This window comes from Pseudomonas shiyinii (assembly GCF_056725765.1).
The window spans coordinates 4857275-5087224 of the sequence record NZ_CM161522.1 but is presented as its reverse complement, the minus strand read 5'-3'; the positions used below and the strand labels follow the sequence as shown (position 1 = coordinate 5087224).

Annotated in this window: 194 protein-coding genes, 2 tRNA genes, 4 rRNA genes and 1 other RNA gene (1 of these 201 running past the window's edge); 88 read left to right on the top strand and 113 right to left on the bottom strand. The window is 62.7% G+C overall.

Going from position 1 to position 229950, the window contains the following annotated elements; all coding sequences use genetic code 11:
• The 9 genes from ACXHGZ_RS23005 to ACXHGZ_RS22965 all read right to left on the bottom strand — a co-directional run.
• On the bottom strand, window positions 1–729 hold the 5' portion of the coding sequence (locus tag ACXHGZ_RS23005) for an efflux RND transporter periplasmic adaptor subunit (RefSeq protein ID WP_480461734.1). It extends 339 nt beyond the left edge of the window; 729 of the gene's 1068 nt are visible here — the first part of the coding sequence; it begins with the start codon at window positions 727–729; its stop codon lies off the left edge, out of view.
• Window positions 726–1814 (bottom strand): efflux RND transporter periplasmic adaptor subunit, encoded by a 1089-nt coding sequence (locus ACXHGZ_RS23000; protein WP_084856517.1) that lies wholly within the window; start codon window positions 1812–1814, stop codon window positions 726–728. The genes ACXHGZ_RS23005 and ACXHGZ_RS23000 overlap by 4 nt, the downstream gene beginning before the upstream one ends.
• Before the next feature lie 197 nt (window positions 1815–2011).
• Window positions 2012–2905 carry an ABC transporter permease subunit gene (locus ACXHGZ_RS22995; RefSeq protein WP_480461731.1) on the bottom strand — a complete coding sequence of 298 codons (894 nt, stop codon included), beginning with the start codon at window positions 2903–2905 and terminating at the stop codon, window positions 2012–2014.
• Window positions 2902–3822 (bottom strand): ABC transporter permease subunit, encoded by a 921-nt coding sequence (locus ACXHGZ_RS22990; protein WP_084856522.1) that lies wholly within the window; start codon window positions 3820–3822, stop codon window positions 2902–2904. The genes ACXHGZ_RS22995 and ACXHGZ_RS22990 overlap by 4 nt, the downstream gene beginning before the upstream one ends.
• Window positions 3819–4961 carry an ABC transporter ATP-binding protein gene (locus ACXHGZ_RS22985; protein ID WP_480461729.1) on the bottom strand — a complete coding sequence of 381 codons (1143 nt, stop codon included), beginning with the start codon at window positions 4959–4961 and terminating at the stop codon, window positions 3819–3821. The genes ACXHGZ_RS22990 and ACXHGZ_RS22985 overlap by 4 nt, the downstream gene beginning before the upstream one ends.
• Window positions 4962–5034: 73 nt before the next feature.
• Window positions 5035–6129: a polyamine ABC transporter substrate-binding protein gene (locus tag ACXHGZ_RS22980; RefSeq protein WP_084856526.1), complete on the bottom strand. Its 1095-nt coding sequence runs from the start codon at window positions 6127–6129 to the stop codon at window positions 5035–5037.
• A 162-nt stretch (window positions 6130–6291) separates the two neighbouring features.
• Window positions 6292–7389, bottom strand: a complete 1098-nt coding sequence (locus ACXHGZ_RS22975) for a polyamine ABC transporter substrate-binding protein (RefSeq protein ID WP_480461728.1) — start codon at window positions 7387–7389, stop codon at window positions 6292–6294.
• 169 nt (window positions 7390–7558) lie between these two features.
• Entirely contained in the window at window positions 7559–8920 is a 1362-nt protein-coding gene (locus ACXHGZ_RS22970) for an aspartate aminotransferase family protein (protein WP_480461727.1), read from the bottom strand.
• A gap of 48 nt (window positions 8921–8968) precedes the next feature.
• The gene (locus ACXHGZ_RS22965) at window positions 8969–10327 is read right to left on the bottom strand and encodes a glutamine synthetase family protein (protein WP_084856531.1); all 1359 of its coding nucleotides are present in this window, start codon (window positions 10325–10327) and stop codon (window positions 8969–8971) included.
• Between the two features lie 667 nt (window positions 10328–10994).
• Here ACXHGZ_RS22965 and ACXHGZ_RS22960 point away from each other — a divergent pair.
• Window positions 10995–12371, top strand: coding sequence for a glutamine synthetase family protein (locus ACXHGZ_RS22960; RefSeq protein ID WP_084856533.1), 1377 nt, complete (start codon window positions 10995–10997; stop codon window positions 12369–12371).
• 233 nt (window positions 12372–12604) lie between these two features.
• Here ACXHGZ_RS22960 and argA read toward each other — a convergent pair whose 3' ends face one another.
• Together argA and argE are read right to left on the bottom strand one after the other, a co-directional pair.
• Entirely contained in the window at window positions 12605–13903 is a 1299-nt protein-coding gene (gene argA, locus ACXHGZ_RS22955) for an amino-acid N-acetyltransferase (protein WP_084856534.1), read from the bottom strand.
• Window positions 13904–14030: 127 nt separating this feature from the next.
• Complete coding sequence (gene argE, locus ACXHGZ_RS22950; RefSeq protein WP_480461725.1) at window positions 14031–15173, bottom strand: acetylornithine deacetylase; 1143 nt, start codon at window positions 15171–15173, stop codon at window positions 14031–14033.
• A 168-nt stretch (window positions 15174–15341) separates the two neighbouring features.
• Between argE and ACXHGZ_RS22945 the strand changes: the two genes are divergently transcribed.
• Window positions 15342–16721, top strand: a complete 1380-nt coding sequence (locus ACXHGZ_RS22945; protein ID WP_480461723.1) for a CYTH domain-containing protein — start codon at window positions 15342–15344, stop codon at window positions 16719–16721.
• Between the two features lie 100 nt (window positions 16722–16821).
• On the opposite strand, the gene ACXHGZ_RS22940 is transcribed toward ACXHGZ_RS22945, so the two are convergent.
• Window positions 16822–17289, bottom strand: a complete 468-nt coding sequence (locus tag ACXHGZ_RS22940; protein ID WP_224457606.1) for an Lrp/AsnC family transcriptional regulator — start codon at window positions 17287–17289, stop codon at window positions 16822–16824.
• A gap of 126 nt (window positions 17290–17415) precedes the next feature.
• Between ACXHGZ_RS22940 and ACXHGZ_RS22935 the strand changes: the two genes are divergently transcribed.
• The 3 genes from ACXHGZ_RS22935 to ACXHGZ_RS22925 all read left to right on the top strand — a co-directional run bounded on the left by ACXHGZ_RS22935 (window position 17416) and on the right by ACXHGZ_RS22925 (window position 19993).
• Window positions 17416–17742 carry an ACT-like domain-containing protein gene (locus ACXHGZ_RS22935; protein ID WP_480461721.1) on the top strand — a complete coding sequence of 109 codons (327 nt, stop codon included), beginning with the start codon at window positions 17416–17418 and terminating at the stop codon, window positions 17740–17742.
• Between the two features lie 147 nt (window positions 17743–17889).
• Window positions 17890–19581: a GspE/PulE family protein gene (locus ACXHGZ_RS22930; protein WP_480461720.1), complete on the top strand. Its 1692-nt coding sequence runs from the start codon at window positions 17890–17892 to the stop codon at window positions 19579–19581.
• 91 nt (window positions 19582–19672) lie between these two features.
• Window positions 19673–19993 carry a DUF2388 domain-containing protein gene (locus tag ACXHGZ_RS22925; protein ID WP_224457603.1) on the top strand — a complete coding sequence of 107 codons (321 nt, stop codon included), beginning with the start codon at window positions 19673–19675 and terminating at the stop codon, window positions 19991–19993.
• Window positions 19994–20213: 220 nt separating this feature from the next.
• On the opposite strand, the gene gcvP is transcribed toward ACXHGZ_RS22925, so the two are convergent.
• The 10 genes from gcvP to ACXHGZ_RS22875 all read right to left on the bottom strand — a co-directional run bounded on the left by gcvP (window position 20214) and on the right by ACXHGZ_RS22875 (window position 32614).
• On the bottom strand, window positions 20214–23087 hold the full coding sequence (gcvP, locus tag ACXHGZ_RS22920; RefSeq protein WP_480461718.1) for an aminomethyl-transferring glycine dehydrogenase: 2874 nt from the start codon (window positions 23085–23087) through the stop codon (window positions 20214–20216).
• A 183-nt stretch (window positions 23088–23270) separates the two neighbouring features.
• On the bottom strand, window positions 23271–23654 hold the full coding sequence (gene gcvH, locus ACXHGZ_RS22915; RefSeq protein ID WP_480461716.1) for a glycine cleavage system protein GcvH: 384 nt from the start codon (window positions 23652–23654) through the stop codon (window positions 23271–23273).
• A gap of 48 nt (window positions 23655–23702) precedes the next feature.
• Window positions 23703–24785, bottom strand: a complete 1083-nt coding sequence (gene gcvT / locus ACXHGZ_RS22910) for a glycine cleavage system aminomethyltransferase GcvT (protein ID WP_480461715.1) — start codon at window positions 24783–24785, stop codon at window positions 23703–23705.
• A gap of 124 nt (window positions 24786–24909) precedes the next feature.
• Entirely contained in the window at window positions 24910–26562 is a 1653-nt protein-coding gene (locus ACXHGZ_RS22905; protein ID WP_416768088.1) for an ABC transporter permease, read from the bottom strand.
• Window positions 26563–26664: 102 nt separating this feature from the next.
• Complete coding sequence (locus ACXHGZ_RS22900) at window positions 26665–27666, bottom strand: extracellular solute-binding protein (protein ID WP_480461713.1); 1002 nt, start codon at window positions 27664–27666, stop codon at window positions 26665–26667.
• A 134-nt stretch (window positions 27667–27800) separates the two neighbouring features.
• Complete coding sequence (locus ACXHGZ_RS22895; RefSeq protein WP_480464118.1) at window positions 27801–29018, bottom strand: 2-octaprenyl-3-methyl-6-methoxy-1,4-benzoquinol hydroxylase; 1218 nt, start codon at window positions 29016–29018, stop codon at window positions 27801–27803.
• Window positions 29019–29027: 9 nt separating this feature from the next.
• Complete coding sequence (locus ACXHGZ_RS22890) at window positions 29028–29510, bottom strand: DUF4442 domain-containing protein (RefSeq protein ID WP_224457598.1); 483 nt, start codon at window positions 29508–29510, stop codon at window positions 29028–29030.
• The gene (gene ubiH / locus ACXHGZ_RS22885; protein WP_480461711.1) at window positions 29507–30706 is read right to left on the bottom strand and encodes a 2-octaprenyl-6-methoxyphenyl hydroxylase; all 1200 of its coding nucleotides are present in this window, start codon (window positions 30704–30706) and stop codon (window positions 29507–29509) included. The genes ACXHGZ_RS22890 and ubiH overlap by 4 nt, the downstream gene beginning before the upstream one ends.
• Window positions 30703–32037 (bottom strand): Xaa-Pro aminopeptidase, encoded by a 1335-nt coding sequence (gene pepP / locus ACXHGZ_RS22880; RefSeq protein ID WP_084856562.1) that lies wholly within the window; start codon window positions 32035–32037, stop codon window positions 30703–30705. Before pepP ends, ubiH begins: the two co-directional genes overlap by 4 nt.
• Before the next feature lie 22 nt (window positions 32038–32059).
• Window positions 32060–32614 (bottom strand): YecA/YgfB family protein, encoded by a 555-nt coding sequence (locus ACXHGZ_RS22875; protein WP_480461709.1) that lies wholly within the window; start codon window positions 32612–32614, stop codon window positions 32060–32062.
• Between the two features lie 153 nt (window positions 32615–32767).
• On the opposite strand from ACXHGZ_RS22875, the gene ACXHGZ_RS22870 reads away from it, so the two are divergent.
• From ACXHGZ_RS22870 to ACXHGZ_RS22855, 4 genes are all read left to right on the top strand, one after another.
• A complete protein-coding gene (locus ACXHGZ_RS22870) occupies window positions 32768–32977 on the top strand; it encodes a TIGR02449 family protein (protein WP_084856565.1) in 210 nt (69 codons plus the stop codon).
• Window positions 32974–33291 (top strand): cell division protein ZapA, encoded by a 318-nt coding sequence (locus ACXHGZ_RS22865; RefSeq protein ID WP_480461708.1) that lies wholly within the window; start codon window positions 32974–32976, stop codon window positions 33289–33291. Before ACXHGZ_RS22870 ends, ACXHGZ_RS22865 begins: the two co-directional genes overlap by 4 nt.
• A 17-nt stretch (window positions 33292–33308) precedes the next feature.
• Window positions 33309–33488: non-coding RNA, 6S RNA (gene ssrS / locus ACXHGZ_RS22860), on the top strand.
• An 82-nt stretch (window positions 33489–33570) separates the two neighbouring features.
• Entirely contained in the window at window positions 33571–34179 is a 609-nt protein-coding gene (locus tag ACXHGZ_RS22855) for a 5-formyltetrahydrofolate cyclo-ligase (protein ID WP_084856568.1), read from the top strand.
• A gap of 18 nt (window positions 34180–34197) precedes the next feature.
• Here ACXHGZ_RS22855 and ACXHGZ_RS22850 read toward each other — a convergent pair whose 3' ends face one another.
• On the bottom strand, window positions 34198–34347 hold the full coding sequence (locus ACXHGZ_RS22850; protein ID WP_172403010.1) for a hypothetical protein: 150 nt from the start codon (window positions 34345–34347) through the stop codon (window positions 34198–34200).
• A gap of 179 nt (window positions 34348–34526) precedes the next feature.
• Here ACXHGZ_RS22850 and ACXHGZ_RS22845 point away from each other — a divergent pair, with 179 nt between their 5' ends.
• Complete coding sequence (locus ACXHGZ_RS22845) at window positions 34527–34979, top strand: EVE domain-containing protein (RefSeq protein WP_480461707.1); 453 nt, start codon at window positions 34527–34529, stop codon at window positions 34977–34979.
• 86 nt (window positions 34980–35065) lie between these two features.
• Here the strand turns inward: ACXHGZ_RS22845 and ACXHGZ_RS22840 are convergent, their stop codons facing one another.
• Entirely contained in the window at window positions 35066–35470 is a 405-nt protein-coding gene (locus ACXHGZ_RS22840; RefSeq protein WP_480461705.1) for a flagellar basal body-associated protein FliL, read from the bottom strand.
• A gap of 157 nt (window positions 35471–35627) precedes the next feature.
• Here ACXHGZ_RS22840 and ACXHGZ_RS22835 point away from each other — a divergent pair, with 157 nt between their 5' ends.
• Entirely contained in the window at window positions 35628–36605 is a 978-nt protein-coding gene (locus ACXHGZ_RS22835) for an NADPH:quinone oxidoreductase family protein (protein WP_480461703.1), read from the top strand.
• A 99-nt stretch (window positions 36606–36704) separates the two neighbouring features.
• Here ACXHGZ_RS22835 and ACXHGZ_RS22830 read toward each other — a convergent pair whose 3' ends face one another.
• The 5 genes from ACXHGZ_RS22830 to trxA all read right to left on the bottom strand — a co-directional run bounded on the left by ACXHGZ_RS22830 (window position 36705) and on the right by trxA (window position 42187).
• Complete coding sequence (locus ACXHGZ_RS22830; RefSeq protein ID WP_084856575.1) at window positions 36705–37355, bottom strand: gamma-glutamylcyclotransferase; 651 nt, start codon at window positions 37353–37355, stop codon at window positions 36705–36707.
• 276 nt (window positions 37356–37631) lie between these two features.
• A complete protein-coding gene (locus ACXHGZ_RS22825; RefSeq protein ID WP_480461702.1) occupies window positions 37632–38600 on the bottom strand; it encodes a CDP-6-deoxy-delta-3,4-glucoseen reductase in 969 nt (322 codons plus the stop codon).
• On the bottom strand, window positions 38600–40066 hold the full coding sequence (gene ubiD, locus ACXHGZ_RS22820) for a 4-hydroxy-3-polyprenylbenzoate decarboxylase (protein WP_023382977.1): 1467 nt from the start codon (window positions 40064–40066) through the stop codon (window positions 38600–38602). The genes ACXHGZ_RS22825 and ubiD overlap by 1 nt, the downstream gene beginning before the upstream one ends.
• A 206-nt stretch (window positions 40067–40272) precedes the next feature.
• Window positions 40273–41532: a transcription termination factor Rho gene (gene rho / locus ACXHGZ_RS22815; protein ID WP_043212134.1), complete on the bottom strand. Its 1260-nt coding sequence runs from the start codon at window positions 41530–41532 to the stop codon at window positions 40273–40275.
• 328 nt (window positions 41533–41860) lie between these two features.
• Window positions 41861–42187 (bottom strand): thioredoxin TrxA, encoded by a 327-nt coding sequence (gene trxA, locus ACXHGZ_RS22810; protein ID WP_056794137.1) that lies wholly within the window; start codon window positions 42185–42187, stop codon window positions 41861–41863.
• Between the two features lie 247 nt (window positions 42188–42434).
• Here trxA and ppx point away from each other — a divergent pair, with 247 nt between their 5' ends.
• Complete coding sequence (gene ppx, locus ACXHGZ_RS22805; protein ID WP_084856626.1) at window positions 42435–43937, top strand: exopolyphosphatase; 1503 nt, start codon at window positions 42435–42437, stop codon at window positions 43935–43937.
• Between the two features lie 94 nt (window positions 43938–44031).
• Here the strand turns inward: ppx and ACXHGZ_RS22800 are convergent, their stop codons facing one another.
• Window positions 44032–45003 carry an IS110 family RNA-guided transposase gene (locus ACXHGZ_RS22800; RefSeq protein WP_480460242.1) on the bottom strand — a complete coding sequence of 324 codons (972 nt, stop codon included), beginning with the start codon at window positions 45001–45003 and terminating at the stop codon, window positions 44032–44034.
• A 281-nt stretch (window positions 45004–45284) separates the two neighbouring features.
• Window positions 45285–47510 carry a polyphosphate kinase 1 gene (ppk1, locus tag ACXHGZ_RS22795; protein WP_084856580.1) on the bottom strand — a complete coding sequence of 742 codons (2226 nt, stop codon included), beginning with the start codon at window positions 47508–47510 and terminating at the stop codon, window positions 45285–45287.
• Window positions 47511–47933: 423 nt separating this feature from the next.
• On the opposite strand from ppk1, the gene ACXHGZ_RS22790 reads away from it, so the two are divergent.
• Complete coding sequence (locus tag ACXHGZ_RS22790; protein ID WP_084856582.1) at window positions 47934–48557, top strand: DedA family protein; 624 nt, start codon at window positions 47934–47936, stop codon at window positions 48555–48557.
• A gap of 154 nt (window positions 48558–48711) precedes the next feature.
• Entirely contained in the window at window positions 48712–49380 is a 669-nt protein-coding gene (gene elbB, locus ACXHGZ_RS22785; protein WP_480461700.1) for an isoprenoid biosynthesis glyoxalase ElbB, read from the top strand.
• A gap of 60 nt (window positions 49381–49440) precedes the next feature.
• Here the strand turns inward: elbB and ACXHGZ_RS22780 are convergent, their stop codons facing one another.
• The 8 genes from ACXHGZ_RS22780 to ACXHGZ_RS22745 all read right to left on the bottom strand — a co-directional run bounded on the left by ACXHGZ_RS22780 (window position 49441) and on the right by ACXHGZ_RS22745 (window position 58074).
• Entirely contained in the window at window positions 49441–49893 is a 453-nt protein-coding gene (locus ACXHGZ_RS22780; protein ID WP_480461698.1) for a YaiI/YqxD family protein, read from the bottom strand.
• A gap of 45 nt (window positions 49894–49938) precedes the next feature.
• The gene (locus ACXHGZ_RS22775) at window positions 49939–51882 is read right to left on the bottom strand and encodes an FTR1 family protein (protein WP_480461697.1); all 1944 of its coding nucleotides are present in this window, start codon (window positions 51880–51882) and stop codon (window positions 49939–49941) included.
• A 234-nt stretch (window positions 51883–52116) separates the two neighbouring features.
• Entirely contained in the window at window positions 52117–53535 is a 1419-nt protein-coding gene (locus ACXHGZ_RS22770) for an efflux transporter outer membrane subunit (RefSeq protein ID WP_324818735.1), read from the bottom strand.
• Window positions 53532–54407, bottom strand: coding sequence for an efflux RND transporter periplasmic adaptor subunit (locus ACXHGZ_RS22765; protein ID WP_480461695.1), 876 nt, complete (start codon window positions 54405–54407; stop codon window positions 53532–53534). The genes ACXHGZ_RS22770 and ACXHGZ_RS22765 overlap by 4 nt, the downstream gene beginning before the upstream one ends.
• Window positions 54404–54616, bottom strand: coding sequence for a DUF1656 domain-containing protein (locus ACXHGZ_RS22760; RefSeq protein WP_084856592.1), 213 nt, complete (start codon window positions 54614–54616; stop codon window positions 54404–54406). The genes ACXHGZ_RS22765 and ACXHGZ_RS22760 overlap by 4 nt, the downstream gene beginning before the upstream one ends.
• Window positions 54613–56700 (bottom strand): FUSC family protein, encoded by a 2088-nt coding sequence (locus ACXHGZ_RS22755; protein WP_324818741.1) that lies wholly within the window; start codon window positions 56698–56700, stop codon window positions 54613–54615. Before ACXHGZ_RS22755 ends, ACXHGZ_RS22760 begins: the two co-directional genes overlap by 4 nt.
• The gene (locus ACXHGZ_RS22750; protein ID WP_324818744.1) at window positions 56697–57140 is read right to left on the bottom strand and encodes a MarR family winged helix-turn-helix transcriptional regulator; all 444 of its coding nucleotides are present in this window, start codon (window positions 57138–57140) and stop codon (window positions 56697–56699) included. Before ACXHGZ_RS22750 ends, ACXHGZ_RS22755 begins: the two co-directional genes overlap by 4 nt.
• A 121-nt stretch (window positions 57141–57261) precedes the next feature.
• On the bottom strand, window positions 57262–58074 hold the full coding sequence (locus ACXHGZ_RS22745) for a tetratricopeptide repeat protein (protein ID WP_084856597.1): 813 nt from the start codon (window positions 58072–58074) through the stop codon (window positions 57262–57264).
• Between the two features lie 208 nt (window positions 58075–58282).
• Here ACXHGZ_RS22745 and ACXHGZ_RS22740 point away from each other — a divergent pair, with 208 nt between their 5' ends.
• Window positions 58283–58840: a WCX domain-containing protein gene (locus ACXHGZ_RS22740; protein WP_480461693.1), complete on the top strand. Its 558-nt coding sequence runs from the start codon at window positions 58283–58285 to the stop codon at window positions 58838–58840.
• Between the two features lie 125 nt (window positions 58841–58965).
• Here the strand turns inward: ACXHGZ_RS22740 and ACXHGZ_RS22735 are convergent, their stop codons facing one another.
• From ACXHGZ_RS22735 to ACXHGZ_RS22705, 7 genes are all read right to left on the bottom strand, one after another.
• Window positions 58966–59829 (bottom strand): ABC transporter permease, encoded by an 864-nt coding sequence (locus ACXHGZ_RS22735; RefSeq protein WP_480461692.1) that lies wholly within the window; start codon window positions 59827–59829, stop codon window positions 58966–58968.
• A 14-nt stretch (window positions 59830–59843) separates the two neighbouring features.
• Window positions 59844–60707, bottom strand: a complete 864-nt coding sequence (locus ACXHGZ_RS22730) for an ABC transporter ATP-binding protein (RefSeq protein ID WP_480461690.1) — start codon at window positions 60705–60707, stop codon at window positions 59844–59846.
• 6 nt (window positions 60708–60713) lie between these two features.
• On the bottom strand, window positions 60714–61733 hold the full coding sequence (locus tag ACXHGZ_RS22725) for an ABC transporter substrate-binding protein (protein ID WP_324818044.1): 1020 nt from the start codon (window positions 61731–61733) through the stop codon (window positions 60714–60716).
• Between the two features lie 18 nt (window positions 61734–61751).
• Window positions 61752–62651: a TauD/TfdA dioxygenase family protein gene (locus ACXHGZ_RS22720; protein WP_480461688.1), complete on the bottom strand. Its 900-nt coding sequence runs from the start codon at window positions 62649–62651 to the stop codon at window positions 61752–61754.
• Window positions 62652–63095: 444 nt separating this feature from the next.
• Window positions 63096–64454 (bottom strand): HlyD family type I secretion periplasmic adaptor subunit, encoded by a 1359-nt coding sequence (locus ACXHGZ_RS22715; RefSeq protein ID WP_480464116.1) that lies wholly within the window; start codon window positions 64452–64454, stop codon window positions 63096–63098.
• A gap of 7 nt (window positions 64455–64461) precedes the next feature.
• Window positions 64462–66618 carry a type I secretion system permease/ATPase gene (locus tag ACXHGZ_RS22710; protein ID WP_480461687.1) on the bottom strand — a complete coding sequence of 719 codons (2157 nt, stop codon included), beginning with the start codon at window positions 66616–66618 and terminating at the stop codon, window positions 64462–64464.
• Window positions 66619–66663: 45 nt separating this feature from the next.
• Window positions 66664–68001, bottom strand: a complete 1338-nt coding sequence (locus ACXHGZ_RS22705) for a TolC family outer membrane protein (RefSeq protein ID WP_224457574.1) — start codon at window positions 67999–68001, stop codon at window positions 66664–66666.
• Between the two features lie 344 nt (window positions 68002–68345).
• On the opposite strand from ACXHGZ_RS22705, the gene ACXHGZ_RS22700 reads away from it, so the two are divergent.
• A complete protein-coding gene (locus tag ACXHGZ_RS22700) occupies window positions 68346–80141 on the top strand; it encodes a retention module-containing protein (RefSeq protein WP_480461685.1) in 11796 nt (3931 codons plus the stop codon).
• 157 nt (window positions 80142–80298) lie between these two features.
• Window positions 80299–80640 carry a tryptophan synthase subunit beta gene (locus tag ACXHGZ_RS22695; RefSeq protein WP_084858793.1) on the top strand — a complete coding sequence of 114 codons (342 nt, stop codon included), beginning with the start codon at window positions 80299–80301 and terminating at the stop codon, window positions 80638–80640.
• Window positions 80641–80694: 54 nt separating this feature from the next.
• Here the strand turns inward: ACXHGZ_RS22695 and lapD are convergent, their stop codons facing one another.
• Window positions 80695–82641 (bottom strand): cyclic di-GMP receptor LapD, encoded by a 1947-nt coding sequence (lapD, locus tag ACXHGZ_RS22690; protein ID WP_480461683.1) that lies wholly within the window; start codon window positions 82639–82641, stop codon window positions 80695–80697.
• A gap of 10 nt (window positions 82642–82651) precedes the next feature.
• Window positions 82652–83413, bottom strand: coding sequence for a cysteine protease LapG (gene lapG, locus ACXHGZ_RS22685; protein ID WP_480461681.1), 762 nt, complete (start codon window positions 83411–83413; stop codon window positions 82652–82654).
• Between the two features lie 222 nt (window positions 83414–83635).
• Here lapG and ACXHGZ_RS22680 point away from each other — a divergent pair, with 222 nt between their 5' ends.
• The 9 genes from ACXHGZ_RS22680 to ACXHGZ_RS22640 all read left to right on the top strand — a co-directional run bounded on the left by ACXHGZ_RS22680 (window position 83636) and on the right by ACXHGZ_RS22640 (window position 96171).
• Entirely contained in the window at window positions 83636–84328 is a 693-nt protein-coding gene (locus ACXHGZ_RS22680; RefSeq protein ID WP_224457570.1) for a GntR family transcriptional regulator, read from the top strand.
• Window positions 84329–85054: 726 nt separating this feature from the next.
• Window positions 85055–85831 carry a DUF3050 domain-containing protein gene (locus ACXHGZ_RS22675; protein WP_480461679.1) on the top strand — a complete coding sequence of 259 codons (777 nt, stop codon included), beginning with the start codon at window positions 85055–85057 and terminating at the stop codon, window positions 85829–85831.
• The gene (locus ACXHGZ_RS22670; protein ID WP_368829085.1) at window positions 85828–86757 is read left to right on the top strand and encodes a diiron oxygenase; all 930 of its coding nucleotides are present in this window, start codon (window positions 85828–85830) and stop codon (window positions 86755–86757) included. The genes ACXHGZ_RS22675 and ACXHGZ_RS22670 overlap by 4 nt, the downstream gene beginning before the upstream one ends.
• Before the next feature lie 10 nt (window positions 86758–86767).
• Complete coding sequence (locus ACXHGZ_RS22665; RefSeq protein ID WP_480461677.1) at window positions 86768–90199, top strand: amino acid adenylation domain-containing protein; 3432 nt, start codon at window positions 86768–86770, stop codon at window positions 90197–90199.
• A 30-nt stretch (window positions 90200–90229) separates the two neighbouring features.
• The gene (locus tag ACXHGZ_RS22660) at window positions 90230–90697 is read left to right on the top strand and encodes an SRPBCC family protein (RefSeq protein WP_480461675.1); all 468 of its coding nucleotides are present in this window, start codon (window positions 90230–90232) and stop codon (window positions 90695–90697) included.
• Window positions 90698–90841: 144 nt separating this feature from the next.
• Complete coding sequence (locus tag ACXHGZ_RS22655) at window positions 90842–91342, top strand: sigma-70 family RNA polymerase sigma factor (RefSeq protein ID WP_480461673.1); 501 nt, start codon at window positions 90842–90844, stop codon at window positions 91340–91342.
• A 4-nt stretch (window positions 91343–91346) separates the two neighbouring features.
• Window positions 91347–92315 (top strand): FecR family protein, encoded by a 969-nt coding sequence (locus tag ACXHGZ_RS22650; RefSeq protein WP_480461671.1) that lies wholly within the window; start codon window positions 91347–91349, stop codon window positions 92313–92315.
• Window positions 92316–92535: 220 nt separating this feature from the next.
• The gene (locus ACXHGZ_RS22645) at window positions 92536–94905 is read left to right on the top strand and encodes a TonB-dependent siderophore receptor (protein ID WP_480464114.1); all 2370 of its coding nucleotides are present in this window, start codon (window positions 92536–92538) and stop codon (window positions 94903–94905) included.
• 81 nt (window positions 94906–94986) lie between these two features.
• Complete coding sequence (locus tag ACXHGZ_RS22640; protein ID WP_480461670.1) at window positions 94987–96171, top strand: PepSY-associated TM helix domain-containing protein; 1185 nt, start codon at window positions 94987–94989, stop codon at window positions 96169–96171.
• A 223-nt stretch (window positions 96172–96394) separates the two neighbouring features.
• Here the strand turns inward: ACXHGZ_RS22640 and rrf (ACXHGZ_RS22635) are convergent.
• The 8 genes from rrf (ACXHGZ_RS22635) to ACXHGZ_RS22600 all read right to left on the bottom strand — a co-directional run bounded on the left by rrf (ACXHGZ_RS22635) (window position 96395) and on the right by ACXHGZ_RS22600 (window position 104767).
• Window positions 96395–96510 (bottom strand): 5S ribosomal RNA (rrf, locus tag ACXHGZ_RS22635).
• Between the two features lie 109 nt (window positions 96511–96619).
• Window positions 96620–96735: ribosomal RNA gene (rrf, locus tag ACXHGZ_RS22630) — 5S ribosomal RNA — on the bottom strand.
• A gap of 127 nt (window positions 96736–96862) precedes the next feature.
• A 23S ribosomal RNA gene (locus tag ACXHGZ_RS22625) occupies window positions 96863–99755 on the bottom strand.
• Between the two features lie 242 nt (window positions 99756–99997).
• Window positions 99998–100073: transfer RNA gene (locus ACXHGZ_RS22620), tRNA-Ala, on the bottom strand.
• Between the two features lie 21 nt (window positions 100074–100094).
• Window positions 100095–100171: transfer RNA gene (locus ACXHGZ_RS22615), tRNA-Ile, on the bottom strand.
• 85 nt (window positions 100172–100256) lie between these two features.
• Window positions 100257–101793: ribosomal RNA gene (locus ACXHGZ_RS22610) — 16S ribosomal RNA — on the bottom strand.
• Together the 16S, 23S and 5S rRNA genes with 2 tRNA genes alongside form the textbook arrangement of a ribosomal RNA operon.
• Before the next feature lie 556 nt (window positions 101794–102349).
• A complete protein-coding gene (locus ACXHGZ_RS22605) occupies window positions 102350–103570 on the bottom strand; it encodes a CaiB/BaiF CoA transferase family protein (RefSeq protein ID WP_084855146.1) in 1221 nt (406 codons plus the stop codon).
• A gap of 15 nt (window positions 103571–103585) precedes the next feature.
• A complete protein-coding gene (locus tag ACXHGZ_RS22600; RefSeq protein ID WP_224457561.1) occupies window positions 103586–104767 on the bottom strand; it encodes an acyl-CoA dehydrogenase in 1182 nt (393 codons plus the stop codon).
• Between the two features lie 164 nt (window positions 104768–104931).
• On the opposite strand from ACXHGZ_RS22600, the gene ACXHGZ_RS22595 reads away from it, so the two are divergent.
• From ACXHGZ_RS22595 to ACXHGZ_RS22550, 10 genes are all read left to right on the top strand, one after another.
• Entirely contained in the window at window positions 104932–105849 is a 918-nt protein-coding gene (locus ACXHGZ_RS22595; RefSeq protein WP_084855148.1) for a LysR family transcriptional regulator, read from the top strand.
• A gap of 422 nt (window positions 105850–106271) precedes the next feature.
• Window positions 106272–107393, top strand: a complete 1122-nt coding sequence (locus ACXHGZ_RS22590) for a Re/Si-specific NAD(P)(+) transhydrogenase subunit alpha (RefSeq protein ID WP_480461667.1) — start codon at window positions 106272–106274, stop codon at window positions 107391–107393.
• 11 nt (window positions 107394–107404) lie between these two features.
• A complete protein-coding gene (locus ACXHGZ_RS22585) occupies window positions 107405–107719 on the top strand; it encodes an NAD(P) transhydrogenase subunit alpha part 2 (RefSeq protein ID WP_008097413.1) in 315 nt (104 codons plus the stop codon).
• A 2-nt stretch (window positions 107720–107721) separates the two neighbouring features.
• Window positions 107722–109158, top strand: coding sequence for an NAD(P)(+) transhydrogenase (Re/Si-specific) subunit beta (locus ACXHGZ_RS22580; protein WP_084855150.1), 1437 nt, complete (start codon window positions 107722–107724; stop codon window positions 109156–109158).
• A 230-nt stretch (window positions 109159–109388) separates the two neighbouring features.
• The gene (scpC, locus tag ACXHGZ_RS22575; protein ID WP_480461666.1) at window positions 109389–110882 is read left to right on the top strand and encodes a succinyl-CoA:acetate CoA-transferase ScpC; all 1494 of its coding nucleotides are present in this window, start codon (window positions 109389–109391) and stop codon (window positions 110880–110882) included.
• Between the two features lie 415 nt (window positions 110883–111297).
• On the top strand, window positions 111298–111513 hold the full coding sequence (locus ACXHGZ_RS22570; protein ID WP_084855152.1) for a DUF1127 domain-containing protein: 216 nt from the start codon (window positions 111298–111300) through the stop codon (window positions 111511–111513).
• 293 nt (window positions 111514–111806) lie between these two features.
• Complete coding sequence (locus tag ACXHGZ_RS22565) at window positions 111807–112124, top strand: DUF2388 domain-containing protein (protein ID WP_224457559.1); 318 nt, start codon at window positions 111807–111809, stop codon at window positions 112122–112124.
• Between the two features lie 88 nt (window positions 112125–112212).
• Complete coding sequence (locus ACXHGZ_RS22560; protein ID WP_480461665.1) at window positions 112213–112506, top strand: DUF2388 domain-containing protein; 294 nt, start codon at window positions 112213–112215, stop codon at window positions 112504–112506.
• Between the two features lie 26 nt (window positions 112507–112532).
• Window positions 112533–112853 (top strand): DUF2388 domain-containing protein, encoded by a 321-nt coding sequence (locus ACXHGZ_RS22555; protein ID WP_084855155.1) that lies wholly within the window; start codon window positions 112533–112535, stop codon window positions 112851–112853.
• Window positions 112850–114808 (top strand): DUF7844 domain-containing protein, encoded by a 1959-nt coding sequence (locus ACXHGZ_RS22550; RefSeq protein WP_480461663.1) that lies wholly within the window; start codon window positions 112850–112852, stop codon window positions 114806–114808. Before ACXHGZ_RS22555 ends, ACXHGZ_RS22550 begins: the two co-directional genes overlap by 4 nt.
• Window positions 114809–114932: 124 nt before the next feature.
• Here ACXHGZ_RS22550 and ACXHGZ_RS22545 read toward each other — a convergent pair whose 3' ends face one another.
• The gene (locus ACXHGZ_RS22545; RefSeq protein WP_324812040.1) at window positions 114933–115334 is read right to left on the bottom strand and encodes a GFA family protein; all 402 of its coding nucleotides are present in this window, start codon (window positions 115332–115334) and stop codon (window positions 114933–114935) included.
• Between the two features lie 268 nt (window positions 115335–115602).
• On the opposite strand from ACXHGZ_RS22545, the gene ACXHGZ_RS22540 reads away from it, so the two are divergent.
• The 9 genes from ACXHGZ_RS22540 (at window position 115603) to ACXHGZ_RS22500 (ending at window position 125817) form a co-directional block, all read left to right on the top strand.
• On the top strand, window positions 115603–116910 hold the full coding sequence (locus tag ACXHGZ_RS22540; protein ID WP_084855157.1) for a CitMHS family transporter: 1308 nt from the start codon (window positions 115603–115605) through the stop codon (window positions 116908–116910).
• A 64-nt stretch (window positions 116911–116974) separates the two neighbouring features.
• Entirely contained in the window at window positions 116975–117745 is a 771-nt protein-coding gene (locus tag ACXHGZ_RS22535; protein WP_084855158.1) for a TerC family protein, read from the top strand.
• 237 nt (window positions 117746–117982) lie between these two features.
• Complete coding sequence (locus ACXHGZ_RS22530) at window positions 117983–119641, top strand: Na/Pi cotransporter family protein (RefSeq protein ID WP_480461661.1); 1659 nt, start codon at window positions 117983–117985, stop codon at window positions 119639–119641.
• Between the two features lie 29 nt (window positions 119642–119670).
• A complete protein-coding gene (locus tag ACXHGZ_RS22525) occupies window positions 119671–121077 on the top strand; it encodes a M16 family metallopeptidase (RefSeq protein WP_480461660.1) in 1407 nt (468 codons plus the stop codon).
• Between the two features lie 121 nt (window positions 121078–121198).
• A complete protein-coding gene (locus ACXHGZ_RS22520) occupies window positions 121199–122221 on the top strand; it encodes a DUF5924 family protein (protein WP_480461659.1) in 1023 nt (340 codons plus the stop codon).
• 109 nt (window positions 122222–122330) lie between these two features.
• Window positions 122331–123464 carry an ABC transporter permease gene (locus ACXHGZ_RS22515; RefSeq protein WP_480461658.1) on the top strand — a complete coding sequence of 378 codons (1134 nt, stop codon included), beginning with the start codon at window positions 122331–122333 and terminating at the stop codon, window positions 123462–123464.
• Window positions 123461–124255: an ABC transporter ATP-binding protein gene (locus ACXHGZ_RS22510; protein WP_416767526.1), complete on the top strand. Its 795-nt coding sequence runs from the start codon at window positions 123461–123463 to the stop codon at window positions 124253–124255. Before ACXHGZ_RS22515 ends, ACXHGZ_RS22510 begins: the two co-directional genes overlap by 4 nt.
• Window positions 124256–124258: 3 nt before the next feature.
• On the top strand, window positions 124259–125197 hold the full coding sequence (locus ACXHGZ_RS22505) for an MlaD family protein (protein ID WP_480461656.1): 939 nt from the start codon (window positions 124259–124261) through the stop codon (window positions 125195–125197).
• Window positions 125194–125817 carry an ABC-type transport auxiliary lipoprotein family protein gene (locus ACXHGZ_RS22500; protein ID WP_480461654.1) on the top strand — a complete coding sequence of 208 codons (624 nt, stop codon included), beginning with the start codon at window positions 125194–125196 and terminating at the stop codon, window positions 125815–125817. Before ACXHGZ_RS22505 ends, ACXHGZ_RS22500 begins: the two co-directional genes overlap by 4 nt.
• Here ACXHGZ_RS22500 and ACXHGZ_RS22495 read toward each other — a convergent pair.
• From ACXHGZ_RS22495 to ACXHGZ_RS22470, 6 genes are all read right to left on the bottom strand, one after another.
• A complete protein-coding gene (locus ACXHGZ_RS22495; RefSeq protein ID WP_480461652.1) occupies window positions 125799–127028 on the bottom strand; it encodes a nucleoside recognition domain-containing protein in 1230 nt (409 codons plus the stop codon). The two genes, ACXHGZ_RS22500 and ACXHGZ_RS22495, sit on opposite strands and share 19 nt — an antisense overlap.
• Window positions 127029–127250: 222 nt before the next feature.
• Window positions 127251–128600 (bottom strand): glutamate/aspartate:proton symporter GltP, encoded by a 1350-nt coding sequence (gltP, locus tag ACXHGZ_RS22490; RefSeq protein ID WP_480461650.1) that lies wholly within the window; start codon window positions 128598–128600, stop codon window positions 127251–127253.
• 724 nt (window positions 128601–129324) lie between these two features.
• A complete protein-coding gene (locus ACXHGZ_RS22485; RefSeq protein WP_480461649.1) occupies window positions 129325–129795 on the bottom strand; it encodes an inhibitor of vertebrate lysozyme family protein in 471 nt (156 codons plus the stop codon).
• Between the two features lie 2 nt (window positions 129796–129797).
• A complete protein-coding gene (locus tag ACXHGZ_RS22480; protein WP_003252966.1) occupies window positions 129798–129959 on the bottom strand; it encodes a DUF1328 domain-containing protein in 162 nt (53 codons plus the stop codon).
• Between the two features lie 34 nt (window positions 129960–129993).
• On the bottom strand, window positions 129994–130278 hold the full coding sequence (locus ACXHGZ_RS22475) for a hypothetical protein (protein WP_480461647.1): 285 nt from the start codon (window positions 130276–130278) through the stop codon (window positions 129994–129996).
• Window positions 130279–130452: 174 nt separating this feature from the next.
• A complete protein-coding gene (locus ACXHGZ_RS22470) occupies window positions 130453–131274 on the bottom strand; it encodes a BON domain-containing protein (protein ID WP_480461646.1) in 822 nt (273 codons plus the stop codon).
• A gap of 210 nt (window positions 131275–131484) precedes the next feature.
• Between ACXHGZ_RS22470 and algB the strand changes: the two genes are divergently transcribed.
• Together algB and ACXHGZ_RS22460 are read left to right on the top strand one after the other, a co-directional pair.
• Complete coding sequence (gene algB / locus ACXHGZ_RS22465) at window positions 131485–132831, top strand: sigma-54-dependent response regulator transcription factor AlgB (RefSeq protein ID WP_480461644.1); 1347 nt, start codon at window positions 131485–131487, stop codon at window positions 132829–132831.
• A complete protein-coding gene (locus ACXHGZ_RS22460; protein WP_480461643.1) occupies window positions 132828–134606 on the top strand; it encodes a KinB sensor domain-containing domain in 1779 nt (592 codons plus the stop codon). Before algB ends, ACXHGZ_RS22460 begins: the two co-directional genes overlap by 4 nt.
• Window positions 134607–134637: 31 nt before the next feature.
• On the opposite strand, the gene ACXHGZ_RS22455 is transcribed toward ACXHGZ_RS22460, so the two are convergent.
• The 8 genes from ACXHGZ_RS22455 to ACXHGZ_RS22420 form a co-directional block, all read right to left on the bottom strand.
• Window positions 134638–136236 (bottom strand): EAL domain-containing protein, encoded by a 1599-nt coding sequence (locus ACXHGZ_RS22455; RefSeq protein ID WP_480461642.1) that lies wholly within the window; start codon window positions 136234–136236, stop codon window positions 134638–134640.
• Window positions 136237–136333: 97 nt separating this feature from the next.
• Window positions 136334–137110, bottom strand: a complete 777-nt coding sequence (locus ACXHGZ_RS22450; protein WP_084855174.1) for an N-acetylmuramoyl-L-alanine amidase — start codon at window positions 137108–137110, stop codon at window positions 136334–136336.
• Window positions 137111–137187: 77 nt separating this feature from the next.
• Window positions 137188–137583, bottom strand: coding sequence for a hypothetical protein (locus ACXHGZ_RS22445; RefSeq protein WP_480461640.1), 396 nt, complete (start codon window positions 137581–137583; stop codon window positions 137188–137190).
• A 95-nt stretch (window positions 137584–137678) separates the two neighbouring features.
• Complete coding sequence (locus tag ACXHGZ_RS22440; RefSeq protein WP_480461638.1) at window positions 137679–139589, bottom strand: GGDEF domain-containing protein; 1911 nt, start codon at window positions 139587–139589, stop codon at window positions 137679–137681.
• A 28-nt stretch (window positions 139590–139617) separates the two neighbouring features.
• A complete protein-coding gene (locus ACXHGZ_RS22435) occupies window positions 139618–140472 on the bottom strand; it encodes an endonuclease/exonuclease/phosphatase family protein (RefSeq protein WP_084855177.1) in 855 nt (284 codons plus the stop codon).
• Window positions 140473–140483: 11 nt separating this feature from the next.
• Window positions 140484–141116 (bottom strand): thiol:disulfide interchange protein DsbA, encoded by a 633-nt coding sequence (gene dsbA, locus ACXHGZ_RS22430; RefSeq protein ID WP_224457541.1) that lies wholly within the window; start codon window positions 141114–141116, stop codon window positions 140484–140486.
• 245 nt (window positions 141117–141361) lie between these two features.
• Complete coding sequence (locus ACXHGZ_RS22425; protein WP_224457540.1) at window positions 141362–141979, bottom strand: c-type cytochrome; 618 nt, start codon at window positions 141977–141979, stop codon at window positions 141362–141364.
• A gap of 31 nt (window positions 141980–142010) precedes the next feature.
• Complete coding sequence (locus ACXHGZ_RS22420) at window positions 142011–142313, bottom strand: c-type cytochrome (protein ID WP_480461636.1); 303 nt, start codon at window positions 142311–142313, stop codon at window positions 142011–142013.
• 208 nt (window positions 142314–142521) lie between these two features.
• On the opposite strand from ACXHGZ_RS22420, the gene yihA reads away from it, so the two are divergent.
• The gene (yihA, locus tag ACXHGZ_RS22415; protein ID WP_224457539.1) at window positions 142522–143154 is read left to right on the top strand and encodes a ribosome biogenesis GTP-binding protein YihA/YsxC; all 633 of its coding nucleotides are present in this window, start codon (window positions 142522–142524) and stop codon (window positions 143152–143154) included.
• A gap of 401 nt (window positions 143155–143555) precedes the next feature.
• Here yihA and polA read toward each other — a convergent pair whose 3' ends face one another.
• Window positions 143556–146321: a DNA polymerase I gene (gene polA, locus ACXHGZ_RS22410; protein ID WP_480461635.1), complete on the bottom strand. Its 2766-nt coding sequence runs from the start codon at window positions 146319–146321 to the stop codon at window positions 143556–143558.
• Between the two features lie 75 nt (window positions 146322–146396).
• On the opposite strand from polA, the gene ACXHGZ_RS22405 reads away from it, so the two are divergent.
• Window positions 146397–146684: a DUF2782 domain-containing protein gene (locus tag ACXHGZ_RS22405; protein WP_480461634.1), complete on the top strand. Its 288-nt coding sequence runs from the start codon at window positions 146397–146399 to the stop codon at window positions 146682–146684.
• A gap of 69 nt (window positions 146685–146753) precedes the next feature.
• On the top strand, window positions 146754–147704 hold the full coding sequence (locus tag ACXHGZ_RS22400; RefSeq protein ID WP_480461633.1) for a homoserine kinase: 951 nt from the start codon (window positions 146754–146756) through the stop codon (window positions 147702–147704).
• A 330-nt stretch (window positions 147705–148034) separates the two neighbouring features.
• Here ACXHGZ_RS22400 and ACXHGZ_RS22395 read toward each other — a convergent pair whose 3' ends face one another.
• Window positions 148035–148988 carry a zinc ABC transporter substrate-binding protein gene (locus ACXHGZ_RS22395; protein WP_480461631.1) on the bottom strand — a complete coding sequence of 318 codons (954 nt, stop codon included), beginning with the start codon at window positions 148986–148988 and terminating at the stop codon, window positions 148035–148037.
• 18 nt (window positions 148989–149006) lie between these two features.
• Between ACXHGZ_RS22395 and zur the strand changes: the two genes are divergently transcribed.
• The 4 genes from zur (at window position 149007) to ACXHGZ_RS22375 (ending at window position 151872) form a co-directional block, all read left to right on the top strand.
• Window positions 149007–149492, top strand: coding sequence for a zinc uptake transcriptional repressor Zur (gene zur, locus ACXHGZ_RS22390; RefSeq protein ID WP_224457535.1), 486 nt, complete (start codon window positions 149007–149009; stop codon window positions 149490–149492).
• Complete coding sequence (znuC, locus tag ACXHGZ_RS22385; protein ID WP_084855185.1) at window positions 149489–150262, top strand: zinc ABC transporter ATP-binding protein ZnuC; 774 nt, start codon at window positions 149489–149491, stop codon at window positions 150260–150262. Before zur ends, znuC begins: the two co-directional genes overlap by 4 nt.
• Entirely contained in the window at window positions 150255–151037 is a 783-nt protein-coding gene (gene znuB, locus ACXHGZ_RS22380; RefSeq protein WP_084855186.1) for a zinc ABC transporter permease subunit ZnuB, read from the top strand. Before znuC ends, znuB begins: the two co-directional genes overlap by 8 nt.
• Window positions 151038–151167: 130 nt before the next feature.
• Entirely contained in the window at window positions 151168–151872 is a 705-nt protein-coding gene (locus tag ACXHGZ_RS22375) for a PA5502 family lipoprotein (protein WP_480461627.1), read from the top strand.
• Window positions 151873–152030: 158 nt separating this feature from the next.
• Here the strand turns inward: ACXHGZ_RS22375 and katE are convergent, their stop codons facing one another.
• Window positions 152031–154175 (bottom strand): catalase HPII, encoded by a 2145-nt coding sequence (katE, locus tag ACXHGZ_RS22370; RefSeq protein ID WP_480461626.1) that lies wholly within the window; start codon window positions 154173–154175, stop codon window positions 152031–152033.
• Window positions 154176–154397: 222 nt separating this feature from the next.
• On the opposite strand from katE, the gene ACXHGZ_RS22365 reads away from it, so the two are divergent.
• From ACXHGZ_RS22365 to ACXHGZ_RS22355, 3 genes are all read left to right on the top strand, one after another.
• A complete protein-coding gene (locus ACXHGZ_RS22365) occupies window positions 154398–155405 on the top strand; it encodes a methionine ABC transporter ATP-binding protein (protein ID WP_480461624.1) in 1008 nt (335 codons plus the stop codon).
• Entirely contained in the window at window positions 155405–156076 is a 672-nt protein-coding gene (locus tag ACXHGZ_RS22360; RefSeq protein WP_084855190.1) for a methionine ABC transporter permease, read from the top strand. The genes ACXHGZ_RS22365 and ACXHGZ_RS22360 overlap by 1 nt, the downstream gene beginning before the upstream one ends.
• A 64-nt stretch (window positions 156077–156140) precedes the next feature.
• Entirely contained in the window at window positions 156141–156911 is a 771-nt protein-coding gene (locus tag ACXHGZ_RS22355) for a MetQ/NlpA family ABC transporter substrate-binding protein (protein ID WP_465001614.1), read from the top strand.
• A gap of 139 nt (window positions 156912–157050) precedes the next feature.
• Here the strand turns inward: ACXHGZ_RS22355 and ACXHGZ_RS22350 are convergent, their stop codons facing one another.
• From ACXHGZ_RS22350 to ACXHGZ_RS22325, 6 genes are read right to left on the bottom strand one after another with little or no spacing between them, the layout of a single operon-like run.
• On the bottom strand, window positions 157051–159219 hold the full coding sequence (locus ACXHGZ_RS22350; protein WP_480461622.1) for a M48 family metallopeptidase: 2169 nt from the start codon (window positions 159217–159219) through the stop codon (window positions 157051–157053).
• A 54-nt stretch (window positions 159220–159273) separates the two neighbouring features.
• Entirely contained in the window at window positions 159274–159906 is a 633-nt protein-coding gene (locus tag ACXHGZ_RS22345; RefSeq protein WP_224457529.1) for an SCO family protein, read from the bottom strand.
• Window positions 159903–160802: a heme o synthase gene (cyoE, locus tag ACXHGZ_RS22340; protein ID WP_480461620.1), complete on the bottom strand. Its 900-nt coding sequence runs from the start codon at window positions 160800–160802 to the stop codon at window positions 159903–159905. The genes ACXHGZ_RS22345 and cyoE overlap by 4 nt, the downstream gene beginning before the upstream one ends.
• Window positions 160787–161860, bottom strand: coding sequence for a COX15/CtaA family protein (locus ACXHGZ_RS22335; protein ID WP_196154760.1), 1074 nt, complete (start codon window positions 161858–161860; stop codon window positions 160787–160789). The genes cyoE and ACXHGZ_RS22335 overlap by 16 nt, the downstream gene beginning before the upstream one ends.
• Window positions 161861–161869: 9 nt before the next feature.
• Window positions 161870–162454, bottom strand: a complete 585-nt coding sequence (locus tag ACXHGZ_RS22330; protein ID WP_084855195.1) for a PA_0111/PP_0108 family redox-active disulfide protein — start codon at window positions 162452–162454, stop codon at window positions 161870–161872.
• On the bottom strand, window positions 162420–163163 hold the full coding sequence (locus tag ACXHGZ_RS22325; protein ID WP_084855196.1) for an SURF1 family protein: 744 nt from the start codon (window positions 163161–163163) through the stop codon (window positions 162420–162422). The genes ACXHGZ_RS22330 and ACXHGZ_RS22325 overlap by 35 nt, the downstream gene beginning before the upstream one ends.
• 63 nt (window positions 163164–163226) lie before the next feature.
• On the opposite strand from ACXHGZ_RS22325, the gene ACXHGZ_RS22320 reads away from it, so the two are divergent.
• A complete protein-coding gene (locus ACXHGZ_RS22320) occupies window positions 163227–163430 on the top strand; it encodes a twin transmembrane helix small protein (protein WP_084855197.1) in 204 nt (67 codons plus the stop codon).
• Between the two features lie 38 nt (window positions 163431–163468).
• Here ACXHGZ_RS22320 and ACXHGZ_RS22315 read toward each other — a convergent pair whose 3' ends face one another.
• Genes ACXHGZ_RS22315 through coxB form a run of 4 tightly spaced genes read right to left on the bottom strand, consistent with a single transcriptional unit; the run spans window position 163469 to window position 167719 of the window.
• Window positions 163469–164356 (bottom strand): cytochrome c oxidase subunit 3, encoded by an 888-nt coding sequence (locus ACXHGZ_RS22315; RefSeq protein WP_324811967.1) that lies wholly within the window; start codon window positions 164354–164356, stop codon window positions 163469–163471.
• A 16-nt stretch (window positions 164357–164372) separates the two neighbouring features.
• A complete protein-coding gene (locus tag ACXHGZ_RS22310) occupies window positions 164373–164939 on the bottom strand; it encodes a cytochrome c oxidase assembly protein (RefSeq protein ID WP_084855199.1) in 567 nt (188 codons plus the stop codon).
• Between the two features lie 10 nt (window positions 164940–164949).
• Entirely contained in the window at window positions 164950–166539 is a 1590-nt protein-coding gene (gene ctaD, locus ACXHGZ_RS22305; RefSeq protein WP_324811963.1) for a cytochrome c oxidase subunit I, read from the bottom strand.
• 52 nt (window positions 166540–166591) lie between these two features.
• Window positions 166592–167719, bottom strand: a complete 1128-nt coding sequence (gene coxB, locus ACXHGZ_RS22300) for a cytochrome c oxidase subunit II (RefSeq protein ID WP_084855201.1) — start codon at window positions 167717–167719, stop codon at window positions 166592–166594.
• Window positions 167720–168095: 376 nt separating this feature from the next.
• Between coxB and ACXHGZ_RS22295 the strand changes: the two genes are divergently transcribed.
• Window positions 168096–168737, top strand: coding sequence for a hypothetical protein (locus ACXHGZ_RS22295; protein ID WP_084855202.1), 642 nt, complete (start codon window positions 168096–168098; stop codon window positions 168735–168737).
• A gap of 93 nt (window positions 168738–168830) precedes the next feature.
• On the opposite strand, the gene ACXHGZ_RS22290 is transcribed toward ACXHGZ_RS22295, so the two are convergent.
• From ACXHGZ_RS22290 to prlC, 6 genes are all read right to left on the bottom strand, one after another.
• Window positions 168831–170366 (bottom strand): SulP family inorganic anion transporter, encoded by a 1536-nt coding sequence (locus tag ACXHGZ_RS22290; protein WP_480461615.1) that lies wholly within the window; start codon window positions 170364–170366, stop codon window positions 168831–168833.
• Between the two features lie 184 nt (window positions 170367–170550).
• Window positions 170551–171270: a carbonic anhydrase gene (locus ACXHGZ_RS22285; RefSeq protein WP_084855203.1), complete on the bottom strand. Its 720-nt coding sequence runs from the start codon at window positions 171268–171270 to the stop codon at window positions 170551–170553.
• Between the two features lie 315 nt (window positions 171271–171585).
• Window positions 171586–172644 carry a PA0069 family radical SAM protein gene (locus tag ACXHGZ_RS22280; protein ID WP_480461613.1) on the bottom strand — a complete coding sequence of 353 codons (1059 nt, stop codon included), beginning with the start codon at window positions 172642–172644 and terminating at the stop codon, window positions 171586–171588.
• Between the two features lie 80 nt (window positions 172645–172724).
• On the bottom strand, window positions 172725–174725 hold the full coding sequence (locus tag ACXHGZ_RS22275; RefSeq protein WP_480461611.1) for a M3 family metallopeptidase: 2001 nt from the start codon (window positions 174723–174725) through the stop codon (window positions 172725–172727).
• A 129-nt stretch (window positions 174726–174854) separates the two neighbouring features.
• The gene (locus tag ACXHGZ_RS22270; protein ID WP_084855206.1) at window positions 174855–175136 is read right to left on the bottom strand and encodes a YheV family putative zinc ribbon protein; all 282 of its coding nucleotides are present in this window, start codon (window positions 175134–175136) and stop codon (window positions 174855–174857) included.
• Window positions 175133–177184, bottom strand: coding sequence for an oligopeptidase A (gene prlC, locus ACXHGZ_RS22265; RefSeq protein WP_480461609.1), 2052 nt, complete (start codon window positions 177182–177184; stop codon window positions 175133–175135). Before prlC ends, ACXHGZ_RS22270 begins: the two co-directional genes overlap by 4 nt.
• Window positions 177185–177287: 103 nt before the next feature.
• On the opposite strand from prlC, the gene ACXHGZ_RS22260 reads away from it, so the two are divergent.
• Together ACXHGZ_RS22260 and ACXHGZ_RS22255 are read left to right on the top strand one after the other, a co-directional pair.
• Window positions 177288–177830 (top strand): gamma carbonic anhydrase family protein, encoded by a 543-nt coding sequence (locus ACXHGZ_RS22260; RefSeq protein WP_480461607.1) that lies wholly within the window; start codon window positions 177288–177290, stop codon window positions 177828–177830.
• Window positions 177831–177881: 51 nt separating this feature from the next.
• Window positions 177882–178532: an HAD family hydrolase gene (locus tag ACXHGZ_RS22255; protein ID WP_480461605.1), complete on the top strand. Its 651-nt coding sequence runs from the start codon at window positions 177882–177884 to the stop codon at window positions 178530–178532.
• A 388-nt stretch (window positions 178533–178920) separates the two neighbouring features.
• Here ACXHGZ_RS22255 and ACXHGZ_RS22250 read toward each other — a convergent pair whose 3' ends face one another.
• The gene (locus tag ACXHGZ_RS22250) at window positions 178921–179994 is read right to left on the bottom strand and encodes an aminopeptidase (protein WP_480464113.1); all 1074 of its coding nucleotides are present in this window, start codon (window positions 179992–179994) and stop codon (window positions 178921–178923) included.
• 84 nt (window positions 179995–180078) lie between these two features.
• Here ACXHGZ_RS22250 and ACXHGZ_RS22245 point away from each other — a divergent pair, with 84 nt between their 5' ends.
• Together ACXHGZ_RS22245 and ACXHGZ_RS22240 are read left to right on the top strand one after the other, a co-directional pair.
• Entirely contained in the window at window positions 180079–180492 is a 414-nt protein-coding gene (locus ACXHGZ_RS22245; RefSeq protein WP_084855210.1) for a PA0061/PA0062 family lipoprotein, read from the top strand.
• A 77-nt stretch (window positions 180493–180569) separates the two neighbouring features.
• Window positions 180570–180983 carry a PA0061/PA0062 family lipoprotein gene (locus ACXHGZ_RS22240; protein ID WP_480461603.1) on the top strand — a complete coding sequence of 138 codons (414 nt, stop codon included), beginning with the start codon at window positions 180570–180572 and terminating at the stop codon, window positions 180981–180983.
• Between the two features lie 76 nt (window positions 180984–181059).
• Here ACXHGZ_RS22240 and ACXHGZ_RS22235 read toward each other — a convergent pair whose 3' ends face one another.
• Both ACXHGZ_RS22235 and ACXHGZ_RS22230 read right to left on the bottom strand, forming a co-directional pair.
• Window positions 181060–181293 (bottom strand): DUF1161 domain-containing protein, encoded by a 234-nt coding sequence (locus ACXHGZ_RS22235; RefSeq protein WP_084855212.1) that lies wholly within the window; start codon window positions 181291–181293, stop codon window positions 181060–181062.
• Between the two features lie 73 nt (window positions 181294–181366).
• A complete protein-coding gene (locus ACXHGZ_RS22230) occupies window positions 181367–181792 on the bottom strand; it encodes an OsmC family protein (RefSeq protein ID WP_411969577.1) in 426 nt (141 codons plus the stop codon).
• Between the two features lie 151 nt (window positions 181793–181943).
• On the opposite strand from ACXHGZ_RS22230, the gene ACXHGZ_RS22225 reads away from it, so the two are divergent.
• Window positions 181944–182948 carry an LLM class flavin-dependent oxidoreductase gene (locus ACXHGZ_RS22225; RefSeq protein ID WP_480461600.1) on the top strand — a complete coding sequence of 335 codons (1005 nt, stop codon included), beginning with the start codon at window positions 181944–181946 and terminating at the stop codon, window positions 182946–182948.
• 101 nt (window positions 182949–183049) lie between these two features.
• Here ACXHGZ_RS22225 and ACXHGZ_RS22220 read toward each other — a convergent pair whose 3' ends face one another.
• Window positions 183050–183271 carry a DUF1161 domain-containing protein gene (locus ACXHGZ_RS22220; RefSeq protein ID WP_480461598.1) on the bottom strand — a complete coding sequence of 74 codons (222 nt, stop codon included), beginning with the start codon at window positions 183269–183271 and terminating at the stop codon, window positions 183050–183052.
• A gap of 106 nt (window positions 183272–183377) precedes the next feature.
• The gene (locus ACXHGZ_RS22215) at window positions 183378–183593 is read right to left on the bottom strand and encodes a dodecin (protein WP_042121737.1); all 216 of its coding nucleotides are present in this window, start codon (window positions 183591–183593) and stop codon (window positions 183378–183380) included.
• 153 nt (window positions 183594–183746) lie between these two features.
• Between ACXHGZ_RS22215 and ACXHGZ_RS22210 the strand changes: the two genes are divergently transcribed.
• Window positions 183747–184070: an ElaB/YgaM/YqjD family protein gene (locus ACXHGZ_RS22210; protein WP_084855216.1), complete on the top strand. Its 324-nt coding sequence runs from the start codon at window positions 183747–183749 to the stop codon at window positions 184068–184070.
• Window positions 184071–184152: 82 nt separating this feature from the next.
• On the opposite strand, the gene ACXHGZ_RS22205 is transcribed toward ACXHGZ_RS22210, so the two are convergent.
• The gene (locus ACXHGZ_RS22205; protein WP_480461597.1) at window positions 184153–185049 is read right to left on the bottom strand and encodes a LysR family transcriptional regulator; all 897 of its coding nucleotides are present in this window, start codon (window positions 185047–185049) and stop codon (window positions 184153–184155) included.
• Between the two features lie 108 nt (window positions 185050–185157).
• Here ACXHGZ_RS22205 and trpB point away from each other — a divergent pair, with 108 nt between their 5' ends.
• Together trpB and trpA are read left to right on the top strand one after the other, a co-directional pair.
• Entirely contained in the window at window positions 185158–186375 is a 1218-nt protein-coding gene (gene trpB / locus ACXHGZ_RS22200; RefSeq protein WP_196145174.1) for a tryptophan synthase subunit beta, read from the top strand.
• Window positions 186372–187181 (top strand): tryptophan synthase subunit alpha, encoded by an 810-nt coding sequence (gene trpA, locus ACXHGZ_RS22195; protein ID WP_480461595.1) that lies wholly within the window; start codon window positions 186372–186374, stop codon window positions 187179–187181. The genes trpB and trpA overlap by 4 nt, the downstream gene beginning before the upstream one ends.
• Window positions 187182–187287: 106 nt before the next feature.
• Here the strand turns inward: trpA and ACXHGZ_RS22190 are convergent, their stop codons facing one another.
• Complete coding sequence (locus tag ACXHGZ_RS22190) at window positions 187288–187620, bottom strand: DOPA 4,5-dioxygenase family protein (protein WP_084855220.1); 333 nt, start codon at window positions 187618–187620, stop codon at window positions 187288–187290.
• A 53-nt stretch (window positions 187621–187673) separates the two neighbouring features.
• On the opposite strand from ACXHGZ_RS22190, the gene ACXHGZ_RS22185 reads away from it, so the two are divergent.
• On the top strand, window positions 187674–188291 hold the full coding sequence (locus ACXHGZ_RS22185; protein WP_480461594.1) for an NAD(P)-dependent oxidoreductase: 618 nt from the start codon (window positions 187674–187676) through the stop codon (window positions 188289–188291).
• A gap of 164 nt (window positions 188292–188455) precedes the next feature.
• Here ACXHGZ_RS22185 and ACXHGZ_RS22180 read toward each other — a convergent pair whose 3' ends face one another.
• Window positions 188456–189355, bottom strand: a complete 900-nt coding sequence (locus ACXHGZ_RS22180; RefSeq protein WP_480461592.1) for a choline sulfate utilization transcriptional regulator — start codon at window positions 189353–189355, stop codon at window positions 188456–188458.
• A 109-nt stretch (window positions 189356–189464) separates the two neighbouring features.
• Between ACXHGZ_RS22180 and betC the strand changes: the two genes are divergently transcribed.
• The 3 genes from betC (at window position 189465) to ACXHGZ_RS22165 (ending at window position 193647) form a co-directional block, all read left to right on the top strand.
• Window positions 189465–190982, top strand: coding sequence for a choline-sulfatase (gene betC, locus ACXHGZ_RS22175; RefSeq protein ID WP_480461590.1), 1518 nt, complete (start codon window positions 189465–189467; stop codon window positions 190980–190982).
• 14 nt (window positions 190983–190996) lie between these two features.
• Window positions 190997–191923 carry a choline ABC transporter substrate-binding protein gene (gene choX / locus ACXHGZ_RS22170; RefSeq protein WP_480461589.1) on the top strand — a complete coding sequence of 309 codons (927 nt, stop codon included), beginning with the start codon at window positions 190997–190999 and terminating at the stop codon, window positions 191921–191923.
• A 158-nt stretch (window positions 191924–192081) separates the two neighbouring features.
• Window positions 192082–193647, top strand: a complete 1566-nt coding sequence (locus ACXHGZ_RS22165; RefSeq protein WP_480461587.1) for a SulP family inorganic anion transporter — start codon at window positions 192082–192084, stop codon at window positions 193645–193647.
• 105 nt (window positions 193648–193752) lie between these two features.
• Here ACXHGZ_RS22165 and aroE read toward each other — a convergent pair whose 3' ends face one another.
• Together aroE and hemF are read right to left on the bottom strand one after the other, a co-directional pair.
• Window positions 193753–194577, bottom strand: a complete 825-nt coding sequence (aroE, locus tag ACXHGZ_RS22160; RefSeq protein ID WP_480461586.1) for a shikimate dehydrogenase — start codon at window positions 194575–194577, stop codon at window positions 193753–193755.
• A 26-nt stretch (window positions 194578–194603) separates the two neighbouring features.
• Window positions 194604–195515 (bottom strand): oxygen-dependent coproporphyrinogen oxidase, encoded by a 912-nt coding sequence (gene hemF / locus ACXHGZ_RS22155; protein WP_324817671.1) that lies wholly within the window; start codon window positions 195513–195515, stop codon window positions 194604–194606.
• 136 nt (window positions 195516–195651) lie between these two features.
• Between hemF and ACXHGZ_RS22150 the strand changes: the two genes are divergently transcribed.
• Complete coding sequence (locus tag ACXHGZ_RS22150) at window positions 195652–196629, top strand: NADPH:quinone reductase (protein WP_480461584.1); 978 nt, start codon at window positions 195652–195654, stop codon at window positions 196627–196629.
• Between the two features lie 466 nt (window positions 196630–197095).
• Here ACXHGZ_RS22150 and tsaC read toward each other — a convergent pair whose 3' ends face one another.
• Both tsaC and dprA read right to left on the bottom strand, forming a co-directional pair.
• Entirely contained in the window at window positions 197096–197653 is a 558-nt protein-coding gene (gene tsaC, locus ACXHGZ_RS22145; RefSeq protein WP_084855230.1) for an L-threonylcarbamoyladenylate synthase type 1 TsaC, read from the bottom strand.
• A 37-nt stretch (window positions 197654–197690) separates the two neighbouring features.
• A complete protein-coding gene (gene dprA, locus ACXHGZ_RS22140; RefSeq protein ID WP_480461583.1) occupies window positions 197691–198788 on the bottom strand; it encodes a DNA-processing protein DprA in 1098 nt (365 codons plus the stop codon).
• Between the two features lie 208 nt (window positions 198789–198996).
• Here dprA and def point away from each other — a divergent pair, with 208 nt between their 5' ends.
• The 5 genes from def to ACXHGZ_RS22115 are packed head-to-tail and all read left to right on the top strand — an operon-like array spanning window position 198997 to window position 203518.
• Window positions 198997–199503, top strand: a complete 507-nt coding sequence (gene def / locus ACXHGZ_RS22135) for a peptide deformylase (protein WP_016394290.1) — start codon at window positions 198997–198999, stop codon at window positions 199501–199503.
• A 59-nt stretch (window positions 199504–199562) separates the two neighbouring features.
• Window positions 199563–200495, top strand: a complete 933-nt coding sequence (gene fmt, locus ACXHGZ_RS22130) for a methionyl-tRNA formyltransferase (RefSeq protein ID WP_480461581.1) — start codon at window positions 199563–199565, stop codon at window positions 200493–200495.
• Window positions 200492–201802, top strand: coding sequence for a 16S rRNA (cytosine(967)-C(5))-methyltransferase RsmB (rsmB, locus tag ACXHGZ_RS22125; RefSeq protein ID WP_480461579.1), 1311 nt, complete (start codon window positions 200492–200494; stop codon window positions 201800–201802). Before fmt ends, rsmB begins: the two co-directional genes overlap by 4 nt.
• A 21-nt stretch (window positions 201803–201823) precedes the next feature.
• Window positions 201824–203197 (top strand): Trk system potassium transporter TrkA, encoded by a 1374-nt coding sequence (gene trkA / locus ACXHGZ_RS22120; protein WP_084855234.1) that lies wholly within the window; start codon window positions 201824–201826, stop codon window positions 203195–203197.
• Between the two features lie 12 nt (window positions 203198–203209).
• Window positions 203210–203518 (top strand): tetratricopeptide repeat protein, encoded by a 309-nt coding sequence (locus tag ACXHGZ_RS22115; protein WP_480461578.1) that lies wholly within the window; start codon window positions 203210–203212, stop codon window positions 203516–203518.
• Between the two features lie 107 nt (window positions 203519–203625).
• Here the strand turns inward: ACXHGZ_RS22115 and ACXHGZ_RS22110 are convergent, their stop codons facing one another.
• A complete protein-coding gene (locus tag ACXHGZ_RS22110; protein ID WP_084855236.1) occupies window positions 203626–204513 on the bottom strand; it encodes a lysophospholipid acyltransferase in 888 nt (295 codons plus the stop codon).
• 41 nt (window positions 204514–204554) lie between these two features.
• A complete protein-coding gene (locus ACXHGZ_RS22105) occupies window positions 204555–205106 on the bottom strand; it encodes a DNA-3-methyladenine glycosylase I (RefSeq protein WP_224457487.1) in 552 nt (183 codons plus the stop codon).
• A gap of 87 nt (window positions 205107–205193) precedes the next feature.
• Here ACXHGZ_RS22105 and glyQ point away from each other — a divergent pair, with 87 nt between their 5' ends.
• The 4 genes from glyQ (at window position 205194) to ACXHGZ_RS22085 (ending at window position 209558) form a co-directional block, all read left to right on the top strand.
• On the top strand, window positions 205194–206141 hold the full coding sequence (gene glyQ, locus ACXHGZ_RS22100) for a glycine--tRNA ligase subunit alpha (protein WP_084855238.1): 948 nt from the start codon (window positions 205194–205196) through the stop codon (window positions 206139–206141).
• The gene (glyS, locus tag ACXHGZ_RS22095) at window positions 206138–208192 is read left to right on the top strand and encodes a glycine--tRNA ligase subunit beta (protein WP_084855239.1); all 2055 of its coding nucleotides are present in this window, start codon (window positions 206138–206140) and stop codon (window positions 208190–208192) included. Before glyQ ends, glyS begins: the two co-directional genes overlap by 4 nt.
• Window positions 208193–208195: 3 nt before the next feature.
• Window positions 208196–208723 carry a D-glycero-beta-D-manno-heptose 1,7-bisphosphate 7-phosphatase gene (gene gmhB, locus ACXHGZ_RS22090; protein ID WP_480461575.1) on the top strand — a complete coding sequence of 176 codons (528 nt, stop codon included), beginning with the start codon at window positions 208196–208198 and terminating at the stop codon, window positions 208721–208723.
• Between the two features lie 64 nt (window positions 208724–208787).
• Entirely contained in the window at window positions 208788–209558 is a 771-nt protein-coding gene (locus tag ACXHGZ_RS22085; RefSeq protein ID WP_084855241.1) for a lysophospholipid acyltransferase family protein, read from the top strand.
• A gap of 231 nt (window positions 209559–209789) precedes the next feature.
• Here ACXHGZ_RS22085 and ACXHGZ_RS22080 read toward each other — a convergent pair whose 3' ends face one another.
• Window positions 209790–211412: an MFS transporter gene (locus ACXHGZ_RS22080; RefSeq protein WP_480461573.1), complete on the bottom strand. Its 1623-nt coding sequence runs from the start codon at window positions 211410–211412 to the stop codon at window positions 209790–209792.
• Window positions 211413–211508: 96 nt separating this feature from the next.
• Window positions 211509–213158, bottom strand: coding sequence for a GMC family oxidoreductase (locus ACXHGZ_RS22075; RefSeq protein ID WP_480461572.1), 1650 nt, complete (start codon window positions 213156–213158; stop codon window positions 211509–211511).
• Window positions 213159–213334: 176 nt separating this feature from the next.
• Here ACXHGZ_RS22075 and ACXHGZ_RS22070 point away from each other — a divergent pair, with 176 nt between their 5' ends.
• The gene (locus ACXHGZ_RS22070; RefSeq protein ID WP_084855244.1) at window positions 213335–214222 is read left to right on the top strand and encodes a LysR family transcriptional regulator; all 888 of its coding nucleotides are present in this window, start codon (window positions 213335–213337) and stop codon (window positions 214220–214222) included.
• Here the strand turns inward: ACXHGZ_RS22070 and ACXHGZ_RS22065 are convergent.
• From ACXHGZ_RS22065 to ACXHGZ_RS22055, 3 genes are read right to left on the bottom strand one after another with little or no spacing between them, the layout of a single operon-like run.
• A complete protein-coding gene (locus ACXHGZ_RS22065) occupies window positions 214211–215029 on the bottom strand; it encodes a sulfite exporter TauE/SafE family protein (protein ID WP_480461570.1) in 819 nt (272 codons plus the stop codon). The genes ACXHGZ_RS22070 and ACXHGZ_RS22065 overlap by 12 nt on opposite strands.
• Window positions 215026–216306 carry an NAD(P)/FAD-dependent oxidoreductase gene (locus ACXHGZ_RS22060; RefSeq protein WP_480461568.1) on the bottom strand — a complete coding sequence of 427 codons (1281 nt, stop codon included), beginning with the start codon at window positions 216304–216306 and terminating at the stop codon, window positions 215026–215028. The genes ACXHGZ_RS22065 and ACXHGZ_RS22060 overlap by 4 nt, the downstream gene beginning before the upstream one ends.
• A gap of 39 nt (window positions 216307–216345) precedes the next feature.
• On the bottom strand, window positions 216346–217230 hold the full coding sequence (locus ACXHGZ_RS22055) for an MBL fold metallo-hydrolase (protein ID WP_480461565.1): 885 nt from the start codon (window positions 217228–217230) through the stop codon (window positions 216346–216348).
• A gap of 232 nt (window positions 217231–217462) precedes the next feature.
• Between ACXHGZ_RS22055 and ACXHGZ_RS22050 the strand changes: the two genes are divergently transcribed.
• Complete coding sequence (locus tag ACXHGZ_RS22050) at window positions 217463–218761, top strand: sigma-54 interaction domain-containing protein (RefSeq protein WP_480461563.1); 1299 nt, start codon at window positions 217463–217465, stop codon at window positions 218759–218761.
• A gap of 79 nt (window positions 218762–218840) precedes the next feature.
• Here ACXHGZ_RS22050 and gyrB read toward each other — a convergent pair whose 3' ends face one another.
• Genes gyrB through dnaA form a run of 4 tightly spaced genes read right to left on the bottom strand, consistent with a single transcriptional unit; the run spans window position 218841 to window position 225064 of the window.
• Window positions 218841–221261, bottom strand: a complete 2421-nt coding sequence (gene gyrB / locus ACXHGZ_RS22045; protein WP_324815814.1) for a DNA topoisomerase (ATP-hydrolyzing) subunit B — start codon at window positions 221259–221261, stop codon at window positions 218841–218843.
• A 4-nt stretch (window positions 221262–221265) separates the two neighbouring features.
• Window positions 221266–222369: a DNA replication/repair protein RecF gene (recF, locus tag ACXHGZ_RS22040; RefSeq protein ID WP_480461561.1), complete on the bottom strand. Its 1104-nt coding sequence runs from the start codon at window positions 222367–222369 to the stop codon at window positions 221266–221268.
• Between the two features lie 15 nt (window positions 222370–222384).
• Window positions 222385–223488, bottom strand: coding sequence for a DNA polymerase III subunit beta (gene dnaN, locus ACXHGZ_RS22035; RefSeq protein ID WP_196154726.1), 1104 nt, complete (start codon window positions 223486–223488; stop codon window positions 222385–222387).
• A gap of 40 nt (window positions 223489–223528) precedes the next feature.
• Window positions 223529–225064: a chromosomal replication initiator protein DnaA gene (gene dnaA, locus ACXHGZ_RS22030; RefSeq protein WP_480461559.1), complete on the bottom strand. Its 1536-nt coding sequence runs from the start codon at window positions 225062–225064 to the stop codon at window positions 223529–223531.
• Between the two features lie 580 nt (window positions 225065–225644).
• Between dnaA and rpmH the strand changes: the two genes are divergently transcribed.
• The 5 genes from rpmH to mnmE all read left to right on the top strand — a co-directional run bounded on the left by rpmH (window position 225645) and on the right by mnmE (window position 229576).
• Complete coding sequence (rpmH, locus tag ACXHGZ_RS22025) at window positions 225645–225779, top strand: 50S ribosomal protein L34 (RefSeq protein WP_003253163.1); 135 nt, start codon at window positions 225645–225647, stop codon at window positions 225777–225779.
• A 13-nt stretch (window positions 225780–225792) separates the two neighbouring features.
• Window positions 225793–226197: a ribonuclease P protein component gene (rnpA, locus tag ACXHGZ_RS22020; protein WP_084855253.1), complete on the top strand. Its 405-nt coding sequence runs from the start codon at window positions 225793–225795 to the stop codon at window positions 226195–226197.
• Window positions 226190–226435, top strand: a complete 246-nt coding sequence (gene yidD, locus ACXHGZ_RS22015; protein WP_084855254.1) for a membrane protein insertion efficiency factor YidD — start codon at window positions 226190–226192, stop codon at window positions 226433–226435. The genes rnpA and yidD overlap by 8 nt, the downstream gene beginning before the upstream one ends.
• Window positions 226436–226437: 2 nt before the next feature.
• Complete coding sequence (yidC, locus tag ACXHGZ_RS22010; protein WP_480461557.1) at window positions 226438–228120, top strand: membrane protein insertase YidC; 1683 nt, start codon at window positions 226438–226440, stop codon at window positions 228118–228120.
• 85 nt (window positions 228121–228205) lie between these two features.
• Entirely contained in the window at window positions 228206–229576 is a 1371-nt protein-coding gene (gene mnmE / locus ACXHGZ_RS22005) for a tRNA uridine-5-carboxymethylaminomethyl(34) synthesis GTPase MnmE (RefSeq protein WP_480461555.1), read from the top strand.
• Window positions 229577–229950 lie beyond the last annotated feature (374 nt).

Below are 229950 nucleotides of genomic sequence, written 5' to 3'. Positions count from 1 at the left end.
GGCCTGGGGCTCCAGCTCGCGCAGGGTGGCGGTGGTGTTGATGGAGGGGTCGAGTTGCGAGGCGACGGTGAAGGTTAGTGCCTTGCTGAGCTGCTCGGCCAGGGTGATCGGCAGGTCGATCACTGCTTCCTTGACGTCCGGCCGCGCCAGGGTGACCACGGCCTGGCCGGCGCTGACCGTCTGCCCGGCTTCGGCCTGCCAGGCGGTGACCACCGCAGCGTGGTCGGTGCGCAAGGTGCTGTAGTCGAGCTGGTCACGGGCCTGGCTGACCGCCGAGCGGGCCTGCTCCAGGGCAGCACCGGTGGTCTTCAGGTCGGTCTGGGCGATATCCAGCTGCGCCTGGGCACCGACGCCGCGGTCGTAGAGTTGTTGCTGCCGACGCGCATTGGCCTGGGCGTTGATCCACTGCGCCTGGACCCTGGCCAGGTCGCCTTCGGCGGCACGCAGCTGGTTCTGCTGGTCCGTCGGGTCGAGCGTGGCCAAGGTATCGCCGGGCTGCACCTGGGCACCTACATCGACCCAGCGACGCGCGATGCGCCCTGACACACGAAAGCCCAGGGTGCTCTCGAAGCGTGCCTGGATGCTGCCGGCAAAACGGCCCAGCTGGGATTGCACCTGCGGCTCGACCACCACCGACAGCACCGGCCGCACCGGCACGGGGGCTTCTTCATCACTGCTGCACGCAGCCAGCGATACGCCGGCGCACAGCATCAGCAGCAAGCGTTTCATGGCGCGGCTCCTCCGTCCTTGGCATCGACCTTTTCCACCTGCATGCCGGGATGCAGCAGTTGGCCGCCGCTGACGACGACGGTTTCGCCGCCCTTGAGGCCATCGGCGACCACGATCTTGCCCGTGAGGTACCGCGAAACCTGGACCTTGCGCAGGTCCACCTTGTCGCCCTCGCCCACCACCCATACCGCTGGCTCGTGCAGCGCCTTGGTCAGGGCCGACCAGGGTAGCTCGATGCTTGGCCGGCCCTGGGCATTGGCCGTGGCAGTCACCGGCGAGCCCAGCTGCATGCCCGGCGGTACGTTGCGCAAGGCCACCTTGACCTGCACCGTGCCGCTCTGGGCGGACACCGTCGGGGTGATTTCACGTACACGGCCTTCGGCCTTGACCTGGGGGTTGTCCAGCAGGCTCACGATCACGCCTTCGTCGCTGGGAGGTGCCACCAAGAGGGATTCGTAGACATTGAACACCGCATCGCGGTCGCCATCACGGGCCAGGCTGAAGATCGGCATGGTCGCCTGCACCACCTGGCCGACTTCGGCCTGGCGCGCGGTGATCACCCCATCGGCCTCGGACACCAGGGCCGTGTAGCTCAGTTGTTCGCGGGCATTGGCCAGCTGCGCCTGGGCAGCCTTGAGCGCACTCTGGCTGCTGCGCAGGGCCGCTTCAGCAGAGTCGTACTCGCTCTGGCTGGTATAGCCCTTGGGCAGCAGCTTCTGCTGACGTACGAAGGCGGCGCTGGCCTGGGTCACCCGGGCCTGCTCGGCGAACACCTCGGCCTTGGCCGAGTCGACGGTGTTCTGCAGGTCCTTGGGGTCCAAGCGCGCCAGCACCTGGTTGGCCTTGACGTGGTCACCCACATCGACACTGCGGGAAATGATCTTGCCGCCTACGCGGAACGACAGGTCAGTCTGTACCCGTGCCTGGACATCACCGGTGAGGGTGACCCGGGCGGCGAAATCGGTAGGTTGTACCTGCAGCACGCCGACCCTGGGCAACTCGGCGGCGGATTCTTCCTTGCCACAGCCCGACAGCATCGACAGCAGCCCCAGGCAAACGACCATCAGCGGACGCGCTACCGTCATGCAGGCTCCTTGCTTGTGCCAAATGGATTGAGGAACGCCAGTGAAGCGTAGATCAGGCTTTCACAACTGGCACTGACGTGGATCCATCAAAACTTCGGCCTTCCGGAGCTTCGCGGGTAAACCCGCTCCCACAGGGTGCCGCAAATCAAATGGTCATGCGGTGTTCTATGAGAGCGGGTTTACCCGCGAAGGGCACATCAGGCGGACGCTGCGACCTGGGTCGGGCGCTGGACCTGCGACGACTGGACGTTGGCGGCGGCGCCTTCCTCGATCGCCTGCTGGATGGCGCGGCGACGGCGTTCTTCGGCGCGGCGGCTGAAGTACCAGATCAGGAAAGTCATCAGCGACACCGACAGCAGGATCAGGCTGGCCACGGCGTTGATCTCCGGCTTCACGCCCAGGCGTACGGCAGAGAACACTTCCATCGGCAAGGTGGTCGATCCCGGGCCGGACACGAAGCTGGCCAGTACCAGGTCGTCCAGCGACAGGGCGAAGGACATCATGCCGCCCGCCGCCAGTGACGGCGCGATCATCGGGATGGTGATCAGGAAGAACACCTTCCACGGCTTGGCGCCCAGGTCCATGGCGGCCTCTTCGATGGACAGGTCCAGCTCGCGCAGGCGCGCCGACACCACCACCGCCACATAGGCAGCACAGAAAGTGGTATGGGCGATCCAGATGGTGACGATGCCGCGCTCCTGCGGCCAGCCGATCATCTGCGCCATGGCCACGAACAGCAGCAGCAGCGACAGACCGGTGATCACCTCGGGCATCACCAGCGGCGCGGTGACCAGGCCACCGAACAGCGTGCGGCCCTTGAAGCGGGTCACCCGGGTCAGCACGAAGGCTGCGAGGGTGCCCAGCGCCACGGCGGCGACCGCGGTATAGCAGGCGATCTCCAGCGAGCGCATCACCGAGCCCATCAGCTGAGCGTTGTCGAGCAAGCCGACGTACCACTTCACCGACCAGCCGCCCCACACCGTCACCAGCTTCGAGGCGTTGAACGAATAGATCACCAGGATCAGCATCGGCAGGTAGATGAACAACAAGCCGAGCACCAGCATCAGCTTGGAGAAACTGAAGCGCTTCATGCCCTGCCCTCCATTTCTTTGGCCTGGCTGCGGTTGAACAGCAGGATGGGCACGATCAGGATCGCCAGCATCACCACCGCCAGGGCGGATGCCACCGGCCAGTCACGGTTGTTGAAGAATTCCTGCCACAGCACCTTGCCGATCATCAGGGTTTCCGGGCCGCCGAGCAGTTCCGGGATCACGAACTCGCCCACCACCGGGATGAACACCAGCATGCAGCCGGCGATGATGCCGTTCTTCGACAGCGGTACGGTGATCTTCCAGAAGCTGTTGAACGTGCTCGAACCCAGGTCGCTGGCCGCCTCGAGCAGGCTCGGGTCGTGCTTGACCAGGTTGGCGTACAACGGAAGGATCATGAACGGCAGGTACGAATAGACCACGCCGATGTAGACCGCCAGGTTGGTGTTGAGGATCTGCAGGGGCTGGTCGATCAGGCCGGTCCACAGCAGGAAGCCATTGAGCAGGCCGTTGTTGCTGAGGATGCCCATCCACGCATAGACGCGGATCAGGATCGCAGTCCAGGTGGGCATCATGATCAGCAGCAGCAGGACGGTTTGCGTCTCCTTGCGTGCGTTGGCGATGGCGTAGGCCATCGGGTAGCCGATCAGCAGGCATAGCAGGGTGCTGAAGAACGCCATCTTCAACGAGCCGAGGTAGGCCGAGATGTACAGCTCGTCCTCGGTCAACAGGCCGTAATTGGCCATGTTGAGCACCAGCTGGATCTTGTCCTCGACGTAGCTGTAGATCTCCGTGTAGGGCGGGATCGCCACGTCGGCTTCGGCGAAGCTGATCTTCAACACGATGAAAAACGGCAGCATGAAGAACAGGAACAGCCAGATGAACGGCACGCCGATCACCAGGTGGCGACCCTCCGGGGTGACCTTGTTGAGCGCTCGCTTGAGCTTGCGGATGTTCATGAGCGCAGTACCACGCCGCTGTCGTCTTCCCACCATACGTACACGTCGTCACCCCAGGTCGGGCGGGTGCCCTGGCGCTCGGCGTTGGCGACGAACGACTGCACGACCTTGCCGCTGGGCAGCTCGACATAGAACACCGAGTGGCCACCCAGATAGGCGATGTCGTGGACCTTGCCGCGCGACCAGTTGTGCTCGAAGTCCGGCTGCTGGGTGGTGACCAGCATCTTTTCCGGGCGCAATGCGTAGGTGATGCGCTTGTCCTCGACCGAGGTCGAAACACCATGGCCGACATAGATCTTGCGCTCGAGCTCGGGCGAGGCGATCAGCGCATGGCCTTCGGCGTCATCGATCACCTCCGCCTCGAACAGATTGACGTTGCCGATGAACTCGCACACCAGGCGGCTGGTCGGGGTCTCGTAGATGTCCACCGGCGAGCCGATCTGGGCAATCCACCCCAGGTGCATGATGGCGATGCGCTCGGCCATGGTCATGGCCTCTTCCTGGTCGTGGGTCACCATCACGCAGGTCACGCCCACGCGCTCGATGATTTCCACCAGCTCCAGTTGCATCTGCGAACGCAGCTTCTTGTCCAGGGCGCCCATCGGCTCGTCGAGCAGCAACAGCTTGGGGCGCTTGGCCAGGGAGCGGGCCAGGGCCACGCGCTGGCGCTGGCCGCCGGAGAGTTGGTGCGGCTTACGCTTGGCGTACTGGGTCATGTGCACCAGCTTGAGCATCTCGGCCACGCGGGCCTCGATCTCGGCCTTGGGCATCTTGTCCTGCTGCAGGCCGAAGGCGATGTTCTGCGCCACGGTCATGTGCGGGAACAGCGCGTAGGACTGGAACATCATGTTGATCGGCCGCTCGTAGGGCGGCATGTCGGTGATGTCGACGCCATCGAGGAAGATCCGCCCTTCGGTCGGACGCTCGAAGCCGGCCAGCATGCGCAGCAAGGTCGATTTGCCGGAGCCGGAGCCACCGAGCAGGGCGAAGATCTCGCCCTTGCGGATTTCCAGGGACACATCGTCCACGGCTACCGTTTCGTCGAACTTTTTCGTGACCCGGTCGATCTTGACCAGCACCTGCTTGGGTTGCTGGCCACCCTCGAGGGCTTTTTTATAGGCACCGGAGGCAACTGCCATGAGTGAAACTCCCAACAAGATTTTTTATGCCCGCACGCGCGGCTTTCGCAACCGGCGTGGCGGGTCTGGATAGTTACTTGCCCGACTTGACCTTGGTCCAGCTGCGGGTCATCAGACGTTGCACCTTGGGTGGCAACTCGGCATTGACGAACATCTTGTCCAGCACTTCCTGCGGTGGGTAAACCGCGGCGTCAGTCCTCACGGCCTGGTCCATCAGGTCGCCAGCCTTGGGGTTCGGGTTGGCGTAACCGACATAATCGCTGACCTGGGCGATGACCTCAGGTTTCAGCAGATAGTTGATGAAGGCGTGGGCCTCCTTGACGTTGTTGGCGTCCTTGGGGATCGCCAGCACGTCGAACCAGAGGTTGCCGCCCTCCTTGGGGATGGCGTAGGCCAGCTTCACACCCTTGCCGGCTTCTTCGGCACGGGCCTTGGCCTGGAATACATCGCCGGAGAAGCCGGCGGCGACGCAGATATCGCCGTTGGCAAGGTCGGAGATGTATTTCGAGGAATGGAAGTAGGTCACATAGGGACGTACGGCCTGCAGCTTCTGCTCGGCCTTCTGGTAGTCCTTGGCGTTGGTGCTGTTGGGGTCCAGGCCCATGTAGTTGAGCACCGCCGGCAGCATTTCGTCGGCCGAGTCGAGGAAGGCCACACCGCACTTGGAGAGCTTCTTCATGTTCTCAGGCTCGAACAGCACGGCCCAGGAATCGATCGTGTCGGTGCCCAAGGCGGCCTTGACCTTCTCGACGTTGTAGCCGATGCCGTTGGTACCCCACAGGTAGGGCACGGCGTACTGGTTGCCCGGATCGTTCTTCTCGAGGCGCTTCATCAGCGCAGGATCCAGGTTGGAATAATTGGGCAACAGGCTGCGGTCGAGCTTCTGGAAGGCGCCCGCCTTGATCTGCTTGCCGAGGAAATGGTTGGACGGCACCACCACGTCATAGCCGGTGCGACCGGCCAGCAGCTTGCCTTCCAGGGTTTCGTTGGAATCGAAGACATCGTACTTGGCCTCGATACCGGTTTCCTTGTGGAAATCGGCAAGGGTCGTCGGCCCGATGTAGTCCGACCAGTTGTAGATATGCACCGTCGGCGCTGCTTGGACGCCGAATGCCAGCGTCAGACCCGCTCCAGCCATCATGGCCTTGCGAAATAAGGAAATAGACAAGTGGGTGGTCCTCACGATCAGTGCCTCCAGGTGCCGGCGCGACGCCGCCGTACACGCAAAACCGGCGCGCAACTTACCTTCGCTGCATCGATGCCGCAAACTAATTTGCCTTGCATGCCTTCTGGGCCGAGAAAGCCCGGCCCAGAAGGCTTCGAGACGGGCTTACTTGCCCGACTTGATCTTGGTCCAGCTGCGGGTGATCAGGCGCTGTGCGCTGGCTTCAGGTGCAGCGATCGCATACAGCTGCTTCTTCACCTCGGCAGGCGGATAGATGCTCGGATCGCTGGTGATTTCCTTGTCCACGAACGGGGTGGCCGCCTTGTTGCCGTTCGGGAAGCGTACGGCGTTGGTGATCTCGGCCATGACTTCCGGCTGCATCAGGAAGTCCATGAACTTGTAGGCTGCATCCTTGTGCTCGGCATCCTTAGGGATGGCGACCATGTCGTAGAAGGTACCGGCACCTTCCTTCGGAATGATGTAGTCGACCTTGACCTTGTCGCCTGCTTCGTGGGCGCGGGCCTTGGACTGCTCCAGGTCGCCCGAGTAACCGACGGCCACGCAGATGTTGCCGTTGGCCATGTCGCCGATGTACTTGGACGAGTGGAAGTAGGTGATCGAAGGACGGATGCTCAGGAACAGTTCCTCGGCCTTCTTCAGGTCTTCTTTCTTGGTGCTGTTGCTCGGCAGGCCGAGGTAGTGCAGCGCCGCCGGGATCATTTCGGTCGGGGCGTCGAGGAAGCTCACACCGCAGCTCTTGAGCTTGGCGATGTTCTCGGGCTTGAACACGGCATCCCACGAATCGATCTTGTCCACGCCCAGCGCGGCCTTGACCTTCTCAGGGTTGTAGCCGATGCCGATGGAACCCCACATGTACGGGAAGGCATGCTTGTTGCCCGGGTCGCTGGCATCGCCCACGGCCTTGAGCAGGTCTTCGTCCAGGTTCTTCCAGTTCGGCAACTTGGAACGGTCCAGTTCCTCGTAGACGCCCGCTTTGATCTGCTTGGCCAGGAAGTTGTTGGACGGCACGACTACGTCATAACCCGACTTGCCCGCCAGCAACTTGGCTTCCAGGGTTTCGTTGCTGTCGAAGACGTCATACTTGACCTTGATGCCGCTTTGTTTCTCGAACTTGGCGATGGTGTCCGGTGCGATATAGTCCGACCAGTTGTAGACGTTCAATACCTTGTCTTCAGCCTGAACAGCGGTTGCCATGGCACCCATCAGGGCCGTGGCCAGCAACGTCTTGCCCATTTTCTTCATGCGAAATGCTCCAGAATTTATTATCAAGCCATCTGTTCAGCAGCCAAGATCCCACGGTACAGCGCTGGGCGACTGAAACAGTCGCTAGTCTGGCAAGTTACAAGGCGCTGTTTCAAGAAAAGCAGGGCCTTGTAACCGCTTAATGTCACATCGCTAGCCTAGCAAACGGCTAGCGCACCGCTTCATAGGTCAGGTCCAGGCACTTGCGCGCCTTTTCCACCAGTTCATCGATCTCGTCGCGGCTGATCACCAAAGGTGGCGCGATGATCATGGTGTCGCCCACTGCACGCATCACCAGGCCGTTGTCGAAGCAATGCTGGCGGCAAATCATGCCAACGCCCTTGCCCTCGAAGCGGCTGCGGGTGGCCTTGTCCTTGACCAGCTCGATCGCGCCGAGCAGGCCCATGCCGCGAACCTCGCCCACCAGCGGGTGATCCAGAAGCTCACGCAGACGCTTTTGCAAATAGGGTGCCGTGTCTGCCTTGGCGCGCTCGATGATTTTCTCGTCACGCAGGATGCGCAGGTTTTCCAGGCCCACGGCAGCCGCGACCGGGTGGCCGGAGTAGGTGAAGCCGTGGTTGAAGTCACCGCCTTCGGCGAGCACCTTGGCCACTTCGTCACGAACGATCACACCCCCCATGGGGATGTAACCGGAGGTCAGGCCTTTGGCGATGGTCATCAGGTCGGGCTCGAGGCCGTAGTAGTCGGAGCCGAACCATTCGCCGGTGCGGCCGAAGCCGCAGATCACCTCGTCAGCGACGAACAGAATGTCGTACTTGGCGAGGATTTCCTTGATCTTCGGCCAGTAGGTCTCAGGCGGGATGATCACCCCACCTGCACCCTGGATCGGCTCGGCGATGAAGGCGGCGACGTTGTCCTCGCCGACTTCCAGGATCTTCTTCTCCAACTGCTCGGCGGCCCAGACGCCGAACTCGTCCGGCGTCATGTCGCCACCTTCACCGAACCAGTACGGCTGGGGAATATGCACGATGCCGGGGATCGGCAGGCCGCCCTGTTCGTGCATGCCGCTCATGCCGCCGAGGCTGGCGCCGGCGACGGTGGAGCCATGGTAGCCATTGATGCGACCGATGATGGTCTGCTTGCCGGGCTTGCCCTTGAGCGCCCAGTAATGGCGCACCATGCGCAGCACGGTGTCGTTGCCTTCGGAGCCGGAGCCGGTGAAGAACACATGGGTCATGCCCTTGGGCGCCACGTCGGTGATCGCCTTGGCCAGCTCCAGCGCCGGTGGGTGGGCGGTCTGGAAGAACAGGTTGTAGTACGGCAGTTCACGCATCTGTTTTTCCGCCGCCTGCACCAGTTCCTCGCGACCATAGCCGACCGCCACGCACCACAGGCCCGCCATGCCGTCGAGGATCTTGTGCCCCTCGCTGTCCCACAAGTGCACGCCCTGGGCCTTGGTGATGATGCGCGGCCCTTTTTCCTTCAGTTGCTTGTAGTCGCTGAAGGGTGCCAGGTGGTGCTCACCGCTCAAGGTTTGCCATTCACGGGTTTGCGGGTTGTTGACGCTCATGGGCTTCTCCGTTATCCGACAGCCGCGCTCCAGCGGCCCCAGGGTTGATCAGACGGCAAACAGCAGGAACTCGCGTTCCCAGGAGCTGATTACCCGTTTGAAGTTCTCGTGTTCGGCTCGCTTGGTGGCGACGTAGCCGGTGATGAATTTCTTGCCCAGGTACTGGTCCAGGGCGCGGCAATTCTCCATCCGCTCGAGGGCATCCTCGATGGTCAGCGGCAGGCGCAGGTTGCGCCGCTCATAGCCGCGACCCTGGACCGGCGCGCTGGCGCCGATTCCCTCGACCATGCCGATGTAGCCGCACAGGAGGCTCGCGGCGATGGCCAGGTAGGGGTTGGCGTCGGCGCCTGGCAGGCGGTTCTCCACGCGGCGGTTCTGCGGGCCGGCATCCGGCACACGCAGGCCTACGGTGCGGTTCTCTTCACCCCATTCGACGTTCACCGGCGCCGAGGTATCCGGCAGGAAGCGGCGGAACGAGTTGACGTTGGGGGCGAACAGCGGCAGCGCTTCGGGGATGAACTTCTGCAACCCACCGATGTGGTGCAGGAACAGTTCGCTCATGCTGCCGTCATCGTTGGAAAAGATGTTCTTGCCGGTAGCCACGTCGATCACGCTCTGGTGCAGGTGCATGGCGCTGCCCGGCTCGCCGGTCATGGGCTTGGCCATGAAGGTGGCGGCCACGTTGTGCTTGAGCGCTGCCTCGCGCATGGTGCGCTTGAACACCAGGATCTGGTCGGCCAGGTGCAGGGCACTGCCGTGACGGAAGTTGATCTCCATCTGCGCCGTGCCGTCCTCGTGGATCAATGTATCCAGGTCCAGCTGCTGCAGTTCGCACCAGTCGTAGACATCCTCGAACAGCGGGTCGAATTCGTTGGCGGCCTCGATGGAGAACGACTGGCGACCGGTTTCCGGACGGCCGGAGCGGCCTACCGGCGGCTGCAATGGGAAGTCCGGGTCTTCGCTGCGCTTGGTCAGGTAGAACTCCATTTCCGGCGCGACGATCGGCTGCCAGCCTTTATCGGCATACAGCTTGAGGACCTTCTTGAGCACGTTGCGCGGCGACAGCTCGACCGGGTTGCCCTTCTTGTCGTAGGTGTCGTGGATCACCTGGGCGGTCGGCTCGATGGCCCACGGCACGAGGAACACCGCGTTCTCGTCGGGGCGGCAGATCATGTCGATGTCGGCCGGGTCGAGCAATTCGTAATAGATGTCGTCGTCGACATAGTCGCCGGTGACCGTCTGCAGCAGCACGCTCTCGGGCAGGCGCATGCCTTTTTCGGCGATGAACTTGTTGGTCGGCGAAATCTTGCCGCGGGTGATGCCGGTCAGGTCGCTGATCAGGCATTCCACTTCGGTGATCTTGTGCTCTTTCAACCAATCGGTGAGCTGGTCGAGGTTGTTACTCATAAATACCTCAGGAGGTAATGTGGCCCGGCTGATGAAGGTCGGGCGCCGCTGACGTCTGGCGTCGATCAAGGCGGGCGCTGCCTGGCTGCAAGTGCCTTGGCAGACCCGCGCCTTGATTCTGGATGCAGTGCTTGGCTAAAGCAAAAGCCCATGCACGGGACGGCAGCGGATACACTCGAAACAAGCGTGTCCGTGAAGCGAATGAAGGGCAGAAAAGCGAAAAGTCGTGCAGGAAACTGCTACGAAAGGAGGATGATCCGGGCCAGCCGTCAATTATTGCGAGCAGCGCACGCGCACCGGCTCCAAGGCGGGCCATGCCCTCGCGATGAATGCTGGGGGTACCTGACAGCGCGGCGCAGGCAGCGCTTGCAGGTCGCGGCAAGCGGACCATATGACCCTCGTATTATTGTGTTCTGGGTTGTGCCCGAGCTTAGCCTTGTTCATTTTTTTACACAACACCTCCGTAAAAAATAAAACACGCTCAGCGCGAGATAGCTCTTTGAACCCAAAATAGCGGATAATGATTCGCCCCCAGATGCAGCATTTCTGCCGTTGCTGTGCCATTTAGGGGCATCATGGGGTTGGCTTGACTTCGCCAGTTCTTTCGGATTGACTGGGCTTGCAAGCCCCCCTTGATTGATATTTTTAACAACAAAGGTGTTGCATCATGTCGGTACCCCCGCGTGCCGTTCAGCTTAACGAAGCGAACGCGTTCCTTAAGGAACATCCTGAGGTTCTCTACGTTGACCTTTTGATTGCAGATATGAATGGTGTGGTGCGCGGTAAGCGCATCGAGCGCACCAGCCTCCACAAGGTTTACGAGAAAGGCATCAACCTGCCCGCCTCCCTCTTCGCCCTGGATATCAACGGTTCCACCGTCGAAAGCACCGGGCTGGGCCTGGACATCGGCGATGCCGACCGCATCTGCTACCCGATTCCCGGCACCCTTTCCAACGAACCCTGGCAAAAGCGCCCCACGGCCCAATTGCTGATGACCATGCACGAGCTGGAAGGCGAGCCGTTCTTCGCCGACCCGCGCGAGGTCCTGCGCCAGGTGGTAAGCAAGTTCACCGAGATGGGCCTGACCATCTGCGCGGCGTTCGAGCTGGAGTTCTACCTGATCGACCAGGAGAACGTGAACGGCCGTCCGCAGCCGCCTCGCTCGCCGATTTCAGGCAAGCGCCCGCAGTCGACCCAGGTGTACCTGATCGACGACCTGGACGAATACGCCGACTGCCTGCAGGACATCCTCGAAGGCGCCAAGGAGCAAGGCATCCCGGCCGACGCCATCGTCAAGGAAAGCGCCCCGGCCCAGTTCGAGGTCAACTTGCATCACGTCGCCGACCCGCTCAAGGCCTGTGACTATGCGGTGCTGCTCAAGCGCCTGATCAAGAACATCGCCTACGACCATGAAATGGACACCACCTTCATGGCCAAGCCCTACCCGGGCCAGGCTGGCAACGGCCTGCATGTGCATATCTCCGTGCTGGACAAAGATGGCAACAACATCTTCACCAGCGAGGATCCCGAGCAGAACGCCGCGCTACGTCACGCGGTCGGCGGTGTGCTCGAGACCCTGCCCGCGTCCATGGCTTTCCTCTGCCCGAACGTCAACTCGTACCGCCGTTTCGGTGCGCAGTTCTATGTGCCGAACGCACCGAGCTGGGGCCTGGACAACCGCACCGTGGCCTTGCGCGTGCCGACTGGCTCGCCGGATGCCGTGCGCATCGAGCACCGCGTGGCTGGCGCCGACGCCAACCCGTACCTGATGATGGCTGCCGTGCTGGCCGGTGTGCACCATGGCCTGACCAACCAGATCGAGCCAGGCGAGCCGATCGAAGGCAACTCGTACGAGCAACTGGAGCAGAGCCTGCCGAACAACCTACGCGACGCACTGCGTGAGCTGGACGACAGCGAGATCCTGAACAAGTACATCGATCCGAAGTACATCGACATCTTCGTCGCGTGCAAGGAAAGCGAGCTGGAGGAGTTCGAGCACTCGATCTCCGACCTCGAGTACAACTGGTACCTGCATACCGTGTAAACGAAAACGCCGCCCTCACGGGCGGCGTTTTTCATTGGCTCATGGATCGCCTGTACCGGCCCTATCGCCGGCAAGCCGGCTCCCACCGGCTCTGCGCTGTTTTCAGAGACATCGCCATACCTGTGGGGGCTGGCCAGCGAAAGGGCCGGGGCAAGCCATTCGAGACTCTTGTTCCCACCCATCCTGTGTGGGAGCCGGCTTGCCGGCGATAGGGCCGGTACAGGCAACGACGATTACAACGGTTTCTCGAAGATCTTCGAGTTACGCTGGTAGTTGTACAGCGAAGCCCTTGCCGCCGGCAGACGCTCCACACCGCTGGGCGCAAAGCCCCGTTCACGGAACCAGTGCGCGGTACGGGTCGTCAGTACGAACAAGGTATTGAGCCCCTGCTGGCGCGCCCGGCTTTCGATGCGCTCGAGCAGCTCGTCCCCCCGCCCACCATGGCGATACTCCGGGTTCACCGCCAGGCACGCCAGTTCCCCGGCGTCGGAGTCAGCGATCGGGTACAGCGCCGCGCAGGCGATGATCATGCCTTCGCGCTCGACTACGCTGAACTGTTCGATCTCCCGTTCCAGTACCTCGCGCGAACGCCGCACCAGAATGCCCTGCTCTTCCAGCGGGCTGATCAGTTCCAACAGGCCGCCGACATCGTCGATGGTCGCCTCGCGCACGACCTCGAACTGCTCCTGGGACACCAGCGTGCCGCCACCCTCACGGGTGAACAGCTCGGTAAGCAACGCGCCGTCCTCGGCATAGCTGACGATATGACTACGCGCCACGCCGCCCTTGCAGGCCTCGGCGGCCGCATCGAGCAGCTCGGCCTGGTAGTCGCTGCCCAGGCGCAGCAGGTGCGGTGCGACCTGCTGCGGCCGCAACTCGCGCACCAGCTTGCCGTGTTCATCCAGAAGGCCCGGCTCTGCGCCGAACAGCAGCAGCTTGTCGGCCCCCAGCTCGATGGCGGCGCGGGTGGCGACGTCTTCGCAGGCCAGGTTGAAGATCTCGCCGGTAGGCGAGTAGCCCAGGGGCGAAAGCAGCACGATGGAGCGCTCGTCGAGCAGGCGATTGATACCCTTGCGGTCGATACGCCGCACCTCGCCGGTGTGGTGGTAGTCGATGCCTTCGAGCACGCCGATCGGGCGGGCGGTGACCAGGTTGCCGGACGCCACCCGCAGCCGCGAGCCCTGCATCGGCGAAGCGGCGATGTCCATGGACAGCCGCGCCTCGATGGCCAGGCGCAAGGCACCGACGGCATCGATCACGCAATCGAGGGTCGCAGCATCGGTGATGCGCATGCCTCGGTGATAGTGCGGCGTCAGCCCACGGGCGGCCAGGCGGCTTTCGATCTGCGGGCGCGAGCCATGCACCAGCACCAGCCGCACACCCAGGCTGTGCAACAGCACCAGGTCATGGACGATGTTGCCGAAATTGGGGTGTTCCACGCCATCGCCGGGCAGCATGACCACGAAGGTGCAATCGCGATGGGCATTGATATAGGGGGACGCATGGCGTAGCCAGTTGACGTATTCGGGCATGACAGGGCCTGTGGATAAGTGAACGGAGAACGGCGAAGCAAACAGCGGCGTTCAAAATCATCGTCGGAACAGGCTTGCGGTCACGCGCGGTCTCCTCTAGGCAGGAACGAATCAGGTCAATGGACGTTTAGCTCAGGCAATAGTGCCGGATCAGGTCACGCAATAGACGCACGGTAGGCTCGATTCGTGACATTTCAAGGTATTCGCCGGGTTGGTGCGCACAGGTAATGTCGCCAGGGCCGAGCACGATGGTCTGGCAACCCAGCTGCTGAAGATAAGGTGCTTCGGTGCCAAAGGCCACCGCTTCGGCACGATGCCCGGTCAGACGCTCGGCCAGTTGCACCAGCTCGGTATCGGCCGGCTGCTCGAAGGGCGGCACCTCCGGGAACAGTGGCGCGTAGTCGATACGCACCTCCAGGCGCTCAGCTACCGGTACCAGCTTCTCGCGAATGGCCGCGCGCAACTGCGCGACGTCCATGCCCGGCAAGGGGCGCAGGTCGAACTCCAGGGCACACTGGCCGCAGATGCGGTTGGGGTTGTCACCGCCATGGATGCAGCCGAAGTTCAGGGTCGGGGTCGGCACGCTGAACTGCGGGTTGCGGTAGGCCTGCTGCCATTGCTGACGCAAGCCCATCAGCTCGCCCATCACCGCGTGCATGGCCTCCAGGGCACTGTGCCCAAGGCTGGGGTCCGACGAGTGGCCGCTGCGCCCGAGAATGTCGATGCGGTCCATGAGGATGCCCTTGTGCATACGGATCGGTCGCAACCCGGTGGGCTCGCCGATCACCGCCGCACGGCCGAGGGGCTGGCCGGCCTCGGCCAATGCGCGGGCACCGGACATGGAGCTTTCTTCATCGCAGGTGGCGAGGATCAGCAGCGGTTGCTTGAAGTCGTGCTCCAGTAGCGGCAGGACCGCCTCGATGACCAAGGCAAAAAAGCCTTTCATGTCGCAACTGCCTAGGCCCACCCAGCGGCCGTCGACCTCGGTCAGCTTGAGCGGGTCGCTGGTCCACAGCTGTTCATCATAGGGCACGGTATCGCTGTGGCCGGCCAGGACCAGCCCGCCCGGGCCGCTGCCACGGCTGGCCAGCAGGTTGAACTTGCCGGGAGTCACCTGGCGAATTTCGCAGGCAAAGCCCAGGTCGCCCAGCCAGCCGGCCAACAGTTCGATGACCTGGCGGTTGGATTGGTCCAGCGCAGGCTGTGTGCAGCTGACCGAGGGCGCGGCGATCAAGGCGGCGAACTGGTCTTTCAGCGACGGCAACGGCATAGGCGCTCTCCTCGGGCTCGAGGCCCATCATAACAACGCATCCCAACCCCAGAACAACCTCCTGGAGGCTTCTTCGCAGGTAGACCCGCGAAGAAGCCTCCACAGTCCAACAGCCGAGAGCCGACTCCTGTAGACTGCACGCCAAAGATGCCCTCCTTCGAGCCTGCGATGCACAAAGAAACCGAACTCAAGCTCCGCGCCAGCCGCCAGACCCTGGCCGCCCTGCGCGAGCACCCCCTGCTGAAAAAGCGCAACAAGTCCGGCTGGCAGACCCGCGAGCTGCTCAACCAGTACTTCGACACGCCGGAGCGTGAACTCTCTGCAGCCCGCGTCGCCCTGCGCCTGCGACGCGACGGCGAAGAAGTCATCCAGACCCTCAAGTGCCGTGGCCAGAGCGTGGCCGGCCTGTCCGAGCGCAACGAGTACGAATGGCACCTGGACAAGGTCAAGCTCGACCTGAAAAAGCTCGACGACACCTGCTGGCCGGCGCAACTGGCGGGGCTGGACAAAAAAACCATCAAGCCGCTGTTCACCACTGATTTCACCCGCGAATACGCCGAGATCGCCTGGGGCCGTGGCAAAGCCAAGGTGGTGATCGAAGCCGCCCTGGACCAGGGCTTCGTCATTGCTGGCAAGCGCAAGGAAGAAATCTGCGAGCTGGAACTGGAGCTGCGCGAAGGCGCGCCCGAGGCGCTGCTCGAACTCGCCGCCGAACTGGCCGCCAGCCTGCCCCTGATGCCGTGCGACATCAGCAAGGCCGAGCGTGGCTATCGCCTGCTCGAGCCAGACAGCTATGACCTGAGCCTGCCGACCACCCAGCTTGAAGCCGAAACCGCACTGGACGACGCCTTCGCTGCCCTCGCCTGGCAGTTGCTGGGCAGCAGCCAGCGCCTGGCCGAGCAGTACCGCCACAATGGCCACTGGAGCCTGCTGCAGGAGTGGGTGCAGTGCCTGGCAGAACTGCGCGCCCTGGTCAGCACCCTCGGCCAGGCTGCACCTCGGGCCACTACCCGTGAACTGCGCAGCCGCCTGGACGCGCTACTGGAAGATTGGCGCCCGCTGGTGCAGGCCGGCAACGACGACGAAGATGTTCGCCGCGTCGCCCCCGAGCAGTTCGCCGAAGAACTGGAGGACACCCGTTGGGGCCAGTTCTCTCTGGAAACCTCGCGCTGGCTGCTGGCTCGCGCCTGGACCGAGGAGCGTAAAGGCCGTGGCGAACGCCAGGGCAAAGCGCACCTGGCCAGCTGGCTGGTGCACCTGCTCGGCGAGGAGGCCCGTGCGTTGCAGTTGCCGTTGTACAAGCAGCGCCCCGAGGACCTGGCCGAACAGCTGCCGCGCATCGAGCGTTTGCAAGCCTGGCTGCACCATGCCCGCCAGGTGCTGGACGTGCCGCAACTCGACCGCCTCTATGGCGAGCTGAACAAGCTTCACCAGCTGGCCGAGCAACCATTGTCGGACGCGTTGCTGGAAGCCCGCGTCGAGCAGGCTCGCACGGTAGATCAGAACCGCGCCTGGAAGTACCTGCTCAAGTCTGCGTCCACGCGTTGATCCAGTGGGCACCGGGGCTGCTTTGCAGCCCTTTCGCGGCACAAGGCCGCTCCTACATGACCCCGCGTGACGTCGCCCTTGTAGGAGCGGCCCCTGCTGTCTAGACCAAGGGCAAGCTGGTCGTGGACTTGATCTCGGACAAGGCCACGATCGAATTGACCTCCTGGATCCCCGGCACATTCGACAGCTTCTCGAAGAAGAATCGTTCGTAGGCTTCGATGTCCGACGTGACGATGCGCAGCAGGAAGTCCACCGAGCCCATCAGCACGTAACACTCCAGCACCTCCGGAAAACCACGGATCGCCTCGGTGAACTCGGTGAAGTTCGAGCGCCCATGCGCGTTGAGCTTGACCTCGGCGAAGATCTGCGTGTTCAGGCCGACTTTCTTGCGGTCGAGCAAGGTCACCTGGCCACGGATCACCCCTTCGTCCTTCAAGCGCTGAATACGCCGCCAACAGGGGGATTGCGACAGCCCGACGCGTTCGGCGATCTGCGCGCTGGACAACGAAGCGTCTTCTTGCAGCAACGCCAGGATGCGCCGGTCATAGGCGTCCAGTTCGCCTTGCATGAATAATTCCTTTATCTGTGGTTATTTGAATTGTTCAATTCGCCCTATAGGGGAATTTATCGAATCATAGCGAAGAAATACCCCGGTCGACCTGCAAGAATTTCCCTCTCACAGATGGAGACCGGCATGAACGCACTCGAACGGCCCGACACCCCGCAACGCATCGACACCTGGGCCGCCAATGCCGCCCACGCCACCGTGCGCTATCGCCTGCAAGCCGAGGCCGAGCCGGACAGCCTGTGCCGCGTGCTCAATCTGTTCGCGCTGCAGTTCCTCACACCGCACAGCGTGCATGTGCAACAGCAGGATGACGTGCTGGGCATCGAGGTTGGCGTTGGTGGCCTGAGCTGGCACCGGGCCGAGGTCATCGCCCAGAAGCTGCGTAACCTGGTGTGCGTCGGCGAAGTCAGCCTGGAGAACCTACCGCGCATAGCTGGCCTGGCGGCGGGTTGAGCTGCCGTCTCATCGATTATTCAGCGCTTTGCTAGCGCGCCACACATCTGTGGGACCGCGCAAGATTCCGAAACCCTTTGCTCCGCCTGCACCTTGTCAGGCCGGCTAGCCTTACCAGCACCGACCTACCTGGCAAGGAAGCCAAGCATGCACACTGACGATACCCATGCCCTCGACTTGGGCCGGCTGCTCGATACCCTGCTGCTCGACCAGCGCCTGGACGCCAGCGACACCCTGCGCGTCCTCGAACAGGCCAACAGCCAGCCAAGCATCCATCCACTGGAACGCATCGCCAGCCTGGCCCTGGAGGACCGCCAGCGCCCAGGCAGGCCCCTGGACCTGGACACTCTTTGCCAATGGCTCGCCCACAAGGTCAGGCAACCCTTCCTGCGCATCGACCCACTGCAGGTCGACGTGCAGAAGGTCAGCGGGTTGATGTCCCCGGCTTTCGCCCAGCGCCATGGCATCCTTGCCGTGGCCGTGGACGACAACGGCGTCACGGTGGCAAGCGCCCAGCCCTACCAACGCGAATGGGAGGCAGACCTCACCCGAAGCCTGGGCAAGCCGGTGCGGCGGGTACTGGCAAGCCCGGTGCAGATCCGTCAGCTGGCCCAGACCTTCTTTCGCCTGGCCCATTCGGTCCAAGGCGCCCAGCACCAGCAGCCCACCGGCCTGGGAGAGCTGGAACAGTTGCTCGAACTGGGCCAGCGCCATACCGAAGCCAGTGCCGACGATGCGCATATCGTGCATATCGTCGACTGGATGCTGCAGTACGCCATCGAGCAAAGGGCCAGCGATATCCACCTCGAGCCGCGCCGCGAGCAGGGGCAGCTGCGGTATCGCATCGACGGCCTGCTGCATAGGGTCTATGCCTTTCCTGCAGGTGTCACCCTGGCCTTGGTCAGCCGCCTGAAGCACCTGGGGCGAATGGACGTCGCAGAAAAACGCCGCCCCCAGGACGGCCGTCTGAAAAGCCGCCTGCCCAGTGGTGGCGAAGTGGAGCTGCGCCTGTCCACCTTGCCCACACCCTTCGGCGAGAAACTCGTGCTGCGCCTGTTCGACCCGCAGCAGTTGCACCAGGACTTCGACCGCCTGGGCTTGGAGGGCGAGCAACTGCGGCAGTGGCAAGCCCTGCTCGGCCACCGCCAGGGGATCCTGCTGGTCACCGGCCCCACCGGCTCGGGCAAGACCAGCACGCTCTACGCCAGCCTTCGGCAACTGGCCACGCCCCAGGTCAACCTGTGCACCATCGAAGACCCTATCGAGCGCCTGGAGCCGGCGTTCAACCAGTTGCAGGTCCAGCCAGGCCTGGATCTGGGCTTTGCCAACGGCGTGCGGGCCCTGCTGCGCCAGGACCCGGACATCATCATGGTCGGCGAGATCCGTGATCGGGAAACCGCACAGGTCGCGGTCCAGGCCGCACTGACCGGACACCTGGTGCTTTCCACGCTGCACACCGACGACGCCTGCAGCGCCATCACCCGTCTGCAAGAGCTAGGCGTGGCCGACTACCTGATCAAGGCCACGCTGCTCGGTGTCATGGCCCAGCGCCTGGTACGCACACTGTGTGTCGACTGCCGGGGTGCAGCGGCCCACGAAACTCTGCCCTGCCGCACCTGCCGCACCTGCCGCGGTACCGGGTACCACGGTCGCACGGGCCTGTTCGAACTGTTGGCGCCCAGTGCGCAGCTGCGTGCCAGCATCGGCCCGGGCTGCGACCTGGCGGCCTTGCGACAACAGGCGCTTGCCGAAGGGCTGCAGGATCTGCGTCGTTGCGGCGAGGCGAAAGTCGATGCCGGCATAACCAGCCTGACGGAGGTGCTACGCGTCTGCTCCTGAGGAAAAAACCCTTGTATTCAGGGAACTTGCGTCACCTGGGCAAGATCAAAGCGGCCATCCCACAACCCTCACCATTCGAGGTGAATGCATCATGCGTCTCAAAACCGCCATCGCAGCCGCTGCCCTGCTCTCGCTGCCCCTCGGCTCCGCCATGGCCGATGATGAAACCTTCTGGCGCAACGTCATTTCTTCCGGCGCGACCACCGCATCGAGCTACTTGACCTCAGCCGACCACAAGATGGTCCTGGCCGCCCAGGACGACGCCGGCAGCTTCGTTGCCAGCGAAGGTGCAATCCGCGGCCCTTACCTGGAAGCTGCGATCCGCAAGGTGCGCGCCGACAACCCAGGCATGAAGGCGAGCGACATGGAACTGGCCAACGCGATCCTGGCCAAGAACGCCGTCGTCGAATAACGCGCCATCGCGGAGCAAACCGGCGCCCGCACAACCTTGAAGGCAGCACCGTAGCTGTAGGGGCAACTGTCTTGCGTTGCTTGCCCCGGCCTTATCGCCGGCAAGCCGGCTCCCACCTGTCCTGCGCTGTTTTCAGAGACACCGCCGTACCTGTGGGAGCCGGCTTGCCGGCGATAGGCTGCGCAGCAGCCTCACTGCAGCCGACACGGCCCGACCCGCCTCACCGGTACGCCTCCACCGGCACACACGCGCAAAACAGGTTCCTGTCGCCATACACGTTGTCGACCCGGTTCACCGCCGGCCAGTACTTGTGCTGCCGAACGTGGGCACTGGGGGCAACCGCCTGCTCCAGGCTGTACGGTCGCGTCCATGGCGCCAATACATCGGCCAAGGTATGCGGCGCATGCTTGAGCGGGTTGTCATCGGCCGGCCAGTTGCCCTCCTGCACTTGGTCTATTTCCGCACGAATCGCCAGCATCGCCTCGACGAAACGGTCCAGCTCGGCCTTGGATTCGCTCTCCGTCGGTTCGACCATCAGCGTGCCTGGCACCGGGAACGACATGGTCGGTGCGTGGAAGCCGTAGTCCATCAGGCGCTTGGCCACATCCTCCTCAGTGATGCCGGTCAAGGCCTTGAGCGGGCGCAGGTCGAGGATGCACTCATGGGCCACGCGTTCGTTGCGCCCACGGTAGAGCACCGGGAAGGTCCCTTCGAGCCGGCGGGCCAGGTAGTTGGCCGAAAGAATCGCCACCTCGCTGGCGTCGGCCAGTTGTGGCCCCATCATGGCGATGTACATCCAACTGATCGGCAGGATACTGGCACTGCCCCACGGGGCTGCGCTGACGGCACTGTTGTTCGGATCGAGCCCTGGTACCGGCACCACCGGATGGCTGGCAACGAACGGTTTCAGGTGCGCGCGCACGCCGATCGGCCCCATGCCCGGACCGCCACCGCCGTGAGGGATGCAGAACGTCTTGTGCAGGTTCATGTGCGAGACGTCGGCACCGATGTCCGCCGGCCGCGCCAGGCCGACCTGGGCGTTGAGGTTGGCGCCATCCATGTACACCTGGCCACCGTGCTGGTGGATCACGTCGCAGATCTCGCGGATACCTTCCTCGTATACCCCGTGTGTCGAGGGGTAGGTGATCATCAGGCATGACAGCCGCGTGCCGGCCTCACGGGCCTTGGCCTTGAGGTCGTCGAGGTCGACGTTGCCAGCATCGTCGCACTCGACGATCACCACCTCCATGCCGGCCATCTGTGCCGAGGCCGGGTTGGTGCCGTGGGCAGACGAAGGAATCAGGCACAAGGTTCGCTGCGGTTGGTGCCGGCTGTGGTGGTAGCGGGTGATCGCCATCAGGCCGGCATATTCGCCCTGGGCGCCGGAATTGGGCTGCATGCAGATCGCATCGAAGCCGGTGATGGCGCACAACCAGCTTTCCAGTTCGTCGATCATGGCCTTGTAGCCCTGGGCCTGGGCCGCTGGAACGAACGGGTGCAACAGGGCGAAGCCAGGCCAGGTGATGGGGATCATCTCACTGGTGGCGTTGAGCTTCATGGTGCAGGAACCCAGCGGGATCATCGACTGGTTCAGCGCCAGATCTTTGTTCTCCAGCTGCTTGAGGTAGCGCAGCATCTCGGTTTCGCTGTGGTGCAAGTTGAACACCGGGTGGGTGAGCAACGGCGTGCGCCGCACCAGTGCGCCTGGGATGCCTTCGGGCAGGGCCTGGCCATCCAGCTCGGCGATGCTCAGGCCGTGGTCGACGCCCAGGAAGATATCGAACAGGCGCAGCACCGTGGCCTCGGTGCAGGTTTCGTCCAGGCTCACGCCCAGATGCCCACGCCCGAGAATCCGCAGGTTGATGCGTGCATCCTCGGCGCTCTCGATGATCGCCGCCTGGGCGCCACCGACCTCGAGGGTCAGGGTATCGAAGAAGTGCTGGTTCAGGCGCTTGATGCCTTTGGCTTGTAGGCCTGCGGCCAGGATGAAGGTCAGCCTATGCACCCGCTGGGCAATGCGCCGCAGCCCCTCCGGGCCGTGATAGACGGCATAGAAACCGGCGATATTGGCCAACAGCACCTGGGCCGTGCAGATGTTCGAGTTGGCCTTCTCGCGGCGGATGTGCTGCTCGCGGGTCTGCAAGGCCATGCGCAGGGCGGTGTTGCCCCGGGCGTCGCGCGACACACCAATGATGCGCCCAGGCATGGCCCGCTTGAATTCGTCACGGCAGGCAAAATAGGCGGCATGGGGGCCGCCATAGCCCATAGGCACGCCAAAGCGTTGGGTCGAGCCCAGCACCACATCGGCGCCCAGCTCGCCGGGCGGCGTGAGCACCACCAGGCTGAGGATGTCCGCGGCTACGCAGGCCAGGGCATGCTGGCCGTGCAATTGGTCGATCAGCGGGCGCAGGTCACGTATCTCACCGTGGGTATCCGGGTATTGCAGCAGGGCGCCGAACACCTGGTGCTTGCCCAGGTTGTCCACCGAGTCGACGATCAACTCGAAGCCGAAGCCTTCGGCGCGCGTGCGCAGCACCGAGAGCGTCTGCGGGTGGCAGTGCTCGTCGGCGAAGAAGACATTGCTCTTGTTCTTGGCCACCCGCTTGGCCAGCGCCATGGCCTCGGCTGCCGCGGTGGCCTCGTCGAGCAGCGACGCGTTGGCCAGGGCCAGGCCCGTGAGGTCGATGACCATCTGCTGGAAGTTCAGCAGCGCCTCCAGGCGCCCTTGGGCGATTTCCGGCTGGTAGGGCGTGTAGGCGGTGTACCAGCCAGGGTTCTCCAGCACGTTGCGCAAGATGACGGTTGGCGTGAGGGTGGCGTGGTAGCCCATGCCGATCAGGCTGGTCCACACCTGGTTCTGCTCGGCATAGCCGGCGAGCTTGGCCAGGGCGGCCTGTTCGTCCAGCGCAGGCGGCAGGTCGAGTGGGCGCCCGAGGCGAATGCCGGGTGGCACGGTCTGCTCGATCAGCTCGACACGGCTGGCGACGCCCAGGGCGTCGAGCATGGCCTTCTGCTCCGAGGCATCAGGCCCCAGGTGACGACGCAGGAAGGGGTTGAGCTCTTGCAGTTGACTCAGCGATGGCGACTGGGACATGGCGACGATCTCTTCCTGGACCCGTTCTCTTGGAAACTTACAAGTCTAGGAAGGGATTGCCGATGCTGCGGGAAAACTTGCTTCACCCACTCCATGCATTGGCGGGTAAATCCGCTCCCACAGGGGTGACACAATCCTGTGGGAGCGGGTTTACCCGCCAATGGGTAGGCATGGCAAGAACGCTTACTCGCCGATGGCAGCCTGGTAGCCAGCAGCATCCAGCAGCTTGTCCAGCTCGGCAGGGTTGCTTGGCTTGAGCTTGAAGATCCAGGCCTCGTAAGGCGCTTCGTTGAGCAGCTCCGGGCTATCGGCCAGCTCTTCGTTGACCGCAGTCACTTCACCGGCCACCGGCGCATAGATGTCCGAAGCGGCCTTGACCGACTCGACCACACCCGCGGCGTCGCCGGCGGCAAACATCTTGCCCACTTCTGCCAGTTCGACGAACACCACGTCACCCAGGGCTTGCTGGGCATGGTCGCTGATACCTACGGTCACGCTGCCGTCGGCTTCCAGGCGAGCCCACTCGTGGCTCTCGGCAAAACGCAGGTCGGCGGGGATTTGGCTCATTGTCTTGTATTCCTCGTTAGGGTCAGCGGTCGGCCCGCCATTGGGTATTCAGATCAGGATCTTGCCATGGCGCACGAAGGTCGGCTTGACCACCCGCACCGGGTACCACTTGCCACGGATCTCCACTTCGGCACGGTCGCCCGTGGCCATGGGTACGCGCGCCAAGGCAATGGACTTGCTCAGCGTAGGCGAGAAACTACCACTGGTGATCTCTCCTTCGCCAATCCCGGCAACCCGCACCACCTGGTGGGCCCGCAGCACGCCACGTTCCTCCAGCACCAGGCCGACCAGTTTTTCCTGCACGCCCTGCTCGATTTCCGCGAGCAGGCCGGCCCGGCCGATGAAGTCGCGCTCGGCCGGCTCCCAGGCGATGCTCCAGCCCAGGTTGGAGGTCAGGGGGGTGTGGGTTTCGTCGATATCCTGCCCGTAGAGGTTCATCCCGGCTTCCAGGCGCAGGGTGTCGCGCGCCCCCAGGCCGCTGGGCGCAATACCCGCGCCGACCAGGTCATTGAAGAAGGCTGGGGCCTGTTGCCCGGGGAAGATGATTTCCAGGCCGTCTTCACCGGTGTAACCGGTGCGGGCGATGAACCAGTCACCTTCGGCAACACCTTCGAACGGGCGCAGCTCACGGACCAGCGCAGCACGCGGGGCACTGAGCAGTTGGGCGACTTTCTCGCGGGCGTGGGGGCCTTGGATGGCGAGGATTGCGAGCTCAGAGCGCTCGACGAAGTTGATGGCGAAACCGGCGCTCTGCGTCTGCAGCCAGGTGAGGACCTTGTCGCGGGTGGCAGCGTTGGCCACCAGGCGATAGCCGATTTCCGTGCGGTAGGCGATCAGGTCGTCGATGACGCCGCCGTCGGCATTGAGCAACGGGCTGTACAAGGCCTTGCCGGGGCCATCCAGGCGAGCCACGTCGTTGGCCAGCAGGCGTTGCAGCCAAGGCGTGGCCGCATCGCCGGCGACATCGATCACGGTCATGTGGGATACATCGAAGACCCCGCAGTCACTGCGCACCTGGTGGTGCTCCTCGACCTGCGAGCCATAGTGCAGGGGCATGTCCCAGCCACCGAAATCGACCATCTTGGCGCCAAGCGCCAGGTGCAGGTCATACAGAGGCGTACGCTGTCCCATGGGTTTCTCCTTCCGGGCGTGGCGAAGCGGCGGCGGTCGGCGACGTTTGCTCATCACCTGATCTTGTAGGACCCACCGCAGCGAATGCCGCGCATTGTAGCCGCAAGCACGAGCCCTGGCACCCTCAGTGACGATGGCCGGGGCGCCGTGCCGAACGCCGGATCAAACCGATGACCGGCAGCAGGCCGACCAGGACCAGCGTCAACGCAGGCAGCGAAGCCCGCGCCCATTCACCCTCGCTGGTCATCTCGAACACCCTCACGGCCAAGGTGTCCCAGCCGAACGGTCGCATCAGCAGAGTAGCCGGCATTTCCTTGAGCACATCGACGAATACCAGCAAGGCGGCGCTCAGCGCGCCGGGAACCAGCAAGGGCAGGTAAACCTTGAAAAACAACCCTGCACCGCCCACGCCCAAGCTACGCGAGGCCTCCGGCAACGACGGCCGGATACGCTCCAGGCTGCTTTCCAGCGGGCCATAGGCCACGGCCATGAAGCGCACCAGGTACGCCAACAGCAAGGCCGACAGGCTACCCAGCAGCAAAGGCCTGCCCGCGCCCCCAAGCCATTGGGAAAGCGGCACCACCAGCTGGTTGTCCAGGTAACTGAAGGCCAGCATGATCGACACGGCCAGTACCGAGCCAGGCAAGGCATACCCCAGGTTGGCCAGGCCCACCCCGGCGCGGATGCCACCGGTCGGCGCCTGGCGCCGGGCGAACGCCAGCATCAGCGCCACGCAGACTGTGACCAGCGCGGCCATGCCGCCCAGGTAGAGGGTGTGCAGGACCAGCCCGACATAGCGTTCATCCAGGTCATGTCGACCGCGCTGCCAGAACCACGCCAGCAGCTGCAATACAGGGATGACGAAGGCACAGGCGAACACCAGTAGGCACCACCCGGTGGCCGCCGCCGCCTTGGCCCCACGCAGGTGGTAGAGCGCCTGCCCCCGCGGGCGCTCGCTGGCGCTGCGGGAGGCACCGCGGGCGCGACGCTCGCCGTACAGCACCAGCATCACCACCAGCAACAGCAGGCTGGCCAGCTGCGCGGCGCTGGAAAGGCTGAAGAACCCGTACCAGGTCTTGTAGATGGCGGTGGTGAAGGTATCGAAATTGAACACGGCCACAGCGCCGAAATCCGCCAGGGTCTCCATCAGTGCCAAGGCGATCCCCGCGCCAATGGCCGGCCGGGCCATGGGCAAGGCCACCCGCCAGAACGCCTGCAGCGGCGACAGACCCAGCACCCGCGCCGCTTCCATCAGGCCTTTGCCCTGGGCCAGGAACGCACTGCGCGCCAGCAGGTAGACATAGGGATAGAACACCAGCACCAAGACCGTGACCACCCCGCCGGTGGAGCGCACCCGTGGCAGGCGCATGGGCCCGAACACCTCACGCAGGGCCGTCTGCACCGGGCCTGCGAAGTCCAGCAGGCCGACGAAGACGAACGCCAGCACATAGGCGGGAATGGCAAAAGGCAGCATCAGCGCCCAGTCGAGCCAGCGCCGGCCAGGGAACTCGCACAGGCTGGTGAGCCAGGCAAGGCTCACGCCCAGCACGGTCACACCGGCACCGACGCCCAGCACCAGCGTGAGCGTATTGCCCAGCAGGCGACTCATCTGGGTGTCGAGCAGGTGCGACCAGATCTGCATGTCGATCGACTGCCAGGACAGCAGCAGGACGCTCAGGGGCAGCAGCACCAGGGCGGCAACCAGGGAAACCGGAAGGTACCAGCGGCGTTGGGGGGCGTGGGACAAAACAGAAGTCTCGATACGTGGCGACCGCATCGCGGGACAAGCCCGCTCCCACAGGGGTGTGCACCGGGCCCTGTGGGAGCGGGCTTGTCCCGCGATTGGGCTTCAATGGCCCAGAAGGATAAAGCCTGGCGCTTAGTTCCAGCCAGCCCGGTCCATCAAACGGATGGCCTCGGCCTGGCGCTTGCCGGCCACTTCCACCGGGATGCTGTCGGCCTTGAAGCTACCCCAGGCCGCCACTTCGGCCGATGGCTTGACCTTCGGATTGGCTGGGAATTCCTGGTTGATATCGGCGAACAGTTTTTGCGCTTCGTCGCCGGTCATCCATTCCACCAGCTTCTTGGCGGCTTCCGGATGAGGCGCATGCTTGGTCAGGCCGATACCGGAGAGGTTCACGTGCACGCCACGGTCGCCTTGGTTGGGCCAGAACAGCTTGACCGGCAGGCTGGGCTTTTCCTTGTGCAGGCGGCCGTAATAGTAGGTGTTGACGATGCCCACGTCGCACTGGCCGGCCTCGATGGCCTGGAGCACGGCGGTGTCGTCGGAGAACACGTCAGTGGACAGGTTGTTGACCCAGCCCTTGATGATTTCCTCGGTCTTGGCTTCGCCGTGGGTCTCGATCAGGGTGGCGGTCAGCGACTGGTTGTAGACCTTCTTCGCCGTGCGCAGGCATAGGCGGCCTTCCCACTGCTTGTCGGCCAGGGCCTCGTAGGTGGTCAGCTCCTCGGGTTTGACCCGGTCGGTGGAGTAGGCGATGGTCCGCGCGCGCAGGCTCAGGCCGGTCCAGTCATGGGACGAGGCGCGGTACTGCGGCGGGATATTGTTATCGATGACGTCCGACTTGATCGGCTGCAGGATGCCCATCTGCTCAGCCTGCCAGAGGTTGCCGGCATCGACGGTGAGCAGCAGGTCGGCGACACCGTTCTCGCCCTCGGCCTTGATGCGCTGCATCAGCGGGGCTTCCTTGTCGGTGATGAACTTGATCTTCACGCCGGTCTTGGCGGTGTAGGCGTCGAACACCGGCTTGATCAGCTCGTCGATGCGCGAGGAATACACCACCACCTCGTCCGCCGCCTGGGCGGTGCCGCCGAACAGGGTCAGGGCCAGGGCGGCCAGTAAGGGCTTGCGTGGCAACATCGGGTATTCCTCGCTGAGTTGGGAGGTGCAAATGGTAGTGAATCCCATTTTGCCTCTCACCTACGCAGACGTTACCGAATGTTGCCAAAGGGCCCAGTGTGCACTTCTGTGGGGCTTGTCCCGCGATTGGGCCCTCAGGCCTTCGCCAACTCAGGCAGGTCCCCGGAAAGCCCCAGCGCCTGGCGCACGAACAGCGCCTTGGCCTCCGGCACCTGTTCCACCAGTTTCAGCCCGCTGTTGCGCAACCAGCGCAGCGGCAGCGGGTTGGCCTGGAACAGGCGCTCGAAGCCTTCCATCGCCGCCATCAACGCCAGGTTGTGCGGCATGCGCCGACGCTCGAAGCGGCTCAGCACCTTCACGTCCGCCAGCCGCTCACCTCGCCTGCAGGCGCACTCCAGCTCCTCGGCCAGCACCGCGGCATCCAGGAAGCCCAGGTTGACGCCCTGCCCGGCCAGCGGGTGGATGGTATGGGCGGCGTCGCCGATCAACGCCAGCCCTTCGTCGACATAGCGCTTGGCATGACGCTGGCGCAGCGGCACGCACACCCGCGGGTCGGCTCCCAGCACCTCGCCCAGGCGCCCTTCGAAGGCGCGGCCCAAGGCTTCGCAGAAGGCCACGTCATCCAGCGCCATGAGTTTGTCAGCCTGTTCCGGCGTAGTCGACCAGACGATCGAGCACCACACCTGCCCGTCTCCGCGATCCAGCGGCAGAAACGCCAACGGCCCTTCATCGGTGAAGCGCTGCCAGGCCGTGGCCTGGTGCGCCTGGCTGCAGCGCACACTGGTGACGATGGCGTGGTGCAGGTAATCCCACTCACGGGTTTCGCAGCCGGTCAGCTTGCGCACCGCGGAGTTGGCACCGTCGGCAGCCACCACCAGCGGTGCGCGCAGGCGCCGGCCATCGGCCAGGGTCAGCAGCCACTCATCGCCGGAACGGCGCATCTGCTCCAGCCGGGCATTGGGCAGCAGCCCCACGTCGCTGTCGTGCAAACGCTCCAGCAGGCCGTCTTGCACCACCCTGTTCTCGACGATGTGGCCAAGCACCTGAGCATGCACGCTGGCCGCCGAGAAGTGGATCTGCCCGGTGCCGCTGCCGTCCCAGACGTGCATGTCCGAATACGGCGAGACACGCCGACCGGCGATGCCTTCCCAGGCCCCCAGGCGCTCGAGGATGCGCTGGCTGGCCGCCGACAAGGCGCTGACCCGCGGCTCGAAAGGCGCTTGGGCATCGAAGGGTTTTACCGACAGCGGGCCGCCATCGAGCAGGAGGATTTCCAGGCCGCTGTGGTGCAGCGCCAGGGCCAGGGCGCTGCCGACCATACCGGCACCGACAATCAACAGATCTGCGCGCATTTCCATGCCTTACGCCTGCCTCGCTTGCGGCTTGAGCCGCACATAAAGGGTTTTATCGACCCGCGCCACCAGCTCGCCGGCGCCGTCGCGGATATCGACCTGCAAACGGGGCAGGTACTTCTTGCCGCCGGCGGTCTGCTGGCGAATGTCTTCCAGCAACGCGTCATCGACGTGGAACTCGGCGAATACCGGGCCCTTGCCCGGTGCGATGAAGTCGATGCTGGCAGCCTTGTCCCAGACGATGTAGTCACGCCCGAGCCGCTCGATCAGCAACAACATGTAGAACGGATCGACCATCGAGTACAGGCTGCCGCCGAACTGGGTGCCGACGTAGTTGCGGTTCCAGCGGGTCAGGTTCATGCGTACCTTGATGCTGCGCATGTCCGGGCTGATGTGCTGCACCCGGATGCCTGCGCCCAGGTAAGGCGGGTAGAGATTCAATACCCAGCGCAGCAGGCGCGCCCTGCGGGCCAGTCGAGGTGAGTGGCTCATGCCCGCCCCCGCGGATCGGGTCGGGTGCCCAGGCCCATGGCCTGGCGGGCGAACCAGCGCTTGGCCGGCGGCAGCAGGTCGAGCCCCAGCAGGCCGATGTTGCGCCCGGTAGCCAGCAGCGGCTGGCTGCTGCCGAACAGCCGGGTAACCTGGTCGGAGAAACCGATGGTCAGGGCCTGGTCCAACTGTTGCCGTTGGTGGTAGGCCTGCAGGGTCGCCAGGTCGCCGGGCTGCTGCGGCCCGGCCAGCAAGGCATCGGCCAGGGACTGCACGTCACGCAGGGACAGGTTGAACCCTTGCCCGGCGATCGGGTGCAGGCTATGGGCGGCGTTGCCCAGCACCACCAGGTGCGGGCGTACCTGCTCCTGGGCCTCGACCAGCGCCAGCGGATACAGATGCCGCGCGCCCACCTGGCGCAGGGCGCCCAGGCGGTAGCCGAAGGCTTCCTGCAGCTCGCGCAGGAAGCTGCGTTCGTCGATGTCCGCCAGGCGCTGGGCATCCATCCCCTGGCGGGTCCAGACCAGCGCGCAGCGGTTCTCCGGCAAGGGCAGCAGCGCCATCGGCCCCTGCTCGGTGAAACGTTCGAAGGCCTGGCCGCGGTGGGCCTCGCCCGGGGTGATGTTGGCGATCAGCGCGCTCTGCTCGTAGGGTGTACGGCGCACATGGATGCCCAATTGCTCGCGCAGGCCGGAGCGGCCGCCGTCGGCCAGCACCGCCAGGTCGCACTCCAGGCTGGTGTCGTCGTCCAGTTGCAGGCGATAGCCGCCGGTGATCGCCTGCAGGGCCTTGACCTCGGCCGGGCAGCGCCAGCTCACCACCTCGGTATCCAGGCCCTGCCACAGGCATTGGCCGAGCCAGGCGTTCTCCACCACGTAACCGAGGGCTGGTACACCTTCCTCGATGGCATCCAGGCGGGTGGCGCCGAAGCGACCACGGTCGGACACCTGGATCTGGCTGATGGGCTCGGCGCGGCGGCTGATGACCTGCCACAGGCCAAGCTGTTCGTAGATCTGCCGGGTGCCGTAGGACAGCGCGGAGGAGCGGGCGTCGTAACTGGGCTGGAAGCTGTCGCCCGGGGCGAAGGGTTCGATCAGCAGGATCTTCCAGCCCCGTGCCTTGGCGCCTGCCTGCAAGGCCAGAGCCAGGCTGGCGCCGACCAGGCCGCCACCGACGATCGCCAGGTTGACCCGGTTCATGCCACGTCCCTGCGGGCGTCAGCCATCAGCGCCTCGATCTCGGCGACCGTGCGCGGCACACCGTTGGTCAGGATTTCACAGCCTTGCCTGGTCACCACTACGTCATCCTCGATTCGTACGCCGATGCCGCGCCATTTCTTCGCGACGTTCGGGTTGTCGGCTGCAATGTAGATACCCGGCTCGACCGTCAGCGCCATGCCCGGCTCGAGCACGCGCCATTGGCCACCGACCTTGTATTCGCCCACATCGTGCACATCCATGCCCAGCCAATGGCCGGCGCGATGCATGTAGAACGCACGGTGGGCCTCGCTGTCGATCAGGGCCTGCACATCACCCTTGAGCAGCCCCAGTTCCACCAGCCCTTCGGTGATGACCCGCACGGTCGCCTCGTGGGCGTGGTTCCAGTGCTTGCCCGGGGCGATCTCGGCGAAGGCGGCCGCCTGGGCCTTGAGCACCAACTCGTAGATGGCCTTCTGCTCCGGCGAGAAACGCCCGCTGACCGGGAAGGTACGGGTGATGTCGCTGGCATAGCAATCGATCTCGCAGCCCGCGTCGATCAACACCAGGTCGCCATCCTTGAGCGGCGCATCGTTCTGCTGGTAATGCAGGATACAGGCGTTACGCCCCGCCGCGACGATCGAGCCATAGGCCGGCATCTTCGCGCCGCCCTTGCGGAATTCGTAGTCGAGTTCGGCTTCCAGGCTGAACTCATGCAGCCCAGCCCGGCAGGCCTGCATGGCCCGCACATGAGCGCGGGCGGAAATCTCCGCCGCCGTGCGCATCACCTTCACCTCCGCCGCCGATTTATACAGGCGCATGTCGTGCAGCAGATGATCCAGGGCAACGAATTCGTTCGGTGGCTGGGCGCCCAGGCGTGCCTTGGAGCGGATCACGTTGATCCACTCCATCAGGCGGCGATCGAACTCCGGGTTGCTGCCCATGGCGGTGTAGACCCGGTCGCGGCCTTCGATCAGGCCCGGGAGGATCTCGTCGATATCGGTGATGGGAAACGCATCGTCCGCGCCAAAGTCGCGGATCGCGCCTTCCTGGCCGGCACGCAGGCCATCCCACAGTTCGCGCTCAGGGTTGCGCTCGCGGCAGAACAGCACGTACTCGCCATGTTCACGCCCCGGAATCAGGGCGATCACCGCCTCGGGCTCGGGGAAGCCGCTGAGGTACTGGAAGTCGCTGTCCTGGCGATACACATGCTCGACGTCGCGGTTGCGGATGGCAACCGCGGCGGCGGGCAGGATGGCGATGCTGTTGGGGACCATCTGCGCCATCAGCGCCTTGCGCCGACGGGCATATTCGGCCTTCGGAATACGGCTCATGGGCACGACAACCCCCGGAATATCAGTGCAGCGATGGCTTGGGCGCGGGCGCGGCCGGCTTGGCCAGCTCCGTGTACAGCAGCAGGGGCGCGACACGCAGGTACTCCATGACTTCCATGTAGTCGCTCTCGCCGTCTTCGGACTCCTCCAGCGCTTCCTGGACCTGCGAAATGGCCACCAGATCCTGGAGCACCTCCTTCGCATCGGTGGACAAGTCCTTGCCACCGGCGTTCAGCCCGAAGCCGGTAATGAAGCCCTGGCACCATTGGCCCAGCGCAGTGGCACGCTCGGCGAGCGGGGCTTCGTCGCTGGGCAGCAGCAGGACGATGGCGACGTCTTCGCTGGTGAGCTCGGCCTTGACCATTTCCTGCAGGCCGATCAGTGCGGCGCGCACGTTGTCTTCAGGCTCGTTTTCCAGCGCGCCGGCGGCATCGGCCAGCCAGGCGTCGGCATCGAAACCTGCGCCGGCGCAGCTGCGGCCGATCAGCAGGCCGTGCAGTTCGGCTGGGGAAACAGGGTGGCCGTTGCTGGCGAGCAGCGAGGCGAAGGCGGTGTAGGGCGATTGGGTATTGGGCATGGGCAGCTAGGCGCCAAGCGGCGCAATGACTAGAATGAAGACCTTGTATCCTAGCACCGGCAGGCGCGCCAAGACCATCAGCACTGGCCGTACCGCCCCCGGAACAGGCATGATCGCCGGGCAGTCAACGAGGGAGCGAATCGAGTGCAACCCATGCCAGAGAACGACCTGCAGGCACTGATGAGCCGATTCGAATCGCTCATCGAGCGTGTCGAGCAACTAAAACGCCAAAATGCACTCCTAGTAGCTCAGGAAAAATCCTGGCGCGAGGAGCGCGCCCACCTCATCGAAAAGAACGAGATCGCAAGGCGCAAGGTCGAGTCGATGATTTTACGCCTCAAGGCCCTGGAGCAAGACTCATGAGTTCAAGCAATAGCGTCACCGTCCAGATCCTCGACAAGGAATACTCGATCATCTGCCCGCCGGAAGAACGCAACAACCTGGTCAGCGCCGCGCGCTACCTGGATGGCAAGATGCGCGAGATCCGCAGCAGCGGCAAGGTGATCGGCGCCGACCGCATCGCCGTCATGGCCGCGCTGAACATCACCCACGAACTGCTGCATCGCCAGGAGCGCCCGGATGTCGCTGCCAGCGGCACCACCCGGGAGCAGGTGCGCGACTTGCTGGAGCGAGTCGACCAGGCGCTGTCCGACGACACGGATACCAAAATCGGCTGAGATTGGTATACTGGCGCCACTCCCTGGGGGATGCGCCAGTCGGTTATGTCCCTGAGCCGATACGCACAACCACGGGGGTTGCACGCTGGGGCCGGTGTGCATGTCCGCCCGACGGAAAGCCTTAACGCCCCCTGCAATCTCCACCTTGAACTTTCGGGTTCAAGGGCTACACCGATAGCGGTTTCATCGGGGAGCCTGAATTCTTGCTTGCCCGCCTCCCCCGGCGGGCAATTTCGTCTGGCCGCCATGGCGGCCGGTACACCTGGGAACGCACGTGCCATGACCGACACCGCGCCGCTCACCCGCCCTCAACTCCGCCGCCTGCTTCGCAATGCCCGCCGCGCGCTGACACCTGCCCAGCAACGCCAGGCTTCGCTCGGCCTGTATCGTCAGCTGGCCCAGCACCCCCTGTTTCGCCGCGCCCGGCACATTGCCCTGTACCTTCCCAATGACGGCGAGATAGACCCGCGCCTGCTGCTGCGCGAGGCCCAGCGACGCGGCAAGCGCACCTATCTGCCGGTGCTGCATGCCTGGCCACGCACGCGCATGGTCTTCCAGCGCTTCGAGCAAGGCGAGAAGCTGCGGCCCAACCGTTTCCGCATTCCAGAGCCGCTGATCGAACGCAAGCGCCAACGGCCGATCTGGTCGCTGGACCTGATCCTGCTGCCATTGGTCGGCTTCGATGAAATCGGTGGGCGCCTGGGCATGGGTGGCGGCTTCTATGACCGCAGCCTGGCCTACCAGGCACGACGCAAGGCGTGGAAGAAACCGCTGCTGCTGGGCCTTGCCCACGAATGCCAGAAGGTGGAACGCCTGGCCCAGGCCAGTTGGGATGTACCGCTCAAGGGGACGGTCTCGGACCGCGGTTGGTACCTGGCACCGGCTTGACCGGTGCCAGCGACGGAATCAGCGCTGCTGCTGGGTAGGCTCGACCGGCATCTGATAGGCAGCGTCAGCCTTACGCTCCCAGAAACTCTGCGCATAGCCCGTGGTGACGACACCCAGGCCGAAGATGAAGACCAGGATCCAGAGCAAGTCCGGTTTGCGTTGGTTCATGGATGAATGCCCCCCTAAGGCAAACAGTCAGGCTCGGCAACCTTCTTGGTGCTGCCGGAGCGTCGAGCTTTAAAATCGGCGCATTTTCCGACAACGTGAGGCGACACGCAAACCTTGACGTCAACCGACTGTCGGTTTCATGCAACATGTTATTTCAAATTTTTTCAGGAGCCGTCTCCATGGCCTATTGGCTGATGAAATCCGAGCCCGACGAGCTTTCCATCGATGCCCTGGCACGCCTCGGCCAGGCGCGCTGGGACGGGGTGCGCAACTACCAGGCGCGCAACTTCCTGCGTGCCATGAACGTCGGTGACGAGTTCTTCTTCTATCACTCCAGCTGCCCACAGCCCGGGATCGCCGGGATCGCCCGCATCAGCGCAGCGGCCTACCCCGACCCGACCGCCCTGGATCCCGAAAGCCACTACTTCGACGCCAAGGCCAACGCCGAGAAGAACCCTTGGAGCGCGGTCGACGTCACTCACGTGAAAACGTTCGAGCAGGTACTGGGGCTTGGGCTGCTCAAGCAACAAGCCGCGCTTGCCGAATTGCCGCTGGTGCAAAAGGGCAGCCGGTTGTCGGTGATGCCGGTGAATGCCGAGCAGTGGGCGGCGATTGTTGCGCTGGCGCGCTGAGTTTGGCGTGAGTGTCGCGACGCGTTTCCGATCGAGCGCCGCGTGGGCGGCGTTCGATCTCACGGCCAAGCGTTATCTAGAGCCATTCACTGCACGATCAGGTTGTTGAACAACAGGTCTTCGACGATCGGCTTGCCTTCCTCGCTCTCCATCACCTGCTGCACCTGCTTCAGCGCTTCCTGGCGCAGCTTCTCCTTGGCCTCGACATTGCTCATGTTTTCCAGCCCCTGCTGGGTGAACAGTGCCACCAGCTGGTTGCGAATCAGCGGCTCGTGGTGCTTGACCGCAGCAGCCGCAGCGTCGCCGGTCACACGCAAGGCCACGTCGGCCTTGTACACGCGCAGCTTGGGGCCGCCATCAAGGGCGTAGTTGCCAACGAAAGGTGGGCTGAGGTTGATGTAGGAAACCTTGGGCTCACCGTCCTTGCCTTCCTCGGCCATCGCCATGGCCGGCAGCAGCAGGGCCAGCATCATCAAGATCCACGCTTTCACGAATTCGCTCCTCAATACAATTGGCGCCAGCTTACCCAGCACACCGTTCAAACCCAAGCCCGGGCTTATGCCGCCCCATCAGGGCGGGCCATGCTCGTTGACCTGGCCTGCGCCCCTCCTACACTTATCGGCCAACGCACGCAAAGGAATAGCCCCGATGAAAGCAGTGTTGTGCAAGACCCTCGGCCCGGCGAGCGACCTGGTGCTCGAAGAGGTGGCGAGCCCGACCCCCAAGCGCAACGAGATCGTGCTGGACGTGCACGCCGCAGGCGTCAACTTCCCCGACACCTTGATCATCGAAGGCAAGTACCAGTTCCAACCGCCTCTGCCCTTCTCGCCAGGCGGCGAGGCTGCGGGCGTGGTGGCTGCAATCGGAGAGAAGGCAGGCGATTTCAAAATCGGTGACCGGGTCATGGCCCTGACCGGCTGGGGGGCCTTCGCCGAGCAGGTGGCCGTGCCCTTCTACAATGTGTTGCCGATCCCCACCACCATGGATTTCACCACCGCTGCGGCCTTCGGCATGGCCTACGGCACCTCGATGCACGCACTGGCCCAACGTGGCCAGCTCAAGGCCGGGGAAACTTTGTTGGTACTGGGTGCATCGGGAGGCGTTGGCCTGGCGGCGGTGGAGATCGGCAAGGCCATGGGCGCCCGTGTGATCGCCGCTGCCAGCAACGCCGAAAAGCTCGCGGCAGCCAAAGCAGCAGGAGCCGATGAGCTGATCGACTACCGCCAGGCCAGCCTGCGCGACGAAATCAAGCGCCTGACCGGCGGCCAGGGCGTGGACGTGGTCTACGACCCAGTCGGTGGCGAACTGTTCGAGCAGGCGGTACGAGGCCTGGCGTGGAACGGTCGGATGCTGGTGGTGGGGTTTGCCAGCGGGACCATACCGCAATTGCCGGTGAACCTGACACTGCTCAAGGGCGCGGCGGTGATTGGCGTGTTCTGGGGTGCGTTTGCCCAGCGCCAGCCTGAAGACAATGCTGCCAACTTCCGACAGTTGTTTGCCTGGCATGCCGAGGGCAAGGTCAAGCCGCTGGTGTCGCAGACCTATCCACTGGCCGAGGCCGGGGCGGCCATCGAGCGGTTGGCGCAGCGGCAGGCGGTGGGCAAGTTGGTGGTGGTGGCTCGCTAGGCACGGGGCTGCTTTGCAGCCCATCGCGGCACAAGGCCGCTCCTACAGAAAGGCGGTGCAGCCCTTGTGGGAGCTTGTCCCGCGATGGGTCAGGCCTGCCTATACCTCACGCAGGTTATGGCACCGGTGGAAGCGCGCTTCTAGGTTGCGATCCGGCATCTGGTGGCTGCGCAAGGCATTTAGTGTCTGCTCGACATAGTCGCGGGTGCTGCCATAGCGCCCCTTGGCGCTGGCCAGGATCTGGCTGAGCAGGGTGTCTGGCAGGTTCCCCGCATAGCACGGCAGGTGACGCTCCAACACGAAGCCCAGCGCCTGGACCTTGCTGCCATCACCCAACCGGCAGCTAAGCCAGTGCGGCCGATAGGCGGGGTAAGGCATCTCCCGCTGCCACAGGGCCATCAACGAATCGTCCAGGTTGCGTTCATCCAGGCGGTAGGCAAAGCCGCTGCACGAACCACCTCGGTCCAGCCCGAACACCAGCCCTGGACACTCCGGTGTGCCACGGTGCTCGTGGGACCACAAATACAGCCCTCGGTGATAGCCATGGACCCGGGCCCGCTGACGCTCGACCGAATTGCACTCTGGTCGCCAGATCAATGACCCATAGGCGAACAACCACACCGGCCCGCCTTCATGGCGCGACATGGTCAGTTTCATTGAATGGTGTAATTGGTCGCGGGTCAGTTGCTGCCCGAAATCCAGCGAAGGAGGATAAGTTACCTGCCAGGACGAACTTTCAAGTGTCGACATGATGCTGCCGCCATGATTCCCCGTAAACTTCCGAAGGCCATCACTGTAACGCAATGGCGCTTCGCTGGACTTACCGTACGGCAGAAAGCACCGCGCATTCAAGCCCCTTGTACAGCCTGCGCTCCGTACTTGACTGCCATGGAATCAATATAGACGGGTATTGTTCCGTGGAGGGCGAAAGTTATTAACAGCGCCCGCAATAATAAGCGCCTTATAATCCTTTAGGGTAACGCGAGTTATAAAGAACGGCACACCGTTACAGTGTGCCGTGCACTTTCAGCCTCGGGGGGCGTAGGCAAACACATCGGCGCGCATGCGATGCGCGTCCATGCCCGCCTCGACCAGGGCATCTAGGGTGGCGTAGACCATGTTCGGCGAACCACTGGCATAGACATGCACCTGGTTCAGGTCGGCGATGTCTTCGCAGACCGCCTCATGCAGCAACCCGCAGCGCCCCTCCCAACTGCACAGGTCGCTTACCACCTTGTGCAGGAACAGGTTGGGCAGGCGTTGCCATTCGGCCCAGTGCTCGATCTGGTAGAAATCCTCGGGCCGACGCACCCCCCAATAGAGGTGTACCGGATGCTTGAACCCTTGGGCACGGCAGTGCTCGACCAGGCTGTGCATCTGGCCCATGCCGGTACCGGCGGCGATCAGCACCAGTGGCCCGTCCGGCAGCTCAGCCAGATGAGTGTCGCCGAACGGCATTTCGATGCGCGCGACACCGTCGCGCTGCAATTGGGCCAGCAGCTGCAGAGCGCTGTTTTCCCGCGCCAGCACGTGCAGCTCCAGATCCCGCCCGCCATGGGGCGCCGAGGCCAGGGAGAAGGCGGCCTTGTCGGCGCCGTCGCGCTCGATCATCAGGTATTGCCCAGCATGGTAGCGGGGCGGCTTGCCTGCCGGTGCACGCAGGCGCACACGCCAGACGTCGCCACCGACCTCTACGCATTCGCTCACGGTGCAGGCCAGCTTGCGCACCGGCAGCTCACCCAGGGCCAATACGCCGTCCCAGAGCAATACGCAATCTTCCAGCGGCTCGGCGATGCAGGTGAACAGCTCGCCGTGGTCGCGCACTTCACCTTCCTGACGCACCCGCCCTTCCACCAGCAAGGCAGCACAGGCGTGGCAATTGCCGTTGCGGCAGCTGTTCGGGCAGTCGTAGCCCAGGCGCCGCGCGGCGTCCAGAATTCTCTCCCCGGGCTCGATTGCCAATACCGCCCCGGACGGCTGCAAGGTTACCTGCATCAATCTATTCCCAACTGATCCCACAGCTCATCGATACGGCGGGTGACGGCCTCGTCCTTGACGATGGCACGGCCCCATTCGCGTGTAGTCTCGCCCGGCCACTTGTGCGTGGCGTCCAGGCCCATCTTCGAACCCAGGCCCGATACCGGTGACGCGAAGTCCAGGTAGTCGATCGGCGTGTTGTCGATCATCACCGTATCACGCTTGGGGTCCATGCGCGTGGTGATGGCCCAGATCACGTCGTTCCAGTCGCGGGCGTTGATGTCGTCGTCGGTGACGATAACGAATTTGGTGTACATGAACTGTCGCAGGAACGACCAGACACCCAGCATCACGCGCTTGGCGTGGCCCGGGTACTGCTTTTTCATGGTCACCACCGCCATGCGGTACGAGCACCCCTCCGGCGGCAGGTAGAAGTCGACGATTTCCGGGAACTGCTTCTGCAGGATCGGCACGAACACTTCGTTCAGCGCCACGCCCAGGATCGCCGGTTCATCCGGCGGACGGCCGGTGTAGGTGCTGTGGTAGATCGGCTTCTGGCGGTGGGTGATGCGCTCGACGGTGAACACCGGGAAGCTGTCCACTTCGTTGTAGTAGCCGGTATGGTCGCCGTAAGGGCCTTCCGGGGCCATTTCGCCCGGGTGGATCACGCCTTCGAGAATGATCTCGGCGGTGGCCGGCACCTGCAGGTCGCTGCCCCGGCACTTGACCAGCTCGGTGCGGTTACCGCGCAGCAGGCCGGCGAAGGCATATTCCGATAGCGTATCCGGCACCGGCGTCACGGCGCCGAGGATGGTCGCCGGGTCCGCGCCCAGGGCCACGGCCACTGGGAACGGTTGGCCGGGGTGCTTTTCGCACCATTCACGGTAGTCCAAGGCACCGCCCCGGTGGCTCAGCCAACGCATGATCACCTTGTTGCGGCCGATCAGCTGCTGACGGTAGATACCGAGGTTCTGGCGGTCCTTGTTGGGGCCACGGGTGACGGTCAGCCCCCAGGTGATCAGCGGCGCCACGTCGCCCGGCCAGCAGTGCTGGATGGGCAGTTGGGTGAGGTCGACGTCCTCGCCTTCGACCACCACCTCCTGGCATACCGCATCCTTGACCACCTTCGGGGCCATCGATACGACTTTCTTGAAGATCGGCAGCTTGGACCAGGCGTCCTTCAGGCCCTTCGGCGGCTCTGGCTCCTTGAGGAAGGCCAGCAGCTTACCGATTTCACGCAGTTCGTCGACCGACTCGGCCCCCATGCCCATGGCCACGCGCTCCGGCGTGCCGAACAGGTTGCCCAGCACCGGCATGTCGAAGCCGGTGGGCTTTTCGAACAGCAGCGCCGGGCCCTTGGCGCGCAGCGTGCGGTCGCAGACTTCGGTCATTTCCAGGACAGGGGATATCGGAACCTGGATGCGCTTGAGTTCACCGCGCTGTTCCAGGCCACGGATGAAGTCGCGCAAGTCGCGATACTGCATGCATGTGCCTCGTGGTTGGCCGTATCGGTCGGGGGTGCTGAGTGTAGCGCCGTTCGGCGTTTTGTTGGGGCGAAAATGAATCGGGGCCGCTTCGCACCCCATCGCGGGACAAGCCCGCTCCTACAGGATCGGTGTGATACCTGTAGGAGCGGGCTTGTCCCGCGATGGGCTGCAAAGCAGCCCCAATCAATTCCAGCTAGAAACGCTTACTTGCGCTTCATCGACAGGAAGAACTCGTCGTTGGTCTTGGTCTGCTTGAGCTTGTCGACCAGGAACTCGATGGCCGCGACTTCATCCATCGGGTGCAGCAGCTTGCGCAGGATCCACATGCGCTGCAGTTCGTCGTCGGCGGTCAGCAGCTCTTCACGGCGGGTACCGGACTTGTTGATGTTGATGGCCGGGAACACGCGCTTCTCGGCGATGCGGCGGTCCAGCGGCAGTTCCATGTTGCCGGTACCCTTGAATTCTTCGTAGATCACCTCGTCCATCTTCGAGCCGGTTTCGACCAGCGCGGTGGCGATGATGGTCAGCGAACCGCCTTCCTCGATGTTACGGGCGGCACCGAAGAAGCGTTTTGGCTTTTCCAGGGCATGGGCGTCGACACCACCGGTCAGCACTTTGCCGGAGCTCGGGATCACGGTGTTGTAGGCACGGGCCAGACGGGTGATGGAGTCGAGCAGGATGACCACGTCCTTCTTGTGCTCGACCAGGCGCTTGGCCTTCTCGATGACCATCTCGGCTACTTGCACGTGGCGGGTCGGCGGCTCGTCGAAGGTGGAAGCGACCACTTCGCCACGCACGGTGCGTTGCATCTCGGTCACTTCTTCCGGGCGCTCGTCGATCAGCAGGACGATCAGGTGGCACTCGGGGTTGTTACGGGTGATGTTGGCCGCGATATTCTGCAGCATGATGGTCTTGCCCGCCTTCGGCGGGGCGACGATCAGCCCGCGCTGGCCCTTGCCGATCGGGGCACACAGGTCAATGACGCGGCCAGTGAGGTCTTCGGTGGAGCCGTTGCCGGCCTCCATCTTCAGACGCTCGTTGGGGAACAGCGGCGTCAGGTTTTCGAACAGGATCTTGTTCTTCGCGTTTTCCGGACGGTCGAAGTTGATGGTGTCGACCTTCAGCAGGGCGAAGTAACGCTCCCCTTCCTTCGGCGGGCGGATCTTGCCGACGATGGTGTCGCCGGTGCGCAGGTTGAAGCGACGGATCTGGCTAGGCGAGACATAGATGTCGTCAGGGCCGGCCAGATAGGACGCATCTGCCGAACGCAGGAAACCGAAACCATCCTGGAGAATTTCCAGCACGCCGTCACCCGAGATCTCTTCGCCGCTTTTCGCGTGCTTCTTCAACAGGGCGAAAATCACGTCCTGCTTGCGCGAACGGGCCATGTTTTCGATGCCCATCTGTTCGGCCATTTCCAGCAGATCGGTAATCGGCTTTTGCTTGAGTTCTGTCAGGTTCATAAGGGGAGTGACGTAATCATGTAAGAAGGGAGAAATTAAGCGTTGGCTTAATGAGGCCGCGCCGCAAGATGGCGACAGGATCGCGTACTGATTCGAATTAGGGATGCTTCGGCGACGGCGTGCAGAGGGCACTGGAGAAGCAGTGCGAGGCCGAATGTAACACTTGCTTTTTTCGACGTCTAGTGGTTTTGGCTGGGTAAATCATGCCCGGTGAGAGCGGGTTTACCTGCGAAGGCAGCTGTGGGAACACCAGTGAATTGTCGGGCAAACCCACTTCCACAAATCCTTCAGGCCAAAAAAAGCCCCGCATTCGCGGGGCCTTTTCATATCACAGGTGGGCGTCGAGGAACGCGGCCAGCTGGGATTTGGACAGGGCGCCGACCTTGGTCGCCTCGACGTTGCCGTTCTTGAACAGCATCAGCGTCGGGATGCCGCGCACGCCGTGCTTGGCCGGAGTTTCCTGGTTTTCGTCAATGTTCAGCTTGGCGACGGTCAGTTTGCCTTCATAGGTGGCAGCGATGTCGTCCAGGACCGGAGCGATCATCTTGCATGGGCCGCACCATTCGGCCCAGTAGTCGACCAGCACCGGGCCTTGAGCCTGCAGTACCTCGGCTTCGAAGCTGGCGTCGGTGACGTGTTTGATTTTGTCGCTCATGGAAATCTCCAAGGTCGTAAGCAATAAAAAACGTTGCCCATCATAGCCGCAGCCACGCCCTACAGGAAGTCGTTGGCGATTGAGGGTAACTATAGTTGTGCAAGACGCCACGTATCGAAGCAGACACATCAATGTCTTGGCAGTACGTGGCACCTTGCCCTGCATCAAGACCCGGCATTGTAATGCGTTGGCGCCAGCCATGGATCATGGCAGGATTGCTGGGTTATCGACCGAGAACATCGAGATCATGCCGCATACCACCGCGAAGAACCTGTCTCTGATCGCCGCCATCGACCTTGGCTCCAACAGCTTCCATATGGTCGTGGCCAAGGCCCACCTCAGCGAAATCCGCATTCTCGAGCGGCTCGGGGAAAAAGTGCAGTTGGCCGCCGGCATCAACGAAGAACGCCAGCTCAGCGAAGAAGCCATGCAACGGGGCCTGGACTGCCTCAAGCGCTTCGCCCAACTGATCAACGGCATGCCCGCGGGCGCCGTGCGCATCGTCGGCACCAACGCCCTGCGCGAAGCGCGCAACCGCAACGAATTCATCCAGCGCGCCGAAGCCATCCTCGGCCACCCGGTCGAAGTGATTTCCGGCCGCGAGGAAGCGCGCCTGATCTACCTGGGCGTCTCCCATACCCTGGCCGACACCCCCGGCAAGCGCCTGGTCGCCGACATCGGCGGCGGCAGCACCGAGTTCATCATTGGCCAACGCTTCGAACCGCTGTTGCGCGAGAGCCTGCAGATGGGCTGCGTCAGCTTCACCCAGCGCTATTTCCGCGACGGCAAGATCACCCCGGCGCGCTACGCCCAGGCCTACACTGCTGCGCGCCTGGAGCTGATGAGCATCGAGAATGCCCTGCACCGTCTGACCTGGGACGAGGCCATTGGCTCCTCGGGCACCATTCGCGCCATCGGTGCGGCCATCAAGGCCAACGGCATGGGCAACGGCGAGGTCAACGCCGACGGCCTGGCCGCGCTCAAGCGCAAGCTGTTCAAGCTGGGCGAAACCGACAAGATCGACTTCGAGGGCGTCAAGCCGGACCGCCGCGCCATCTTCCCGGCAGGCCTCGCGATCCTCGAGGCTATCTTCGATGCCCTGGAACTGCAGCGCATGGACCACTGCGACGGCGCTCTGCGCGAAGGTGTGCTGTATGACCTGCTGGGCCGCCATCACCACGAGGACGTGCGCGAACGCACCTTGAACTCACTGATGGAACGCTACCACGTGGACAACGGCCAGGCGGCACGGGTCGAGCGCAAGGCATTGCATGCCTTCGACCAGGTGGCCAAGGCATGGAACCTCGAGGAAGGGAACTGGCGCGATCTGCTGAGTTGGGCAGCCAAGGTGCACGAAATAGGCCTGGATATCGCGCATTATCACTACCACAAGCACGGCGCCTACCTGATCGAGCACTCCGACCTGGCCGGCTTCTCCCGCGAAGACCAGCAGATGCTCGCCCTGCTGGTGCGCGGCCACCGGCGCAACATTCCCAAAGACAAGTTCGCTGAATTCGGCGATGAAGGCATCCAGCTGATCCGCCTGTGCGTACTGCTGCGCTTCGCCATCTTGTTCCACCACATCCGTGGCAACCAGCAGATGCCGAAAGTGGAGCTGCATGCTGGCGAGGAAAGCCTGGAAGTGGTGTTCCCCGACGGCTGGCTGGAAGAAAACCAACTGACCCAGGCCGACTTCGCCAACGAGGCGCAGTGGCTGGCGCGGGTCAATTTCGTGCTTAGCGTGCGTTAAGTTCGACCTGAGATTAGCAAGGGGGCTTTGCCCCCCTCGCAGCACAAGGCCGCTCTACAGAGAACGCAACACCCTGTAGATACCGTCTTGACCCTCACCCCGCAAGGGCGATTTGAGGGTCAAACGGTTTACCGGACTTCACCACGCCATACACCAGGTGCAAAAGCTTGCGCATAGCAGCGCAAACTATCTGCTTATAGGCTTTACGCCGGCTGTTCAAACGCTCTGCCAGTGCCTTCACGACCGGGTTGTGTCTGATCGAGACCGTGCCTGACATCCACAAGCCGGCGCGCAGCCTCGGCGCTCCTGTGCGAGAAATGGTCGATTGGCCAATCTTCTCCCCCGATTGATGGATCATCGGGTTCAGACCTGCAAACGCAACAATGGCTGACGGGCTTTCGTATTTCAGCGGATCACCCAGTTCTGCGAGGATCAGTGCGGCTGTGGTATCACCCAGACCATCAATCGATGTAATCAGTTTTCGCCGTTGGCGCAGATCCGGATCGTCATCGATCGTCTGCTCAATCGCCTTGCGGGTTTTCTCTATTTCTTCGGTGATATGCCCAATTACAGCTCTGATTGACTCCTGCACAGCTGTCTGCGCCACATCCAGACGGTTCTGCTCCATCTGCTGCATTTCTTTCAGGTCGTCCAGACGCCGTACTAAGGCCCGCAAACGCCGCTGAGCTGGCGGCTCAGGCTCCCACTGACGGAGCTCATCCTGTTTTTGCTGGCCATAAGCAGCAATAACTTTGGCATCAGCCTTATCGGTTTTGACGCGTCGAAGGTCGGCCTCGGCAAACTTGGCAATTACGGCGGGATTCAGAATGCACACCCGGTAACCCTTGGCATGAAGGCAATCGGCAAGCGCCTCGTGATAAGTGCCAGTAGCCTCCATGACAACCCAGGCACGCGGTTCGGCATGTTTCTCAAGCCAGGTTGCGAACTGCTCAAAACCACTCGGATCATTGGACAGCTTGGCCTTGGTGCGAACCTTCCCATTGGGAAGTGGAGTCGCAATATCGAAGGATCGCTTGGCTACATCGACGCCAACAACAACAGACATGATCTTCTCCTTCAGACAACGAAAGTTCGATCACCCAGCACTCGGTTCAACCTTGTGAATGCGTGCTCACGCCGGGGGCGGGCACTAGATACCGTTCGAACTGTTCGAGTGGGGTTGGAGGGTCTGAGCGTTATCTACAATACGGGCTCGATGCCCTTGGAGCGGCTCCGCTTCATGACCCTCCCTCGATGATCAGTCGAGAACTTTCGCCTCTTGGAAGGCGAAAGTCGAGATACAAGGAGCGGCCTTGTGCCGCGAGGGGGCCGCAACGCACCCCCCCGCTATCGAACGTTCAGCACCGGGTTGCTCAAGCGCTCGAGCAAGGCCGCCTGGGCATTGCGTGGGTTCTGGTTACCGGTCGGCGTACTGCGCACATAGCGGCCGTCCGGCTGCAGGATCCACGCGTGGGTGTTGTCGGTGAGGTAGCCTTCGAGTTCCTTCTTCACCCGCAGGATCAACTTCTTGCCCTCCACCGGGAAGCAGGTCTCGACACGCTTGTCGAGGTTGCGCTCCATCCAGTCGGCGCTGGACAGGAACATCTGCTCCTCACCGCCATTGAGGAAGTAGAACACCCGCGTGTGCTCCAGGAAGCGGCCGATGATCGAGCGCACCTGGATGTTGTGCGAAACCCCCGGGATGCCAGGGCGCAAGCAGCACATGCCACGCACCACCAGGTCGATGCGCACACCGGCCTGGCTGGCCTTGTACAGCGCGCGGATCACTTTGGCGTCTGTCAGCGAGTTGAACTTGGCGATGATGTGCGCCGGTTTGCCCTCGACTGCGAACTGGGTTTCCCGCGCGATCATGTCGAGCATGCCCTTCTTCAGTGTGAAGGGTGCATGGAGCAGCTTCTTCATGCGCAGGGTCTTGCCCATGCCGATCAGCTGGCTGAACAGCTTGCCGACGTCTTCGCACAGGGCATCGTCGGAAGTCAGCAGGCTGTAGTCAGTGTACAGGCGGGCGTTGCCGGCGTGGTAGTTGCCGGTGCCCAGGTGGGCATAGCGCACGATCTCACCCTGCTCGCGGCGCAGGATCAGCATCATCTTGGCGTGGGTCTTGAAACCGACCACGCCATAGATCACCACCGCACCCGCGGCCTGCAGGCGGCTGGCCATCTGCAGGTTGGACTCTTCGTCGAAACGCGCACGCAGCTCGATCACTGCTGTGACTTCCTTGCCGTTACGCGCGGCGTCCACCAGCGCATCGACGATCTCGGAGTTGGCACCACTGCGGTACAAGGTCTGGCGCACGGCGAGCACATGCGGATCCTTGGCGGCCTGGCGCAGCAGGTCGACCACCGGGGTGAAGGATTCGAACGGGTGCATCAGCAACACGTCCTGCTTGCCGACCACGCTGAAGATGTTGTCGGCGTTTTGCAGAATCTTCGGAATGGCTGGGGTGAATGGCGTGTATTGCAGCTCCGGGTGGCTGTCCAGGCCGGTGATGCTGAACAGGCGGGTCAGGTTGACCGGGCCGTTGACCTGGTACAGCTCGCTCTCGCTCAGGCTGAACTGCTTGAGCAGGTAGTCGGACAGGTGTTTCGGGCAATTGTCGGCCACTTCCAGGCGCACGCCGTCACCATAACGACGCGAGAACAGCTCTCCGCGCAAGGCGCGAGCCAAGTCTTCGACATCTTCGGAATCGAGCGCCAGGTCCGCGTTGCGGGTCAGGCGGAACTGGTAGCAGCCCTTGACCTTCATGCCCTGGAACAGGTCATCGGCGTGGGCGTGGATCATCGACGACAGGAACACGAAATTGTCGCCGCTGCCACCGACCTCCTCCGGCACGCGGATAACCCGGGGCAGCAGGCGTGGGGCCGGGATGATGGCCAGGCCCGAGTCACGGCCAAAGGCATCGACGCCCTCGAGCTCGACGATGAAGTTCAGGCTCTTGTTGACCAGCAGCGGGAACGGGTGCGTCGGGTCGAGGCCGATCGGGGTGATGATCGGCGCGATCTCGTCGCGGAAGAAACGGCGCACCCAGGTCTTGAGCTTGGTGTTCCAGTGGCGACGGCGGATGAAGCGGATCTGGTGCTTTTCCAGCTCCGGCAGCAACACGTCGTTGAGAATCGCATACTGGCGCTCCACCTCGCTGTGCACCAGCTCGCTGATACGCGCCAAGGCCTGGTGCGGCTGCAGGCCGTCGGCCCCGGCCTGTTCACGGGCGAAGGTGATCTGCTTCTTCAGGCCAGCCACGCGGATCTCGAAGAACTCGTCCAGGTTGCTGGAGAAGATCAACAGGAATTTCAGGCGTTCGAGCAGTGGGTAGGACTCGTCCAGTGCCTGCTCCAGCACACGGATGTTGAACTGCAGTTGCGAAAGCTCGCGATGAATGTACAGGCTGCTGTCGTCCAGGCTTGGAATGGTGACCGCCGGGGCCGGTGCAGGCGCTGGAGCCGCAGCTTCAGGTTGTGCAGCCTCCGGCAGGTCCGGCGGGGTCTGTACCATTTCTTCGGGAACCGCCTGGGCATCCTTGATCGCGACAGGTGTTAGCACTTCGTTATTCATCTGACGTTCCTGGAGGGCGTTACGACCCTCTCGATAATTGAGCGGCACGCGCGGTGAAATGAGTCAGGATGCCATCGGTGTTCGCTGGTTTGAAGTCCATTGCGACGCGAAACGACCGCTTTGTCATTTTTGCGGGCCCGCCGGGCGGGAAATGGGACCGAACGTCGCGGCGCAAGAAGGCGACCAGGGACGAATGGGTAGCGAGGCAAGCTCACGATAAGGCTCCTGAACCCGCGCTGGCGGGCTGGCGCGACAGTTATAAGCAGCCATTATGACGCCTGGATGACAGCCAAAGGCACCTTGTGACTGACGGCCTAAGTCGTCTTTCTTGTAGGAAATGTTCACGCCGAGACACAGTTGGACACTTTCCCGAACGCGCGCGAAGGGGTAGGCTTCGCGTTCATTTCGCTAGCACCCCAGAAAATGCTTCAACAATTCCTGCAGGATTTCGGCTATTTTGCCCTTTTTCTCGGCACGTTTTTTGAAGGCGAGACCATCCTGGTTCTTGCGGGCTTCCTTGCGTTCCGCGGTTACATGGACATCAATCTGGTGGTGCTCACGGCGTTCTTCGGCAGCTACGCCGGCGACCAGCTGTGGTACTTCATGGGCCGTCGACATGGTCGCGCGATCCTGGCACGCAAGCCGCGCTGGCAAGCGATGGGCGACCGGGCCCTGGATCACATTCGGCGCCACCCGGACATCTGGGTACTGAGCTTTCGCTTCGTCTACGGCCTGCGCACGGTGATGCCGGTTGCCATCGGCCTGTCCGGCTACCCGCCACGCCGCTACCTGCTGCTCAACGGCATCGGTGCGGCGGTCTGGGCCCTGGCCTTGGGCGCGGCGGCCTACCACTTCGGCGCCATCCTCGAAGGCATGCTGGGCAACGTCAAGAAATATGAACTCTGGGTACTCGGCGGCCTGTTGCTGTTGGGCGGCCTGCTCTGGCTGCGCCGACGCTTCCGCACCCTGCGTGCCGAGCGCAAGGCGGCTGCGGCAAGCCAAGCCTCGGAGGCGGTTTCCCAGGAACAGGGCCCAGACCAGCACTAGCGCCCCTCGCGCCATCAATACGCTGTTCAGGCGTGGAACATGCCCCCGCCGCTGCACTCCAAATAGACAGGATTTCGGCCTCTGCGCGGGAAACCCTGTGACGAGTTCTGCCAAACTAGAGGACAGTTAGCGCCTCGACACTGGAGTAATGAGCATGCAAAAAAAAGTTGCGGTGATTCTGTCTGGCTGCGGCGTCTACGATGGCGCCGAGATCCATGAAAGCGTGATCACCCTGCTGCGCCTGGATCAGCGTGGCGCCCAGGTGCAGTGCTTCGCGCCGAACATTGCGCAGATGCACGTGATCGATCATCTGACCGGCCAGGAAATGCCGGAGTCGCGCAACGTGCTGGTGGAATCGGCGCGCATCGCCCGCGGTGACATCAAGGATATCCGCGAGGCCAAGGCCGAGGACTTCGACGCCTTGATCGTCCCGGGTGGCTTCGGCGCGGCGAAGAACCTGTCCAACTTTGCGGTCGAAGGCGCCAACTGCACGGTGAACCCGGACGTGCTGGCGCTGGCTGAAGCGTTTGCCGAAGCCGGCAAGCCGGTTGGCCTGATCTGCATTTCCCCGGCGCTGGCGGCGAAGATCTATGGCCCAGGCGTGGTCTGCACCATCGGCAACGATACCGACACCAGCGCAGCGGTGGTGAAAATGGGCGGTACCCACGAAGACTGTGATGTACATGACATCGTCGAAGATACCCAGCGCAAGCTGGTGACCACCCCAGCCTACATGCTCGCCAAGTCGATCAGCGAGGCGGCCGGTGGGATCTACAAGCTGGTGGATAGGGTGCTGGAGCTGACTCACGAAGGTGAGCAGTAATAGGCCTCTGACACCTTGTGGGGGGCGGCGGTGCGCCGCTCCCACAAGGTGCTGCACCACTCACCCCTTGAATAGCCGAGTCAGTATCCGGTCCAGCGAATTGGCGAACGCCTGTTTCTCCCGCTCGCCATAAGGCGCCTGCCCGCCCCCGACCTGCCCCTGCTCGCGCAGCTCGGTGAACAGGTTGCGCACCGCCAGCCGCTCGCCCATGTTGCGCTCGTCGAACTCGCGCCCTCGCGGGTCCAGCGCTGCCACACCTTTCTTGATCAGCCGGTCGGCCAACGGCACGTCGCTGCAGATCACCAACTCGCCCGGCACGGCGTTCTCCACCAAGTAGTCATCAGCCGCATCCATGCCGCTGGGAACCACGATCAGCCGCACACAGGCGAACGCGGGCTTGATCTGGGCCTGGCCGGCCACCAGGACGACCTCGAACTTGCGCTTGAGAGCGAATTTGACGATCAGGTCCTTGGCCGCCTTGGGGCAGGCGTCGGCGTCGATCCATACACGCATGGGTATTCCTTGGAAATCGGGGCTGAAAGTGCCCATAGTACGCCTTCAGCTCGCCGCGGGCCGGCGCTTTTCGGCCAGACGGCTGCGCCCGTACAGCACGACGATAGCCAGCAACGCCACCACCTGTGCGCCCAGCGAGTAGGCGTCGGCATGGATGCCCAGCCAATCGAACTCGAAGAAGGGCACCGGCCGGGTTCCCAGCACGCCGGCTTCCTGCAGCGCCTTGACGCCATGCCCGGCGAACACCACCGACAACGCGCACAGCAGCGCCGCGTTGATGCTGAAGAACAGCGCCAGCGGCAGCTTGGCCGACCCGCGCAAGATCACCCAGGCCAAGCCCACCAGCAGCACCAACGCCGTGGCGCCACCGGCCAGCACGGCGTTGTGGCCAGCTGGGCCTGCCTGTAGCCACAGGGTTTCGTAGAACAGGATCACCTCGAACAGCTCGCGGTACACCGAGAAGAACGCCAGCACGGCAAAGCCAAAGCGCCCCCCGCCGCTGACCAGGCTGCTCTTGATGTAGTCCTGCCAGGCTGCGGCATGGCGTCGATCATGCATCCACACACCGAGCCACAGGACCATCACTGCGGCGAACAGTGCCGTGCAGCCTTCCAGCAGCTCGCGCTGGGCGCCGCCGACGTCGATCACATAAGCGGCCAGGGCCCAGGTGGCAAAGCCTGCGACCAGCGCCAGCCCCCAGCCGATATTGACGCTGCGCACCGCTGACTGCTGGCCAGTATTGCGCAGGAAGGCCAGGATCGCGGCCAGCACCAGGATCGCCTCGAGCCCTTCGCGCAACAGGATCAGCAGGCCGGAAACGAAGCTCAGGGACCAGCTCAGTCCATCGCTGCCCAGCAACTTGGCCGCGCCATCGAGCTTGGCCTTGGCCTCGGCCAGGCGTCGTTCGGCCTGGGCGACCGGCAGGCCGTCCTGCAGCGCCTGACGGTATGCCATCAGGGCCTTTTCGGTGTCCTTGCGGGCCTGGGTATCGATGTTGTCCAGCGAGCTTTCGACCAGTTCGAAACCTTCCAGATAGGCGGCCACCGACAGGTCATAGGCTTGGTCATGATCGCCATCGCGGTAGGCGGCGAGGCTCTTGTCCAGGGTACTGGCGGTGTACTCGAGCAACTGCGCCGGCCCACGCTGGACCTGCGGAGGCTGGGCCCGCTGGGCGCGGAAGCCGGCCACGGCATCGGCGCCTTCGCTGGCCGCGACTTCGGCCGGCGTCTGGCGCGCCAGGTCGGCCAGGTTCCAGGCCTTGCCCGCCTTGGCGGCCTGCGGATCGGCGGTCAGGCTGGCCACATAGGCCGCCACGTCCCAACGCTGACGCTCGTCGAGTTGGTCGGCGAACGACGGCATCTCGGTGCCATCTATCCCCAGGGCCAGGGTGTTGTAGAGGTCGAACAGGCTCAGCTGGTCGAGCCGCTCGATACTGCGCAGGTTGGCAGGCGGTGGTTCGAGCCCGACCCCGGCAGGGCCGTCGCCGGCACCGCTGTCGCCATGGCAGATCGCGCAGTTCTGCGCGTACAACGCGGCACCGCGGGCCGGGTCAGGAGTGATGACCGGTGCCTGGCTGACTTCATAGGCAACCGCCAGGCGTGCGCCCAGTTGGCGAGCCTGCTTGGCGACCAGCGCTCCGTCCTGGCGCTGGTCGATGGCCTGGCGCAGCGCTGCGACGCCCTGCTCCAACCCTGGGCGTTCGGCATTTTCCGGCAGGCCCTGGAGCAAGTCGGCCAGTACGGTGCTGAACTCCTGCTGCTCGCGGTACTCACCTTCGTCCACCACCTTGCCGTCGTGCACGGTCGGTGGGTAGTCGGCACCGATGTAATCGAGCAGGTGCAACGCCTTGGCAGCCTCGGCGGGGGATTCGGCGAGTGCCGAAGTGCTGCACAGCGCCAACACTGGCGCCAGCAACAGGGCCGGCAGCCAGGCGAACGGACGGGAGCGGGAAGTCATGGCCAGTCTCGAAGTAAATGCGAAAGAGAACATTGTTCACTTCCACTCCCTTTCGCTCAAGGCTCGCGGGCGGATTTCATGAAAAATCTTGTGACAAATATTGGAATGGTAGGCGAGGGCTTTGCCCTCGATCGCAGCACAAAAGCCACTCCAGGATCTTAAGTTGCTTGTCCCGGCCCTATCGCCGGCAAGCCGGCTCCCACCGGTTCGACGGTGTCTACAACCGCAGCGCAGGACAGGTGGGAGCCGGCTTGCCGGCGATCGGAGTCAGTGTTCTGCGGGTTGTTTCCAACCACCACCCAGTGCCAGGAACACACCGATCTGCCCCATGGCCACCTGGCTGTTGGCCGCCGCCAGCTGCGCACGGACATCGGTGTAGGCACGGGTAGCCTGCAGGTCGGCCAGGAACGACTCGCGCCCGGCCTGGTAGCGCAGGTGGACCTGCTCGGCCGATTCCTTCGCCGAGCGCTCGGCGTCGGCCAGGGCATCGCGCCGGTCCAGCAAGGCGCTGTACTGTGCCAGGCGGGTCTGGGTCTCGCGGATAGCGTTGAGCACCACGCCGTCGAAGTGGGCCAGTGCCGCTTGGGTCGATGCTTCGGCTTCGCGGATGCGAGCACGGGTGCCGTTGGTGGGGATGTTCCAGCTGATCTGCGGGCCGAAGCCCCAGCGGTTGGTCGAGGGGTCGCCCAGGTTCTCCAGGATACCGATGGTGCCGACCTGGGCACCGATACTGATATCCGGGTACAACGCACCCGTGGCCACACCGATGGTAGCAGTGGCAGCGGCCAACTGGCGTTCGGCCTGGCGTACGTCCGGGCGGCGCTTGAGCAGCGCGGCACCGTCACCCACCGGGATCAGCTGGCCGATATGCGGCAGCTCGGCACATTCGGCCGTACCGGCAGGCAGCTGCGCGACCGGCTTGGCCAGCAGCGCTGCCAGGGTATACAGGCCCGCTTCGCGCTCTGCCTTGAAACGCGGCAGCTCGGCGCGCAGGGATTTGAACTGGGTCTGCGAACGGGTGACCTGGGTTTCGTCGCCGCGCCCGGCATCGCGCAGGCGCTGGTTCAACTGCACGCTCTGCTCCTGCAGGTCGAGGGACTGACGGGCAATGTGATATTCCTCGTTGGCCGAGCACACCTGGGTGTACGCCTTGACCACGTCCGCCACCAAGGTGATGCGCGCAGTGTCAGCTGCAGCCTGCACCGCGTCGGCATTGGCCTTGGCCGCCTCGGTGCCGCGCTTGAAGGTGCCCCACAGGTCGAACTGGTAGGAGGCACTGATGATGGCCTCGCCGATGTTGGCAACCGGTACCTTCTCCGGCAGCAGGAAGGCCTCGCCGGATTCCTGCAGGCGCTGTGCCCCGAGCTTGATGCCGCCGTTGAAGCCGCCCTGGGCCTCGGCCACTTCTACCTGCGCACGGGCCTTGGCGATATTGGCCGCCGCCACACGCAGCTCGGTGTTGGCAGCCAGGGCCTGGCGCACCAGGTCGTTCAAGCGCGGGTCCTGGTACAGCTGCCACCAGTTCTCCGGCACCGGCGCCGAAACCACGCTGTCTGCATCCTGGCGCAACGGGCCGTTGAGATCGCTGCGTTGCACGGCAGCATCCTTGGGCACTTCGTAGTCGGGGCCGACCAGGGCGCATGCCCCCAGCGACAGTGCCAGGCCAACCAGCATCAGGTGTTTCATGGCCGCTGGCCCTCGATGATCGACACCGTGGCGGTACGCCCGGCGATCATGCGAAAGTCCTCCGGTACATCGTCGAAGGCGATGCGTACCGGGATGCGCTGGGCCAGGCGCACCCAGCTGAAGGCCGGGTTGACGTTGGGCAACAGATTGGCGCCGCTGCTGCGGTCACGGTCCTCGATGCCGGCGGCCATGCTCTGCACGTGGCCGCGCAGGCGGGTGTTGTCGCCCATCACACGGATATCGACGGCATCGCCGATATGAATCCCGCTGAGCTTGGTTTCCTCGAAGTAGCCATCGACGTGGTAGGAGGCGCTGTCGACCACCGACAGCACCGGCCGGCCAGCGGTGACGAACTCGTGGGCACGTGGCGCGCGGTCGTTGAGGTAGCCGTCGACGGGGCTGCGCACCACCGAGCGGTCGAGGTTGAGCTGGGCGGTATCCACCGCCACCTGGGCCTCGCTTACCGCCGAGCGGGCGCGGGCTTCGCGGGACTCGCTCTCCTCCAACTGCTCGGCCGCCACCAGGTTGCCCAGTTTGCGGTTACGCCGCGCCTCACGAGAGGCCTGGGCCAGGGTCTCCTGGCGTTCGGCCAGGGTCGCCTTGGCCTGGCGCAGGGCCAGGGTGAAGCGGTCCTGGTCGATGGTGAACAGCACGTCGCCGCGCTTGATCATCTGGTTGTCGCGCACCCCGACCTTCTGGATCAGCCCGGAAACGTCCGGGGCGATCTGGATCACGTCGGCACGGATGTGCCCGTCGCGGGTCCAGGGCGCGAACATGTAATACACGACCATCTGCCAGACCAGCACGGCTGCGAAGGTCACCACCAGCAATGTCAGGACCACGCGGCCCAGGGTCAACAACGGTTTTTTCATGGCACCATCAGGTTTCGGCAAAAGTGATCCACCGCACCAAGCAGCACGGCGTAAAGGGCAACGTTGAACAGCGCCCGGTGCCAGACCAGGCGGTAGAACTGCAGGCGCACCAGCACGGCGTGCACGCCCAGGAACAGCAGGTAGGTGAAGACCATCATCACCAGCAGCGTGGGCAGGAACACCCCGCTGATATCCAGATCACCGATCACAAGGGCGCTCCATCGATGCCGGGGGGCAGTTGCGGTTGGTCGGCAGGCTCGAGCATCACTTCAACGCCAGGCAACAGGGCCAGGCGCAGGCCGCTCAGGGCATGCAACAGGTGCACGCGGGCATCGCCACGGTCATGCTGCGCGTTCAGGGCCAGCGCCTGGCGGGCGCGCTCCATGTTGCGCAGCAGCGCCGCCGGGGCGTGCAAGCGTTCATTGGCGCGCAGGCAGGCGGCATAGTGGGCGCCCACTTCCTCGACCACGGTCTGCAGGCGCTCACGGGCCTGTTCACCTACCCGCGGCATGTAGGCCAGCAAGTCCAGCAGGTTGAGCCCCACCCGCAGGTCGCGCAGGGCCACGCCGCTGTCCTGGCCGGTCTGGGACAGGCGCGGCAGGTGCTGCATCAAGCGGTCGAGCATCTGCACGCCCACATGGCGGTGCTCGGCCAAGGTCGCCGGCTGGGTCATCTCGACGATGTCGCGCCAGCTGAAGCGGGTCAGGCGCTTGGCCGCCAGCTCCACACCGAACGGGCGCAGCAGCAGGGTCCAGATAAAGGCGAACAGCAAGCCGACCGGGCCGGCCATGTTGGCGTTGATGAAAGTCAGGAAGTCCGCGTCGTAGGCCCCCTGGATACTGATGAAGGTGGCGGTGTTGACGATGGTCAGCAGCGTGCCCAGGTAGAACCGCGGCTGCACGGTGAGCGTGCCGACGCAGATGAACGGCACGGCGAAGGCCAGCACCAGCATCGGAAAATCGTGCAGGTTGGGCAGTACCAGGAACAGATAGACGCTGGAGAAGATCACCGACATCAGCGTCCAGAAGAAGAACCGATAGATCTGCGGTGCCGGGTCGTCCATGGCGGCGAAGAAGCTGCAGGCCACCGCGGCGAGGATCACCGCGCTGCCACCATCGTTCCAGCCGAGCAGGATCCACAGGCCGCAGGCGACGATGATCGCGGTGACGGTGGAGAATACCGAGTACAGCATCAAGCCGCGATCGAAGAAAGGCGTCAGGCGCCCGAGGCGCCAGTGCCGATACACCGCACGCCAGGGCGTGGCATCGTCCTTGCGCAAAGCGTGCTGAAGGGCGCAGCAGTCCTGCCAGAGGTCGACCCACTCTGTCAGGCGGTACAAGGCGTTGGAGAGCAGCAGCTCGTGACGCTGGTCCATGGCCACCGCACTGGGTTGCGAGCGCTCGAGCTGCTCATGCAGAGCGCTCCAGGGCGCCAGCGAAGCGTCTTCGGCCGTGCCCGCGAGCCAGCCACGGGCCGCCTCCAGCAGCGGCTGGATCTGCGCGAACTGGGCCGGTGCGCGGCCTTCCAGAGCGACCAAGGCATCGTCCAGGGCATCGATCACCGGCAGCAGGTGGATCATCCGCCCGCGCAGCTCGCGGGCGTTCTTCAAGGTATGCGGCCCGGCGCCTTCATGCCCCAGCTGGCCGATCATCATTTCCAGGCTGTTGAAGGTGGCGACCATCGCAGCCCGCATGCCGCCGACCTTGTCGGCGGCGACCTCACGGGCCAGGTAGGTGTCGCTGTAGCGTATCGCTTCGTTGAACCAGCTGTTGGCCGAGCCCAGCACCACCGGAGCCAGGCGACGCGGCCAGAAGATCGCGCCGACCACCGCCGCACAGACGATGCCCAGGCAGATCTCCTGGGCGCGGGAAGAAGCCACGTCGAATACGGCCAAGGGGTTGTCCACCACCGCCAGGGCGATCATCGGCAGGGTGTAGCCAGCCAGCATCAGCACATAGTTGTTGGCCGTGCGCAGGTTCAGCGACAGGAACAGCAAGGTGCCGGTCCATAGGGCGATGGCCACGGCCAGCAATGCCGGCGACTGCACCAGAGGCGGTACCAGCAGCACCGCGCCGCCGGCCCCGAGCAGCGTGCCCAGCGCCCGGTACAAGGCCTTGGAACTGGTAGGGCCGACGAACGGGCTGGAGACGATATAGACCGTCGCCATGGCCCAATAGGGCCGCGGCAGTTGCATGAGCAGGGCGATGTACAGGGCGATCATGGATGCAGCGAAGGTCCGCACGCCGTAGAACCAGTCGCGGGCCGGTGGCACCGAGCTGAAGAAACCACTCATGCCGAGGTTACCTGGCCGGCTGCTTCGAAGGCATGGATGACGCGCAAGGTCGCTTCCAAGTCAGCCTGGTCAATACCACGCAGGACCTCCCGGCGCAGGCGTACCAGTTCGCCCTCGATGGACTCGGCGAGCGCGCGGCCATCGCCAGTCAGGCTCAAGGCCTTGGCCCGGCGGTCCAGTGGGTCTTCGCTGCGGCACACCAGGCCGGCCTTGCACAGCTGGTCGAGCAGACGCACCAATGACGGGCTTTCCAGGCCCGCGGCCTGTGCCACTGCCACTTGGTGCACACCATCGCCCAGGCGCACGATCATCAGCAACGGTACGGCGCAGGCCTCGGAAATCCCGTAGCCGGTCAGGGCCGCCTGGCAGATGCGCCGCCAATGGCGGGCAGCCACGACCATGCCGCTGCTGATTTTCATGTGCAGTGCATCAAGTGTCATGTGAGGAACCGAGGATATTCATAGTTTGCTAACTATCAATATTACGCCCTGCCCTCCCCCTGTCGTCAACCGGGGGCGACAGATTGCCTGGATGAATTGTTGTTCATGTGAGCCGTCGGCTTCAGCCTTGGACCTGGTCTTCCAGCTTCATGGTCAGCGCCAGCGCACTGCCCATTTCGATCGCCTGGTCACGCCAGCTCAGGTAGCGGGCGCCGTCGCGGCGGCTGTAATGCACCGCCAATTCCTCGGCCGCCTGCATCACGCCTGCGGATGCCGCCAGCTCCAGCCAGTACAACGCGGCCTTGGTATCGACTTGTACATGGACGCCATGGAGCAACCGGTAGCCCACTTCGAAGCGGCAACGGGGTTCGCCCTGTTCGGCCCCACGCAGGAACCACTGGCAGGCTTCGGCCAGGTCGACCTGCCATTGCAGGGCTGGGTCGCACACCTCTTCTTCGTAGAGGTCACCCAATGCCGCTGCGGCGTGGCACATGCCCCGCTCGAAGGCGTGCCGATAGCATTCCGCGGCCTGGCTGTAGGACACCTTCACGCCTTTGCCGAAATAGTGCTGCTGGCCCAGGTTGAACCAGGCCATGGCGTCGCCTTGCATGGCCGCCATGCGCAGCAGGTGCCCGGCCAGCAGCGTATCGGCGCGCCAGTACTTGCCGTTGAGCCAGATCCAGCCCAGGTCATTGAGCGCCGCCACGCTGCCTTCCAGTGCCTGGCCTCGTAGGTCGCGATAAACCTGCTGCGGGTCGTTCGACTCGTCCAGACGGGCGACCAACCTGGCGCGCTCGCCCGGCAGTGTGGGCTGGCTGGGCAGGCCGATGCCGACGAAATGCCGATGACGCAGGGCATGGCGTGCCGGGGCTGGCGTGACCCGCTCGGGTAGAAGGCGCGCGAGCAGCGAATGGATGTTGCTGGCAGCAGACATGTTCATCCTCATTGAACGACCCACAGATCCGACCGCGACTGTGCGAGGCAGAGATTCTGCGCGACAGCACGTCAGAACCTGTCGCGGACGAATCGAAACCAGGCAACCAAACGTCGGTTCCTTGATCTGAGCAACGCAATGGCCAATTGCCACGCATCCATGACAGCCGCCATGCTATTGCGGCAACCCTAGACAAGGACGTTCCGTTTTGCCGTTCGCCACCACCCGCGCCACCCTCAGCCGACAATGGGCGCTGCTGCGCCAGCTGCCCAGCCGCCCCCCGGGTATCACCAGCGCCGAGCTGGTCTGGCGCCTACGCGATGTGGGCTTCAGCGTCAGCAAACGCACGATCGAACGCGACCTCAACGAGCTGTCATTGATCTTTCCGCTGGAACGCAACGACAAAAGCATCCCGTACGGCTGGCATTGGTCAGCCAGCGCCGTGGGTGAGCAGCGGGGTAATTTCGACCTGCACGGCTACCTGCGCAGCGAAGCGCTGCAGCCGGAGCAGGAGGCAGGCATCACGCTGCAGGCCTGGATCAGCGACGCGCTGGCCCGGCAGTTGCGCGAGGCGCCGCTGACCCGCGACATGCAGCTCACCGCACTGGAGCATGGGCACCGTCTGCGGGCCACGGTCAGCGATGGCGGGCCGCTGCGCTGGTGGCTGTTGAGCCAAGGGGGTGGGCTGATGGTGGAATTGCCGCTGGCACTGCGCGAGGAGATTGCGCAGACGCTGAACAGTGCGGCGGCGTTGTACAAGGAGTAGGCACCGGCGTGGGCCCTATCGCGGGACAAGTCCCACAGTGATTTCGCAAATCTTGAAAGCGGCGCGATCTAGGTAGGAGCTGGCGACAGCCTGCGATGGGCTGCAAAGCAGCCCCGGCTAAACCATCAACGCTGCATGCCCCAGCGGCGCACGGTCACCCGCTCCAGGCTATTGAACACCAGCCCTTCGACCAGCAAGCCGATGACGATCACCACGGCCAACCCGGCGAACACTTTGTCGGTGTACAGCTCGTTGCGGTTCTGGAAGATATACCAGCCCAACCCGCCCTTGCCGCTGCTGGCACCGAACACCAGCTCGGCCGCAATCAACGTGCGCCAGGCAAAGGCCCAGCCGATCTTGAGCCCCGAGAGAATCGACGGCAGCGCCGCCGGTACCAGGATATGCAGCACCAGGCGCAAACCGCGCAGCCCATAGTTGCGCCCGGCCATGCGCAGGGTCTGCGAAACCCCAAGGAACCCGGCATAGGTATTGAGCGCCAGCGCCCAGAGTACCGAGTGCACCAGGACGAAGATCAGGCTGTTGTCGCCCAGGCCAAACCACAACAGCGCCAGGGGTAGCAGCGCGATCGCCGGCAGCGGGTTGAACATCGACGTCAGGGTGCCGAGCAGGTCACGGCCGAACTGGGTCGACACCGCCAGGCTGGTCAGGCCGAACGCCAGGATGATGCCCAACACATAGCCCTTGAGCAGGACCACCAGCGAAACACCCACCTTGGCCGGCAACTCGCCGCTACGCAGGCCATCCCACAGCGCCGTAGCCGTTTGCAGGAAGCTGGGCAACAGCAGGTCGTTGCCCTGGAAGCGAGCGATACCTTCCCAGATCGCCGCCAAAACCAGCAGGATCACTGCCTTTCGCAACCAACCGTGTTGCCAGAGACGCTGGGCAGTGGGCAGCTGCCGTTCGAGGGTTACATCGGGCAGCGGCGCCAGCTGCACTTCGTATTCCTGGCGCGCAGGTAGGGTCGTCATGGCACAAGCTCCTGTCAGTAGGCGATGCGGATATCGTTGAAACCAAGCTCTGCCGCGGTCTGCGCTTCAGGCGCCTGGTCGAACAGCAGGCGATGGATGCGCCGGGCGCTGGCCTGGAAGTCGGCACCGCCCAGGCTGCCGAAGCTGTACTGGTGGCTGTGCACCTCCGCTCGTACTCTGCCCGGGTGGGGCGAAAGCAACAGGATGCGGTTGCCGACCACCAATGCTTCCTCGATGGAATGGGTGACGAACAGCAACGTGAAGCGCACCTCCTCCCACAGCTGCAGCAGTTCCTCCTGCATCTTGCGACGGGTCAGGGCGTCGAGCGCGGCGAAGGGCTCGTCCATCAGCAGGATCTTAGGCTGGGTGGCCAGGGCCCGGGCAATGGCCACCCGTGCCTTCATGCCACCGGACAACGTGTGGGGGTAGGCGTCTGCAAAATTGGCCAGGCCTACCTTGTCCAGGTAATGCAGTGCCCGCTCCTCGGCCTCGGCGCGCTTGAGCTGACCGCACACCAGTAGGGGGAACATGACGTTTTGCTTCACTGTCTTCCAGGGCGGCAACTGATCGAACTCCTGGAACACGACGATACGGTCGGGGCCAGGGCCCTTGACCGGCTGCCCTTGTAACAGGATCTGCCCTTCCCTGGGCTCGATGAACCCGGCCACGGCCTTGAGCAGCGTGGACTTGCCACAACCGGAGGGCCCCAGCAGGACGAAGCGGTCAGCGCGATCGATTTCGAAGCTGACCTGGTGGGTGGCCCGCACCACGCGCTGGGCAGTGCGGTATTCAAGGCTCAGGTCGTCCACCTGCAACAGCGGTGGCGTGGCGACACGGCTCAGGGTGCTGGCCGCGTGGCCTGGCAATGGGGCGGTCATCGGTGATCAGCTCCCTTGCAGCGGGCGTTCGTCCTGGAAGAAGTAGTCCTTCCACGACTCGGGCTTATGCTTGATGGCGCCGACCCGGTAAAGGAACTCGGCCAGCTTGTAGGTGTTCTTCGGCGTGACGGTGAACTCGTACTGCGGGTTGTCGATCAGCTTGATCAGCGTGTCGCGATCGATCTTGGCCTTGGTCACGCGGATATACGTATCGGCAGCGGCGGCCTTGTCCTTCTGGGCGAATTCTGCGGCTTCGGCCAGCGCATCGACGAAGGCCTTGTAGGTCTTGGGGTTGTCCTTGCGGAACTTCTCGGTGGCGAACAGCAGGGTCGGCGAGTTCGGGCCGAGCAGGTCGTAGCTGTTGAGCACCACGTGGACGTTCTTGTTGGCCAGCACCTGGTCTTGGAACGGCGGGTTGGAGAAGTGCCCGTTGAGCTCGGTGCCGCCGGCCAGCAGGGCTGCAGTGGCGTCCGGGTGCGGCACGGCCAGGGTGTACTTGTCCAGGCGGGCGTATTCCTTGTCGCCCCATTGCTGGGCCGCAGCGTATTGGAGGAAGCGCGACTGCACCGAGACGCCGACCGCCGGTACCGCGATGCGGTCGCTGGCGCCCAGGTCAGCGATAGTCTTCACGTTCGGGTTGCTGCTGACCAGGTAGTACGGAAAGTTGCCCAGCGAGGCGACAGCCTTGACGTTCTGCCGTCCCTTGGTGCGGTCCCATACGGTCAACAACGGGCCGACACCTGCACCGGCAATGTCCACCGAACCGGACAGCAGCGCGTCGTTGATCGCCGCGCCGCCGGAGAGCTGCGCCCAGTCGACCTGGATGTCGACGCCCTGCGCCTTGCCATGCTTCTCGATCAACTGCTGGTCGCGGACCACATTGAGCAGCAGGTAGACGATGCCGAACTGTTCGGCGATGCGGATCTTGCCTTCGGCCTGGGCCGCCGCCGGGGCGGCCAGGCTACCGACGACCAGGGTGACGCCCAGGCCGATGCTCGCCGCCAAGCGGCTGATGGATTTGCGCATGATGAATATCCTCGGTCGTCAGAAAGGGGCATCGCCCTGGATGGTGGTGCGGTACAGCTTGCGCCGCAGGTGCGCAGGGCAGCCGGCGGCCAGGTGGATCAACGAGCGGTTGTCCCAGAACACCAGGTCGTGAGGCTGCCAGCGGTGGCGGTAGATGTTCGCCTCGAGCACGCTCAGGGCGTAGAGCTGCTGCAGCACGTCGCGGCTTTCGTCGTCCGGCAGGCCGACGATGCGAGTGGTGAAGCCTTCGCTGACGAACAGCGCCTTGCGGCCGTTTTCCGGGTGGGTACGCACCACCGGGTGGATGACCTCCTTGACCTCGGCCAGTTGCGCGGCGGTCAGGGTGGGCCGCCAGTCACCCTCGAACTTGGTCTCGGCATAACGGGCGGTGTAGGAATGAGCGGCGCTACGGCCTTCGACCACCTTGCGCAAGGCTTCGGGCACTGCGTCCCAGGCCTTGTGCATGTCGGCAAAGAGCGTGTCACCACCTTCGCTGGGCAGCTCCTGGGCATGCAGCATGGAGCCGAGGCTGGGCAGCGCCTTATAGGAGAGGTCCGAATGCCAGAACTTGCCAGCGTCGCCCAGGCCGATGTTGCGACCGTTTTCGATGATGTTGGAAACGATCAGAATCTCGGGGTGCCCTTCGAGCAGGAACTGCTTGAGCACATGGATCTGCAGTTCGCCGAAGCGGCGGCTGAAGGCAATGTGCTGCTCGGGGGTGATGTGCTGGTCGCGAAACACCAGGACATGATGATCGAGGTGGGCGCGGTGGATCCGGGTGAAGTCCGCAGCATTGATCGGCCGGGCCAGGTCGATGCCTGTGACCTCGGCGCCGACGGCACCGGGGAATGGGCGGATATCGAAGGTTTGCGGCTGGGCGCTGTCGATGGACGACAAGGCGTTCGAGGCGGCTGGCATCTGTTCACTCCCACGCAATGCGCGACCAAAGGGCGCGCAACGATCAGAAACGCACGGGGATATTCCCGTGTGGGTTCGAGTCGTGCGGCGCGCCGATTGGTCGGCAGGTACGCAGTGGGGATGACTATAAAGTCATAAGAAAGATAATTTAAATACCTTTAACGCATAAACATATGCGAGGGCTACGCCCTGGTTTCAGTGATTTCACAAGTCTTGAGAGCGGCGCAATCTCGGTGGGAGCTGGCGACAGCCTGCGATGGGCTGCAAAGCAGCCCCAAGCCCTCAAACGGCGGAGCCAGACTCAAGGGGCCGCTTTGCGGCCCATCGCAGGCTCCGCCAGCTCCCACCAACACGCGGAGCCTGGGCCGTATTTGCACGGCTGGCTTGTTTAGCACCATAGAATCTCCCACAAGGCCCGCAACGCCTGTGGGCAGCCAAGGAAGGTCACCGTTCTCGCAAGGCTTCCGACTGGGCCTTGATGATCGGCTTGAGCAGGTAGCTCATGATGGTCTTCTTGCCGGTCATGATGTCCACCGTGGCGACCATCCCGGGGATGATCAGCAGCGGCTTTTCATCGGTGCCCAGGTGGCTGCGGTCGGTACGCAGCTTGATCAGGTAGTAGGTGGTCTTCTTGTCTTCGTCGGTGATGGTGTCGGCACCGATCTGTTCCAGCTTGGCCTTGAGCCCGCCGTAGATGGTGTAGTCGTACGCAGTGAACTTGACCGTGGCCTCCTGGCCCGGGTGCAGGAAGGCGATGTCCTTGGGCAGGATCTTCGCCTCGATGACCAGGCTGTCGTCGAGCGGCACGATCTCGACGATATCGCTGCCCGGCTGGATCACGCCACCGATGGTATTGACCAGCAATTGCTTGACGATGCCGCGCACCGGCGAGGTGACCAGGGTGCGGTTGACCCGGTCGTCCAACGCCTTGCTGGTGGCAGTGGCCTTGTTCAGCTCGGTACGCGCCTCGTTGAGCTGGGTGAGGGCCTCGCTGCGGAACTTGCCGCGGGTTTCCTCGACCTTGCTCTGCACCTCCCTGATCGCCGCCTCGGCGCGCGGGATGGCCAGGGCCGTGGCATCCAGCTGGCCACGGTTCTCTACCTCGGCCCTACGCAGGCGCAAGATTTCGACCTGGGAAATCGCACCCTGGGCTACCAGCGGCTCGGACATGGATATTTCCTGGCGCAGCAGGCGCAGGCTGTTGGCGTACTGGGCACGCTTGGAATTGAATTCGCGCAGTTCCTGTTCGCGCTGCACCAGCTGTTGCTGCAGGCCGCCGATTTCGTCCTGCAGTTGCTGGCGGCGGCTCAGGTACAACGATTCTTCATTGGCTGCCTGGCTCGGTGCGGCCTTGCGCAGCTCTTCGTCAATCTTCAAGGGGCGATCCTCCACCTCGGCGCTCAGCCGCTCGACGCGCAGGGCCATGGCCAGGCGGTCGGCCTCGGTTTCGCCGACATTGGAGGCGAAGCGGGTTTCGTCCAGGCGCAGCAGTGGCTGGCCGACCTCCACCACTTCCCCTTCCTTGGCGAAGATCTCGGCAACGATGCCGCCTTCCAGGTTCTGGATCTTCTGCACCTTGGACGACGGAATGGCCTTGCCTTCGCCACGGGTGACCTCGTCGATGTGGGCGAAGCTGGCCCAGACGATGAGGAACACGAAGAAGGCGATCACCCCCCAGATAGTCAGGCGCACGACACGCGGCGCATCTTCGATCAGGGCCTTGTTGACCTCGGGCAAGGGTTGCCCGCCGAGCGATTCCGAGCCTTTGAAATAGCGGCGCAGGTTGTCCTTGAAACGCCCCATATCCAGCTTATGCAACACTGATCTGCCCCTTCTTCAGCGCATCCATGACCGCGGCCTTCGGGCCATCGGCGACAATCTGCCCTCGGTCGATGACCACCAGGCGATCGACCAGCGACAACAGCGAGGCCCGGTGGGTGACCAGCAATACCGTCTTGCCTTCGATCACCGCCTGCAGCCGCTGCTTGAGGCGTTCTTCGCCGGTGTTGTCCATAGCGCTGGTGGGCTCGTCGAGCAACAGGATCTGCGGGTTGAGCAGCAGTGCACGACCCAAGGCGACGTTCTGCCGCTGGCCGCCGGAGAGGTTTTGGCCACGCTCGCCGACCTGCAGCTCATAGCCGTCCGGGTGCAGCCGGGCGAACTCGTGCACGCCGGCAAGCTCCGCTGCCTGCAGCACCAGCTCATCTTCGATGTAGCGAGCACCGCTGACCAGGTTGTCACGCAGGGTACCGGCCAGCAGCTGGATGTCCTGGGGCACGTAACCGATGTTGTGGCGCAACTCGCTGACATCCACTTGGCGGATGTCCACGCCATCGATCAGCAACGAGCCGTTGTCGGCCTGGTAGAGGCCGACGATCAGCTTGGCCAATGAGCTCTTGCCCGAGCCGCTGCGGCCAATGATGCCGACCTTTTCACCCGGCCGAATGTTCAGGTTGATACCCTTGAGCGCTTGGTTCTGCTGGTTCGGGTAGGTGAAGTCGACCCCTCGGAACTCGATGGCGCCTTGCAGGGTGCGACGGCTCATGGGCCGCTCCTCGAAATTGCGCTCCTGGGGCAGCTCCATCATCTGGTCGGTGGCGGTCATGGTCACCTTGGCCTGCTGGTAGCGCGCCAGCAGCCCGTTGAGCTGGCTGAGCGGGCCGAGGGCGCGACCGCTGAGCATGTAGCAGGCCACCAGCCCGCCCATGCTGAGCTGGCCGTCGATGATCAGGTAGACGCCGACGCAGATCATCGCTACGCCCGCCAGCTGCTGGACCAGCGAGGTGATGTTCATTGCCAGGCTCGACAGCATCTTGACCCGCAGCTCCAGGCGGCTGAGCGTGCCCAGGGTCTGCTCCCACATGTACTGGCGTTCGCTTTCGGCGTTGTTGACTTTCACCGCATCGAGTCCCGCCAGGGTCTCGATCAGGCTGGACTGGCGCTCGGCGGCCAGGGCCATGGTTCGTTCCATGGTGGCCATCAGCGGTTTCTGCAGGGCGTAGCCGATACCCAAGGCCAGCGGGAAGGCAATGATCGGGATCCACGCCAGGTGCCCGCCGATGATGGCGATGACGATCAGGATGAGGACGGTGAATGGCAGGTCGATCAGGCTGGTGAGGGTCAGCGAGGCAAGGAAGTCCCGCAGCCCCTGGAATTCATGGATGTTCTGGGCAAAGCTGCCGACCCTGGCGGGGCGGTACTTCATGGCCATGCCGACGATGCGCTCGAACAGGGTCGCCGAAATGATCAGGTCGGTCTTCTTGCCGGCAAGGTCCAGGCAGAGGCTGCGCAAGCCCTTTAGGATCAGGTCGAAGATATAGGCGCCCGTAATACCGATCGCCAGCACCCACAGGGTCGAGGTGGCCTGGTTGGGCACCACCCGGTCGTAGACGTTCATCACGAACAGCGGCGCGGCCAGGGCGATGAGGTTGATCACCAGGCTCGCGGCGATGGCATCGATGTACAGCCAGCGGCTGCGCATCAGGGTATCGCGGAACCAGGAACGTGCACGCGGGATCAGGTTGCCGTGGTTGACGTCGAACTTGTGCTGCGGCTGGGCGAAGAACACCAAGCCACTATAGTCGTCCAGCAGCGCCTCGCGGCTGACATGCACCTCGCCACCGTCGCTCTCGCTGAGCAGCAGACGTGCGGTGTCCTGGTTCTCCCAGCCGAGCAGGACGGCGCTACGTCCCTCCTTGAGCAGCAGCATGGTCGGCATCGCGATACTGGGGATATGCTCGAGCTTGCGCTGCAGCAAGCGCCCCTGCAGGCCGGCCCGGGCAGCCGCGCGTGGCAGCAGCTCGGGGCTCAGGCGCTGGGCAGGCAGCGGCAGGCCGGTGGTCAGCATGGCCCGGCTGGCGGGCTTCTGGTGCAGGACACACAGGGTCAGCAGACTGTCCAGCAAGGGGTCGTCATGCTGACTGCGTGGATCGTGGCTGAGTTGGACTCGACGGACTTCGGATTCCACGCGGCGCTCTCTTCATCCTTGGTTTAGATGGGGCGGGTGCGCCTTTCAGTTCATGCCTGGAAGGTTCACCTTGGGTTTCAGGTCGTTCTGCACAACGGTGGCCATGGGGGCTACGACACCCTGGCTCTTGAGCAGCTGGCCAATGGTCGCCTTGATTCGATACTGAGTAAACAATTGTAGGTTCTTTACTTCTACGAGACGACGCTGGGCGGTGAAGGTTTCATTCTCACTGTCGAGCAAGTCGAGCAACGTGCGCTCGCCGAGGCTGAACTGCTGCTGATAGGCACTGCGTACACGGTTGCTATGGTCGACATATTGCTGGGCGATCGGCAGCTGGGCATTGGCGTTGTCCAGAGCATTCCAGGCCAGGCCCAATTCTTCATTGAGCTGGCGCAAGGCATTGTTGCGAATGTCCAGCGCCTGATTGGCCAGGTACGACTTGGACTGCAGGTCGGCCTTGTTGCTGCCGCCGGCATACAGATTGAAGTTCATGCGCAGCATCGCCTGCCACTCGTTGTTGTGGCCGCGGGCACCGTCCAGGTTGTTATCGGCCGTGCGGCCAAGTTCTGCATCGAAGCGAGGGTAGAACGTGGACTTGGCCGCCTCGTACTGTTTCTCCGCAGCCGCGATATCCGATTCGGCCGAACGCAGCACCGGGCTGCTCTCGATCATCTGCAAGCGTGCCTCTTCCAGGTTGGCCGGCAGAAGGTCGATGAACGGCGCGGGCTTGCTGAGTTCATCCGGCATCTGGCCCACCACGCTCAGGTAGTTGGTGTTGGCATCGGCCAGGTTGGTCTGCTCGGTGATCAGGTTGTTACGCGCTTGGGCCAGACGCGCCTCGGCCTGGTCGAGGTCGGCCATGCGGCCAACACCGCGGCTGGTACGCAGCTGAATCTGGTCGAGGATGCGTTCGTGGTTGCGCAGGTTGTCCTCGGCCAGGCGCACCATCTCGCGACGCGCCAATACATCCAGGTACACCTGGGCGACCGTCAACGCGGTGCGCTCGGAAGTCCCCATCAGCGAGTAGGCACGGGCGTTGACGGTGGCTTGTTGACGCCCGACCTCGCTGGAGGTGGCGAAACCGTCAAAAACCATTTGCCGAAGACGCACGGCGGACTCGCCACGGTTCAACGTTTCCCATCGATTGCCGGTGCTCGGGCTGTCAGTCCCCTCCCGACCATAGCCGGCCGTCAGGTCGACCCGCGGCAAATAGCCGCCCTGCGCGGCGCGCAGTTGATAGTCCGCAGCCACCCGGGCGTTAACTCCGGCCTGGATTTCCGGATGCACCTCGAGCGCCTTCTGCATGGCTTCAGGCAGGGTTTGTGCTTGGGCGAAAGTGGCGGCGAAAGCCAGAGGAATAGCGGTGAACAGTGACGCACGCATTTTTACTGATTCCCGAGGGAGCTGTTGTCCCAAATCACAGCCGTAGCTGTTCCAACCTTGGAAAATGGCGGCCTGATGGACCGTAGTACGGACTTCCGGAGGGGTACTGGATGTACGAAGGAAGGGTGGCTGCCAGTTAAATATCAATGTGACATTACTTGGACGATTGTTTAGGATGGCAGCCAGAAGGTCAATAGTTTGGCATAAAGTTAATAGCCAGAAATTATAGACGTAAATTTGACGAATTAATGCGTCAAAACTTTTTTGAAATATTCCATCGGAAGGCCGCACGCGTACATCGGCTGGGCATGGAAGCCATCTGAACGGGAAACCCGGAGAGTCCAATGAGCAGTGTTGTTGCTATCGTCAAAAGCATTGTTGGCCAAGTCATCGCAGAATCCCCTGAAGGTATCCGCCGTGTACTGGTCGAAGGCGACCGCCTGTTCGCCGGCGAGCAGGTGCTAACCGGCCTGGGCGGTGCCGTCACCCTGGAACTGGCTGATGGCCGCCTGCTCGATTTGGGCCGCGACACCCAATGGAGCGCCGACACGCCCGACAGCACTGCCGACTTGAGCCAGGCGACCGCCCAAGCGGCCCCCTCCGTGGAAGAACTGCAACAGGCCATTGCCGCAGGCCTCGACCCGACCACCGAACTGGAAGCGCCTGCAGCCGGCCCGGCCTCGGCGGGTGGCAACGGCGCCCTGGGTGGCGGCCATAGCTTCGTGATGCTCGAGGAGACCGCGGGTGCCGTGGACCCGACCATCGGCTTCCCGACCGACCCGCTGGGCTTTGCCATCGTGCAGGCCAACGAGGAAATCGGCGGGCTCGACCCCAACGGCACGACGACCAACAACATCATCCCCGTCGCCACTGGACTTACCCTGACCGCCACCCCTTCGATCACCGAAGCAGGTGGCGTGATCGTCTACACCGCTACCGTGGGCCAGCCGCCACTGACCAACCTGACCGTGACCCTGTCCAACGGCGCTGTCATCGTGATTCCGGCTGGCCAAACCAGCGGTAGCGTCAATGTCACCATCGCGCCCAATGACACGGTGTATGTCGACGGCGGCGAGATCTCCGCCTCCATCACCGGCACCAGCGGTGGCAATGGCTTGGTCGTCACCCCGGACACGCGCCCGGCGGTGACCGAAGTCACCGACACCATCGACAACACCACCGCTACGCTGACCGCAACGCCGAGCGTGAGCGAAGGCGGTGTGATCACTTATACCGTGACCTTGAGCAACCCCGCGCAAACACCGGTCACTGTGACCCTGTCCAACGGACAGACCATCACCATCAAGGCCGGCGAGACCACCGGTACCGTGGACTTCCAGACCCCGGCCAATGATGTCTACAACAATGGCAGCACCGTATCGGTCACCATCGACAACGCCACCGGCGGCAACTTCGAGCAGCTGACGCCGAACCCGGCGCCTGCCGAAACCGTCATCACCGATTCGGTCGACACCACCAGCGTTACCCTGACCGCGACGCCAGGCATCACCGAAGGGGGCGTGATCACCTACACCGCTACCCTGAGCAACCCTGCACAAACGCCGGTCACCGTGACCCTGTCCAACGGACAGGCCATCACCATCAAGGCCGGCGAGACCACCGGTACCGTGGACTTCCAGACCCCGGCCAATGACGTCTACAACAATGGCAGCACCGTCAGCACCACCATTACCGGCGCGAGCGGTGGCAACTTCGAGAAGCTGACGCCGAATCCGGCCCCTGCAGAAACCGTCATCACCGATTCGGTCGACACCACCAGCGTCACCCTGACCGCGACGCCCGGCATCACCGAAGGGGGCGTGATCACCTACACCGCTACCCTGAGCAACCCGGCGCAGACGCCGGTCACCGTGACCCTGTCCAACGGCCAGACCATCACCATCAAGGCCGGCGAGACCACCGGTACCGTGGACTTCCAGACCCCGGCCAATGATGTCTACAACAATGGCAGCACCGTCAGCACGACCATTACAGGCGCGAGCGGTGGCAACTTCGAGCAGCTGACGCCGAACCCGGCGCCTGCCGAAACCGTCATCACCGATTCGGTCGACACCACCAGCGTCACCCTGACCGCGACGCCAGGCATCACCGAAGGGGGCGTGATCACCTACACCGCCACCCTGAGCAACCCGGCGCAGACACCGGTCACCGTGACCTTGTCCAATGGCCAGACCATCACCATCAAGGCCGGCGAAACCACCGGTACCGTGGACTTCCAGACCCCGGCCAATGACGTCTACAACAATGGCAGCACCGTATCGGTCACCATCGACAACGCCACCGGCGGCAACTTCGAGCAGCTGACGCCGAACCCGGCACCTGCCGAAACCATCATCACCGATTCGGTCGACACCACCAGCGTCACCCTGACCGCGACGCCAGGCATCACCGAAGGGGGCGTGATCACCTACACCGCCACCCTGAGCAACCCCGCGCAAACGCCGGTCACCGTGACCCTGTCCAATGGACAGACCATCACCATCAAGGCCGGCGAGACCACCGGTACCGTGGACTTCCAGACCCCGGCCAATGATGTCTACAACAATGGCAGCACCGTCAGCACCACCATTACCGGCGCGAGCGGTGGCAACTTCGAGCAGCTGACGCCGAATCCGGCGCCTGCCGAAACCGTCATCACCGATTCGGTCGACACCACCAGCGTCACCCTGACCGCGACGCCCGGCATCACCGAAGGGGGCGTGATCACCTACACCGCCACCCTGAGCAATCCGGCGCAGACACCGGTCACCGTGACCCTGTCCAACGGCCAGACCATCACCATCAAGGCCGGCGAGACCACCGGTACCGTCGATTTCCAGACCCCAGCCAATGACGTATTCGTCAATGGCAGCACTGTCAGCACGACCATTACAGGCGCGAGCGGTGGCAACTTCGAGAAGCTGACGCCCAACACCACACCTGCCGAAACCCAGATCAAGGACAGTATCGACACCGTGACAGTCAGCATCGCCGGCAACGGCGATGTAACCGAGGCCCAACAACCGGCCTTCACTGTCAAGGTCAGCCAGAAGCTGGATCACGACCTGACCGTCACCTTGAGCAATGGGGACAAAGTGGTCATCAAGGCTGGCGAAACCGAGATCGAGTACAAGCTCGACGCCCAGGGCGACGACGTATTCACCGATCCCGGCAAGGTAACATTGGGCGTTACCGATGCCAGTGTTGATGGCAAGCAGTTCGAAGACCTGCAATTGGGTGGCGAAGCGAGCGTTGCGATCACCGACACAGTCAGCGAAGTGACGGCCACGTTGTCTGTGGATAAGTCGAGCGTTACGGAAGGTGGTGAGATCACTTATACCGTGACCCTGAGCAATGGGCAGAAACTGCCGGTCAACGGCCATGGTGGCCTGGTCTTCACTCTGACCGATGGCACCAAGGTTTCTATTCCTGCCGGCAGCGCCAGCGGCTCTATCACCGTCAAAGCACCGGACGACGTGTTCACCGGTGGCCAGCCGACCATCACCAATAAGCTTGAGTCGGTAGAAGGCGGCGACAAGTTCGAGAAGCTGACTTTGGGTGAGAACTCTGTTTCGACGGAAATCACCGATGAGCCAGGTTCGGGCACCAATACCGGCAACGAAGGCGACAAGTTCGAAGTCACTATCGTCAGCAAAGGTGATGTCACCGAAGACCAGCAGCCGACCTTCACTATCCGGATCAGCGAAAAGCTCGATCACGATGTAACGATCACGCTGAGCAACAACCAGCAGGTCGTCATTCAAGCCGGTAAAACCGAGGTCGATTATTCGTTGCCGGCCCAGGGCGATGACGTATTCAAGGACGCAGGTGAAGTTTCGCTGGGTGTCACCGATGCGACCGTTGCCGGCAAGCAGTTCGAAAACCTACAACTGGGCGACAAGGCCACCGTCAACATCACCGACACGATCAGCGAAGTAAAAGCCACGCTGTCTGTGGATAAAACTACTGTCGCTGAAGGCGGTGAAATTACCTACACCGTCACGCTGAGCAACGGGCAAAAACTGCCGGTCAACGGCCATGGTGGCCTGGTCTTCACTCTGACCGATGGCACCAAGGTTTCTATTCCTGCCGGTAGCGCCAGCGGCTCCATTACCGTTAAAGCGCCAGACGACGTGTTCACTGGTGGTCAGCCGACCATTACCAACAAGCTTGAGTCGGTAACGGGCGGTGAGAAATTCGAGAAGCTGACCCTCGATGATCAATCCGTCTCGACTGAGATCACCGATGAGCCAGGTTCGGGCACCAATACCGGCAACGAAGGCGACAAGTTCGAAGTCACTATCGTCAGCAAGGGTGATGTCACCGAAGACCAGCAGCCGTCCTTCACTATCCGGATCAGCGAAAAGCTCGATCACGATGTCACCGTCACGCTGAGCAACAATCAGCAGGTGGTCATTCAAGCGGGTAAAACCGAAGTCGATTACTCGCTGCCAGCCCAGGGCGATGATGTATTCAAGGACGCAGGTGAAGTTTCGCTGGGTGTCACCGATGCGACCGTCGCCGGCAAGCAATTCGAGAATCTACAGCTGGGCAACGACGCCACGGTCAAGATTACCGATACCGAAAGCGAAGTCGTTGCCACACTGACTGTGGATAAATCTACTGTCGCCGAAGGCGGTGAAATCACCTACACCGTCACCCTCAGCAATGGCCAGAAACTGCCGGTCAACGGCCATGGTGGCCTGGTCTTTACCCTGTCGGACGGCACCAAGGTTTCTATCCCTGCCGGCAGCGCCAGCGGCTCTATAACCGTCAAAGCGCCAGATGACGTGTTCACCGGTGGCCAGCCGACCATTACCAATAAGCTTGAGTCGGTAGAAGGCGGCGACAAGTTCGAAAAACTGACTCTGGGTGAGAACTCTGTTTCGACGGAAATTACCGATGAGCCAGGTTCGGGCACCAATACTGGCAACGAAGGCGACAAGTTCGAAGTCACCATCGTCAGCAAGGGTGATGTCACCGAAGACCAGCAGCCGACCTTCACTATCCGGATCAGCGAAAAGCTCGATCACGATGTCACCGTCACGCTGAGCAACAATCAGCAGGTCGTCATTCAAGCGGGTAAAACCGAGGTCGATTACTCGCTGCCGGCCCAAGGTGATGATGTATTCAAAGACGCAGGTGAAGTTTCGCTGGGCGTCACCGATGCGACCGTTGCCGGCAAGCAGTTCGAGAATCTGCAACTGGGCGACAAGGCCATCGTCAACATCACCGACACGATCAGCGAAGTAAAAGCCACGCTGTCTGTGGATAAAACTACTGTCGCTGAAGGCGGTGAAATTACCTACACCGTCACGCTGAGCAACGGGCAAAAACTGCCGGCCAACGGCCATGGTGGCCTGGTCTTCACGTTGACCGATGGCACCAAGGTTGCTATCCCTGCCGGCAGCGCCAGCGGCTCTATCACCGTCAAAGCACCGGACGACGTGTTCACCGGCGGCCAGCCGACCATCACCAACAAGCTTGAGTCGGTAGCGGGCGGTGAGAAGTTCGAGAAGCTAACCCTCGATGATCAATCCGTCTCGACTGAGATCACCGATGAGCCAGGTTCGGGCACCAATACCGGCAACGAAGGCGACAAGTTCGAAGTCACTATCGTCAGCAAGGGTGATGTCACCGAAGACCAGCAGCCGTCCTTCACTATCCGGATCAGCGAAAAGCTCGATCACGATGTCACCGTCACGCTGAGCAACAATCAGCAGGTGGTCATTCAAGCGGGTAAAACCGAAGTCGATTACTCGCTGCCAGCCCAGGGCGATGATGTATTCAAGGACGCAGGTGAAGTTTCGCTGGGTGTCACCGATGCGACCGTCGCCGGCAAGCAATTCGAGAATCTACAGCTGGGCAACGACGCCACGGTCAAGATTACCGATACCGAAAGCGAAGTCGTTGCCACACTGACTGTGGATAAATCTACTGTCGCCGAAGGCGGTGAAATCACCTACACCGTCACCCTCAGCAATGGCCAGAAACTGCCGGTCAACGGCCATGGTGGCCTGGTCTTTACCCTGTCGGACGGCACCAAGGTTTCTATCCCTGCCGGCAGCGCCAGCGGCTCTATAACCGTCAAAGCGCCAGATGACGTGTTCACCGGTGGCCAGCCGACCATTACCAATAAGCTTGAGTCGGTAGAAGGCGGCGACAAGTTCGAAAAACTGACTCTGGGTGAGAACTCTGTTTCGACGGAAATTACCGATGAGCCAGGTTCGGGCACCAATACTGGCAACGAAGGCGACAAGTTCGAAGTCACCATCGTCAGCAAGGGTGATGTCACCGAAGACCAGCAGCCGACCTTCACTATCCGGATCAGCGAAAAGCTCGATCACGATGTCACCGTCACGCTGAGCAACAATCAGCAGGTCGTCATTCAAGCGGGTAAAACCGAGGTCGATTACTCGCTGCCGGCCCAAGGTGATGATGTATTCAAAGACGCAGGTGAAGTTTCGCTGGGCGTCACCGATGCGACCGTTGCCGGCAAGCAGTTCGAGAATCTGCAACTGGGCGACAAGGCCATCGTCAACATCACCGACACGATCAGCGAAGTAAAAGCCACGCTGTCTGTGGATAAAACTACTGTCGCTGAAGGCGGTGAAATTACCTACACCGTCACGCTGAGCAACGGGCAAAAACTGCCGGCCAACGGCCATGGTGGCCTGGTCTTCACGTTGACCGATGGCACCAAGGTTGCTATCCCTGCCGGCAGCGCCAGCGGCTCTATCACCGTCAAAGCACCGGACGACGTGTTCACCGGCGGCCAGCCGACCATCACCAACAAGCTTGAGTCGGTAGCGGGCGGTGAGAAGTTCGAGAAGCTAACCCTCGATGATCAATCCGTCTCGACTGAGATCACCGATGAGCCAGGTTCGGGCACCAATACTGGCAACGAAGGCGACAAGTTCGAAGTCACCATCGTCAGCAAGGGTGATGTCACCGAAGACCAGCAGCCGACCTTCACTATCCGGATCAGCGAAAAGCTCGATCACGATGTAACGATCACGCTGAGCAACAACCAGCAGGTCGTCATTCAAGCCGGTAAAACCGAGGTTGATTACTCGCTGCCGGCCCAGGGTGATGACGTATTCAAGGACGCAGGTGAAGTTTCGCTGGGCGTCACCGATGCGACCGTTGCCGGCAAGCAGTTCGAGAATCTGCAACTGGGCGATGACGCCACGGTCAAGATTACCGATACCGAAAGCGAAGTCGTTGCCACGCTGACTGTGGATAAATCTACTGTCGGTGAAGGCGGTGAAATCACCTACACCGTCACGCTGAGCAACGGCCAGAAATTGCCGGTCAACGGCCATGGTGGCCTGGTCTTCACCCTGACTGATGGCACCAAGGTTTCTATCCCAGCCGGCAGCGCCAGCGGCTCTATCACCGTCAAAGCGCCAGATGACGTGTTCACCGGTGGCCAGCCGACCATCACCAACAAGCTTGAGTCGGTAGAAGGCGGCGACAAGTTCGAAAAACTGACTCTGGGTGAGAACTCTGTTTCGACGGAAATTACCGATGAGCCAGGTTCGGGCACCAATACTGGCAACGAAGGCGACAAGTTCGAAGTCACCATCGTCAGCAAGGGTGATGTCACCGAAGACCAGCAGCCGACCTTCACCATCCGGATCAGCGAAAAGCTCGATCACGATGTCACCATCACGCTGAGCAACAACCAGCAGGTGGTCATTCAAGCCGGTAAAACCGAGGTCGATTATTCGTTGCCGGCCCAGGGCGATGACGTATTCAAGGACGCAGGTGAGGTTTCGCTGGGTGTCACCGATGCGACCGTCGCCGGCAAGCAATTCGAGAATCTGCAACTGGGCGATGACGCCACGGTCAAGATTACCGATACCGAAAGCGAAGTCGTTGCCACGCTGACTGTGGATAAATCTACTGTCGCTGAAGGCGGCGAGATTACCTACACCGTGACCCTGAGCAACGGCCAGAAACTGCCGGTGACAGGCCATAACGGCCTTGAATTCACCCTGTCGGACGGCACCAAGGTTTCTATCCCTGCCGGCAGCGCCAGCGGCTCCATTACCGTCAAAGCGCCGGACGACGTATTCACCGGTGGCCAGCCGACCATCACCAATAAGCTTGAGTCGGTAGAAGGCGGCGACAAGTTCGAGAAACTGACTCTGGGTGAGAACTCTGTTTCGACGGAAATCACCGATGAGCCAGGTTCGGGCACGGGTACTGGCACCGGCAACGAAGGCGACAAGTTCGAAGTCACCATCGTCAGCAAGGGTGACGTCACCGAAGACCAGCAGCCGTCCTTCACCATCCGGATCAGCGAAAAGCTCGATCACGATGTCACCATCACGCTGAGCAACAATCAGCAGGTGGTCATCCAAGCCGGTAAAACCGAGGTCGATTACTCGCTGCCGGCCCAGGGCGATGATGTATTCAAGGACGCAGGTGAAGTTTCGCTGGGTGTCACCGATGCGACCGTCGCCGGCAAGCAGTTCGAAAACCTGCAACTGGGCGACAAGGCCACCGTCAACATCACCGACACGATCAGCGAAGTGAAAGCCACGCTGTCTGTGGATAAATCCACTGTCGCCGAGGGCGGTGAAATCACTTACACCGTCACGCTGAGCAACGGCCAGAACTTGCCGGTCAACGCCCATGGTGGCCTGGTCTTCACCCTGACCGATGGCACCAAGGTCACCATCCCGGCCGGTAGCGCCAGCGGGTCCCTGACCATCACCACCAAGGACGACCCCTACGTCGGCGGGCAACCGAGCCTGGTGAACAAACTCGTATCGGTCGAGGGCGGCGCCAACTTCGAGAAGTTGAGCCTCGACGGCACCACGCTGACCACTACCGTGACCGATGAGCCAAGCGGCCAGGGTGACCTGACCACCATTGGCATCAGTGGTGACAGGTCGGTCACCGAAGGCGACATTGCCCACTACAACCTGACCTTGAGCAACCCCACCAAGAGCGAAGTCACGGTTACCCTGTCCTACAGCGGTACCGCCACCGATGGAGAGGACTTCCAGGGTATCGTCACGGTGAAGGTCCCGGCCAACAGCACGGGGACCAGCTTCGACATCCGGACCATCGATGACCGCTTCGCCGAAGGTGCCGAGCACTTCGTGGTGAAGATCGACAAGGTCTGCGGCGGCGGTTTCGAAAACCTGCAAGTCGATGCGAACCATGCCAGCGTCACCACCACCATCATCGACAACGACCATGTGCCGGTGTCCACTGGCGGCGCCGTCACCGGTGTGGAAGACCTCGGCTATACCTTCGGTTGGAGCGACTTCAATGTCTCAGATGCCGATGGCAATACCGAGCTGGGTGTGACCATCAGCCAGCTGCCGGGCCAGGGAAGCCTGAAGTTCTTCGATGGCAGCAACTGGGTCGACGTCAAGGTCAACCAGACCATCAGCCAGCAGGACATCGATGCCGGTCACCTCAAGTTCGTGCCGAAGGCCAACGAGTCGGGTGTCGATGGCTACGGTGGCACGGGTGTCGGCAACCAGCAGGCCGACTACGCGCACATCAAGTACAAACCGAACGATGGCACCAATATCGGTGGCGAAGTCACCCTTAAGGTGGACATCACCCCCGTAGCCGACAAACCGACCCTGGAGATCGGCAGCAACACCGTCGACTCCATCGGCCTGACCAAAGAAACCTGGAACAGCCTAAAAGGCCTGGGTACCGGCGGCAATGGCATCACCGGCAAGGCGTTGCAGGATGTGTTCGCCAACTCCGGCCAGGCCAGCAAGTCAGAAACGACCAGCAATGTGCAGTCCGTGAGCGACGTGACGCCTGGCACCGGCACCAAGGTTTCCGGCCTGATCTACCTGGAGGCCGGCCAGACCTATACCTTCAGCGGCACAGCCGATGACAGCATGGTCATCAATATCGGCGGCACCAATGTGGTAGAGGCTACCTGGGGTGCGGGTGGCAAGGTCTCGGGCAGTTTCACACCGCCCAAGAGCGGCTACTACACACTGGAAATGCTTCATGCCAACCAGGCAGGTCCCGGTAGTTACGACGTCAACATCCGAGTCGGCACCGGGCCGGTGACAGACCTCAACAGCGGCGCCGTCCCGATGTTCCCGAACGTGGATGCTCTGGTGAATGCAGGCGTCAGCGTCTCCGAGCTGCATGGCGATGGTGGCAGGGGTTACTACGATGGCTTCAAGCTCAACGAAAGCGCCGAGAACGGCACGGTCAAGCTGGTAGGTATTTCCACCCAACTGACCGATACCGATGGCTCCGAGTCGCTGAACGTCAAGCTGGGCGGCATCCCGCAAGGCTCTGTGCTCAGCGACGGCGCCGGCCACACCGTGACCGTGGGCAAGACCGAGGTCGACGTGACGGGCTGGAACCTCAACGGCCTGACCATCAAGCCACCTGCGTATTACCAGGGCCAGTTCGATGTGAAGGTCACCTCGACGTCCACCGAAAACGTCGGCGGCAGCAAAGCCGTCAGCGAAGGCACGATCAAGGTCACGGTGTATCCGGATACCTACAACACCAGCAACCTCACGGTGGAAAACGACAGCGTTACCGGCACCACCGGGAATGACATCGTGGTTGCCGACGTCAATGGCCTGCACGTAGTACCGGGCCAGGACTACAACCTGGCGTTCATCGTCGATACCTCCGGCAGCATGGGCTCATCTGGCGTGACCGCAGCACGCAATTCGCTGAAGTCGGTTTTCGAGACGCTGGCCAACAGCGTCAAGGGTGCGCAGTCCGGAACCGTGAACATTCTGCTGGTGGACTTTTCCAACCAGGTCAATACCACCGTGTCGATCAACCTGGCCGACAAGAACGCCCTGGCCACCCTCAACACCGCATTGAACAAACTGACCGCAGGCGGCAACACCAACTACGAAGATGCGTTCAAGACCACCGCAAACTGGTTCCATGAGCTGATGGAAGCAGGCAGCACCGGCAGTCGCCAGACATTCTTCATCACCGATGGCAAGCCCAACTACTACCAAAGTGGTGAGCGCCCCAATCCAACCTTCGGTTATTCAGGCTACAAGTTGGACGAGGTACTGGACGGCTACAAGATTGGTACTGTCGTGGACCGGGAAATGCTTGGCAGCAATACCCGCTACAGCATCGACAAGAACGGGTACCTGACCGTTGAATACAAAAGCGATGGCAGGTGGTGGACCGACTCCAATGCCACAGGACAATTGCATGCCCAAGGCGACGGAACCTACGAGCTTTCCGAAGTCACCGCGGGCCGCTGGCAATCAACCGTAGATCAGAATTCCCAGCAAGGCTTCGAGAAGCTGTCAGAGGTATCCACTGTCGAAGCCATTGGCCTGAACAAAGGCGTCAATGCCAACGACCTGAAGCCCTACGACAGCGACGGCAAACCGCAGACCAACATCGACCCGAGCAAGCTGGCCGAAGCCATCCTGGGCCACACCGAAGCGGCCGCGCCAGGCAATGACACGGTCAACGGCGGCGATGGTCACGACATCATCTTCGGTGACTTGATCAGCTTCGATGCAATCCCGGGTAACGGCGTCGAGGCCATGCAGGCCTATGTAGCCGGCAAGCTAGGGACCACTGCCGACCAGGTCGACGGCCGTGTGCTGCACCAATACATCACCGAGCATGTCAGCGAGTTCGACATCTCGGGCAGCAACGATGGCAGTGATACCCTGCTCGGCGGCGATGGCAACGACATCCTCTTCGGTCAGGGTGGCAGCGACTTCCTGAACGGTGGCAAAGGCAATGACATCCTGCTGGGAGGTACCGGCAATGACACGCTGATCGGCGGGCAAGGCAACGATGTGCTGGTCGGCGGCGGCGGTGCCGATATCTTCATGTGGAAGGCCGGCGACACCGGCCACGATGTCATCAAGGACTTCAACAGGGACCAGGGCGATCGCCTCGACCTGCGCGACCTGTTGCAGGGCGAGAAGGCCAGCACCATCGATGACTACTTGAAGATCACCACAGTCGGCGGCGATTCGACCCTGCAGATCAGCAGCCAGGGCAAGCTCAACGAGGCCGGCGGCCTGGCCAACGCCGACGTGACCATCAAGCTCGAGGGCGTCAACTGGTCGAACACCACGATCAACTCGTTGATCAGCGGTGGCGATCCGACCATCAAGATCGACAATTCCAACAGCTGAGCCCACCCGATGCGGCGGCCCTCGTGGCCGCCCGCGAGGCCTGGGCTTCCCCGGCCAATGCCTGACGGCGCATACTCGTGCGCCGAAGGCACACCGGGTGAACTTTGCCTATGCTGCTGCCTACCAAGATGGAATCAATGTGACGAGGGTCGACGCCATGTTCTACGTGCAACGCGACGCCGCGGGCCAGCTGCAGCGAGTAGAAGCCGCGCCCTACGCCGAGTACACCGAAATACTCCCGGCCGACCATGCCGAAATCCAGGAATGGTTCGCCGACGATGTGGTGGAAAACAGCCTGCGTCAGCTCAAGCAGAGCGACCTGGACATGATCCGCGTACTGGAAGACCTGATCGAGGTGCTGACCACCAAAGGCGTTATCAGCATCACCGACCTGCCCGCCGGCGCCCAGGCCAAGCTGCTCAATCGCTCTTCGGCGCGCAAGGCATTGGGCAGCTTGAACAACCTGATCGAGGAAGATGAGGAAGGTGGGTTGATCTGAACTTCAGCACGTTGGGCTGTCCCGCGAACACCGGCCAGCCGATGCCATTTGTATTCATTTCCAGGGCACAGGTTCGCCGACCAGTTGCCCCTGGACCCCTTGAATCCCCATCTCGCGCAACACCTGCAATTCGCCTTCTGTCTCGACACGCTCGGCAATCAGCGGCAGGTCGATGCTGTGCGCCGCCCGCTGCACAGCTTCGATGAACAAGCGCTTGTGCTGTTCCTGGTCGATGTTACGGATGTAGCTGCCATCGATCTTCAGGTAGGCCAGGCCCAAATGGGCCAGGTTGCCAATCATGCTGAAGCGACCGCCAAAGCGTTGCAGTGCCAGGCCGAACCCCAAGGTATGCAGACGGCGCGTCAGTTGTTCGAGCACCTGCTGCTCAGGCAATTGCTCCTCGCCGATCTCCAGCGTAAGGCGCGAGCCAAGCCCGGCATACTGGCTCAGCAATGCGTGGATGCGCTGCAGCGCACCGGCATCGGCCAAGGTCGCCGCAGACAGGTTCACCGCCAAGGCATCGCCATGGGTTTTCAAGTGCGCCAGTACTTTTTCCAGCACCAGCACATCCAGCCGTGGCATCCAGCCGAAGCGCTCCAGCCAGGGCAGGAAGCGCCCTGCCGCCACTGCCTCGGCCGGAGCATCGTGCAGGCGAGAAATGACCTTGTAGTGCAGCACCCGCTCCGGCCTAAGGCTGTCGACCACCGGCTGGAAGAACAATTCGAATTGCCCCTTGGCCAGCGCCTGGTCCAACCGTTCATGCCAGGCATGATGGCTATCGGCAGCCTGCGCCGCGACCCCTTGCTCCAGGCATACCCAACCAGGCTCAGGCTGGCTCTCGGCACGGGCCAGGGCTTCGTCGGCCAGCTTCAACAGTGCATGGGGCGCGTCCCCTGGGCTATAAGGCGCAAGGCCTATGCAGGCCACCGGGTCGACATCGCTGGCGCCAGTCTGGTGCAGGCTTTGCAGGGTGGCCTCCAGAGCCTGGGCCAGCTGTATGGCCTCCTCATGGACCATGCCCGGCGCCAGCACAGCGAACTCGCCCCCACGGCTGCGGGTGATCAGGTTATTGGTTTCGGGGTAGTGGGCGCAGGTTCGCCGTAACTGCTCACCCACCGCTTGCAGCAACTGATCGGTACGCTGGCCGCCCAGGCGAGCATTCAGGCCAGCCAGGTCCTGCACCCGCAATAGCAGCAGGTAGCCTGCACGTGCGTCCTCCAGGTTGCTGACACGGGCGTTGAGCTGCATCTCGAAATAACGACGGTTGGCCAGACCCGTCAGGCTGTCCTGGTACGACTCCGAGCGCAGCCTCTCGCTACGCTCGGCCTGTTCGTTGAACAACGCCTTGAGCTTCTCGACCATCTGGTTCATGGCCTGCACCACCCGGCGCAGTTCTGGCGTGCGTGGCAGCTCCGGCAGGCTGAGGAACTCGCGCCGGGCAATAGCGTGGGACTGGGCAACCATATAGTCCAGCGGACGTAACTGGCGCCGCAGCAACAGAGCGCCCAGTACAGCGCTCGCCGCGCCACACAGCAGCAGCCAGCCGAGACTGCCCAGAGCGCTCTGCCAAAGCTTGGCCAAGGCGAACATTGGGTGACTGACCACTTCGACCCGTGCCGCCTGCTGCCACCCACGGCTGACAATAGCATCGCCACCGGCCGGCTCCAGGCCGATCAGGCGAATGAACCAGGCGGGTACGCCATTGCTGTCTGGTTCGGCATGACGCTCTACCAATACGGCATTGGAGCCCAAGTCGACGACTTTGATGCTCGAGTAGTAACCGCTGTCGAAGATCGAGCTGACCATCAGCTCGACCATTGCCGGGTCGTCGATATTGGGGGTCAGCGACAGGGCCAGTGCAGTGGCCGCGTCCTGGGCATGGGAGCGCAACTGGTTGACATACTGGCTGCGCGAGCTTTCGAGGCTGACCATGAAGCTGCCGCTGAACGCGACCACCAGGAACAGGCAAATGGCAAGCAGCAATTGTTTGAACAGTGACATCTGTGCTCCTTCAGTAGACCGGTTCGGCAGGGAACCCTTCGGCCTGCATTTTCTTCAGCAAATCCTGCCAACGGGACAGGCGCTTGGTATCGCCGACCTTCTTGTTGCCTGCGGCCCCCGTCAGCCACAAGCCTTCACCATTGAAGGCATACACCGGCAACAGGTCGCTACGCTGGCTGGCCGGCTTGATGGCATCCATCAGGCTGTCCAGCACCAACGGCTGGGCCTGTGGGCTTGAATAATAGGTCAGGACCATGTGCGCCCTGTTCTGACGCAGGGCCTTGACGTAGGTAATGCGCAGTTTTTCGCTGGGTATGCCCATGCGCCTGAGGCTGAAGTACTTGGCGATCGCGTAGTCTTCGCAATCACCGGCGCCTTTGATCAGCGACTGGATCGGCGTCGCCCAGTAGTCGACGTCGTGCCACAGGTCGATATCCTCGACATAGCGCAACTGTTGGTTGAAGAAGCGGTTGACCGCCTGCAGGCGATCCAGCTCGCTGCCCTGCTTCTGGGTGGCCAACAGGTTCTGCCAGGCATCGATACGACCTTGCCCCGCCCCCAACTGGCCATAGAGCGATTGCGCACGGCGGCTGATCTGGGAAAAATCCCAGTCCGCCTGCAAAACGCCCGACAGCAGGCAGCCGAACAGCGCGGCAAGGCCAATGCGCCGCAAAGCTACTATCAGCATAGGGGGTGTTGCCACTGCGCAGACCCGTTCAGCCCCTGGAAAAGCCGTGATGGTGCTGCCTGTGGAAGGAAAAGACAATGGCACATTACAATCACGGTATGTTATCCAGAACCAGATTTCTTCCGTATTCCAGAGAGAAAAGTACTGCTTTCCTCACCCTGGGAGTTCCTTCACGATAGCCTCTTTCCTGCCTCGGCCTAACCCCCTTGGCCAGTGCACGCATCGTCGCGACAGTTTGACAATTGCCCCCTCAACTCACTAGTGTAATTGGATCCAATTTCCAATAGGCATCGAGGCATACACCGCGTGGCCGAAAAAACTCGACTTCTGAAAACCGTTCTAGGTAGTGTGCAGGTACCACCGCACCAGGCCCGTAGCGTCATCGAAGAGCGCCTGCGCAGCGCGATCGTCGATGGTCGTCTGCCGCCTGGCACGGCCTTGCGCCAGCAGGAAATCGCCACGCTGTTCGGCGTAAGCCGCATGCCGGTGCGTGAAGCCCTGCGCCAGTTGGAGGCGCAATCGCTGCTGCAGGTCGTCATGCACAAGGGAGCCGTGGTCGCCCCTCTGATCGGTGAGGATGCCGTCGACACCTATGCGCTGCGTGTACTGCTCGAGTCCGAAGCACTACGCCAGTCGATCCCACTGCTCGATGCCGATGATATCGCCCAGGCGCGCGGCTATATCCAGCAGTTGGAGAACGAGACCCGTCATGCCGAGATCGGGCGCCTCAATCGCCTGTTGCACATGACCCTCTACAGCAAGGCGCCCAACCAGAAGCTGCTGCGCATGATCGAAATCGAGCTCAACGAAGAGGAACGCTTTTTGCGCTTCCACCTCTCCTCGATGGGCCTGGGCAAGCTTACCCAAGACGATCATATCGCCTTGGTGGACGCCGCCAGCGACAAATCGGTAGATGAAGCCATCAGGGTGCTGGAAGAGCACCTGAACAATGCCTCTCGCACGATCCGCAAGTACCTGAACAGCCAGTCGGCCCACTGAGGTCGACTGCGCAGCTTCAAAACCTCCCTACCCCTCGTGACAATACGCTTGCCCGCTACCCCAATGCGCGCGCGCGAGCGCTGATACCTCTCAAAACCTTCTCCCATCCCGCCGCACACCGATAGGTTTCCTGGCCCCCCCAAGCCTCGCCACCCCGTCATCCTTCCTGTCTTTTCGCAATCCTCGCCCACCGGCATGGCAGTGCCCAGCATTTCGGCCCACTCTACACCTCGCAACGATGCTGATCGCCATCGGGCAGGCTGGATCGTTGCCTTCCAATCGTTCATCAGGAGGGGCCAGCGACCGGGGCGCAGTAGACAACAGCCCCCCAAATTTCCAATTCCGAACGCCTTATTTACCAAGTGCTTGGGTGACCTATTCACCTATAACTTCAGAATTTTCTGATATTTATTATCGGAAGGAGCACTTTTTTGCCAAATAAAACTTCGCCAAAAGTTTTATCGAACTCGCTCGTCCATAATAAATTGAAAGCTCAAAAAATATAAAAAAATAATTGCAGGCAACTTTGCAATTGTTCTAACTTTTATCCCGTCAGCAGACCACCAGCGCGCCGGCGACCATCGCAATGCATGCCAATGCCTGCGGATATCAACGCCTATTCATCATCGAATTCTGCCTCGAGGCCTTCGCACGCCCTTAATAAATATGACGCATTAAAAGCCAACAAAACAACCTCATTGGAAAACATTACCGAAGGAATTCATCATGCACGCACTGCACGACACGCTGTCGCTCAAAAAACAGCAACTTTCCAAACACCCCGTCTTTTCCGAAATCACGTCTTTGACGGTATTGCGACGCTTCATGGAAACCCATGTATTCGCAGTATGGGACTTCATGTCATTGACCAAACGCCTGCAACTTGAACTCACCTGCGTCAGCCTGCCCTGGTTGCCGCCGGTGGATCCGGCAGCAGCCCGCCTTATCAACGAGATCGTCCTAGGCGAGGAATCCGATGACCGTGTCGATCATGGCTACTACAGCCATTTCGAACTGTATCTGGATGCCATGCGGGAAGTAGGCGCGAACACTACAGCCATCGAGCAATTCGTTGCACTTCAGCAGCAAGGCATTCACTACCTGGACGCCCTGCAGCGCTGTGGTGCCCCGGACGCCGCCCAGCGTTTCGTTCGCCAAACCCTGAGCGTTGCACTCGACGCCCCTCGTCATCATGTGGCCGCTGCATTCCTGCATGGGCGCGAAAGCGTCATCCCGGCGATGTTCCAGCAGATCCTCGATCAATGGGAGATCGGTAGCGAACAGGCCCCGACCTTCCGCTACTACCTGCAACGCCATATTGAAGTCGACTCGCAAGACCATGGCCCCGCAGCGGAACGGCTGCTGGCCCGGCTGGTCGAGGGCGACCCGCTGCGCCTGGCAGAGGTGTATCAGGCCGCCATTACTGCCGTGGACAATCGGATGGCTCTGTGGGACCGGGTGCGAACCCAGCTTCACGCCGCACTCGGCGAGGTGGCCCAATGAGCGCACCCAAGTACAGTTCGTTCGCCGATGTGTGGGAAGCACGCGCAACCATCCGCACCCGGCCGCGCAGGCTGTTGGAGAACGACCAGCGACTGATCTATCCACTCTGCCGTCAACCGCTGGTGCTCAGCGCCACCTTCCAGCGCGAATGCCCGCAACTACGCGATTTCGTGTTGGTACAGAGCCTTTACAAGTTCATCAACGACGTCGTGATCTTCGAGACCGAAATCGTCGATAGCACCGCACGGCGCATCGCCAAGGAACGCTTCGCCATACCGTTCCCCTATGCCTGCCGCTACGACGCCATGACCGTTGTCGTGGATGAGGACTACCACGCGCTGGTGGCCATGGACTTCCTCCAGCAGACCATCGCCATGACTGGCATCGAGCCAATCGCCCTGCCTCGACAGATCGAACTCAGCCGGGCCATCCCCGCAGCGCTGGCCGAAGTCCCTGAGCGGTTGCGTGACGCCATGGAGCTCATCTGTGTGGGAATAGCCGAAAACACCTTGACCGACGATGTCGCCGCCTTTTCCCGCGACGATACGGTCAAGCCTTCGATCAAGGGCCTGATGGCCGACCACCTGCTCGACGAAGGGCGCCATTCCAGCTTCTGGACACGCCTGACGCGGATCTACTGGCATACCGCTCCCCAACCCGATCGTGAAGCCATCGCGAACGTCTTGCCTGTGTTCCTTGGCCAATACCTGACCAACGATCTGCAACAAGCATTCGATTTCCAGCTGATCGAGGCCTTGCCGGTGGCACAGGACATTCGCCAGGCCTTGCGCGAAGAAGTCCGCAGCCTGGCCTACCCGATCAATCACCAGCATCCGCTGCTGGGCAACATCCTGCGCTTCCTGCGCAGCAGCTCGATGCTCGAGTCGCCCTGCGTACAGGATGCGCTACGTAACTATCTGCCTTGAGGAAGCCGTCATGAGACGCCTCGACATACTCCTGGTGGGCAGCAGCCCCGCCATACGACAACTGACCAGCCTGCTCGAGGAGCACGCCCATCGAACGACGGTGGTGCAAACGCCGGACGATTGGCGTTCCGCCTCGGCCAAGTCCTCGCACCTGGTAGTGGACGATGGCAGCCTTTCACTGCGCGAACTCGATTGGCGCGGGGTAGGAGCCACGCCGTTGCTCAGGCTTCGCGTGGGCGCGAGCTATGCAGGCGTCCTGCCTGCCATCGAGCTCTTGTGCTGGTACGCCGATGGCGATACCCAACGGCTGATCGAGCGCGTAGCACTGCAAACCCCAGCCTCCGGCAACGGTCAGCAGCTACGGCAGGAGACCTTGCTGGCCTTGGAGGACCTGCTGGCCTCGGTGGTGACGCGCTTCGCCCGTGACCCGCAATACTTGGAACACGCCCCGCAGCTCGGCTCGGCCTTGCAAGAGCGTGAACATGGACTGGGCTGGCTGGAGTCATTGGCACACCGCCACCCCTTCAACCGAACGCTACGGGCAGACCTGCTGGAGAAAGCGGAAACCTGCCTGATGGACCGGCTCGAGCTGAGCCTACACCGCTTCGCCGCCCAACCAGCTCTCAATGAGAACGGTACGCGTACTTGCTATCGGCAACTGCACGCCCAGGCCGTCGGTATCCAACGCGCACTGCTGCCCCTGCTGCCCAGCGTCGACGGACGACCTACGGTGATTGCGGTCTGTATGGCCAAGTCACCTGCACTGTATGCCAGCCTGCTGGCAGTGCTCGGCTGCGCCGCGGTGTACCTGCCGCTGGATCCGGCCACTCCGTTCGAACGTCGCCAACGCATCCTGGACGATGCCGGCGCCTGCGTCCTCCTGCATGATGGGCAGGTTCATGGCGGCGTGCCAGGGTTGGATGTGCGCACACTGGCAGAAGTGACGGCGCGACAACTGCCTTCGCTGCAGGTGCGCCAGCTCGCCCTGGACGCCCCTTGCGTTGCGATCTACACCTCAGGCACCACGGGACAGCCCAAGGGCGTGCTGCTCAGCCAGCGCAACCTCACCCATTTCACGAGCTGGTATGCCGACCACGTATCGCTCGATGCCAACAGCCGGGTCCTGCAGTTTTCCACCATCGGCTTCGATGCATCGCTGCTCGACATTCTGCCGACCTTCACCCATGGCGCCGAACTGATGGTACCCAGTGAAGAACAGCGCCGTGATCCGGTGCAACTGGTACGGCTTATCCACAGCCAGGAAGTCAGCCATGCCTTCCTGCCTCCCGCGCTGCTGAGCATCCTGCCCACTGACGAACACCTTGGCCTGCGCCACCTGGTCACCGGTGGAGATGTGTGCGAGCCGCAGGTCATTGCCCGCCTCGCCGGGCAGTGCCGGATGCACAATATCTATGGCCCGACCGAAACCACAGTGCTGGCCACCACCCGCACGTTCATCGCCGGCGACAGCAACCGTAACCTCGGCACACCGATCGCCAACACCCAGGTGCTGATCCTCGATGACGACCTGCTCCCGGTGCCTGAACGGACCCCGGGCGAGCTGTACATCAGCGGGCCGGGTGTGGGGCTTGGGTACCTGAACAACCCTGCGCTGACTGCAGAACGCTTCGTCGAACTGCGCTTGCCGGATGGACGCAACCTGCAGACCTACCGTACCGGCGATATCGCCCAGTGGACAGCTCAAGGTATCGAGCTCTGCGGTCGACGCGACAACCAGGTGAAGATCCGCGGTTTCCGGGTCGAACCGGAAGAAATCGAGCACTGCCTGCGCGCCAGCAACCTGTTCGCCCAGGTCGCCGTGGTGATCGACGACCAGCGCCGCATCCTGGCCTTCGTCGCTCAGCCAGCCCACACCGGGGCCGAAGCCGCTCTGCGTGCCCATGCCGAACAGCAATTGCCCGACTACATGCGGCCAGCGTTCTACCAAGTCCTGCAGCACATGCCCTATACCGCCAACGGCAAGGTCGACCGCAAGGCCCTGCATGCACGCCCCTTGGCGCTGCCGGTGCACGAGCGATCGGTACCTGGTACACCGACCGAGCAGCGTTTGTGCACTATTTGGAGCGAGCTGCTGGAGCTGCCTGAAACGCAGATATCCACCCACGACAGCTTCTTCAACCTGGGTGGCCACTCGATCCTGCTGTCACGTCTGCTGCTGGAGGTGCGCCAGCAGTTCGGCCACGGTGTACCGATCAACCGCTTCATCGAACGACCAACGCTGCAACGCCTCGCCGAACTGATCGACCGCCCCGAGGCGCCACAGGAGCGACCGCTCGAGCGCCTGGAACAGGACGCCAATCGCGAACTGGGCCTGCAAGTACTGCCGATGGACTGTCTGGGCGATGTGCACAAAGTCATTGTCACCGGTGCCAACAGCTTCCTCGGTGTACACCTGGTCGAAGCCCTGCTCGCCTGGGGCGCCACCGAAGTGGCTTGCCTGGTGCGCAGCAGCGATGGCCTGTCGGCCAGCGAACGCTTCGCCCAGGCCATCGAGGAGAACGGCCTCTCTCTGGATTCAAGCCGCCTGCGGGTGTTCGACGCCGATTTGCGCCAGCCGCGCCTGGGCCTGTGCGAAAGCGACTACGACTACCTGGACAGCCACTATGGCGCGCTGCTGCACAATGCCGCGCAGGTCAACCATGTGCTGGATTACCAGGCCCTGGCTGCAGATAACATCGAGCCTTTGTTCGAATGCCTGCGCCTGTGCGAAGGGCGGCGCAAGAAGATCTTCAACTTCGTCTCGACCCTTTCTGCCTGCAGTGCGGTGGATGCTGATGGACGCGTGCTCGAACAAGCACCGGCGGCCACTGCGCCGATCTACATCCGCAACGGCTACAACCTGAGCAAATGGGTCGGTGAGCGCATTCTCCAGCGTGCCCGCAGCCAGGGCGTGTGGGTCAACCTGTTCCGCCCAGGGAACATCACCTTCGACAGCCGCAACGGCATCTGCCAACCCCAGCGCAACCGCCTGATGCTCATGCTCAAGGGCTCGCTGCAACTGGGCCTGGTGCCGGACCTGGCGATCGACTTCGACCTCATGCCAGTGGATTTCCTGGCCCGCTTCATCGGCTTCCATGCCAGCCGTCACCAGACCAATGCGTGGGTGTTCAACCTGCACAACCCCGAGCCATTGCGCTGGCGTGACTACGTGGCGGCTTTCCAGGAGCAGGGGCACGGGTTCGACCTGGTCTCGGTAGAGCAGTGGCAACGTCAACTGCACCGGGTCGACCGCGACAACGCCCTGTTCGATGTCCTGGGCTTCTACCTCGAAGGGTTCGGCGAAGACATCGGCGATATCAGCGCCATCGAACATACCAACGCCCGTGCCGGCGTGCAGCGCATGGGGGCCTGCTACCCGGCCAAAAGCCCGGCGCTGCTGCGCCTGGGCTGCCGCCATCTGAGCGATATCGGTTTCATCTGATCACTTTTATCCACAATAGGAGCAATGCACATGCAAACCCTCAAACCCGATACCCTGATCCGTAACCCCGAAGGCTGCCAGGTTGTGGCCCATGTAGACATCGCAGCCCCCGCCACCAGCGTATGGAGCATCGTGGGCAATTTCGCAGGGTTCCCGGTATTCATTCCCGCGCTCTCGCACATCGAGATGACCGGTAGCGGCATGCGCTCCATCCGCAAGAAACTGTTCAAGGACGGCAATGTGGTCATCGAGCAGTTGAACGCTCGGGACGAGCAGGCCATGTATATGACCTGGAGCCTGATCTACACCAGCTTGAATATCGGCAACCTGTGGGCGGCGATGCAGGTCGAAGCCCTCGACGATACCCACAGCCGGGCCACCTGGACCATCCGGGCCGAGCCATGGGAAGGTGGGGCCGAGGTGCTGCCGGGGTTCCAGGCGTTCCTTCAGGGCTTCGCCGACGAGGCCATGCACAATGTGAAGAACCTGCTGAGCTGAGCGTGCCTCCGCCGGCCCTTGGCCGGCGGAGCCCTTTTATGATGGATGGCGCGACGATAGCACCCGCGGGCTGTTGCAAAAAAACGCCATCCCGCCAACAATGAGACTAATTATCATTCATACCCATCACCGCAGTGCGCCTCCATGCCTTCCAGAGACTCTGTGCACACGCTCTACAACCACCACCATGGTTGGCTGTATACCTGGCTGCGCAGCAAGCTCGGCAATGCTGCCGACGCGGCGGACCTGGCCCAGGACACCTTCGTTCGCCTGCTGCAACGCGAGCAGCTGGAGCTCAATGCGCCCCGTGCCTTCCTACGGACCGTTGCACGGGGCCTGGTGATCGACCATTGGCGTCGCGAGGAGTTGGAGCGCGCCTACCTCGAAGCGCTCGCCCATGCACCGCAGGCCGAGGTACCCTGTGCCGAAACCCGCGAACTCATGCTGGAATTGCTCGAACGCATCGCACGCATGCTCGAAGGTCTCAAGCCAAAGGTGCGTCGCGCCTTCCTCCTGGCTCAATGCGATGGGCTGAGCCACAAAGCCATTGCCGAACAGATGGGTATCTCCCTGCGCTCCGTCGAACGCTACGTAGCGGATGCGCTCTATCATTGCTATCTGCTGCGCTATGAAGACGAGCCCTGAAACGATGGGCATCAACAATCCCTCGTCCAAGGTGGTCAAGCAGGCGATCCATTGGATGCTGCGCCTGCGTGAAAGCAGCCAGAACCCCAGCCTGCTGATGCAGTGCGAGCAATGGCGCAAAGCGCATCATGATCACGAGCTGGCCTGGCAGCGGGTCACCAGCCTGCATCAGGAGCTCAACCTTCGCACTATCCCTGGCGCCAGCGTCGCCCTGCAAACCTTGGAGACCAGCCAACGCCGCCTGCACCGACGCCAGGCCCTGAGGCTGTTGAGCGGTGTCGCCCTGGCAGGCTCGGCTGCCTGGCTGGCCAAGGACCTGCAACTGCTGAGCAACTGGACATCGGACTTCGCGACCAGTACCGGCGAACGCCGCACCTTCACGCTACCAGATGGCTCGCAGTTGCAGCTCAACACCCGCAGCACCGCTGACCTGGCCTTCGATGAGCACAAGCGGCTTGTGCGCCTCAGGCAGGGCGAGCTGATGCTCACCTGTAACACCCAGCAGGCCCATGGACGCCCGCTGTTGGTGGAAACCCACGATGCGCTGCTCGAAGGCTTCGACGGTCGTTTCGTGGTGCGCCAGGACGCTGATTGCACCCGTGTCAGCGTCAGTACAGGCAAGGTGGCCGTGCATCACGCGGCGGGCGGTCCGTTGTCGTGGCTCACCAGCGGGCAGACTTGGCGTCTCGACCACCAGGGCGTCCGGCTGATCGAACACCCCAAGATGGACGCCAGCGCCTGGGCCGAAGGGCTGATCGTCACCCGTAATATGCGCCTGGCCGACTTTCTCGCAGAAGTCGCCCGGTATCGTCATGGTTATCTCGGCTGCAGCGATGACGTTGCCGACTTACGCCTTTCCGGTGTGTTCCGCCTGGAAGACACCGACAAGCTCCTTGGGCTGCTGCCACAGACGCTGCCAATTACACTTCGCCTGCGCACACGCTGGTGGGTCCGGGTAGAACGGCTGGCTTGATTTCTTATATCTCTCTAACACTTTCTGGCGGGTTTTTCCTTCAGGTCCGGCTAGGACTGTAAGCAACGCCTTCAGCCCTAATCGATTTTCACGGACCCTACCCATGCCAGACGCCCAGCGCTCGCTGAACCCCATCAATACGAATGAGTTTCGACCTGTCTTGGATTCAACCTTGCTCGGCAAGGCGATACGCGCCGCCCTGCTCGGCACCACCCTCGGCATGGCCAGCATTGCGCCGCTGGCCATGGCTGCCGAGCCGGTAAGCGTCAGCCAGCCCTATGCGATTCCTGCAGGGAGCCTGGATACTGTACTCAACCAATTCGCGCGCCAAGCTGGCATCACCCTTTCCAGCACCCCACAACTGACTGGCGAGCTGCAATCCCCGGGGTTGCAAGGGCACTATTCCGCGGACCAGGCTCTACGCCAACTGCTCAATGGCACCGGCCTGGAAGCGGTCAGCCAGGATGGTCGCAGCTATGTGTTGCGCGCCCAGCCTGAGGACGCGGCGCTTGCCCTGCCAAGCACCGACGTGCGCGCCTTCACCCTCGGCAATGCCCTGGGCAGCATGGAAGGCTATAACGCTACACATAGTCAGGTGGCGACCAAAACCAGCATGCCGATACTGGAAACCACCCAGTCGGTGTCGGTGGTCACTCGCCAACAGATGGACGACCAGGGTTCACAGACCGTCGCCCAGGCCATGCGCTACACACCGGGTGTGCTGACCAATCCCTATGGCGCGACCCACCGCTACGACTATGTCGCCATGCGCGGCTTCAACGATGGCTCCGTGGACAACATTTATGTCGATGGCCTGAAGTCCATGGGCGACAACGGCACCTACAGCACCATGCAGGTAGACCCGTATTTCCTCGAACGTATCGATATCCTCAAGGGCCCCTCCTCCGTACTGTACGGCCGCAGCTCACCCGGTGGCCTGGTCGCGTTGACCACCAAGAAGCCGCTGTTCGATGCGTATCACCAAATCCAGAGCACCGTGGGCACCCAAGGGCAGCGCGGCATGGGGTTCGACTTCAGCGGGCCCCTGGATGACGACAAACGCATCGCCTACCGCCTGACCGGCCTTGCCGATGCCTCCGACACACAGTTCGACCACAACAAGGAAGAGCGTTATGCCCTCGCCCCTGCGGTGAGCATCGACTTCAGCGAAGACACCTCGCTGACCTTGCAGGCTTACCTGCAACACGACCCCAATGGCGGCTACCACGGCGGTAACCCGGCCGATGGCATGCTCCACCCGCGTAATGGGCTGCGTCTTTCCGACCATTTCTTCGAAGGTGAGCCCGGGATCGACAACTACGAACGCACCCAGCAGTCATTCAGCTATCAGTTCGAGCATCGCTTCAACGATGTCTTCACGGCGCGTCAGAACTTCCGCTACCAGGATTCGGATGTTTCGATGGACCAGGTCTATTCTGCTGGCTGGGCCGATGCCACCAGCAATATCCTCAACCGGGCCTATACCGGCGGTGACGAGCGCCTGCACTCGTTCATAATCGACAACATGCTTCAGGCGGAATTCTTCACCGGAGCTGCCAAGCACACCGTGCTACTCGGCGCCGACTACCAGCGGCGCAAAGCCGATGTCGCCTGGCGCTATGGCACGGTCGACCCGTTGGACGCCAGCAACCCGCAATATGGCAACGGCAACCTGCAGATTCTGGGTGAGAACAATTACCTGCGACGTCTGCAGCAAACCGGTGTGTACCTGCAGGACTTGGTCGAGCTGGATCAGTGGCGCTTTTCCCTTGGCCTTCGCCAGGACTGGGTGAAGGTGTCCGAAGAAAATCGCGATACCGACACCAAGGTCAACGACGACCGTTCCAAGTTTACGACCCGGGCCGGCGTGCTCTACCTGTTCGAGAATGGCATTGCGCCCTATGTGAGCTATTCCGAGTCGTTCAACCCCAACACCGTTTCCGACCAGGACGGCCGACCGCTGGCGCCTACGGAAGGCACGCAATGGGAAGCCGGTATCAAGTACCAGCCACCGGGTACCGATAACCTGTTCACGGCCTCGGTGTTCCGCATCGAACAGGAAAACCTGGCCTCCAAGCAACCGGACGAAGAGTTCTACCGTGCAGTGGGTGAAGTGCGTTCCCAAGGCCTGGAGCTCGAGGCTCATGTGCAAGTCACTGATAACCTCAAGCTGATCGGTGGCTACACCTACACGGATGTCGAGTACGCTAAGGCAATGCCCAGCCTGGTGACACCAGGCCTGGACAACAAGGGCAATTCACCGACCCAGGCACCTGAACAGATGTACTCGCTCTGGGCTGATTACAACTTCAACCAGGGCTCCCTGGATGGCCTGCGCCTGGGCGGTGGGGTCCGTTATGTGGGGTACAGCTGGGTCGATGCGGAAAACAGCATGAAGGTGCCCTCCTACACCCTGTTCGACGCATCGATCGGCTACGACCTGGGCAAGCTTGGCCTCAAGGGCATGGACGTGCGCCTGAATGCCAACAACCTGACCAACGAGTCCTATGTCGCCTCCTGCGCAAGCCTGAACTACTGCTACATGGGCGAAGAACGCAATGTCAGCGCCACGGTCAGCTATCAGTTCTGACCCTCTTTCCGTGCATGAAGCCAGCACCTGAACCAGGGGCTGGCTTTTTCGTTTCTGGCGTTTTATCGGAGTCCCGTTTCCATGCGTCAACTCTATGTCCTGCTGCACCGCTACCTGGGCTTGGTCACTGCAGTGTTTCTTGCACTGGCCGGCCTGACCGGCAGCGTGCTGGCCTTCCACCATGAAATCGATGAGTGGCTCAATCCAGGTTTCTATGAAGCGTCGGCTGTAGGCACGCTCCAAGAGCCGGGCGTGCTTGTGGATAAGGTACAAAGCGAACATCCACGCCTGCAGGTCTGGTACATGGAATATCCACAGGAGCCTGGGCACTCCGCGCTCTTGGCCATGGTGCCGCGCAACGATCCGCAGTCTGGCCAGCCCTATGATGAAAAGAACACGGTCTTCTACCTCGACCCGGTCAGCGGCGAAACCCTCGGTCAGCGCTATTGGGGCGACTGCTGCTTCTCTCGCGAGAACTTCATGCCGTTCATTCTGGAACTGCATTACAGCCTGACCTTACCTGGCAATTGGGGCGTCCTGTTGATGGGTGTGGTGGCCATCCTCTGGGTGCTGGACTGCTTCATTGCCGTATTGCTCACCCTGCCCCGTGGTCGACCGTTCTGGCGTAAGTGGGCCACGGCCTGGAAGATCAAAGGCGGTCATACCTATCGGTTGAACATGGACGTCCATAGGGCGAGTGGCTTGTGGTTGTGGCTCTTGCTATTACCCATTGCGATCAGCAGCGTGGCGATGAACTTGCCTGCACAAGTGTTCAAGCCAGCGGTATCGCTTTTCTCACCGGTGGAACCGAGCGTCTACGAAGCCCGAGGCGCAATGCCGAAAGAGGCGCTGGGGGTGACCCAGCTGACTTACCAACAGGCATATCAGCTAGCCCAGGAGGAAGGCGCGCGGTTAGGGCTGACCGCGCCGATAGGCGAGCTCTACTACAGCTTCGAGTACAACTTCTATGGCGCAGGTTTTGGCCAGCACGATACCGATGCGCATGGTAAGTCCTGGTTGTTCTTCCATGGGACTGATGGGCACTTGCTAGGCCAAGAGATCGCGGGCCAGGGGACATTGGGAGAACAGTTCTACCGCTTGCAATTGCCCATCCATGGGGGACGCATCATTGGGGTCACCGGGCAGGTGCTGATTGCGATTCTGGGGGTGGTGATAGCGGTGCTTTCGCTCACCGGGGTGTATATCTGGTGGCGCAAGCTGCAGGCCAGGCGTAGCAGCAGGCTGCGCAGGGTCGAGGTACGTTGAACCCGGCCAGGTCTAGGAGCGGCCTTGTGCCGCGAATCGGGCGCGTAGCGGCCGTGGGCCCAGGCAGCGCGGTGCACCAGGGTGATCGAGGTGGTAGGGTGACGGCCGCTACGCGCCCGATTCGCGGCACAAGGCCGCTCCTACAGGGGAGGCGTAAGTCTTTCGGAGAGCGGAAAGACAAAACCCCTACCTGCTCGCGCAGATAGGGGTTTTGCGAAATGAATCTTGACGATGACCTACTCTCACATGGGGAAGCCCCACACTACCATCGGCGATGCGTCGTTTCACTGCTGAGTTCGGGATGGGATCAGGTGGTTCCAACGCTCTATGGTCGTCAAGAAATTCTGTGTGCTAGCCCGTCCTCAGGACGTGCCGGCGAATCTCTGGTCTCTCTACTTAAAGACAAAACCCCTACCTGCTCACGCAGATAGGGGTTTTGCGAAATGAATCTTGACGATGACCTACTCTCACATGGGGAAGCCCCACACTACCATCGGCGATGCATCGTTTCACTGCTGAGTTCGGGATGGGATCAGGTGGTTCCAATGCTCTATGGTCGTCAAGAAATTCTGTTGCCAGAACGTCCAGATGGACATGCCAGCCAATTCGGATATGTGAATTTGTGATGCAAACTTTCGGTTCGTTCGTCTTCACCACCGCAATTCGCAACAGCAAATTGCTTGGGTGTTATATGGTCAAGCCTCACGGGCAATTAGTATCGGTTAGCTCAACGCCTCACAGCGCTTACACACCCGACCTATCAACGTCGTAGTCTTCGACGGCCCTTCAGGGGATTCAAGATCCCAGTGAGATCTCATCTTGAGGCAAGTTTCCCGCTTAGATGCTTTCAGCGGTTATCTCTTCCGAACATAGCTACCCGGCAATGCCACTGGCGTGACAACCGGAACACCAGAGGTTCGTCCACTCCGGTCCTCTCGTACTAGGAGCAGCCCCTCTCAAATCTCAAACGTCCACGGCAGATAGGGACCGAACTGTCTCACGACGTTCTAAACCCAGCTCGCGTACCACTTTAAATGGCGAACAGCCATACCCTTGGGACCGGCTTCAGCCCCAGGATGTGATGAGCCGACATCGAGGTGCCAAACACCGCCGTCGATATGAACTCTTGGGCGGTATCAGCCTGTTATCCCCGGAGTACCTTTTATCCGTTGAGCGATGGCCCTTCCATACAGAACCACCGGATCACTAAGACCTACTTTCGTACCTGCTCGACGTGTGGGTCTCGCAGTCAAGCGCGCTTTTGCCTTTATACTCTGCGACCGATTTCCGACCGGTCTGAGCGCACCTTCGTACTCCTCCGTTACTCTTTGGGAGGAGACCGCCCCAGTCAAACTACCCACCATACACTGTCCTCGATCCGGATCACGGACCTGAGTTAGAACCTCAAGGTTGCCAGGGTGGTATTTCAAGGATGGCTCCATGAGAACTGGCGTCCCCACTTCAAAGCCTCCCACCTATCCTACACAAGCAAGCTCAAAGTCCAGTGCAAAGCTATAGTAAAGGTTCACGGGGTCTTTCCGTCTAGCCGCGGATACACTGCATCTTCACAGCGATTTCAATTTCACTGAGTCTCGGGTGGAGACAGCGCCGCCATCGTTACGCCATTCGTGCAGGTCGGAACTTACCCGACAAGGAATTTCGCTACCTTAGGACCGTTATAGTTACGGCCGCCGTTTACCGGGGCTTCGATCAAGAGCTTCGCTTGCGCTAACCCCATCAATTAACCTTCCGGCACCGGGCAGGCGTCACACCCTATACGTCCACTTTCGTGTTTGCAGAGTGCTGTGTTTTTAATAAACAGTCGCAGCGGCCTGGTATCTTCGACCGGCATGGGCTTACGGAGCAAGTCCTTCACCCTCGCCGGCGCACCTTCTCCCGAAGTTACGGTGCCATTTTGCCTAGTTCCTTCACCCGAGTTCTCTCAAGCGCCTTGGTATTCTCTACCCGACCACCTGTGTCGGTTTGGGGTACGGTTCCCAGTTATCTGAAGCTTAGGAGCTTTTCTTGGAAGCATGGCATCAACCACTTCGTCGCCTAATGGCAACTCGTCATCAGCTCTCGGCCTGGAAATCCCGGATTTGCCTAAGATTTCAGCCTACCACCTTAAACTTGGACAACCAACGCCAAGCTGGCCTAGCCTTCTCCGTCCCTCCATCGCAATAACTGGAAGTACAGGAATATTAACCTGTTTTCCATCGACTACGCTTTTCAGCCTCGCCTTAGGGACCGACTAACCCTGCGTCGATTAACGTTGCGCAGGAAACCTTGGTCTTTCGGCGTGCGAGTTTTTCACTCGCATTGTCGTTACTCATGTCAGCATTCGCACTTCTGATACCTCCAGCAAGCTTCTCAACTCACCTTCACAGGCTTACAGAACGCTCCTCTACCGCATCACCCTAAGGTGATACCCGTAGCTTCGGTGCATGGTTTGAGCCCCGTTACATCTTCCGCGCAGGCCGACTCGACTAGTGAGCTATTACGCTTTCTTTAAAGGATGGCTGCTTCTAAGCCAACCTCCTAGCTGTCTAAGCCTTCCCACATCGTTTCCCACTTAACCATGACTTTGGGACCTTAGCTGACGGTCTGGGTTGTTTCCCTTTTCACGACGGACGTTAGCACCCGCCGTGTGTCTCCCATGCTCGGCACTTCCAGGTATTCGGAGTTTGCATCGGTTTGGTAAGTCGGGATGACCCCCTAGCCGAAACAGTGCTCTACCCCCTGGAGTGATACATGAGGCGCTACCTAAATAGCTTTCGAGGAGAACCAGCTATCTCCGAGCTTGATTAGCCTTTCACTCCGATCCACAGGTCATCCGCTAACTTTTCAACGGTAGTCGGTTCGGTCCTCCAGTCAGTGTTACCTAACCTTCAACCTGCCCATGGATAGATCGCCCGGTTTCGGGTCTATACCCAGCGACTAAACGCCCTATTAAGACTCGCTTTCGCTACGCCTCCCCTATTCGGTTAAGCTCGCCACTGAATATAAGTCGCTGACCCATTATACAAAAGGTACGCAGTCACCTAACAAAGTAGGCTCCCACTGCTTGTACGCATACGGTTTCAGGTTCTATTTCACTCCCCTCTCCGGGGTTCTTTTCGCCTTTCCCTCACGGTACTGGTTCACTATCGGTCAGTCAGTAGTATTTAGCCTTGGAGGATGGTCCCCCCATGTTCAGACAAAGTTTCTCGTGCTCCGTCCTACTCGATTTCACTGGCAAGAGATTTTCGTGTACGGGGCTATCACCCACTATGGCCGCACTTTCCAGAGCGTTCCACTAATCTCAAACCAGCTTAAGGGCTGGTCCCCGTTCGCTCGCCACTACTAAGGGAATCTCGGTTGATTTCTTTTCCTCAGGGTACTTAGATGTTTCAGTTCCCCTGGTTCGCCTCTTGCACCTATGTATTCAGTGCAAGATACCTAGGTTATCCTAGGTGGGTTCCCCCATTCAGAGATCTCTGGATCACAGTCTGTTTGCCGACTCCCCAAAGCTTATCGCAGGCTACCACGTCTTTCATCGCCTCTGACTGCCAAGGCATCCACCGTATGCGCTTCTTCACTTGACCATATAACCCCAAGCAATCTGGTTATACTGTGAAGACGACATTCGCCGAAAATTCGCATGTCGCGCGTTCGCGCAGAACTCACAAATTTTACCTTAGCCTGATGGCCCACCAGTGAAAGTGGTCATCAGTCTATCTATCACATATCCGAATTTTTAAAGAACGATCTGACAAAAGTCAGAAATCAACATTCACAGCGGAATGCTCATTTCTAAGTTCTGCAGGTAACTGCGTAGCAAAGCAAATGGTGGAGCCAAGCGGGATCGAACCGCTGACCTCCTGCGTGCAAGGCAGGCGCTCTCCCAGCTGAGCTATGGCCCCGTCGTCTCTGCACCCAGCGAATGGTAGGTCTGGGCAGATTTGAACTGCCGACCTCACCCTTATCAGGGGTGCGCTCTAACCAACTGAGCTACAGACCTATAACAGGGTCGCGTTACAGCATCGTCTTCTTCAAGGAATCAAGCAATTCGTGTGGGAGCTCATCAGCAGGCTGATGTCTTCGATTAAGGAGGTGATCCAGCCGCAGGTTCCCCTACGGCTACCTTGTTACGACTTCACCCCAGTCATGAATCACACCGTGGTAACCGTCCTCCCGAAGGTTAGACTAGCTACTTCTGGTGCAACCCACTCCCATGGTGTGACGGGCGGTGTGTACAAGGCCCGGGAACGTATTCACCGCGACATTCTGATTCGCGATTACTAGCGATTCCGACTTCACGCAGTCGAGTTGCAGACTGCGATCCGGACTACGATCGGTTTTGTGAGATTAGCTCCACCTCGCGGCTTGGCAACCCTCTGTACCGACCATTGTAGCACGTGTGTAGCCCAGGCCGTAAGGGCCATGATGACTTGACGTCATCCCCACCTTCCTCCGGTTTGTCACCGGCAGTCTCCTTAGAGTGCCCACCATAACGTGCTGGTAACTAAGGACAAGGGTTGCGCTCGTTACGGGACTTAACCCAACATCTCACGACACGAGCTGACGACAGCCATGCAGCACCTGTGTCAGAGTTCCCGAAGGCACCAATCCATCTCTGGAAAGTTCTCTGCATGTCAAGGCCTGGTAAGGTTCTTCGCGTTGCTTCGAATTAAACCACATGCTCCACCGCTTGTGCGGGCCCCCGTCAATTCATTTGAGTTTTAACCTTGCGGCCGTACTCCCCAGGCGGTCAACTTAATGCGTTAGCTGCGCCACTAAAATCTCAAGGATTCCAACGGCTAGTTGACATCGTTTACGGCGTGGACTACCAGGGTATCTAATCCTGTTTGCTCCCCACGCTTTCGCACCTCAGTGTCAGTATCAGTCCAGGTGGTCGCCTTCGCCACTGGTGTTCCTTCCTATATCTACGCATTTCACCGCTACACAGGAAATTCCACCACCCTCTACCATACTCTAGCTCGCCAGTTTTGGATGCAGTTCCCAGGTTGAGCCCGGGGCTTTCACATCCAACTTAACGAACCACCTACGCGCGCTTTACGCCCAGTAATTCCGATTAACGCTTGCACCCTCTGTATTACCGCGGCTGCTGGCACAGAGTTAGCCGGTGCTTATTCTGTCGGTAACGTCAAAACAGCAAGGTATTAACTTACTGCCCTTCCTCCCAACTTAAAGTGCTTTACAATCCGAAGACCTTCTTCACACACGCGGCATGGCTGGATCAGGCTTTCGCCCATTGTCCAATATTCCCCACTGCTGCCTCCCGTAGGAGTCTGGACCGTGTCTCAGTTCCAGTGTGACTGATCATCCTCTCAGACCAGTTACGGATCGTCGCCTTGGTGAGCCATTACCTCACCAACTAGCTAATCCGACCTAGGCTCATCTGATAGCGTGAGGTCCGAAGATCCCCCACTTTCTCCCGTAGGACGTATGCGGTATTAGCGCCCCTTTCGGAACGTTGTCCCCCACTACCAGGCAGATTCCTAGGCATTACTCACCCGTCCGCCGCTGAATCAAGGAGCAAGCTCCCATCATCCGCTCGACTTGCATGTGTTAGGCCTGCCGCCAGCGTTCAATCTGAGCCATGATCAAACTCTTCAGTTCAATACTGCTTGGGTTTTTAAGAAACCCTAAACTTGGCTCAGCAATCTCAAATGACTATGTGATTTCTCGCATGGCCACTTGTGATGCTGATAATCTTGGCGACTATCAGTCCGTACTCACAAGCACCCACACGAATTGCTTGATTCGATTGTTAAAGAGCGATTTGGTTAAGCGCTTTGCTCAACCGAGGCCGCGCATTCTACGCTTTCCTCAGAGTCTGTCAAGCGTTTATTTTGAAGTTTTTCGTTCAACTTCAACCGCTTAACTCGCTGCGATCTCTCGTAGCGGGAGGCGAATCATACAGCGTTAAAACCTGCTGTCAACTGCCTTTTTCACCGCTACCGATCTGTGAGACCGAAGCCTTCCGATACTACCTGAAGCGTTCAACTCATTGAATCTCAAGGAGTTTTGCGTTTCGACTGCGTCGGAAGTGGGGCGCATTATAGGCCCCTGAAACGGCACGTCAACCGTTATTTTCAAAAAACTTTAATATTCGCCAAAAAACAAAACGGGAAAGCCTTTCGGCCTCCCCGCTGCTTATATAGCTACCAGCAGTTCACAGCACCCCAGCCCCCCGCAAGCGCTGTACCGCTTCGACATCCATCCCCAATACCTCCTCCAGTACCGCATTGGTATGCTCACCCAGCAAAGGAGGGGCCTGTCGATATTCCACCGGTGTTTCGGACAACCGAATAGGGCTCGCCACCTGCGGCACACTGCCCGCCAGCGGGTGGGCGATATTCAGCGCCAAGCCTCGGGCCAGCACCTGCGGGTCCTGGAACATCTGCGCCAGGTCATTGATCGGCCCGCAGGGCACGCCGGCCTTTTCCAGTTCGCTGACCCACTCGGCCGTGGTCTTGAATACCGTGGCCTGGCGAATCAATGGAATCAGTTCGGCACGGTTGGCAACCCGCTGCTTGTTGGTGGCAAAGCGTGGGTCATCCGCCCACTGCGGCTGCCCGGCTACTTCGGCGAACTTGCGGAACTGCCCATCGTTGCCCACGGTGAGGATGAAATTGCCATCCGCGGTCGGGAAGTCCTGATAAGGCACGATGTTCGGGTGTGCATTGCCCAGGCGCCGAGGCGGCGTGCCCGTGGTGAGGTAGTTCATCGCCTGGTTCGCCAAGCAGGCTACCTGCACATCCAGTAGCGCCATATCGACATGCTGACCGACGCCGGTCTGGTCACGATAGGCTAGAGCCGCCAGGATCGCGACCGTCGAGTAGAGCCCGGTCAGGATGTCGGTCAAGGCAACGCCGACCTTTATAGGGCCAGCACCCTCGTCACCCTCGGGGCGCCCGGTCAGGCTCATCAGCCCACCCAGCCCCTGGATCATGAAGTCATAGCCCGCACGCTTGGCATAAGGCCCGGTCTGCCCGAACCCGGTGATCGAACAGTAGATAAGCTTCGGGTTGACCGCTTTCAGGCTCTCGTAGTCCAGCCCATAGGCAGCCAACCCACCCACCTTGAAGTTCTCTATGACGATATCCGACTTCGCCGCCAACTCGCGCACCAGGCGCTGACCGTCCGGCTGGGTGAAGTCGATGGTCACCGACCGCTTGTTGCGGTTGGCCGAGAGATAATAAGCCGCCTCGCTGGTGTTCTCGCCTTGGGCGTCCTTGAGGAAGGGCGGCCCCCAGGAGCGGGTGTCATCACCCGTACCGGGGCGCTCGACCTTGATCACGTCGGCCCCAAGGTCGGCGAGGATCTGGCCGGACCAAGGCCCCGCCAGCACGCGCGAAAGGTCCAGCACCCGCAGATGTGAAAGCGCACCCATGGCAGGCTCCTCCGATCAGTAGAACGCCTGGATGCCGGTCTGGGCGCGACCAAGGATCAGCGCATGGACGTCATGGGTGCCTTCGTAGGTATTGACCACCTCGAGGTTGACCAGGTGACGGGCCACACCGAACTCGTCGGAGATGCCATTGCCGCCGAGCATGTCGCGAGCCATGCGCGCGATATCCAGGGCCTTGCCGCAGGAGTTGCGCTTCATGATCGAGGTGATTTCCACTGCTGCGGTGCCTTCGTCCTTCATCCGGCCCAGGCGCAGGCAGCCTTGCAGGGCCAGGGTGATCTCGGTCTGCATATCGGCCAGCTTCTTCTGGATCAGCTGGTTGGCCGCCAGCGGGCGACCGAACTGCTTGCGGTCCAGGGTGTATTGACGAGCGGTATGCCAGCACGCCTCGGCCGCACCCAGCGCGCCCCAGGAGATGCCATAGCGGGCCGAGTTCAGGCAGGTGAACGGGCCTTTGAGGCCTCGCACTTCGGGGAAGATGTTCTCTTGCGGCACGAACACGTTGTCCATGACGATTTCACCGGTGATCGACGCACGCAGGCCAACCTTGCCATGGATGGCCGGAGCGCTCAGGCCTTCCCAGCCCTTCTCGAGAATGAAGCCGCGAATATCGCCGGCATCATCCTTGGCCCAGACCACGAACACGTCGGCGATCGGGCTGTTGGTGATCCACATCTTGCTGCCGGTCAGGCGGTAGCCGCCGTCGACCGAGCGTGCACGGGTGATCATCGAGCCTGGGTCGGAACCATGGTTGGGCTCGGTCAGGCCGAAGCAGCCGATCCACTCGCCGGTGGCCAGCTTGGGCAGGTATTTCTGTTTCTGCGCTTCGCTGCCGAACTCATTGATCGGCACCATCACCAACGACGACTGCACACTCATCATCGAGCGGTAGCCAGAGTCGATGCGCTCCACCTCACGGGCGATCAGGCCGTAGCACACATAATTCAAGCCGCTGCCACCGTACTCGACCGGAATCGTCGCACCCAGCAGGCCGACTTCGCCCATTTCGCGGAAGATCGCAGGGTCGGTCTGCTCGTGGCGGAAGGCCTCCAGCACGCGGGGGGCCAGCTTGTCCTGGGCGAACTGATAGGCGCTGTCACGAACCATGCGCTCTTCTTCAGTGAGCTGCTGGTCGAGCAGCAGCGGGTCGATCCAGTTGAAGCTTGCTTTACCGGCCATGGGCGAATTCCTCGAAATGTGGGAACGAAAATGTCTTGTGCCTTGATCCTAGGCCTGATCAACCGCAGGGACAAACGAAGATTGCGCACGCTTTAGTGATATTTTGTCACTCCGAAATGGCACAAAACGCCATATTCAACACCCGAGAAGTGAGGTTAACGTACATGCGCCGCAAGATTCCCAGCACCACGGCCCTGGTCTGCTTCGAAGCGGCCGCCCGCCACGAGAGCTTCACCAAGGCGGCGCAGGAACTGGCCTTGACCCAAGGGGCCGTTTGTCGCCAGATCGGCGGCCTGGAAGCCTTTCTCAATGTCGAGCTGTTCAGGCGATCTCGCCGCGGCGTAAAGCTGACCGAGGCCGGCCTTTCCTACAGCCGCCAAGTGGCTGCGCAACTGGACGCTGTGGAACGAGACACGTTGTCGGTGATGCGCCAGCAGGGCGCCAACGTGATCGAACTGGCCGTGGTGCCGACATTCGGCACGCAATGGCTGCTGCCGCGGCTGAAGGATTTCCAACAGCGTCATCCGGAAGTCACGGTCAACCTCACCAACCGCACACGTCCGTTCCTGTTCGCCGATACAGCCTTCGATGCCGCCATTTATTTCGGGGACGCGGACTGGTCCGGCACTCAGTCCCACCGGCTGATGGGCGAAAACCCCGTGCCTGTATGCAACCCGACGCTGCTGGGAGGGCAAGCCAGCCTGGAGGCACAGCGCATCGCCGAGTTGCCACTGCTGCAGCAAACCACCAGGCCCTACGCCTGGCGCCAATGGTTCGGCAAGCTGGGCATGACCGTGGAACGCGACATGACAGGCCCACGCTATGAGCTATTCTCCATGCTGGCCCAGGCAGCCATGCACGAGATGGGCATTGCGCTGATTCCGCCGTTCCTCATCCAACGCGAGCTGGAGGAGGGCAGGCTGGTCATCGCCAACCGGCAGGCCCTGACCAGCGCCAAGGCCTACTACCTGATGATTCCGGAGCGCAAGGTGGAATCCGCTTCGCTTCGGGCCTTCCGCGACTGGCTGGTGGAACAGGCCGCACGCTATACCGCGACCCACCGTGACGACCTCCATTCCTGACCCTGTAGTCAATTATTTTAAACACCTACAGATATAAGGAATTGTCGCGAATAAACAAACTGTTCCTGCTTATCCGAAAAATGCACTCAAGCCTCCCAACCACGCGGCTTTCAGGGTTTATTTGCGACATCCACGAACGTATCCGCGCAACGCCTACAAAAAATTGCAAATTTTGCCGTAATCTCTGAATTGCCCGCATTTGACGGGCTGCTTTCGAATCGTTGCGACATACGGTCACAGGGTGACTTGTAGTTTTGGCTTCGTATCGCTCCAGAACCGGTTGAAGCCCCTTCGCTTCGTCTGCAAAATGCTCGGCCCGCCCGGGATTCAGGCGGGTTCGTTGCTGAACGGCCGCTCCAGATGCACCACCCGAAGTGCACTGGTTTCAACAAAGACAAAAGGTCACCGCAGGAGACAAAGTCGTGCACATTGGTGTTCCTCTCGAGACGCAGACGGGCGAAACGCGGGTCGCCGCTACCCCGGAAACCATCAAGAAGCTGGTTGGCCAGGGGCATCAGGTCACCGTCCAACGGGGGGCAGGGCTCAACGCCAGCATTCCGGACAGTGCCTATGAAGCCGTTGGCGCCTCCCTGGGCAACGCCGCCGATGCATTCGGCGCGCAGCTGGTGCTCAAGGTCGTCGCACCCAACGACCAGGAGCTTGCCCAGATCAACAGCGGCAGCCTGCTGGTAGGCATGCTCAACCCGTTCAACAGCGAACTGATCGCCAAGATGGCCGAGCGCGGCATTACCGCCTTCGCCCTCGAGGCCGCGCCGCGTACATCGCGCGCCCAGAGCCTGGACGTGCTGTCGTCCCAGGCCAACATTGCCGGCTACAAGGCCGTGTTGCTGGCTGCCCATCACTACCCGCGCTTCATGCCCATGTTGATGACTGCCGCAGGTACCGTGAAAGCCGCTCGCGTGCTGATCCTCGGCGCTGGCGTCGCTGGCCTGCAGGCCATCGCCACGGCCAAGCGCCTGGGGGCGGTGATCGAGGCCTCGGACGTGCGCCCGGCGGTCAAGGAGCAGATCGAGTCGCTCGGCGCCAAGTTCATCGATGTTCCCTACGAAACCGATGAAGAGCGCGAGTGCGCCGAAGGCGTCGGCGGTTACGCCCGCCCCATGCCGGCCAGCTGGATGCAGCGCCAGGCCCAGGCGGTGCACGAGCGCGCCAAGCAGTCCGACATCGTCATCACCACCGCATTGATCCCGGGGCGCAAGGCACCAACCTTGCTCAGCGCGGAAACCGTCGCGCAGATGAAGCCCGGCGCCGTGGTCATCGACCTGGCTGCCGCCCAGGGTGGCAACTGCCCGCTGACCGTAGCGGACCAGGTAGTCGTGGAGAACGGCGTGACCATCGTCGGCCCGACCAACCTACCGGCCCAGGTGGCTGCGGACGCCTCGGCGCTCTATGCACGCAACCTGCTGGACTTCATGAAGCTGCTGTTCGACAAGGACGGCGCGCTGGTCATCAACCTCGAAGACGACATCGTCGCCGCGTGCCTGATGTGCCGCGACGGCCAGGTCGTGCGCAAGAACGGCTAAGGAGCACGACAATGGAAGACATGCTGATTTCCCATGGCATCTACAACCTGATCATCTTCGTGCTGGCCATCTATGTGGGCTACCACGTGGTATGGAACGTCACCCCAGCCCTGCATACGCCGTTGATGGCCGTCACCAACGCCATTTCCGCAATCGTCATCGTCGGCGCCATGCTGGCTGCCGCCCTGACTGTCACCCCTGCCGGCAAGGTGATGGGGACCTTGGCCGTGGCCCTGGCGGCGGTCAACGTCTTCGGTGGCTTCCTGGTCACCCGCCGCATGCTGGAAATGTTCAAGAAGAAAACCAAGAACGAGGCGCAGAAGTAAGCATGAGCATGAATCTGGTAACGCTTCTCTACCTGGTCGCCTCGGTCTGCTTCATCCAGGCGCTCAAGGGGCTGTCGCACCCGACGACGTCGCGTCGGGGCAACCTGTTCGGCATGATCGGGATGGGGATCGCGATCCTCACCACCGTCGGCCTCATCTATAAGCTCGGTGCCGAGCTGGCCACCGCCGGCATCGGCTACGTGATCGTCGGCCTGCTGATCGGCGGTACCGCCGGCTCGATCATGGCCAAGCGCGTGGAAATGACCAAGATGCCTGAACTGGTCGCCTTCATGCACAGCATGATCGGTCTGGCAGCGGTGTTCATCGCCATCGCCGCGGTACTCGAACCGCAATCGCTGGGCATCGTCGCCAGCATCAGCGACCCGATCCCCACCGGCAACCGCCTGGAGCTGTTCCTGGGTGCTGCGATCGGTGCTATCACCTTCTCCGGCTCGGTGATCGCCTTCGGCAAGCTGTCTGGCAAGTACAAGTTCCGCCTGTTCCAGGGCGCACCGGTACAATTCGCCGGCCAGCACAAGCTGAACCTGATCCTGGGCCTGACCACCATCGCCCTGGGCCTGCTGTTCACCTTCACCGGCCATTACAGCGCCTTCACCCTGATGCTGGCCCTGGCCTTCATCATGGGCGTGCTGATCATCATCCCGATCGGCGGCGCCGACATGCCGGTGGTGGTGTCGATGCTCAACAGCTACTCGGGCTGGGCCGCGGCGGGTATCGGCTTCTCGCTGAACAATTCGATGCTGATCATCGCAGGCTCCTTGGTGGGCTCGTCCGGTGCAATCCTCTCCTACATCATGTGCAAGGCGATGAACCGCTCGTTCTTCAACGTCATCCTCGGCGGCTTCGGCGCTGATGTAGACGCAGGCGCAGCTGCCGGCTCCAAGGAGCAGCGCCCGGTGAAGTCCGGCTCGGCTGACGACGCCACCTTCCTGCTGAGCAACGCCGACAGCGTGATCATCGTCCCTGGCTACGGCCTGGCGGTAGCCCGCGCCCAGCATGCGCTCAAAGAGCTGACCGAGAAGCTGACCCACAACGGGGTGAACGTGAAGTATGCGATCCACCCGGTGGCAGGTCGTATGCCCGGGCACATGAACGTGCTGCTGGCCGAGGCCGAGGTGCCATACGACCAGGTGTTCGAGATGGAAGACATCAACGCCGACTTCGGCCAGGCCGATGTGGTGCTGGTGCTGGGCGCCAACGACGTGGTCAACCCTGCTGCGAAGAACGACCCCAAGTCGCCTATCGCCGGCATGCCGATCCTCGAGGCGTTCAAGGCCAAGACCATCATCGTCAACAAGCGCTCCATGGCCAGCGGCTATGCTGGGCTGGATAACGAACTCTTCTACCTGGACAAGACCATGATGGTGTTCGGCGATGCCAAGAAGGTGATCGAGGACATGGTCAAGGCGGTCGAGTAACACGCCTCTTCCAGGGCAATTTCCAGCCCATGGCCGGCAAGCCGGCGATAAGGCCCGCACAGCAATTTGAACAGCCCCCGGGAACGACCTTCCCGGGGGCTGTCGCATTTAGATGATCCAGATCAACGGCTCTATTTCCAGCCTTCGCCTACGACCATGGTCGCGGGACGGCACCGGGTGAAATCTCTAGACTGCGCTCCAATAGCTTCAGTAGCCCGAGATAACAATCCATGTACCGTGATCGTATCCGCTTGTCCTCCCTGCACAGCAAGGTAATGAGTGCGGCTGATGCCGCTGGCCTGATCCAGGACGGCATGACCGTCGGCATGAGCGGTTTCACCCGCGCCGGCGAAGCCAAGGCCGTGCCCCATGCCCTGGCCGAACGCGCCAAGCAATCGCCCCTGAAGATCAGCCTGATGACCGGCGCCAGCCTGGGTAACGACCTGGACAAGCAGCTGACCGAGGCCGGTGTCCTGGCCCGGCGCATGCCGTTCCAGGTGGACAGCACCCTGCGCAAGGCCATCAATGACGGCCAGGTGATGTTCATCGACCAGCATCTGTCGGAAACCGTCGAGCAACTGCGCAACCAGCAGCTCAAGCTGCCGGACATCGCAGTCATCGAAGCGGTGGCGATCACCGAACAAGGCCACATCGTACCGACCACCTCGGTGGGCAACTCGGCCAGCTTCGCGATCTTCGCCAAGCAGGTCATCGTCGAGATCAACCTGTCGCACAATGCCAACCTCGAAGGCCTGCACGACATCTATATCCCCACCTACCGCCCGACTCGCACCCCGATCCCGTTGGTGAAGGTGGATGACCGCATCGGCAGCACCGCCATTCCGATCGACCCGGCGAAGATCGTCGGCATCGTCATCAGCGACCAGCCGGACTCGCCGTCCACCGTGCTGCCACCGGATCACGAGACCCAGGCCATCGCCGATCACCTGATCGACTTCTTCAAGCGCGAAGTGGACGCAGGCCGCATGACCAACAAGCTCGGCCCACTGCAGGCGGGTATCGGCAGCATTGCCAACGCGGTGATGTGCGGCCTGATCGAGTCGCCGTTCGAAGACCTGACCATGTACTCCGAAGTCCTGCAGGACTCGACCTTCGACCTGATCGACGCCGGCAAGCTGCGCTTCGCCTCGGGCAGCTCGATCACCCTGTCGACACGCCGCAATGCCGATGTGTTCGGCAACCTGGAGCGTTACAAGGACAAGCTTGTGCTGCGCCCGCAAGAGATCTCCAACCACCCGGAAGTGGTGCGCCGCCTGGGGATCATCGGCATCAACACTGCGCTTGAGTTCGACATCTATGGCAACGTCAACTCGACCCACGTCTGCGGCACCAAGATGATGAACGGCATCGGTGGCTCCGGGGACTTCGCCCGCAACGCCCACCTGGCGGTGTTCGTCACCAAGTCGATCGCCAAGGGCGGTGCGATTTCCAGCGTGGTTCCGATGGTCAGCCATGTCGACCACACCGAGCACGACGTGGATATCCTCGTCACCGAGCAAGGCCTGGCCGACCTGCGTGGCCTGGCGCCACGCGAACGTGCCCGGGCGATCATCGACAACTGCGTACACCCAGACTACCGCGCTGCGCTCAACGACTACTTCGACCGTGCCTGTCAGCGTGGCGGCCATACCCCGCACATCCTGCGCGAGGCGCTGAGCTGGCACGAGAACCTGGAAGAAAGCGGGCGCATGCTCGCCAGCTGATCCGCAGCTGTCTTGATTGAACCCTGTAGGGGCGGGTTTGCTCCGCGATTAGGCTGCCCTGCCATCACGTTTTTATGGCAAGGGCTTCGCCCTTGATCGCGGGACAAGCCCGCTCCTACAGACGACCACCACAGTTTTCAAAACAACCTCGAACAGAACCCACAAAAACTGTTCAACTGTACCGGTAAATAACCGGCCTTCCCGCCTCGCAAATTCCTTCACGACAAAAAAATGCACCAAATCAGTGCTGACCAGTACAGTTGCGCCAATTTCAAGGGCAACAGTCGGGTTAAACAGTTAACTGAGCCATCGCAATACAGATGAACTGTATCTACTGTTCTGGACGACAGAGGAGGATCATTGGCATCAGTTAAATCACTACCTAATGCCGCCACAAGCGGAAGGATGACACATCATGGAACGCACCCTCAGTTCCGACCTGGTTTTTGAAAACAACGCTCAAGCCTCCCACGCTTCGCTGCCTCTGCGCGCCCTGTCGACCCTGCTGCTGTGGCAGCGCCGTGTCTCCAGCCGCCGTCAGCTGGCTCGCCTGGACGCCCGCCTGCTGGCCGACGCCGGTATCAGCGAGTCGCAGCGTTACGAAGAGCTGAGCAAGCCGTTCTGGCGCTAAGCCCGGGCTCGCCGGCCTCGGCCAGCACCCCAGAATTCCTGAAGCCCGTCGCGGGAGACCGCGACGGGCTTTTTGTTTTCCAAGCGTCTGGCATGGGGCTTACAGCCAATACCAATACAGTTTCCGAATAGCTAATTAGAACCGCAACAGTTACGCAAAAACTGTCGGCGATGAGCTGTATTGCACTGGCGCGTGATACGCTTCGCTTCAGCCGCTTGGCAAATACCGTGACGAGCCGAGCGACGCCCGATAACCAGAACCACCCCAAGACCCTTACGCAGGAGTCCACGACCATGTCCCGTAACCATTTCATCGGCGCCGCCCTGCTGCTGGCCCTGGCCGGCACTGCCAACGCCTCCAGCTTCGTCGTCACGACTGACGCGGTCGTGCGCGGTGTTGCCGCGTCCACCGACGCGACTTCCGATCTCTCCTCGTCCTTGAAAGACGACAAGATCGTCCAGGCCGCTCGTGACGATGCCGCGACCTTCGTCGGCAGCGAAGGCGCCATCCGCGGCGCCAAGCTGGAAAGCGCTTTCATTCATATCCGCGAGCAGCAGCCAAGCCTGCAAGCCAGCGACGCGCAACTGGCCCAGGCCATCCTGGCGCTCTGATCCACGACGCGCCAACCCGGATACGCTGGCCTTGGCCGGCGCTTCCGGGGTAGCCTTCGCCGTCCACGTACAACGTCACTCGAAAGTCATGCGTTATCTGTTGTCATTGCTGTTCGCCTTCGTCGGCATGGGAAGCGCCCATGCCATGGATGTCACCACCCAGAGCCTGGTCGCCAGCGGTTATGTCACCAGCCAGGTGACCACCGCGCCGTTCGATCGCAAACTGGTCATCCAAGCCCGTGACGATGCCGCGGCCTTCGTCGCCACAGACGGCCTGATCCGTGGCGCACGCCTGCAGGCGGCCCTCAGCTCGCTACGGCATGCCCATCCGCATCATTCTGTCGGCGACCTTGAACTGGCCGAAGCGATTCTCGTCCAATGAATACCCGTATCCTCCGGAGATGCTCCATGCGTAAACCGCTGATCGCCGCCGCCCTCGGCATGCTGCTGCTGGCAGACCTGGCCCAGGCACAAACCCTGGTGGCCACCAGCAATATCATCGTCCGTGCCTTTGGCCGTTCGATCGATTTCACCTCTGATACCACCACCTCCATCCGCGACTCGAAGGTCGTGCAGCAAGCCCACGACGACGCGGCCAGCTTCGTCGCCAGCCGCGGCGAGATCCGGGGCGCCCAGCTCGAAGCCGCCTTCAACACCATTCGCCAGCGCGTCCCCGAAGCGCGCGACGCCAGCGACCAGGTACTGGCCGAAGCCATTCTCGCCCTGTGAAACGCGTGCGTGCCTGGCTGCTGGGCTGCGCCCTGACGCTGCTCGGCACGCCCGCCCTGGCAGACCTGCAGCTCAAGCTGCAGACAACCGGCCTCGACCCGCAGCAGCAGCAGGCCACCCAGGCCCTGCTCGACGAGGCCATGGCGAAACTACCGCCACGCTTCAAACAGCAACTGGACCGACGCATCCAGGTCAGCTGGAGCACGCATATGCCTGCCGATGCCTACGGCCAGGCCTCCTTGGTCTCGACGCTCGACCTCAACCGCCGCCTGTTGCCCGGCCTGGTCGATGGCAGCGCCGCGCGCGAGCAGACCGGCCGCCCCCACGGCACGGTGCGCCAGGAACTGCTGGCCACGGTGCTCCACGAGCTGACCCACATCTACGACCGCGCGCGCCTGTGGCCTGCCGCCGAGCGTCAACTGATCACCCGTTGCAAGCGCCAGCAGGGCAGCCTGGGCAAGATTGGCCTGCCGCAACAATGCCGTGGCCAGGCAGAACGGCGCTTTACCTTGAGCGACGACCCACGTTTGCTCGACTTGGCCGGCTGGCCACAGTACGTCGGCCGCCGGGGTGAGCGCGAACAGCACAACGGCCAGTTCGTGCGCAGCCCCGACAGCTACGAGCTGAGCAGCCCCAAGGAATACATCGCGGTCAACATGGAGTATTTCCTCCTCGACCCGAGCTACGCCTGTCGCCGGCCGGCCCTGAACCAATACCTGAGCGAGCACTTCGGCTGGGCACCGCAGCACACCCCATGCGCCAACGGCCTGCCGTTCCTCAATGCGGGCAGCGACTTCGCCCGCCAGCCCTTGGGCGAGATCGATCCCGAACGGGTCTACGAAGTCGACTACCTGTTGGCCGAGGCCAACCAGAACTGGGTCAGCCGCTGGGGCCACAGTATGCTGCGCCTGGTCATCTGCGCCCCCGGCCGACCACGCGGCCCGGATTGCCGGCTGGACCTGGACCAGCACCTGGTGCTGTCCTACCGGGCATTCGTCAATGACTTGCAGCTGTCCAGCTGGGACGGCCTGACCGGCGCCTACCCCTCGCGGCTGTTCGTGCTGCCGTTGAGCCAGGTGATCGACGAATACACCAAGACCGAGCTACGCAGCCTGGCCTCGATCCCACTCAAGCTGACCCGCCAGGAAGTGGAAAGCGTGGTGCGCCAGGCGGCTGAAATGCACTGGAGCTATGACGGCAGCTACTTCTTCCTGTCCAACAACTGCGCGGTGGAGTCGTTGAAATTACTGCGCAGCGGTACCGGCAACCCACGCTTCAACGACCTGGACAGCATCATGCCCAACGGCTTGCTCGAGGTGCTCAAGGGGCGCGGGCTGGCCGATACCAGCGTGCTCGATGACCCACGCGAAGCCCTGCGCCTGGGCTATCGCTTCGACTCCTACCGCGAGCGCTACCAGGCCATGTTCGACGTCTTGAAAAAGCAGTTGCCGATCAAGCAAGACAAGGTCGAGGACTGGCTGGCCCTAGATGCCGAGCAGCGCCGTGCCTGGTTCCCACAGGCCGACCTGCGCACCAGCGCGGCCTTGCTCCTGCTCGAGCAGGCCAGCCTGCGTCGCCAGCTACTGCTGGCCCAGGACGAGGTCAAACAGCGCTACCTCAACGCCGCGGCACTCAAGGATGGCAGCATCGCCAAGGCCAACGCGACCTTGCAGCAGATGCTTGCCAACAGCGGCTTCCTCAGCCGCCCGGCGGAGCTGCTGGAGGCCAAGGGCTATGGCCTGCCGCAGCCGCAGGAGCGTGAGCACCTGGAAAAGGTCAGCCGCGAACGGCAGGCCCAGCTGCTGCGCCTGAGCACCGACCTGGACAAGGAAGTGCGCGCGCTGTTGGAGCCTTCGCGGGCCAGGGAAATCGCAGCGGTCGAAGCCAACGTGAAACAGATTGGCGAGCACCTGCGAGCGCTGCACAAGGCCGCAGGCGGCCTGCAACTACCGTAACCGCCTGTACCGGCCCTATCGCCGGCAAGCCGGCTCCCACCTGTTCTGCGCTATTTTCAAGGACACCGCCATACCTGTGGGAGCCGGCTTGCCGGCGATGGGTCCCCGCCCAGCCAACCCATCGCTAAAGGCGCTCCTGCGCCTCCCCCGGCAGATCCTCATCCAGGTGCAGCCACGGCAAACGGCTGCTGGTCCAGATATGTCGCCTGGCCTGCACCCGCTCTGGGTGGTCCAGGGTGCCCACCGTCACATCGATGCTCTGCGGACTGCGTGTGGTCACCAGTGCCACATGCGCCCCACAGTTGCCGCAGAAATAGCGGCTGCAACTGGCGGGGGCGACATAACGGTCGGGTGTACCCGCCAACCACCGAAAACCTTCGCGGGGCAAGGTGAGCCAGGTCACCACCAGCCCGCCGCTGACCCGCCGGCAGATCGAGCAGTGGCAATGGGCGATATCCCTCAACTCGCCCTCCAGACGATAGCGCAGGGCGCCGCAATGGCAGCCCCCCTCCAGTACGTTCGGCATCGGCATGACCTCCGGTCGCCTTGTCCCAGGCGAAAGCTGGCTGAAAGGTTGCGCCCATAGGATAGCCCCACTACCGGCAGCAGACCGGTCAGCCAGGGCACCCGGAATATTCCGCGCCCGGCCCAATCAACAACAACAATGGTGATACCGATGTTTTCCTGTGCCCGCCTTTTCGCTGTTCCCCCCCGGTTGCTCCCCGCGCAGCGCCTGACGCGCTGATCCGCCCGAATCGTCTTTCCTTTCGCCGCGCCACGCCTGGAGTACCGCCATGCTGACCTTCCTCGGCTTTGCCATGGTCATTTCGTTCATGTACCTGATCATGACCAAGCGCCTGTCGGCCTTGATCGCCCTGATCCTGGTACCGATCCTGTTCGCCCTGTTCGGGGGCTTCTACAGCCATATCGGCCCGATGATGCTCGAAGGCATCAGCAAGCTTGCGCCCACCGGCGTGATGCTGATGTTCGCCATTCTCTATTTCGCCCTGATGATCGACTCCGGCCTGTTCGACCCGGCCGTGCGCAAGATTCTCAAACTGGTCAAGGGCGACCCGCTGAAAGTCTCGGTCGGCACGGCGGTGCTGGCCCTGGTGGTTTCCCTCGACGGTGACGGCGCCACCACCTACATGATCTGCTGCGCCGCCATGCTGCCGCTGTACAGCCGCCTGGGCATGAGCCCGCGAATCATGGCCGGCCTGATCATCCTGGCCGGCGGCGTGATGAACATGACCCCTTGGGGTGGCCCCACCGCCCGCGCCGCCAGCGCCCTGCACGTCGACCCTTCGGACATCTTCGTGCCGATGATCCCGGCCATGGTCTTCGGTGTGCTGGCGATCCTGGCCATTGCCTACATGTACGGCAAGCGCGAACGGGCCCGTTTGGGCGAACTCCATTTGCCTACCGACGACATCGATCACAGCGAAATCAGCGTCTCGCAGTTCCCTGAAGCACGCCGGCCGAAGCTGATCTGGTTCAATGGCGCCCTGACCGCAGCCCTGATGGTGGCCCTGATCGCCGGTGCACTGCCGTTGCCGGTGCTGTTCATGATCGCCTTCAGCATCGCCATGATCGTCAACTACCCGTGCCTGCAGCAGCAAAAAGACCGCATCGCCGCCCATGCCGGCAGCGTGCTGGCGGTGACCGGCCTGATCTTCGCAGCGGGCATTTTCACCGGCATCCTGTCGGGTACCGGCATGGTCGAAGCCATGTCCAAAAGCCTGCTGGCCGTGATTCCAGACGCTCTGGGACCGTACCTGGCGGTGATCACGGCCATCGTCAGCATGCCGTTCACCTTCTTCATGTCCAACGACGCGTTCTACTACGGCGTACTGCCCGTACTGTCGGAAGCTGCCAGCCACTATGGCATCAGCCCGGTGGAAATGGCCCGTGCGTCGATCGTCGGGCAGCCGGTACATCTGCTGAGCCCGCTGGTACCTTCTACGTACCTGCTGGTGGCCCTGGCGGGTATCGAATTCGGCGATCACCAGCGCTTCACACTGAAGTGGGCAGTGCTCGTGTGCATGTGCATAATGCTCGCCGCGTTGCTGATGGGCATCTTCCCGTTGTTCAGCAGCCTGTAAGGCGAACCCCACATCGCGATGCGCCCAGCCGGGCGTATCGCCTCTACCACTCGAAGGATTACACATGGAATGGCTGACCAGCCCGGAAATCTGGGTTGCCTTTTTTACCCTTACCGCGCTTGAGATCGTTCTCGGTATCGACAACATCATCATGATCTCGATTCTGGTCAGCCGCATGCCCAAGCACATGCAGCCGCGCACCCGGATCTTCGGCCTGGCCCTGGCCATGATCACCCGCATCATGCTGTTGCTGTCGATCACCTGGGTGATGCGCCTGACCGACGACCTGTTCGAGGTCTTCGGCCAAGGCATCTCGGGACGCGACCTGATCCTGTTCTTCGGCGGCCTGTTCCTGCTGTGGAAAAGCTCCCAGGAGATCTACCACGGCCTGGAAGGCGAAGACGAAAGCCAGGATGAGCCCAAGGGCGCGGGCGGCAAGTTCTTCTACACCATCATCCAGATCGCCATCATCGACATCGTGTTCTCCCTGGACTCGGTGATCACCGCGGTCGGCATGGTCTCCCATGTACCGGTGATGATCGCTGCGATCATCGTCGCGGTTCTGGTGATGATGCTGTGCGCCGGCACCATCAGCGATTTCATCGACAAGCACCCGTCGCTGAAGATGCTCGCGCTGTCGTTCCTGATCGTGGTCGGTACCGTGCTGATCGCCGAATCCTTCGACGTGCACGTGCCGAAAGGCTACGTCTACTTCGCCATGGCGTTCTCCCTGGCGGTGGAGGCGATCAACATCCGTATGCGCACCGCCTTGGCACGCAAGGAAGGCAAAGAGCACGAGCCAGTGAAACTGCGCAAGGACATTCCGGGTCAATAAGATCAGGAAGCGCAAAACAGAGGGCCCTCCGGGGCCCTTTGTCGTTTCCGGGTCATGACAACGCTTTCATGACAGATATGTTTCAAATGCTTGCCGAGCATGCGAAGCTGGCGGTAGGTCCGCAAAACAACTAAAGCTTGAGTGAGCCTTGGATAAAAACGCCCACCCCCGGGTACAAGCTCACGGCTTCACCATTGGCCCCGGCCTGGGGCATCGGCAACAAGGGGGGCCTGGAACATGCTGACCCTGCTCAACCTGCTGTCCGCCGTGGCCCTGCTGGTGTGGGGCACGCACATCGTGCGTACCGGCATCCTGCGGGTATATGGCTCCAACCTGCGCCGCGTGCTCAGCCAGAACATGAGCAAGCGTCCGCTGGCCTTCATCGCCGGCATCCTGGTCACGGCCCTGGTGCAAAGCAGCAACGCCACGGCGATGCTGGTGACCTCGTTCGTCGGCCAGGGCCTGATGGCCATGACCCCAGCCCTGGCGATCATGCTCGGTGCCGACGTCGGGACGGCCCTGATGGCGCGGGTGCTGACGTTCGACCTCTCGTGGCTGTCACCGCTGCTGATCTTCCTCGGCGTGATCTTCTTCCTGTCGCGCAAGCAGACCCGCGCTGGCCAGCTGGGCCGCGTGGGCATTGGCCTGGGCCTGATCATCCTGGCACTGCAACTGATCGTCCAGGCCGCCGCACCAATCACCCACGCCCAAGGCGTACGCGTGCTGTTCGCCTCCCTGACCGGCGACATCCTGCTCGATGCGCTGATCGGCGCCCTGTTCGCCCTGGTGTCCTATTCCAGCCTGGCTGCCGTGCTGCTCACCGCCACCCTGGCCGGGGCGGAAGTGATCAGCCTGCCGGTGGCCATCGGCCTGGTGGTCGGTGCCAACATCGGCAGTGGCCTGCTGGCGTTCCTCACCACCAGCATGCAGAACGCCGCCGGGCGCCGGGTGGCCCTGGGCAGCCTGCTGTACAAGCTGATCGGCCTGGTGCTGGTGATCCCGGTGCTGCACCCGCTGGTGGACTGGATGGACTCGTTGAGCCTCAGCCCGCAAGAGCTGGTGATCGGCTTCCACCTGCTCTACAACACCCTGCGTTGCCTGATCATGCTGCCCACGGTCAAACCCATGGGCCGCCTGTGCAACTGGCTGCTGCCCGATCGGGACAACGGCAACGGGCAGATCCGGCCCCGCCATCTGGATGCTACCGCCTTGGGCACGCCTAGCCTGGCCCTGGCCAACGCCGCCCGCGAGACATTGCGCCTGGGTGATATCGTCGACAGCCTGCTCGAGGCGATGCTCGGCGCCCTGCGCGGCACCCAGACCGCCTTGCCACAGCAGGTACGCGCCCTCGGCGAGGATGCCGAGGCGCTGTACAGTGCTATCAAACTGTACCTGGCGCAGATGAGCCGGGAAGACCTCAGCGAGCAGGATAACCGGCGCTGGGCCGAGATCATCGAGCTGGCGATCAACCTCAAGCTTGCCAGCGACCTGATCGAGCGCATGTTGCGCAAGGTCCAGCAGCAGAAGACGTCCCAGCGCAGGGAGTTCTCCCAGGTCGGCCTGGAAGAGCTGACCGGCCTTCAGGAGCAACTGTTGGCCAACCTGCGTCTGGGGTTGTCGGTGTTCCTCAGCGCCGATCCGGAAAGCGCACGCCTGCTGCTGCGCGAGAAACGTCGTTTTCGCGCCCAGGAACGGCGCCTTGCCCATGCCCATGTCAGCCGCCTGCAACGTAAAGTGGTGCAAAGTATCGAGACCAGTTCGCTACACTTGGAGCTTATCGCCGACATGAAGCGATTGAACTCTTTGTTCTGCAGCAGTGCCTATGTGGTACTGGGCGGCGGGGATACGGGCGGGCTTCTGCTCGACAGCGTGCCGGACGAAGCCCGCCTGTCCTGAACTTGCACACCGGAGACCCTCGCTCGCCAATGCGTTGCCTGATGTTCGTTTGCCTGCTGATCTGCAGCCTCCCTTCGCTTGCCCTCGATCGCTCACGGGTAGAGGGCTACCTGTTGCCCAACGGTTTGCAGGTGATCCTCAAATCCGGCTACGAGCGCGACCACGTGGCGATACGCCTGGTGGTGGGCGTCGGCCTGGACGATTTCGACTGCGACCAGAAAGAGCTGCCGCACCTGCTCGAACACTTGCTGTTCAATGGCATCGACGACACCGGTGAAGGCGGCCTGGAAGAGCGCATCCAAGCCCTGGGCGGGGAGTGGAACGCCTACACCAGCAGCGCCGACACCACCTTCGTGATCGAAGCCCCGGCGCGTAACCAGCGCAAGGTGCTCGACTTGCTGCTGTCGGTGATCCGCGATACGCCCATCGACGCCAAGGCCCTGGCCACGGCCAAGAAGATCATCGAACGCGAGGATGGCGGCCACTACGGCCACCTGCAACGCTGGCTCGACCGCCAGGACATCGGCCACCCCGGCAGCGACCAGCTGGCCGTGGAGCTTGGCCTCAAGTGCCCGGAGCGCTCCAACGTCGATGCCATGACCCTGGAGCAGGTCAAGGCCCTGCGCGAGCATTGGTACGCTGCCAACAACATGACCTTGATCGTGGTCGGAGGCCTCGACCGCCTACTGCCGGCCTACCTGGAGCGCACCTACGGCGAGCTGCCGGCGAGCGAGCCGGGCGAGCGCCGCAACCTTGAGTCCATCAGCCAGCAGGCCGAACAACGCCGCGACCTGACGCGCGGCTGGCTGGGTGACAACGTCAAGCTGCACTGGCTGTTCATCGAGCCGGTACTCGAAGAGGGCCACGAGGCCACCCTGGACGTGCTCTCGCGCTACCTGGAATGGGCCCTTTACGACCAGCTGCGCTTGCGCCACGGCCTGTCCTACGGGCCATCGGTGCGGCGCGAAAGCTTCGGCGATACCGGCATGCTCGCGCTCAACGCAGACCTTGAGCGCCAGGATGTGGACGTCGCAGTCAAGGTGCTGCAGCAGTTGTTCGAGCACCTGCACAAGCACGGTCTGGACCCGGATACCTTCGCCCGCATCAAGGACGCTGCCATTGCCCGTGAAAGTTGGAACACCCAAGGCAACAGCGCCCTGGCCGACTACTACTGGAGCGCGCTCAACAACTACAACGATGGGCGCTTCCTGGACCCAGCGCGCAAGCTGCGCCAGGTCAGCCTCGAGCAGGCGGATGCGGCCCTGCGTGAAATGCTCAAGTCCCAGGGCTACCTGCGCATCGAGAAACCGCTGCTAGGCTATGACGAGCTCTACGGGCTGGTCGCGCTGTTGCTGGGCCTGGTTCTGGCCGGCGGCCTGCTGCGACGTCGACGCCATTCGGCGCCAAAGCCTGGCGACGCTACACGCGAGCCCTGATTTGGCAGTATCCTTGCAACATCATATTGCCAGCTGCGGCCCTATCGCCCCTGTAGGAACGGGCTTGTCCCGCGTCAGGGCCAGTATGGCCTCCTAAATTCATGCCCTCTCTGTTGCCCCCATGCCCCCAATACCCCACTTCGTCATCCGTGTGATCGAGCTGCTCAAGCGCTACCCCGGCGTCATCGCGCTGGCCGGTTTCCTGTCCGGTATCGGCAGCTTCATTCTGGTCGACCGCCAGGCCGGCTTGGCCAGCTGGATCGCCGTGCTGATGTTGGTCAGCTGGATCTGGCTGATGCTGGAGAACACCCTTACAGGCCTGTTCACCAAGGTCTTCAAGCGCGAGATCCCGCAACCGCTGCTGCGCTATGCCACGCAGATGATCCACCAGGAGAGCCTGTTCTTCGTCCTGCCGTTCTTCTTCATCACCACCACCTGGAACAGCAGCCAGGTGGTATTCACCGGCCTGCTCGCCGCCGCCGGGCTGATCTCGATCATCGACCCGCTGTACTACAAGTGGCTGGCGCCCCGCCGCTGGCTGTTCCTGGCGCTGCACACCCTGACGCTGTTCGCCGCGCTGCTGACCGCCTTGCCGATCATCCTGCACCTGACCACCGCACAGAGCTTCAAGCTGGCATTGATCGCCGCCATGGTGCTGTCCTTCCCAAGCCTTGCCAGCAGCTTCCCGATCAATAACTGGCGGCGTGCGGTGGCCCTGGTACTGGTGACCCTGGCGGTGGGTGGTGGCGGTTGGCTGATGCGCTCCTGGGTACCGCCGGCCACCTTGTGGATGACCGAGGTGGCAGTCAGCACCGAAGTGCAGAACCGTCAGCCTGGGGACTCGCTCGATGAAGTCCCCGCCAGCCGCATACGCAGCGGCGGCCTCTACGCCTACACCGCGATCAATGCCCCGCGCGGCCTGAACGAGCGCATCTACCACGTATGGCAGTTGAACGGCAAAGAGGTGGACCGCATCGCTCTGGATATCCATGGTGGGCGCAAGGAGGGCTACCGGGCCTGGACCCACAAGCAGAACTTCCCGCCCAACCCCGTGGGCAAATGGCAGGTGAGGGTGCTGACCGAGGATGGCCAGGTGATCGGCGTGCTGCGCTTCAAGATCATCGAGGATGCGCCAGCACAATGAAATCTGTGGGAGCGGAGGGCGCTAGCCACCTGTTCTCTGCGCAGCAGCGCATCCCCAACGGCGCCATTACGCTATGATCTGAGTCGACGCCTCGCGCCCTGTCAGATGCATGGAGCCTATGACCACCCCCAGCGCCACCCTGGACACCAGCAGCCAACCGGCCTGCCTGCGCATTGCCGGTGATTGGACTCTGGCCCACTACGCCGAGCTCAAGCGCGAGAGCGACCAGCTGCGCACGCAATATGGCGACGATGCCATCGCCGACCTGAGCCAACTGGGCCGCCTGGACACCGCCGGCGCCTCGCTGCTGGCCGAGCTGCTCGGTTCCGAGCGCCTCTCGCGCTGCACCGGCGAGCTCCCCGACGCCAGCCGTGCCTTGCTCAAGAACGTCTACTGCTCGGTGCAGGACTACTGCATTCCGATCAAGGAGCCCGAGCGCCACGTCCTGCTGCTGTTGCTCGAACGCATCGGCTGCGCGGTCGCGACCCTCTGGCAGGATACCCGGCAACTGCTCGGCTTCATTGGCCTGATCCTGGAAACCCTCGCACGCCGGGCCCTGCAGCCCCATCGTTGGCGCGTCACGCCGGTGGTCGCGCACATCGAGCAGACCGGCCTGGACGCCGCGCCCATCGTCGCCTTGCTCACCTTCCTGGTGGGTGCAGTGGTGGCTTTCCTCGGCGCCACGGTGCTGGCCGACTTCGGCGCCACGATCTTCACGGTCGACCTGGTGGCCTTCTCCTTCCTGCGTGAATTCGCCGTGCTGCTGACCGCGATCCTCATGGCCGGGCGCACCGCCAGCGCCTTTACCGCGCAGATCGGCTCGATGAAGGCCAACGAAGAAATCGACGCCATCCGCACCCTCGGCCTCAACCCCATCGAGCTGCTGGTGGCCCCTCGGGTGCTGGCCTTGTTGATCTCCCTGCCGTTGCTGACATTCGTCGCGATGATCTGCGGCATCGTCGGGGGCGCAGTGGTCTGCGCCCTGTCGCTGGGCATCTCACCGGCCATGTTCCTCTCGCTGCTGCAAAGCGATATCGGCGTGCAGCATTTCCTCGTCGGCCTGGTCAAGGCGCCGTTCTTCGCCTTCCTGATCGCGGCCATCGGTTGCCTCGAAGGCTTCAAGGTCACCGGCAGCGCCGAATCGGTGGGCGCTCACACGACCTCCAGCGTGGTCCAGTCGATCTTCGTGGTGATCGTGCTCGATGCCGTGGCGGCGCTGTTCTTCATGGAGATGGGCTGGTGAGTGGCGTACGTGAAGCCGTGATCGAGGCCCGGGGCATCTGCAACCGCTTCGGCAGCCAGAGCGTGCACGAAAACCTCGACCTGGACCTGTACCGTGGTGAAATTCTCGCCGTGGTCGGCGGTTCCGGCAGCGGTAAGTCGGTACTGCTGCGCAGCATCATCGGCCTGCGCCGGCCCAACGAAGGGCAGGTCAAGGTCTTCGGCCAAGACCTGGCCACGTTGAACAATGAACAACGCTCGCAAGTGGAACGGCGTTTCGGGGTGCTGTTCCAGAAGGGCGCATTGTTCTCCTCGCTGACCGTGACCGAGAATGTGGCCCTGCCGCTGATCGAGCACGCCGGGCTGTCCCGTGCCGACGCCGAGCACCTGGCAGGGGTCAAGCTGGCGCTGGCCGGGCTGCCGATCTCCGCCGCCGACAAATACCCCTCGTCGCTGTCCGGCGGCATGATCAAGCGTGCTGCCCTGGCCCGGGCCCTGGCGCTGGACCCCGACATCCTGTTCCTCGATGAACCCACCGCCGGCCTGGACCCGATCGGCGCCGCGGCCTTCGACCAATTGATCCTGACGCTACGCGATGCCCTGGGCCTGTCGGTGTTCCTGATCACCCACGACCTGGACACCCTCTACACCATCACCGATCGGGTAGCGGTGCTGTCCCAGAAGAAGGTCCTGGTGGCCGGCCCCCTGGCCCAGGTCGAACAGACCGACGATGCCTGGATCCACGAATACTTTCACGGCCCACGCGGGCGGGCGGCGGAGCATGCCGCCGCCAGTGCCGGGCAGGAGCGCTGAACAATGGAAACCCGAGCTCATCATGTCCTGATCGGCCTGGTCACCGTCCTGGTGGTGGCCGGTGCCATGCTGTTCGGCCTGTGGCTGACCAAGTCCAGCGTGGACGACACCTTCAAGGACTACGAAGTGGTGTTCAATGAGGCCGTTTCAGGTCTGTCCCGGGGCAGCCCGGTGCAATACAACGGCATCAAGGTCGGCGATGTCAGCACCCTGCGCCTTGACCCCAAGGACCCGCGCCGGGTACTGGCGCGCATTCGCTTGAGCGCCGATACCCCGGTCAAGGAAGACACCCAGGCCAAACTGACCCTCGCCGGGGTCACCGGCAACGCGTTCATCCAGCTCAGCGGCGGCACACCGCAGAGCCCGGAGCTCAAAGGCAAAGACGGCAAGCTGCCGGTGATCGTGGCCTCGCCATCGCCCATCTCGCGCCTGCTCAGCGACAGCAGCGACCTGGTGACCAACGTCAACCTGCTGCTGCACAACGCCAACCAGATGTTCTCCGAAGGCAACATCGAGCGCCTGAGCAACACCCTGGCCAACCTGGAACAGACCACCAGCGCCTTCGCCGACAACAAGGGCGGCATCAGCCAAGCCATCGAGCAACTGGCCGAAGTGGGCAAGCAGGCCAACGCCACCCTGGCCGAAACCCAGGCCCTGATGCACAACGCCAACGGGCTGCTCGGCAGCGAGGGCAGGCAGGCCTTCGACAGCGCCGAACAGGCCATGCAGTCACTGGCCGAAAGCACCGCGACCATCAACAGCCTGCTCAAGGACAACCGCGAAGCCCTCGACGACGGCGCTCAAGGCCTGAACCAGCTGGCTCCGGCCATCCGCGAGCTGCGCGAAACCTTGAATGCCCTCAAGGGCATCTCCCGACGCCTGGAAGCAGACCCGAGCGGCTACCTGCTGGGCCGTGACAACAACAAGGAGTTCCAGCCATGAGTTCGCCCCTGCGCCTTCTGGCGCTGGCCGCCACGCTGAGCCTGGCCACGGCCTGTTCGATCCTGCCGCAGAGCGAGCCGGTGGACATCTACCGCCTGCCGGTGAATCAGGCTGGCCGCACGGCCCCACCGCTGGACTGGTCGCTGCGCCTGAACAAGCCGCTGGCCAGCGAAACCCTGGCCGGGCCTCGCATCGCGGTGATCCCCCAGGGTGATGTGATCAGCAGCTACAAGGGCGCGCGCTGGAGCGACCCGGTGCCGCTGCTGGTACGCAACCGCCTGCTCGATGGGTTCCAGCGCGATGGTCGGGTACAGCGCCTGAGCGCCGATGACAGCAACCTGCAAGCCGACTACGAGCTGGTCGGCGAGCTGCAGGCCTTCCAGAGCGAGTACCGTGCCGACGGTGCCGTGGAAGTGGTGATCCGCTATGACGCACGCCTGGTGCAAGGGCGCAGCCAGCGCATCCTCGCCAGCCACCGCTTCGAGGTGCGCCAACCGCTGGGCGACAAGCAGGTCTCGGCGGTGGTCGGCGGTTTCGGCGCAGCGAGCGATCGATTGGTAGGGCAATTGGTGGACTGGACGGTAGCCCAGGCCAGCCAGGCTCAGGCGAAGAACCAGTAGCAGACGCAGATCGCCGCAATCACCCCGGCAAGTTCGGCAAGCAGGGCGCAACCCACCGCGTGGCGTACGCGCTGGATGCCCACTGCGCCGAAATACACCGCCAGCACATAGAAGGTGGTCTCGGTACTGCCTTGTACGGTCGCCGCTACCAGCGCAGGGAAGCTATCGACACCGTGAGTCTGCATGGTTTCGATCAGCATGGCGCGCGCTGCGCTGCCGGAGAACGGCTTGACCAGTGCTGTGGGCAGGCCGTCGACGAAGCGGGTGTCCAGGCCCATCCATTCGACGGTGTGGCGAATACCGTCCAACGCCAATTCCAGGGCGCCGGAGGCACGCAGCACGCCAACCGCGCAAAGCATGGCGACGAGGTACGGCAGCAGCCCCTTGGCCACGTCGAAACCTTCCTTGGCGCCTTCCACGAACGCTTCATAGACCTTGACCCGCCGTAACGCACCGACGACCAGGAACACGACGATCACGCCGAACAGCGTCAGGTTGCCGAGGATCGACGACAGGCTGGCCAGCGCCGTCGCCGAGAGGGTGCCAAGAAACGCCATGAAGGCCCCGAGCAAAAGGGCGCCAGGCACCAGGTAGGCCAGTACCACCGGGTCCCAAAGGCGCAGGCGCTGCATGACCGCCACCGACAGCAGGCCCACCAGGGTCGAGGCGCTGGTGGCCAGCAGGATCGGCAGGAACACCAGGGTAGGGTCCATGGCACCTTGCTGGGCGCGATACATGAAGATGGTCACCGGCAACAGGGTCAGCGACGAGGCGTTGAGCACCAGGAACAGGATCTGTGCGTTGCTCGCCGTGGTGCTGCTGGGGTTGAGGTCCTGCAGGGCGCGCATGGCTTTCAGGCCGATGGGCGTGGCCGCGTTGTCCAGGCCCAGGCCATTGGCGGCGAAGTTCATGGTGATCAGGCCCAGGGCAGGGTGCCCAGGCGGCACTTCGGGCATCAGCCGGGCGAACAGCGGGCCCAGGACCTTGGCCAGCCATTCGACGATACCGGCCTGTTCGGCGATTTTCAGAAAGCCCAGCCAGAGGGTGAGGGTGCCGAACAGCAAGACCATGACTTCCACCGAGAGCTTGGCCATGGCGAAGATGCTCTCGACCATCGCGGCGAAGATGCCGGCATTGCCACCCAACAGCCATTGAGCCAGGGCGGATACCGCCGCCACCAGGAAAAAGCCGAGCCAAAGGCCGTTGAGCATCCGTGTGTTCCCCCTGAAAAATGCTCCGAATGATAGCGGAATTGCAGGGTGGCTGTACCGGCCCAATCGCCGGCAAGCCGGCTCCCACAGCCTCTGAAAACAGCGCTGGACAGGTGGGAGCCGGCTTGCCGGCGATTGGGCCAGTACCGCCAACACTGATTTTCCTGTAGCCAACAAAAAGCCCCGACCAGGCGGGGCTTCTTGTACAGCACACTGAACGCCTTACGGGTTCTGCTGGGCCGCTGGGGCCGGCTTGCCAGCCGCCACCACCGCCTCATGCTTGTTACCGGCCATCAGCGAGCTGTAGTAGCGCTCGCCCTTGGCAGCGTCGTACATGCCTTCCCAGCGGGCGACCACCAGTGCCGCCAGGGCGTTGCCGATCACGTTCAGGGCGGTGCGGGCCATGTCCATGATGCGGTCGACACCGGCGATGAAGGCCAGGCCTTCCAGCGGGATGCCCACGCTGCCCAGGGTCGCCAGCAGTACCACGAAGGAAACACCCGGTACACCGGCGATACCCTTGGAGGTGACCATCAGGGTCAACACCAGCAGCAGCTGCTGGCTCCAGGACAGGTCGATACCGTACAGCTGGGCGATGAAGATGGCCGCGATGCTCTGGTACAGGGTCGAACCGTCCAGATTGAACGAGTAGCCGGTCGGGACCACGAAGCTGCAGATCGACTTCGGCGCGCCGTAGGCTTCCATTTTCTCGATCACCCGCGGCAGCACGGTTTCCGAGCTGGAGGTGGAGTAGGCCAGGATCAGCTCGTCTTTCATGATGCGCATGATCTTGATGACCGAGAAGCCGAACAGGCGCGCCACCAGGCCAAGCACCATGAAGGCGAAGAAGGCGATGGCGAAGTACACCAGCAGTACCAGCTTGGCCAATGGCAGCAGCGAGGCGAAGCCAAAGTTGGCGACGGTCACAGCGATCAGGGCGAACACACCGATCGGGGCATAGTTCATGATCATGTGGGTGACCTTGAACATAGTCTCCGACACGCCCTGGAAGGTACGGACCAGCGGATCGCGCAGATCGCCCGGCAGGCTCGACAGACCCAGACCGAACATCACCGAGAAGAAGATGATCGGCAGCATCTCGCCACGGGCCACGGCCGCGAAGATGTTGGACGGGATCAGGTTCAGCAGGGTCTCGATGAACGCATGCTCATGCTGCACTTCGGCCGCGGTGGCCTGGTACTTGGAGATGTCGACGGTGCCCAGGGTGCTCATGTCGATGCCGGCACCCGGATGGAACAGGTTGGCCAGCACCAGGCCGACGACGATGGCAATGGTGGTCACCACCTCGAAGTAGACGATGGTCTTCAGGCCGATACTGCCCAGTTTCTTCGCGTCGCCAACCCCGGCGATGCCCACGATCAGCGACGAGATCACGATCGGGACGACGATCATCTTGATCAGGCGAATGAAGATGTCACCGGCTGGCTGCAGGACATTACTGATCCACCATGCCTTTTCTGCACTGAAATGGTTCAGCAGCGCGCCGATCGCAACGCCAAGGACGAGTCCGATGAGGATCTGCCAGGCGAGGCTTAGTTTTGCCTTCTTCATGTCATTACCCTTTCTTTTAGTGGTCATGGGTGCCAAGCGGAAAAACGCATCCCAGAGCCTTTGGCAGCACATTGGGCAACGTTGGGCTTCCGTCCGGCGACGCCATCGAAGGTCACCGCAAGCGAGCGTCTGGGCGCTCGGGCCAGCGAAAAAGGCGGCAACTATTGCGATGGGAAGAGGGGCAGTCTAATGCCGGAAACGACTACCCCATGCCGAATCGGCATGAGGCTCGGAGGCAAAAACGAGCATCTGAGAGGGTTGGGTTTCCTGCGTTCGGATTTCCGAACAAGACCAAAGCGCCATTTTTCGGCAGATTTGACAGTGGTCATTTGGATGTTCCGACGCTTTGTTCGACAATCCGAATGGCGCCGAATAGGGCTGCGCGGCGATGCACCTTGAGGAAAAAAATTTCGATGTACGGTCGAGGCAAAATGTGCCTCGGGATGAAAAAGCCAAACAATAGGCCCTTTCCTATATAGGCGCCTCGGAAGTCCGGCCTGGCACTTGTGTCGCCTGACACGCCGGCCATGACTTCCGATGCCGCCTTACCTGACCCGGCCCATGACGGAGGTACTCCCTGTACCCCTAGGCCACTCCGATCCTGAAGCAATCAGAACAGCCCGGCCCCCTGGTCATGCGCCACCCCTCCTCGGAGCGGCGCACCATAGAAGCCTGAAAGATAAAAAGGTTCAGCTTCTATCTGGTTACAAACCACGACCTTCGGTCAGTACCACTTCGGGTCGCGCTTGAGCTGCTCGCGCAGCATGGCTTTCATGCCCTCGTCTGGGTCACCCAGCCAACGGTATTGCGCGTGGCGGGTAGGCGATTTGTCCGAAGGCAGGCCTTCGGGCACTTCAACGAGCATCCCGTAGGCATCATCCTTGTCCCAACTGAACGCCACTATCAGGCGCTTGTAGGTGCAGTTGCTCTCGGATTCGCACAAGGGCCCGACCAGGTACTTGTCGCCATCCTCGGTAACGGCGGACATCTGCTCCTGCGAGCTGCCGCTGAGGTTGAGCACCCAATCGGGCAGGCGTTCCTCGTCTTTTAGGGTGTCCTGCCAGGTTTCTCGATATTCGGGGTCCGAACCCAGCAATTGGCTGACCCGGACCTGGCCGTCATTGGCCGCCATCGCCGCCGCGCTGCCGCCCAGAAGCAGGGCGGCAGCCAGGGCGTTGCATAGCATCCGGCTCATGCTCAACCTCTACCGCGTCCGAAGAAGAAGGAAGCCACGAACAGGACCAGGAAGACGATGAACAGGATCTTCGCGATACCCGTGGCGGCGCCGGCAATACCACCGAAGCCCAGCACGGCGGCGACAATGGCGATGATCAGGAAAGTGATGGCCCAACTCAGCATGATGGTTCTCCTTTCTTTTTCGAAATCTGTCCGGTCAGAACACCCAACGTTCCTGAGTGACGACGCTCTCCAGGGTGTCGGATGAAACTTTTTCCGCTGGCAGCGGCGCTGCCGCTCTCACCAGGGTGTTGGCACGAGTCGACTGCAACTGCGTCAACAATGCGGTCTGCGCCGCGACCTGCTCGGCGAGCCGTGCGGTCTGCCAGCTGTAGTAGAACTGGCCAGCGGCAAGCGTCAGCAGCAGGGCCAGGCCGAGGTACAGGCACTGGCGCCAGGGCAGTTCGGCGGTCTGCGAGCGGTTGACGGATTGGCGATTCATGCCGGCTCCTCCTGCTGTGTTTTTTATTCGAACCTGACAGGGAAGTTGCAGCCTGCATGCCAGCCCGGGCCTTCTTTTAAAATTCTTTTATTTCAATGAGTTAGGCAAATTGAAAATCCTTCGTGGGCACGTATCCTGCACGATGGCCTTTTCCAAGCCGTGCGTTTTGCACGATCAGCCTTCGACTTTACGGGCCACTTTCAACAGGTCCGCGTCCACGCCTCTTACGCCGATGATCTGGCGCGCCACTTCGACGGCGATGGTTTTCTGCTCACTGCTGACCACCTCGCCTGAAAGGCGCACCAGGCCTTGTTCGCTGGCCACCTTGAGGTTGAGGCCGTCGAGGTTTCGGCTGAAGCGGTAGCTTGCCTGGATCTTGTCGACGATCCAGTTATCGCTCGGCTGCGGCCCGGTCGGCGCATCCACGGGTTTTTCCCGGGCCTTGGCCATGGCCGCACTGTCCAGGCTGACCAGGTTGTTGACCAGGTGCACCCCTTCGGTGGTGCGCGCCAGCACACCGGCAAGCTCCTTGGCCTCGGCGCTGTCGACCTTGCCGCGTAAAGTCACCACACCCTCACGGCTCTCCACTTCGATCGGTGCCTTCTCGGTGACCGTGCTCCAAAGCAATCGGGCGCGTATGACCGCAGCCAGCGTCGCGTCCTCCAACCGCTGGGCATAGGCGCGCAGTTCCAGCGGGCGCTCGACGAGTTGGGAGTTGACCCGCAGCTGGTTGTCGACCTGCTCGATACCACGGGTCGCCAAGGCGACATGCTCGGCCAGCTGGCGCTCCACCTCGTTCTCCACCTCGCCGGACAGCGTGGCTTTGGGCCCATCCACAGCCACCTCGATACGGAACGGGTTGAGCACCCGGTTGAGCGACAGAGCCGTTTGCAGCGCACCTTCGAGGTGGGCGTTTTGCGCGGTATCGGCCAAGGCAGGCGTAAGCATGGGCAACAACAAGGCTGCCAGCAGGGCGGTTCGAGGGAATACAGGCATGGGAGCACCTCCTTTCGTGGCAAAAAATTGAAAATCGTCGCAACTGCCATGCCAGTCGAATGGTCTGTCAAAACGCCCGATCTGTTTCGCATCGGTGAACGAACAGGCCAATGGCTAGCATGCAAACGACAGATTCCTTCAGAATGGACCATGCAACTTGCCCGATTTTTCCGACACTAATTGAGATCAATCCCGAAGGAGCGTAGGAAAATGGAATCAGCCCAGGACAACCAAGGCCGCATTCTGCTGGTGGATGATGAATCCGCAATCCTGCGAACCTTCCGTTACTGCCTCGAAGATGAAGGCTATAGCGTGGCCACGGCCAGCAGCGCTGCCCAGGCCGATGCCTTGCTGCAGCGCCAGGTGTTCGACCTGTGCTTCCTCGATTTGCGCCTGGGCGAAGACAACGGCCTCGACGTACTCGCCCAGATGCGCATCCAGGCCCCCTGGATGCGCGTGGTCATCGTGACAGCCCATTCCGCGGTGGACACCGCGGTGGATGCCATCCAGGCCGGCGCCGCCGATTACCTGGTCAAGCCATGCAGCCCGGATCAATTGCGCCTTGCCACCGCCAAGCAGCTGGAGGTCCGCCAGCTGTCGGCTCGCCTGGAAGCGCTGGAAGGCGAAGTACGCAAGCCCAAGGACGGCCTGGACTCCCACAGCCCATCGATGATGGCAGTACTGGAAACCGCCCGGCAGGTGGCGAGCACCGATGCCAACATTCTCATCCTCGGCGAGTCAGGCACCGGCAAGGGCGAACTGGCGCGTGCCATCCACGGTTGGAGCAAGCGAACGCGCAAGGCCTGCGTGACCATCAACTGCCCGTCGCTGAATGCCGAACTGATGGAAAGCGAACTGTTCGGCCATACCCGCGGGGCCTTTACCGGTGCCAGCGAAAGTACCCTGGGGCGGGTCAACCAGGCCGACGGCGGCACCCTGTTCCTCGATGAGATCGGCGATTTCCCCCTGACCTTGCAACCCAAGCTGCTGCGTTTCATCCAGGACAAGGAATACGAGCGGGTCGGCGACCCGGTCACCCGCCGCGCCGATGTCCGCATCCTTGCCGCGACCAACCTCAACCTCGAGGAAATGGTCCGCGACGGGCGCTTCCGAGAAGACCTGCTCTATCGCCTGAACGTCATCACCCTGCACCTGCCACCGCTGCGTGAGCGCAGCGAAGACATCCTAACCCTGGCCGAGCGCTTCCTGGCCCGCTTCGTCAAGGAGTACGCACGCCCGGCCCGGGTGTTCAGCGACGAGGCGCGCACGGCGCTGCTCAACTACCGCTGGCCCGGCAACATCCGGGAACTGCGCAACGTGGTGGAACGGGCGAGCATCATCTGCCCACAGGAACGGGTGGAAATCGCCCACCTGGGCATGGCCGAAGCGCCCACCAGCAACGCACCGCGTATCGGCGCCGCCTTGAGCCTGGACGAGCTTGAGCGCGCGCACATCGGCGCGGTCCTGGCAGCCAGCGATACCCTGGACCAGGCGGCCAAAACCTTGGGTATCGATGCCTCGACCCTGTACCGCAAGCGCAAGCAATACAACCTATGAAATGGCCGATGAAGCTGCGTACGCGGCTTTTCCTGAGCATCTCGGCGCTGGTCAGCGTCGCCTTGCTTGGCCTGTTGCTCGGGCTGGTGAGCGTGGTGCAGATGGCCACCGTTCACCAGCGGCTGGTGGAGGAAACCACGCGAACATTGGAGATTGGGCTGAAGCTGCGGCAAAACCTCGGTGAGCAGTTGACCCTGATTCTCGACGAAAACACCGACTCTCGCAGCCTGCTGGCGTTGCAGGAAGACTTCCAGTCCCTGCTCAACCAGGACCTGGCCGAAGGCGCAGAACGTACCGCTTTCAGCAAGACCAGCAGCAACTACCAGGCGTTTCTCCAGGCCTACCGGGACAGTACGGCACCCGCGCGAAACATGAGCCCCGACCTGCCGCTGGGAGCCGCCTTCCACCAGGTCCGCAACGATCTCATCGACTCCCACAGGCAGGCCCTTGAACACATCACCAGCGCAGAGGCCCATACCCGCGATCGCGCCTTGCTGGTCAGTGGTTTGCTCAGCCTGCTTGGCCTGGCAGTACTGGTACTGGGGTTCGCCACCGCACACAACATCGCCCAGCGCTTCGGCCAGCCGATCGAGGCGTTGGCCAAGGCCGCCGACCAGGTCGGCCAAGGCAACTTCGATGTCACCTTGCCGATCACCCAGGCCAGCGAGCTCAACCAGCTCACCCGGCGCTTCGGGCTGATGGCCGATGCCTTGCGCAAGCACCAGGCTACCAATGTCGATGAATTGCTGGCCGGCCAGCAACGCCTTCAGGCAGTGCTCGACAGCATCGACGACGGCCTGCTGATCATCGACCGCCAGGGTTGCCTGGAGCACCTGAACCCCGTGGCCCAGCGCCAACTGGGCTGGGACGCTGGCCGAGTTGGCAGCGGCCTGGCCGAGGCCTTGCAACGCCCCGAACTGGAGCAGCAACTTCGCCAGGTCCTGCGCGGCGGTAGCCTGGACCGGCCGCCCGATGACCTGAGCATCGAAATAGACGAGGAGACCCGGCTGCTGACCTACAGCCTTACGCCGGTCTGCCATCCACAGGGGCCGATCCTGGGCGCCGTGATGGTGCTGCATGACGTCACCGAGCAACGTGCCTTCGAACGGGTTCGCAGTGAATTCGTCCTAAGGGCCTCCCACGAATTGCGCACGCCGGTCACCGGCATGCACATGGCCTTCGGCCTGCTACGCGAGCGCGTGAGCTTTCCACCCGAAGCGCGGGAGAACGACCTGCTCGAGACCATTGGCGAGGAAATGCAGCGCCTGACCCAGCTGATCAACGACCTGCTCAACTTCTCCCGCTACCAGAGTGGCCTGCAGAAGCTGGAGCTGGCCCCTTGCGCCATCGACCAGTTGCTCGAGCACGCTCAGGCGCGCTTCGCCGAGCTGGCCGCGCAGAAGGAGATCGAGCTGTTCATCGACCTGGAGTCGCCTTTGCCACGTATCCAGGCGGATGTGGCCCAACTGGACCGAGTATTGGACAACCTGCTGCACAACGCCATCCGCCATACCGCCAGCGGCGGGCGCATCCGCCTGCACGCGCGGCGGCATGCCGAACGGGTGATCATCGGGGTCGAGGACAACGGCGAAGGCATCGCCTATGGCCAACAAGGCCGAATCTTCGAGCCGTTCGTCCAGGTCGGTCGCAAGAAGGGCGGTGCCGGGCTTGGCCTGGCCTTGTGCAAGGAAATCGTCCAGCTGCATGGTGGCCGCATGGGCGTGTACTCCCGGCCTGGGCAGGGCACCCAGTTCTACATGGCCTTGCCTGTCTAGTGTGGTGTTATTTGTGAAACACCACACTCGGCTACCTGCGATTGCGCCGCTCGCGGGTGACCAGCACGGTGAACTGGCGGGCGGTGAGTGGATGGGCGAACAGCCAGCCCTGGCCGTAATTGACCCCTTCGCTGTTGAGCAGTACCGCCTGATCTTCGCATTCGATGCCCTCGGCGATCACCCGCAAGTGCAGGGAATGGGCCATGCGGATGATGTGCGGCGCTACGCCACTGCTCGCCGCATCGTGGCCCAAGGCATCGACGAAGGCCTTGTCGATCTTCAGACAGTCCACCGGCAGGGTCTGCAAGTAAGCCAGGCTGCAGTAGCCGGTGCCGAAATCGTCGATCAGCACCTGATGGCCCACGGCCCTCAGGGCCTGCAGGTTGTTACGCGCCACCACCACATCGATCAGGCCACGTTCAGTCACTTCGAAGGCTATCTGGCTGGCAGCCACCCGGTGATGCGCCAGCAGCCGGGCCGCCACCCGGCCGATACGGGGGACCATGACATCGCACGCCGCGAGGTTCACCGAGATATACAGTTCAGGGTTGGCCCGCAGCAACTGGCTCAACTGCTCCAGTACCCGCTGCAGGACGAAGTCGGTTATCTGGCGGATCTGCCCGGTGTTCTCGGCCAAGGGGATGAACAACTCCGGGCTGGTCAGGGTGCCATCGGGCCGTAGCCAGCGCACCAGCGCCTCGGCACCGACGCAGCGCCGGCTGTTCAATTCGAAGATCGGCTGGTAGAGCACCTGCAACTCTCCCCGGCGCAGGGCGTTCTGCAATTCCGAACTCATCGATCGCCGTTGCAGGATCAGCTGCAGGACCAGCCAGCCGATGCAGCACGCCAACACCAGGCTGCCAGGGAACAACAGCCAAAGCATACCGTTCATTTTCAGAGGCAGGCTTGCTCGCGGCGCGATCAGCACCAGTTGGTAGTCCGGCGATTTGGTCTGCATGTAATAGAGCAGCCGGTCATCCTGTTCCACCAGGGGCTGGCGCGACGGCGGCGGCCAATCAGCCGCCGGCGGCCAGCGCTGGGGCGGGCCAAGCACCGGGATGGCGCGGCTGCCGTGGTCGAGGACCACCAACACGCTACTGCCCAGGGGCAGGTCGACCACATCGGTGAGGTGCCCCCGCGAAGTGGAGACCAGGAACTTGCCCCGGCCAAGCATCAACGCCGCCAGGTTCTCGTTGGGCTCGGTGGAGGTATTGAGCCAATAGCTGTAGGTCGGCCCTTGGATGTCCGGGGCCCGGAACGGCTCGATGGCTCGTTCACCGCCGCGGTTGGAGCACGCTTCGGTACCATCGACGTACGCCGCCTCGTAGATGAAGCGCGAACTCAGCCCTACTTGCTGCAACGCGGCGATCATCGCGGCATCGCAACCACGCAACGGTTGCGCCTGGAGCTGGTCGACCCCTTCGCGCAGTTGCCCGAAGATCTGTTCCAGCCGCTCCAGGAAACGCTCGCCCCGGGCATTCATCTGCGCGCTTTCGTTCTGCTTCACCTGCTGGAAGGCCACGCCGAGGCTTGCCGTGAGCAACAGGACGGCGCTGGAAAATGCGGCCAGCCCAGCCAGCATCCAGGGACGGTGGAAAAATTGACGCAGTGCCGCAAGGAACGCTGACATCGCAGACATCCAGTTGATTACCAAGAGGTATAGCAACTGTGCACGCGGTCAGCGTTGCCGTTGGGCGCAATCCCGGCCCGTTCTGGGCAATAACCGATCAGCGCGTGCGGTTGAGCACCTGCAGCATGGCGGCGGTCTGGGCGTCAGGCATGCCATCGAAGCGCTGCGGGCGGAAGCGCATTTGGAAAGCCGCGATTACGTGACGGGTGGACACATCCAGCTCGCCGGTCTGGTCGATGGCGTAGCCGAAACGTGCCAGCTGCTGCTGATACCAGGTGATCGTCGGTGGGTTGACGCTGAAGTAGGCCTGCTGGCGAGCCACCGCATTGGCCTCTGGCCACACGCCCAGCCCAGCATCGGCCAGGCGTTTCCAGGGGAACATAGGCCCCGGGTCGAGCTTGCGCAACGGTGCGATGTCGCTGTGGCCAATGATGTGCCGGGGGTCGATATTGTTGCGCTTGACGATGTCCTTGAGCAGCGCGATCAACGCCTGGACCTGCGCCTCGCTGTAGGGGTGCCAGACTCGCCCGTTGGGCGTGTCGGTGTAGCCTGGGTTGACGATTTCAATGCCGATGGAGCTGGAGTTCAGCCAGGTGCGGCCTTGCCATTGGCTATCGCCGGCATGCCAGGCCCGGCGGCTCTCGTCGACCAGCTGGTAGACCGTGGCCGGCCCGTCGCCGATCAGATAGTGGCTGCTAACCTCGCCATGGGTCAGCAGGGCCAGGGAGCGTTCCAACGAAGCGTTGGTGTAGTGCAGGACCACGAACTGGATACGGCTGTCGTGGTTGACCGAAGGGTGATTGCGGTCGATGCGCAAGCCAGTGGAACAGCCCACAAGCAACAAGAGCAACAGCCCGCCAAATAGCGTTTTCATGAAAGAGGGCACATCAATGATTGCGTAAGCGCTACAGTATAACGTGCCCCCTGGTCCGGTGCTTCAGTAAGCGACCATCAGCGGGTGCACATGACAAGGAATTCCAGCGAGTTGTCACCGCTGCTTCCGTTCTTGTCGACCAATTGGGTCATCACATCGACTTTGGCCACCACGGGTTTACCGATGACCTTGGCCTGCCCATACAGCTGCCGGTCGTAATCGCTCGCATCGATGGGGGACACACTGCAAAAGCCGGGGTCCTGGTGAACGATACGCTTGTTCAGATGAAGCTTGTACAAACTGAAGTAGTTTGGCTGAGGCTGGTGCTCGACCTTCACGATCCATTCCGGCCATTGCCGAAGAACCGTACCATCCGCCGCCACATGGGCGGTGAACAGGTGTTCCTTGGCCACTACGGAAGTCTGAATACCCAGACCGATTACCAATGCTGCAAGCCCTTTGGTGATTTTCATCAGCTACTCCTGTCTGATCAACGCGCCGTCGCCTGACCATCAGGCATACGGCAGGCAATTGTCAGACCGAGACAGGTGTCAGCTGCAGTACATATCTATGCCTGTTCCACCCGGTTGCGCCCCTGGTCCTTGGCGCGGTAGAGCGCGGCATCGGCACGCTTGAGCACCTGGTCGGCGCGCTCACCGACGCGGAACGCACTGAAACCGATGGAGGTGGTGATGACCACCCGTTCTCCCTTGAAGTGGAACGGACAGGCCTCGACCGTCGCCCGCAGCACCTCTGCCAGCTTGGCGCCGACCTCCGGAGCGGTCTGCGGTAGCAGCAGAACGAACTCCTCCCCGCCGAAACGGGCAATGAAGTCCTGCCCACGCAGGCGTTTGCGCAGCTGGCCCGCGACGATCTTCAGCACCTTGTCCCCGGCCAGGTGGCCATAGCTGTCATTGACGCGCTTGAAGTGGTCGAGGTCGAGGATCGCCATCAGCAGGTTGCCGCCTTGGGTCTGCCATTTCTTCACTTCCTGCTCCACACGCTCCGACCAGGCCGCGCGGTTGGGCAGGCCGGTCAGGGGGTCGAGCAGAGCCTTCTGGCGCTGCTCCTCCAGGTGCTCGCGATAGCCGTGGGCTTCCTGCTCCATGTTCTGCACGCGCTCGGCCAGGCCTTGCAGGCGGCTCGCCAGCTCCTGTTCACGGCGGTCGCGCTCGTGCTGGTGTTCGTCCATGGTGGACAACAGGCCTTCCAGGCGGGTTTCCAGCACGCGCTTGAGGCTACCCAGGTCAGCCGCACCCTGGACGCTGCTCTGCAGCCCGTCGACCTGCTCACGCAACTGGTGATCCAACTGGCGGGCAGCGCTGCTGTTGTCGGCATGCCCGGCACTGGCCTCGTGCAGATGGCTCTGGAAGGTGGCCAGGCGTTCGTTGAGCTGTTGCAGGTAGGCCTCGAATTCATGCTGGCCACTGTCGGTGATCGCCAGCATCAGCACGGCCAGGTCATCCAGTACCGGGATCAGCTCGTACCAGTTCAGCCCCCGTGACACCCGCTCACGCATGGCCTGCGCCTGGGCCTTGTAGGGCTCCGGCAGGCTCAGGTCATCGAGCAACCCGATCAACGTCTGCTCGATGTGCATGGCAACCATGCTGTAGGGCGGTTCGACGGCATCGGGCAGGGCGAAGGAGCCCTCGCCGGGGTCATCCAGAGTTGTCATCGGCAAGGCCTCTGGCGCCTTGACCTCGACCGGTTGCGGTTGCAGCTCTGGCGCCGGGGGCTGGGTGGCAGGTGCCAAGACCATTTCCTCCGAGGGCGTCATCGGGTCGATGGGCTGCGCCTGCGCGTCTGGCTCGTCCAATAGGGGGGTTGGCTCTTGCGGCTCAGCCAAACGTTGCAGGGCATCCACGTCGACCGGAAGTGAAGGTTCACTTGGCGGTTGAGGCGCGGGGTCGACATGAGTGACATCTACCGATGCGGCGGCGGACTCCGCCTCGGCCTCCCGGCCGCCAAACAGGCGCTGGAGAAAGCCTGGCCGTATGTCTTCGTCCGCCCGTTGCAGCGTGCTCAACGCCCGCCCCTGCAGGCCACTGAGCTCGCCCAGCAGGGGCGGTAACTCGCGGGATTGGCTGACACCCGCCTCGAGCTTCTTGGACAGCTTTTTCAGCGGGCGAGCCACCTCGCCGGGCAACGACAGGCCCTGCAGCTGATCGACCAACGCGGTCAGCGCCTCGCTGACCTGGGTCATGCGCGTCTCGCGGCGCTGCTCGGAGTCGAGCACGGCCTTTTCCAGGCGTGGCAGCAGCCCTGCCAGGCCAGCATCCATATTGTCGCTGCGGATGACTTCGCGCAGCTCCTTCATGCACTGGTCGACAGTCTTGTCGCTACCCTCGGCCGCCAGGGTGCTGCGCACCAGACCACGACGCAACAGGTCCAGGCGAGCCTCCCAGCGGCGCTCGAGCTGCTCTTGTCGTTCAATGCTCTTGAGGTACTTCTCTTTCCAGCGCTCGCCTTCGTCTGTCATGCCTGAATCCGCGAACCGGTGATGGCAACTAGCCCAAAACCGGCAGCGTATCCACAGTCAATGCATCAGGCAAACGAATCTCGACGGCAACCGGAAGGTGATCGGAAATCGGCTGGGCCAATACCTCGACCCGCTCCAGGGTCAGGCTGGGGCTGAGCAGGATATGGTCCAGGCAACGTTGCGGGCGCCAGCTGGGGAACGTGGCCTCGACCTGGGGGGCGACCAGCCCAAGATCACGCAGCGGCGAATGCTCGAGCAGGTCGGTGGCGTGGGTGTTCATGTCGCCCATCAGCACCTGGTGGCGATAGCCGCCGATCAACTCGCGCACGTAGGCCAGTTGCCGGGCACGGGTCTTGGCGCCCAGGGCCAAGTGCATCATTACCACGATCAGGGCATCGTCGCCCTCGCCGAAACGCACCAGGATCGCACCGCGACCGGCTGGGCCGGGCAGGGGGTGGTCTTCGAGGTGCTGGGGCTTGAGCCGGCTGAGCACACCATTGCTGTGCTGCGCGAAACGGCCCAGGTTGCGGTTCAATTGCTGGTACCAATAGGGGAAGGCACCGAGCTGGGCCAGGTGTTCGACCTGATTGACATAACCCGACCGCAGGCTGCCGCCATCGGCTTCCTGCAAGGCCACCAGGTCGAAATCGGCGAGCAGATCGCCGATTTTCTGCAGGTTGCCGGCACGCCCGTTGTGCGGCAGCAAGTGCTGCCAGCTGCGGGTCAGGTAGTGCCGGTAGCGCTCGGTGCTGATGCCCACCTGGATATTGAAGCTGAGCAACCGCAAGCGCCCGTCCTCCGGCAGGCCAGGGGCCTGCAGGTGGTGCTCGTTGACCTGCGGTTGTCGCAGGCCAACCAGGCGGGTGGACCGAAAGCGGTTCATGGGAACGCCGCTTACTTGGCGGCGCGCTCCTTGGCGATCAGCTGGTCAGCAACGTCCAGTACGCCTTCCGGCCCGCCGGCGGTACCCAGGTCGAAGCGGTACTTGCCGTTGACCACCATGCTCGGTACGCCGGTGATTTCGTACTTTTTCGCCAGGTCCTTGGCCTGCTGTACCTGGCCTTTGATGGCGAAGGAATTGAAGGTGGCGAGGAACTTGTCCTTGTCCACACCCTGGGTAGCCAGGAAGTCCGCCATTTCCTCAGGCTTGGTCAGGCGCTTGCGCTGGTTCTGGATGGCATCGAAGACGGCGGCGTGCACCTTGTGCTCGACGCCCATGGCTTCGAGGGTCAGGAACATCTGGCCGTGGGCATCCCAAGGGCCGCCGAACATGGCCGGTACGCGCTTGAAGTGGACGTCGGCCGGCAGTTTCTCGGCCCATGGATTGATGGTCGGTTCGAAGTGGTAGCAATGCGGGCAGCCGTACCAGAACAGCTCGACGACTTCGATCTTGCCCGGTTCGGAAACAGGGACAGGGTTGCTCAGCTCGAAATACTGCTGGCCCTCGACAGGCTCCGCAGCCTGGACGGCGGTCATTCCGAATACGCTGGCGGCGACCAGCGCAGCGCTGAGAATCAGTTTACGCATGCTTTACTCCTGAGCAGTCATTGGTCGCCTCGACGCGACCGGTACTGTGACCGGCCGGGAAGGGCTCGAGTTCTCTAGTGTACGGCTACGGACGGAAAAAAGGACGGCCCGAGCCGCCCTTTCATCTTTGCCGCACAGCATTAACCGAATGTTAATGCATGGGCCGGTTCGCGGGTAAAGCCGCTCCCAAGGTACAGCGCCAGCCTTGTAGGAGCCGGCGTGCCGGCGATAGGGCCCCACAGGCCTCAGTGCAGCCCCTGGATATAGCTGGCCAAGGCCTCGATGTCCTTGTTGCTCAGCTTGCCGGCGATCGAGCGCATGGTCATGGCATCGCCGTCGTTGGTGCGATTTCCTTCACGGAAGTCGGTGAGCTGCTTGGCCACGTACTGAGCATGCTGGCCGCCCAAGTGCGGGAAACCGGCCAGGGCGATGCCAGCGCCGTTCGGCGAGTGGCAGCCCGTGCAGGCCGGCATGCCTTTTTCCAGGTCTCCGCCGTTGAACAGCGCCCGGCCACGCTCGACCAGTTTCGGATCGGCTGCGCCGACGCTGCCTTTCTGGCTGGAGAAATAGGCAGCGATATCGGCCAGGTCCTGGTCGCTGAAGTTGGCCAGCATGCCGGTCATTTCCAGCACGGTACGCTTGCCGGACTTGATGTCGTGCAGTTGTTTTTCGAGGTAGCGCTGGCCTTGGCCGGCGAGTTTGGGGAAGTTCGGCGCCAAGCTGTTGCCATCGGGGTTGTGGCAGGCTCCACAGACAGCTGTCTTGGCCTGGCCGGCAGCAGCATCGCCTTTGATGGGTTGCGCAGCATTGGCCGCACCTGCGACACCCATGGTCAACAGCAGACTCACGAATAGTTTGTTCATCAGCTAATCCAACACGGCTAGGGGTGAAATGTTATGTATCGGGGCTGCCGCTCATCCAGAGGATGAGGTTGCGGTAGTCCTCGTTACTGCAATCCATGCACAATCCACGCGGCGGCATAGCCTTGAAACCCTGGGTAACATGTGCCACCAGTGTCTCCATGCCTTGCGCCAGCCTGGGTTCCCATGCTGCCCGGTCTCCCTGTTTGGGGGCCTGGGGCAACTGGCCGACGTGACAGGCCGCACAGGTGCGGTTGTACAACGCCTCGGGATCCTGTGTAGCCTGAGCGCTGAAAATCGGCAGGAACAAACCGACAGCAAGCAGCCATTTCGCCATGCGCAACGACCTTTCAGGGTTGGGGGCCGCGCTGCGTTCTGATGCGCGAGCTATTGTTCGACACCCCATGCACATCACCCTACGCCGGGATAATGCGCACACAAAAACTGGGGCATTATATACTTCCGCCATCCAAACGGAAACGACACCGCTTGCCGCGCCCAATGCCTGAATGGCGGACCTTGGCAACACCCACATCGGATATCCCATGCAAGTCAAAAACCCCATCCTCGGCCTCTGCCAGAAAGCCAAATTCGCCCTCAGCGCCGCCAAGGTCGAACAATGCCCTCAAGACCAGGGTTACGAGGTGGCTTTCGCCGGCCGTTCCAACGCCGGCAAATCCAGCGCCCTCAACACCCTGACCCATGCCAGCCTGGCGCGTACCTCCAAGACCCCGGGTCGCACTCAGTTGTTGAATTTCTTCAGTCTGGACGATGAACGGCGTTTGGTCGACCTGCCGGGCTACGGATATGCAAAAGTGCCGATTCCACTCAAGCAGCACTGGCAGCATCACCTGGAGGCCTACCTGGGCAGCCGCGAGTGCCTGCGTGGGGTGATCCTGTTGATGGACGTGCGTCACCCGATGACCGATTTCGACAAGATGATGCTCGATTGGTCCAAGGCCAGCGCCATGCCCATGCACATCCTGCTGACCAAGGCCGACAAACTCACCTTCGGCGCGGCCAAGAACACGCTGCTCAAGGTGCAATCGGAAATCCGCAAGGGCTGGGGCGACGGGGTGACCATCCAGCTGTTCTCGGCCCCCAAGCGCATGGGCCTGGAAGAAGCCTACGGCGTGCTGGCCGAGTGGATGGAGCTGGAAGACAAGCCTGTCATTTGAAGGTTTGCTCGTAACCTATGGGAGCGGGTTTACCCGCGAATGCGGCGGTGCATCCGACATCGCATTCGCGGGTAAACCCGTTCCCACAGGGTTCTCTACAAGCCACAAGTCAAATTCCGGGCAAAAAAAACCCCGGACTTCGTATGGGGAGGGAGAAGTTCGGGGTTCAAGTCCGGACCGCTAGGGCGGGGTCCGGGTATCTGCCAACACTTAACACAACATAGGAGCATCGAAAGGCTTCACCAGCCATTCAGTTACTCTGAGTCCCGGTTCACCGGTTTAGTTCCAAGGCCCTGGAAACTATTTGCGATAGTTTCATGAACCTTGAGAACCCCTGGCACTGAGCCTTCGCGGATCCACGACACCACGTCGCAGATCCTACCCTGCCTTCAGGCTCCGATTCAGTGAGCTTCGTCCCAATTCGAACCAACACCTACTTCCACCAGCAGCGGAACGTCCAGTTGCGCGGCGTTGCTCATGTACGGGCGGATCTGTTCCTTCACCTGCTCGAGCAGGTCCTCACGCACTTCCAGCACCAGTTCGTCGTGCACCTGCAGGATCACTCGCGCATCCAGGCCGCTGTCGGTCAGCCAGTTGTCCACTGCCACCATGGCGCGCTTGATGATGTCCGCTGCGGTGCCCTGCATCGGCGCGTTGATCGCCGTGCGCTCGGCGCCCTTGCGCAGTGCCGGGTTCTTCGCGTTGATGTCCGGCAGGTACAGGCGCCGGCCAAAGAGGGTTTCGACGAAGCCCTGCTCGGCGGCCTGGGCACGGGTACGTTCCATGTAGGCCAGCACGCCTGGGTAGCGAGCGAAGTACCGATCGATATAGTCCTGGGACTGCTTGCGGTCCACGCCGATCTGCTTGGCCAGGCCGAAGGCGCTCATGCCATAGATGAGCCCGAAGTTGATCGCCTTGGCGCTGCGGCGCTGGTCGGTGGTCACCTGCTCCAGCGGCACGCCAAAGACTTCGGCGGCGGTGGCGCGGTGCACGTCCAGGTCGTTGCGAAAAGCGTGCAGCAAACCTTCGTCCTTGGCCAGGTGGGCCATGATGCGCAGCTCGATCTGCGAATAGTCGGCGGCCAGCAACTTATAGCCAGGGCTGGCGACGAATGCCTGGCGGATGCGCCGGCCCTCGGCCGTGCGCACCGGGATGTTCTGCAGGTTCGGGTCGCTGGAAGACAGACGCCCGGTGGCAGCCACGGCCTGCTGGTAGGAAGTGTGGATACGCCCGGTGCGCGGGTTGATCTGCTCCGGCAACTTGTCGGTGTAGGTGCTCTTGAGCTTGCTCAAGGAGCGGTACTCCATCAGCACCGTCGGCAGCGGGTAGTCCTGCTCGGCGAGCTCCGCGAGCACGGCCTCGGCGGTGGAGGGCTGGCCCTTGGCGGTCTTGCTCAGCACCGGCATGCCCAGCTTGTCGTAGAGGATCACCCCAAGCTGCTTGGGCGAGCCCAGGTTGAACTCCTCGCCCGCCAGGGCGAAGGCCGTGCGCTCGAGCTCTGCCATCTTCACGCCCAGCTCGGTGCTCTGCACCTTGAGCAATGCAGCATCGACCAGTGCGCCCTGGCGCTCGATCTTGGCTAGCACCGGTACCAACGGCATCTCGATGTCCATCAGCACCGGCTGCACGCTGGGCGTCTTGGCCAGGCGTGCCTGCAGGGCATGGTGCAGGCGCAGGGTGATGTCGGCGTCCTCGGCAGCGTAGGGGCCGGCCTTGTCCAATGGGATCTGGTTGAAGGTCAGCTGCTTGGCACCCTTACCGGCGATGTCCTCGAAGGCGATGGTGCTGTGATCCAGGTACTTGAGCGCCAGGCTGTCCATGTCGTGGCGGGTGGCGGTGGAGTCGAGCACATAGGACTCGAGCATGGTGTCGTAGGCCACGCCCCGCATCTGGATACCCTGGGTCGGGTCGCCACCGATGGCGCAATTGGCCAGGATGTTGATGTCGTACTTGGCGTTCTGGCCGATCTTGCCTTTGACAGGGTCTTCCAGCAGCGGCTTGAGGGCCAGCAGCACACTGTCACGGTCCAGCTGGGCAGGCGCGCCTTCGTAGTCATGGGCCAGCGGCACGTAGGCGGCTTCGTGTGGCTCGACCGCGAACGACAGGCCCACCAGCTTCGCCTGCTGGGCGTCCAGGCTGGTGGTCTCGGTGTCGAAGGCGAACAACGGTGCCTGACGCAGCTTGGCCAGCCAGGCCTCGAAGCGCGCCTGGTCGAGGATCGTCTCGTACTTGGGTTCGGCCTTGGCCTGCGGCGCTTCCAGCGGGGCAATGGCTTCGCCCGCCTGGGCGGCGTCGCGCTGCACCTCGGCGATCCAGCTCTTGAACTCCATCTCGGTATACAGCGCCAGCAGGGCTTCACGGTCGGGTTCGCCGCACACCAACGCCTCGACCTCGATATCCAACGGCACATCGACCTTGATGGTCGCCAGCTCATAGGACAGGAACGCTGCGTCACGGTGCTCCTCGAGCTTGGCCGGCAGGCCCTTGGCGCCGCGGATCGGCAGGGCGGGCACCTTGTCCAGGTTGGCGTACAGCTCGCTCAGGCCGCCGCCGATACCGGTCAGCAGCCCGACTGCAGTCTTCTCGCCAACGCCAGGCACGCCGGGAATGTTGTCGACCTTGTCGCCCATCAGGGCCAGGAAGTCGATGATGTGTTCCGGGCCGACACCAAATTTCTCGTGCACGCCAGCCACGTCCAGGACGCTACCGGTCATGGTGTTGACCAGGGTAATGTGCCCGTCCACCAGCTGCGCCATGTCCTTGTCGCCGGTGGAGATGACCACCGGTCGGCCTAGGGCCGCGCTGCTACGCGCCAGGGTACCGATGACATCGTCGGCCTCGACCCCTTCGACGCACAGCAGTGGGTAGCCCAGCGCCTTGACGCTGGCATGCAGCGGCTCGATCTGCACCCGCAGGTCGTCAGGCATGCTGGGGCGGTTGGCCTTGTATTCGGCGAACATGGCATCGCGGAAGGTGCCGCCCTTGGCGTCGAAGACCACCGCGAACAGGCTGTCCGGATACTGCTTGCGCAGGCTCTTGAGCATGTTCAGCACACCCTTGACCGCACCGGTGGGCATGCCCTTGGATGTGGTCAGCGGCGGCAGCGCATGGAAGGCGCGGTAGAGGTAGGAGGAACCGTCCACCAGGACGAGGGGCGCTTGGCTCATGAGGAGAATCAACCTTTTCGGCAGGTCCGGCGCTAGAATAGCGGGAACAATTGACGACAAAGGGACAAGGTTATCATGCGTACACTCAATCGCCTGTTACTGCTCGGTCTGTTGGCCACCATGCCGGTCGTCATCCTGGCGGCGGAAGACGCCCCATCGGCTGATCCCGATGTGACCATTCGCACGGAAGGCGACAAAACCATCCAGGAGTACCGGCAGAACGGCTTCCTGTATGCGATCAAGGTGACGCCCAAGCACGGCAAGCCTTATTTCCTGGTACGCGCCGATGGCTCCGAAGGTAATTTCATTCGTTCCGACCAGCCGGACATGCTGATTCCGTCCTGGAAGATCTTCGAGTGGTAATCTGAGGCGTACCGTTCTTATCAACCAGGCACTTCCGGGTGGGAGTGCCCGCATGGGCTTCTTTTCATCATGTCAGTCTTCACCCCCGTGACCCGGCCTGAGCTGGAAACCTTTCTGGCGCCATACGAGCTGGGCCGCCTGCTCGACTTCCAGGGCATCGCCGCCGGTACCGAGAACAGCAATTTCTTCGTCAGCCTGGAGCAAGGGGAGTTCGTCCTCACACTGATCGAGCGCGGGCCGGCCGAAGACATGCCGTTCTTCATCGAGCTGCTGGACGTGCTGCACGATGCCGATATGCCGGTGCCCTACGCCGTGCGCGACCGCAACGGCCAAGGCCTGCGCGAGCTGTGCGGCAAGCCTGCGCTGCTGCAGCCGCGGCTGTCGGGCAAGCACATCAAGGCGCCGAACAACCAGCACTGCGCCCAGGTGGGTGAGCTGCTGGCGCACATTCACTTGGCTACCCGCGAGCGCATCATCGAGCGCCGCACCGACCGCGGCCTGGACTGGATGCTCACCTCCGGTGCACAGCTGCTGCCGGGCCTGAGCCAGGCGCAGGCCGCGCTGTTGACGCCGGCACTGGATGAGATCACCGCGCACAAGGCGCAGATCCTGGCCTTGCCACGGGCCAACCTGCATGCCGACCTGTTCCGCGACAACGTGATGTTCGAAGGCACGCACCTGACAGGCCTGATCGACTTCTACAACGCCTGCTCGGGCCCGATGCTGTATGACATTGCCATCACCGTGAACGACTGGTGCCTGGACGAAGCCGGCGGCATCGACGTGCCCCGCGCCCAGGCGCTGCTGGCGGCCTATGCAGCGCTGCGCCCGTTCACCGCTGCCGAGGCCGAGCTATGGCCGGTCATGCTACGCGTAGGTTGCGTGCGCTTCTGGCTGTCGCGGCTGATCGCGGCCCAGGCGTTCGCCGGGATGGACGTGATGATCCATGACCCGAGCGAGTTCGAGGTGCGTCTGGCGCAGCGCCAGCAGGTGGCGCTGAGCCTGCCGTTCGCCCTCTGACCTCGTCTGCTTCTTCGCGGGTGAACCCGCTCCCACAGCGCCAGCCTCGAAATGTGCGCTATCTCTGTGGGAGATTACCCAGCCCTTCGGGCTGCGCTGTCGCGCAGAGAACAAGCGGCCAATGCTGCCCCTGTGGGAGCGGCGGTGCGGCGGTCCGACTTGTCCCGCGATCAAGGGCGAAGCCCTTGCCAGGCGACGGTGATATCGGGCCCGGCCTAATCGCGGGACAAGTCGGACCGCCGCACCGCCGCTCCCACAGGGTGCCGCAAATCAAATGGTCATGCGTTGTTCTATGAGAGCGGGTTTACCCGCGAAAAGGTCTCCATCGATTTACAGCTGTTCCAGGCACCCCGCCAGGTCATTGCCCAGCTTCTCCAGCAACCGCTCATACCCCTTGGCATCCACAGAGTCGTTCCCGCCCAGGGCATCGAGCTCGGCCAACCGCACCGGCAGGCCGGCCGTCAGGGTCTCGGCCAGGCGCGGACGCAGCGGTGGCTCGCTGAATACACAGGTCTTGCCCACTTCCTGCAGGCGTTTGCGCATGGCCGCGACATGCTGTGCGCCCGGCTGCACTTCCGAGGCCACGCTGAACACCCCGGCATGGGCCAGGCCATAAGCTGCCTCGAAGTAGTCGAACGCCTCGTGGAACACGAAGTAGGGCTTGCCCTTGATGCCGGCGACGCGGGCCTGCAAACGCTGGTCGAGGGCGTCCAGGCGCGCGACGAAGGCCTTGAGGTTGGCCTGGTAGCGGGCGGCATTGGCCGGGTCCGCGGCAGCCATGTCGCTGGCCATCTTCGCCGCGATCACCCGGGCATTGGCCGACGCCAACCACAGGTGTGCATCGAGGCTGCCCGGGCGATGGTCATGGTCATGGTCGTCGTGGTCTTCCTCATGGGCTTCGCCACCTTCGCCGAAGTGACGCAAATGCATGCCTTCGAGCGACTGCACCGCCACGCTTGCTTTGCTGCGACCCTTGAGCACGCGAGGCAGGAAGCTTTCCATGTCCGGGCCGATCCAGTACAGCAGGTCGGCATCGGCGACACGCCGCACATCGGAAGGGCGCAAGGCGTAGTGATGCGGCGAAGCGCCAGGCGGGAGCAATACTTCCGGGCTGCCCATCCCGTCCTGGACCGCCGCGGCGATCTGCTGCAAGGGCTTGATACTGGTCAGCACGCGCACCTCGGCATGGGCCGAGAAGGCGATGAAAGCGACAAAAAGAACTAGCAATCGGGACACGATGAATACTCGGCGGGCCAGAAAGGAGTAACATAATAACGTCTCCATCCAGAACCGTCGCTGCCCATGTCCATCACGCCGCTGGCCAACCGTCCACACGATCACTCCCACTGCGTCCATAGTGCGCTGGCCGAAGCCGATACCCTGTGCAACCGCCAGGGGCTGCGCCTGACCGCCTTGCGCCGGCGTGTGCTGGAGTTGGTCTGGCAGAGCCACAAACCGCTGGGCGCCTACGATATCCTCGCGGTATTGAGCGAGCAGGACGGCCGCCGCGCCGCACCGCCAACCGTGTACCGCGCCCTGGACTTCCTGTTGGAGAATGGCCTGGTACACCGCATCGCCTCGCTCAATGCCTTCATCGGCTGCAGTCACCCCGAGCACGCGCATCAGGGGCAGTTCCTGATCTGCCGCCACTGCCACGTGGCCATCGAGCTGGAGCAGGAGAGCATCAGCGACGCTATCGTCAGCAGCGCCAAGGGCGTGGGCTTCACCGTCGAGACGCAAACCGTCGAGGTGGTCGGCCTGTGTGGCAACTGCCAGGGGCAAGCATGAGCGACGCGCTGATCCGCCTCGAGCAGGTCGGGGTCACCTTCGCCGGCGAGGCGGTGCTCGACAGCATCGACCTGTCGGTAGCCCCGCGCCAGATCGTGACCCTGATCGGCCCCAACGGCGCCGGCAAGACCACGTTGGTGCGCGCCGTACTCGGCCTGCTCAAGCCGCACCGTGGCAAGGTCTGGCGCAAGCCCCGGCTGCGCATCGGCTACATGCCACAGAAAATCCAGGTGGATGCCACCCTGCCGCTGTCCGTGCTGCGTTTCCTGCGCCTGGTGCCGGGTGTCGACCGCGCCGCAGCGCTGGCCGCGTTGCAGGAAGTGGGCGCCGAGCAGGTCATCGACAGCCCCATCCAGACCATCTCCGGCGGCGAGATGCAACGCGTGCTGCTGGCCCGTGCATTGCTGCGTGAACCGGAGCTGCTGGTGCTCGACGAACCCGTGCAGGGCGTCGACGTGGCCGGCCAGGCCGAACTGTACAGCCTGATCACCCGCCTGCGCGACCGCCATGGCTGTGGCGTGCTGATGGTATCCCACGACCTGCATCTGGTGATGAGCACCACCGACCAGGTGGTCTGCTTGAACCGCCATGTGTGCTGTTCCGGCCACCCGGAGCAGGTCAGCGGCGATCCGGCCTTCGTCGAGCTGTTCGGCCAGAACGCCCCGAGCCTGGCCGTCTACCACCATCATCACGATCACCGCCACGACTTGCACGGCTCGGTGATAGCCCCCGGCACCCATGTTCACGGAGAGCACTGCAAGCATGGCTGATTTTCTTCTCTACGCCTTGCTTGCGGGCCTGGCCCTGGCGCTGGTGGCTGGCCCCCTGGGTTCGTTCGTGGTGTGGCGGCGCATGGCCTATTTCGGCGATACCCTGTCCCACGCCGCGTTGCTCGGCGTGGCCCTGGGCCTGGCGCTGGACATCAGCCCGGCGCTGGCGGTCACCGTCGGCTGCCTACTGCTGGCCATCCTGTTGGTCACCCTGCAGCAACGCCAGCCCCTGGCCTCCGACACCCTGCTCGGCATCCTCGCACCCAGTACCCTGTCGCTGGGCCTGGTGGCCCTGAGCTTCATGCGCGATGTACGCATCGACCTGATGGCCTATCTGTTTGGCGACCTCCTGGCCATCAGCCCCACCGACCTGGCCTGGATCCTGGGCGGCAGCGCCTTGGTCCTGCTGCTGCTCGCCGCCTTGTGGCGGCCGTTGTTGGCAGTGACCGTGCATGAGGAGCTGGCGATGGTCGAGGGGCTGCCGGTGACCGGCCTGCGCCTGGCGCTGATGCTGCTGATCGCCGTGGTGATCGCCGTGGCCATGAAAATCGTTGGCGTGCTGCTGATCACCTCGCTGCTGATCATTCCTGCGGCCGCGGCACAACGTCACGCCCGCTCGCCCGAACAGATGGCCCTGGGTGCCAGCCTACTGGGCGTCGTCGCGGTCTGCGGCGGCCTGGCCATGTCCTGGTTCAAGGACACCCCGGCCGGCCCATCGATCGTGGTCTGCGCCGCAGTGCTATTCTTGCTGAGCCTGGCGTTGCCCAAACGCTGAAAAATTCAGGGTGGTCATGCAGGTACATCTGCAACCTTTTCGTGGGTAAAGGGTCTGTAAGACTTATTTTCGAGCGTGCGCACCTGGGTGTAGACTTGCTCGCTTTTTGCGCAAATAGAGAGTCGCAGGAATGAAGCCGTTCGCCTCCCGTTTTCTGCTTGTTGCCGCGTTTTCCCTGTTCCTGGCGGCCTGTTCCAGTACCCCGACCGAACCGGCCGCACCGGCCCAGGTCGATGCCTGGCAGGCATTGCAACAGAGCATTGCCAGCAACGAGTTGGCCACCGCCGAAGACCAACTGGCAGCCCTGCAGGCCCAGTCGCCCGGTGATGCGCGCCTGGAGTCCTACCAGCGCCAACTGGCCGAGGCCTACCTGCAGCGCAGCCAGATCGTGTTGCAAAAAGGTGACGTCAATGCCGCCGCCGTCGCACTGGCCCGCGCGCGCGCGCTGATGCCTCAGGCACCGGCGGTCACCGGTGGCGATGCCGTGGCCCAGGCACGCAGGGCCGAGCTGGAGAAAGCAGAAGCTGCGCTGAAGGCGGCCGAGGCCAAGCCCAAGGCCCGCGTGCTCGACCCGAGCGCACCCAGCACCGTGGTGGCTCTGAAGACCACCGATATTCGCGCCATGCGCCGCCAGCTGGATGACATCGCCGCCGACGTGGTGAACTACCAGTGCGAGGTGGTGTTCCAGGTCCCACGCAAAGACGACGCGCCATGGCTCAAGACCTTGCTGCACAAGCGCGTGCACAAGCTCAACAGCGGGTTCGAGCTCAAGCAGCGGCATGAGATCCAGCGTGCGCTGCCGGCCCAGGTGGTGCTGGTTCCGCATCGGTCCTGACGAGTCAGGGGGTGTTTTACGCCATCTGATTTTGCGGAGGCTCTGTGGCAGGGGCCTTGTGTCGCGAAAGGGGCGGGTAGCGGCCCCAGGCATATCTCAAGACATGTGTTCCCACAGGGGCAGGGTGCTTGCCTACGGAAAGCGCCCTGCCCCTGCCTTCACGCCGGAATCGCCTCGGCCATCGCCTCGCGTGCCCATACCCGGTGCTGCTCCAGCGCCTTCACGAAGCCATCCACCGCCGCCTGGTCATTGCCCAGCAGCAGGCCCGTATCCTCCTTGAGCCCCAGCGTATCCAGCAACGCCTTGCCGTCACTCGCCAGCCCCATCGGCTTGAGGTGCTTGTAGGCTTCGAGCAGGTAGTGCTTGGCCAGGCCGCTCTTGCCCAACGTCTCCAGCGCCGCCTTGCCAGCCGGCACCCACAGGCCATCTACCATTACCGACGGCATGCCTTCCATTGAGGCATCCACCGGCAACGTCTGGCCCTGGGCGGTGGTGACCGGCGCCGAGGTCGGCCCCAATACCAGGATGCGCGCACTCTTGGCCTCGAACGCCTTGACCAGCCGATCGACATCCGCACCATCGACACCATCGGCCACCAGCAAGGCGACCTTGCGCCCCTTGATGCCGACACGGCCAGGGTGGTTCATTTGACTCAAGGCCGGAGACTGTGCCGGCGTCGCCCCCTTGACCTGCACGGTACCGGCCGTGGGCGCGGGCAGGCCCAGGTTGGCGGCCACCGCAGCGGCGAGCTTCAGGTCGATATTGGCCAGGATTTCGTTGACTTCCCGAGCCCGGATGGCCTCACGCTCCACCTTGCCCAGTTCGAAGCTGTAGGCCTTGATGATGTGCTGCTGCTCGGTAGGGCTCATGCTCTGGAAGAACAGCCGCGCCTGGGAGAAATGATCGCTGAACGAGTCGCTGCGCTGGCGGATCTTGTGCGCATCGATACGTTCCTGGTAGCTCTCGAAACCACCATCCTGTGCGGCCGGCGGCGTTTCCTTGGGCCAGCCGCCATCGATGGAGTTGGGCTCGTAGGAGGTTCGGCCTTTGTCGATGGTCATGCGGTGCATGGCGTCGCGCTGGCCATTATGGTTGGGCACGATCGGTCGGTTGATCGGGATTTCGTGGAAGTTCGGCCCACCGAGGCGGCTGAGCTGGGTGTCGGTGTAGGAGAACAACCGGCCCTGCAGCAGCGGGTCGTTGGTGAAGTCGATGCCCGGCACGATGTGGCCCGGGCAGAACGCAACCTGTTCGACTTCGGCGAAGAAGTTGTCCGGGTTGCGGTTGAGCACCATCTTGCCCAGCGGCGTCACCGGCACCAGCTCCTCGGGGATGATCTTGGTCGGGTCGAGCAGGTCGAAATCGAATGCGTGCTCATCCGTCTCGGCGACGATCTGCACGCCCAGCTCCCATTCGGGATAGTCGCCGGTCTCGATGGCTTCCCACAGGTCACGGCGATGGAAGTCGGGGTCTTTGCCACCGAGCTTCTGGGCTTCGTCCCAGAGTACCGAATGCACGCCCTGACGCGGTTTCCAATGGAACTTGACGAAAGTCGCCTCGCCCTGGGCATTGACCAGGCGGAAGGTGTGCACGCCAAAGCCCTCCATCATTCGCAGGCTGCGCGGGATGGCGCGGTCGGACATCGCCCACATCACCATGTGCGCCGATTCCGGCACCAGCGAGACGAAGTCCCAGAACGTGTCGTGGGCCGAGGCGCCGGTGGGGACCTCATTGTGCGGCTCGGGCTTCACCGCGTGGACGAAATCAGGAAACTTGATCGCGTCCTGGATGAAGAACACCGGCATATTGTTGCCCACCAGGTCGAAATTGCCTTCGTCGGTATAGAACTTCACCGCGAAGCCACGTACGTCGCGCACCGTATCGCCTGAGCCGCGCGGCCCTTGTACCGTGGAGAAGCGCACGAATACCGGGGTGATCTTTTCCGGGTCCTGCAGGAACCCGGCCTTGGTCAGCTGCGCATGGCAGCCATAGCTCTGGAAGTAGCCATGGGCGCCGGTCCCGCGGGCATGGACGATGCGTTCGGGTATGCGCTCATGGTCGAAGTGGGTGATCTTCTCGCGCATGATGAAGTCTTCGAGCAGCGAAGGCCCACGCGCGCCGGCTTTCAGGGTGTTCTGGTTATCGGCGATCTTCACCCCCTGGTTGGTGCGCAAGGCCTGGCCGGTGGCGTCGCGGCGTACATCCTCCAGGCTTTGCAGCTTGGCGTTGGTGTTGGCGCGATCGGGGGTGTGGGTGCCCGCGAGTTGGCTTTCCTTGGGCGAATCCGGGGTCTTGCTGGACATGGTCGGCTCTCCTCAGCTGTCTACAGGCGGCCCGTTCGGGCTCGTTCAAGTAGTGACTGGCAGCCGTTCGCGAGCGTTCAATCGGATTACCGGTTGTCGCGTTATGCCCAACGGATTGGTTGAAGTCGAAATAAATGCTAAGAACAACTATGGGAACAGGCTAAAATGCGCGGCCCGGCTTACCGCTGACCCAAATTCCATGCGCCCCACAAGGTTCGCTCAGTGATCGAGTTTCAAAATGTCCACAAGACCTACCGCGTCGGCGGTAGGGATATTCCCGCCCTCAATCCGACCAGCCTGGCCATCGAAAATGGCCAAGTGTTCGGCCTGATCGGGCACTCCGGCGCCGGCAAGAGCACCTTGCTGCGCCTGATCAACCGCCTGGAAGCGCCCACCGGCGGCAAGATCATCGTCGACGGCGAGGACGTCACCGCCTTCGATGCCAACCAGTTGCGCCGCTTCCGCCAGCAGGTCGGGATGATCTTCCAGCACTTCAACCTGCTGGCCTCCAAGACCGTGGCCGACAATGTGGCCCTGCCGTTGACCCTGGCTGGCGAGCTGTCGCGCGCCGAGATCGACAAGCGCGTGGTCGAACTGCTGGCCCGCGTGGGCCTTTCGGACCACGCCAAGAAGTACCCGGCCCAGCTCTCCGGCGGCCAGAAGCAACGCGTCGGCATCGCCCGTGCGCTGTCCACCAACCCCAAGATCCTGCTGTGCGACGAGGCCACCAGCGCGCTCGACCCGCAGACGACCGGGCAGGTCCTGCAGTTGCTGGCCGAGATCAACCGCGAGCTGAAGCTGACCATCGTGCTGATCACCCATGAGATGGACGTGATCCGCCGGGTCTGCGACCGCGTGGCGGTGATGGATGCCGGGCAGATCGTCGAGCAGGGCCCGGTGGCGGATGTGTTCCTGCACCCGCAGCACCCAACCACCAAGCGTTTCGTCCAGGAAGACGAGCAGGTCGACGAGAGCGAGCAGCGCGACGACTTCGCCCATGTACCGGGCCGCATCGTGCGCCTGACCTTCCAGGGCGACGCCACCTACGCACCGCTGCTGGGCACCGTGGCCCGCGAGACCGGCGTGGACTACAGCATCCTGGCCGGGCGTATCGACCGCATCAAGGACGTCCCCTATGGGCAGCTCACGCTCGCCGTCACCGGCGGCGACATGGAAGCGGCGTTCGCGCGCTTCAAGGCAGCTGATGTTCATATGGAGGTACTGCGTTGATGGACGCCCTGAATTTCTTCGCCAACGTCGACTGGGCCGAAATCTGGCTGGCCACCATCGACACCATGATCATGCTGTTCGGCTCGCTGTTCTTCACCGTGCTGCTGGGCCTGCCCCTGGGCGTGCTGCTGTTCCTCTGCGGCCCGCGGCAGATGTTCGAACAGAAAGGCGTGTACGCGCTGCTGTCGCTGGTGGTGAACATCCTGCGCTCGCTGCCGTTCATCATCCTGCTGATCGTCATGATCCCGATCACCGTGCTGATCACTGGCACCTCGCTCGGTGTCGCCGGCGCCATCCCACCCTTGGTGGTGGGCGCCACGCCATTCTTCGCGCGGCTGGTGGAAACGGCCCTGCGTGAAGTGGACCGCGGCATCATCGAAGCCACCCAGTCGATGGGCGCCACCACTCGCCAGATCATCATGAGTGCCCTGCTGCCAGAGGCCCGCCCGGGCATCTTTGCGGCCATCACCGTCACCGCCATCACCCTGGTGTCCTACACCGCCATGGCCGGCGTGGTCGGTGCCGGCGGCCTGGGCGACCTGGCCATCCGCTTCGGCTACCAGCGTTTCCAGACCGATGTGATGGTGGTCACCGTGGTGCTGCTGCTGATCCTGGTTCAAGTCCTGCAGAGTGTCGGCGACAAACTGGTGGTGCATTTTTCCCGTAAGTAACCCCAATGGGGTCGGCCTGGCCGACCCGTTCGGGGGCCGTCGCGGCCCTCACAAGGAGTGATCAATGAAGAAACTGCTTGCTGTTGTCGCCGCTGTCGCGGCCTTCTCGGCCAACGCCGAATCCCTGACCGTCGCGGCCACCCCGGTACCCCACGCCGAGATCCTCAACTTCGTGAAGCCGCAACTGGCCAAGGAAGGCGTGGAGCTGAAGGTCAAGGAATTCACCGACTACATCCAGCCCAACGTACAGGTTGCGGAAAAGCGCCTGGATGCCAACTTCTTCCAGCACCAGCCGTACCTGGATGAATTCAACAAGGCCAAGGGCACCGAGCTGGTGAGCGTCGCCGGCGTGCACCTGGAGCCGCTGGGCGCCTACTCCAGCAAGATCAAGAAGCTCGACGAGCTGCCGTCCGGCGCCACCGTGGTCATCCCCAACGACGCCACCAACGGCGGCCGTGCCCTGTTGCTGCTGGACAAGGCCGGCGTGATCAAACTCAAGGACAACAAGAACATCCTGTCGACCGTGAAAGACATCACCGGCAACGACAAGAATCTGAAGTTCCGCGAGCTGGAAGCAGCCACCATCCCGCGTGTACTGACCCAGGTCGACCTGGCGCTGATCAACACCAACTATGCGCTGGAAGCCAAGCTGAACCCGGAAAAAGACGCCCTGGTCATCGAAGGCAGCGACTCGCCGTACGTGAACATCCTGGTGGCCCGCCCGGACAACAAGGACTCCGCCGCCATGAAGAAACTGGCCGATGCCCTGCATTCGCCAGAGGTGAAGCAGTTCATCACCGAGAAGTACAAAGGTGCGGTGATTCCGGCGTTCTGAGCCGATATCCAGAGGGGCCGCCTTGCGGCCCCATCGCGGGGCAAGCCCGCTCCTACAGGTTTGCTGTCGCTCTTGTGGGAGCGGCCTTACGCCGCGATGGCCTGCGCAGCAGGCCCGTCAAGAAGTATCGAGGAGCTGGCTAACTCTGCCCATCAGTAGGGCCCGTTGGCGCTTCGAACGCGTGTAGCGCCTCTCGCGCCGCCCCTGCTTCCAGATAGCGCTCGACCAGCGCCGCCAACTCCCCGGCCTTCAGGCCTTTCCCGCCCACACTCCAGCGGCCCAGCGCCAGGCTGACCCAACGTGTCTTGGCGTCGAGCTTGGCATCCGGCTCCCAGAAGCGTCGCTTGTTGAACAGCGGCAGCGGTGCGTCGTCTGCCAGCTTGAGCCCCACCGCCAGCCGGGGCGATACCTTGATCATGTACTGGTCGAACCGATGCAGCGGAATCGGCTCCGGCGTATTGGCGAACTGCACCGAGTGTGGCGTGAAGACCATCGCTGGGGTGCCCGCGCGCCGGACCATGCGCCAGCCCTGCACACCGGCCCACAGGCCCACGGCAACGATGAGAAGTGCCGAGAAGTTCAGGAACGAGATTAGCCCTGGCTTACCTCCTTGAACGTGCGACCCGAAGCGCACCCACAGCGCCGCGCCCAGGCAGGCAATGCACACGGCCACCAAGAACCGGCCGCGCCACTGCGCACCTTCGTGGAGCACACAGTCACCTGTAACAGCCTCGGCGCGGGTCAGCAGATACTCATGCACCTCGTTGCGCTGCTCCAGCAGGCGGCTCCCGATCGCGGCCCCCAACGCCCGCGACAGGGCGTTCAGATCGGGCACTTGCTCGGCAAGCCAGGCCAGCGCTTGCGCCGCCACGACCGGGCGCAGGGCCTCGCCGCCACGGGCGTTTTCGACAGACAGGCCCAGCGCCAGAATGCGCTGACAAGTGGGCGGGTGGCTGTCGCTGGGGTGGGCCAATTCATCGGCCAGCTCGTCGTCCGGCAGGCAAATATCCTGGGTGGCCAGGTATTCGAGCGTGGCAGCAAGCAGGTCCTCGGGCCACGCCTGGGGCTTCATGCACAGCTCGGCCTGGTGCTGCTCGATCAACGGCTCCAGTGCGCTGATACGTACCAATGAGTCCACCACGGCTTGCGGGCCACCGACCCGGGCGCCTGCGGCATCGGCCTGCAGCTCGCGTTTACGGCTCCAGTGGCTGACAGCAAAGTCGAAACGCTGCATGAAATGCACCGCCAAAGCATACGCGGGCAGTGTCAGCAGGCCCTGCAGCATACCGGCCTCCATGTGCCCCCCGACAACGCCGATATTGCGCCCAGCGCCTTGGTAGATGGGTATGAAGCGCATGCTGTACTCAGTATCCTCGCCCGAGAAATGCGCCAGTTCGTGGGCGATCACCGCATCGCTTTCACTGCGGCTGAGTACCGCGAGCAACGGCAACGGCAGGTACAAGGTACGCCCCTGCAGGCGTCGCTCGCCCGGGTACAGAAGCACGTCGCTGGAGGTCACATAGAACCCGTCGAGGAAGCCGACCACGATATTGTCCGGCTCCAGCGCATCCAACTGCTTGGCCAGGCCCCGCACCCGGGCCCACAACGCCGGGGCCTGTTGCTCGGTAAGCTCGCCGCCGTAGATGTCATGGGGCTCGGTCTTGAACAGTTGCAGCATGTCTTTCAACTGGCCAGGCAGGCGATACAACGGCCAGAGCATCGCCAGCATCAGGAGCCCCACCAGCAACTGCAGCTTGATCACGCCGGCCGACGTCGGCTGCAAGGCAAACAGCCACAGCGCCTCATAACCGATCTCGAGTACGACCGTCAGCGTCAGCAGCAGGATACAAGCGACCAGCACCACCGGCAGCACCTGGCTGAGCGTGAAGAAAAGCCGCACCAGGCGGTCCCTGGACACCAGCGCAGCCTTGCCGGCCCAGTGGAAGGCCAGCAGCGATGCTACGCCCAGAAGGGTCAACAGGATCGAAAAGCGCAGGGAGAAATGCGGCAACCAGGTGCCGACCTTCGCGAAGCCCAGCTCACGCTCGACGTACCCGAGCCAATTGACGGCCAGGCTGTGGGCGACGTAGGGCTCATGGGACTTGCCGTTGAATTCGACGAGGCGCCTGTCGTTTACCGTTTCCATGTACGTCACATCGGCGATGAAGCCATGCAACTTTGCCTGCTCTTCCAGCAGCAGGCTGCGGTGGGCGTCGGCACGCTGGCCTTGCCAGATGGCCATGGCCATCAGCAGCAATGGCAGCAAAACTAGGCGCCAGGCCAGGGTGCGTTTGTCACGCGACGTCATGTAGGGCACTCCATGCCAGTTGGACGGGTGGTTATCCTAACCGACCCGCGGATGTCAGTCCTGCTTGAGCAGCCCTGGCAGTTGCGCCACCAGTTTCTGATTGTTAACCGGCGCGCGAATGAAGCCACGCTGGCGCCCGTCCGGCCCGACGATCGCCAGGTTGCCGCTGTGATCCACGGTGTACCCAGGCTTGCTGGTATCGGCCGGGATGAACGGAATGCTCAAGGCATTGGCCAGCGCCTGGGTATCCTCGATCGACCCCGTCACCCCGACGAAATCCTTGTCGAAATATCCCAGGTACTGCTTGAGCTGGTTCGGCGTGTCCCGGTTCGGGTCGACGCTCACCAGCACCACCCGCAGACGGTCGACCGCCTCCTTGGGCAGCTCGCTCTTCACCTGACGCAGCTGGGCCAGGGTGGTCGGGCAGATGTCCGGGCAGTAGGTGTAGCCGAAGAACAGTAGCGACCATTTGCCCTTGAGCGCGTCCAGCGCCACCGGCTGGCCATCCTGGTCGGTCATTTTCACGTCCGGCACGGTACGGCTCTGCGGCAGGAGAATGATGCCAGCATCGATCAGCTCGGCCGGGTTCGCCTGGCCGCGATCATTGAGTACCTTGTTGACGGTCAGCCCGAGGATCAGGGCGACCACGGCAACGAGGATGAAGACGGTTTTCTGGGTTCGGGTCATAGGCTCGGCAACAGGTAGTGGTCCAGAAGCAGCGCGATGAACAGCAGGAACAGGTACACGATGGAGTACTTGAAGGTGCCGATCGCGGCGTGCGGCTGGGTGCCACGGTACAACACCCAGGCCCAACGGACAAAGCGCAGGCCAAGCGCCAGGGCACAGGCCAGGTACAGCAGGCCGCTCATGTGGATGACGAACGGCAGCAGGCTCACCGCCAGCAGCACCAAGGCATAGAGCAGGATGTGCAGCTTGGTATAGCGCTCGCCATGGGTCACCGGCAGCATGGGGATGTCCGCCTTGGCGTATTCTTCCTTGCGGTGGATGGCCAAGGCCCAGAAATGGGGGGGTGTCCAGGCGAAAATGATCAGCACCAGCAGCAGCGGCTCGGCGCTGACATGCCCGCTCACCGCCACCCAACCGAGCAAGGGCGGCATCGCACCCGCCAGGCCGCCGATCACGATGTTCTGGGGCGTGGCCCGCTTGAGAAAGCCCGTGTAGATCACCGCATAACCCAGCAGAGAGCCCAGCGTCAGCCAGGCGGTCAGGGCATTGGTGAACACCAGCAGCACTGCCATGCCCAGCAACGCCAGGGCCAGGGCGAACGCCAGCGCCGGCACGGGCGCGACCCGGCCCTCGACCAGTGGGCGTTTGTGGGTACGCGCCATCAATGCATCGATGCGCCGGTCCAGCACATGGTTGACCGCCGCGGCTCCACCTGCGCACAGCGCGATGCCGAGGTTGCCGAACACCAGCACGGTCCAGGGCACGCCGGCGCGGGTGGCGAGGAACATGCCCACCAGGGATGTGATCAGCATCAGCACCACCACCTTCGGCTTGGTCAGCTCCAGGTAGTCGCGCCAGCTGGCCTGTCGCCGGCCTTGATCTAGAAGCGTCGCCACGACTCATGCCTCATCTGTGGAGTGATCGCCACGCCAGCCACCGGTGTCAGGCGCCAGCCGTGGCCCACGCGGACCTTGTCGACCACGCGGATGCGGTAGTTGACCAGCACCATGCACAGCAGCAGCAGGGCGCCACCGGCGTTGTGTGCCACCGCAACGCCCAGGGGCAGGTGCAGCAGTACGTTGCTGATGCCCAGGCCCACCTGCACAGCCAGCGCCAGCAACACCAGGCGCGCCAGCGCGGTAAGGCCATTGCGATGCAGTTTCCAGCTGAGCATCAGCAGTACCGCGACCACCATCAGGGCACCGAGGCGGTGGCTGATGTGGATGGCCGTGCGCGCATCGCTGTCCAGTTGCCCGCCCAGGTAGTTCGGCCCTACATGCTGGGTCAGGTGGAAACCGTTGCTGAAATCCGCCGCTGGCCACCACTGGCCATGGCAGGTAGGCAGGTCGATGCAGGCGACCGCCGCGTAGTTGGCGCTGACCCAGCCCCCCAGGGCGATCTGCCCGATCACCACCAGCAAGGCCAGCGCCGCGATCCGACGCAGGCTCAGGGGCAGCTTGGGCAATGGCGCAAAGGCCCGAGACAGGCGCAGCGACAACAGGAACAACAAACTCAGCGTGGTAAAGCCCCCCAGCAGATGGGCCGTGACCACCTGGGGCCAGAGCTTGAGCGTGACCGTCCACATTCCGAACGCCGCCTGGGCGAGCACCACACCGAGCAACAGCAGCGGCAGGCGATAGGGCTGGCCATCGCGGGCATGGCGGCGCACGGCCTGGAACGCCAGCAGGGCGATCACTGTCGCCAGGGTGCCGGCGAAATAGCGATGGACCATCTCTGCCCAGCCCTTGGCCTGCTCAACCGGATGGTCCGGGAAGCGCAGCTCGGCATGGGCAAGCTGCGCTTCGGTCTTGGGCACGCCGATGAAACCGTAGCAACCCGGCCAGTCCGGGCAGCCGAGGCCGGCGTGGGTGAGGCGAGTATAGGCACCGAGCAGGACGACCAGCAGTGCCAGCAGGGTGGCGAACACAGCGAGGCGGTATCCGGGTCTGGCCATGGGGGCCTCCTAGCCGATGTTGGACAGCTTGAGCAGGTGCCGCAGGTCGTCGAGCACATGCTTGCCGTTGACCTTGGCGTCGTAGCGCAGCACCAGGTTGCCATGGGGGTCGACGATCCACAGCTGCGGGCCGGGCGTACTGACGTTCTGGCCGTAGCGCTGGGTATCCAGCGAATAGCGCTGCAACTGCGGGTACTCACGGCCGAGCAAGGCTTGGTAGTCGGCTGCCAACGGTTGCGCCGTGGCCAGTGCATGGCTGGCACGGGCGGCATCCCGGCCCAGGCCGATCTGGATCTGCCGCGCCAGGTACACCAGCTGCTGGCAATCCGCAGCACAGGCCGACGGCGCGCTGACCAGCAGTTGCCAGCGCGTCTCCTGGGCATCGATGCCGATATCGCTGCGGCCCTGGCCGTTGCCGATCATCTGGCCGTGATAGCTGCGGCCGTCTGGCACCCAGAACTTGAGCTTGTACATGCTGGTGGCGAGGATCATCGGCCCCAGCACCACCAGCAGGATCAGGATCAGTTGCAAACGCCCGCGCGCACGGGGTTTGCCGCGTTCAGGCATGTCCAGTGGACTCGTTGCGGCGCCCATGGTCGTTCTCCTTCTTCTTGTCATGCCAGCCGAAATAGAGGAAGAGCAGCACCAGTGCCGTGGCCAGGGCAAACCACTGCACGGCGTAGCCCAGGTGCTTTTCCGGGCCCATGGCGACCACCGGCCAGTCCAGTCGATAGCTGGCGGGGCCTGGCTCCAGACGCAGTTCATGGGCGAAACCTTCACGCCCCAGTTGTTGCCACAGCCGGGCCGGGTCGATGGCGGTCAGCAGGTGCGGCCATTGGCCGCCCACCGGGTCGGGGTGCAGTTGGAAGGTGGCGCCGGGAGCGACATAGACCGCGGCGTCTAGGGCCAGGGCCTGGGCGGGTGTGTCGAATTGCACGGGCTCGCGGCGGTCCGGCCAGGGCAACCAACCGCGATTGACCAGCAGCCACAGCCCGGACGCCTGGTCATGGAAGGGTTGCAGCAGCTCGACGCCAGCCCGGCCATCGCGCATACGATTATCCAACAGCAGGCTGTGCTCGCCGTCGAAGCGTCCGTACAGGTGCACGCGACGGTAGGCTGGGTCAGGTACCTGCGCCAGCTGACCGCTGGCCAGTGGCGCTTCGACACGGCGCTCGGCATGGATGGCCAGTAGAGCCCGCTTCTCGTCGGCACGCCCCAGTTGCCAACAGCCGAGCGCGATCAGCCCTGGCAGTAGCGCGAGCACCACCAGAGTTGGTACCACGCCTGGGCGAAACGGCCTCACTGCGGCCTCGCCAGGCCGATCGCTATACTGATGTTCATCACTGCATCCCCCCGGAGTTTCGCCATGCTCAAGGCCGCGATTGTCCTGATGCTGTTGGCCACCATCGCCAGCCTGTTCAGCGGCCTGGTGTTCCTGGTCAAGGACGACGACCAGTCGACCCGCTTGCTCAAGGCCCTCACCGTGCGTGTCACCCTGGCCACCTTGACCATCGCCCTGGTCGCCTGGGGCCTGATCAGCGGCCAGCTGGTCTCCCACGCCCCCTTCTGACCATGTGGCCCAGCTGCGGCCCTATCGCCGGCACAGGCCTAAAGCACATACACGAAGATAAATAGCCCCACCCACACCACATCCACGAAGTGCCAATACCAGCTCGCCGCTTCGAAACCGAAGTGCTTGTCCGGGTCGAAATGCCCGCGCAGCACGCGGCAGAACATCACGATCAGGATCAGCGTGCCCAAGGTCACGTGGGCACCGTGGAATCCCGTGAGCATGAAGAAAGTCGCGCCGTAGATCCCTGAGCCCAGCGTCAGCCCCAGCTCGGTGTAGGCCTCGTGATACTCGTAGGCCTGCAACGCAAGGAACGAAAGGCCCAGCAGGATAGTCAGCCCCAGCCACAGCTTCAGCGTGCCGCGATGGTTGTTGCGCAACGCATGGTGGGCGATGGTCACCGTCACGCTGGAGCTCACCAGCAGGATGGTGTTGATCAGCGGCAGGTGCCACGGGTCGATGATCTCTTTCGGTGGCGGGAACAGCTTCGGGTCCGGTGTGTGCAGCAACGGCCAGGCGAACTCGAACGTCGGCCAGAGCATATGGGCGATGCCCTTGTGCCCCTCGCCACCCAGCCAAGGCCCGGCCAGCACCCGCACGTAGAACAGCGCGCCGAAGAACGCCAGGAAGAACATCACCTCGGAGAAGATGAACCAGCTCATACCCCAGCGGAACGAGCGGTCCATCTGTGCGCTATACAGCCCGGCACGGCTCTCCTTGACCACCGCACCGAACCAGCCGAACAGCATGTAGGCCAAGAACAGCGCGCCGATGAAAAAGATCAGCGGCCCATGGGACTCGGGGTGGCCGGCCTTGAGGTCGTTGAACCAGGTACCCAGGCCAAACACCGTGATGAACATGCCGATCGTCGCGATGATCGGCCACTTGCTCTGCGCCGGGACGTAGTAGTGCTCGTGACTTGCCATTGCTGTTCTCCTTCCCTTAACGGGCGCCCTGGTCGTCCTGGGCCGCGACATGGGCGACCGGCGGGTGGCGAGCGGTGATGTCGAACAAGGTGTAGGCCAGTGTCAGGTGCTTCACACTGGCCGGCAGGTCGCGGTCGACGATGAACCGCACCGGCATCTCGATGCGTTCGCCTGGCTGCAGCACCTGCTGGGTGAAGCAGAAGCACTCGGTCTTGTGGAAGTACGCCGCAGCCTCGGCTGGCGTGATACTGGGGATCGCCTGGGCGCTCATGGGCTTGTCGGTCGGGTTGCGAGCCACGAAGACCATCTGGTTGACCGCCCCAGGGTTGACCTCCAGCTGGTCGGCCGTGGCGTGGAACTCCCAGACCATGTCGCTGGCATTGGTCGACATGAACTGCACCCGCACCGTGCGCGTCGGGTCGCTGACCTGGCTGCCCTCGTATTGCCCGCCGGTCTTGCCGTTGATGCCGAACGCCTTGCACATCACGTCGTAGATCGGCACCAGGGCGAAGCCGAAGGCGAACATCACCACCGTCAGCATCAGCAGGCGCGTGACCAGGCGCTTGAGCGAGAGGCCGTTCATAACCCCGGCCCTACTTCACTTCCGGCGGGGTCTGGAAGGTGTGGTAGGGCGCCGGCGAAGGCACCGACCACTCCAGCCCGTCGGCGCCATCCCAGGGCTTGGCCGGTGCCGGCGCGCCACCGCGGATGCACTTGATGACGATGAACAGGAAGAAGATCTGCGTTGCGCCGAACATGAAGGCACCGATCGACGACACCATGTTGAAGTCGGCGAACTGCAGGTTGTAGTCCGGAATGCGCCTCGGCATGCCGGCCAACCCCACGAAGTGCATGGGGAAGAAGGCCAGGTTCATGCCGATGAACGACAGCCAGAAATGCAGCTTGGCCAGGGTTTCGTCGTACATGTGCCCGGTCCATTTCGGCAGCCAGTAGTAGGCCGAGGCGAAGATGCCGAAGATCGCCCCCGGCACCAGTACGTAGTGGAAGTGGGCGACCACGAAATAGGTGTCGTGGTATTGGAAGTCCGCCGGGGCGATGGCCAGCATCAGGCCGGAGAACCCACCGATGGTGAACAGGATGACGAAGGCGATGGCAAACAGCATCGGCGCCTCGAAGGTCAGCGAGCCCTCCCACATGGTGCTGACCCAGTTGAACACCTTTACGCCTGTAGGTACGGCGATCAGCATGGTGGCGTACATGAAGAACAGCTCGCCCACCACCGGGATGCCGACCACGAACATGTGATGGGCCCAGACGATGAACGACAGGAAGGCAATGGCGCCGGTGGCATAGACCATCGAGGTGTAGCCGAACAGCGGCTTGCGTGAGAATGCCGGGATGATCGAGCTGACCGCGCCGAATGCCGGCAGGATCATGATGTACACCTCGGGATGACCGAAGAACCAGAACACGTGCTGGAACAGCACAGGGTCGCCGCCCCCGGCCGCACTGAAGAAGCTGGTGCCGAAATGGATGTCCATCAGCATCATGGTCACCACGCCGGCCAGCACCGGCATCACCGCGATCAGCAGGAACGCGGTGATCAGCCAGGTCCAGACGAACAGCGGCATCTTCATCAAGGTCATGCCAGGTGCGCGCAGGTTGAGTACGGTGGCGATCACGTTGATGGCGCCCATGATCGAGCTGATGCCCATCAGGTGGATGGCGAATATGAAGAAGGTCACGCTGGCCGGAGCATAGGTGGTCGACAGCGGGGCGTAGAAGGTCCAGCCGAAGTTCGGCCCGCCGCCGGGGCTGAACAGGGTCGAGACCAGCAACAGGAAGGCCGCCGGCAGCAACCAGAAGCTGAAGTTGTTCATCCGTGGCAGGGCCATGTCCGGCGCGCCGATCATCAGCGGGATCATCCAGTTGGCGAGGCCGACGAAGGCTGGCATCACGGCACCGAACACCATGATCAGGCCGTGCATGGTGGTCATCTGGTTGAAGAACGCCGGTTCCACGATCTGCAGTCCGGGCTGGAACAGCTCGGCACGGATCACCATGGCGAAGGAGCCGCCAAGCAGGAACATGGCGAAGGCGAACCACAGGTACATCGTGCCGATGTCCTTGTGGTTGGTGGTCAGCACCCAGCGCATCAAGCCCTTGGCCGGGCCGTGGGCATGGTCGTGGCCTTGGGCGTGGTCGTCGATCACTGCACTCATGTCCTGTCTCCTGCAATCCGGTGGCTGGCGCGGGAATACCCTTCGGCCCGGTTCATTGGCCTTCTGCCTGCTTGAGCGCCAGCACGTCCTTCGGCGTGACCATGTCACCCTTGTTGTTGCCCCAGGCGTTGCGCTCGTAGGTCACCACGGCGGCGATGTCGACTTCCGACAGCTGCTTGCCGAACGCGGCCATGGCAGTGCCTGGCTTGCCGTGGAAAACAATGTTCAGGTGGTCTTCCTTGGGCCCGGTGGCGATCTTCGAGCCCTTGAGCGCCGGGAACATCGGTGGCAGGCCCTGGCCTTCGGCCTGGTGACAGGACACGCAGGTGGTGTGGTAGACCTTGTCGCCTCGTTCGACCAGCTCTTCAAGGGTCCACTCCTTGCTGGTCAGCTCCTTGAGCTTGGCCGCCTCGGCCTTGCGCTCGCCGAGCCAGGTGTCGTAGTCGGCCTTGGATTTGACCTCGACCACCACCGGCATGAAACCGTGGTCCTTGCCGCACAGCTCGGTGCACTGGCCGCGGTAGATGCCGGGCTTCTCGATACGCGTCCAGGCCTCGTTGACGAAGCCGGGGATGGCGTCACGCTTGACCGCGAAGGCCGGCACCCACCAGGAGTGGATGACATCGGCGGCGGTCACCAGGAAACGCACCTTGGCGCCGACCGGCAGTACCAACGGCTGGTCGACTTCGAGCAGGTAGTGCTCGTCCTTGGGGGCCTGGTTGTGGATCTGTTCGGCGGGCGTGGCCAGGTTGCTGAAGAATTCCACGTCCTGGCCCAGGTACTTGTAGTGCCACTTCCACTGGTAGCCGGTGACCTGGATATCGATGTCCGACTCGCTGGCATCGTAGATGTCGATGAGGGTCTTGGTGGCCGGAATGGCCATGGCCACGAGAATCAGGAAGGGAACCACCGTCCAGAGGATTTCCACCCAGGTGTGCTCGTGGAAATGCGCAGGCTCCTGGCCCGTGGAGCGGCGGTGGATGACCATCGACCAGAACATCGCACCGAACACGACGATGCCGATGACCACGCAGATCCAGAAGATGGTCATGTGCAGGTCGAACACGGCGTTGGAAACATCCGTCGCCCCCGGCGCCATGTTCACGGTCCAGGCGGCATGCGCCTGGCCAAACACCAACCACAACAGGAGGCCCATCCAGACATGTGGATGTCGCATCATTGCGGGTTCCCCTTATCGTTCTTGTTGTCCCGGAGGCGTGGACGACCTTACGGCTAAGGAGGGGTGGGTGGCCAAGACTGCCTGGCTTCGACGACCGAGCCCCTGCAAACGGCAGTCGGGCCTCATCAACGAATCACGTTCACCGGGAGTATAGACAGCGACCAACGGCACGCAACGACCGCCATGAAATCAACTTCATCGATTCACGCAATCGTTTGAAAGCCTTGAGGTTACTGGGGCGGAGCAAAATGATAGCACATTGATATAACCACACTGGCAAACGTGCCTCAGGGTTATAACAAATGCGTCTTAGGCATTCTCACAACCGAGCTAATTTAGTGTCTTCCGTTTGTAACGCCTTGTCCCTGGAGTTGTCATGAACATCGCTGCTGTCCGCGAGCAGATCACCCACGCCCATCAACACGAGGGCCAGACTGGCCAACTGAAACAGCGTCTGGAACAACAACTGCCGCATCTGCATCCTTCGATCCATCTGCCCGAGCAGGATGCCCAGGGTACCTTGGCGCGTTTCGTCAGCGCCTACATCGACCAGGTTCCGGAGCTGCTGGAGGCCGCCCATGACGTGGCCCGCGAAGCTGGCATCGAGTCACAGATCACGCCGGTGCTGAAAATCGCCGAAACCTATTTCCTGCAACCGCCCAGCGTCATGCAAGGCCATGTCGGCCTGGATTGCCTGCTGGACGAAGCCTACCTGGCCCATCGCCTGGTCGAAGAAGTCAACGACCTGTACATCCGCCACTTCCAGCAGCCGCTGATCCCGGTGGATACCACCGTGGCCAACCTGATCGCCCATCAGCTGATCGGCGAAACCTTTGCCAACCAGCTCGATGAAGTGGTGCACCATTCGGTGGACCAGATGCTCGATGACGAAAGCTTCGCCGTCGAGTCGGTGGAAGCCTACCGGGAGAAACTCTGCAGCCCCGAGACCGGCGCCGCCTGGAAGCGCTGGCCATGCCTGTCCCGTCAACTGGGCGTGGAGCTCGGCCAACCGGCCTGACGCATTCGCGGGTAAACCCGTTCCTACAGGATTTACGCTGGCCCTGTGGGAGCGGGTTTACCCGCGAACGGGCCGCAAAGCGGCCCTCTTGCATCAAGCCCCAATACCCGCCGTCGTGCGCAGGCGCCCCTCGACTCGCCGCTTGAGCCTGTGCTGCTCGATCACCAAGCGAGAACCCTTGGCTGCGTTGCTGCGCCCCCAGTCCTCCAGCAGCTCGATGCAGGAGTGGTCGATATAGCTCAGGTTGCCCAACGGCACGTGCAGCGTGGTCCCTTGCGGCACGGTTTCCAGCACCTGGGTCAACGCCGGCACCTTGAGGAAGGTCGCGGCGCCACTGAGCCGCAGCTCCATGTGCCCTGGTTCTTGCAGGGTGGCCAGGTTGATCTTCAGCCGCGCCGCCTTGAGCGCCAGTTTCAGCAATGTCAGGGCAAAACCGAGCAGCACGCCGGTCAGCAGGTCGGTGAAGATGATCGCCAGCGCCGTGGCGGCATAGGTGAACATCGGCATGCGGCCGTACCGGCCCAACCCGCGGAACGCCTTGAAATCCACCAGTTTGATGCCGGTATACACCAGCACGCCGGCCAGGCTGGCCACTGGGATCTGCTGCAGCAGGCTGCTGAGCGCCACCACGAAAGCCAGCAGCCACACGCCATGGAATATCGCCGACCAACGCGTCTGGGCACCGGCCTGGACGTTGGCCGAGCTGCGCACGATCACCCCGGTCATCGGCAACGCGCCCAGCACACCGCAGAGCATGTTGCCTAGCCCCTGGGCCGACAGTTCACGGTCGAAGTCCGAGCGTTGGCCACTGTGCATGCGGTCCACCGCGGCGGCCGAGAGCAGGGTTTCGGCGCTGGCGATGAAGGCCAGGGCGAAGGCGGCGACCAGCAGGGCGGGGTCGGCCAGCTTGAGCAGGTCGTCCGGGCGCAGCCAGTCGATGGCTTCGGAGAGGTCCGCCGGCACCTGCACACGGTTCACCGGCAGGGCCAGCCACAGGCTGACGGCGGTCATCGCCGCCACTCCCAGCAAGGCCCCGGGAATGAAACGCAGGCGCTGTGGGCGCCAGCGCTCCCAGCTCCACATCAAGGCGATGGTCCCAAGGCCCAGGGCGCCAGCCTGCCAGCCATTGCCCGCACTCTCCAGTGGCAGGGCAGCAGCCACCGTCGCCGGGAAGCCCAGCAGGTTCTGCAACCCAGACGGCTGGGGCGCGCTGTCGAACATCACATGTACCTGGGACAACACGATCAGCACGCCGATCCCGGCGAGCATCCCGTACACCACGGCAGGGGCAGTGACGCGGAACCAGCAGCCCAGGCGCAGGCGCCCGGCCAATAGCTGCAGCAGGCCAGCGAGCAAGAGGATCGGGCCCAACATGGCCATGCCATGCTGGCGCACCAGCTCGAACACCAGCACCGCCAGGCCCGCGGCCGGGCCGCTGACCTGCAAGGGCGAGCCCGCGAGGAAGCCGACCACGATGCCACCGATGATGCCCGTGATCAGCCCCTTGGCCGGTGGCATGCCCGAAGCGATCGCAATGCCCATGCACAAGGGCAGGGCCACCAAAAAGACCACTACCGATGCCAACAACTCACGCGGCAGGGCCGCTTTGATCTGTGTCTTGTTCACCATGAAGCTCCTTTCTCGATACGCGGCCATCCGCCAGCCGCAGGCACAGGGATCCCCGACACGCGCGCAGGCGCGGACCGCCGGCAAACCGGCAAGGCAGTCAGGGGAATTCAAGGCAGCCGACAACTGGCCACACCCTCAGCGGGTGCGGCCGGTCGGCGAAACGTTACGGCGAGGTGTGGGCCGCTTAGTAGCGGCCTCTCGGTGTAGCGCAGGGGATCGGCTGGTCGGCGCTCAGCGGCAGGAAGCTGTCGCTGGCGGCGTCATAGGCTTCGATCTGGCTGGTCTCGATGTCATAGACCCAGCCGTGAATGAACAGCTGGCCGGCCGCCAGGCGCGAGGCGACCGAGGGGTGTGTGCGCAGGTGATGCAACTGGGCGATGACGTTTTCCTTGGTCAGCACTTGCATGCTCTCGTGCTCGCTGCCGCAGGAGCAATTGTCCTCGACCACGGTGCGGGCGACTTCCGCGTGGCGCAGCCAGGCCTTGACCGTGGGCATCTTCTCCAGCGAGTTGGGGTTGAGCACTGCTCGCATGGCGCCGCAATCGGAATGGCCGCAAACAATGATGTGATGCACGCCCAAGGCCAGCACGGCGTACTCGATGGCCGTGGATACGCCGCCGTTCATCTGCCCATAGGGCGGTACGACGTTACCTACATTACGGGTCACGAACAGGTCGCCGGGTGAACTCTGGGTGATCAGCTCGGGGACGATGCGCGAATCGGCGCATGTAATGAACATGGCGCGCGGTGTCTGCGCGGTGGCGAGCTTCTTGAACAGCTCCTGCTGCTCGGGGAAGACGTCATGGTGAAACCGCAGGAAGCCGTCGACGATATGCTTCAGGGCAGCATCGGCACTTTCGGCGGGTGCAGCCGGGACGACCTTGGATGGGTCCTTGACGGGCATGATTCATCCTCTTGACGGTGTGTAGGGTAAGTTCCAGTTTACCGGGTAAAGATTCTGGTTATGCAGGGCGTTAGATGCCGGGCACGGGCCATTCATCACAATCTCTTGTGGGCTCACGCTACCGTGGAAAACTTAACTGAAACTGAATTTGAAGGCTCTAGAACGGTCGTTCCAGCTTCTAAAGGCGGGAAATCGATAATAGCAAAAAAGCATCAACCGCCAATAGCCTGGAAGAAAAATATCGGTTGCCATGAGCCAGACTAGGGATGGCTTTTTGATCTGTCGGGGCTGCTATGCAGTTCAACGCGGCCCCACTCAGAACAACGCCATCTGCCCACCCGGCGGGCAGAATGCGGTGCAATCCAGCGCCTGCGCCTCCCGCCCCTCGAACCCCAACCGGCGCATGGCCTTGGCGAACCGCTGCGCCAGGAGCTCGGCGAAGACCCCTTCGCCGCGCATCCTCGAACCAAAACGACTGTCGTATAACTCGCCCCCTCGGCTCTGGCGGATCAGGCTGAGCACATGGGCGGCCCGTTGCGGGTAGTGATCGTGCAGCCATTGCTCGAACAGCGGCGCGACCTCCAGCGGCAGGCGCAGCATCATGTAGGCCGCACTCTGTGCACCGGCTTGCCTGGCTGCCTCAAGCAAATGCTCCAGTTCGCTGTCGTTGATCATTGGAATCATCGGCGAGCACAACACACCCACCGGTACGCCTGCCTCGCGCAACACCCGAATGGCCCGTAACCGCGCCTTGGGCGATGCGGCCCGCGGCTCCAGGGTGCGCTTGAGATCGTCGTCCAGCGTGGTCAGGCTGATCATCACCCGGGCCAGCCGCTGGCTGGCCATTTCGGCCAACAGATCGAGGTCGCGCAGGACCAGCGAACCTTTGGTGACGATGGTGACCGGGTGACGAAAGCGCAGCAGGACTTCGAGCAGGCGCCGGGTCAGCTGTTGCTCCCGTTCGATGGGTTGGTAGGGGTCGGTGTTCGAGCCCAGGTTGATGGGCGCACAGACGTAGCCTGGCTTGCGCAGCTGTTGCTCGAGCACCTCGGCGGCGTTGGTCTTGGCGATCAGCTTGGTCTCGAAGTCCAGACCAGGCGAGAGGTCCCAGTAGGCATGACTGGGGCGAGCGTAGCAGTAGATGCAGCCATGCTCGCAACCCCGGTAGGGGTTGATCGAGCGGTCGAAAGGCAGGTCGGGCGAGGTGTTGCGGGTGATGATGGTCTTGGCAGCCTCGATGCGGATCTCGGTGCCTTGGGTCACAGGCACGTCCTGATACCAACCATCGTCTTCCGCAGTCGAATGGCTGGGGGAGAAGCGATTGAGCGGATTATGGGTCGTGCCCCGACCTTTTTGCGGCGCTGGAAAAAACATCGCAGGCTCCATTTGCTGTATCTATATACAGTACAGCTGCTTGTTCATCCGTTCCAGCGCCTTACGTCAGCCAATGCGCCTCATTCGAGGCCGTACCAGCCCAGCATTGCCTCGATCTGCATGGGGCGCCCCAGAAAATCCTCACATCCCTCAGGTATCGTCTTGGCATTGGCCCAATTGGCGAATGCCGCCCGAAAGCGCTTGCCCGCCCTGTTGTCGAGCAACCCCCATTTTTCGAAGTGGGTGAATATATCGATGGCATATGCTTCGCCCCAGACGTAGCTGTAATAGCCCGCCTCGTAACCGGCCACCAGATAGTCGAACGCGTGCGCCGGCTTTTCGAAACTCGCCAGAGGCCAGCATCCGCAGCGTTCGCGACATTCCAACAGTCGCTCCTGCACGCTCTTGCCATCACTGGGCGAGCTGTGCAGCTCCAGATCGAACAACGCCATGCTCACGTCAAAGGCACACTTTTCCAGCTGAGCCTCGCGCAGGTTGGCCAGTACCGACCGAGCCTGCTCGAGTGTGAGCGGTTCACCGGTCAGGTAGTGGCTGGAGATATCCACCAGGTACCGCGCGTTCCACAGCCAGCGCTCAAGAAACTTGCCGAAGAACTCCTGGGCATCGGAACCTGCCCGGTTCGGATCGGAAAGCACATGGTTGGTGGCGGGCATCAGCAGCAGGTGCAGCCCATGACCGAACTCGTGGAACAGCTTGCGCAGGGCCAGATGATCGAGCAGGGAGGGCTCATCACCCATCCCTGGCTCACCGTCGCTGACCACCATCACCGAAGCGCTATGTGTACGTCCTTCCTCGTCCCGACGCCGATGACGCATGGCAATGGTGTGGACACTGCCTTGCTTGCCCGGATACCTGAGGACATCCAGGTACAGCGTGCCGACTTCCACGCCGTCCTGGCGCACGGTGAAACTGCGCACGCTGGGATGCCATGCCGAGGAAGAGCAGGGCACAAGCGTCAGGTCAAAGACCCGTTCGGCCAGATCGACCAAAGCTTGCACCGCCTTGTCCAGGGTGAAGTAGCCGCGCAGCGTTTCACTGTTCAGGGCCTGATTGCGGGCTCTCAGGTACCTGATGTCCCACGGTTGGGCTGCATCCAGATTATGCTCCGCAGCCAGGCGCTGGACGTCGGCGCGGGCCTTGAGCATGGCGGGTCGCAACTTTTGCGCCAGTGTCTGGAGCAACTTACGAACAGGCTCGACGCTGCCCGCAGCCTTGCCCTGCACCATCAGTTGCGCGTAGCTGGTGTTGGCGATCAGTTGCCCTTTTTGCTCCCGCAAGAGCGCCAGCTGTTGCAGTCGGTTGCCATTGTCTTGTTGCTCATCCGGATGAACACCCCGGGAATGGTAGGCCGTGTAGACGGCCTCGCGCAGGCTCCGATCATCGGCAAATTCGAGGATGGCATCGGCGTTGCGTTCATTGCAGAGAATCTTCCAGCCCTCCAGGCCGGCATCCTTGGCTTGCCGGGCCATCAGGTCGCGCAGTCGCTGGGGCACCCCTTCCAGGCGCGCCTCGTCCTCGATCCGGATGCTCGATCGCTCACTCGTTTCATCGAGCGTCTGATAGAAGCCACCGACTTGTTCGTTGATGTCATCTTCCAGCTGCGCCAGCGTGGCGTTTTGCTGCGCATCCAGATGCACACCGGCCAGGCGGTACTCCAGAAGGATCCTGCGCAGCGTGGCTTTTTCATAGACATCCAGGCTGGGCTCGTCCGTGGCCAGGCGTTCATAGAGCGCATGCAGCGGCTTGTTCCGGCGGTTATCGATGAACAGACGCTGCGCCTGACCATACCCTTCGCCAAAGGCCGCACTCCACGCATCGCCTTTTACGGCCAATGGCAAAGTGGCAAAGACGACCGCCTGCAGATCGGCTATGACGTTGTCCATCGCCAAGACCAATCCATACCAGCTGGGCTGCTGTTGTTGGCTATCCAGTACGTGCGCCAGACCGGTTTCGTAGGCATCAATCACCGTATCGAACGCCGACTTCACATGTTCGAGCGTCACGCTGTCGTAATCGATGGGCGAGCGGTTGTCGTTCAATAGCGGGTTGCGGGTTTGCATAGGAGGTTCCTGCTCGGTTGATGGTCAACGCGAGCATGGAACGCAAGGCCCAGGGCAGGTGGCTGCATAACTACCACCTGCCTGGGCAGATACGCGCCACCGCAGCCCAGACCGGGTGGCGCGACGGCCTCATTCGGCCGGTTTCTTCAGCTTCGGATTGGGGAAGAACTGCACGGTCTGCACCTTGGCCGGCGCAGCCTTGGGCGCCAGGTGGTTGACCCGGGTGCCCAGCTCGGTGGGCACCGACAGGCCCTGTTCGTTCAGGGTGTCGGTGAAGCCGCAGGCCACGCACTCGCGGTGCGGTACACCGTCCTCGTTCCACATCATCAGCTTGTCGGGTTCGCTGCACGCCGGGCACACAGCCCCGGCGATGAAGCGCTTCTTGGTCTTGGTCACAGGTACCTCGCTCATGCCGCCGCGTCCTCGGTCAGGCCGCTATGGCGCAGCAATGCATCGATGGAAGGCTCGCGACCGCGGAAATCGACGAACAGCACCATCGGCTCGCGGGAACCGCCACGAGCCAGGATCGCCTCGCGGAAGGCACGGCCAGTCTCGGCGTTGAGCACGCCTTCTTCCTCAAAGCGCGAGAAAGCATCGGCCGAGAGTACTTCGGCCCACTTGTAGCTGTAGTAGCCCGCCGCATAACCGCCGGCGAAGATATGGGCGAAGCTGTTGGGGAAACGATTGTAGGCCGGCGGGCGCATCACCGACACCTCGTCACGCACCCCTTCGAGTACCTGCAGCACGCTACGGCCGTCGCCATGGTTGGCATGCAGTTCGAAGTCGAACAGCGAGAATTCCAGCTGGCGCACCATCATCATGCCCGACTGGAAGTTCTTGGCCGCCAGCATCTTGTCCAGCAGGTCCTGGGGCAGGGGTTCGCCGGTCTCGTAGTGGCCGGAAATCAATGCCAGGCCCTCAGGCTCCCAGCACCAGTTCTCCATGAACTGGCTTGGCAGCTCCACTGCATCCCAGGCCACACCGTTGATGCCGGAAACACCGGCATGCTCGATGCGGGTGAGCAGGTGGTGCAGGCCATGCCCGAACTCGTGGAACAGGGTGGTGACTTCATCGTGGGTCAGCAGCGCGGGCTTGCCGGGGGCAGCCGGGGTGAAATTGCATACCAGGTTCGCCACTGGACTTTGCAGGGCGCCGGCTGCCGTGCGTCGACGATCGCGGGCCCCGTCCATCCACGCACCGCCGCGCTTGTTGGCGCGGGCATACAGGTCGAAGAAGAAGCGGCCGACATGCTGGCCGTTTTCCTTGATCTCGAACAGGCGCACGTCCGGGTGCCAGGCATCGAAGCCCTTGAGCTCGGCGATTTCGATGCCGTACAGGCGCTGGACGATGGAGAACAGCCCCGACAGCACCTTGTCGATCGGGAAGTAGGCCCGCAGGGCCTCTTGCGAAACACTGTAGCGCTGCTCGCGCAGTTTTTCGCCGTAGTAGCCGGCGTCCCAACTGGCCAGGTGCGGGCAGCCTTGTTCTGCGGCGTAGGCCTTGAGCTGCTCCAGGTCCTGGGCGGCGAACGGCTTGCTGCGCTTGGCCAGGTCACGCAGGAAGCTCAGTACCTGGTCGCTGGACTCGGCCATCTTGGTAGCCAGGCTGAGTTCGGCGTAGTTCTTGTAGCCCAGCAGCTCGGCCAGCTCCTGGCGAAGATCGAGGATCTCGCTCATGACCGGGCCGTTGTCGAACTGGCCGGCATTCGGGCCTTGGTCGGAGGCGCGGGTGCAGTAGGCGGCGTAAAGCTCTTCGCGCAGGGCGCGGTCGTTGGCGTAGGTCATCACCGCGTAGTAGCTGGGGAACTCCAGGGTGATCAGCCAACCGTCCAGACCCTTGGCCTGGGCAGCGGCGGCCATCTGCGCCTTGGCTGAATCGGTCAGGCCGGCGAGCTGTGCTTCGTCGGTGACGTGTTTGGTCCAGGCCTGGGTGGCGTCCAGCAATTGGTTGGAAAAGCGGCTGCCCAGTTCGCTCAGACGGCTTTGCACCTCGGCGTAGCGCTGTTGCTTCTCGGCCGGCAGATCGATACCCGACAGGCGGAAGTCACGCAGGGCATGGTCGATGATGGTCTTCTGGGCCACGTCGAAGCCGGCGGCTTCCGGGCTGTTGGCCAGGGCCTGGTAGGCTTCGAACAGCTGGCGGTTCTGCCCCAGTTCGGTGGAGTAGGCGCTCAGGGCCGGCAGGCAGGACTCGTAGGCCTCGCGCAGCTCTTTGCTGTTGCACACTGCATTGAGGTGGCTGACCGGGCTCCAGGCCGCGCCCAGGCGATCGTTGAGTTCATCCATGGCCAGCACCAGGCCGGCCCAGGTCGGATTCTTGCCTTGCTGTTCGAGGATCGTTGCAATGGCTTTGCGGTTGTCGGCCAGGATCTGCTCGATCGCCGGCAGCACATGTTCGGCTCGGATCGCCGAGAAGGGCGGCAGATCGTAGGACTGCAGAAGCGGGTTGTTCGCACTCACGGTTTAGATACCTTGGCAGGAGGAAACACGGGACCATCTTAATTACAATCGACGCCGACCGCAGCAGGCAGCCCGCCTATCGGCATTCAAGAGGGGCGCTATCATGGCCATTCGAAGCTTTCAGCAACACACTCCCAAAGTTGGACCACGGGTTTTCGTCGACCGTTCGGCAGTGGTGCTGGGTGACGTCGAGATCGGCGAGGACAGCTCGGTCTGGCCGCTGACCGTGGTGCGCGGCGACATGCACCGGATCCGCATCGGCGCACGCACCAGCGTGCAGGATGGCAGCGTGCTGCACATCACCCATGCCGGGCCGTTCAACCCGGAGGGCTTCCCGCTGCTGATCGGCGATGACGTGACCATCGGTCACAAAGTCATGTTGCACGGCTGTACACTGGGCAGCCGCATTCTGGTCGGCATGGGCAGCACCATCATGGATGGCGCGGTGGTCGAGGACGAAGTGATCATCGGCGCCGGCAGCCTGGTACCACCTGGCAAGCGCCTGGAAAGCGGCTACCTGTACGTGGGCAGTCCAGTGAAGCAGGCACGCCCGCTGACCGACAAGGAACGTGCGTTTTTCCCCTATAGCGCGGCCAACTACGTCAAGCTCAAGGACCAGCACCTGGCCGAAGGCTACGACCGATAGCCACACCACGCGCTTGCAGGAGCGCAACGGCTCATAGATACCGAGAACACCATGCACCAGCAGAACATCCTCTTCGACCTCGACGGCACCCTGACCGACCCGCGCCTGGGCATCACCCGTTCGATCCAGTACGCCCTGGCCAAACTGGGTATCGACGAGCCGGACCTGGCCCGCCTCGAGCACTTCATCGGCCCACCCTTGCTGCAGGCCTTCATGCAGTTCTACCACTTCGACGAGGCCAAGGCCTGGGACGCGGTGAACTTCTACCGCGAACGCTTCAGGGTCACCGGCCTGTACGAGAACCTGGTATTCGACGGTGTGCCGGAGCTGCTCGAGGCTCTGAATGGCCAAGGCCGCACGCTGTACATCGCCACCTCCAAACCCTGGGAGTTCGCCCGCGAGATCGCCCGGCACTTCGCGTTCGATCACCATTTCAAGGTGATCTACGGCAGCGAACTGGATGGCACCCGTACCAACAAGGTCGAGTTGATCCGCCACCTGCTGGACGAGGAAGGGCTGGAGCCAGCGCAGACCCTGATGATCGGTGATCGCAAGCATGACCTGATCGGGGCACGCAGCAATGGGCTGCAAGCAGTGGCGGTGGGCTATGGCTTTGGCAGCCGCGAAGAGCTGATGGCCGAGGCGCCGGCATTCCATTTCGACACGTTGGCGCAGTTGCACCAGGCGTTTTTCCGGGCCTGACTCCTGCGCACCCCATCGCTGGCATGTCAGAGACGAGAGCAACTGTCTTGAGTTGCTTGCCCGGTCCTATCGCCGGCAAGCCGGCGCCCACAGGGATTTTGCAAGTCTTGAGCGCGGCGCAATCCCGGTGGGAGATTCTATGGTGCTAAACAAGCCAGCCGTGCAAATACGGCCCAGGCTCCGCGTGCTTGGTGGGAGCTGGCGGAGCCTGCGATGGGCCGCAAAGCGGCCCCTTGAGTCTGGAGGGGCTCCACCGTTTGAGGGCTTGGGGCTGCTTTGCAGCCCATCGCAGGCTGTCGCCAGCTCCCACCAAGATTGCGCCGCGCTCAAAATTTGCGAAATCCCTGTGGGAGCCGGCTTGCCGGCGATGGGCCGCAAAGCGGCCCCTTCACCCCCGACCAGCCAGCCGCGCCAACTCAGCCTTGCGCGCCGTAGCCGGCAACCGCCCCAACGCCTCGACCCGCTGATAGAACTCGCCCCAATCGCCGTTCACATCCTCGAACAATGCCGCAAACCCCGGCACCCATTGGTCATACAGGCCGAACGGCAGCAGCTTGGCATTGTTCATAGGCCCATACATCCACGCATCGTAACGCCCATCACCCTTCCAAGGCCCATCACGCCACTGCCGATACTCACGCCGCAAGCGCTCGAATTCCGCCTGCTTGGCCGCCCGTTTGCCAGCCTCGTTCAACGGCCCGGCATAGACCGCCTGCAAGCGAGAACGGCTGTCCAGCACCAGCCGAACGAACTGCTCACGCTGGCGCGCCGGGTCATCCCGAATCGCTGGAAGCCCGCGCGCCGCGCGCCATTGCCGCGATCCTTCCTGTTCCACGAAGGTGGCGAACGACTCATTGAACTCAGTGTCGTCCTTTACATAGACGCGCTGGTGCGCCAGCTCGTGGAAGATCACCGCGGCCAGGCGTTCATCGCCCCAGGCAACCATCGAGGAAAGGATCGGATCGTCGAACCAGCCCAGAGTCGAATAGGCCTCCACGCCCCCGACATACACGTCCATCCCCTCCTGGCGCATCAACGCTGCCGCGCCGCGGGCGGCGCCTTGCCGGTAATAGCCCCGGTAGGCCACGCAACCGGCGATCGGGAAGCAATGGGTGACCGGCTGCAGCGAGAGCTCAGGTGTCGCAAAGACATTCCATACCACGTAGGGCCGCCCTAGATCGGCATAGACCCGATAGCTGCGGTTGTCCGGCAGCTTCAACCGTTCGCTGGCGAACTGCCGGGCCTGTTCGGCATGCTCCAGGCGCTGGCGCAATGGACCACCTAGGGAAGGGTTGTCCAGCAACTGCGCCACAGGCTGTCGCGCCCGCAACAGTTGCCATTGCCCCTCGGCCAACTGACCGTAGTAGCCGATGCTGGAGCAACCGTTCAGCAGGAAGGCCGCCAGCACGGGAACCAAACGCCAGAAAATGCGGTCGAGAGGCCCATGGCTTGAGCGCTGCAAAAGAAAAAGTCGAAACATCAGGGCTGTCTATCTCGCTCACGGCCAGTGCGGTCCAAGACTATCTCGCCAGGGGGGAGTTTCGCCATGCGTTCACTGATTGCCGTCGGCACGCTCGTGCTGCTGTCCGGTTGCTCCACGCTGCCCGACCCGGACCCCAACCAGGCCTGGGTCGACCTCGCGCCCTACGACAACACCTCACTGCATGCCGTGCAGGTGGACGAACGCGACTGGGCCGACAAGCGCTATTTCGAAGTCCAGCCTGGCAACCATGAGCTCACCGTGCGCTACCAGTTCGCGGTGGCGCCGAGCAATATCGGCCCAGTGGACGAACCGCTGTGGCGCGACTGCCAGCTGAACCTGACGTTCAAGGACTTCAGTGCCGGCCAACGCTACCAGCTGCAGGCCGGCAGCATCGGTTTCCGCCCCTGGGTCAAACTCTATGACCAGCAGCAGAAGCTGGTGGGGCAGGGGATGCCAGCCGGTTGCCAGCGCACCTGAAACCCAAGAGTTTCACGACAACGCGGGCCTGACGGCGCTATGCTTAAAGCCTGTAAACCGCGAGCGGGAGTTTCGCCATGCGCCAGCCCATGATGCTGATCGCCCTCAGTGCACTGGGGGCTTGCGCCAGCCCCTTGCCGCCCGTCGATCCCAAGCAGGCCTGGGTCGACCTCTACACCATCACGCCTGGCAGGACCATCATGGCCGACCGCCTGGACGGCCAGCGGCTGGAGGATGGCCGCTACTTCCAGGTCCCCCCAGGTCGGCACGAGCTGGTGGTACGCTTCGACTACGAAGTGTATTCGGGCGGCTTTAGCACCGACCCTACCGAGCGCACTTGCTACCTCACCGTACGCTTCGATGACTTCAAGGCAGGCGAGCGCTATCGCCTGGAGGCGCGGGCACCGGTGATGCAGCCGCAGGTGTTGCTGTTCGATGCCAGCCGCAAGGTGGTGGTGAACGAGCCGAGCCAGGTGTTCTGCATTCCGTGAGCGGCAGCCTTCATGGCCAAACCCACTCCCACGGACCAATGGGAGCGGGGTCTACCGTCGATAAAACGGGCTCGGGTCACTGGTCGTTCTTCTGGTAGATGATCTTCTTGGTGCCACCATCGCAGCTGCCGACGATCATGTTCTGGTCGCGGACTTCGCTGTTGGGCACGATCTCCAGGGTATAGGACGTGACCCCCGCAGCCTGGATCTTCGCCTCGATTTCAGCCTTGAGTTCCTCGCACGGCTTGGGCGCGGCCATGGCTGCCGTAGCCAGCAAGGAGACCAGCACGGCGGTTGCTACGCGGATCATGGAACGGCTCCTGAAAAGGCAGTCGGGCTGCCAACGCCCATTAGACTACAGGAAACCGCTCCTGTTGCGCCGCCTAGGAAAGCAGGGTGGCGTCCAGGGTGATCGTCGCGTTCAACACCTTCGACACCGGGCAGCCGGCCTTGGCTTTGTTGGCGATTTCCTGGAACTGCGCATCGCTCGCCCCAGGCACTTTGGCCTTGAGGGTCAAGTGCACGGCCGTAATGGCGAAACCGTCCGGCTGCTTGTCCAGGCTGACCTCGGCAATGGTGTCGATACGCTCGGGGGTCAGGCCCGCCTCGCCGAGCATCATCGACAGTGCCATGGAAAAGCAGCCGGCATGGGCCGCGCCGATCAGCTCTTCCGGGTTTGTGCCTGGCGAGCCTTCGAAACGGGTGTTGAAGCCATAGGGGTTCTGCTTGAGCGCACCGCTTTCCGTGGAGAGCGATCCCTTGCCATCCTTCAACCCGCCTTGCCAGATCGCCGATGCTGTCTTTTTCATGTTGCCTCCTGTCATAGGGTGGGTACCTATGGGTTCTGAGGTTCAGGCTTACTGCAAGTTCAGCTGAATCTGACGCCTAGCATTGAAACCCCGAAAAGTGCCCATACAGAGCACCCAAGGCCCCACGGCCAACTTTTCTGCGGAGGCACCCATGACGCACCTGCGTGACCTGAAGATATCCACCCTCGACCTGGTACCGGTACGCGCCGATGGCGGCCCTGCCCAGGCCCTGCGCAACTCCTTGGACCTGGCCCAAGCGGTCGAGCAGTTCGGCTACAACCGTTTCTGGGTGGCCGAGCACCACAACATGGACGGCATCGCCAGCTCGGCCACGTCCGTACTGATCGGGTACCTGGCAGGTGGCACCTCGCGCATCCGCATCGGCGCCGGCGGCGTGATGCTGCCCAACCATGCGCCCCTGGTGATCGCCGAGCAGTTCGGCACACTGGCAAGCCTCTACCCTGGGCGTATCGACCTGGGCCTGGGTCGCGCACCGGGCTCTGACCAGATGACGGCCCGCGCCTTGCGTCGCGAACGCTCCGGCAGCGCCGACGACTTCCCGGACGACGTCGAAGAGCTGTCCCGCTACCTAGGCCCACGCACGCCGGACCAGAAGGTCATTGCGGTGCCGGGCCACGACACCGACGTGCCGCTCTGGCTGCTCGGCTCCAGCCTGTTCAGCGCCCAGCTGGCGGGCATGCGCGGGTTGCCCTATGCCTTCGCCTCGCATTTCGCCCCGCGCTATATGCACGAGGCGATCCGCATCTACCGCGACCACTTCAAGCCTTCCACAGTATTGGACAAGCCCTACGTGATGCTCGGCGTGCCCATGGTCGTGGCCGAGACCGACGAAAAAGCCGAATACCTGGCGACGTCGGTGTACCAGCGCATCCTGGCACTGATTCGTGGCCAGAGCCTGATGCAGCGCCCACCGGTGCCGAGCATGGACGGCCTATGGCTGCCCCATGAACGCGATGCGGTGGGCAGCTTCCTGGGCTTGGCGATGATCGGCAGCCCGCAGAAGGTACGGGCCAAGGTCGAGGTGCTGCTGGAGCAGACCGGGGCGGATGAACTGATATTCACTTGCGACCTGTACGAACATGCGGACCGGGTACGCTCGTATGAGCTGTTGGCGCAGGCCTTGAAACACGAGTAAACGACGGCTGCGCCGTCGATCGCGGGGCAAGCCCGCTCCCAGGGGTCGTATCCTTGAGGAAGCGGGGCTTGCCCAGCGATTGGGGCCCCAAGCGCCACCGATCACTCGCGGCGGTACACGATCTCCTTGGTACCGCCCTCGCAACTGCCGATCACCTTACCGCCTCCGGCGCCCTTGTCGACGATCTCCAGCACATAGCCGGTTACGCCCTTGGCCTGGAGCTTGGCATCGATCTCGGCCTTGAGCTCCTCGCACAGCTTGCCCGCCGCCTGCGCGCTGCCCGCCAGCGCCATCAGGCCCATCGCCCACAGCAGTTTCTTCATCGATCGCTTTCCTTGTTCAGATCAAAAAAGTACAGGGCGCCAATCCAGGACTGGCACCCACAAACCTTTACCCCATCTCGCCGGGCCAGGCCAGCCCGGCCTTGTTTCAACTGTTGGCGATACGGAAGCCGACCTTCAGCGTGACCTGGAAGTGCGCCGCCTTGTTGTCGCGGATATGCCCACGGGTATCGACCACCTCGAACCATTCCAGGTGCTTGATGCTCTTGCCGGCTTCGGCCAGGGCATTGTTGATCGCGTCCTCGATGCTGGTGGGCGAGGAACCGACCAGCTCGATCTTCTTGTAGGTGTGGTGATCGGACATGAGCGCTCTCCTTGGTTGGCGTGTGAGATTGAGCCTAGCAGCGCAGGCCCGGTTTACCTGCGAACCATCGCCATGCAGGAAAGTTCGATCGCACTTTCGCTTCGCTGCACAGTCGCACCCCTTACAGCCCAACCACCGCGAAGGAGAGTCATCATGGCCTATAACTCGCTGCGTAAAGCGTCGCTGGAAAGCATGGAAGCGGAGATCGAAAGCCTGCTCAAGACCCTCGAACACCTCAAGCACGATGCCTCGGAAGAGTCGCAGAAATCCATGAAGGCGATTCGCAGCAACGCCGAGAATGCGCTCAAGCATTCGCGCACGCTGCTCGGCGATGCCTATGAGGAAGTGAAGACCCGCACCCGCCAGACCGGCATCGCCACCCGCGACTATGCCCAGGAACACCCCTGGACCACCGCCGGCGTCGCCATCGGCGCCCTTGGCCTGCTGGCCGCCTGGTTGATGTGCAAGCGCAACTAGTGTCCAGTCTCGGAAATAAGCTGTTCACTTTTGGCGGCGTCCTGGGCACCACCAAAAGAGAATGTATTTCCGAGACAGGACACTAGACCGTTTGTCGTTCCAGCTCGTTGCGCAGCCACTGCGCCAACTGCTCGGCGCGCCCGTCCGCGGCGCGTCTGGGCACCCATAGGGCCAATGCCGCGCGCGTCGGCGAGAAGCCCCAGGGTGCGCTCAGGCGCCCGGCCCGCAGGTCGTCCGCCACCAGCGGCTGCGGGGCGATGGCCACGCCCAGGCCAGCCACCGCCGCCTCCAACAAGTAATACAAGTGCTCGAACGCCTGGCCGAAGGCCAACGCCGCCGGGTCGAGCCCCTGTTGCGCAGCCCAGGTGGGCCAGGCCTGTGGGCGCGAGGTGGTATGCAGCAAGGCCTCGTCGAGCAGGGCCTTGGCCGGCGCCTCGCGCAGCCGTTCGAACCCTGGAAAGTGCGGGCTCAACACCGGGCCGATACGTTCTTCGACCAGCACATGCACCTGCATGTCCGCAGGCCACGGCGGCTCGGCATACACCAGCAATGCATCCAGCCCCGGACGGCGCGGGTCCAAGTCGCCTTCGCCTGCCGACAGGTGCAGGCGCAGCTCCGGCAAGTCCGCCTTCAATCGCCCGAGCCGAGGGATGAACCAGCGCGCCAGCAGGCTGCCGGAACACCCCAGGACGAAGGGCGCCTCGCTGACATCGCGACTGAGCTCGGCGCACACGCTGCGCAGGCGATCGAACGCATCGGTGCTGGCCTCACGCAGGCGCACACCGGCATCTGTGAGTTTGATGCCGCGCCCGTCTTTGACGAACAGCGCCACGCCAAGGTGCTCTTCGAGCACCTTCAACTGCCGGCTCACGGCCCCGTGAGTCACGTGCAGAAGTTCAGCCGCCTGGCTGACACTGTTGAGCCGGGCAGTGGCCTCGAAGGCACGCAGAGCGTTGAGGGGCGGAAGATCCTGGCGCATGACGTGTGAGTTTTTCTGACGAGTTGTCGCAATCTTATCGGTTTTCAGCCGGCCTTGTCGTGGTTAGAGTAAAGCCCATCGACCATAGATCACGCCTTGGAGCGCCCCATGACCCAGACCCAATACCGCGCCGGCCCTGATGCCAACGGCCTGTTCGGCTCGTTCGGCGGCCGCTACGTGGCCGAAACCCTGATGCCGCTGGTCCTGGACCTGGCCCGTGAATACGAGGCCGCCAAGGCCGACCCGAAATTCCTCGAAGAGCTGGCCTACTTCCAACGCGACTACATCGGCCGCCCCAACCCGCTGTACTTCGCTGAACGCCTGACCGAACACTGCGGCGGCGCCAAGATCTTCTTCAAGCGTGAAGAGCTCAACCATACCGGCGCGCACAAGGTGAACAACTGCATCGGCCAGGTGCTGCTGGCCAAGCGCATGGGCAAGAAGCGCCTGATCGCCGAAACCGGCGCCGGCATGCACGGCGTGGCCACCGCCACCGTCGCGGCGCGCTTCGGCCTGCCCTGCGTGATCTACATGGGCGCCACCGACATCGAGCGCCAGCAGGCCAACGTGTTCCGCATGAAGCTGCTGGGCGCCGAGATCGTCCCGGTCACCGCCGGCACCGGCACCCTCAAGGACGCCATGAACGAGGCCCTGCGCGACTGGGTCACCAACGTCGAAGACACCTTCTACCTGATCGGCACCGTGGCCGGCCCGCACCCTTATCCGGCGATGGTCCGCGACTTCCAGTCGATCATCGGCAAGGAAACCCGCGCCCAGCTGCAGGAAAAGGAAGGCCGCCTGCCGGACAGCCTGATTGCCTGCGTCGGCGGTGGCTCCAATGCCATGGGCCTGTTCCACGACTTCCTCGATGACCAGAGCGTCAAGATCATCGGCGTCGAGGCCGGTGGCCACGGCGTGCACACCGACAAGCACGCCGCCAGCCTCAACGGTGGCGTGCCGGGCGTACTGCACGGCAACCGCACCTACCTGCTGCAGGACGAGGACGGCCAGATCACCGACGCCCACTCGATCTCGGCAGGCCTGGACTACCCGGGCATCGGCCCGGAGCACGCCTACCTGCACGAAGTGAAGCGCGTCGAGTACGTCAGCATCACCGACGACGAAGCCCTCGAAGCGTTCCACACCAGCTGCCGTCTGGAAGGCATCATCCCGGCACTGGAGAGTTCCCATGCCCTGGCCGAGGCGATCAAGCGCGCACCGAACCTGCCCAAGGACCACCTGATGGTCGTGTGCCTGTCCGGCCGTGGCGACAAGGACATGCAAACCGTGATGAACCATATGGCTGCCCAGGAGAAACAGGCATGAGCCGTCTTGAACAACGTTTCGCCGAACTGAAGGCCGAAGGCCGCTCGGCACTGGTCACCTTCATCACCGCGGGCGACCCGGGCTATGACGCCTCGTTGCAGATCCTCAAAGGCTTGCCGGCAGCCGGTGCCGACGTCATCGAGCTGGGCATGCCATTCACCGACCCGATGGCCGATGGCGTGGCCATCCAGCTGGCGACCCTGCGTGCCCTGGACGCTGGCCAGACGTTGGCCAAGACCCTGCAGATGGTTCGCGAATTCCGTGTAGATAACCAGACCACGCCGATCGTACTGATGGGCTACTACAACCCGATCCACCGCTTCGGCGTGGAGCCGTTCGTGGCACAAGCCAAGGAAGCAGGCGTCGATGGCCTGATCATCGTCGACCTGCCGCCGGAGCATGACGCCGAGCTGGCCACCCCGGCCCAGGCCGCCGGCATCGACTTCATCCGCCTGACCACCCCGACCACCGACGACGCCCGCCTGCCGCGCGTGCTCGAGCGTAGCTCCGGCTTCGTCTACTACGTCTCGGTGGCGGGTGTGACCGGCGCCGGCTCCGCCACCACCGAGCACGTCCAGCAGGCCATCGCCCGCCTGCGTCGCCACACCGACCTGCCGATCAGCGTGGGCTTCGGCATTCGCACGCCTGAACAGGCAGCAGCCATCGCCAAGCTCTCCGATGGCGTGGTGGTGGGCTCGGCGCTGGTGGACAAGATCGCCCAGGCCAAGGATGCCGGGCAGGCCGTGAGCGATGTGCTGAGCCTGTGCTCGGCGCTGGCCGAAGGTGTGCGTTCGGCGCGCAGCTGATTGCGAGGGCTACGCCCTCGATCGCGGCACAAGGCCGCTCCTACAGGCGATCACCGCTTCCTGTAGGAACGGCCTTGCGCCGCGAAAGGGCCGCAAAGCGGCCCCACTATCCTCCAAAGATCGACAGGTCCAAAGGCCGCACGGCCCCCATCCAGATCGCGTGGTCCCGGTGATCCGCCAGCTCATCCCCCGTCAGCGGATGCAGGAACACCACCAACCCCTTGCGGTACAGCGCCAGCCACGGCAACAACACCCCCACCACTTCCGGCCCGAAGGCCAGCTGGCAGCTCCAATCCGGGTGCGGCCCGACCGGCTTCTGGTGCATGCGCCCCATGGTCACGGGAAACAACCGGGCCGCTTCCTCGCACAACTGCCGGGCCTGCGCCATGGTCGATGCGTCGTAGTACACGTGGGCATGGTAGCCCTTGATCCTTTGCACGATTACTCCTGAAAGGGGTCAAACGATCACTTGCCAGCAGAGGGAGTGATCTGGTGAAAAATGCCGAAACCCCAGTGTTCAAACTGGTCCTGTTCGGGATCGAAAGCAGCCTGGGCAGTGCCTTGGCTGTGGAGTTGCTGTCGCGCCAGCACGAAGTCACGGCCGTGGTCGACGATCTCAACCGCCATGCCCCACGCCCGGGCCTGCATTTCAAGATAGGTGGGCTGGGCAATACCTACCAGGCCGAGCAGAGCACGGCCGGCGGTTCGGCGGTGATCGCCCTGCTGTCGGCGCTGGCCCCTGGCGACCTGCCGGCCCAGCGGCAGATGACCGAGGCCCTGGTGGCCGGCCTGCAGCGCACGACTATACGCCGGCTGATGCTGGTGGGCGATTTCAATGTACTGGATGAGCCGGCCAGGCACAGCGATGAAGCGCGTGAATGCATGGACCACATCGTCGACCTACTGCAACGCAGTCCACTGCGCTGGACACTGGTGAATGCACCCGACGAGGTGCCAGGGCTGGGCATCGAGCACTTTCGCAACCTCGACGGAACGCTGGAGCCCGGGCTGGCCGGGCCTTTGCAACGATTGGCGCGGGTCGCGGCGGGGATGGTGGATGCGTTGGAGCTGAACCTGCACCAGGGGGAACACCTTAACTTCGTGCCTTGATCTCATCGCCGGCAAGCCGGCTCCCACAACAAGGCGATACACATGACACGTGGAGGCAGCTGTCTTGAGTTGCTTGCCCCGACCACAGGTATGGCGGTGTCTCTGAAAACAGCGCAGTACCGGTAGGAGCCGGCTTGCCGGCGATGGGCTACACAGCAGCCCAGTCACGCTCCCCGCTCAGCCTCCAGCCAATCCACGAACCGCTGGATCAACGCCCCGCGCCGCTTGCGTGGCGGCAACACCACGTAATACCCGCGCTCAGAGCGCAGGCTGCCTTCCAGCGGTCGACACAGCAATCCCTGGTCCACCAATCCATCCACCAGGTGCCGCCAGCCGATCGCCACCCCTTGCCCGGCAATCGCCGCCTGGATCAACAAGGTGTAGTTGTCGAACCGCAACTGCCCAGGCGGAGGCGGGCTGGTCACCCCGAGGCCACGGAATACCCCCGCCCAATCGAACCAGCGGCTGGCCTGCTCACCGCGCAGATGGAGCAGGGGCAATCGTTGCAAAGCCACGGCTGACGTGGGTTTGCCATGAATCAGCTTGGGGCTGCAGACCGGAAAAACTTCTTCATCGAACAACCATCTGCTCTCGCCCTGGTGGAAGCGCCCATCGCCAAACAGCACCGCCACGTCGATATCCGGTCGTAGCATGGCCTGGCTACGCTCGCCGGTCACCAGGCTCACGTCCACCTGGGGGTAGGCCTGGTGGAACCGAGGCAAGCGCGGCATCAGCCAGAAGGCAGCGAAGGCAAAGTCGGTGGCCACCTGCAATACCTCGCGCTGGGCACGCCCACTGGCCTGCCCGATGCCCTCGTCCATGGTTTGTAAGCCTTGATGGACCTGTTCGAACAGCAACTGGCCGGCGTCGGTCAGCTCGATACCCCGGTAGATCCGGTCGAACAGGCGCGTGCCCAACTGCGTCTCCAGGCGCTTGACCTGCTGACTCACCGCCGGCTGGGTGGTGCCCAGCTCCAGCGCGGCCGCGGTGAAGCTGCGCTGGCGCGCTGCGGCCTCGAAGACACGCAGCGTGTCCAGAGACAGGTCGGCAAGGTGTTCAAACATAAGCGCGGCTAATCCCACTCATTGCCCGCCATGGGCTTTACCCATGTTATCCACAGTCGCATCCTGATTCGCAAGCGGTTCCCATAACCTTCAACGATGGAACGCAACCATGAAGCGACCCAACATCCTGTTCATCATGGCCGACCAAATGGCCGCGCCCTTGCTGCCGATCTACCACCCATCACCGATCAGGATGCCGCACCTGAGCCGCCTGGCCGAACAGGCAGTGGTATTCGATGCCGCCTACTGCAACAGCCCGCTGTGCGCACCGTCGCGCTTCACCCTGGTCAGCGGTCAGTTGCCCAGCCGCATCGGCGCCTACGACAACGCGGCGGACTTCCCAGCCGATGTGCCGACCTATGCCCATTACCTGCGCCGCCTGGGCTATCGCACCGCGCTGTCGGGCAAGATGCACTTCTGCGGCCCCGACCAGTTGCATGGCTATGAAGAGCGGCTGACCAGCGACATCTACCCGGCCGACTACGGCTGGGCGGTGAACTGGGACGCGCCCGACCAGCGCCCCAGCTGGTACCACAACATGTCGTCGGTGCTGCAGGCAGGCCCGTGCGTGCGTACCAACCAGCTGGATTTCGACGAGGAGGTGGTGTTCAAGGCCCGCCAGTACCTCTACGACCATGTGCGCGAAGGCGATGGCCGGCCATTCTGCCTGACCGTGTCCATGACCCACCCCCACGACCCCTACACCATTCCCAAGCCCTACTGGGACCTCTACGAGGGCGTGGATATTCCCCTGCCGGGCGAGGTCCTGGCCCAGGAGGAACAGGACCCTCACTCGCAACGCCTGCTCAAGGTCTACGACCTATGGGACAAGCCGCTGCCCGCGCACAAGATCCGCGACGCTCGCCGTGCCTACTTCGGCGCCTGCAGCTATATCGACGACAACATCGGCAAGCTGCTGCAGACCCTCGATGAATGCGACCTGGCCGACGACACCCTGATCGTCTTCTCGGGCGACCATGGCGACATGCTTGGCGAGCGCGGGCTCTGGTACAAGATGCACTGGTTCGAGATGTCGGCCCGGGTGCCGCTGCTGGTCCACGCGCCCAAGCGCTTCGCCCCGGCACGGGTGAGCGCGGCCGTGTCCACCTGCGACCTGCTGCCGACCCTGGTGGAACTGGCCGGCGGCGAAGTGGAAAAAGACCTGCACCTCGATGGCCGTTCGCTGCTCGGCCACCTGCAGGGGCAGGGCGGGCACGACGAGGTGATCGGCGAGTACATGGCCGAAGGCACGGTCGGCCCGTTGATGATGATCCGCCGTGGCCCCTACAAGTTTGTGTACAGCGAAGACGACCCCTGTTTACTCTATGACCTGAGCCGCGACCCGCATGAGCGGGAGAACCTCACCGGCAGCCCGGACCACCAGGCGCTGCTGCAGGCATTTGTCGATCAAGCCCGCCAACGCTGGGACATTCCCGCCCTGCGCGAGCAAGTGCTGGCCAGCCAACGGCGCCGTCGCCTGGTGGCCGAGGCACTGGCCATCGGCAAGCTGAAGAGCTGGGACCACCAACCATGGGTGGATGCCAGCCAACAGTACATGCGCAACCACATCGATCTCGACGACCTCGAGCGCAAGGCACGTTATCCACAGCCCGCACCCCTGGATTGAGTAGAGAGGCCGCCATGAAGAAGTTCTCCACAACCGTGATCGCCCTGGCCTTGGGCCTGACCGCCATCACGGCCCACGCCGACAGCGATGCCCAATGCACCACCGTGAAGATGGCCGACCCTGGCTGGAGCGACATCGCCACTACCAACGCCATCGCCCGTCTGCTCCTGGAGAGCCTCGGCTATCGGGTGAAGATCGACAACCTGGCCGTGCCGATCATCTATGGTGGCCTCAAGGACGGTCGGGTTGACGTCTTCCTCGGCAACTGGATGCCCGCCCAGCAAGGCTTCCATGACAAGTTCGTCGCCAGCGGCGATGTCCAGCGCCTGGCCCGCAACCTGCAGGGCACCGAGTTCACCCTGGCAGTGCCGGACTACGTCTGGAACGCCGGTGTAAAGGATTTCGCCGATCTGCAGAAACATGCCGACCAGTTCGACCAGAAACTCTATGGCATCGGCTCAGGCGCGCCGGCCAACCTGTCACTCAAAGAGATCATCGACAAAAATGAGTTCGGCCTGGGTGACTGGAAGCTGGTGGAGTCCAGCGAACAAGCGATGCTCACCCAGGTGCAGCGGGCCACACAGAAACAACAGTTCATCACCTTCCTCGGTTGGACCCCGCATCCGATGAACGTGAAGCTGAAAATGCATTACCTGACCGGCGGGGAGAAGTGGTTCGGCAGCAAAGGTGACGTATATACCCTGGTGCGCAACGGTTACCCACAGACCTGCCCGAATGCAGCGAAGTTGCTGGGCAACCTGAGCTTCAGCCTGGACATGGAAAACAGCATCATGGCCGAGGTGGTGGATAGAAAGGTCAGCTTCGACGAAGCGGCCAAGGCCTGGGTGAAGGCACATCCGCACGTGCTGGAGGGTTGGTTGGCTGGGGTCACGACCAAGGCGGGAGGAGACGCTTCCCAAGCTGTGAAGGCCAAACTTTGAGGTTCGTCTGTTAGGCTGAGGGGCCGCTTTGCGGCCCTTTCGCGGCGCAAGGCCGCTCAGAAACGTACGATCCCCTGTAGGAGCGGCCTTGTGCCGCGAAACGAGGGCACGGCCCTCGCCTGTGATCTCGAATGTCGACCGGACACCAGGAACCACGCATGCCTCGCATCCTCCACCTGCTGCCCTTCCTCTCCTGGCTCCCCCACCAATCGGGCCGTAGCCTGCGCCAGGACCTGCTGGTCGGCCTGAGCGGCGCGATCCTCGCCTTGCCACAATCGATCGCCTACGCCCTGATCGCCGGCCTGCCGGCCGAGTACGGCCTGTACGCCGCCATCGTCCCGGTACTGGTGGCATGCCTGTGGGGTTCCTCCTGGCACCTGATCTGTGGCCCGACCGCCGCCATCTCCATCGTGCTCTATGCCAGCGTCAGCCCGCTGGCCCTGGCCGGCAGCGACGACTACATCACCCTGGTCCTGCTACTGACCTTCCTCGGTGGGGGGTTCCAGTTGCTGCTGGGCCTGCTGCGCTTCGGCGCACTGGTCAATTTCGTCTCCCACTCGGTGGTACTCGGCTTCACGCTGGGCGCTGCGGTAGTTATTGCCCTGGGCCAATTGCCGAACCTGCTGGGCATGGACCTGCCGAGCCAGGCCACGGCGCTGCGCGCGCTGCAGGACCTACTCGCGCACGCCGGCGAGGTCGACTTGCCGTCACTGGCCCTAGGCCTGGCCACATTGCTGGGCGGGATCGCGCTCAAGCTCTGGCGCCCGCGCTGGCCCAGCCTGTTGATCAGCCTGGTGCTGGTGAGCCTGGTCGCCTGGCTGCTGCCCGGCATCTTCGGCCATGTACAGCGGGTACCGGCGTTCATCGGCCAGCTGCCGCCGCTGAGCCCCTTGCCGCTGCTGGACCTCGAATTGATCCTGCGCCTGCTGCCCAGTGCCGTGGCGGTGGGCATGCTGGGGCTGGTCACCAGCCTGTCGATCGCCCGTTCGTTGTCGGCACGCTCCGAACAACTGATCGACGCCGACCAGGAAATCCGCGCCCAGGGCCTGTCGAACATGGTTGGGGCGTTTTTCTCCGGCTACCTGTCCTCAGGCTCCTTCACCCGCTCGGGGCTGAGCTATGACGCCGGCGCCCGCTCACCACTGGCTGGGGTGTTCTCGGCGCTGTGGGTGGCACTGTTCGCCGTGGCCGGGGCCGGGCTGATCGCCCATCTGCCCATCCCGGCCATGGCCGGCAGCATCCTGCTGATCTGCTGGGGGCTGGTGGACCATCGGGCCATCCGCTCGCTGTTCAGGGTCAGCCGTTCGGAATTCCTGGTCATGGCGCTGACCGCCGCCGCCACGCTGCTGTTGGAGTTGCAGACAGCAATCTACGCCGGCGTGCTGGCCTCGCTGTTCTTCTACCTGAAACGCACCTCGCGGCCGCGGGTGCAACAGAGCCGGGAAGGGGAGACGGATGTACTGAAGGTGGGTGGCTCGATCTTCTTCGGCGCCGCGCATTACCTGCAGGTGCGCCTGCAACGCTGCCAGGGGCCGAATGTGGTCGTCGATGCGCGGCAAATCAACTTCATCGACTATTCCGGGGTGGACATGCTGCACCGGGAGGCGCGACGGCTGAAGCGCAATGGGGGAAGCCTGACCCTGCATCGGGCCCGGCCGCAGGTGATCGAAGAGCTGCAGAAACTGGAAGGGGCAGCCTTGTGTCCGATCCGGTTCGAGGAGTGAATCCATCATGGGGCAAACCCACTCTCACCAGTAAAAAAGCGGGGCTCCTTGTGGGAGCGGGCTTGTCCCGCGATTGGGCCGCAAGGCGGCCCCCAGTTATCGCCCTCAGCCCCGTGCCAACTGCCGACGCAGCTCATCCAATACCGGCCCGGTATCAGGCCGTACCCCACGCCAGATGAAGAACGCCTCGGCTGCCTGTTCGGCCAGCATGCCCAACCCATCCAGCACCTTGGCCGCACCCAGCTTGCTCGCCCACTGGCAGAACGGTGTCGGCTCTTTGCCATACATCATGTCGTAGCACACGGTGCGCCCGGCCTCGACCAGGCTCTCGGCAATCGGCGGCAATTCGCCGGCCAGGCTCGCCGACGTGGCGTTGATGATCACATCCACCGGCTCCTGCAACCAGGCAAAGCCACTGGCGACCACCGGCCCCAGTTCATCGAATTCACGCGCCAGCTGTTCGGCCTTCTCCACGGTGCGATTGGCGATCACCAGCGATTGCGGCTTGTGCGCCAGGATCGGCTCCAACACGCCTCGCACAGCACCACCGGCGCCAAGGATGAGGACACGCTTGCCAGCCAGCTCGACCCCGGCGTTGACCGTCAAGTCGCGCACCAGCCCAGCGCCGTCGGTGTTGTCACCCTGCAGAGTACCGTCGGCGAGCTTGGTCAGGGTGTTGACCGCGCCGGCACGCCGAGCCCGTGGCGTCAGGCTGTCGCACAGGCGGTAGGCCTCTTCCTTGAACGGCACGGTCACGTTGGCACCGCTGCCTTGCTTGAAGAACCCACGGGCGCAATCGCTGAAATCATCCAGCGGCGCCAGCAGGGTGCTGTACTCCAAGGCCTGACCGGTCTGGTCGGCGAATAGGCGGTGGATCAATGGCGACTTGCTGTGGCCGATGGGGTTGCCGAATACGACGTACTGGTCCATGGGGGTTCCTCGGGGTGGCACAGGGCTTACTGGCCGAGCCAGTCGCGGTCTTGCAGGAAATACTCGGTCAGGCGCGCTTCCTCGCTGCCCGGCTCGGGCTTCCAATCGTAGCCCCACCGCACCTGCGGTGGCAGCGACATGAGGATCGACTCGGTGCGGCCGCCCGATTGCAGGCCGAACAGGGTGCCACGGTCGTAGACCAGGTTGAACTCCACGTAGCGCCCGCGGCGGAACTCCTGGAATTCACGCTGCTGGGCAGTGTACGGCGTGTCCTTGCGGCGCTGGACGATGGGCAGGTAGGCGTCGATGTAGGCATCGCCGATGGCACGGATGAAGGCGAAGCAGGTGTCGAAGTCCCACTCGTTCAGGTCGTCGAAGAACAGCCCGCCGATGCCACGAGGTTCGCCACGGTGCTTGAGGTGGAAGTAGCGGTCGCACCAGGCCTTGTAGCGTGGGTAGACGTCGGCACCGAACGGCGCACAAGCCTGCTCGGCGACACGGTGCCAATGGATGCAATCTTCTTCGTTGCCGTAGTAAGGGGTCAGGTCGAAGCCGCCACCGAACCACCAGACCGGTTCCTCGCCTTCCTTCTCGGCGATGAAGAAACGCACGTTGGCATGGGAGGTCGGCACGTGCGGGTTGTGCGGGTGGATCACCAGCGACACGCCCAGGGCCTCGAAGCCACGGCCCGCCAGCTCCGGGCGGTGGGCACTGGCAGACGGCGGCAGGCCGGCACCGAATACGTGGGAGAAGTTGACGCCGCCTTTCTCGATCACCTTGCCTTCACCGATGACCCGTGTACGGCCACCGCCACCGGCTTCGCGCACCCAGGCGTCCTCGACGAAGCGGGCGCCGCCGTCTTCCGTTTCGAGGGCGGAGCAGATGCGGTCTTGCAGGTCGAGCAGGTAGGCTTTCACGGCCTCGGTGCGGCTGGTCATCGGGTCACCTGGAAGGAACGGAGGAAAATTCGCCGGCTAGCATACCACCGGCAGCCGCCAGGCCGCAGTTGACGGCGATCAAGCAAAGGCGTCCGATAGAAGGCCTTTTCCGATCCCGACGACAACGGAGTGTGAGATGGCCAAGCGTATCCAGTTCAGCCAGCACGGCGGCCCGGAAGTCCTGCAACTGGTCGAGTACGACCCGGCCCCGCCCGGCCCAGGGCAAGTACGCGTGCGCAACCACGCGATCGGCCTGAACTTCATCGACACCTACTACCGCAGCGGGCTGTATCCGCCACCCTCGCTGCCCTCGGGCCTGGGAACCGAAGGCGCCGGCGTGGTCGAGGCGGTCGGGGAAGGCGTCGCCCGGCTCAAGGTCGGGGACCGCGTAGCCTATGCCGGCGGCCCACTGGGCGCCTACAGCGACGTGCATACCCTGCCCGAGGCCAACCTGGTCAAGCTGCCGGAGGCGATCAGCTTCGAACAGGCCGCTGCGGTGATGCTCAAGGGCCTGACCACCCAGTACCTACTCAAGCAGACCTATGCCGTGCAACCCGGTGATTTCATCCTGTTCCATGCCGCGGCAGGTGGCGTCGGCTCCCTGGCTTGCCAATGGGCCAAGGCCCTCGGCGCCAGGCTGATCGGTACCGTGAGCTCGGCCGAAAAGGCCCAGCGAGCCAAGGCACTGGGCGCCTGGGCGACCATCGATTACAGCCACGAAGACGTGGCCAAGCGCGTGTTGGAGCTGACCGACGGTCAGAAATGCGCGGTGGTCTATGACGGCGTGGGCGCCGACACCTGGCTGACCTCGCTGGATTGCCTGCGCCCACGGGGGCTGATGGTGAGCTTCGGCAATGCGTCGGGTGCAGTGACCGGGGTGAACCTGGGCATTCTTTCGCAGAAGGGTTCGCTGTACGTCACCCGGCCTACGCTGGGGACGTATGCCAACAATGCCGAAAACACCCAGGCCATGGCCGACGATCTGTTCAGCATGATCGCCAGCGGCAAGCTGGTTGTGGATATCCAGCAGCGTTATCCGCTGGGCGAAGCGGCCAAGGCCCAGGCGGAGCTGTCAGCGCGGCGCACCGTGGGCTCGACGATTCTACTGCCCTGAACCCCGGGGGCCGCTGCGCGGCCCATCGCGGGACAAGCCCACTCCCACAGGGATCGCGCCAATCCTGCGGATTGCACAGCACCTGTGGGAGACTCTATGGTGCTGGACAAGCTCAAATTGCCTTCGGTTGGTTACTTCTCAGCCGTGCAAATACGGCCCAGGCTCCGCTTTTTCGTGGGAGCTGGCGGAGCCTGCGATGGGCCGCAAAGCGGCCCCGTAGGTCTGGATGGGCTCCAGCGTTTGAGGGCTTGGGGCTGCGTTGCAGCCCATCGCAGGCTGTCGCCAGCTCCCACCGAGATTGCGCCGCTTTCAAGACTTGCGAAAACACTATGGGTGCTTGTCCCGCAATTGCGTCAGTTCAGCTAACGGATCTCTTCATCGCAGGCACAGACTCGATGCCATCCAGCATCGCCTCTACTGCAGGCTCGACCAGTACATGCCTCGACCTGGTTCGCGGCCTGCCTCGTCAACCTGGCCGAACCACTTCTCCGGTGATCAGGTTGCGAATCACACTCGGGTTCTTCCGCCCGCCCAATGCCCCACCGAGCACCAGGTCCAGCTCGCCATGGAAATATTGCTCCACCCGCAACCGGCTCTTGGCCGCCGGGCGCCCCCCGGGGTTGGCAGAGGTGGAGATCAGCGGCCCGACCAGCGCGCACAGCTCGCGTACCAATGGATGGTCACTGACGCGCAAGGCCACGGTATCGTGCTGGCCCGTCACCCACTCAGGCAACAAGTCCTGGTGCGGCACCAGCCAGGTGTTCGGGCCAGGCCAGGTGCTGCCCATGCGGTCGATCCAGTCCTCGGGGAAGTCCTCGAACAGGAAGTCGAACTGGCGGATGTTGTCGGCAATCAGGATCAACCCTTTATCCACAGGCCGCGACTTGAGCGCCAGCAGGCGATACACCGCGTCCTCGTTCCAAGGGTCGCAGCCCAGGCCCCAGACCGCTTCCGTCGGGTAGGCAATGACTGCACCCGCCCGAATTTCACGCGCGGCTTGTTGCACACGCCAACTGCTCACCATTTTATCTCTCCGCATTAACGCCTGCTGCGCAGTGTACTTAGCTGCACCTGGCAAACCAACGCCCGGCTTCGTTGCTGACCCGCCCTTCGAGTTCAAGTTGCGTAAGACTGGCCAGCACCTGGGCCAGTGACAGGCCGCTGCTGCTGGCCAGGCCTTCGCTGGTCTGGGGTGCGGCATGGAGCAAGGCGAGCAGGGGATGGACAGGGTTTTCCACAGGTGCCGGTGGCAGATTCTGCCAGCCGCGCAGGCTTTCGAGGATCTGCTCGAGGCTTTCCACCAGCAAGGCACCCTCGCGGATCAACTGGTGGCAGCCTTTGGCGCCTGGGTGATGGATCGACCCCGGTACCGCATACACCTCGCGACCTTGCTCGGCCGCCAGCCGGGCGGTGATCAACGAACCGCTGGCCAGGCTCGCTTCCACCACCAGCACGCCCAGCGACATGCCGCTGATGATCCGGTTGCGCCGGGGGAAGTTCGCAGGTTGTGGTGCAGCGTCCAGGGGAAACTCGGAAACCACCGCGCTACCTCGGTCGATCATGGCCTTCGCCAACTCCCGGTGACGCTGTGGATAAAGTTTCTGCAGGCCCGTGCCGAGCACGCCAATGGTGTGCCCACCAGCCTCCAGCGCCGCCCGATGAGCGGCACCGTCTATACCCAGCGCGAGCCCGCTGGTGATGGTGAAACCGGCTTGGGCCAGGCAACGGGAGAAGGCCCTGGCCGTGTCCAGCGCCGGCGGTGAAGCACGTCTACTGCCCACCACGGCGAGCTGGGGACGCTCCAGCACGGCAGGGTCTCCGGCCACGAAAAGCAGCGGCGGGGCATCGTCCGTTTCGCCAAGCAAGGCGGGGTATCCAGGTGCGTCCCACATCAGCAAATGCTGGCCCGGCCGCTCTAGCCAGGCGATTGCGGCGCTGGCGCCATCGCGCACCTCGGGGCTGCGCCGGGCCTCGGCACACCTGGCGGGCAGCCCCAGCGCGCGCCAGGCACTGGCCGGTGCGCTCAAGGCTGAAGACGCACTGCCGAAGGCTTCGATCAAGGTCTGGAATCGTCGGGGGCCGATGTCGGGAAGCCGATGCAGGCGCAGACGCGCTTCCAGTTCGGCAGGGGAGCAAGGGGCTTGGAACAGGTCGCACATGGCGGATCATCCTTGATCGACGAGGGGTCATCCCAGGCGCACAACCTGTGGATAACTTTGTGAATAATACTTTGACAAGCTGTCCATGAAATGGCGTTCCAGCCGTCCTTTCACACCCTAGCCGAGCTTTGCCAGGTGCCGAATCCCCCGATTCCCTTTATTATGTGTGCTCAGTTTTCAACCGAACGCACAGTGACTGCCTGACCTTATGGCCATCTTGAACATTCTCGAATTCCCGGACCCGCGCCTGCGCACCATCGCCAAACCGGTGACAGAGTTCGACGACGCCCTGCGCCAGTTGATCGACGACATGTTTGAAACCATGTACGAAGCCCCGGGCATCGGCCTGGCCGCCACCCAGGTCAACGTGCACAAGCAGGTCGTGGTCATGGACCTGAGCGAAGACCGCAGCGAGCCGCGCGTCTTCATCAACCCCTCGGTCGAGGAACTGACCCACGACATGGGCCAGTACCAGGAAGGCTGCCTGTCGGTACCGGGCTTCTACGAGAACGTCGATCGCCCGCTGCGTGTGCGGGTCAAGGCCCAGGACCGCGATGGCAAGCCGTTCGAACTGGAATGCGAAGGCCTGCTGGCCGTATGCGTGCAGCACGAATTCGACCACCTCAACGGCAAGCTCTTCGTGGACTACCTGTCCCAGCTCAAACGCGACCGGATCAAGAAGAAGCTGGAAAAGCAGCACCGCCAGCAAGCCTGATCCCTACCTTCCAGAAGGCTTGCCCCGGCAAGCCTTTTTCTTTTTCAAGCGAGAACTCCATGCGCATCGTCTTCGCAGGCACCCCAGAGTTTGCCGCCGAACACCTCAAAGCCCTGCTCGACAGCCCCTATGAGATCGTGGCCGTCTACACCCAGCCCGACCGCCCGGCCGGCCGCGGCCAGAAGCTCATGCCGAGCCCGGTCAAGCAATTGGCGGTGGCCCATGACATCCCGGTGTTCCAGCCGCCGACCCTGCGCAATGCCGAGGCCCAGGCCGAGCTCGCCGCACTCGCGCCAGACTTGATGGTGGTGGTCGCCTATGGCCTGATCCTGCCGCAAGCGGTGCTGGATATCCCGCGCCTGGGCTGCATCAACAGCCACGCCTCCCTGCTGCCGCGTTGGCGCGGTGCGGCGCCGATCCAGCGCGCCGTCGAAGCGGGCGACGCCGAAAGCGGCGTGACCGTGATGCGCATGGAGGCGGGCCTGGACACCGGCCCCATGCTGCTCAAGGTGGTCACACCGATCAACGCCGAAGACACCGGTGGCACCCTGCACGACCGCCTCGCCCAGATGGGCCCGGGCGCAGTGGTGCAAGCCATCGCAGGCCTTGCCGACGGCAGCCTGCAAGGCGAAGTGCAGGACGACGCCCTGGCCACCTACGCACACAAGCTCAACAAGGATGAAGCCCGCATCGACTGGAGCCGCCCGGCGGTCGAGCTGGAACGCCTGGTCCGCGCCTTCAACCCGTGGCCGGTGTGCCACAGCACCCTCGATGGGGAAAGTGTGAAGGTCCTGGCTGCGGACTTGTCCACAGGCAAGGGCGCGCCCGGCGAAATCCTCAGCGCCAGCAAGGACGGCCTGGTCGTCGCCTGCGGTGAAGGCGCCCTGAGCCTGACCCGTCTGCAATTGCCCGGCGGCAAGGCCCTGGCCTTCAGCGACCTGTTCAACAGCCGCCGCGAGAAATTCGCAAGCCACAAGGTACTCGGCCAATGAACCCACGCCTGGCCGCCGCCCGCGCCCTTGCCGCCGTGCTCAGCGGCAAGGCCTCGCTGAACAGCTCGTTGCCGGCGCAACTGGACAAGGTCGAGGAACGCGACCGTGGCTTGGTCCAGGACCTGGCCTTCGGGACTGCCCGCTGGCAGCCACGCCTGGACCTGCTGGCCGCCCAGTTGCTGCAAAAGCCCTTCAAGACAGCCGACACAGATGTGCAGGCGTTGCTGCTGGTCGGCCTGTACCAGCTGTTCTACACCCGTATTCCGGCCCACGCCGCCATCGGCGAAACCGTTGGTTGCGCCGACAAGCTGAAGAAGCCGTGGGCCAAGGGCCTGCTCAATGCCGTGCTGCGCCGCGCCCAACGTGAAGGCGAGCAGATACTCGCGGGCCTCGAACGTGACCCGGTAGTGCGCACCGCCCACCCGCGCTGGCTGCAGAAGTCGCTCAAAGCCTTCTGGCCTGAGCAGTGGGAGGCCATCTGTGCCGCCAACAACGCCCACCCGCCGATGATCCTGCGGGTCAACCGTCGCCACCACAGCCGCGACGCCTACCTGGCACTGCTGGCTGAGGCGGGCGTTGAAGCCAGCGCCTGCCCGTACAGCCGCGACGGTATCCTGCTGGCTGACGCCTGCGACGTGCGTGGTCTGCCAGGCTTCGCCGAAGGCTGGGTCAGCGTCCAGGACGAGGCCGCGCAGCTGGCCGCCGACCTGATGGAGCTGGCGCCCGGCCAACGCGTGCTCGATGCCTGCTGCGCCCCCGGCGGCAAGACCTGCCACCTGCTGGAAGCCGAGGCGAACCTGGGCGAAGTGGTGGCCATCGACCTGGAGGCCAAGCGCCTGGCACGGGTACGCGAGAACCTCGACCGCCTGCAACTGGACGCCAAGCTGATCGCCTGCGATGCCCGTGACACCGCCAGCTGGTGGGACGGCAAGCCGTTCCAGCGCATCCTGCTCGACGCGCCGTGCTCGGCCACTGGGGTGATCCGCCGTCACCCGGACATCAAGCTGACCCGCCAGGCCGAGGACATCCCGGCCCTGGCCACGCTGCAAGGCGAGCTGCTCGATGCCCTGTGGCCGACGCTGGAGGTGGGCGGCATGCTGCTGTACGCCACCTGTTCCAGCCTGCCGACCGAAAACACCGAAGTGATCGATGCTTTCCTCGCCCGCACCCCGGGCGCCCGTGAGCTGGACCTGGCCACCGAAGCCGGCCTGCGCCAGCCCCATGGCCGCCAGCTGCTGGCCCAGGAAGGCGGCCACGACGGTTTCTACTATGCCAAGCTGATCAAGATCGCCGCCTCGCGCGGATAAAAACAGGTTAGGAGTGAGCGGATGAAGATCATCATCCTCGGAGCAGGGCAGGTAGGCGGCACGCTGGCGGAACACCTGGCCAGCGAAGCCAACGACATCACCGTGGTCGACACCGATGGCGACCGCCTGCGCGATTTGGGCGACCGCCTGGATATCCGCACCGTGCAAGGCCGCGGCTCACTGCCCACGGTGCTGCGCCAGGCCGGTGCCGACGATGCCGACATGCTGGTGGCGGTGACCAACAGCGACGAGACCAACATGGTCGCCTGCCAGGTGGCCTACTCGCTGTTCCATACCCCGACCAAGATCGCCCGGGTACGTGAATCGGCCTACCTCACCCGCGAAGAGCTGTTCGACAACGACCACATCCCGGTGGACGTGCTGATCAGCCCCGAGCAGGTGGTGACCAACTACATCAAGCGCCTGATCGAACACCCAGGCTCGCTGCAGGTGATCGACTTCGCCGAAGGCAAGGCACAGCTGGTGGCGGTCAAGGCCTACTACGGCGGCCCGCTGGTGGGCCAGCAATTGCGCCAGATCCGCGCCCACATGCCCAACGTCGATACCCGCGTGGCGGCGATCTTCCGCCGCGACCGCCCGATCACGCCACGTGGCGACACGGTGATCGAAGCCGACGACGAAGTCTTCTTCATCGCCGCACGCAAGGACATCCGTGCGGTCATGGGTGAGCTACGGCGCATCGACGAAACCAACAAGCGTGTGGTGATCGCCGGTGGTGGACAGATCGGCGAGCGCCTGGCCGAGGCCATCGAGAGCCGCTACCAGGTCAAGATCATCGAGATGAGCCCGGCCCGCTGCCGCCAGCTCTCCGACACCCTGGAAAGCACCGTGGTGCTGCAGGGCAGCGCCTCGGACAAGGACCTGATGCTCGAGGAGAACATCGCCGACGCCGACATCTTCCTGGCCCTGACCAACGACGACGAGGCCAACATCATGTCCTCGCTGCTGGCCAAGCGCCTGGGTGCGCGCAAGGTGATGACCATCATCAACAACCCGGCCTACGTGGACCTGGTCCAGGGTGGCGACATCGACATCGCCATCAGCCCGCAGTTGGCCACCATCGGCACGCTGTTGGCACACGTGCGCCGTGGCGATATCGTCAGCGTGCACTCCTTGCGCCGTGGCGCGGCCGAAGCGATCGAGGCGGTGGCCCACGGTGATGCCAAGTCGAGCAAGGTGATCGGCAAGGCGATCGAGGATATCGCCCTGCCACCGGGTACCACCATCGGGGCGATCATCCGCGACGAAGAGGTGCTGATCGCCCACGACGACACGGTGATCGAAGCGGGCGACCATGTGATCCTGTTCGTTGTGGATAAAAAGCATATCCGTGACGTGGAGAAGCTGTTCCACGTGGGCCTGAGCTTCTTCTAAGGAGAAAGCGACATGCGCGAATCACTGGAAAAGATGCTGGCCAAGGGTGTGGATAACGCCCTGCTGCGCTTCGGCCTGGGCAAGGCCTGGCTCGACGAAGGCAACGGTGCCGAGGCGGCGGTGCACCTGGCACGCTGTGTGGAACACGACCCCAAGTATTCCGCGGCGTGGAAGCTGCTGGGCAAAGCCTATCAGCTGCAGGGTGACCGGGCGGCGGCGCGCAAGGCCTGGGAGGAGGGGATCGTGGCGGCGCAGGCCCACGGGGACAAGCAGGCCGAGAAAGAGATGGCCGTATTCTTGAAGAAATTGGACAAGGTCTGAGCTTGTTAGGGCTGCGTTGCAGCCCTTTCGCGGCACAAGGCCGCTCCTACGGGCCCCTGTAGGTGCGGCCTTGTGCCGCGAAAGGGGCGCACAGCGCCCCCAAACTCTCAATACCAGCGCGCTTCGCCCGCCGGACGCTTCTTGAAGCGCTTCATGCTCCACATGTACTGGCTCGGGTACTCACGCACATAACGCTCCACCACCTTGCTCATGGCCGCCGCCGACACGGTCACATCCTCGCTGTACATCTCCTCGGGCGCCGCCTCCAGGAACACCTTGAAACCCGACCCGTCCGGCAGGCGCAGGGCATGCAGGAACACGCCGACAGCCTTGCCGCCGGCAAGCATGTTCGGCACGAACTTGCTGGTCAGCGCCTGGGTGCCGAGGAATGGCACGAACACGCCCGCCGACTCGGCCGGCTCCGGGTCGGCCGGGATCCCCACCTGGCCGCCACGACGCACTTCCTTGATCACGCTGAGGATGCCTTCCTTGGTCGAAGGCGCCACGCGGTTGCCCATCTGCACCCGCTGCTCGCGCAGCAGGTCATCCACCGCCTTGAGCTTGGGCGGGCGGTAGAAGATGATCGGCTTGCACTGGCTGCAATAGAAATGGTTCAGCACTTCCCAGTTACCCAGGTGGCTGGTGATCCCCACCACGCCCTTGCCCGAGGCCAGGGCCTGTTCCAGCACCTCCAGGCCATGCACTTCCTTGACCAGGTCCAGCGAACGCTGCGGCGGCCAGATCCAGGCGCAGGCGCTTTCCACGAAGGACTTGCCGATGTCCATCAGCGCACGACCCACGAGCTTTTCACGCTCGGCAGCGTCCATCTCCGGGAAGCACTTGGCCAGGTTGATGCGCACCACGTTGCGCGAACCGTTGGGGACCTTCCACATGAGCCAGCCGATCCCCGCGCCGACGCGCTGCACAGCACCCCAGGGCAGCTTGGCGAACAGTCGCAGCACCCCGACCATCAGGGCGCCTTTGAATTTTTCCACAGGCCGATTCCTTATTTCTGCAAGGCGGGCATTGTAACGCTTCAGCGCACCAGCGCGGCGTAGCGATCGCAGTCGGTGGTGTGGTCCATGACCATGCCGGTGGCCTGCATGAAGGCGTAGCAGATGGTGGGGCCCACGAAGGTGAAGCCGGCCTTCTGCAAGGCCTTGCTCATGGCCTTGGCCTCGTCGGTGACCGCCGGCACTTCGCTGCGGCTGGTGAAGTGGTTGACCTTCGGCTCACCGCCCACGAATGACCACAGCCACTGGCTGGGGTTATCCACAGCCAGCCAGGCCTGGGCATTGCGCCGGGCGGCCTTGAGCTTGAGGCGGTTGCGGATGATGCCGGCATCGAGCATCAACTCCTCGATCCGTTCGTCGCTCATCCGCGCCAGCTGCACCGGGTCGAAGCCATGCAATACCTGGCGATAGCGCTCGCGCTTCTTCAATACGGTGATCCATGAGAGCCCGGCCTGGAACCCTTCGAGCAAAAGCATCTCGAAGAGCAACGCCGGGTCGCGCTGCGGCGTTCCCCACTCCTGGTCATGATAGGCCTGGTACAACGGATCGTCGGTACACCAGAAGCAGCGTGGCATAAGGCTCCATTCCATGAGTAGAGGGCGAGGCGAATCAGGTTATACTCCCGCTCTTTACATCCGCATCCCCAGATACAGGTGAATTTCGTGAGCCAGCCTACGCCAGCCGTGCGTACCTTCCAAGACCTGATCCTCGCCCTGCAGCAGTACTGGGCCGAGCAAGGTTGTGTGGTGCTTCAGCCCTACGATATGGAAGTAGGCGCCGGCACTTTCCACACCGCCACTTTCCTGCGTGCCGTCGGCCCGGAAACCTGGAACGCCGCCTATGTGCAGCCCAGCCGTCGCCCAACCGACGGGCGGTATGGCGAAAACCCCAACCGCCTGCAGCACTACTACCAGTTCCAGGTGGTACTCAAGCCGAACCCGGCCAACTTCCAGGAGCTGTACCTCGGCTCGCTGAAGGCGATCGGCCTGGACCCGCTGGTCCATGACATCCGCTTCGTCGAAGACAACTGGGAATCGCCGACCCTCGGCGCCTGGGGCCTGGGTTGGGAAATCTGGCTCAATGGCATGGAAGTGACCCAGTTCACCTACTTCCAGCAGGTCGGTGGCATCGAGTGCTTCCCGGTCACCGGCGAAATCACCTATGGCCTCGAGCGCCTGGCCATGTACATCCAAGGCGTGGACTCGGTCTATGACCTGGTCTGGGCCGATGGCCCGTTCGGCAAGGTCACCTATGGCGATGTGTTCCACCAGAACGAAGTGGAGCAGTCGACCTACAACTTCGAACACGCCAATGTCGAGAAGCTGTTCGAACTGTTCGATTTCTACGAAAGCGAAGCCAACCGCCTGATCAAGCTGGAGCTGCCACTGCCGACCTACGAAATGGTCCTGAAGGCATCGCACACCTTCAACCTGCTCGACGCCCGCCGCGCCATCTCGGTGACCGAGCGTCAGCGCTACATCCTGCGCGTGCGTACCCTGGCCCGGGACGTGGCGCAAAGCTACCTGCAAGCCCGCGCACGCCTGGGCTTCCCGATGGCTACCCCTGAACTGCGTGATGAAGTGTTGGCTAAGCTGGAGGCTGCACAATGAGTGCTCAAGATTTCCTGGTTGAACTGGGCACCGAAGAGCTGCCACCCAAGGCCCTCGCCAGCCTCGGCGACGCCTTCCTGGCCGGCATCGAGAAAGGCCTGCAGGCCGCTGGCCTGAACTACACCGGCAAGCAGGTGTATGCCGCCCCGCGCCGCCTGGCCGTGCTGATCCGCCAGCTGGACGTGCAGCAGCCCGATCGCAGCATCAACATCGACGGCCCACCCCGCCAGGCGGCCTTCGACGCCGAAGGCAACCCGACCCAGGCCGCCCTGGGCTTCGCCAAGAAGTGCGGCGTGGAGCTGGCCGAGATCGACCAGAGCGGCGCCAAGCTGCGCTTCTCCCAGCACATCCCAGGCAAGGCCACCGCCAGCCTGCTGCCGACCATCGTCGAAGACTCGCTCAACGACCTGCCGATCCCCAAGCGCATGCACTGGGGCGCCAGCCGTGAAGAGTTCGTGCGCCCGACCCAGTGGCTGGTGATGCTGCTCGGCGACCAGGTCGTCGACTGCACCATCCTGGCCCAGCAGGCCGGTCGCGAATCCCGTGGCCACCGTTTCCACCACCCGGAAAACGTGCTCATCACCACCCCGGCCAACTACGTCGAAGACCTGCGCAAGGCCTACGTGCTGGCTGACTTCGCCGAGCGTCGCGAGCTGATCGCCAAGCGCACCGCGGAACTGGCCATGCAACAGGAAGGCTCGGCCATCGTGCCGCCTGCACTGCTGGATGAAGTGACTGCCCTGGTCGAATGGCCGGTGCCGCTGGTGTGCTCGTTCGAGGAGCGTTTCCTGGAGGTACCGCAGGAAGCCCTGATCACCACCATGCAGGACAACCAGAAATACTTCTGCCTGCTGGACAGCGAAGGCAAGCTGCTGCCGCGCTTCATTACCGTGGCCAACGTCGAGAGCCGCGACCCGAAGCAGATCGTGCAGGGCAACGAGAAGGTCGTGCGCCCACGCCTGACCGACGCCGAGTTCTTCTTCAAGCAAGACAAGAAGCAACCGCTGGAAACCTTCAACGAGCGCCTGAAGAACGTCGTGTTCCAGGCCCAGCTGGGTACTGTCTACGACAAGGCCGAGCGGGTTTCCAAGCTGGCTGCGTTCATCGCCCCGCTGATCGGCGGCGACGCCCAGCGCGCCGGTCGTGCCGGCCTGCTGTCCAAGTGCGACCTGGCCACCGAGATGGTCGGCGAGTTCCCTGAGATGCAGGGTGTGGCCGGCTACTACTACGCCCTCAACGATGGCGAGCCCGAAGACGTCGCCCTGGCGCTGAACGAGCAGTACATGCCGCGCGGTGCAGGTGCCGAGCTGCCGCAGACCCTGACCGGTGCTGCCGTGGCCATCGCCGACAAGCTCGACACCCTGGTCGGCATCTTCGGCATCGGCATGCTGCCCACCGGCAGCAAGGACCCCTACGCGCTGCGTCGCGCCGCCCTGGGTGTGCTGCGCATCCTGATCGAGAAGCAGCTGGATCTGGACCTGACCACTGCGGTCGAGTTCGCGGTCAAGCAGTACGGCAGCAAGGTCAAGGCCGCGGGCCTGTCCGAGCAGGTACTGGAGTTCGTCTTCGACCGCCTGCGCGCGCGCTACGAGGATGAAGGCATCGACGTCGCCACCTACCTGTCGGTACGTGCCCTGAAACCGGGCTCGGCCCTGGACTTCGACCAGCGCGTACAGGCCGTGCAGGCCTTCCGCAAGCTGCCGGAAGCCGAGGCCCTGGCGGCGGTGAACAAGCGCGTGTCGAACCTGCTGAGCAAGGCCGAAGGCGCGATCGCCGAGCAGGTCGAGCCGAAGTACTTCGACAACGCCAACGAGTTCTCGCTGTATTCGGCCATCCAGCAGGCCGACCAGGCCGTGCAACCGATGGCCGCCGCACGCCAATACAGCGAGTCGCTGGCCCGCCTGGCTGCCCTGCGTGACCCGGTCGACGCCTTCTTCGAGGCGGTGATGGTCAACGCCGAGGATGCCAAGGTACGCGCCAACCGTTATGCCCTGCTCAGCCGCCTGCGCGGCCTGTTCCTGGGCGTGGCCGACATCTCGCTGCTGGGGTAAGCCTTGAAACTGCTGATTCTTGATCGGGACGGCGTGATCAACTACGACTCGGACGCCTATATCAAGTCGCTGGAGGAGTGGGTGCCCATTCCCGGCTCGATCGAGGCCATCGCGCAGTTGAGCAAGGCGGGCTGGACGGTGGCCGTGGCCACCAACCAGTCCGGCATCGCCCGCGGCTACTACTCGCTGGCAACCCTCGAGGCCATGCACGCGCGCCTGCGCGCGCTGGTGGCCGAGCAGGGCGGCGAGGTGGGTTACATCGTGCATTGCCCGCACGGGCCGGACGACGGTTGCGATTGCCGCAAGCCCAAGCCTGGCATGCTGCGGGCGATCGCCGAGCATTACCAGGTGGCCCTGGCCGGCGTGTGGTTTGTCGGCGATAGTAAAGGTGACCTGGAGGCCGCCCTGGCCGTCGATGCACAACCTGTGCTGGTGAAGACCGGCAAAGGTGAGCGAACGCTGGAGAAAGGCGTTCCTCAAGGTACTTTGATTTTCGACGATCTGGCAGCCATCGCCAGAGCACTAATTTAAGCAGTGCGCCCACCGTGGCTCACTTTTCCTTAGGCGGGCACGCCCCGCAACGGTACATGCCACTATGTCGATCCTGCAGGCGATCAGAATCTTTCTTTTTTACCTGCTGTTGGGCACCAGTTCGCTGCTGTGGTGCTCGCTGAGCTTCTTCGTCGCGCCGTTCCTGCCGTTCCACAAGCGCTATCGGTTCATCAACGTGTACTGGTGCCGCTGCGCCGTGTTCCTGGCGCGAGTGATTCTGGGGATTCGCTACAAGGTCACCGGGGCCGAAAACGTGCCCAAGGAACCCTGCGTGATCCTGTCGAACCATCAGAGCACCTGGGAAACATTCTTCCTGTCGGCCTACTTCTCGCCATTGAGCCAGGTGCTCAAGCGCGAGCTGCTGTACGTGCCGTTCTTCGGTTGGGCCATGGCCATGCTGCGGCCCATCGCCATCGACCGGAAGAACCCCAAGGAAGCCCTGCGCCAAGTCGCCAGCAAGGGCGACGAGCTGCTCAAGCAGGGCGTGTGGGTACTGATCTTCCCGGAAGGCACCCGCGTACCCCATGGCCAGGTCGGCAAATTCTCTCGCGGCGGCACCGCACTGGCGGTGAATGCGGGCTTGCCGGTATTGCCGATTGCCCATAACGCCGGCAAGTTCTGGCCACGGGAAGGCTGGGGCAAGCGTCCTGGCACCATCGAGGTGGTGATCGGCGAGCCGATGTACCCGGTCGGTACCGGCCCACGTGCCATCGCCGAGCTCAACGACCGCGCCCAGGCCTGGAACGAAGCGGCCCAGCGGGCCATGGGTTCGCTGCCACCGGTGGCAGAAAATCCTGCACAGCAGAGCGCCTGACGATCTGTGGATAACGTGTGAGCAAGTTTTGGATCAATACCTTGAAAAGTTAGCTAAGTGATTGATTTAGCTGTTTATTTCTTTGTATGACCTTTTTCTGAAAATCGTGCATAAGTTTTTTCGCGGCATAAAAAAACCGGCTTTTACGCCGGTTTTTGCTTGAAGCTTTGTGTGGGAGCGGGCTTGTCCCGCGATTAGGCCAGCCCTGCCATCGCGACGGCATGGCAAAGGCTAGATCTTGTCGATATCCACATCCTTGGTCTCCTTCAGGCAGAAGATCCCCACCACCAGGCTCACTCCGGTGATCAACACCGGATACCACAGCCCATAGAAGATATCCCCGGTATACACCACCAGTGCGAACGACACGGTAGGCAGGAAGCCGCCGAACCAGCCATTGCCGATATGATACGGCAGCGACATAGAGGTGTAGCGGATGCGGGTCGGGAACAGCTCGACCATCACCGCCGCCAACGGCCCGTAGGTCATCGTGGCGATAAGGATCATGGCGACGATCAGCACCACCACCATCACTTGGTTGACGCTCGCCGGGTCCGCCTTGGCCGGGTACCCTGCTTCTTCGATGGCCATGCGCATGGCCGCTTCGTCGAAACCATCGATGTGCTGCTCGCCGATACTCACCACCACCGGGTCGCCCGCAGGGGCATCCACCGAGCTGTAGGGCAGGCCCTGCTTGACCAGGAACGTCTTGACCTTGTCGCAGGGGCTGTCGAAGCGTGCCTTGCCGACCGGGTCGAACTGGAAGGTGCAGCCTTGCGGGTCAGCTGTCACGACGATTGGAGCCTGCTGGCTGGCCGCAGCGATCTGCGGGTTGGCGTAATGGCTCAGGGCCTTGAACATCGGGAAATACAGCACGGTGGCCAGCAGCAGGCCGATCATCAGGATCGGCTTGCGGCCCACCCGGTCGGACAACCAGCCGAAGAACACGAAGAACGGCGCGCCGATCACCACGCTGATGATCAACAGCGTGTTCGCCTGGGCCGGGTCCATCTTGAGCATCTGGGTCAGGAAGAACAGCACATAGAACTGCGCGGTATAGAAGGTCACGGCCTGGCCGGCATTGATGCTGAACAGGGCGGTGAGCACCACCTTGAGGTTGGGCCAGGAAGTGAAGGACTCGCGAATCGGCGACTTGCTGACCTTACCCTGGGCCTTCATTTTCACGAAGGCTGGTGACTCTTCCATGCTCATGCGGATCCAGGTGGAGATGGCCAGCAGGACGATCGACAGCAGGAACGGCAAGCGCCAGCCCCAGGTCTCGAACTGGTCGCCACTGACATAGCGGCTGCCCAGCACGACCACCAGCGAAAGCAGCAAGCCAAGGGTGGCCGTGGACTGAATGAAACCGGTATGGAAACCCCGCTTGCCGGGCGGGGCATGCTCGGCCACATAGGTCGCCGCGCCACCGTACTCGCCGCCCAAGGCCAGGCCTTGGAGCATGCGCAGCAGCACCAGGATGATCGGCGCGGCGATGCCGATGCTGGCGTAGGTCGGCAGCAAACCAACGGCGAAGGTAGAAAGCCCCATCAGCACGATGGTCACCAGGAAGGTGTACTTGCGCCCGATCATGTCACCCAGCCGACCGAACACCAGCGCACCGAATGGCCGGACCAAAAAGCCTGCGGCGAACGCCATCAAGGCGAAGATGAACGCCGTGGTGTCGTTCACTCCAGCAAAGAACTGCTTGCTGATGACCGCAGCCAGGGCGCCATAGAGAAAAAAGTCATACCACTCGAACACCGTCCCGAGGGATGACGCGAAAATGATCTTGCGTTCCTCACGTCGGCTGACCGTACTGGCTGCCGTGCCTTGCTCTTGGATGTAATCCGACATCGTTGCTGTCCTCGGCCCGCAGGCCACAGTGATTATTGTTGTTTTCCACTGTCGGCGGCTTCTGACCGCGAGCCGCCGGTGTTGCACGCACCCGGGTCAGGGCGTCGGTATCGCGTTCAGGTCGTTGAGGTTGGTCTGTGTGGGGCTCCCGTTTCGGATCAGTTGAGCCGCCTTCTCGGCGATCATCAGTGTGGGTGAACAGGTATTGCCCGAGACGATCTGCGGCATGATCGAGGCGTCGGCTATGCGCAAGCCCGGTATTCCATGGACGCGCAGCTGGTTATCCACAACGTCCAGCGGGCCTGAGCCCATGCGGCAGGTGCCAACCGGGTGGAAGATGGTGGTGCCGATCCTGCCGGCGGCCTCGTGCAATTGCGCCTCGGTCTGCAGGGCGGGGCCTGGCAGGTATTCACGAGGGTCGAACGCCGCCAGGGCAGGGGCCTGTACGATGCGCCGCGTGAGGCGGATGGCATCGGCGGCCACACGCAGGTCCTCGGGGTCGCTCAGGTAGTTGGGGTCGATCAAAGGCGCGGCGAGCATGTCGGCAGAGCGGATGTCCACACGGCCACGGCTCGCGGGGCGTAGATTGCACACTGACGCGGTAAACGCCGCAAACCGATGCAACGGCTCGCCGAAGCGCTCCAGTGACAGGGGCTGGACGTGATACTGGAGGTTGGCGGTGGCCTGCTCCGGCCCGGAGCGAACGAACGCACCCAGCTGGCTTGGCGCCATGGCCAACGGACCACTGCGGTCATAGAGATAGCGCAGGCCCATCTCCATCTTGCCCCACAGGCTGTTGGCCATCTGGTTGAGCGTACGGGTGTTGCGCACCTGGTAGATCAGGCGCAATTGCAGGTGATCCTGCAGGTTGCCACCCACACCAGGCAGCTCATGACGCACGCCGATTCCAAGGCCCTCGAGCAGCTTGCGCGGCCCGATGCCTGAACGCTGGAGAATCCCGGGCGAACCCACGGAGCCTGCGCAAAGAATAATCTCCCGCTGCGCCTCGAAGGCATGCCAGGCGCCTTGCCAGTGCGCCTTCACGGCCTTGGCGCGGGTGTTGTCCAGGATAACCTGGTCGACCTGCACGCCGGTGAGCACGGTCAGGTTGGGGCGCGCCTGCACTGGCCGCAGGAAGGCCTTGGAAGCATTCCAACGCACGCCGCTGCGCTGGTTGACCTGAAAATATCCACAGCCGGCATTGTCGCCGGTGTTGAAGTCCGTCACCTTGGCAATGCCGCTCTGCTCGGCGGCGTCGCGGAAGGCATCCAGGATCGGCCAGCTGTAGCGTTGCTGCTCGACCCGCCATTCCCCCTCGCCACCATGGCTGTCGCTGGGGCCGGCGAAATGGCGCTCGCTGGCCTTGAACAATGGCAGTACGTCCTTCCACGCCCAGCCATCGTTGCCTTGCTCGGCCCAGCGGTCGTAGTCGGCGGCCTGGCCGCGCATGTAGATCATGCCGTTGATCGAAGAGCAGCCGCCCAGCACCTTGCCCCGCGGGTAGCCCAGGCTGCGCCCGCCCAGGCCTGGCTGCGCCTCGGTGTTGAAGCACCAGTCGGTACGTGGGTTGCCGATGCAGCGCAGGTAGCCGACGGGAATGTGAATCCAGGGGTAATTGTCAGGCCCCCCCGCTTCTAGCAGCAGGACGCGACAGGAGGGGTCGGCAGACAAGCGGTTGGCCAGCAGGCAGCCGGCGGGGCCGGCACCGACGACCACATAGTCGAAGACAGAATCGGCTGATGGCATGTGAAACCTCGCGCCTGATTTTTATTCTTGTCGAGGACCATCTTATTGATTAATTTCGCTGACGAAACACGAGATTTCGCGCAGCCGCTGTGCGTTTTAGCGCAACGCCTACCGGAGCCGTAATACCGCCCGCTCACACAGGGGGGCAGTGAAGCCCCAAATTCACAGGGAACAGCATGTTCGACTGGAATGATCTGCGGTACTTCCTCGAGTTGCAGCGCAGCGGCCGGCTGCTGACCGCCGCCAAGCGCCTCAACACCACCCACAGCACCGTCGCCCGGCATATCGAGAACATCGAGCAGAGCCTGGGCACCGCGCTGTTCGTCCAGCACGCTCAGGGCTACGAACTCACACCCTCCGGCCAGGCCTTGCTCAAGCATGCCGAAGCCATGGAAAACGTGGCCCTGCTCGCCCAGGAGGAAATCACCCAGGCCATCACGCCGCTGGGCAAGATCCGCCTCGGCGTCACCGAAGGCATCGGCATCATGTTCTTCACCCCGCGCATGAATGCGCTGTTCGAACGCTACCCGGGGCTCGAGGTTGAGTTGGTGGCGGTGCCGCGCTTCGTCAGCATTCTCAACCGGGAGGCGGAAATCAGCATCCACCTGGAACGGCCCAGCGCCGACCTGTTGATCACGCGCAAGCTCACCGACTACCGCCTGGCCCTGTATGCCAGCCAGGCGTACCTGGACCGGGCACCGCCCCTGCGTAACCGTGAAGACCTGGCCCGGCACAGCTGGATCGGTTACGTCGATGACCTGCTGTTCAGCCAGGAACTGCTGTTTCTCAACAGCTTCTGCCGTGCGCCCAACGTGGTATTCCGCAGCACCAGCGTGATCGCCCAGCAACAAGCCGCCCGTGCCGGGCTGGGCATTGCCGTGCTGCCCAACTACATGGCGCGGCATGATCCTGCGCTGGTTCGCGTATTGCCCAGCGAAACCATCCAGCGCAGCTACTGGATCTGTACGCGCCGGGAACTGCACAAGTCGGTACGTCTGCGGGTGGTCTGGGACTACCTGCTGGCGCTGTGCAACGCGCAGCAGGCCGAGCTGCTAGCCGACTAGCGCCTTGCCCGCCAACAACAGCGCCGCGCCGATGCCGGTCACGGCGAACAATTGCTGCAGGCGCGGCCCGGCCAGCTTGCTCGCCAAGGGGCGCGCCAGCAGCAGACCGAGCACGGCACCCGCGGCGAACGGTGCGCCTACTGCCCAATGCATGACGCCAGCCAGGCTGGCGCTGGCTACGCTGCCCACGGACACCAAGGCGATCACGGCCAGCGATGTGGCGACGATGCTCTTCATGTCCAAGTTGGTGTAGCGGTTCAAGGCCGGGATGATGACGAAGCCACCGCCAACACCCAGCAACCCGGACAGCAGCCCCGCCAGCACGCCCGTGAACGCCAGCGCCCGGGCGCAGGGGAGGGTCCAGCGCAACCGCCCCTGCAAAGGGTTGAGCACGCAGGGCATGATCTGCCGCTCACCGCAGGCTGGTTCGCCGCGCAACTCACGGTTCGCCTTGCGCCAGATACGCAGGCAGGCATAGACCAGCACCCCGGCGAACACGAGCGCGAGCGGGGTGTTCGGCAAGCGATGGGCCAACATCAAGCCGAACGGCGCTGCGACCACGCCGATAGCCGCGATGAACATTGCCGCGCGGTAGCGCACCAGCCCCTGGCGCAACCCCAGCACCGCTCCGACCGCCGCCGCCAAACCCACGGCGAGCAAGCCGATGGGAGCCGCTTCGACCATCGACAGCCCCAGGCCGAACACCAGCAAGGGCACCGCGAGGATGCCGCCACCGGCTCCCGTCAAGGCCAGTACAGCGCCAATAGCAGCCCCCAACACAGCACCAACAAGTTGCTGTTCGATCACTGCCCAGCCTCGACTACCAAAGGTTGTGGCCGCGCCAACCACTCGCGGCCTTTGAGCATTCCCTTCCAGTACAACGGCGGCAGTATCCGTGCCTTGAGCAACCAGGCCAGGCGCGTGGGCTGGCGCCCGTCAAGCAACCAGCGAGGGAAACTCGGCGCCACCTTGCCGCCGTAGGTGAATTCGGCAAGCACGATTTTGCCCCGCTCGACCGTCAACGGGCAGGAGCCGTAGCCATCGTATTGGGCCAGCGTAGCCAAGCGCCCAAGGGCCACCAGCACGTTGTTGGCGACAACCGGTGCCTGCTTGCGCGCGGCCGCGGCGGTCTTGGCGTTGCTGGTATTGGTGACGTCCCCCAGGGCGTGGATATTGGCGAATCGGCGGTGGCGCAAGGTCGCCGGGTCCACCTCCACCCAACCGGCGGCGTCGGCCAGCGGGCTTTGCCGAATGAAGTCCGGCGCGACCTGTGGCGGCACCACATGGAGCATGTCGAAGGCCTCGACCCGGGTTTCATTGCTACCGTCTGGCAGCGTGCGCACGAAGGTCGCCCGCTTGTTCGGCCCATCCACCGCCATCAGGCGATGGGAATAGTTGAGGTCGACGCCATACTTGTCGATGTAGGCCATGAGCGCGGGGACATAGTCGGCAACACCGAACAACACCGCGCCAGCGTTGAAGAAACTGGGCTTGATCGCGCCCAGGTGCCCCTGGCGCAACCAGTGGTCACACGACAAGTACAGCGCCTTCTGTGGCGCTCCCGCGCACTTGATCGGCATCGGCGGCTGGGTGAACAGCGCACGACCTTGCTTGAGCGTTTGCACCAGTTGCCAGGTATAAGGCGCCAGGTCATAGCGGTAATTGGACGTCACGCCGTTGCGGCCCAGGGTTTCGTTCAGCCCTTCGATGGCGCTCCAATCCAGCTTGAGGCCTGGGCAAACCACCAATTGCTCATAACTGATGGCACGACCATCTTCCAAGGTGACCAACTGCGCGTGGGGGTCGAAGCCTTCGACCCGCGCCTTGATCCAGCGCACCCCACGGGGAATGGTCGAGGCCATGGTGCGAGCCGTGCTCGGCGCCGTGAACACACCAGCGCCGACCATGGTCCAGCCAGGCTGGTAATAGTGCACATCGGCTGGGTCGACCAGGGCGATGTCCAGCGAAGGGTCACGGCCGATCAGGCTCGAGGCGGTGGCGATACCGGCAGCACCGGCACCGACGATCACCACTTTGTGATGGTCGGCACGGGATGTATCGGCAGGGGACAGCAGGGCAGGCATGGCGGTTTCCTTGAATCTCATTATGGGTGCAGCGCGGGCTTACAGCGTGTTCAGCGGGATCTTCAAATAGCTCACGCCATTGGCCTCGGGCTCGGGGAGCTGCCCGCTGCGCATGTTGATCTGTACCGAAGGCAGGATCAGCACAGGCATGTCGAGGGTCGCGTCACGGGCTTCGCGCATGGAGACGAAACTGTCCTCGCTGACCCCTTCATGGATATGAATATTGCCGGCACGCTGCTCGGCGACAGTGGTCACGTAGCGCAGCTCGCGGCCACCTGGCAGGTAGTCGTGGCACATGAACAGGTAGGTCTGGTCGGGGAAGGCCAACAGACGACGGATCGACCGATACAGGGTGCGGGCGCTGGCGCCAGGGAAATCGCAGCGGGCGGTGCCGTAGTCGGGTGTGAACAAGGTATCGCCGACGAACACAGCCGTTTCGCCTGCATCCTCGACTCTATAGCTCAAGCAGGCCGGGGTATGCCCGGGTGTGTGCAGCGCGCGGGCATGCAGGTTGCCGATGCGAAAGCCTTCTTCGTCCTCGAACAACACATCGAACTGGCTGCCGTCACGGGCGAAACCGGGCTCGGCATTGAACAACGTGCCGAAGGTCTTCTGCACCTGAGTGATCTGCGCACCGATGGCGGTGGTGCCACCGAGCCGGCGCTTCAGGTAGGCCGCGGCAGACAAGTGATCGGCGTGAACGTGCGTTTCGAGAATCCATTGCACCTTGGCCTCGCGCGACTCGACCAGAGCGATCAGGCGGTCGGCCGACTCGGTGCTGGTGCGTCCGGATTTTGGGTCGTAGTCCAGCACGCTGTCGATCAGTGCGCACTGGCGCGTCTCGCCATCCATGACCAGGTAGCTGATGGTCGAGGTTGCCTTGTCGAACAAGGCTTCCACATGAAGGTTGTTGCCGATGATCATTTCACTCTCCCATTATCCACCGGGCCTTCTTGAAGGCTTAGGCAGTGCAAAGTGCTTTATCAAGATGCATGCCACAGTTTTCGCTACCTCTTCCCTCCATAAATGCGGGCTTGCCCTGTGATAGAACCCTGTGTGCCTGTCAGAAGTGACAGCATCTGGCAGTCGACTGACAGCCAATGGCAGTGTTTGGCAGTCCTTGCTACGCTCGCTTGATCCTTTATCTGGTGCCGTCATGCAAGCCGCTTCTCATCCCGCGATCCTCGCGCTGGTGTCCTACCTCGAACACGATGTGCTACCCAGCATCGTGCTGGACACCGACTACAACATCCTGGCCGCCAATGCCGCATATCGTCGTCAGTTCGCCAGCCAGGACCACGCGCCCATCGGTCAGAAATGCCACCGGGTCTCGCACCACTATGCTGTGCCTTGTGATCAGGCTGGCGAGCATTGCCCGTTGCGCAAGTCACTGGACAGCAAGATGCCAGAGCGCGTGCTGCATATTCATCACACCCCCCGAGGCCCTGAGCATGTGGATGTAGAACTGCGCCCAATCCTCGATGACGAGGGCAGGGTGGTGGCGTTCGTCGAGCGTCTGACCAGCGTGACCCTGGCCTCCGCCCAGCCACAAGAGCAAGGGCTGGTCGGTCGGGCCCCTGCGTTCAAATCGGCTGTCGCCAGCCTGCAGCGGGCCGCACCGGCACAGATCCCGGTGCTGCTGCAGGGTGAGTCCGGTACTGGCAAGGAATTGTTCGCACGTGCCTTGCACTTGGGCAGCCCTAGGGCTAATGGTCCATTGGTGGTAGTGGACTGCACCGGTCTGACCGAGTCGTTGTTCGAGAGCGAGCTGTTCGGCTACGAGAAAGGCGCATTTACCGGTGCGACCCAACGCAAGATCGGCTTGGCCGAAGCCGCCCACGGGGGCACGCTGTTTCTCGACGAAATCGGTGAAGTGCCCTTGGCCATGCAGGTCAAACTGTTGCGTCTGATCGAGTCGGGCAGTTTCCGCCCGGTGGGCAGCACGCGAACGGTCCATTCGGATTTCCGCCTGGTTTCGGCGACCCACAAGCCCTTGAAGCAGATGGCTGCGGAAGGCTCCTTCCGTGAAGACCTGTATTACCGCATCAGCGGTTTCCCGATCCGCCTGCCTGCCTTGCGTGAGCGGGTGGAAGATCTGCCCCTGCTGTGTGAAAGCCTGTTGCAACGAATGGCAGGCAAACAGTCGCCAGAGATGACCGCCGAAGCCCTGGATCAGCTTAGCCTGCATACCTTTCCGGGGAATATCCGCGAACTGCGCAACATTCTTGAGCGGGCCAGGTTATTTGCCGATGACGGGCTGATCCGCCCGGAACACCTTCCGGAGGATATTTACCCTGTGGTCGAGGCGACCGTTTCACGCGGACGTGGCCGTAAAGAGATGGCCGACCTGATACACGCATTGGAGACTTTCAAAGGGTCTCGAAGCGAACTGGCCGAGCATTTGGGGATGAGTGAACGGACCTTGTACAGGCGCCTGAAAGCGTTGGGTTTATAGAACGTTCCACGTGAAACACTTTCCTCCAGACGAAAAAAAGCCAACCCATAAGGATTGGCTTTTAATTGCTGCTTGCTAATCAGAAGTCCAGGTTGGACACCGACAGCGCATTGCTTTCAATGAAGTCACGACGCGGCTCGACCGCATCGCCCATCAAGGTGTTGAACAGCTGGTCGGCAGCGATGGCATCTTCGATGGTCACCTTGAGCATACGACGCACGGTTGGGTCCATCGTGGTTTCCCACAGCTGGTCAGGGTTCATCTCGCCCAGACCTTTGTATCGCTGGATGGTATGACGCTTGGTGGTTTCGTTCATCAGCCAGTCGAGGGCTTCCTTGAACTCGGTGACCGCCTTGCGACGCTCGCCACGCTGAACATAGGCGCCCTCACCCAGCAGGGTCGCCAGCTTGGCGCCCACCGCGACGACCGAGCGGTAATCGTTGCTTCCGAAGAAGTCGCGGTTGAAGGTGACGTAGCTGGCCAGGCCGTGGGAGGTGACTTCCACTTCCGGCAGCCAGATGTTGCGCTCCTTGTCTTCGCGCAGGCTGGCCTGGTAGGTCAGGCCGGACTTCTGGCTGTTGTTCAGGCGCTCCTGGAATTTGCCCAGCCATGCCTGCATGCCTGCATGATCTGCCAGATGATCGAGGGTAACTTCCGGCAGGTAGATGAAGTGCTCGGTCAGTTCCTCCGGATACAGGCGCGACAGACGCTTGAGCGTTTTCATCACACCACGGAACTCGTTCACCAGCGCTTCGAGTTGCACGCCGGAAACGGCTGGCGCCGACTCGTCCAGGTGCAGGCTGGCATCCTCCAAGGCCGATTGGGTCATGTATTCTTCCATGGCCTCGTCGTCCTTGATGTACTGCTCCTGCTTGCCTTTCTTCACCTTGTACAGCGGCGGCTGAGCGATATAGATGTAGCCACGCTCGACCAGCTCCGGCAGCTGGCGGAAGAAGAAGGTCAGCAGCAGGGTACGGATGTGCGAACCGTCAACGTCAGCATCGGTCATGATGATGATGTTGTGATAACGCAGCTTGTCGATGTTGTACTCTTCGCGACCGATGCCACAGCCCAGCGCAGTGATCAGCGTGCCCACTTCCTGGGAGGAGATCATCTTGTCGAAACGTGCTTTCTCGACGTTGAGAATCTTGCCCTTGAGCGGGAGGATCGCCTGGGTGCGACGGTTACGGCCTTGCTTGGCCGAGCCACCCGCGGAGTCACCCTCCACCAGGTAGAGTTCGGAAAGGGCAGGGTCCTTTTCCTGGCAATCAGCGAGTTTGCCTGGCAGGCCGGCGATGTCCAACGCACCTTTGCGGCGGGTCATCTCACGTGCCTTGCGCGCCGCTTCACGGGCACGGGCAGCATCGATCATCTTGCCGACCACCGCCTTGGCTTCGTTGGGGTTTTCCAACAGGAAGTCGGCAAAGTACTTGTTCATCTCCTGTTCCACGGCGGTCTTCACCTCCGAGGAAACCAGCTTGTCCTTGGTCTGCGAGCTGAACTTCGGATCCGGCACCTTGACTGAAATGATTGCGGTCAGGCCTTCGCGGGCATCGTCACCGGTGGTCGCAACCTTGTTCTTCTTGGCCAGGCCTTCTTGCTCGATGTAGTTGTTCAAGCTACGGGTGAGCGAGGAGCGGAAGCCGACCAGGTGGGTACCACCGTCACGCTGCGGGATGTTGTTGGTAAAGCACAGCAGGTTTTCGTTGAAGCTGTCGTTCCACTGCAGGGCGACTTCGACACCCACGCCGTCATCACGCTGAACATTGAAGTGGAACACCTGGGAGTTGACCGGGGTCTTGTTGGTATTCAGGTATTCAACGAATGCACGCAGACCACCTTCGTACTTGAAGAACTCTTCCTTGCCGGTGCGTTCGTCCTTGAGCAGGATGCCTACGCCCGAGTTCAAGAATGACAGTTCGCGAATCCGCTTGGCCAGGATGTCCCAGCTGAAGTGGATGTTCTTGAAGGTTTCAGCCGAAGGCTTGAAGTGGATATGGGTGCCGGTAGTTTCGCTATCACCGACAACGGCCATAGGTGCCTGTGGAACACCATGGACGTAGGTCTGCTCCCAGATCTTGCCGCTGCGGCGTACGGTCAGTACCAGCTTCTCGGACAGGGCGTTCACCACGGATACACCCACACCGTGCAGTCCACCGGAAACCTTGTAGGAGTTGTCATCGAATTTACCGCCTGCGTGCAGAACGGTCATGATGACTTCGGCAGCCGATACGCCTTCTTCCTTGTGAACATCGACAGGAATGCCGCGACCGTTGTCGCGAACACTGATGGATTCGTCTGGGTGAATGATGACAGTGATGTCGTCGCAGTGACCGGCGAGCGCTTCGTCGATCGAGTTATCGACCACTTCGAAGACCATGTGGTGCAGGCCGCTGCCATCATCGGTGTCGCCAATGTACATGCCGGGACGCTTGCGCACGGCATCCAGCCCTTTCAGCACCTTGATGCTGGAGGAGTCGTACGTTTGATTTTCGCTCATGCCTTCACTCCCGATGGTCGTGGGTCTGGGTGATACGGCCTTGTTCCACGTGGAACAAAGCAACTGGCGTTTCCGTCTGCCAGCCTTCCCTCAGTAATTCGTGATCTACACAGGTGATAAAAACCTGGCAGTGTAATTCTTCCAGCAAGCGGCATAGCGCACGGCGATGCTGCTCATCCAACTCGGACGGCAAGTCATCCACGAGATAAATACAATGACCGCGGCGAGCCTGGCTGACGAGGTGGCCTTGGGCAATCCGCAGGGCACACACCACGAGCTTCTGCTGGCCCCGTGAGAGGATGTCGGCGGCGTTGTTCGCACCCAGTCGAAGGCGCAAATCTGCACGCTGTGGGCCGGCCTGGGTATGGCCTATCTGCTGATCCCGAAGAAGAGAAGAGGCGAGTACTTCGTTGAGTTCCCGGTCCTTGTCCCAGCCTCGGTAGTAGCTCAGGGTCAACCCGTCCAGCTCCACCAGTTCGCTCAGGGTTCGCTCGAAGACAGGCTTCAAGGCCTTGATGTAGTTGCGACGGTATTCATCTATCTCCGCGCTGGCCAGGCACAATTCCCGGTCCCAGGCAGCTTGCGAAGCAGCGTCAAGTGTACCATGACGCAACCATGAGTTCCGCTGCCGCAGTGCCTTCTGCAGGCGCTGCCAGGCAGCCATGAACCGAGGTTCCACGTGGAACACTCCCCAATCCAGAAACTGCCGTCGAATCTTAGGGGCGCCTTCAAGCAGACGAAAACTATCCGGGTTGATCAGCTGCAGCGGCAGCAACTCGGCCAGCTGGGCTGTACTACGCGCATTCTGCCCATCAATACGGATAGTGAATTCTCCCTGGCGATCCCTGGCGATGCCCAGGCTGCTGGTACCACCTTCGACAAGCTGAACTTCGCCAAATACCGTGCAGGTTGGCTGCTCGTATTGAATGACCGGGTTCAAGCGTGTACTGCGGAAGGACCGAGCCAACCCCAACAGGTGCACCGCCTCCAGCACACTGGTCTTGCCGCTGCCGTTGGCGCCGTAGAGGATATTGATGCGAGGAGAGGGAGAGAGAGTCACCGGGTGCAGGTTGCGCACCGCGGTGACCATGATACGTCGAAGGGACATTTGGCCTGCTACAGGTTACAGGCGCATCGGCATGACGACGTAGGAGGAATCATCGTTGCCGGCTTCCTGGAGCAGGGCGCTGCTGTTGGAGTCGGACAGGATCAGGCGCACCTGCTCCGTGGTCATGACGCCCAGCACGTCCAGCAGGTAGCTGACGTTGAACCCGATCTCCAGCGAACTGCCGTTGTAGTCGACGCTGATTTCTTCTTCCGCTTCTTCCTGCTCAGGGTTGTTGGCCTGGATCTTCAATTGGCCGGAAGCCAGCTGCAGGCGAATGCCACGGTACTTTTCGTTGGACAGGATCGCGGTGCGGCTGAATGCTTCGCGCAGCGCCTGACGATCACCGATCACCAGCTTGTCGCCACCTTTAGGCAGGACACGCTCGTAGTCCGGGAACTTGCCATCGACCAGCTTCGACGTGAAGGTGAACTCACCGGTAGTCGCGCGAATGTGGTGCTGGCCCAAAACGATGCTGACCATGCCTTCCGGGTCGGTCAGCAGACGCGCCAGCTCCAGGATACCTTTGCGTGGAACGATGACCTGGTGACGTTCGGCCTGGCCAATCGCCGCCTGCATGGAGCACAGCGCCAAACGGTGACCATCGGTGGCAACGGCGCGCAGCGTGTCGGTCGATACCTCCAGCAGCATACCATTGAGGTAATAGCGCACGTCCTGTTGGGCCATGGCGAAGCTGGTGCGCTCGATCAAACGGCGCAGCTTGCTTTGCTCCAGGTTGCAGGTCAGCGAGCCAGGGCCTTCCTCGACGGTCGGGAAGTCATTGGCCGGCAAGGTCGACAGGGTGAAACGGCTGCGACCGGCTTTTACCAACAGCTTCTGCTCGTCGACCTTGATATCGATCAGGACATCGTTGGGCAGGCTCTTGCAGATGTCCATCAGCTTGCGGGCCGGGACAGTGATCTCGCCAGGCTCCGCCGGCTCTTCCAGTTGCACGCGGCCAACCAGTTCGACTTCCAGGTCGGTACCGGTCAACGACAGTTGCTGGCCTTGTACGACCAGCAGCACGTTGGACAGGACCGGCAAGGTCTGGCGGCGCTCGACGACGCCTGCGACCAGTTGCAGGGGTTTCAACAGGGCTTCGCGTTGAATGGTGAAATGCATGGTCTAGTCCCTTGCCTTCAATTAGCTGCTCCGACGCCCATCAGGTCGTCAGCGTACGCAGCAGGTTCTTGTAGTCCTCGCGGATGTCCGCGTCGGATTCCTTCAATTCATTGATCTTGCGGCAGGCGTGCAACACCGTGGTGTGGTCCCTACCGCCGAACATGTCGCCGATTTCCGGCAAGCTGTGGTTGGTCAGCTCCTTGGACAAGGCCATGGCGACCTGACGTGGGCGAGCGACGGACCGCGAACGCCGCTTGGACAACAGGTCGGCGATCTTGATCTTGTAGTACTCGGCCACGGTACGCTGGATGTTATCCACACTGACCAGCTTGTCCTGAAGCGCCAGCAGGTCCTTGAGCGATTCACGAATCAGCTCGATGGTGATGTCCCGGCCCATGAAGTGCGAATGGGCGATCACCCGTTTCAGTGCGCCTTCCAGCTCACGTACGTTGGAGCGAATGCGCTGGGCGATGAAGAACGCTGCGTCGTGTGGCAGCTCGACCTTGGCTTGGTCGGCCTTCTTCATGAGGATCGCCACGCGGGTTTCCAGCTCGGGAGGCTCGACGGCAACCGTCAGGCCCCAGCCGAAACGTGACTTCAGGCGCTCTTCCAGCCCTTCGATTTCCTTCGGATAGCGGTCACTGGTGAGGATCACCTGCTGACCACCTTCGAGCAGGGCGTTGAAGGTGTGGAAAAACTCTTCCTGGGAGCGCTCCTTGCGGGCAAAGAACTGGATATCGTCGATCAGCAGCGCATCGACGGAGCGATAGAAACGCTTGAACTCGTTGATTGCATTGAGCTGCAGCGCCTTGACCATGTCTGCCACGAACCGCTCGGAATGCAGGTAGACAACCTTGGCATTTGGGTTCTTCTTGAGCAGATGGTTACCCACAGCATGCATGAGGTGGGTTTTACCCAGGCCCACGCCACCATAAAGGAAGAGCGGGTTGTAGCCATGCTTGGGGTTGTCGGCGACCTGCCATGCAGCGGCACGGGCCAGTTGGTTCGATTTACCTTCGACAAAGGTCTCGAAGGTGAAGGTGCGGTTCAGGTAGCTGGTGTGCTTGAGGGCGCCTTCGACCTGAACGGTGCGCTGCTCGGTACGACCGGTGGTAGCCGGCGCCGAGGCGGAATCGCCCATGGCGTCGAAATTGTCACGCGAAGACGGCTCTTCGATCTCGAGGGCAGGGGCAAGCTCCAGCGCAGGCTCGACGACCGGTTCGCTGGCTGCGACGACCTGGGCTGGTTGTTGCACCTGGGTCTGCTGGGCCATGGACGCCGCCATGGCTGCACTGACCGGCGCATTGGGCGCGGCACGCGGCGCGGAGCTGCGGCGGCTACCTATTAATAAGGAAAGGGCAGGCGCAATGCCGCTGCCATGCTCGCCCAACAGTTCGAGCAGGCGGCCCAGGTATTTTTCATTGACCCAATCGAGAACGAAACGGTTGGGCGCATACACGCGCAACTCGTCGCCTTCGGCTTCGACCTGTAGCGGACGGATCCAGGTGTTGAATTGCTGGGCAGGCAGTTCATCGCGTAGAAGCTCCACGCACTGCTGCCAAAGTTCCACTGACACGGATATCCCCTGAGTTGAAAGCCGGATGAGGCAAAAAACAAACCGCCATTGTACCGGGAGGTCAGCCACTTATCCACATGTGGCAACGACTTGGGCCCGGACCAACCTCCCAAAACGTCACCCAAATGACCTCCTGCCGTGTGAATAAGGCCTGTGGATAACCGCGCCTGAGGCCTATGCACAACCCCAACCTCAAGACTGTTGATAACTTGGCTGTGGGTAACCATGCATTTAATCCACAGCTTTTCCGCGGGCACAGCACAGCGGGAGCACGCCTTACCGACAGGGTTTTGAATCTCTGTACAACGCATGAATTAAGGCCTTGAGATGGTTATCCACAGCAGGTTATCCACCTAAGCTTTATAAGTTCTTCAGAAAAGCTTTTTATATGTCCTTCTTTTTTTTCATGTTGTCTTCCCGTGAGGCGTCCGATCAAGCCAGAGGCACGAGCGTCGGGTCGCGCCTTCCATAAGCAAACGTTGGTTGGAAATTGACCTATGGGCTTGCTTTCTCTAGAATCGCCGATCTCTTAAAAAGGGGGCCATTCCGGCCCGTTGTCGACAAACCCAGGTAACACGCCATGAAACGTACTTTCCAACCAAGCACCATCAAGCGCGCCCGCACCCACGGCTTCCGTGCCCGTATGGCTACCAAGAACGGCCGCGCTGTTCTGTCGCGTCGTCGTGCCAAAGGCCGTAAGCGTCTGGCAATTTGATTTTTCGGCACAGGTGGTGAGTCAGGACTTCAGTCGGGACAAGCGACTGCTTACACCCCGGCATTTCAAAGCGGTCTTCGACTCCCCAACCGGCAAGGTTCCAGGGAAAAACCTGCTTATCCTTGCTCGCGAGAACGGCCTCGATCATCCACGCCTTGGCCTGGTGATCGGCAAGAAGAGCGTCAAGCTCGCCGTTCAACGCAATCGCCTCAAGCGCTTGATGCGCGATTCGTTCCGTCTGAACCAGCAAATGCTCGCTGGACTGGACATCGTGATCGTCGCGCGCAAGGGATTGGGCGAGATTGAAAACCCAGAATTGCACCAACACTTTGGCAAGCTCTGGAAGCGACTGGTACGCAGTCGGCCCTCTCCAGCGGTTAATGCCGATTCCGCAGGGGTAGACAGTCACGATGCGTAAACTGGCACTCGTTCCGATCCAGTTTTACCGTTATGCCATTAGTCCACTGATGGCCAGCCACTGTCGTTTCTACCCCAGTTGCTCCTGTTACGCCTATGAAGCCATTGAAAACCATGGCCTCATGCGTGGTGGGTGGCTGGCCGTTCGTCGCCTGGGGCGTTGTCATCCGTGGAACGACGGTGGTTTCGATCCCGTTCCACCCGCTCCTTCCTCCCGAACTTCTTCGATAGCCGAGTAATCATGGATATTAAACGCACGATCCTGATCGTCGCCCTGGCAATCGTGTCCTACGTCATGGTCCTGAAATGGAACCAGGACTACGGCCAGGCTGCCTTGCCGACTCAGAATACTGCTGCCAGCAATGTTGCCCCGGCGTTGCCGGACACCGTGCCGGCCGGCAATAACGGCGCCAGTGCCGATGTGCCGAGCGCCAATGCTGAATCCAGCCCAGCCGAATTGGCGCCAGTTGCGGTCAGCAAGGACCTGGTACGGATCAAGACCGATGTCCTGGACCTGGCTATCGACCCGGTGGGTGGTGACATCGTCCAGCTGACCCTGCCCAAGTACCCGCGTCGTCAGGACCATCCGGACATTCCGTTCCAGCTGTTCGATAACGGCGGCGAGCGTGTTTACCTGGCACAGAGCGGCCTGACCGGCGCCAACGGCCCGGATGCCCGTGCCACCGGTCGCCCGCTGTATGCCTCCGAACGCAAGAGCTACCAGCTGGCCGATGGCCAGGATCAGCTGGTGGTCGACCTGAAGTTCAGCGAGAACGGTGTCAACTACATCAAGCGCTTCAGCTTCAAGCGCGGTGAGTACGACCTGACCGTCAGCTACCTGATCGACAACCAGAGCGCCCAGGCCTGGACCGGCAACCTGTTTGCCCAGCTCAAGCGTGACGCCAGTTCCGACCCTTCGTCGAGCACCGCCACCGGCACCGCCACCTACCTGGGTGCTGCCCTGTGGACAGCTTCGGAGCCGTACAAGAAAGTGTCGATGAAGGACATCGACAAGGGCAGTTTGAAAGAAAATGTGTCCGGCGGCTGGGTTGCCTGGCTGCAGCACTACTTCGTAACCGCCTGGATCCCGAGCAAGTCGGACAACAACGTCGTCCAGACCCGCAAAGACAGCCAGGGCAACTACATCATCGGCTACACCGGCCCGGCATTGAACGTACCTGCCGGCGCCAAGGCCGAAACCAGCGCCATGCTGTACGCCGGTCCGAAGATCCAGTCCAAGCTCAAGGAACTCTCCCCAGGCCTGGAACTGACCGTCGACTATGGCTTCCTGTGGTTCATCGCCCAGCCGATCTTCTGGCTGCTGCAACATATCCACAGCCTGCTGGGCAACTGGGGCTGGTCGATCATCGTCCTGACCATGCTGATCAAGGGCCTGTTCTTCCCGCTGTCCGCCGCCAGCTACCGTTCGATGGCGCGCATGCGTGCCGTGGCGCCGAAACTGGCCCAGCTCAAGGAACGCTTCGGCGATGATCGCCAGAAGATGTCCCAGGCGATGATGGAGCTGTACAAGAAAGAGAAGATCAACCCGCTGGGCGGCTGCCTGCCGATCCTGGTGCAGATGCCGGTATTCCTGGCCCTGTACTGGGTGCTACTGGAAAGCGTCGAGATGCGCCAGGCTCCGTGGATGCTGTGGATCACCGACCTGTCGATCAAGGATCCGTTCTTCATCCTGCCGATCATCATGGGCGCCACCATGTTCATCCAGCAGCGCCTGAACCCGACGCCGCCGGATCCGATGCAGGCGAAGGTCATGAAAATGATGCCGATCATCTTCACCTTCTTCTTCCTGTGGTTCCCGGCTGGCCTGGTGCTGTACTGGGTTGTGAACAACTGCCTGTCCATCGCGCAGCAGTGGTACATCACCCGTAGCATCGAGGCCGCGACCAAGAAAACCGCTGCTTGACGGACGGCTACGCTGGTCTGTGAATAAAACGCCCCCTCGTGGGGCGTTTTTGCTATCTGTGTATTTTTCCTAGAGGTTTTCGAGCATGAACACTGTGCGTGAAACCATCGCGGCCATCGCCACCGCCCAAGGGCGAGGTGGGGTTGGCATCGTCAGGTTGTCGGGCCCGTTGGCCAGCCAGGCTGGACAGGCCATTACTGGCCGCACGCTGGCGCCACGTCATGCCCATTACGGCCCGTTCCGCGACAGCGACGGGCTGGTACTGGACGAAGGCATCGCCTTGTTCTTCCCGGGGCCGAACTCCTTCACCGGCGAGGACGTCCTGGAGTTGCAAGGTCATGGTGGCCCGGTGGTCATGGACATGCTGCTGCAGCGCTGCCTGCAGTTGGGTTGCCGCCTGGCACGCCCGGGCGAATTCAGCGAGCGGGCATTTCTCAACGACAAGCTCGACCTGGCCCAGGCCGAGGCGATCGCAGACCTGATCGAGGCCAGTTCCACCCAGGCTGCGCGCAATGCATTGCGATCGTTGCAGGGCGCATTCTCCAAGCGCGTGCATGCGCTCACCGAAGCCCTGATCGCCTTGCGCATCTACGTAGAGGCGGCTATCGACTTTCCTGAGGAAGAAATCGACTTTCTTGCCGATGGCAATGTGTTGTCCATGCTGGATGCGGTTCGCGGCGAGTTGTCCACAGTCGAGCGCGAAGCCGGGCAGGGCGCCTTGTTGCGCGACGGCATGACCGTAGTCATCGCCGGGCGGCCGAATGCCGGCAAATCGAGCCTGCTCAACCAGCTGGCGGGGCGTGAGGCGGCAATCGTCACCGATATCGCCGGCACCACCCGGGATATCCTGCGCGAACATATCCACATCGATGGCATGCCGCTTCATGTGGTCGACACGGCAGGCCTGCGCGACACCGACGACCATGTGGAAAAGATTGGCGTGGAACGGGCGCTCAAGGCCATAGGCGAGGCCGATCGTGTGCTTCTGGTGGTGGACTCCACGGCGCCCGAGGCCAGCGATCCATTCGCCCTATGGCCGGAATTCCTCGACCAGCGGCCGGATGTCGCCAAGGTGACCCTGATCCGTAACAAGGCCGACCTCAGTGGCGAGCAGGTCGGCTTGGAGCAGTGCGACGATGGCCACGTGACCATCACCTTGAGCGCCCGCGATTCTGGCTTGGGGCTGGACTTGCTGCGCGATCACCTCAAAGCCTGCATGGGTTATGAGCAGACCGCCGAAAGCAGCTTCAGCGCCCGACGTCGGCATCTGGAAGCCCTGCGCCAGGCCGGCGCTCACCTCGAGCATGGCCGTGCCCAGCTGACCCTGGCGGGCGCCGGGGAATTGCTGGCCGAGGACCTGCGTCAGGCGCAGCAGGCGCTGGGTGAAATCACCGGGGCCTTCAGCTCGGACGACCTGCTGGGGCGGATATTCTCGAGTTTCTGCATCGGTAAATGATCCACAGCCCCGCAAGGCCCAAGGCCGCTCCTTCTGGAGCGGCTTTTTTTTGCCTGCGATTTGACCATGTGGGCGCCAGGTTCCCCGCGAATCAGCTCAAGGAGACCTTGCTCAATTTCATTCAGAGGCCGAATGCTGCCCGCAGGAGGTCTGTGGAAAACTCACCTTCAGCTCCGTTGATAACCGGCCTTTTTTGCTGAGGACAAACCGGGCTGTGGGTAAACAGCACTTTAATCCACAGGTTAAACGCCGTTATCCAGAACCCTCACCCCCTGTCCAACACAGGGTTATGAATCGATATAGGCCTTGCCAATACTGGGCTACATCAAGTTATCCACATGTGGATGGCTGCCTAAGAATAAACATAAAAACAA

What these genes read in the sequence shown, in the direction of transcription:
- ACXHGZ_RS23000 (WP_084856517.1), bottom strand. Translation starts at nt 1,814, where the DNA reads ATGACGGTAGCGCGTCCGCTGATGGTCGTTTGCCTGGGGCTGCTGTCG.
- ACXHGZ_RS22995 (WP_480461731.1), bottom strand. Translation starts at nt 2,905, where the DNA reads ATGAAGCGCTTCAGTTTCTCCAAGCTGATGCTGGTGCTCGGCTTGTTG.
- ACXHGZ_RS22990 (WP_084856522.1), bottom strand. Translation starts at nt 3,822, where the DNA reads ATGAACATCCGCAAGCTCAAGCGAGCGCTCAACAAGGTCACCCCGGAG.
- ACXHGZ_RS22985 (WP_480461729.1), bottom strand. Translation starts at nt 4,961, where the DNA reads ATGGCAGTTGCCTCCGGTGCCTATAAAAAAGCCCTCGAGGGTGGCCAG.
- ACXHGZ_RS22975 (WP_480461728.1), bottom strand. Translation starts at nt 7,389, where the DNA reads ATGAAGAAAATGGGCAAGACGTTGCTGGCCACGGCCCTGATGGGTGCC.
- ACXHGZ_RS22970 (WP_480461727.1), bottom strand. Translation starts at nt 8,920, where the DNA reads ATGAGCGTCAACAACCCGCAAACCCGTGAATGGCAAACCTTGAGCGGT.
- ACXHGZ_RS22965 (WP_084856531.1), bottom strand. Translation starts at nt 10,327, where the DNA reads ATGAGTAACAACCTCGACCAGCTCACCGATTGGTTGAAAGAGCACAAG.
- ACXHGZ_RS22960 (WP_084856533.1), top strand. Translation starts at nt 10,995, where the DNA reads ATGTCGGTACCCCCGCGTGCCGTTCAGCTTAACGAAGCGAACGCGTTC.
- argA (WP_084856534.1), bottom strand. Translation starts at nt 13,903, where the DNA reads ATGCCCGAATACGTCAACTGGCTACGCCATGCGTCCCCCTATATCAAT.
- argE (WP_480461725.1), bottom strand. Translation starts at nt 15,173, where the DNA reads ATGCCGTTGCCGTCGCTGAAAGACCAGTTCGCCGCCTTGATCGCCGCG.
- ACXHGZ_RS22945 (WP_480461723.1), top strand. Translation starts at nt 15,342, where the DNA reads ATGCACAAAGAAACCGAACTCAAGCTCCGCGCCAGCCGCCAGACCCTG.
- ACXHGZ_RS22940 (WP_224457606.1), bottom strand. Translation starts at nt 17,289, where the DNA reads ATGCAAGGCGAACTGGACGCCTATGACCGGCGCATCCTGGCGTTGCTG.
- ACXHGZ_RS22935 (WP_480461721.1), top strand. Translation starts at nt 17,416, where the DNA reads ATGAACGCACTCGAACGGCCCGACACCCCGCAACGCATCGACACCTGG.
- ACXHGZ_RS22930 (WP_480461720.1), top strand. Translation starts at nt 17,890, where the DNA reads ATGCACACTGACGATACCCATGCCCTCGACTTGGGCCGGCTGCTCGAT.
- ACXHGZ_RS22925 (WP_224457603.1), top strand. Translation starts at nt 19,673, where the DNA reads ATGCGTCTCAAAACCGCCATCGCAGCCGCTGCCCTGCTCTCGCTGCCC.
- gcvP (WP_480461718.1), bottom strand. Translation starts at nt 23,087, where the DNA reads ATGTCCCAGTCGCCATCGCTGAGTCAACTGCAAGAGCTCAACCCCTTC.
- gcvH (WP_480461716.1), bottom strand. Translation starts at nt 23,654, where the DNA reads ATGAGCCAAATCCCCGCCGACCTGCGTTTTGCCGAGAGCCACGAGTGG.
- gcvT (WP_480461715.1), bottom strand. Translation starts at nt 24,785, where the DNA reads ATGGGACAGCGTACGCCTCTGTATGACCTGCACCTGGCGCTTGGCGCC.
- ACXHGZ_RS22905 (WP_416768088.1), bottom strand. Translation starts at nt 26,562, where the DNA reads ATGCGGTCGCCACGTATCGAGACTTCTGTTTTGTCCCACGCCCCCCAA.
- ACXHGZ_RS22900 (WP_480461713.1), bottom strand. Translation starts at nt 27,666, where the DNA reads ATGTTGCCACGCAAGCCCTTACTGGCCGCCCTGGCCCTGACCCTGTTC.
- ACXHGZ_RS22895 (WP_480464118.1), bottom strand. Translation starts at nt 29,018, where the DNA reads ATGCGCGCAGATCTGTTGATTGTCGGTGCCGGTATGGTCGGCAGCGCC.
- ACXHGZ_RS22890 (WP_224457598.1), bottom strand. Translation starts at nt 29,510, where the DNA reads ATGAGCCACTCACCTCGACTGGCCCGCAGGGCGCGCCTGCTGCGCTGG.
- ubiH (WP_480461711.1), bottom strand. Translation starts at nt 30,706, where the DNA reads ATGAACCGGGTCAACCTGGCGATCGTCGGTGGCGGCCTGGTCGGCGCC.
- pepP (WP_084856562.1), bottom strand. Translation starts at nt 32,037, where the DNA reads ATGAGCCGTATTCCGAAGGCCGAATATGCCCGTCGGCGCAAGGCGCTG.
- ACXHGZ_RS22875 (WP_480461709.1), bottom strand. Translation starts at nt 32,614, where the DNA reads ATGCCCAATACCCAATCGCCCTACACCGCCTTCGCCTCGCTGCTCGCC.
- ACXHGZ_RS22870 (WP_084856565.1), top strand. Translation starts at nt 32,768, where the DNA reads ATGCCAGAGAACGACCTGCAGGCACTGATGAGCCGATTCGAATCGCTC.
- ACXHGZ_RS22865 (WP_480461708.1), top strand. Translation starts at nt 32,974, where the DNA reads ATGAGTTCAAGCAATAGCGTCACCGTCCAGATCCTCGACAAGGAATAC.
- ACXHGZ_RS22855 (WP_084856568.1), top strand. Translation starts at nt 33,571, where the DNA reads ATGACCGACACCGCGCCGCTCACCCGCCCTCAACTCCGCCGCCTGCTT.
- ACXHGZ_RS22850 (WP_172403010.1), bottom strand. Translation starts at nt 34,347, where the DNA reads ATGAACCAACGCAAACCGGACTTGCTCTGGATCCTGGTCTTCATCTTC.
- ACXHGZ_RS22845 (WP_480461707.1), top strand. Translation starts at nt 34,527, where the DNA reads ATGGCCTATTGGCTGATGAAATCCGAGCCCGACGAGCTTTCCATCGAT.
- ACXHGZ_RS22835 (WP_480461703.1), top strand. Translation starts at nt 35,628, where the DNA reads ATGAAAGCAGTGTTGTGCAAGACCCTCGGCCCGGCGAGCGACCTGGTG.
- ACXHGZ_RS22830 (WP_084856575.1), bottom strand. Translation starts at nt 37,355, where the DNA reads ATGTCGACACTTGAAAGTTCGTCCTGGCAGGTAACTTATCCTCCTTCG.
- ACXHGZ_RS22825 (WP_480461702.1), bottom strand. Translation starts at nt 38,600, where the DNA reads ATGCAGGTAACCTTGCAGCCGTCCGGGGCGGTATTGGCAATCGAGCCC.
- ubiD (WP_023382977.1), bottom strand. Translation starts at nt 40,066, where the DNA reads ATGCAGTATCGCGACTTGCGCGACTTCATCCGTGGCCTGGAACAGCGC.
- rho (WP_043212134.1), bottom strand. Translation starts at nt 41,532, where the DNA reads ATGAACCTGACAGAACTCAAGCAAAAGCCGATTACCGATCTGCTGGAA.
- trxA (WP_056794137.1), bottom strand. Translation starts at nt 42,187, where the DNA reads ATGAGCGACAAAATCAAACACGTCACCGACGCCAGCTTCGAAGCCGAG.
- ppx (WP_084856626.1), top strand. Translation starts at nt 42,435, where the DNA reads ATGCCGCATACCACCGCGAAGAACCTGTCTCTGATCGCCGCCATCGAC.
- ACXHGZ_RS22800 (WP_480460242.1), bottom strand. Translation starts at nt 45,003, where the DNA reads ATGTCTGTTGTTGTTGGCGTCGATGTAGCCAAGCGATCCTTCGATATT.
- ppk1 (WP_084856580.1), bottom strand. Translation starts at nt 47,510, where the DNA reads ATGAATAACGAAGTGCTAACACCTGTCGCGATCAAGGATGCCCAGGCG.
- ACXHGZ_RS22790 (WP_084856582.1), top strand. Translation starts at nt 47,934, where the DNA reads ATGCTTCAACAATTCCTGCAGGATTTCGGCTATTTTGCCCTTTTTCTC.
- elbB (WP_480461700.1), top strand. Translation starts at nt 48,712, where the DNA reads ATGCAAAAAAAAGTTGCGGTGATTCTGTCTGGCTGCGGCGTCTACGAT.
- ACXHGZ_RS22780 (WP_480461698.1), bottom strand. Translation starts at nt 49,893, where the DNA reads ATGCGTGTATGGATCGACGCCGACGCCTGCCCCAAGGCGGCCAAGGAC.
- ACXHGZ_RS22775 (WP_480461697.1), bottom strand. Translation starts at nt 51,882, where the DNA reads ATGTTCTCTTTCGCATTTACTTCGAGACTGGCCATGACTTCCCGCTCC.
- ACXHGZ_RS22770 (WP_324818735.1), bottom strand. Translation starts at nt 53,535, where the DNA reads ATGAAACACCTGATGCTGGTTGGCCTGGCACTGTCGCTGGGGGCATGC.
- ACXHGZ_RS22765 (WP_480461695.1), bottom strand. Translation starts at nt 54,407, where the DNA reads ATGAAAAAACCGTTGTTGACCCTGGGCCGCGTGGTCCTGACATTGCTG.
- ACXHGZ_RS22755 (WP_324818741.1), bottom strand. Translation starts at nt 56,700, where the DNA reads ATGAGTGGTTTCTTCAGCTCGGTGCCACCGGCCCGCGACTGGTTCTAC.
- ACXHGZ_RS22750 (WP_324818744.1), bottom strand. Translation starts at nt 57,140, where the DNA reads ATGACACTTGATGCACTGCACATGAAAATCAGCAGCGGCATGGTCGTG.
- ACXHGZ_RS22745 (WP_084856597.1), bottom strand. Translation starts at nt 58,074, where the DNA reads ATGTCTGCTGCCAGCAACATCCATTCGCTGCTCGCGCGCCTTCTACCC.
- ACXHGZ_RS22735 (WP_480461692.1), bottom strand. Translation starts at nt 59,829, where the DNA reads ATGACGACCCTACCTGCGCGCCAGGAATACGAAGTGCAGCTGGCGCCG.
- ACXHGZ_RS22730 (WP_480461690.1), bottom strand. Translation starts at nt 60,707, where the DNA reads ATGACCGCCCCATTGCCAGGCCACGCGGCCAGCACCCTGAGCCGTGTC.
- ACXHGZ_RS22725 (WP_324818044.1), bottom strand. Translation starts at nt 61,733, where the DNA reads ATGCGCAAATCCATCAGCCGCTTGGCGGCGAGCATCGGCCTGGGCGTC.
- ACXHGZ_RS22720 (WP_480461688.1), bottom strand. Translation starts at nt 62,651, where the DNA reads ATGCCAGCCGCCTCGAACGCCTTGTCGTCCATCGACAGCGCCCAGCCG.
- ACXHGZ_RS22715 (WP_480464116.1), bottom strand. Translation starts at nt 64,454, where the DNA reads ATGGGGCGTTTCAAGGACAACCTGCGCCGCTATTTCAAAGGCTCGGAA.
- ACXHGZ_RS22705 (WP_224457574.1), bottom strand. Translation starts at nt 68,001, where the DNA reads ATGCGTGCGTCACTGTTCACCGCTATTCCTCTGGCTTTCGCCGCCACT.
- ACXHGZ_RS22700 (WP_480461685.1), top strand. Translation starts at nt 68,346, where the DNA reads ATGAGCAGTGTTGTTGCTATCGTCAAAAGCATTGTTGGCCAAGTCATC.
- ACXHGZ_RS22695 (WP_084858793.1), top strand. Translation starts at nt 80,299, where the DNA reads ATGTTCTACGTGCAACGCGACGCCGCGGGCCAGCTGCAGCGAGTAGAA.
- lapD (WP_480461683.1), bottom strand. Translation starts at nt 82,641, where the DNA reads ATGTCACTGTTCAAACAATTGCTGCTTGCCATTTGCCTGTTCCTGGTG.
- ACXHGZ_RS22675 (WP_480461679.1), top strand. Translation starts at nt 85,055, where the DNA reads ATGCACGCACTGCACGACACGCTGTCGCTCAAAAAACAGCAACTTTCC.
- ACXHGZ_RS22670 (WP_368829085.1), top strand. Translation starts at nt 85,828, where the DNA reads ATGAGCGCACCCAAGTACAGTTCGTTCGCCGATGTGTGGGAAGCACGC.
- ACXHGZ_RS22665 (WP_480461677.1), top strand. Translation starts at nt 86,768, where the DNA reads ATGAGACGCCTCGACATACTCCTGGTGGGCAGCAGCCCCGCCATACGA.
- ACXHGZ_RS22660 (WP_480461675.1), top strand. Translation starts at nt 90,230, where the DNA reads ATGCAAACCCTCAAACCCGATACCCTGATCCGTAACCCCGAAGGCTGC.
- ACXHGZ_RS22655 (WP_480461673.1), top strand. Translation starts at nt 90,842, where the DNA reads ATGCCTTCCAGAGACTCTGTGCACACGCTCTACAACCACCACCATGGT.
- ACXHGZ_RS22650 (WP_480461671.1), top strand. Translation starts at nt 91,347, where the DNA reads ATGGGCATCAACAATCCCTCGTCCAAGGTGGTCAAGCAGGCGATCCAT.
- ACXHGZ_RS22645 (WP_480464114.1), top strand. Translation starts at nt 92,536, where the DNA reads ATGGCCAGCATTGCGCCGCTGGCCATGGCTGCCGAGCCGGTAAGCGTC.
- ACXHGZ_RS22640 (WP_480461670.1), top strand. Translation starts at nt 94,987, where the DNA reads ATGCGTCAACTCTATGTCCTGCTGCACCGCTACCTGGGCTTGGTCACT.
- ACXHGZ_RS22605 (WP_084855146.1), bottom strand. Translation starts at nt 103,570, where the DNA reads ATGGGTGCGCTTTCACATCTGCGGGTGCTGGACCTTTCGCGCGTGCTG.
- ACXHGZ_RS22600 (WP_224457561.1), bottom strand. Translation starts at nt 104,767, where the DNA reads ATGGCCGGTAAAGCAAGCTTCAACTGGATCGACCCGCTGCTGCTCGAC.
- ACXHGZ_RS22595 (WP_084855148.1), top strand. Translation starts at nt 104,932, where the DNA reads ATGCGCCGCAAGATTCCCAGCACCACGGCCCTGGTCTGCTTCGAAGCG.
- ACXHGZ_RS22585 (WP_008097413.1), top strand. Translation starts at nt 107,405, where the DNA reads ATGGAAGACATGCTGATTTCCCATGGCATCTACAACCTGATCATCTTC.
- ACXHGZ_RS22580 (WP_084855150.1), top strand. Translation starts at nt 107,722, where the DNA reads ATGAGCATGAATCTGGTAACGCTTCTCTACCTGGTCGCCTCGGTCTGC.
- scpC (WP_480461666.1), top strand. Translation starts at nt 109,389, where the DNA reads ATGTACCGTGATCGTATCCGCTTGTCCTCCCTGCACAGCAAGGTAATG.
- ACXHGZ_RS22570 (WP_084855152.1), top strand. Translation starts at nt 111,298, where the DNA reads ATGGAACGCACCCTCAGTTCCGACCTGGTTTTTGAAAACAACGCTCAA.
- ACXHGZ_RS22565 (WP_224457559.1), top strand. Translation starts at nt 111,807, where the DNA reads ATGTCCCGTAACCATTTCATCGGCGCCGCCCTGCTGCTGGCCCTGGCC.
- ACXHGZ_RS22560 (WP_480461665.1), top strand. Translation starts at nt 112,213, where the DNA reads ATGCGTTATCTGTTGTCATTGCTGTTCGCCTTCGTCGGCATGGGAAGC.
- ACXHGZ_RS22555 (WP_084855155.1), top strand. Translation starts at nt 112,533, where the DNA reads ATGCGTAAACCGCTGATCGCCGCCGCCCTCGGCATGCTGCTGCTGGCA.
- ACXHGZ_RS22545 (WP_324812040.1), bottom strand. Translation starts at nt 115,334, where the DNA reads ATGCCGAACGTACTGGAGGGGGGCTGCCATTGCGGCGCCCTGCGCTAT.
- ACXHGZ_RS22540 (WP_084855157.1), top strand. Translation starts at nt 115,603, where the DNA reads ATGCTGACCTTCCTCGGCTTTGCCATGGTCATTTCGTTCATGTACCTG.
- ACXHGZ_RS22535 (WP_084855158.1), top strand. Translation starts at nt 116,975, where the DNA reads ATGGAATGGCTGACCAGCCCGGAAATCTGGGTTGCCTTTTTTACCCTT.
- ACXHGZ_RS22530 (WP_480461661.1), top strand. Translation starts at nt 117,983, where the DNA reads ATGCTGACCCTGCTCAACCTGCTGTCCGCCGTGGCCCTGCTGGTGTGG.
- ACXHGZ_RS22525 (WP_480461660.1), top strand. Translation starts at nt 119,671, where the DNA reads ATGCGTTGCCTGATGTTCGTTTGCCTGCTGATCTGCAGCCTCCCTTCG.
- ACXHGZ_RS22520 (WP_480461659.1), top strand. Translation starts at nt 121,199, where the DNA reads ATGCCCCCAATACCCCACTTCGTCATCCGTGTGATCGAGCTGCTCAAG.
- ACXHGZ_RS22515 (WP_480461658.1), top strand. Translation starts at nt 122,331, where the DNA reads ATGGAGCCTATGACCACCCCCAGCGCCACCCTGGACACCAGCAGCCAA.
- ACXHGZ_RS22505 (WP_480461656.1), top strand. Translation starts at nt 124,259, where the DNA reads ATGGAAACCCGAGCTCATCATGTCCTGATCGGCCTGGTCACCGTCCTG.
- ACXHGZ_RS22500 (WP_480461654.1), top strand. Translation starts at nt 125,194, where the DNA reads ATGAGTTCGCCCCTGCGCCTTCTGGCGCTGGCCGCCACGCTGAGCCTG.
- ACXHGZ_RS22495 (WP_480461652.1), bottom strand. Translation starts at nt 127,028, where the DNA reads ATGCTCAACGGCCTTTGGCTCGGCTTTTTCCTGGTGGCGGCGGTATCC.
- gltP (WP_480461650.1), bottom strand. Translation starts at nt 128,600, where the DNA reads ATGAAGAAGGCAAAACTAAGCCTCGCCTGGCAGATCCTCATCGGACTC.
- ACXHGZ_RS22485 (WP_480461649.1), bottom strand. Translation starts at nt 129,795, where the DNA reads ATGAGCCGGATGCTATGCAACGCCCTGGCTGCCGCCCTGCTTCTGGGC.
- ACXHGZ_RS22480 (WP_003252966.1), bottom strand. Translation starts at nt 129,959, where the DNA reads ATGCTGAGTTGGGCCATCACTTTCCTGATCATCGCCATTGTCGCCGCC.
- ACXHGZ_RS22475 (WP_480461647.1), bottom strand. Translation starts at nt 130,278, where the DNA reads ATGAATCGCCAATCCGTCAACCGCTCGCAGACCGCCGAACTGCCCTGG.
- ACXHGZ_RS22470 (WP_480461646.1), bottom strand. Translation starts at nt 131,274, where the DNA reads ATGCCTGTATTCCCTCGAACCGCCCTGCTGGCAGCCTTGTTGTTGCCC.
- algB (WP_480461644.1), top strand. Translation starts at nt 131,485, where the DNA reads ATGGAATCAGCCCAGGACAACCAAGGCCGCATTCTGCTGGTGGATGAT.
- ACXHGZ_RS22460 (WP_480461643.1), top strand. Translation starts at nt 132,828, where the DNA reads ATGAAATGGCCGATGAAGCTGCGTACGCGGCTTTTCCTGAGCATCTCG.
- ACXHGZ_RS22455 (WP_480461642.1), bottom strand. Translation starts at nt 136,236, where the DNA reads ATGTCAGCGTTCCTTGCGGCACTGCGTCAATTTTTCCACCGTCCCTGG.
- ACXHGZ_RS22450 (WP_084855174.1), bottom strand. Translation starts at nt 137,110, where the DNA reads ATGAAAACGCTATTTGGCGGGCTGTTGCTCTTGTTGCTTGTGGGCTGT.
- ACXHGZ_RS22445 (WP_480461640.1), bottom strand. Translation starts at nt 137,583, where the DNA reads ATGAAAATCACCAAAGGGCTTGCAGCATTGGTAATCGGTCTGGGTATT.
- ACXHGZ_RS22440 (WP_480461638.1), bottom strand. Translation starts at nt 139,589, where the DNA reads ATGACAGACGAAGGCGAGCGCTGGAAAGAGAAGTACCTCAAGAGCATT.
- ACXHGZ_RS22435 (WP_084855177.1), bottom strand. Translation starts at nt 140,472, where the DNA reads ATGAACCGCTTTCGGTCCACCCGCCTGGTTGGCCTGCGACAACCGCAG.
- dsbA (WP_224457541.1), bottom strand. Translation starts at nt 141,116, where the DNA reads ATGCGTAAACTGATTCTCAGCGCTGCGCTGGTCGCCGCCAGCGTATTC.
- ACXHGZ_RS22425 (WP_224457540.1), bottom strand. Translation starts at nt 141,979, where the DNA reads ATGAACAAACTATTCGTGAGTCTGCTGTTGACCATGGGTGTCGCAGGT.
- ACXHGZ_RS22420 (WP_480461636.1), bottom strand. Translation starts at nt 142,313, where the DNA reads ATGGCGAAATGGCTGCTTGCTGTCGGTTTGTTCCTGCCGATTTTCAGC.
- yihA (WP_224457539.1), top strand. Translation starts at nt 142,522, where the DNA reads ATGCAAGTCAAAAACCCCATCCTCGGCCTCTGCCAGAAAGCCAAATTC.
- polA (WP_480461635.1), bottom strand. Translation starts at nt 146,321, where the DNA reads ATGAGCCAAGCGCCCCTCGTCCTGGTGGACGGTTCCTCCTACCTCTAC.
- ACXHGZ_RS22405 (WP_480461634.1), top strand. Translation starts at nt 146,397, where the DNA reads ATGCGTACACTCAATCGCCTGTTACTGCTCGGTCTGTTGGCCACCATG.
- ACXHGZ_RS22400 (WP_480461633.1), top strand. Translation starts at nt 146,754, where the DNA reads ATGTCAGTCTTCACCCCCGTGACCCGGCCTGAGCTGGAAACCTTTCTG.
- ACXHGZ_RS22395 (WP_480461631.1), bottom strand. Translation starts at nt 148,988, where the DNA reads ATGGAGACGTTATTATGTTACTCCTTTCTGGCCCGCCGAGTATTCATC.
- zur (WP_224457535.1), top strand. Translation starts at nt 149,007, where the DNA reads ATGTCCATCACGCCGCTGGCCAACCGTCCACACGATCACTCCCACTGC.
- znuC (WP_084855185.1), top strand. Translation starts at nt 149,489, where the DNA reads ATGAGCGACGCGCTGATCCGCCTCGAGCAGGTCGGGGTCACCTTCGCC.
- znuB (WP_084855186.1), top strand. Translation starts at nt 150,255, where the DNA reads ATGGCTGATTTTCTTCTCTACGCCTTGCTTGCGGGCCTGGCCCTGGCG.
- ACXHGZ_RS22375 (WP_480461627.1), top strand. Translation starts at nt 151,168, where the DNA reads ATGAAGCCGTTCGCCTCCCGTTTTCTGCTTGTTGCCGCGTTTTCCCTG.
- katE (WP_480461626.1), bottom strand. Translation starts at nt 154,175, where the DNA reads ATGTCCAGCAAGACCCCGGATTCGCCCAAGGAAAGCCAACTCGCGGGC.
- ACXHGZ_RS22360 (WP_084855190.1), top strand. Translation starts at nt 155,405, where the DNA reads ATGGACGCCCTGAATTTCTTCGCCAACGTCGACTGGGCCGAAATCTGG.
- ACXHGZ_RS22355 (WP_465001614.1), top strand. Translation starts at nt 156,141, where the DNA reads ATGAAGAAACTGCTTGCTGTTGTCGCCGCTGTCGCGGCCTTCTCGGCC.
- ACXHGZ_RS22350 (WP_480461622.1), bottom strand. Translation starts at nt 159,219, where the DNA reads ATGACGTCGCGTGACAAACGCACCCTGGCCTGGCGCCTAGTTTTGCTG.
- ACXHGZ_RS22345 (WP_224457529.1), bottom strand. Translation starts at nt 159,906, where the DNA reads ATGACCCGAACCCAGAAAACCGTCTTCATCCTCGTTGCCGTGGTCGCC.
- ACXHGZ_RS22335 (WP_196154760.1), bottom strand. Translation starts at nt 161,860, where the DNA reads ATGGCCAGACCCGGATACCGCCTCGCTGTGTTCGCCACCCTGCTGGCA.
- ACXHGZ_RS22330 (WP_084855195.1), bottom strand. Translation starts at nt 162,454, where the DNA reads ATGGGCGCCGCAACGAGTCCACTGGACATGCCTGAACGCGGCAAACCC.
- ACXHGZ_RS22320 (WP_084855197.1), top strand. Translation starts at nt 163,227, where the DNA reads ATGCTCAAGGCCGCGATTGTCCTGATGCTGTTGGCCACCATCGCCAGC.
- ACXHGZ_RS22315 (WP_324811967.1), bottom strand. Translation starts at nt 164,356, where the DNA reads ATGGCAAGTCACGAGCACTACTACGTCCCGGCGCAGAGCAAGTGGCCG.
- ACXHGZ_RS22310 (WP_084855199.1), bottom strand. Translation starts at nt 164,939, where the DNA reads ATGAACGGCCTCTCGCTCAAGCGCCTGGTCACGCGCCTGCTGATGCTG.
- ctaD (WP_324811963.1), bottom strand. Translation starts at nt 166,539, where the DNA reads ATGAGTGCAGTGATCGACGACCACGCCCAAGGCCACGACCATGCCCAC.
- coxB (WP_084855201.1), bottom strand. Translation starts at nt 167,719, where the DNA reads ATGATGCGACATCCACATGTCTGGATGGGCCTCCTGTTGTGGTTGGTG.
- ACXHGZ_RS22295 (WP_084855202.1), top strand. Translation starts at nt 168,096, where the DNA reads ATGAACATCGCTGCTGTCCGCGAGCAGATCACCCACGCCCATCAACAC.
- ACXHGZ_RS22290 (WP_480461615.1), bottom strand. Translation starts at nt 170,366, where the DNA reads ATGGTGAACAAGACACAGATCAAAGCGGCCCTGCCGCGTGAGTTGTTG.
- ACXHGZ_RS22285 (WP_084855203.1), bottom strand. Translation starts at nt 171,270, where the DNA reads ATGCCCGTCAAGGACCCATCCAAGGTCGTCCCGGCTGCACCCGCCGAA.
- ACXHGZ_RS22280 (WP_480461613.1), bottom strand. Translation starts at nt 172,644, where the DNA reads ATGTTTTTTCCAGCGCCGCAAAAAGGTCGGGGCACGACCCATAATCCG.
- ACXHGZ_RS22275 (WP_480461611.1), bottom strand. Translation starts at nt 174,725, where the DNA reads ATGCAAACCCGCAACCCGCTATTGAACGACAACCGCTCGCCCATCGAT.
- ACXHGZ_RS22270 (WP_084855206.1), bottom strand. Translation starts at nt 175,136, where the DNA reads ATGAGCGAGGTACCTGTGACCAAGACCAAGAAGCGCTTCATCGCCGGG.
- ACXHGZ_RS22260 (WP_480461607.1), top strand. Translation starts at nt 177,288, where the DNA reads ATGGCCATTCGAAGCTTTCAGCAACACACTCCCAAAGTTGGACCACGG.
- ACXHGZ_RS22255 (WP_480461605.1), top strand. Translation starts at nt 177,882, where the DNA reads ATGCACCAGCAGAACATCCTCTTCGACCTCGACGGCACCCTGACCGAC.
- ACXHGZ_RS22245 (WP_084855210.1), top strand. Translation starts at nt 180,079, where the DNA reads ATGCGTTCACTGATTGCCGTCGGCACGCTCGTGCTGCTGTCCGGTTGC.
- ACXHGZ_RS22240 (WP_480461603.1), top strand. Translation starts at nt 180,570, where the DNA reads ATGCGCCAGCCCATGATGCTGATCGCCCTCAGTGCACTGGGGGCTTGC.
- ACXHGZ_RS22235 (WP_084855212.1), bottom strand. Translation starts at nt 181,293, where the DNA reads ATGATCCGCGTAGCAACCGCCGTGCTGGTCTCCTTGCTGGCTACGGCA.
- ACXHGZ_RS22230 (WP_411969577.1), bottom strand. Translation starts at nt 181,792, where the DNA reads ATGAAAAAGACAGCATCGGCGATCTGGCAAGGCGGGTTGAAGGATGGC.
- ACXHGZ_RS22225 (WP_480461600.1), top strand. Translation starts at nt 181,944, where the DNA reads ATGACGCACCTGCGTGACCTGAAGATATCCACCCTCGACCTGGTACCG.
- ACXHGZ_RS22220 (WP_480461598.1), bottom strand. Translation starts at nt 183,271, where the DNA reads ATGAAGAAACTGCTGTGGGCGATGGGCCTGATGGCGCTGGCGGGCAGC.
- ACXHGZ_RS22215 (WP_042121737.1), bottom strand. Translation starts at nt 183,593, where the DNA reads ATGTCCGATCACCACACCTACAAGAAGATCGAGCTGGTCGGTTCCTCG.
- ACXHGZ_RS22210 (WP_084855216.1), top strand. Translation starts at nt 183,747, where the DNA reads ATGGCCTATAACTCGCTGCGTAAAGCGTCGCTGGAAAGCATGGAAGCG.
- ACXHGZ_RS22205 (WP_480461597.1), bottom strand. Translation starts at nt 185,049, where the DNA reads ATGCGCCAGGATCTTCCGCCCCTCAACGCTCTGCGTGCCTTCGAGGCC.
- trpB (WP_196145174.1), top strand. Translation starts at nt 185,158, where the DNA reads ATGACCCAGACCCAATACCGCGCCGGCCCTGATGCCAACGGCCTGTTC.
- trpA (WP_480461595.1), top strand. Translation starts at nt 186,372, where the DNA reads ATGAGCCGTCTTGAACAACGTTTCGCCGAACTGAAGGCCGAAGGCCGC.
- ACXHGZ_RS22180 (WP_480461592.1), bottom strand. Translation starts at nt 189,355, where the DNA reads ATGTTTGAACACCTTGCCGACCTGTCTCTGGACACGCTGCGTGTCTTC.
- betC (WP_480461590.1), top strand. Translation starts at nt 189,465, where the DNA reads ATGAAGCGACCCAACATCCTGTTCATCATGGCCGACCAAATGGCCGCG.
- choX (WP_480461589.1), top strand. Translation starts at nt 190,997, where the DNA reads ATGAAGAAGTTCTCCACAACCGTGATCGCCCTGGCCTTGGGCCTGACC.
- ACXHGZ_RS22165 (WP_480461587.1), top strand. Translation starts at nt 192,082, where the DNA reads ATGCCTCGCATCCTCCACCTGCTGCCCTTCCTCTCCTGGCTCCCCCAC.
- aroE (WP_480461586.1), bottom strand. Translation starts at nt 194,577, where the DNA reads ATGGACCAGTACGTCGTATTCGGCAACCCCATCGGCCACAGCAAGTCG.
- hemF (WP_324817671.1), bottom strand. Translation starts at nt 195,515, where the DNA reads ATGACCAGCCGCACCGAGGCCGTGAAAGCCTACCTGCTCGACCTGCAA.
- ACXHGZ_RS22150 (WP_480461584.1), top strand. Translation starts at nt 195,652, where the DNA reads ATGGCCAAGCGTATCCAGTTCAGCCAGCACGGCGGCCCGGAAGTCCTG.
- tsaC (WP_084855230.1), bottom strand. Translation starts at nt 197,653, where the DNA reads ATGGTGAGCAGTTGGCGTGTGCAACAAGCCGCGCGTGAAATTCGGGCG.
- dprA (WP_480461583.1), bottom strand. Translation starts at nt 198,788, where the DNA reads ATGTGCGACCTGTTCCAAGCCCCTTGCTCCCCTGCCGAACTGGAAGCG.
- def (WP_016394290.1), top strand. Translation starts at nt 198,997, where the DNA reads ATGGCCATCTTGAACATTCTCGAATTCCCGGACCCGCGCCTGCGCACC.
- fmt (WP_480461581.1), top strand. Translation starts at nt 199,563, where the DNA reads ATGCGCATCGTCTTCGCAGGCACCCCAGAGTTTGCCGCCGAACACCTC.
- rsmB (WP_480461579.1), top strand. Translation starts at nt 200,492, where the DNA reads ATGAACCCACGCCTGGCCGCCGCCCGCGCCCTTGCCGCCGTGCTCAGC.
- trkA (WP_084855234.1), top strand. Translation starts at nt 201,824, where the DNA reads ATGAAGATCATCATCCTCGGAGCAGGGCAGGTAGGCGGCACGCTGGCG.
- ACXHGZ_RS22115 (WP_480461578.1), top strand. Translation starts at nt 203,210, where the DNA reads ATGCGCGAATCACTGGAAAAGATGCTGGCCAAGGGTGTGGATAACGCC.
- ACXHGZ_RS22105 (WP_224457487.1), bottom strand. Translation starts at nt 205,106, where the DNA reads ATGCCACGCTGCTTCTGGTGTACCGACGATCCGTTGTACCAGGCCTAT.
- glyS (WP_084855239.1), top strand. Translation starts at nt 206,138, where the DNA reads ATGAGTGCTCAAGATTTCCTGGTTGAACTGGGCACCGAAGAGCTGCCA.
- ACXHGZ_RS22085 (WP_084855241.1), top strand. Translation starts at nt 208,788, where the DNA reads ATGTCGATCCTGCAGGCGATCAGAATCTTTCTTTTTTACCTGCTGTTG.
- ACXHGZ_RS22080 (WP_480461573.1), bottom strand. Translation starts at nt 211,412, where the DNA reads ATGTCGGATTACATCCAAGAGCAAGGCACGGCAGCCAGTACGGTCAGC.
- ACXHGZ_RS22075 (WP_480461572.1), bottom strand. Translation starts at nt 213,158, where the DNA reads ATGCCATCAGCCGATTCTGTCTTCGACTATGTGGTCGTCGGTGCCGGC.
- ACXHGZ_RS22070 (WP_084855244.1), top strand. Translation starts at nt 213,335, where the DNA reads ATGTTCGACTGGAATGATCTGCGGTACTTCCTCGAGTTGCAGCGCAGC.
- ACXHGZ_RS22060 (WP_480461568.1), bottom strand. Translation starts at nt 216,306, where the DNA reads ATGCCTGCCCTGCTGTCCCCTGCCGATACATCCCGTGCCGACCATCAC.
- ACXHGZ_RS22055 (WP_480461565.1), bottom strand. Translation starts at nt 217,230, where the DNA reads ATGATCATCGGCAACAACCTTCATGTGGAAGCCTTGTTCGACAAGGCA.
- ACXHGZ_RS22050 (WP_480461563.1), top strand. Translation starts at nt 217,463, where the DNA reads ATGCAAGCCGCTTCTCATCCCGCGATCCTCGCGCTGGTGTCCTACCTC.
- gyrB (WP_324815814.1), bottom strand. Translation starts at nt 221,261, where the DNA reads ATGAGCGAAAATCAAACGTACGACTCCTCCAGCATCAAGGTGCTGAAA.
- recF (WP_480461561.1), bottom strand. Translation starts at nt 222,369, where the DNA reads ATGTCCCTTCGACGTATCATGGTCACCGCGGTGCGCAACCTGCACCCG.
- dnaN (WP_196154726.1), bottom strand. Translation starts at nt 223,488, where the DNA reads ATGCATTTCACCATTCAACGCGAAGCCCTGTTGAAACCCCTGCAACTG.
- rpmH (WP_003253163.1), top strand. Translation starts at nt 225,645, where the DNA reads ATGAAACGTACTTTCCAACCAAGCACCATCAAGCGCGCCCGCACCCAC.
- yidD (WP_084855254.1), top strand. Translation starts at nt 226,190, where the DNA reads ATGCGTAAACTGGCACTCGTTCCGATCCAGTTTTACCGTTATGCCATT.
- yidC (WP_480461557.1), top strand. Translation starts at nt 226,438, where the DNA reads ATGGATATTAAACGCACGATCCTGATCGTCGCCCTGGCAATCGTGTCC.
- mnmE (WP_480461555.1), top strand. Translation starts at nt 228,206, where the DNA reads ATGAACACTGTGCGTGAAACCATCGCGGCCATCGCCACCGCCCAAGGG.